Here is a 230,686-nt window from a genome sequence, read left to right as displayed (position 1 = left end):
CGGCCGCCTCGTGCGTCGGCTGGTGGACGAGACGCTGCCGGCGGGCGACCACGCCGTGATGTGGGACGGGCTGGATGGAAACGGGCGGGCTGTGGCGAGCGGGCAGTACGTTGCCCGGCTGCGCGAGGCCGACCGCGCCGCAGTGACCCGCAAGCTGACGCTGGTACGCTGAGCGCGGCGATCAGGCGCGACGCGCCAGCGCAGCCTGCACCCGTTGCGTCAGCTCCTGCGAGGAAAACGGTTTCTGCAGCAGGTCGGCATCGACCGGCACGCCGGCGTTGCCGGCCAGGAAATCGGCCGGATAGCCGGAGGTCAGCAGCACGGGAAGCTCGGGGCGCTGTTCGCGCACCCGTCGCACCAGTTCCACGCCGTCCATGCCCGGCATCACGATGTCCGTCAGGAGCAGGTCGAACGTGACCCCAGGCTCCTCGAGCAGGCGGAGCGCCTCGTCGGCGCCCGAGGCCACCTGGACGGCGTAGCCCGCGCGCTCGAGCATCACGCGCACGAGCCGGCTCGTGGCGGCCTCGTCCTCGACCAGGAGGATCGAGGCGCCGGGCAGCCGCACGGCGGTCTCCCCGGCCGTTGATGCGGCTTCCTGAGGCGGGGCGGTGAGAGGCAGGCAGATCCGGAATCTCGATCCCGTCATCGGCGAGCTCTCCACCGCGAGGGAGCCGCCCGCCTGCCTGACGATGCCGTAGATTGTGGCGAGCCCGAGCCCGGTGCCCCGGCCAACGGCCTTGGTCGTGAAGAACGGTTCGAAGATGTGCGGCAGGTCGGCCGCAGCGATGCCCTCGCCGTCATCCTCGGCGACGATGACCGCGTACCCGCCCGCCGGCAGCGCATCCTGCAGCGTCTGCGTCCCGGCCTCGATCCGCGTGGTCGACAACGCCAGCCGGAACCGGCCCCCCGGCCGCACCGCGTCGCGGGCGTTGGCCGCCAGGTTCAGGATCACCTGCGAGAACTGCCCCGGGTCCGCCCGGACCCACAGCGGACCCAGGTCGACGTCGATCTCGGTACTGATGCCGTCGCCGACCAGGCGCCGCACCATCACCGAGAGATCGACCAGTGCCGCCGCCAGGTCGATGGTCTGCGGCCGGAGCACCTGCTTGCGGCTGAAGGTCAACAGCTGGCCGACCAGGTCGGCGGCACGGTGCCCGGCCTTGAGGATCTCGGCGGCGCTCGACTGCTGGTCGGGCATGTCGCCGAGGTCGGCCATCAACAGTTCCGAGTGCCCGATGATCGCGACCAGCAGGTTGTTGAAGTCGTGCGCGATGCCGCTCGAGAGGCGGCCGAGGGCCTCCATCTTGTGGGCCTGCGAGAGCTCAGCCTCGAGACGGCGTCGTTCGGTCAGGTCGCGCCAGACGACGTGCAGCATGGGGCGTTCGGCGCCCGGCACTGCGGTCAACAGGACCTCGACGGGGAAGACCTCGCCATCGGCGCGCTGGTGGTCCCATTCGAAACGGTGGCTCCCGCGTTCGAAGGCCATGGCCATCATCTCGTTGGCTTTCTCGAAGGAAGGACGGCCGTCGGGCTGCAGTTCCGGGGAAAGCTCCGAGGGGTGGGTTTGCAGCAGGTCGTCGCGGGAACGGTAGCGGAGCATGTCGACGGTGGCCTGGTTGCAGTCGACGAAGGTGTCGCCCTCGATGATGAGGAAGGCATCGCCGGTCCGCTCGAAGTACTGGCGGTAGAGGTCGGCAGCCGGACTGCAGCTGTGGGACAAGGTCGATCCTTCCGCGATGCGGGACCTGGGCAGGCCGCAGACGGTGCCGGCAGGCGGCGCGCCGTCCCCCCGACGCCGGCGCCTCTGCTGATGCTAGCGGCGAAAGCCCGGCTCGGCAATGGGAATCCGCCCGGGCCGGGCCCGGTCAGGCCGTTCCGGCAGGGACTTCCTCCCGCCGCATCGGGCGGGAACTCGCCGGACGGGTTGATGTTCTGTCGCCCTTGCGCTACCCTGACCGGCCCGGCCCCTGCGGCCGTCCGCCGTCATTTATCGGCGCTATGCGGCTAACCCAACCCCTGAGGAGCTTTGGCAATGATCGAGGTTCGCGGTCTGTCCAAGAGCTTCGGGACCATGAAAGCGCTCGACGACGTGTCGTTCCGGATCAACCGGGGGGAGATCCTCGGCTTCCTCGGTCCGAACGGTGCGGGCAAGAGCACGACCATGAAGATCGTCACGACCTTCCTGGCGCCCGACGGCGGCAGCGTGCAGGTCGACGGCATCGACGTCCTGGAGCACCCCCTGGAAGTGCGACGGCGCATCGGGTACCTGCCCGAGAACGTGCCCCTGTACCTGGACATGAACATCCACGAGTACCTGACGTTCGTGGGCGAGGCGCGCGGCCTGCAGGGCGCACGCCTGAGGGAACGGCTCGACTGGTGTGTCGAGGCCTGTGGACTTCGCGGCGAGTACCGCAAGAACATCGGCGAGCTCTCCAAGGGCTACAAGCAGCGCACCGGCCTGGCGCAGGCGCTGATCCACGACCCGGACATCCTGATCCTCGACGAGCCCACCAGCGGCCTGGACCCGCTGCAGATCCTGGGCATCCGCGACCTGATCAAGAGCCTGGCCGGCCACAAGACGATCATCTTCTCCACGCACATCCTGCAGGAGGTCAGCCCGGTGACCGACCGCGTGGTGATCATCAACGAGGGGCGCACCATCGCGGACGGCACGGTGAACGACCTCTCGCGCGGCGCCATGGGCAGCAACCGCGTCTTCGTGGGCGCGCGCGCCGACGCTGCCGCCGTCGAGTCGGCCCTTCGCTCGCTGCCCCAGGTCGCCGAACTGAAGCCGCTGCGCGCGGCCGACGGCTGCCGCTTCGAGGCGCGCGGGCCGTTCAGCGAGGATCTCGTGGGCGCCGTCGAGCGCCTGGCCCGCGGACAGGGCTGGCAGCTGACGGAGCTGCACGAGGCCCCCTACTCGCTCGAGGACACCTTCATCGCGCTGACCCGTCGGGCGCGCGGCCTGAAGGAGGTGGCGTGAGATGAACAACGCCCTGAACCTTCGCAGCAGCCTGGTGATCTTCCGGCGCGAGTTCGCCGCCTACTTCAACAGCCCGATCGCGTACATCTTCATCATCGCCTTCCTGGTGCTGAACGCAGGACTCTTCATGACCGGCTTCTTCCTGAACGGCGCGGCCGACCTGCGCGCCTTCTTCGGGAACCTGCCCTTCTTCCTCATCTTCTTCATCCCGGCCGTCAGCATGCGCCTGTGGGCCGAGGACAAGCGCCTCGGCACCTTCGAACTGCTGATGACGCTGCCGATGCGCACGGCCGACGTCATGCTCGGCAAGTACCTGGCAGCGCTGGCCTTCTACCTGGTGGCCCTGGCCGGCACGCTGACCCTGCCGCTGATGGTGGGCGCGCTCGGCAACCCCGACCACGGTGCCATCTTCAGCGGTTACCTGGGCGCCGTGCTGCTCGGCGCACTCTACCTGGGCATCGGGACGTTCACGAGCGGGCTGATGCGCGACCAGATCTCGGCCGTGATCCTCGGCATCATGTCGTGCTTCCTGCTCTTCGTGCTCGGCATCCCCGCGGTGGCCGCGACCATCGACGGCTGGGTGCCGGGGCTGGGCTCGCTGCTGCAGAACTACCTCGGCTTGTCGGGCCACTACGAGATGATGCTGCGCGGGGTCGTGGCTGCCGCTGACCTCGCCTACTTCCTGGGCCTGACCACGGTCTTCCTGGTGCTCAACGCCCTGTGGCTGGAAGGGAGGAAGTACTGATGAACAACAAGCGACGGAACTTCCGCCTGACCTTTGCCGCGGCGGCCGCGCTGCTGGCCGTGATCGCGTTCTTCCTGGTCTCGGTGCTCGGCAACATGCCGGGTGCGCGCCTGGACCTGACGCGCGATCGCCTTTTCACGATGTCGCCCGCTGCGGCCGAGGTGCTCAAGGGCCTCCAGGTGCCCGTGCAGGTGAAGCTGTACATCACGCCTGCCGACAAGATGCCCACGCAGCTGCGTACGCTCGAGCGCGACCTGACCGAGCGCATGCGCAACTTCGAGCAGGTGGCCGGCGGCATGCTCGAGTTCTCCGTCTACAACCCGCAGAACGACGAGGAGATGCAGAAGACCCTCGGCGCCAAGGGAATCCGGCCGTTCCAGGTGCAGTCCATCGAGAAGGACGAGATGGGCATCAAGCTCATCTGGAGCGCCATGACCATCGCCTACAAGGACCAGCCGGAGGAAGTGCTGCCGCAGCTGCTGCCCCAGAGCCTGGGCTCGCTGGAGCAGGACGTGATCGGCCCGATCTACCGGCTCACCCGCGAGAAGGCGCCGAAGGTGGCGGTGTTCGGCCCGAAGAAGGAAGTCGACCGGCAGCTGGCAATGATGTACCTGCAGCAGGGCATGCAGCCGCCGGCACCGCAGGAGCAGTACTCGCGCCTGCGCGAGGTGCTGCAGCAGGAGCACTACGAAGTGGTGCCGGTGGAACTGACGCCGCAGTCGCCCGTGCCCGCCGACGCCGACATGCTGGTGGTCATGGCCTCGACGCCGCTGAACGAACGCCAGGCGTGGGAGATCAACCGCGCCCTGACCGCGGGCATTCCGGTGGTGATGGCCGTGCAGGCGCACGAGTACGGCTACGCCCCCTCGCCCGGCGGTGGCTGGTCGGTGAACGGCCAGGATATCGCCACCGGCCTGGAGCCCATGCTGGCCGGGTTCGGGCTGACCGTCAGCGAGGACCACTTCCTCGACTCCGCGATGGAGGTCATCGAGTTGCCGCGCGAGATCAACCTCGGCGGCCTGCGCGTGCAGACGCGCGAACCGGTGCGCGCCCCCATCCAGATCCGCGTGACCGAGTCGCAGATGAACCCCGCCTCGCCGATGGTCAACCGCATCGGCTCGCTGTTCTACCTGTGGGGAACGCCGGTCATCGCCGACGCGGCGAGGCTCTCGGCGGCCGGGCTCGGCAGCACCACGCTCATGAGCAGCAGCGCCGACTGCTGGCAGGAGCCGTGGAGCGAAGGGCCGCTGACCGGCGACATGATCAACCCCGCGGGCAGGAAGATGCTCGGCGAACAGCCGCTGGCCGTGCTGGTCGAGGGCACCTTCCCCGACACCTGGGCCGGCAAGCCGGTCCCGGCCTGGCCGGGCGACAACGGCGCGTCGCCGCCGCCGGCGCCGGCGACGGCGCGCCCGGGGCGCCTGCTCCTGGTCGGCTGCGCGAAGATGTTCGACGACAACGTGCTCGGCGCGATGCAGAACGGGCTGCTGCTGCTGAACGGCGTGGACTACCTGGCCGGGTCGCAGGCCCTGCTCAGCATCCGCGCCAAGTCGCTGACCGATCGCGTCATCAAGCCGGTCGACGCGCAGGCCAAGGTGTTCTGGCGCCTGTTCACGGTGCTCGTGGTGCCGGCGCTGATCGCCGCCTACGGCATCTTCCGCGCCGGGATGCGCCGCAAGGAAGCGACGCGCTACCGCGAGAACCTGCGGCGTGACGGCGGTCGCCAGGAGGTGGCGTGATGACCTCACGACGCAACCTGGCGGCACTGGTCGCCGTGCTCGTGGTGCTGGTCGGCATCAGCGTCGCGCAGAAGGTGGGCCATCGGCGCGAGACCTCGCGCGCGGCGGCCACCGTTCTCCTGAAGGGCGAGTTCCAGGCCGACGGGATCGGCCGCATCGCGCTCGGGCGCGGCGCCGGGGCCCCTTCGGTGGTGCTTTCGCCCGGGCCGGAAGGCTGGGTCGTCGAGACCGCCTGGGGCGCCCGCGCCAGCCGCGAGCGGATCGACGCCCTTCTCTCGACGCTGAGCAACCTCTCGGGCGAGTATCGCTCGGACAAGCGGGACGTCCTGCCGGACTACGGGCTCGACGCCGCCGGCGCGGTGACGATCCGCGGCTTCGGCAAGGACGGCCAGCCGGTCTTCGCGCTCGACGTGGGCACGCGTCCGCAGGGCGGGCAGGGCAACTTCGTGAAGCTGCCCGACAGCGACGACGTGTACCTCACGCCCGCGGGCGTGCTGGCGCAGCTCGGCATCTACGGCGAGCCGCAGGCGCCCGCCTACCGCTATTTCCTGGACCTGCAGGCGGTGCAGGAGGATCGCGTGGCTGTCGACGCAATCCGCCTGCGCGATGCCTCGGGGACGCGCGAACTGGTCAAGGTGTTCACGCCCCCCACGGAAGCGACGGGCGACTCGGCGGCCACCGCCGCCGCCCTGCGGGCGACCTGGGAATGGAAGACCGGCGGCGGCACGCGCGGGCCGGCCCTGGCCAAGTCCAAGGTCGATGCCGTGCTGAACAGCCTGGTGAGCATCCGCGCCACCGACCTGGCCGACCCGGGCGCGCCGGCGTCCTCGTACGGGTTGGACAACCCGGCTCGCGAGGCCGCGCTGGTGCTGGCCGACGGACGGCAGGTCGTGCTCGAGTTCGGCGCCGATCGCCCGGCTGCCGGCGACAAGCCGGGCGGGGCCTGGATGCGCGTGCGCGGGCAGCCGACCGTCTGGGTCGTGACCGAGTACACCGTCAGCAACGTGTTCAAGGCGCTGTCCGAGTTGAAGCCCGACTAGCCGGCGCCCAAGGTGGCCGTCGGGAGGGACCGCCGGAGGCGGTCCCTCCTGTTTTGCCGGCCGAAGACGGCCGATGGCGGCAGCCGGGCGTTGGAATTTCCGGCCGCCCGCTCTATCATTGACCGTGCAATCCCGGTGCGCACCCGGACGGGCGCGCGCGGGTACCTTTGCCAGGAGGCGATGACGTGGGCGGTGTGCTGCTCAAGAACGGAACCGTGCTCGATTACTTCCCGGCCGACCTGGCCGGAGCGCCGAGGCCGCTCGTGGCCAAGGTCGACCTGCGGGTCGACGGCGAGCGCATCGTCGAGCGCGGCCCGTCGCTGGCCCCGGCGGCCGGCGAGGAAGTGCTGGACCTCAAGGGCCGCACCGTCATGCCCGGCAACATCAATGCGCACGGCCACCTCTACGCCTCGCTCGCCGCGGGCATGCCCCAGCCCAAGGCGCAGCTGACGACGTTCACCGACATCCTCACCGAGATCTGGTGGCCGCTCGACCGCGCACTCGACGCCGAGGCGGTCTACCTGAGCGCCGTGGCCGGCGCCTGGGGCGCCGTGCGCTGCGGCACGACGCTGATCTTCGACCACCACGCCAGCCTCTCGGCCGTCGGCGATTCGCTCGATCGTATCGAAAAGGGGCTGGCGGAGGTCGGCCTGCGCGGCTGCCTGTGCTACGAGGTCACCGATCGCGGCGGCAAGGGCCAGCGTGACATCACGCTCGAGGAGAACGAGCGCTACCTGCAGAAGCTGCGCGACAAGCCCGCCGTCGGCGTGCCCCGCTTCCGCGGCCTGGTCGGCGCCCACGCCTCGTTCACGCTCGAGGACCGCACCCTGCAACTGCTCGAGGGCATCTGCAGCCGCCAGGGCGCCGGCCTGCACATCCACCTGGCCGAAGGCACCACCGACCGCGAGGTAAGCCGTGACCGCGGCTGGCGCGACCCCCTGCAGAGGCTCGTGGACAACGGGCTGGTGCGACCGGGCAGCGTGTTCGCGCACGGCGTCGACCTCTCGCCGCTGGACATGCAGACGCTGGAAGAGAACGGCGTCTGGCTGGTGCACTGCGGGCGCTCGAACATGAACAACGGTGTCGGCCGCGCCCCGGTCGACCGCTTCCCCACGCGCAGCGCCATCGGCACCGACGGCCTGGATGACAACATGTGGGGCGAACTGCGGCCAACGTTCTTCCGCGGCAACGAGGGCGGCCGCGGCCCGCTGGGCCACGCCGGCGCCGCGCGCCTGTGGCTGGGCAACTACCGCCTGGCCCGCGAGACCTTCGGCGAACCGTTCGGCAGCCTCGAGGCAGGCGCCCCGGCAGATTTCATCATCCTCAACAATTTCCAGAAGACTCCCCTGACGACCGACACGTGGCTGAGCCACCTGCTGTTCGACTTCCATCCCTGGGACATCGACGCCGTCTACGTGGGCGGCGCCCGGGTCTATGCGGCGGGCATGAAGCCGCCCGTGGAAGCCGAGCGACTGCAGCAGGCGGCGGCGCGATTGTGGCGGGCGATGGGTTGGCAATCCTGAGCAAAGGACGGACATGACCCCGACCAACGACACGACCGGCCGGCGCATCGCCGCGCGCGCAAAGGAACTCGAGACCCCGATGATCGCCTTCCTGCGCGACATCGTGGCGGCGCGCGGACTGTCCGGGCAGGAAGAGGCCTGCGTGCGCCGGGTGGCGCGCGAGATGGAAGCCGTGGGCTTCGACGAGGTCCGGATCGACCCGCTGGGCAACGTGCTCGGGCGCATCGGCAACGGGCCGCGCGTCTTCGCCTTCGATGCGCACCTCGACACCGTCGATGTGGGCGACCTGACGCAGTGGGACTGTGACCCCTTCACCGGCAAGGTCGAGGACGGCAAGGTCTTCGGCCGCGGTTCGGTGGACCAGAAGGCCGGCATGGCCGGCATGGTCTACGCCGGGAAGATCATGAAGGAGATGGGCCTGCTCGACGGCTGCCAGGTCTGGATGACCGGCACGGTGATGGAAGAGGACTGTGACGGCCTCTGCTGGCACTACATCCTGAACGAGAAGCACCTGCAGCCGGAACTCGTGGTCTCGACGGAACCGACGAACCTGCGCATCAACCGCGGGCAGCGCGGGCGCATGGAGATCCGCGTGCGGGTCAAGGGTCGCTCGTGCCACGGCAGCATGCCGCACCTCGGCGAAAACGCCATCTACAAGATCGCCCCCGCCATCGTGGCCATCGAGAAGCTGAACGATCGCCTGAAGGACGACGCCTTCCTCGGCAAGGGCACCTGCACCATCAGCTGGATCGGCTGCAAGACGCCCAGCCTCTGCGCGGTGCCGGCCGAGGCCGAGTTCCATATCGACCGGCGCCTGACGGTCGGCGAGACGCGCGAGTCGGCGCTGGCCGAAGTCGAGGCCGCCATGAAGGACGCCGGCGTCGAGGCCGAGGTCTTCACGCTGACCTACCGCGAGAAAGCCTGGACCGGACTCGAGTACCCGATGGACAAGTACTACCCCACCTGGGTCCTGGCCGAGTCGCATCCGGCCCTGCAGGCGGCGCAACGCGCGTTCACCGACACGGCGGGCCGGCCGGCCGAGATCGCCCGCTGGAACTTCAGCACCAACGGCGTGGCAATCATGGGGCTGCACGGGGTCTCGTGCCTGGGCTTCGGGCCCGGCCGCGAGGAAGTGGCGCACACGGCCAACGAGTACGTACCCATCGCCGACGTCGTGGCCGCCTGCGCCTTCTACGCCGCCCTGCCGGGCGAGCTCCTGGCGGGCTGACGGGACCGGGCACGCAACTGAAGGCGCTGCTTCAATATGGCCGCCCCGCGCGACAGGGTTTGACAGGTTCGGCTGTCATTTGATATAATCTCAGGGCCTCGCGCCACGGGTCTGCCCGGGGCACGCGGTCCGAGTCGCCCACCCGGAACAGCATCGAGGAGTCCCATGAATCCCAGGTTCATGATGCAACTGTCGACCGCCCTGACCCTGGCCGCCATTGCGCTTGCCGGCGTCGCGTCCGGCCAGACCACGGACCTCATCATCAGCGAATACATCGAGGGCTCCGGCAACAACAAGGCGATCGAGATCTACAACGGCACCACCGACGTCGTGAATCTCGGCGCCTATGCCATCGACCGGTATTCCAACGGCTCGACAAGCGCCGTGACAATCCCGCTGCCGGCCATCAACCTGGCGCGCGGCGCGACGCACGTGATCGCCTACAACCTGTCAGACCCTGCGCTGCTGGCACTCGCCAACCAGGTCGACACCAACCTGAATTTCAACGGCAACGATGCCGTCGTGCTGACCTACGGCGGCTCGACGGTCGTCGACAGCTTCGGCCGCGTCGGCGAGGACCCGGGCACGGCCTGGACGTGTTCGGGCGGAAGCACCGTGAACCACACCGTGCGCCGGTTGAGCAGCATCTGCACCGGGGATATCGTGCCCGGCGATGCCTTCAACCCCTGCCTGGAATGGGCCTTCTTCGCGGCGGATACGTTCAGCGGCCTGGGCGCCCATGTCACCGACTGCGGCACCGTGGACGACGAACCCACCTCGTGGAGCACCCTGAAGGCGACCTGGCGCTAGTCGCCGGCGGCGCACCGGAGCCCGTGGACAACGCGACGCCCGCCCCCCATGGGGCGGGCGTCGCGCACTTCGGGACACCGGCAATCGCCATTGCGGCCCGGTTCGCGTTTGCGCGGCACGCCGCGCCCGTTGTATGTTCGACGTTTCAACCCGGCCCGGGAGCGGCCGCCACCGCAGGCCGCCGCGTGAACGACACAAGGAGACGCCATGAGCAAGCCGCTGCAGGGACGCCATTTCATTGATACGCAGGAGTGGTCCCGCGATGAACTGGAACTCGCGATCGAGACCAGCTTCGACCTGAAGCGCAAGTTCTACCGCGACGAACCGCACGCGCTGCTGCGCGACCGCACGCTGTTCATGCTGTTCTGGGAGCAGAGCACGCGCACGCGCAACTCGTTCGAGGCCGGCATGACGCAGCTGGGCGGCCACGCCCACGACCTGAGTCCCGAGAAGCTGCAGGTGAGCCACGGCGAGACCGCCGAGGACACGGCGCGTGTGCTGAGCCGCATGGGCCACGGCATCGCCATCCGCAACTGCGACTGGGGCAAGGGCAATGCGTTCATCCGCAGCGTGGCCGGCATGAGCCGCGTGCCGGTGCTCAACATGCAGTGCGACGTCTATCATCCGTGCCAGGCCCTGGCCGACCTGATGACGATCCGCGAGAAGTTCCCCGACGGCCTGCGCGGCCGCAAGATCGCCGTCAGCTGGACCTACGCGCCGTCGTACGTGCGCCCCATCTCCGTGCCCCAGTCCACCATCCTGATGATGACGCGCTTCGGCCTCGACGTGACCCTCGCGCATCCCAAGGAATTCAAGCTGATGCCCGGGATCGTGGCGCAGGCGCAGGCCAATGCCGCCGCCAACGGCACGAAGTTCGAGATGGTCGACGACATGGATGCCGCCTTCGAGGGGGCGCACATCGTCTACCCCAAGAGCTGGGGTTGCCTCGTGACCGAGCCCGACCGCCAGGCGGCCGTGCAGCACATCAGCAAGTACCCCGAGTGGATCGCCAACGAGAAGCGCATGGCGCTGGCGGCCAAGGACAGCATCTACATGCATCCGCTGCCGGCCAGCCGCGGCCAGGAAGTCACCGACGGGGTCATCGACGGCCCGCACTCGGTGGTCTGGGACGAGGCCGAGAACCGCCTGCACACGGCCAAGGCCCTCATGGCCTTGACGATGTAGCATGGATCACGACGGCAGCGGCGCCGCCCACGCGCGCGAGCAGTTGCCCCCGGTCGCGGCGAACCCGCGCTGGACGGGCTGCACGTGCGTGGTCTGCGGTCGCGACTACGACACCGGGTACGAGGGGTTCACCTGCGCCGATTGCGGCGTGGACGGCATCCTCGACGCGGTGTACGAACACGACAGCGGCGCGGCCGACCGTGTGCGCGCCGGCGCCGGCGCTGTTGCCCGCGGCCTGTGGCGGTTCGCGACGCTGCTGCCGGTCGAACCTTCGGCCATCCACGCCGCGTGGGCGGTCGGCGGCACGGCGCCGCTGTCCGCCCCGCGCCTGGCCGCCGACCTCGGCCTGTTCTCACTGGTCATCAAGGACGACACCAGCCTGCCCTCGGCCAGCCTCAAGGACCGCGCGGCGGCCGTCGCACTGGCCCGTGCGCACATGCTCGGACTGGATCACCTGGCCTGCGCCTCGACGGGTAACGCGGCGGCGAGCCTGGCCGTCCTGGCGTCGCGCGGCGGGTTCCGTTCCACCATCTACGTGCCGGCGGGGGCGCCGCGCGGCAAGCTGGCGCAGCTGCTGCTGCACGGCGCGCGGGTGATCCGCGTGGACGGCACGTACGACCAGGCCTTCGAGTTGTCGCTGGTCGAGATCGCGAAGAACAACTGGTACAGCCGCAACTGCGGGCACAATCCGTTGCTGGTCGAGGGCAAGAAGACGGCCGCGCTGGAACTGGCCTGGGACCTCTCGCGCGGCTTCACGACATCGGCCGACCTGCCCGACGTGGTGCTGGTGCCGGTGGGCGACGGCTGCATTGTCTCCTCGACGGCGAAGGCATTCCTGGAACTGAAGACCCTCGGCCTGGTCGATCGCGTGCCGCGCGTGATCGGCGTGCAGGCGGCCGGCGCCGCAGCGCTGGCCGCAGCCTGGGCCCGGGCCGGCGGCGGCCAGGCTTCGTTCACCGGCCCGCAGATCCGGGCCGCCGTCACGCCGGTCGAGGCTGCGACCATCGCCGACTCGATCAGCGTCGGCATCCCGCGCAACCGGGTGAAGGCCTGGCGCTACGTCGCGGCCACCGGCGGCGCCTTCCTGTCCGTGCCCGACGCCGCGATCATCGAGACGATCAAGGCCCTTGCCTCGCGCGGCGGCGTCTTTGCCGAACCATCGGGGGCCGCGGGCCTGGCCGGCGCGCTGGCCGCTCGCGAGGCCGGCCTCATCGGCCCGCGCGACCGCGTCGCAGCCCTGGTCACGGGACACGGGCTCAAGGACCCGGGCGCGGCGCTCGGAGCCTGCGTGATGCCGGAGCCGGTGCCGCCGCTGCGCTGATGGGTCCCACGACACGGCCGCCGCCCCGGCGGTCGTCGCAGTGCGCCACGCCTTGCCGCTCGGAGGGCACCGCCGATGTACAGCGCCCCCGACCTCCTCATGGCCACCCTGGCTGCCGTGGCGGCCGGCGCCATCAATGCGCTGGCCGGAGGCGGCACGCTGCTGACCTTCCCGGCGCTGGTGGCCCTCGGCGTGCCCCCCGTGGCGGCGAACGTCACCAATACCATCGCGCTCTGCCCCGGTTACGTCGGCGGCACGCTGGCTCAGCGCGCCGACCTGCGCGGGCAGCGTGCGCGCCTGTGGCGCCTGGTGCCGGCGGCGGCCGCCGGCGGCGTGCTCGGCGGCTGGCTCCTGCTGGCCACCGGCGAAAAGGTGTTCCGCGGGCTCATCCCCTGGCTCATCCTGGCCGCCTCACTGCTGCTGGCGGTGCAGGGCCCGGTGCGCGCCTGGTTGACGCGGCGCCTCGGGCAGGGCCGCCAATCGCGCCTGGAACAGGCGGCCTGGCTGCCGGTCGGCCTGGCGGCGGTCTACGGCGGCTATTTCGGCGCCGGGCTCAGCGTCATCGTGCTGGCGGCCCTGGGACTGACGACCAGTGATTCGCTGACGCGCCTGAACGCCCTCAAGCAGATGGTGGCCTTCACCGTGAACGTGGCTGCTGCGCTGTTCTTCATCTTCACCGGCCCGGTTGTCTGGCCGCTGGCCCTGGTCATGGCACTGGGCGCCCTGGCCGGCGGCGCGCTGGGCGGCCGCCTGGCGGGCCGGATGCAGCCGACGGTGCTGCGCTGGATCGTGGTCGGGCTGGGTGTCGCGGTGGCGTTGGCTTATTTCGTGCGTGGGTGACCGGCTGCGCACCCCCCTCGCGACGCGCACCGACGTTCATCCTGATGTCTTATCAACAAAATTTCTCACTATTCTAAAGAAAATCCGCTAACGGCCGACGGCTTCCACGCGTGCCCAGGCGCGTCAAGAACATGGTTTTCAAGATCAGAATGTACCTCGTATCCGGGACCGGGTGCGGCGTGCACGCCCCGCAGGGCGCTGCCGCGCCGGCGGCGAAGGGCAGACTATGGCAACGCAGCGCATGTTCTCGGTCATGATTCTCCTGCTCGGCTTCTCGACCTGCGCCGTACCGGCCTCGGCCGTGATCGTGCGGGAATCGCCGTTCGAGATCACGGGCTTCATGGATGTGCTCTTCTCGACCGACGAAGTCACCGCCGGCGAGCGCGACTTCCGCCTGGGCCAGGCTGAACTCGACTTCTTCGCCTGCACCTCGGACCACAGTTGCGCCTGCGTGGCCGTCGCCTACGACCCTGCCACCGGCGCCTTCGGGCTGGGCGCCGCGACGATCGAGTTCCTGATCGCGGGCAAGGGCTCCGACTGCCGGCACCACTACGAGAAATGGGAACGCTCGGGACTGGTCGTCGGCCAGTTCGACATCCCGTTCGGCATCGACTGGCTCACCTACCCGTCGGTCGACCGGCGCACGGTCACGGCGCCGGCTGCCGTCACTGCCACGCACGACGGCTGGAACGAACTGGGCGCCAGCTTCTTCGTCGAGGCGACGCGGTACACGGCGCGCGCGTGGGTCACCAACGGGTTCGACGCCATGCTGTGGGAAGACGAGGATGTGGACCACGTCCACCTGCCGACCGAATCGGCAGTGGGCGCGAGAGCCAGCGTGCTGCCGGCTGGCGGGCTCGAGATCGGCGTCTCGGCAGCGACGTTCTCGACCGTGGCCGACGACCAGGCGATGTCGCTGCTCGGCGCCGATGCGCAGGCAAAGCGCGGAGACTGGGCCCTGAAGGCCGAATATGTCAGCCACCGCCTGGACTTCGGTGCTGCGGGCGACTTCACGAACAACGGCTGGTATGCCCAAGCCACGCGCGACTTCACGGGCTGGTACCTGTTCGGGCGCTACGACAATGTCGACTTCGACAACGACGACAGCGACCAGGGCGGACTTGCCGATCTCGAGGCCGTCACATTCGGTCTGGGCCTGGCCGTGGCGGCGCCGGCCGAACTGCGCCTCGAGTACCGCGCAGCCCTCGACGACGACAGCGGGAAAGACCGGTTGCAGGCGCAGCTGGTAGCCGGCTTCTGACCCTACGCGCGCTGGGCGAAATCCCAGACCGAACTGTCGGGGCCGTCCATGACCGTCAGGCCGAGGGCGGCCATTTCGTCGCGGATGGCATCGGCCCTCGCCCAGTCCTTCGCCGCACGCGCCTCGCGCCGCGCCACCAGCAGCGCATCCACCATCGCCAGGTCGAGGCCGGCCTTGGCGGCCCGCAGGTCGCGCCGGCTGCGCAGCCACTGCCCCGGCTCGGCGCCGAAGCAGCCGAGGATCGCGGAGACCTGTTCCATGTCGGCCAGGAACGCCGCCAGGGCCTGCAGCCGCGCCGCCTTGTCCACGCCCTTGGTCGTCGACAGCAGCGTGTTGACCTCGGCCAGGGGACGACTCAGGGTGCCCAGCGCGCCGCCGGTGTTGAAGTCGTTGCGCATGTGCTCGCAGAACGCCTGCAGCAGCGGACCCGGCCCGGCCGGCAGCGCCGGCGCGGCGGCGCCCGCCTCGCGCAGCACTCGGCGCGCCCCGTCCAGCGTCGCATAGACATAGGCCAGGCGTTCGTCCGCCTCCTCCAGGCCCGTGAAGCGCACACGAGCACGCAGGGCCTCCCGGCCCGGCTCGGTGCCGCAGGCAGCGCACTTGCCCTGATCCTGTGCGTCACGGTCCAGTTCAACGCCGCAATCCGGGCAGTCCACGCGAACATCGAAGTTCAGGCCGCTGCGGTAATGCACTGTCAGCAGGAAATATCGCACCGTCTCGGCATTATGCAGCGCCAGCACTTCGCGCGTGGTGAAGAAGTTGCCCAGGCTCTTGGACATCTTCTCGCCCGCGAAGTCGATGAAGCCGTTGTGCAGCCAGTACTGCGCGAACGTGCCGGGGCCGAACGCGCCCTGGCTCTGTGCGATCTCGTTCTCGTGGTGCGGGAAGATCAGGTCGCGCCCGCCGAAATGGAGGTCGAACGTCTCGCCCAGGTGCGCGCCGCACATCGCCGAGCATTCGATATGCCAGCCCGGCCGGCCCGCGCCCCAGGGACTGTCCCAGGCCGGCTCGCCCGGCTTGGCCGCCTTCCACAGCGCGAAGTCGAGCGGTGATTCCTTGCGCGCGTCCACCTCGACGCGGCTGCCGGCGCCTTCGAGCAGCTCCTCGGGCTTGCGCTTGCCGAGCTTGCCGTAGTCGGCGAACGCGGCCACGCGGTAGTAGACGTCGCCCTCGGCCGCGTAGGCGAGGCCGCGCTCCACCAGTCGCGTGATCAGCGCGATGATCGGCTCGAGGTGGCTGCTGACACGCGGCTCCACATCGGGTTCGAGCATGCCGAGGGCGGCCATGTCGCTGTGGTACGCATCCGCGTAGCGATCGGCGACATCCATCGCCGGAATGTTTTCGGCCTGGGCGAGCGCAATGATCTTGTCGTCGATGTCGGTTATGTTGCGCACATATTTCACCTGGAGCCCCTGCTGGCGCAGGAAGCGCACCACGACGTCCGGCACCAGCGCCGCCCGCGCGTTGCCGACATGGCACAACCCGTACACCGTGGGGCCGCAGCAGTAGATGCCGCAGCTGCCGGGCTCGCGCAGGACCAGCTCCCGCTTGGTGCCCGTGAAGGTGTCGTGGACATGGATCGGCTGCGGCAGTCCCTGGCTCATCGCTGCTCCCGGCGGCTTCCCCGTGCGGGGCCGCCCTGTCGGTGGTGGAAAGTGGTCGCAACATGATAGGCGGCGGGCGGCCGGCGGACCAGCCCGGAAGCCGGACGCGCGCGACAATGGCCCTGCCCCCACATGCCCGGCACTTGCGGACCCGGCCCGGTGGCCCCATCATCGTCCGGTCGAGGGTACGCGCCGGAATCGACCGGCGCGACCGGAACCGAACCGGAGACCGGCATGAGCAACGACGACGACTCCAGGCCCGATCACGAAGAAGCGCCCGCCGCCGCCCCCCTGTGGCCCGCACGGGCGCCGCGGCAGCGCCGCCCCCTCCTGCGTCCGCTGTTGCTCGCCGTCGCGGTGGTCCTGGTCGCCGCCGCGGCCGGAATGTGGTGGTACGTCGGCCGCGGGCCGGCCTCGTTCACCGACCTGGCCGACTGCGAGCCGTTGCCCTTCACCGAAGTCGACATGCGCGGTGCCGGCAGCCCGGCGCTGGCGACCATCTTCAGCCTCGGCATGTCGCACTATGCCGACGGTGACTGGCCCGCCGCCGTCGAGCAGCTCGCGCGCGCCGAGCGCATGCTGACTGCCGACCCGAACGGCGGCCCGCCCAACCAGCCGCTTTTCCTGCCCTTCCTCCGCATGTACCTGGGTGTGTCCCTGCTGCAGGCAGGCCGGACGGACGAGGCGTTGCCTGTCTTCGACGCCCTGGCCCGGCCCGAGATCGCCTTGCCGCTGCGCGAGCGGGGCCTGTGGTACGGCGCGCAGTGCCGCCTGCTGTCGGGTGATGGCGCCGGCGCCCTGCGCCAGCTCGACGAGCTCGGGGGCAGCCCGGTCTACGCGCAACTGGCTCGCGACATGGCCGCGCGCGTGCGCGAACGCCTCGGCAGCTGACGCGTCCCGGAAACACGAAAGGGCCGGCAGCAGCCGACCCCTCCAACGTGATCGCTCAGCAACGCCTCAGTCTGCCCGGCCACCGAACAGGTCGAGCAGCTTCTGCGCCGCCGCCGTCGCCGGCATCCTTCCCGCGACCACTTCCGCCTCCAGCTGGGCCTGCCGTTCGGCCACGCCAGGTTGCGCGCGGAACCGCTCCTCGAGTCCCTCGCGCACCAGGTCGCGCACCCAGGCACGCTCCTGCTCGCCGCGCCGATGCTGCCAGGCGCCGCTGGCGCCGGCATGCCGTTCGAAGGCCTCCACCACCGACCACAGCCCGGCCAGCCCGTCGCCGTTCAGCGCCGAGCAGGTGTGCGCGCGCGTCTGCCAGCCTTCGGTGGCCGGCTGCAGGTAGGGCAACACGCCGGCAAAGCCGGCGCGGCACAGTTCGGCCGCAGCCTGGCCGGGCCCGTCGGCCTTGTTGACGGCGATGGCATCGGCCAGCTCGATCACGCCGCGCTTGAAACCCTGCAGTTCGTCGCCGGCGCCTGCCAGCAGCACCAGCAGGAAGAAGTCGACCATCGAGCGCACCTGCGCCTCGCTCTGTCCCACGCCGACGGTCTCTACGATGATCACGTCATAGCCCGCGGCCTCGAACAGCACGATGGTCTCTCGCGTCTTGCGCGCCACGCCGCCGAGCGCGCCTCCCGAAGGCGAGGGCCGGATGAAAGCGCGTTCGTCGACCGCGAGCTTCTCCATGCGCGTCTTGTCGCCGAGGATGCTGCCGCCGGTCAGGCTCGACGAGGGGTCGATCGCCGTGACGGCGACGCGTCGACCACGGGCCGTCAGCAGCGTACCGAGCGCCTCGATCAGCGTGCTCTTGCCCGCACCCGGCACGCCGGTGATGCCCACGCGCACCGAATGACCGCGACGCGGCAGCAACTCGGTCAGGACCGCCTGCGCCAGCGCCTGGTGCGCGGGAGCATTGGATTCCACCAGCGTGATGGCGCGAGCGAGCACGGCGCGGTCGCCGCCGACCACGCCGTCCACGTACTGCCGGGCCGTCAGGTCCGCGCGCTTCATCCTAGGCATACCCCAGTCGCCGGCTCATCTCGGCCAGCAGGTTCTTCGCCGCGTCGGGAATGACGGTGCCGGGCCCGAAGATCGCCGCGGCGCCGTTCGCTCGCAGGAATTCGTAGTCCTGCTGCGGGATGACGCCGCCGCAGACGACCAGGATATCGCCGCGACCAAGCTGCTTCAACTCGTTCACCAGCTGCGGGAGCAGCGTCTTGTGCCCTCCGGCCAGGCTGCTCAGCCCGACGATGTGCACGTCGTTCTCCACGGCCTGGCGCGCCGTCTCGGACGGCGTCTGGAACAGCGGGCCCACGTCGACATCGAATCCCAGGTCGGCGAACGCCGTCGCCACCACTTTCGCGCCGCGGTCGTGCCCGTCCTGGCCCATCTTGGCCACCAGCAGGCGCGGCCGCCGACCTTCGTGCGCGGCGAACGCATCGACCAGCTGCCTGACTTCGCTCACGGTGTCGATGCCGTCCTCCCTCCGGAACGATGCGGCGTAGACGCCGCTGATGGTCCGCACCTCGGCCTGGTGACGACCGGCCACGTTCTCCAGGGCCGAGGAGATCTCGCCCAGGCTCGCACGCAGGCGCGCAGCTTCGACGGCGAGCTCCAGCAGGTTGCCGGTGCCGTCACGCGCGGCCGTTTCGAGTGCGGCCAGCGCCGACGCGACCGCCTTCCCGTCGCGCCTGCTGCGCATCTCGGCCAGCCGGGCCACCTGTCCGCGGCGCACGGCCGTGTTGTCCACCTCGAGGATCTCCAGGGGTTCCTCGCGCGTCAAGCGCCAGCGGTTGACGCCGACGATCACGTCCTGCCCCGAGTCGAGCCGCGCCTGCCGCCGGGCAGCCGCCTCCTCGATACGCAGCTTCGGCAGCCCGCGCTCGATGGCCGCCGCCATGCCGCCGTGGCTCTCCACTTCCTGGATGTGGGCCCAGGCCTTCTCCAGCAGCGCCCCGGTCAGGCTTTCAAGATACCAGGAACCGCCCCAGGGGTCGACATTGCGGCAGATACCCGTCTCGGTCTGCAGGTAGAGCTGCGTGTTGCGGGCGATACGGGCCGAGAAGTCGGTCGGCAGGGCGATCGCCTCGTCCAGCGCATTGGTATGCAGCGACTGCGTGCCGCCGAGGACCGCGGCCATCGCCTCCACGCAGGTGCGCGCCACGTTGTTGAACGGGTCCTGTTCCGCCAGCGACCAGCCCGAGGTCTGCGAATGGGTCCGCAGCATCAACGAGCGCTCGTCCTTCGGGTCGAACGCCTTGATGAGCTTGGCCCACAGCGCGCGGCCGGCCCGCAGCTTGGCGATCTCCATGAAGTAGTTGACGCCCTCGCCCCAGAAGAACGAAAGGCGCGGCGCGAACTGGTCGATGCCCAGCCCGGTCTTCAGTCCGGTACGCACGTACTCCAGGCCGTCGGCCAGCGTGTAGGCCAGTTCGAGGTCGGCGGTGGCGCCCGCTTCGTGCATGTGATAGCCGCTGATCGAGATGCTGTTGAACTTCGGCATGTGCTTCGCCGTGTAGCCGAAGATGTCCGCGATGATCCGCATGCTGAACGCCGGCGGATAGATGTACGTGTTGCGGACCATGTACTCCTTGAGGATGTCGTTCTGGATCGTGCCGGCCATCTGCGCCGGCGAGGCGCCCTGCTCCAGGCCCGCCACGATGTAGAACGCCATGATCGGCAAAACGGCGCCGTTCATCGTCATCGACACGGACATGCGGTCCAGGGGGATGCCGTCGAAGAGGATCTTCATGTCCTCGACCGAGTCGATGGCCACGCCGGCCTTGCCCACATCGCCCTCCACCCGCGGGTGGTCGCTGTCGTAGCCGCGGTGCGTGGCCAGGTCGAAGGCCACCGAGAGGCCCATCTGGCCGGCGGCAAGGTTGCGCCGGTAGAACGCGTTGCTCTCCTCGGCGGTCGAGAAGCCCGCGTACTGGCGCACCGTCCACGGACGCGTCACGTACATCGTGGCATACGGCCCGCGCAGGAACGGCGGCAGCCCGGGCAGGTAGTCGAGGTGGTCGCAACCGGCCGTATCCGCCGCGGTGTAGGCCGTGTGCACCGGGATCTGCTCGTGCGTGGTCCAGGCCGGCGGCGCGGCCGGGAACGGCCCCGCATCGGGTCCGGGCCGGCGGCAGGGCAGGGTGCTGAAATCGGGCAGGCGGCTCATGCCTCACCTCCGAGGGCGTCGATGACGCCGTTCAGTTCGGCCACGAGGTCGCTGCCGAGGTACAGGTAGCGATCGACGCCGGCGCGCGACAGCGACTCGGTGGAAGCCGAAGGCCGGCCTGCCGCCATCAGCAGCGGCGGGTGCGGCAGCTTCGCCAGCAATGCAGCGACCTCGGCACCCAGTTCGGGATAGGTCTCGTCAAGGCCGACCAGCATCACGAGCGCGGCCCCGGCAGCGCGGGCCTCGGCCACCGCCGCGGCCGCTTCCTGATGGAAGGCGCCGACGCTCACCTCGAAGCCGCCGACAACCAGGTTGCCGCGCGCGAAGTCGAGGCGCGGGCCGGTGCGGCCGGCGTCGCCCAGGCACAGGCAGTGCGCGCGGGCCAGTCGCGGATCGCGCGCCGCCAGGCGCGCCGTGCGGGAAACCAGTTGTTCGAACGGCTGGGCATCGCGATGTGCACCCAGCGATGCCCAAGGAGCCCGCGCACCTCCCGCGGGATCGCCACCGAGCGCCATCGTCAACAACGACAGGGTGGCGCCGCGGCCCGCAGCACCGCCCAGGTCGGCGAACTGGACCACGGCGTCGCCGCGCGGGTCCACCGGGCCGATTCCGGCAGTGGCGATTTCCGCCGCGTCCCGACGCTCGGCATGCCAGCTGTCGCCGGCGCTGTCGCTTGCGACAGATTCCAACGCGACCCGCGCCGCGCAGAAGCGGTTCACGCCCACGCGCGAGTCCTGCGCACGGGCCAGGCGCGCCGTACGTCGCTTCGCCGCCTCGTCGACCAGCCCATGCACCAGGCCCGAGGCCAGCGCGGCGCGCAGGCCGCCGGCCGCCTCCACCTTCTGCAGCACGGCCCAGGCGCCTTCGCCCACTTCACGCGTCAGCGTCTCCACGTACCAGGAGCCCCCGGCCGGGTCGGTCACGGCGCCGAAGCGGCATTCGTGGCCGAGGATGAGTTGCAGGTTGCGCGAAAGGCGCCGCCCGGCGACGCCGGGCGCCGGCAGGAGCGAGTCCCACGGCGCCACGTGGAGGCTGTCGGCGCCCCCGCAGACGGCAGCCATGGCCGCAGTCGAACCGCGCAGCAGGTTGGAGTGCGCATCGAGCTTCGCGAGCATGCGTTCACCGGTGCGCGCGTGGACCCAGGCCGCGACCTCGCGTGTAGGCGCCACGCCGCAGGCAGCCAGCACATCGGACCACAGCACGCGCAGCGCGCGCAGGCGCGCGATCTCCAGGAAGAAGTCGGTATCCAGGCTGAGGTGGAACGCGAACCGCGGCGCGCACACGGCGGGATCGAGCCCGCGCGCTTCCATCTCGCGCAGGGTCCCGACGGCGCCGGCGAGCAGCAGGCCCAGTGAGAGCACACCGTCGGCGCCTGCCTCGTGCCAGGGCGCATCGGTGGCGGCCAGCGTGCGCAGCGCTGGCGCCTGGGTGGCAGCCCATGAAGTGAGCACGGCGGCATGGTCGAACATCACCTCGACCGACAGCGCGGGCGCCGGCCCGCCCGAGGCGACGGCTACCGGGTCACAGCCCCAGGCACCGACCAGGTCGCGCACCGGACATTCCCGCTCCCGGGCAATGGTCGCCAGCATGGTCGCCACGGGAAGCGTGGAAGCGCCCGCCTGCAGCAGCAGGGGCCACGCCGCGAGATCGACCGAGGCCAGGGCACGGCGCAGGTCGCCCAGTCCCGCGATCGCGGTGCCGCCCTGACCCACCTGGGCCGGCGGAGCCGTGACCGCGTCCAGGCCGCGGCGGCCGGCAACGTCGAGCTTCAGGTTGATCGCCGACTGGCCGCGCTCGAGGTCGTGCAGCAGCGCCAGGTTGAAGGCGCCCGGATCGGCCGCGGGCAGTTCCTGCGCCACGAGCCAGGGCACGGGCCCGGCCACCGCATTGCGCACGCCGCGCAGGAACGGCGCCTGACCCGGCAGTGAAGCGCCCCACACGCCGTCGGCCAGGTCGGCCGCCGTGTGCAACGGCTGCAGGCGCAGGCCTTCGGCCAGCGTGGTGATCATCGCCTTTTCGAAGGGTGCGCCCTTCAGCAGGCGGTCCACTTCGCGGCGCCAGGCGTCGGTTTCGACGGGGGGAAAATCGTCCCGCAGCAGGCTGGATGGCCGCGGGCTGGTATCATCGGCAGTGCTCATGTCACACGCCCCAGGGCTGGGCCGGCGAGGCCGGCCGGTTGGGCGGTAAGATAGTGCGCGGGAGACGATTGCAGTAGGACAATCACGCCAGGTCCGTCCTGCGGGACGGATGTGCTCCGGAATACCGGCTGGAAATGGCCGGGCTAGCGCGCCCCGTCCAGCGCAACCTGCACCGAACCGCCGACGGGTGAACCCGCCGACACGACACTGTGCAGTTCCAGTCGCCGATCGCCACCCCCGACGCGCGGTTCCAGAGCGTCGATGACGTCGCGGCCGAGTGCTTCGGCTTCATCGGCCGTGGGCGCCGTCACCGTCACCACCAGCGGGCGCGAGGGGTCCGAGCCCAGGTTGATCACCGTTGCGGTCTCGATCAGCAGCGGCGAGATGCCGCCGTCGCCGAACGACTCGAGCCATTGCGCCGCCGAGAACAGGAGACACGGCCCGCTGCCGTCTCGACGCGATACGCGGGCAACCGGAAACTCTCGCCGACAAAGCGTCGCGTGTTGCCGGCCTTGTCGCGCGCGGTCAGCACGTGCGCATAGGACTGGCCGCAGGGAGCAGGCGAGCCGTCGTCACGAATGCCGTCCCACGGCAGTTCTCTCGGCGGCGACCCTTCGCCGTCACGAGAACTCACCACCACCCCGTTTGCATCGACGATCTCGAGGCGCCAGCTGGACACGCCCTTCACCTCTGGCTTCAGGCGCGCCAGTGAGCCGACGGTGTAGGCCGACAGCCATGGCCGCGGAGTACGCGCGGCGCGCTCGGTGGACGAGGACCCCAACAGCGGCTGGGCCAGGTCGGGTGGCGTGCGATCGAGGATGGCGATGGTCGGCTCGCATTCGAGACCCGGCGCCGCGAGCGGATCGAGGTCGAGCTTCAGCGCCGGCCGTTCGAAGCGGATGCGGACCTGGCTGGTGCCCTCGACCGTGAGGCTGCCGAGCGAACCGCCGCCCTGCGAAGGCAACGCCAGGGCGCCATCCGACGCAGGCGGCGTCGCCATGGCCGGCGACTCCGGCTTTGCTGCGGCCACGCCGGCCAGCGACGGCATCAGCATCAGTACCAGCACCAGGGCCGGTGCCGTCGCACCCATGCGCGCGCCCACGCGGAACTCACGGGCCGAAACTGCTGTTCTCATTGGTTCCCCCGGCCGGTTCCGCATCAGCCGCGCAGGCGGAAGCGGAAGGTGATCGTGCCCCATTGCCCGGCGGCGTCGCCGCCGGCCAGCGACGCGAAGCGCCACTGCCGCAGCGCCGCCACGGCGCGGTCGTCGAAATCGCGAAAGCCACCGGTCTTGTCGATGCGCACGTCCTCGCGCACGCGACCATCGGGCAACACCGTGAACTGCAGCGTCACCGCAGCCTCGACCGCCTGCCGCCGCGCCCAGTCCGGGTACGCCGGCATGACCGAGGCGACCACCGGGCGGTCCGCAGCCGGACCCTCGATGAGGATGTCGCCGGCCGACCCGCCCCCGCGCACCGCCGCCGCGGCGCGCGTTGCCGAAGCCGTGCCCGATCCACTCGCCTCGCCATCGATGTCACCGCGCCCGATACCAGCACCGGCCACCGCGGCCGCCAGCGACCCGCTCCCGCCGGCCACCGCCGGACCGCGGTTGAGCGCCAGGGCCGCACCGCCGCCTTCCGGGCCGCGCGCCAGGGCCACGGGGCGGCCGGTCGCGGCAACGGGCATCATCGACGCGCCTGCCACCCGCGTCAGGTCCGAGCCGCCCGCCGGCGCGCCGGCCAGAAGTTGTCGCGCCGCAGCCGATGCCGGCAGCGGCGCCGTCGCCTGCGCCACGGCGCCACGCGTTGCGGCCAGTGCAGCCAGCTGCGCCTGTCGCTTCTGTGTCGCTGCGCGCTCGCGCGCGGCGGTCTCCGCCACAGCGGGATCCGGGCGCGGACGCACTGCCACGCGCGGCTTGGGCAGTTCCCTGGCCGACTCTGCGGGCTCCGCCGGGCGAACCTCGCGCGGCGTCACGGCAACCGGCGCCGGCTCCGGAACCTCCACCGGCTCGAGCCAGGTCACCTCGATGATGCGCGGCAGGTCGGGGTGCGCCTCGTCCGCCAGCAGCAGGCCCAGCGCCAGCAGGGCATGCACGCCCACGCTTATCGCCAGCGCCCGGTGGAAGCGGGCGCGCATGGCCAGGAAGTCGTCGTGCAATGTCAATGCCGTCATGGCCGACCGTCCGTGATCTGGCTGGTTGCGATGCCGAGGTTGCGGGCCCCGCCTTCGCGCGCGGCCTCGAGCAGGCCGACGGACGGCCGCATGCGGCAGCGATGCATCGGCCCGCACGACCACCAACCGGTCCTTGTCACGCCTCGCGGCCAGCCTTTCGCGCAGCCGCGGCGCAACCTCGTCGATTCCGCCGAGCTCCGCCTCGTCGATCGCCAGCCGACCGTCCTTCGCCAGCGTGAGGCTGATGAAATCGGGGCGCTCGGTGTCGCGCGCGTGCGCCGCCGGCAGGTCGACCGGCAGGTCCGACATCGACATCATGGGCGCCGTCACCAGCAGGATGATCACGAGCACCAGCGCCACGTCGATGATGGGCGTCACGTTGATCTTCACCATGGGGGGCGCTGTCGGTGCCTGCCTGAGCCTCATGTCACCTCTCCGCCACGTTGATGATCGCCGCGCCGTTCAGCTTGGCGATGTCGAGCACGCGCACGAAGGCGCCGTGGCTCACGCGATCCCCGCAGGAGACCGCCACCTCGCGCCGCGAACCCGGGCCAAGCAGCGGCCGCAGGGCGCCGGCCAGTTGCGCCACCGCCACGGCGCGGCCGTTGACCTCGACGCGGTCCTCGCCCGTGATGGCCAGTTCCACGCGGTCCGGCAGGTCCTCCGCCACGGCCGGCTGCGCCAGCGACGAACCCTTGCGCACGCCGAAGCTCGACTCGAAGGCGAGCGGCGTGGCCAGCAGCAGGATCACGACCAGCACCAGCGACACGTCGATCAGCGGCGTGGTGTAGATCTCGGCCAGCGGACCCTCGTCCAGCTGGTCGTTGCGGCGGCGCAGGTTCATCACCTAGACCGCCGCCACGGGTTCACGGGCCACGCGGCGGCCGGCGCGCGCCACCGGCGCCGGTTCCATCACCGGCGCCGGCACGCTCAGGCCGACGGCCTCGCGCGCCGCCACGCAGAGCAGGCGCGTGTGGTTCTCGGCCACCGAAAGCATGGTGGCCAGGCGCCGGTTCAGGTGGTTGTAGAGCATCACCGAGGGCACCGCGATGACCAGGCCCGCCGCCGTGGTCACCAGCGCCTCGGCCACGCCCCCGGCCACGATGGCCGGCGCGGCCGAACCGGCGGCGCTCATCGCCTGGAAGGCGCGCATGATGCCCCAGACCGTGCCCAGCAGGCCGATCAGCGGCGTGATGGCGGCCATGGTGCCGAGCAGGCCCGTGTTGCGCTCGAGCAGCAGCTTCTGCTGGTTGAGCATCACGTGCATGATCTCCTCCGCCTCGCCGGGCGCGCGCTGGAAGCCGTGCAGCGTGTTCGTGGCCACCGGTCCCAGCGGATGCGCCAGGTCCTGGAAATGGTTGATCGCCTCCTCGAAGCGGCCGCCCTGGATGGCATTCATCGCCTTGCGCATGGTCGCGTCGGGATTGCCGCCGCGCTTGCGGTAATAGCTGATGCGCTCCAGTGCGAATCCCAGCGTCACGATGCTGCAGAGCAGCAGCACGATCAGGATCGGGCTCTGCGCCAGCGCGCTGCCCCAGTCGAAGTCGACGAACATCCCTGCTCCTCGTGTTGTGGACGGCCCCGGCCCGCCCGTGCTAGCGGATCACCGCCGCGATCTGCGAGGCGCGGTCCGACGCCGCGGCCACCAGTTGCGGATCGGTAGCGTTCCTCATCAGGTCCTTGTAGGCCGCCAACGCGGCCTTGAGATCACCGTTGTCCTCGCTGAGCACGGCGCCACGGGCCAGTGCCGACAGCCGGAAGGCGTTGTCAGGATCCGGACAGGCAGCCGCCTGCCGGTAGGCCGCCAGCGCGCCGGCCTTGTCGGCCAGCTTCTCGCGACAGGCGCCCAGTCGGTACTGCACCTCGGTGCGCAGCGGCTCCTCCGCGGCAGCCGCGGCCGCGATCGTCAGTTCGGCCGCCGCCTGCGGCAGCCTTCCCGCCTGCTCATGCAGGTCGCCGAGCTGGAAGGCGACGGCCGCCGCCCGCTCGTCGCCGGCGAAGCGCTCGCGGTACTCCTGCAGTCGCAGCGCAGCCTGGGCCGGCTGGCCGTCGAGCCTCTGGCACAGGGCCAGGTTGTAGAGCGCGGCCTTCTCCATGTCGCCGCCGGGCGCCGCGGAGACCACTTCGCCGAAGCCCTTCGCCGCCGCGCGATAGTCGGCGGCCTCGAAGCGGTTCATGCCCAGCCGGAACCGCGCCGAGGTCTTCAGTTCGCTCTGCCCGAAGAAACCCAGGAACTGCTCGTAGGCCTGGCGTGCCGACTCGCCGCGACCGGCCTCGGCATACGACTCGGCCATCAGGTACTGGGCGCGATCGGCCGCCGAATAGCCCGGCCACCGGCTGACCACGCGACGGAACTCGTCGGCCGCCTTCTCGAACTGCCTGTTCTCGTAGAGCCGGCTGGCGATGCGGAACTGGGCGTCGGCCGCGAACGGACTGTCGGGATGGTGCTCGACCAGGTCGGACAACTGCTCGACGCCGTCGGCTGCCTGCCCCAGTCGGTACAGGGCCTGCTCGATGCCGCGCTCGGCATCCGCCCGCAGCGGCGAGTCCGGGTGCTTCTCGATGACCGTTCCGTAGCCGGTGATGGCGTCCTGGTCGCGATCCGCGTTGTAGTCGCATTGCGCCAGGCGCAACCGGCCAAGTGCCGAGCCGTCGCCGGCGGCGAAGTGATCGAGCAGGCCGCGGTAGCAACGCCGGGCATCGTCGAAGCGCTCGGCCTGGAAGTACAGGTCGCCCGCGCGCACCCAGGCCTGCTCGGCCAGCGCACTGCCGGGGTCGAGCGCCACCGCCGCCTCCCAGCGGTCTGCCGCATCGCCGGCGCGGTCGAGCCTCAGGTAGCACAGCCCGGCCTGGTACAACACGAGCTGCCGGTCGGTGTGCTGCGGATTGCGCCGCAGGAATTCCTCGTAGACCGGCAGCGCCTCGCCGTGCCGGCCCTGGTTGAACCGCACATGCGCGATGTTGAGCAGCGCCTGGTTGAACAGCTCGCGGTCACCGCCGCCGGTATCCCGCGCCAGCACGCCTTCACTGGCGGCAACGGCGCGCTCCTGGTCGCCTTCCTGCGCATAGGTCCAGGCGAGCAGCTGGCCGGCGGCCGGCAGCGCCGTATGGTCGGGGAACTCGGACTGCAGGCGTTCGAGACTGACGCGCGCTTCCGCGTACAGGCCCTGCGCGGCCTGCGCGTCGGCGTCGATCAGCAGCGCCCACGCGCGCCACGGCGAGTTGCCCGGCGGCAGGCGATGCAGGAGGGCATGGGCCGCGCCGCTGAGCCGGCCCTGGTCGCCCGTCCGTTGCCACGACACCTGCAGCATGCACAGCGCCGCATCGACCAGTTCACGGTGCGAAGGCTGGGCAAAGACGATGGTGCCGTCGCCGTCGCTGCGTTGCGCATAGCGATCGAGCACGAGCTGGAAATGCGTTGCCGCCTCTGCAGGCCGGTTCGCCTGGAGCAGGCCGCAGCCGGCCAGGTAGGCTGCCGCCGGCGCCTGCGGCGACAACGGATGCCCGGTAACGACGGCCAGGCAGGCTGCAGTCGCGTCGTCCACCTGCCCGAGCGCGGCGTAGCTGCGTGCGATGCGGTACTGGGCGCTCGCCGCGACATCGCGATCGAAGTAGGTGGCCAGCACCTCGTTCAACGCGACGATGGCGCCGGCATGCTGCCCGGTCGCCGCCAGCACGTCACCGAGCAGGAACTGCGCGCGCGCGGCCACCTCGGTGCCGCGCCGTTGCTGCGTCAGCCCGCGCAGCAGGGTGATCGAGGATTCCGAATCGCCGTCGAGGTGAAGGGCCACCGCACGACGAATCGTGGCTTCGGCGACGAGATCGCTGTCGGTCGCGCGCCCGGCCACCTCGGCGAAGTCCTCGGCCGCGCTGCGCCAGGCGCCGCCGGCCAGGAATGTGTTGGCCTTGGCGAACTGGGCCGCGTCACTCAACGGCGAGTGCGGGAAGCGAACCACGACCTGCCGGAAGGCCGCCGCCGCCGGCAGGGGGCGCCCCTGGGCCGCCTCGCAGAGGCCGGCCAGGTACAGTGCTGCCGCGTCATCCGGCGCCGGACCCAGCAGGGTCAGCGCATCCGCTGGCCGGCCCTGCAGGTAGTCGATCGTCGCCTGCGCGCGGCGCCAATGCTCATCGCCGCGCAGCCAGGGCTCGGCCTGCGCCAGCGCCGCCACGCCCGCGGCAGCCGCCGCCGTTTCACCATGGCGAAGCTGCAGCCAGGCCAGGCGCAGGGCAGCCTCGGAGGCCAGTCGTCCGTTGGGATGGTCCTGCCGCCAGTTCGTCCACGCCTGGCGCGCGCCCTCGTCGTCGCCGGCGTCCTCGGCCGCCTGTGCGGCCAGGAACGAGGCCGCCTCGCGCCAGTCGGCCCCGGGGCCACTGCCTGGCCCCTTGTTCTTCGACCCCTTGTCGGCGCCCTTGCGGAACCAGCGCGATGCCGCCTCGTGGTCACCGAGCAGGTCCGCCAGGCTGCCGCGCAGCAGAAGCGCAGCACCGGAGTCCAGTCCGTTCACGTCGTCGCCGCCGCCCAGCGACTCGGCCAGCAGGCGCGCGGGCGCCAGGTCGCCGCCGGCCGCAGCCTGCACTGCCAGTTCGTAGCGCAGGCCGGGCGTGATCGTCGATGTCGCCGCGGCCGGCGTCTCTCCCGCCCAGGCTGCCGTCGCCAGCGCGAAGGCGACAATCAGGCCGCCGGCAGTCGCGGACCTCAGTGCGGCCCGGGTCATGGCGCCACCTTGATCGCGCCACGCGGGCCGCCGCTGCTGATCTCCACCGTGCCCGGCCGCGCCTGCAGCGACGTGCCGCCGTTCTCGTTCACGGACAGGCGATAGGTGTAGGTTCCGTCCGGCAGCGGCCTGCCGGAGGTGTCCTTGCCGTCCCACGTGATGTCGGCCGGCGGCTGTCCCTGGCCGGCGTAGCTGCGCACCACCAGGCCCGAGGCGTCAACGATCTCCAGCTTCCACGCCGAAGCCTCGGCACGCGTGCGCGCCTTCAGTGCAAAGCGCGTCACCGGCTCGCTGCCGGTCGGCGAGAACACGGCCGGCGCGGCGTTGGCCTCGGCACTGAAGCCGCCGAAGCGCCAGGTCACGCCCACGCGGTGCACAAGGCCCAGGTCGTGGTCGCTCATCGCGTAGTCGAGCTGCAGGCCGCTCGGCAGGCTGTAGGAGAAGCCGGCGGCGAAGTTGTCGATGTCGTAGCCCAGGCTGAGTTCCAGGCCCTGCATCCGGAAGCGACCGCCGGCGTGCAGCTGCGGATCGGCGCCGTCGCGCTGCACGGCGTCGACGGCCAGCAGCCCGTTGCCCCCCACCACGGGCACGACGACGCCACCGCGCAGTTCGCGCAGGTAGGTCTCGTCGCGCATCCGCAGCGCAAGCGTAGGTCCGCCCAGGTTGAGCGCCGAGGCGCCCACCTGGATGCCGCCCGGCAGCCGGCCCAGGAGGCCGACGTCGAAGCCCACGCCCGAGGCGTTGAACTCGTCGAGCGACTGTCGCGCCAGCTTCACCTGCACGCCGGCCGCGAAGCGGTCGCTCAGTGGATGCGCCACCGCCAGCCCCATCGCGAGGTTGCCTTCCTCGAAGGTGCCCAGCACCTCGTCGGACAGGGCGCCGGTGCGCTCGAAGTCGCCCGAGCCCAGGCTCAGCAGGTTGAACGCCAGCGATGGCCGGCCGCTGGCCGGCAAGGCCACGCCGAAGCTGTTGACCGAGGCATCCTCGAACAACCGCGTCGTGTTGACCTGCACGGCTCCACGCTCGAACCAGGCCGCAGCCGCCGGGTTGACCAGGGCCGCCAGCGGTTCATCCGGCAGCGCCACCCTCGCGCCGCCGATGGCCGCCGAGCGCGCGGTGGCGAACCGGTTCAACCAGTCGCCGGGCAGGCCCTCGCCGCCGTCGGCAGCCAGGGCCGGGCCCGCGAGCGCCAGGGTGAACAGGAGCAGCGTCGCGCCCCGTCCGCCCGCAGATTTTTGTGCCATGTGCTTCATGTCTTCTCCCGGCCTACCGGACCACGCCGATTTTGCGGCGCATGACGTGTTCGGTGGCGCCGTTGCCCTGCGCATCGATGCGCAGCACGTAGCCGCCGCTGGCAACGGGGACCCCGTCGCCGTTGGTGCCGTCCCAGGTGAACTCGTAGCTGCCGTCGGTGCCGCCGGCTTCGCCGGGGGCAAGTCGGCGGTCGAGGACCAGCCCACCGCTGGTCGTGAAGATGCGCAGCCGCGTCTCGGACGCCGCGTCCAGCTTCCAGGCGATCGTCGTCGGGCCATCGCCCGGATGGAACGGGTTCGGATAGCTGGTCAGGTAGCCGGGCTCGGCCTCGGGGTTCACCTCGGCGGTGACGATCTCCCAGCCAGCGCTGAGAGCGCCGGTGCCGGCTGACACGGTGAACTCCTGTGCGAAGTCGGGCGCGACATACTGGGCCGTCGCCGAACCGGTCTCGCCGGTCGCCACGGAGACGGCCTTGCCCAGCCCGGGCGCCAGGGCGCCGCTGTCGCCGTGCGCCACGGCGAAGGTCACGCTCTGCTGCGGGATGCCGTTGCCCCAGGCGTCGGTTACCCGCGCGACAAGGTCGACGGTGCGACCGGGCCGCACCCAATGGGGTTCGCCTTCCAGGGTGATGACGGCCGGATCGCCCGGCATGACGCGCAGCGCGCCGGTCACTGCGGGCGTGGAACCCGCGTCATCGCCCAGGTGCAGGACAATGTCCTCTGCGAAGGTGTAGGAGAGATTGACGGTGCGCTGTCCCTGCAGCAGCTGGAACGTGGTCGTGCTGAGCACGCCGCGCCCCGGCGCCTGGTCCTGGGCCCCGCGCACGGTGACCGTCACCTGCGCGTTCAGTTCCTGGATCACGCTGCCGGCGTCATTCAGCGCGGCGACTTCCAGCGTGAACGGAGCGCCGGCCTGGATCGCTGCCTGCGCGATGGTCGCCACCAGGTGCAGCCCGCTCGAGATCGCGCGCACCTGCGTGCTGCTCGGGCCCATTGCCGGCTGTGTCAGGTTGCTCGCCGACAGCAGGTGGTAGCCGCCGGTGCCCAGGCGCACGTTGAACGTCGCCTGCCCCGCGTTCATGGCCAGCGGCCCGTCCACGACGGCCGCAGGGTCGCTGCAGTCCAGGCTCACCAGGTCGGAGACGCCCGGCAGCGGGTTGTACCAGGCGTCGGTCGCCAGGACGACGGCCGGGAAGCCGTAGGTGATCGACTGGTCGCCGGCGCTGCCGATGCGCCCGTCGGGCGCACCGGGCTGCGGCGACTGGCCGGGAAGGGTCAGCAGCAGCTTTTCGTACGGTCCGGCGATGATCTCCAGCGCGGCGCTGGTGTCATCGTCGAGATAAGGGGCCGTCAGCGCCGACGCGGTGATCGTCTGCGTGCCGGCCAGGTACGGGGTCACCGTGACCGCAGCCATGCCGTCGGCAAGGGCGGCGGGCACGACACCCAGCCGCGGGTCGGTGCCCGTGAGTTCGAGGGCGCCGTTGACGGTCGGCACCACGTTGAAGAAGTCGTCGATGGCGCGCACCGTCACCGTGAACGGTTCACCGGCGTCCTGCCACAGCGGGTCGCCGACCACGCCGGCCTCCGTGCCCGGCAGGGCCGACTCGCCCGGCAGCAGCACCTGCAGCCCGGTCCAGGCGGCGGGCGTCACGTCTATGGCCGCAGCCGGCCCCAGGTGCGGCGGCGTCGCGTAGTCCACGCAGGTCGCAACCACATCGTCGCCGGCGCCGAAGAACGTCAATTGCCCCGTCCACACGCCTTCGGTGAACGTGGCCGTCTCCGGCGAGATGGTGCCGGGCCCGGTCGTGGCGAAAAGGCGCGCGTTGCCGTTGAAGGTCGGGATGGTCGAGCCGCCGGCGTCGACCGCGCGGATCGTCACCGCGATCGGCTGCCCGGCCGTGATGCCGGACGGCAGTGTCGAGAACTGGAAGTGGCTTGCCGCTGCCGCGGTCACGGCGATTGGCGGGATCACCATCGACTGCACTGCCGGCTCGTCGATGTCGTAGGCGGTCAGTGTCTGCCCGCCGGTCGTGGCCAGCGCCACGGTGCCCTGCGCCGTGCCGCCGGCCAGCGTGAGCGTCAGCGGCGTGGTTGCCCAACTGTCGCTCGAGACCACGCGGACCTGATGGACCGAAGGCACCGGGTTCCAGTAGTCGTCGGTGGCCCGCACCGCCAGCGTGAAGGGCGCCGTGGCCGCCTGGCTCGCCGGCGCGCCGTCGTAGCCGGCTTCGCTGCCGGGCACCGCGACCATGCCGGGCACCAGCAACTGCAATCGCGCCAGCGGCCCCGGATGCACCACGAACGCGTCGCCGGTGCCACTGCGGCCGGGATCGCCCGGCAGGTGGGCGTGCACGCGCACGCTGCCGATCTGCGAGTTCGATTCGTCGGCGCGGAAGACCGTCAGGCTGCCGCTCCAGACGCCGCTGGCCAGCATGATCACGCCCGGCGACACGCGACCCAGCCCCTGGCTGGTCAACTGTTCGAGTTGCACCGGCCCGTGATAGCCGAGCACCACGTTGCCGCCGGCATCGATCGCCGTCAGCGACGTGACGAAGGCGGAGCCGGCCTGCCGCTCGTGCGCGGCGATATCCTGGAAGCGGAAGCCCGCCAGCGCAACAGCGGTGACGTTGGCCGACGAGCCCAGCGGGATCAGCAGGTTGGACTGGTCCTGCGCCGTGAAGCGCGACGAGCCCACCAACGGCAACTGCACCTCGAACGTGACCTGCCCGCCGATGAGCACCGACGGCGCCGGCAGCACGGCGTTGCCGGCCGTGCTCGTCAGCCGCACCACGTCGCTGGCCGAGCCGACCGTGTTCCAGTCGGCATCACAGGCGCGCACGACGACCGGGAATGGCACGCCCGTCACCTGGGCGTGCGGGGTGCCCGTCTTGCCGCCGGGCTGGCCGGGGGCCGCAGCCTCGCCCGGCAGCAGGACCTGCAACTGGACGAAAGGTCCGGCCAGCGCCGTCCCTGCCCAGAAAACTGTCAATACCGCCCCGAGACGAATCAGGGTCCCGAGGCCGGCCAGATGTCGCTGAAACCGCACGGCAGCGCTCCTTGGCTTGTTCCGGTCCGCAGTTAGGAGGTTTCACCCCCTGCTTCGGACAGCGCGGGTCCGGTGGCCGAAAGGCCCCGGCACGGGCGGGAATTACAAGTCGCGTGCCATTGAAATGGAGTCGCGTGGGGGCAGGTTCAGGGGAGCGGACGCAGGGCGCCGGTGACGAAGGCAGCCACGGCTTCGGCCCTCGCCTGCAGCCGGGTGTTGCGGCGCGACAGCACCCAGTCGGTGGCCATCTCGTCGAGAACGCCGAAGACGGCCTTGGCCATCAGCGTCGCCTCGAGGTCGGTGCGCCACAGGCCGGCCGCCTGCCCTTCGGCAATGATCGCGGCAATGGCCTGCAGGTAGGCCCCCACCTTCGCGCGCGAGAGCTGGTCCAGGAAGTGGAGGCTGTGCCGCAGCTCGACCTGCGTGATGATCGCCAGGTCGCGGTCCGAGCCGACCAGTTCGAGGTGCAGTTCAATGATGCGCCCGAGGCGGGCCGCCGGTTCGGTCAGGTCGGCCAGTTCGCGCGCGCCCTGCTCGACGAAGCGGTCCATCGCACGGTCGAACAGGGAGACGAGGATCTCTTCCTTGTTCCGGAAATAGAGGTAGATGGTGCCGTCGGCCACGCCAGCGCGCCGGGCGATCATCGCCACCGTGGTGCCGTGGTAGCCGTGGCTGGCGATCTCGACGACAGCCGCGTCGAGGATGGCTTCCTTCTTGCGACCGGTGGCCGGGCGGGGCATGGCGGCTGAACATCCATTCAGTTGCGGTCCCGTTCGGAAGCCGGGCCGCTTCCGGGAGTGCGCTGGGCCGCTGCACCTTAGCAGATCGTCCCCTGCAAGTAAATCAATTGCGGGGCGGCCGCGCCGTTGACACCGGAGTTTCCGACTGGTAAAGTCATCTTTGACTGAATAGTCATTCATTAATGGCCCTCGCGGCGGGCACCCCCGCCGGAAAGGCTGGACCATGCGCAGGCAGATCAGGACCGTCGCCGTGCTGGGCTCCGGCGTCATGGGCAGCGCCATCGCCGCCCACTTCGCCAACGCCGGCGTGCGCTCGCTCGTGCTCGACATCGCCCCCCGTGAGCTCAACGACGCCGAGAAGGCCGCCGGGCTGGCGCCCGACCACCCGAAGGTACGCGGTCGGCTGGCCGCCGAAGCCGTGGCTGCGATGGTCAAGAGCCGCCCCTCCCCGCTGTTCTCGGCCGAGCGTGCTTCCTTCATCACCACCGGCAACATCGAGGACGACCTGCCGAAGGTCCGCGAAGCCGACTGGATCATCGAGGTCGTGAAGGAAGACCTGCCCATCAAGCTCAAGGTGCTGGCCGCCGTGGCCCCGCACGTGCGCGACGACGCGCTGCTGACGAGCAACACCTCGGGCCTGTCGCTGGCGGCGATGAGCGCCGTCCTGCCGGCCGCACTGAAGCCGCGGTTCCTAGGCACGCACTTCTTCAATCCGCCGCGCTACATGAAGCTCTTCGAGGTGATCCCCACGAACGACACCGACCCGGCTGTACTCAACGACGTCTGCGCCTTCGCGCGCGACCGCCTGGGCAAGGGCGTCGTCATCGCGCGCGACACGCCGAACTTCATCGCCAACCGCGTCGGCGTGCACGCGATGATGGCCACCTTCGCCGTGATGCAGGAACTGGGACTGACGATCGAGGAAGTCGACGCGCTGAGCGGGCCGGCCATCGGCCGCCCCAAGACGGCCACCTTCCAGCTGGCCGACCTCGTCGGCCTGGACACGTTCCTGCACGTGGCCGACAACCTCTACCCGCTGGTGCCCGACGACGAGGCCCGCGAGACCTTCAAGGCCCCCGAGTTCGTGCGCCGCATGGTTGAACGCGGGTTGCTGGGCCGCAAGAGCGGCGGCGGCTTCTTCCGCATGCTGAAAGAGCCGCAGAAGAAGCTGCTGGCCCTCGACCTGCAGACGCTCGAGTACCGCGACCAGGTGAAGGCGAAGTTCCCCGAGATCGAGGCCGCGCGGCCCATCGAGGACCTGCCCGCCCGCCTGCGCCAGCTCGCCTTCGGCCAGGGCAAGGCCGGCCAGGCCATCTGGAAGATGCTCGCGGCCAGCTTCTCCTACAGCGCGATGCGCGTGGGCGAGATCTGCGACAGCGCTGCGCAGATCGACCAGGCCGTGTGCTGGGGCTTCAACTGGAAGCTGGGCCCGTTCGAGACCTGGGACGCCCTCGGCTTCCGCGCCGTCACCGAGCGGCTGCGCCAGGAAAAATATCCGCTCCCCGCATGGGTCGACGCGCTCTACGCCGCCGGCGCCGACGCACTGTACCGCGAGGTCGACGGCGTCCGCTGCAGTCCCACCTCCACGCCCGGCGGCTTCGCGCCGGTGCCGGGCGACGCGCGTGCGTTCGACTTCGAGATCCTGCGCCGCACCGGCCGCGAAGTGCGTCGCAATCCGGGCGCCAGCCTGCTCGACCTGGGCGACGGCGTCCTCTGCCTGGAATTCCACTCGAAGATGAACGCCATCGGCCAGGACCACCTCAACATGATCATGACCGCCTGCACCGAGGCGGAGAAGAACTGGCAGGCCCTGGTCGTGGCCAACCCCTCCGAGAACTTCTCGGCCGGCGCCAACCTGATGATGCTGATGATGGAGGCGGCCGAGGGCAACTGGGAGGACATCGACCTCATCGTGCGCGCGTTCCAGGCCGCGTGCGGCCGGCTCGAGCACTGCGGCGTACCGGTCGTGACGGCGCCGGCGGGCCTGGCCCTGGGCGGCGGCTGCGAGATCACGCTCGGCGGCAACGCCGTGCGCGCCGCGGCCGAGACGTACATCGGCCTGGTCGAGATGGGCGCCGGCGTGATCCCCGCCGGCGGCGGCTGCCTGCGCCTGTACCTGCGCAACCTGGCGCGCCTGACCGACCCGCGCGACCTGCAGCCCGCATTCCGGCGCACGTTCGAGACCATCGGCACCGCGAAGGTCGCCACCAGCGCCGACGAAGGCCGCGACCTCGGCTTCCTGCGCCCCGGCGACACCTGGTCGATGCACCGCGACCACGTGCCCGCCGACGCCAAGGAGATCGCGCTGGCCATGGCGCGGGGCGGCTTCGAGCCCCCGGTCGAGCGTACCGCCATCCCAGTCATGGGCACGGCGGGCATCGCCCTGGCCGAGTCGGTCCTCTACAACATGGAACAGGGCGGCTACGCCACCGCTCACGATCGCAAGCTCGGCATGGTGCTGGCGAACGTGCTCAGCGGCGGCGCCGTGCCGCCCGGATCGACCGTCACCGAGCAGGAGATGCTCACCCTGGAACGCGAGGGTTTCATGCGCCTGATCGGCGAGCCGAAGACGCTCGCCCGCATGGAGAGCCTCATGAAGTCCGGCAAACCGCTGCGGAACTAGGAGAGTGGAACCGATGCAGGAAGTCGTCGTCATCTCCGCGCGCCGCACCGCCGTGGGCCGCGCGCTCAAGGGAACGCTTCGCCACACGCGCCCGGACGACCTGGGCGCCGCCGTGGTCAGGCAGCTGATGGCCGAACACCCGGGACTGGACCCGGCGCGCATCGGCGACGTCATCATCGGCTGCGCCATGCCCGAGGCCGAGCAGGGCATGAACGTGGGCCGGAACATCGCGCTGATGGCCGGGCTGCCGGTCACGGTGCCCGGCATGACCATCAACCGGTTCTGCTCGTCGGGTCTGGAGACGGTCAACTACGCGGCGCTGAAGATCGCCTGCGGCCAGGCCGAGGCGGTGATCGCCGGCGGCGTCGAGACGATGACCATGGTGCCCATGGGCGGCCTGCGTTACCTGCCCAGCCCGGCCATGGCGCACGAGCATCCCGAGTACCTCACGAACATGGGCATCACCGCCGAGAACCTTGTGGTGCGTGACGGCATCACGCGCCAGGAGCAGGACACCTTCGCGTACGAGAGCCACCGCAAGGCGGTCGCGGCGATCGCGGCCGGCCGCTTCGAGGCCGAGATCGTGCCGGTCATGGCCGCCCTGCCGGGCCGCGATGCCAAGGGCCGGCCGGCGCAGAAGGATGTCGAATTCAAGGTGGATGAAGGCCCGCGCGCCGACACCACCGTCGAGGCGCTGGCGAAACTGAAGCCCGCCTTCAAGGTCGACGGCACCGTGACCGCCGGCAACTCCAGCCAGATGAGCGATGGCGCCGCAGCGGCGCTGCTCGGCACGCGCGCGTTCGCCGACTCGATCGGCGCCGTGCCGCTGGCGCGCTTCGTCGGCTATGCGGTGGCCGGTGTCGCTCCCGACTACATGGGCATCGGCCCGGTCGAGGCCGTGCCGCGCGCCCTGGCACAGGCCGGGCTGCGGCTCGAGCAGATGGACGTCATCGAGCTCAACGAGGCCTTCGCCGCGCAGAGCCTGGCGGTCTGCAAAGGCCTGGGCCTGCGGCCGGACGACCCGCGCCTGAACCCGAACGGCGGCGCCATCGCCCTGGGACATCCGCTGGGCTGCACGGGGGCCAAGCTGCTGGCCACCGCCCTGCACGAACTGAAGCGCCGCGGCGGCAGGTATGCCCTGGTGACCATGTGCATCGGCACGGGCATGGGCGCCGCCGGCATCTTCGAAGCGATCTGAGGCTGGTGATCACCCGCGCCGGTTCGCACCGGACGGACAAGGAGAGCACGACATGACGGTCAGGACCTACCCCACCGGCGGCGAGTTCATCCTGCGCGAGACCGCGCCGGCCGATTGCTTCACGCCCGAGGACTTCGACGAGACGCAGCGGATGTTCGCCGCCACGGTGTCCGACTTCGTCGAGCGCCACATCGCGCCCATCCGCGACGACTTCGAGATGAAGGGCAACACCATGCTCGGCCGCGACCTGCTGAAGGCGGCCGGCCCCATGGGCCTGCTCATGGCCGATGTGCCCGAGGCCTACGGCGGCCTGGGCTCGAACAAGGCCACGATCATGATCGTGCCGGAAGGTGTGGCCTGGGGCGGCAGCTTCGCCGTCACGCACGGCGCGCAGGCGGGCATCGGCACGCTGCCCATCGGCTATTACGGCACGCCGGCGCAGAAGGCCGAGTACCTGCCGCGCGTGGCCACCGGCGAACTGCTCAGCTGCTACGCGCTGACCGAGACCGGCAGCGGCTCCGACGCGCTGGCGGCGGCCACCACCGCCGTGCTGTCGCCCGACGGGCAGCATTACGTGCTGAACGGCGCCAAGCAGTTCATCACCAACGCCGCTTATGCCGATATCTGCATCCTCTTCGCCAAGATCGACGGCGAGAAGTTCACCTGCTTCATCGTCGACCTGAAGTCGCCCGGCGTGACCATCGGGCCCGAAGAGCACAAGATGGGCATCAAGGGCTCGAGCACGTGCGCCATCATCCTCGAGGACGTGAAGGTCCCCGTCGGCAACGTGCTGGGCACCATCGGCAAGGGCCATCACATCGCCTTCAACATCCTCGCCAACGTGGGCCGCTTCAAGCTGGGCGCCAGCACCCTGGGCGGCCTCAAGATGACGATGAAGCACTCCGGTGCCCTACACCAAGCAGAGGCACCAGTTCGGGCAGCCCTGAGCAGCTTCGGCCTGATCCGCCGCAAGATCGCCGACGTGATGGCGCACGGCTTCGTGGCCGAGTCGATGGTGTACCGCACCGCCGGCCTGATGGACGCCGCCATCGCCACGCTCGACAAGACGGCGCCCGACTACGAACTGCAGGCCGTCGGCACGGTCGAGGAGTTCTCGATCGAGTGCTCGATGATCAAGGTCTTCTCTTCCGAGGCGCTGGCCCATTCCACCGAGGAAGGCGTGCAGATGCTGGGCGGCTACGGCTACTGCAGCGAGTACCCGCTGGAGCGCTTCTACCGTGACGAGCGCATCAACCGCATCTTCGAGGGCACCAACGAGATCAACCGCATGCTCGTGCCGGGCATGATCATGAAGAAGGCGCTGAAGGGCGAACTGGCCTTCTTCGGTGCCGCCAAGGCTGTGGCCGACGAGCTGACCGGCATGCCGTCGTTCGTCGACCCGCACGAGCCGGGCTTTCTCGAGTCGGAGGCCCAGCAGGTCGCCGGCATGAAGAAGGTCATCCTGGCCACGCTGGGCCTGGCCGCCCAGAAGTTCGGGATGGGGCTCAAGGACCAGCAGGGCGTGCTGGCCGACATCGCCGACATCGCCATCGAGACCTTTGCCTGCGAAAGCGGCCTGCTGCGCGCGCAGAAGAAGGCCGCGCGCGACGGCCAGGATGCCGCCGAGCCGATGGCCGACATGGTGCGCCTGTACACGCACGACGCCATGGAGAAGGTCTCAACGCTGGCCCGCAACTTGCTTGGCGCCACCTGCGAGGGCGATGAACTGCGCGTGATGATGGCCGGCCTGCGGCGTTTGGCGAAGCACGAGGCGCTGAACCGGTCGAAGCTGCACGACCGCATCGCGCAGCGCGTGATCGACGCGGACGGATACACCGTCGGCTAGCGCCGCCGACGGCGCGGACTATTTCAACAGCACCATCTTGCGGGTCGGCCCGAGTTGGCGGCCGTCCTGCGTGAGGCGAACCACGTAGGTGCCGCTGGCGGCTTCGAGCCCGCTCTGGTCGAGTCCGTTCCAGACCACGACCGCCGGGCCGGCCGCCAGGTTGCCTGCGTCCAGCGTGCGGACGAGCACGCCGCGCAGGTCGTAGACAAGGACGGCCACCGCGCCGGCACGCTCGAGATTGAAGCTCACTTCGGTGCTCGGATTGAACGGGTTCGGCCGGTTGCGCAGATCCAGTCCCGCTGACGGCAACGACGCCTGGGCAAGGCTGCCTGCGTTCGCGAGATAAAGCTCGGTCGGCACGTCTCCTACTGCCACATCCACCCGGTCCTGCGCGCGCAGCGACGGCGCCAGCAAAGCACCGTCGCGCCACAGCCCGAAATCGAGCCCGGGCGGCATTGTTGTCGCATCCCACGAAAGCGTCACGACCGGTGATGCCGGATCCGCGACATGTACCGTGAACGCAGGTGCAACTCCACTCCCGCCGCCAAGCCCGCTCATCTCGAATTGCGCCGCCCCATCGGTCAGCCGCAGGACCAGGCGCCAGGACGCGGCCGGCGGCGGGGTGCCACCAGGAACGGGATCAGGCAGTCCGCCGCCCAGTCGCAAGCGGAACTCGCGGATGCCGGCGGCCGCCGAATACACGTATGTATGCGCTGCGTGCAGGTTGGTTGTGGCACCGGTGACCATGTCGACGAGCTGCAGGCCATGGGCGGTCAGCCCCTGCGCATTGTACGCGAACTCAAGCGTGACCGGTGCGGCATGGTCGCTCGCCACGAGGAATCGCCACTCGCGATTCGACGCCGCCGGATCGAACGGCGCGCGCAGGTCGGCCAGGAAATGGTCGCCCGGCGGCGCGTTCCATTCGGGATGTGCGAACCACGCGGCCAGGCCCGCCGGACGCGGGTCGGGAGCCGACAGGTCCAGGCCCGGATCGAAGCCGTCCGTTGCGCCGGCGGCGGCGCCGGCGTCGAGCGGCGCGGCGAACAGCTTGCCGTTGCCGGCGCTGATCACGACGCGCGGGAGGGCAGGCGCACCACCGACGTTCAGGCTGAGCGGCACGCGCAACGTCGGCGTGGCCGGATCGTTGCTCGCGAACTCGAGCCGGCCCGTGTAGAGCCCGGGTTGGGTGTGGGCCGCGGTGAAATTGACCGCCAGATCCTCCGAGCCTCCGGGCGGCAACACACCCAGCAGGGGAAACACCCGCACCCAGCGCGGGACGGCAAGCCAGTCGAAGACCTGATTGCCGAAGCGCCGATTGTCGCCGTAGAAGACGCTCCACACGTTGAACATCTCTTCGCTCACCGCAACCACCCGCCCCGCGCCCGCCTCGCTGGCCGCCGCGACCGTCACGCCCTGCGGGTCGTCGACAAGCCGCCGCGCCGGCGAATCGATGCCAGTCAACCCGGCGGCAGGATCGCCAAGTGGATCGATGCGATGTCCACAGTGGCGGATGTTCGTGGATGATGGTCGTGAAGCCGGCCTGCGCATCGGAGGCGCCGTAGCGGAACGTGACCCCGGCCGCCGCGAGGATCCGGTTGAAGACGCCCACCGAGATATCGTCATCACCTTCGAGCAGCAGTCCGCCACCGTTGTGGACCCAGTCTGCGACAGCCCTGATCTCGGCTTCCTGCCAGGTGTCGGCGGTGTCGATGATCCACAGCACATCCATCGGGTCCAGTCGATCCGGCGTCAACGGCAGGGAATTGAACTGCACCGTCGCACCGCGCACCAGCAGGTCGCTGACAACGGTCGGCCAGTTGCCGGGCAGGTACTGCCCGTGACTCACGTCCCAGTGGATGTGCATGCCGGTGAGGTCGCGCAACTCCGCGGTCAACGAGAGGGCCTCGGCAGGGAATTCGCCGGTGGCCGAAGACGCCATCGGCGCGGGCAGTGTCGTCGGCCGCGTCGCCACATCGGGGCGGAAGCCGACCTTCCATTCGAGGTCGCTTTGCCCGTTGTTGGCGAGGGTCAGCGTCCGCGTAGCCGTCTCCCCCGGTTCAAGGGTCACTGCCAGTGCTGACGGCGCCGTCGCTACCACGGGTGGCGCCACGCCGAGGCCGCCAAGCCGGACCGAAGCGCCTTGCCCGCGCGAGTCGTCGCTGTCGATGACGAGGGTTGCGGTCATAAAGCCCGGCGCAGTCGGCGCGAAGGTCACGGCTACGGTCGCCGCGCCGTCGGGCGCAATCGTGAACGGCACGGGCGTCGTGGCCGTGAAGGCCTCGTGCCCGGTGGCCAGCGACGACGGTCAGCGGCTCGCAGCCGTCGCCGCGCAGCAGCAGGGTGTCGGTGCGCGCCTGGGAAGTGTAGAGCCAGCCGAAGTCCAGGCTGTCGGCCATGGCGACGAGAAGCCGGTTGCCGGACACCGCCAATTCGACGGGCAGGGCGATGGTCGGCTGCAGCGGGTCGTTGGTGGTGATCGTAAGGGTCTTCTGCAGCGTGACGCCGCACCGCGTCGTGGCATCCAGGTCGATGGTCACGTCGCGGGTCTCTCCCGGCGCCAGCACGCCTTCGGTCGGCGTGGCCCTGAGCCAGCGCGGCCCGGCCAGCCAGTCGAAGACCTGCAGGGCGAACGGGCGGTTGTCGGCCTCGGGCAGATTCGCGTTGTCGAATGTGTAGAGCGGCGAGATCGCGATGACGCGCCCGGAGCGGATCTCGTCGGCGACGATCGCCGGCAGGTTGCCCGGCCCGTCAGCCAGCGTCGTCGCCGGTGGCGCACCGACGGACAGCGAGCTGTGTATCCAGTCCAAGCTCAGGCTGGTGATGCCCGCGGTCACCGGATGGGGATGGATCGCCGTCGTCACCCCTTGCGACTGACTGACAGGGACGAAGGTGAAACCGTCGCCGATACCTTCGGGAATGGCGGACATGACGTACCGGTCGTAGCCGTCCAGCAGGAGCGAACCGCCGTTGCGGATCCATTGCCGGAGCACGGCCGCCTCCGCCGCGGTCCATTCGCGCCAACCGTGGCGCACGCACAGGACATGTTGTTACTCAGCAGACCTTCGGTGATCGGATACGCATTCACGGTGACCTCGGCGCCCCGCGCCTGCAGGTCCGCGATGAGGGTCGAACAGCGGGAAGACGCATCCTTCATCGTGGGCGCGCGTCCAGAGGATACGCACGCCCGCAAGGTCGACTCGCGAAACCGCCGCCTTGACGGCCGAGCCCGGCGCCAGCGACCACTCGAGGTCTGCGATCCCTGAATTGCTGATCGACAGGCGCCGCGTCGCCGTTTCACCGGGAGCCAGCGCCAGTGTCAGCGAGTCGGCCTGCACGGCAACGGACGGCGACAGGCGGCCGGCACCCGTCAGCGCCACCGTGACCACGGGCACGAGCGGGTCGTCACTCGTCAGGGTCACGGTGCCGGCGACCGGTTCCACCGACGTCGGCACGAACTCGACGACGATATCGTTTGCGGTCCGCGCCCCCGCCGTGAAGGGTGACGACGTCGCGATGCGGAAGGCGGGATGGTCGACCGTGACGCCGGTGATGCGCAGCGACGCACACCCGTCATTGAGGATCCTGAATGCCCGCGGCGCCACCGCGCCGATGTACTGCGTGCCGAAGTCCAGCGGCTCGGCCACGGAAGTGAGGCGCCGCTCCGGCACTGCGTTCAATCTGGCTGTCAAGTCCAGGTTCGGCGTGGCCGGATCGTCGCAGGCCAGCCTGATCCGGGCCGTCAGGCCCCCCACGCACGATGTCGACATCTCGAAGCCGACGTTCACGACCTGGCTGCCGCCGGCGGGCACAACGCCGGACGTCGGCTCGACCGCGACCCAGGACGATGCCATTGTCAGGTATGCGATCTCGTTCTCGGCCAGTTCGACGGCGTCGGGCACGCCGTCCGCATCGGCGTCGCCGAGGAAGCAGTCGGCATGGAAGGCGTTGTAGATCGCACGCCGCCGCGCATTGACCACGATCGCCCCGGACCCCGGGTGGCCGGCGAAGGACGCGAGCGACCGCGCATGGCCAAGAGCCGAGACGATCTGGACGCCGGTATGGCCATCAGGGCCGGCCTGCGGCGCGAACCCATCGATGCGGTTCGGCCAGGAGAAGCAGCGATGCGGCTCCTCGGCGGGCACAAGCACCGGAGTCTCTGCCAGCGAAGACGCGGGCACTATGCCCAGCCGCATCAGCAGAGGATTGTCGGCGACAGGGTCCGCGTCGGCGTAGAGCAGCGCGCCTCCCCGGTCCAGATGGGCCGACAACGCTGCGAGCGCCTGCGGAACCGGCTCGCTCGTACGACTGCTGACGATGACAAGGTCCCAGGGGCCGAGGTATTGCAACTGAATTCAAAGCGAGACCCAGCCGTTGACCGCGGTATAGGCCAGACCCCGGCGCTGCAGGGCCGCAATATGGGGATCAGTGAGAGCTGGGGTGTTCCACATCAGGAGGATGCGCGGCGCCGGCGTGACCGGCGTCGAAGGAGACCGCCGAAGACCATGGTCGTCGACCAGTGCAGGTCGGTCGTGCCGGCATTGCCGATGGTCAACTGACGGACGCTGCCCGCCGTTGGCCAAGGCTTCCGTGAGTGCCGGAGGATCAACAGGGCGCGGTTGGGCCTGCGCAGGTTCGCCGGCGGCCAGATTGACGACGAGGGCTAGGGTGATGGCTGCGACGAAGCGAAGGCAGGGCTGGAACGACATGGCGCCTCCTCGAGGCTCAGCGTGAAGCACGGCATGCGCGGCGATCATAAGCGTCGGCAATCGATTCACGTGTGGACCGTAGGCCGGCGCGCCGGGCCCGTCAACTACTGGATTCAGGGTCCCCTGCTGCGCGTACCCTCAGCCCCCCCGCCCGCTTCACCGTCCACCCCCGCGCCTGCAGCAGCGTCATCAACCGGTCGCGGTGCTCGCCCTGGATCTCGATGACGCCGTCGCGCACCGTGCCGCCCGAGCCGCAGGCGCGCTTCAATTCTCCGGCCAGGTCCTTCAACGCCGCCGCGTCGAGCGGCACGCCGGTGACCACGGTCACGCCGGCGCCCTTGCGCCCCTTGGTCTCGCGGGCGACGCGCACAACGCCGTCGCCGCGCGTGCTGTTCGGGCCGGCCTTGGCGCAGCGGCATTCCGCGACTGGCGCGCCGCAGCCCGGGCAGGTACGGCCGCCGTCGCTCGAATAGACGAGTTTGTTGTCACGGTCCTTCATCAATCCGCACTTCCGATGCAGCGCCGCTGCCGGTGTCGGGCGTCCGTCGCGCCGTGGCAACCGTCTGCAACATGTACTGCACGCGCTCGTTTCCGGGATCCAGCGACCAGGCCTTTCCAGGTGTGCCAGCGAGGCGATGCCGTCGCCCTGCTTCCAGTCCAGCACCCCGAGGTTGTACCAACCTTCCATCGAATCCGGCTCGAGCGCCAGCGCCTTTTCCATGGCGTTGCGCGCTTCGGCGTACAGCCCGGCCTCGCTCAGGGCGACGCACAGCGCCCGCCAGTTCAGCGCACTCTCCGGCGTTGCCCCACGGCTTCGCCGAAAAAGCCCGCGCACGCTCGGGCCGTCCAGCCGCGAGCTCCAGCTGCCCCAGAAGCAGGGATGTTCCGGGATCGATCACGCCCTGCACCGCGAAGGCGTCGTGCGCATACTGCAGGTCGGGACCTGCCTGCGCTGCGCAACCGGCCGCCAGGTACAGTCGCGCACGCATGGCCCGCACGATGTCCGGCCGAAGGTTGCGCCGAACGAGCATCTCACAGCATTCCAGGGCGCGCAGGCGCGCCTTTTCGCGGGCAGCCGGATCGACTTCCTCCACAGCCAGGGCCATCTGCCGGGCCAGGAAACCGAACGGCGATCCGCCCGCGAAAGCGCCGTCGCCGGTCGTGAAGAAGGGCACGCCGGCCGCGGGAAATCCGAGCACGAGCGGCGCGGCAGTCGTGCCTTCGGTTGGGCGTGCGAACCACAGGGGTGCGCGACTGTGCGCACGCTCGTAGCAGCGACCCGCATCTCGGTCACCGGCCAGTTCGCAGACAAGTCCGGCATCCTGCCAGTAGACATCGGCCAGAGGCATGTTGTGGAACCGGCGGTCGTCGATATCGCCGAGCGCCCAGCGGGCGCCGGCAAAGTCGCCGTCCGCCAGCAGCGCCTGCGACCGGATCCAGTCGTTGGCGAACGAACCCGGGGAGGCCTCGTAGCCGGCGCTCAGCGACGAGGTGTGCCGGTACTCGATCGGCGGCATCCGCACCGTCCAGTCGATGGCTTCGGCGGTTCGCCCGCTGCCGGCCAGGCAGAGCCCGTGGATGAGCGCTTCCGGCCCGTCGGGCCGGCGCCCCTGACGGCCGACCATCATCGTCGCCGCGGCTTCCGCCTGCTCCCACATGCCAAGGCGGCTGCAGGCAAGAGCCAGGGCCCAACCTGCGGTGCGTCGCAGGCTCGCGCACATTGCGGCTGCATCCTTGTCCGCTTCATCGACGTCGGCATCCTCGAGCAGGCGCAGCGCCCGACTCCAGTCGGCGATGGCCGCGCGCGGCTCTCCGGCTGCCTTGCGGACCAGGCCGCGGGCCACGAGCGCCGTGAGGCAGCAGGGGTCGGCGGCCAGGGCGGCCGTGAAGTCGGCATGCGCAGTCACAAGCTGGTCATTGGGGCGAAGAAGCTGGGAGCCGTGGAGCCCCGTGCGCCACCGGGACAGGCAACCTCGACTGAAAACCACATCGAGACTGCGCGCCACCTTCCCGTCGCGGGCGCGGAATTCGCCGACCCAGGGCTCACAGGCTGCCGCAGCTCTCGCCGCGAGGGCGGCCCGCGCCTCCGGCGGCAACGCCCGGAGTGTCGCCACTTCCACCGCGAAACCCGCGGTATCGGGCAGCGCCGCGGGTTCCGGACAGGCGGCACGGACAGCGGCCGCGCTCAACAGGAAGACAAGGACGGAAGCTGAACGGCACCAAAGGGGCATCAGGCATCCTTCCGCTCGGGGCCCGCCTGTAGGTACCGAACCGGCGCCGGCCTGACAAGCGCCGGCCGCCGATCCTAGTGCGGCAGATCCGCCTTCTCCCACCAACGTCGCCGCAGCTGGTACGCCACGGCCAGTGCGACCAGGGACAGCGCCGCCATGATCGGCACGGAGACACGGTACGGCAGCGAGCAAAGGAGTCCATGGCCCCAGATGAAGGACATGACCAGGAATACACGGCAGCAGACTGTGCCCTGCGGCCGCAACGCCACGCCCAGCCAGGCGAACGGCGCCAGCATGGGAACCAGCCAGATGCCGTGCGGCAGCGGCGCGCTGTAGGTGACCGGGCGGCCATTCCAGGTCAGCGGCGGCAGCACGGCGGCGAGGAGCTGGAACACCGCGGCCGTCAGCAGTGTCCCGCCGAGAGCCAGCAGCATCATGGGCCCCAGCAGCGCCACCTCCGCGCGGAAGCCGGTGCGCCGCGAGCACGAGGTCATCGGCGCCGTGAGCAGCATGGCCGCGAGACTGAAGAACGGCCAGCTGGCCCACTGGTAGACCAACCCCGCGAACCAGAAATCCAGCATGCCCTCGCGAGTGCCGCCATCGACATACCCGCCCGACACCATCATCACCGGGATGCCGACCCAGCAGCACCAGCAAACCAGCTGCGCACGGTGAAAGTCATGGCGACGTCCAGGGCCAGCAGTTGCCGGATGCGGGCCAGGACCGGGCGACCTCCGGTCACGCGCGATCGCCGCGAGGCCGAACAACCGGTCGATCAGGCGCCGCCGCCAGACCGGCCCTGCCCGGCACGTACGTGGCAACCTGCTGCTGCTTGTACGCAACCATGCGTTCGGACGAAACAGGTCGTCCGCGCCGAGCACCAGCGTGCCGTGCAGTCGCCGGTACAGCCCCGGCCGCGCCAGACTGCGCCCGAGCAGCCACAGCAACAACACCGCAGCCACCAGCCACGGCCACGCCGTGTCGAAGACCGCATCCAGTTCACCGGACTTCGACTTGTAGCCCAGGTATCTGGCCGGGAACCAGAGGTACCAGATCCAGATCGGGATCTGGAACGACCACGGGATGTAGAGCGTCGCCAGCGCGAACAGCGCGTGGACACACAGCACCGAACCGGCCACCATCAATGGGCGCATGCCGCCGAAGTCCGGATGGAAAGCACCCAGCAATGCAGCCATCACCACGGCGAGCCCGGCCGCCCAGGAGAACTGGGCCGTCAGGAGTTTCCGGCGCAGCCCCGGCTGGAAGAAGGCCGGGCTGGCCGCCATGATCTCCTTGTGCGACGTCGTCACCGCACAGGTGATCTGCGCGGTCATGAACAGCGCGCTGAACAACGCCATCGCCTGGCTGCCCGACCTGAAGACCGACACGACAACGACCACCAGCGGCACCGCCACGCCGAGGCTCATCCGCGTGACCAGCCGCCCCGGCCTCGGCACCAGCAGCCGGCGATTCAGACCCATCGCGTTCATACCTTCCTCCCGTCGGCGGTGGCGATGAGCCGGTAGATCTCCTCGAACTCGAGGCCGCGCACCCGGGCCTCGACGCCGAGAGCGCGCGCGGCCGCCTCGACCTGGTGGCGCGGCACGTGCCCGCACACGGCCATCGCGCGCCGCCGGTCGCCCGTCACCGTCAGCAGGCCGGGCAGCGGCAGCGGGTCGGGCAGGTCGGCGCCGACGGCGGTCACATCGACGCGATGGTAGGTCTCGCGCAGTTCATCCAGCGACTGGTGGCAGTGCACCTGGCCGCTGTTGATGACCAGCACGGTGTCGACCACCTTCTCGACATCGCTCAGCACGTGCGACGAGATGAGGATCGTGCGATTCCCGTCCTGGATCAGTTCCATGACCAGCCGCAGGAAATCGTTCCGCGCGACGGGATCCAGCGAGGCCGCCGGCTCGTCCATGATCAGCAGGTCCGGTCGCGGCGCCACCGCCACGAGGATCGCCAGGCGCTGCCGCAGGCCCGGCGACAGCGTGCCCACGCGTTTGGCCGGATCCAGCGCGAAGTCGGCGAGCAGGCGATCGGCGAGCGAGGCATCCCACCGTTCGCGCCCCGCGCGCACGAAGGCGATAGTCTCGCCCACGGTCAGCCATTCCATCAGCTGCGGCACCTGGCTGACGTAGCCGATGCGCGCCAGCGCCGCATCGTCCAGCTTCGCCGCCGGCATCCCGAACGTCTCGACCGTGCCCGAGGTGGGCAGCAGCAGCCCCGGCAGGTGCCCCATCAACGTGGTCTTCCCGCTGCCGTTGGGCCCGAGCACGCCGACGATGGTGCCGGGCAGCAGGTCCAGGCTCACGTCGTCGAGGGCTCGCGTCGAGCCGTAGTGCTTGCTGACCGCGCGCAGGCGGACAATGGGCTGCTCACTCATGGTCGTTCCCCTCTTCAACGCGGAAGTCCCGCATGTGTCCGCAAAGGCGGCGAGCCGCCTCGTCTTCTTCGATCTGCATCTGCACCAGCAGCGCGGCGGCGCTGCGCAGCTCGCGGTCGAGCAGGTCCTCGCGGTCATCGCGCGTGTTGCGCCGCACGGCGGCGGCCACGAACAGGCCCACGCCGCGGCGTCGTTCCAGCACGCCCGCGTCGACCAACGCACTGTAGGCCTTGCTCACGGTCATCGGGTTCACGTGGACGCGCGCCGCCAGGCCCGCCACCGGCTCCACCTGGTCGCCGGGTACGAGACCGCCGGTCAGCACCATCCGCTTCACCTGATCGATGATCTGGCGGTAGATGGGTGTGCCGTCGCGCGGGTCGATGTGGATCACGGCCGCCTGTCCTGTCCGTCGGGTCCGGGACTGTTAGCGTATTAGTATTGTAATATACTCAAAACTCGCAACATGGGTTGCAGGAAAAATCGGAAAAATCGTGAGGCCGATCTGAAGTCCCATAACATCATGCGGTCATTGATTTTACAAAGCGTCGCCGGAGCCTGCCCGGTCGAACCCGGACCTTGCCCGAGTTCGCGCAGGCTCCGGCGCTGTGGTGCCTCACCGGAACAGGCTCTTCACCTCGCCCCACCGCGCGTTCTCGCGGACATTCCAGTCGCCAAACCAGAACACCGGGCGGTTGAAGGCGCCGCTGACCGGCATCATCCCGACCAGGTCGTCGCCCGTGTCCTCAGCGTCGACGTAAGCCATCACGCCGGAAATGGACTGCGGCGTGGCGGTGCTCAGCAGGTAACCCGCGCGGTTGTTGCCGAACGACAGCACGCGAACGGTGGCCAGCGTGGCCGCCCGCGAGCTGCTGACCGGAACGGCGCTGGCAAAGCCGACGATCAGGTTGTTGGTGCTGCCGACGTTGATCGCCAGCGCCGGGAATTCCACGCTGAGCAGCATGTCGCCGCTCGGCGGCACGATGCCGCACTCGAAGCCCGCGACCGACCCCACATCGCGCGTACCCGAGCCGCCGAACCCGTCGTTCACCGGGTTCAGGAGCACCAGGTAGAGGGCGTGCTGCGTGTAGGGGTCGATCGCGACCTGGTCGACCGTGCCGCCCGTATCGTAGAACAGGCCCAGGAGATTCGAATCGTCGGCGCGGCCGGAAGCCGGCAGCAGGCAGGTCAGGAGAAACAGCATCGGCATCGCGGCCGACAGCGAGGACTTCGCGAGGTTTTTCCACATGGCACACACCCCGGGCGGTGGCGAGGTTCAGGACCCCGACTCGGCTCCGACCGCTGTGCGGGCCCGGTCCGGGGCCCGGCCAGGCGGGATGGCGCGTCCCGCCGTGTTGTCCGCCAGGGAGGCGGACTGAACGTACGGAGAGGGCGGCCGCCGGACAATGCCCGGCCCGCCGCGGCAGCCCGGTTGACCCCGGCGCGCGCCGCCGACTATACTTGCCGATGTGCGGCCGGCGCCGCGCGAAACCGAGCCACCCGGGGGAATCCACGCATGGCCAACCGCACCGCAGCCCGCCTCGCGTTCTTCACCGCCGTCCTGGTGCTGGCGCTGTCGCTGCTGGCCGCCTGCGGTCGCGTGGCCCCGAGCTACGAACCGGCCAACCTCACAGTCACGTCGACGCCACCCGGCGCGGCGATCCTGCTCGACGGCCGCGACACCGGCCAGGTCACGCCCTACACGTTCACCGGCGTGAGCCCGACGTCGCATGAAGTGCGCGTGAACCTTGCCGAGTGGCACGCCGATCCCGAATCCATCGCCCTTGAACTCAGCCCCCTCGATGACGCCGAAGTCAGCTTCACGCTCTTCCAGACGGGACTGCGCGTGACCAGCGAACCGGCGGGCGCGCACATCCTCGTCGACGGCGTGGACACCGGCAGGATCACGCCGGCGGTGGTGGCCGGCCTCGATCCCGGCACGTACGAGGTGTCGCTCGCCCTCGAAACGTGGCTGTGCATTCCGGGAGCGGTGACGATCGAGGTCGTCGAAGGCGCCATCGCCGAAGTCCCTGCCGAAGCCCTGCGCCTGCGTTCACGCCGCACCGTGATGCTCGAGAGCTTCGGCAATGTCAACTGCGCCACGTGCGCCCAGGCGGCCGAGAACCTGGTAGCGGTCACGGACAGTGACGGCTTCGGCCCGGACCGCGCCCTGTTCCTCGAGTTCAGCGTGAACTGGCCGAGCCCGATCGACCCGTTCTACCTGGCCAACCCCACCGAGAACTCCGACCGCTTCACCTACTACTGGGTGATGGGCGCACCGGCGCTCTATGTGAACGGTGGCATCCAGACCTATCCGCTGAACGCGGACTCGACGGCTGCCGCGGTGACCGGCCGGTGGGCGACGGACCCGGGCTTCCTGGTCGATGTCGCGGCCAACGCCGCCGCAGGCGCGTCGGTGCCGGTCACGGTCACATTGACGCCGCTGGTCGACCGCGACCTGGCCGGCGCGGTGCTCTACGTTGCCCTCTACGAGAACCTCATCTCCTATGCGACGGCTCCCGGCAACAACGGGCAGACCGTGTTCCACCACATGTTCCGCGACCGCATCGACGTGCCGCCCGCGCTCGGCGCGCTGGTTGCCGGGCAACCGGTGGTGCACGAGTTCGCTCTCAATCGCGGTTCGGCCGACCCAGCCAACGTGACGGTGGTCGCCTTCGTGCAGCGCGTGGCCGACCGCGTGGTCCTGCAGGCCGGCTCGAATCGCCCCGAAGTGCCGTCGGCGGCGGAACTCGGCGGTGCGCGATGAGCGCCCGCACCCGTTTGCCGGCCCTTGCCCTCGGGCTGCTGATGCTGGCGCAGCCGATCACCGCCGTGGCCCAGTATTCCTTCGACTGGGTGATCGCCGACAGCGGAGCGGTGGACCAGTTGAACAGCACCACCACCTTCCACACCGACATCATCAACACCGGCAGCATCGCCGACAGGTACCGGGTCACGCTCACGGCCGACATGCCGGCAACCTGGCTGACGACCATGTGCGATGCCGGCCTGTGCTATCCGCCGTTCATCACGACGCTTGAGTTCAACGTGGCGCCCGGCGACACGCTCTACGTCGGCATCAACATCACGCCGATGATCGACAGCGGAGCCGGCACTTCCACCGTCACCGTGGCCAGCATCAATGCACCGGCCCAGACGTCGACGGCAGGATTCTCGGTGCTGACCCCCGGCGCCGACGTGCTGGTCGTCGACGCCGACGGCGTTGCCGGCGTCCCGTTGCCCGTTGTCGAGGCGGTGGCGACCGCCGGGCGCACGACTGCCGTCTGGGACCGCGCCGCTTCCGGCAAGCTGGCGCCGGCAGAACTGGCCTCGTTCGCGGCGATCGTCTGGCATGCGGGCGAGTCCCTTTCGGGCCTCGATGCCGACGACCGCGCGACGCTGGCGGCCCACCTGGCCGGCGGTGGCCGCCTCCTGCTCGGCGGCGCCAACCTGGCCTTCGCTTCCTGCGACCCGGCCGGCGCACGGTACGACGCTGCCGCCGTCAGCTGGTACGCAGCGACGCTCGGCGTGGGCTACGCCGCCGACTCCAGCGGCACCCCCCTGGTCTCCGGCGTGCCGGGTGACCCGGTGGGCGCCGGACTGTCGTTCGCCATCAACGGCAACGGCGCCAATGCGCTGCCCGACGTGCTGACCGCCCAGGGCGGGAGTGCCAGCCTGCGGTACGCGGGCGGCGCGGTGGCTGCGGTCAGGCGCCAGGGCGCCGCCGGCAAGTCGCTGTTCCTCGGTTTCGACGGAGCCGGCATCGCCGACAACGCGGCACGGTCGGCGTTCATGGCTGCGGCACTCGACTGGCTCGCCGACGATGCCTCGGCGGTGCCGCTGCCTGGCGCATCGACGCCGCTGGGCCTCGGAGCCTTCCCCAACCCCTTCAACCCGCACACGACGCTGTGGGTCGCCAACGACGGCCCGGACGCCGCCGTTGCCGCGCTGGACGTGTACGACCTGCGTGGCCGGCACGTGCGCACGCTTCGCCGCGGCCCGCTGGCCGCCGGCCGCACGGCCGTGTCCTGGGACGGCCGCGACGATGCGGGCCGTTCCCTGCCCACCGGCCCGTACCTGGCAAGGCTCAGCCTGCCCGGCGGCACCATCGCCTCCCTGAAGCTCACCATCGCCAAATGAGGCGGGCCACGAACCTTCACCAGGAGCCCCCGATGTTCGATTCCGGCGCCCGACGTCAGGCCTTCTCACGTTGCCCGGCAGTGCCGCAGGTGCGTGTCCGGCCGCTCATGATCCTCCTCGCGACACTGTTCGTGGCCAGCGCCCCGACCATGTCCGTCGCGGCAGCTGCCGACTGGTCGCTGGAAGATGTTTCCGGCCGGCGCGTGTCCTTTGCCGACGAACTGGCGCGCGGCCCCGTGGTGGTCTCCTTCTGGGCCACCTGGTGCAAGCCCTGCCTGAAGGAGATGCCGCAGCTCGACGCCTTGGCCGCGACCTACGCAGGCCGCGTCACGTTCCTGGCCGTCAATACCGACGACTCGAAGAGCGTGGCCAAGGTCGAGCCCCTGGTGCGCGCACGCGGCTGGGAGAAGCTCACCGTGCTGCTGGATCCCGGCGCCGTCGTGCAGCGGCAACTGCAGGTCGATGCCATGCCCTACCTCGTCCTCTACGACCGCGACGGCAGCGTGGCCTTCCGGCACACCGGCTACGTCGAGGGCGGCGAGGCGGAACTGCAGCTGGCCATCGAGAAGGTCCTGGCGGTAGCACTGCCCGAGATCGGGGCGCCGGCCGACGACGCCGCGACCGACCTTGCCACCGACGTTGCCGTTGACGCAGCGGGCGGCGACGGCGGCCTGCCCGGCGAACTGCTGGCCAGCGATCGCTTCGAGTATTCATACGCGACCGACACGCGTCGCGAGATCGTCGAGAACTGGCTGGACCTCGGCTGGCACCGCGGCAACGTGCGCGCCGGGCTCACGCTCAACTCGCAGGCCCCGGGCGAGGAAGGCGGCCGCCGCAACGAGATCACCCATCGCTGGTTCGAGTTCACGCGCGACGGCGCCACCATCCGCGCCGGCCACTTCCACGGGTTGTTCGGGCGCGGCCTGCTCTTCAACGCCTGGCAGGACCGCAGCCTGCGGATCGACACGAGACTGGACGGCGTGATGGCGACGGTCCGCCGCGGCAGCCTGGCGGCCACCGTGCTGTCGGGCACGCCCTCGGTGAGCGAACTGGATGTCCGCGCCGCCGACCTCGAGTGGAACGCCGGGCGCCAGGTCGTCTGCGGCGTGTCCGGCATCACCTGGCACAACTCGGCCGGCACCGGTACCGGCGCTGTCGACCGCGAGTGGGCCGCCGCGCTGCGCGCCCGGCAGAGCCTGGCGCAAGCCGACTGGTACGTGGAGATCGCGGCGCGCAACCGGTTCTCGCTCGACGCCTTCGACTACGACGCCGCGGCCGACGATCCGCGTGAAGGCTGGGCGCTGTACGGCAACCTGAACTTGTACCGCGGCCCGTTCACCCTGTCGTGGGAAGGCAGCGACTACCAGGACTTCGAACTGCTGTCGCGCGCCGACGGCGTCACGTCGCTGAACCGGCCGCCGGCGCTGGCGCGCGAGTTCATGTGGACGCTCCTGAACCGGGCGCCGCACACCCTCAACGCCAACGACGAGAAGGGCCACAACCTCGACCTGTCGTGGCAGGCGCCGAACGGCGTCGCGGTGCAGGCAAGCGCGTCGCGCCTGCGCCTGCATGACGGCGGCACCGTCTACGAGTCCGTGTACCTCGCGGCAGAGAAGGAAAAGTGGGGCGACTTCGGCGTCGTGGCCGGACTCGGCTTCCAGGACAGCGAAGGCCTGCGGCAGACACTGGCCGCCGAGGTCTCCTGGCGGCGCGGCAACCAGCGCGCGTGGTCGTTCCACGCCGAGCACCAGCATGTGCGCGTGGGCGGCGGCGTGGGGTTCGACCTCGGCGCCTACGACCAGCAGTGGTGCAAGCTGGAATACTCGATGCCGCGGTGGATCTTCGCGGCCATGCTCGAGACGAACAACAAGTACGGGGCGCAGCGCTCGACGAACGAGGACCCGGGCCCGTACGCCGCGATCCAGGCCACACGCAACCTGCCGAACGGGGCGACGCTCAACCTCTGGGCCGGCGAGCGCCAGGAAGGATTCCTGTGCGCGGGAGGCGTGTGCAAGTTCGAGCCCGCATTCAGCGGCCTCGAGTTCTTCGGCACGCTGCGCTGGTAGGGCCGGCGCCGCGCCTCACCGTTCAGGCAAGCGGATCCAGTCGCGTGAACGCCTCGTTCAGCGCGCCGACGGTGGCCGCGTCGCGGCCCTCCATGTAGTAGCGCAGCACGGCGTCCGTGCCCGACGCGCGCAACTCGAACCACAGGCCCGCGAACTCGATGAGCGTGCCGTCTCCGGCCCGGAACGCGCGGGTCACGGGCGGCAGGGCCGCATCGGCCGGCAATCGCGCCGCCAGTGTCGCGGCCACCTCCGCCGGCGTCTTCCCTTCCAGCGCCGCAAAGAAGGCAACCGTCGCTTCCTTGCGCGCGTTGCCGGCGGCCTTGGCCGCTTCGCGCGCCTCGCCCGTGAGCGCCTCGTCGAACAGCGTCAGGTCACGGCGTTCGTAGAAGCGGAACGTGGTGTCGTAGCGGTCGAGCGCGGCCAGGTAGTAGCCCGCGAAGCTCCCGGCCTCCGCATGCAGGCGTGCGGCCAGGCAGAGCGCCAGCACGCCGATCTGCATGGCGTCCTTTTCCTTCGGCGCCAAGCTGTGCCGCGCCCCGTGGCGGCTGGCCACCGGTTCGGCAAAGCCCATCGCCGCGCCGCCGCTCTCCTCGGCCATGATCAACAGGCGCGGCTTCGGGCCGAACGCGGTCTCGCGCCCGTTCACGTCGCGCGCGGTTGCCGTCGCCACGCCGGCTGCCACCTGCTTCTCGAGGCTGCCCACCAGCTCCGCGAAGTACTTGAATCCCACCGGCACCTGGAAGGTGGGCAGGTTCGCGCCCGTGCGGCGGCCAGTGACCTCGGCAATCTCGCCGATGCTGCGACTGGTGGGGAACGTCGTCGCCGTCACCCAGTCGTGAGCAGACAGGGCGCCGGCCGCGGCCAGTCCCTCCAGCTTGAGCGCGGTCAGCATGAAGTAGATCTGGTTGGGCTTGAAGAAGACGAGGCAGCGGTCGGCGTCCAGCGCATCCACCTCGAGGCCTGCCGCCCCTGCGGCCGCGGCCAGGCTTGCCGGCGCCGTAGTCACCATGTTGAACCGGTCGCCGTCGGGATCCCAGATGAAGAAGACGTCGCACCGGCGCTCACGCAGCAGGGCCTGGGCTCCCACGTTCTTGTAGACCTGCCACTTGCCGGGGTCCACGCCGTGGTTCCGGCCGTCCACCTGGCCGATGCCGTGGTAGTCGCTGTGCTCGGCTTCGTGCGTGAAGAAGACGGTTCCCGATTCGCCGCAGGAGATGTCGAGCGCCGCGAACACGCGGCGCGCCGTGGCGGCCATCGAACCGCCCTCGGTGCAGTACGCCGCGCGGAAGCCCTTCGCGGCGGCCGGCGCGATCGCTTCCAGCAGCGGCGCCGGAACAACCTGCCGAAGCACGTCGACGTAGGCATCGACGGGGTCGAAGTCGCGGCTGATGAGCGGATCGTCGCACGCCGCCAGGTTGATGCTGACGCCGCCGGCCACGGCTGCCGCCACCAGCTCGCGCACGCCCTGCTCGATCAACGGGGCCATCTCGATCAACTGGCCGCCGTCACCGTCCATCGGCTTCCAGCCGCCCTTGTAGCTCTGGCTGTGCGACGCCGTGAAGTTCTCGCCGCCGTCCAGTTCGTCGTGGAAGACGCCGAACGACGACAACCAGATCGGCGTGGTGCGCATCCCGGCCGGGCGCAGGTGCACCCGCAACCCGTGCGCGGCGTAGATGCGGGCCGCCAGGTCGATCAGTTCCTGCGTGTGCGGGCGCACCTCGCCGCCCACATGGAGCGCCTTCAGGCCGCGCGCCACGGCCAGCCGGGCGCGCGCCTCGAGGAAGACCGCCGCCGTCAACGCATTGAACGGCACGCCGAGGTTGAAGAAATCGGCGGGATCGAGCAGGTCGCGATAGCCGGCAGTGCCCAACTGGAACTGACGGGCCCAGTTGGGCAGCTTCGCGGCGGCGCACAGCGCGGGATCCAGGTGAATGGTCTCGCGGCCGGCGGAAAACGGCGTGAACAGCGGGCGGCTGGTCGGCATGGCTCGGGCTCCCGGCTCGGGCTGAAGGCAGGCGTGCACGGCACTTCCGGGAGCGAATATAGCGGAGCCCGCCCGGGTCACCAAGTGCGCGCGCAACGCGCGGCGATCAGGCAGGCTGGATCGAGACCCCGCACCAGCGGTGCAGCTTGTCGACCAGGTCGTCTGGTCGCAACGGCTTGGCGAGATAGTCGTCCATGCCCGCCGCCAGGCACGTCTCATGGTCGCCCGGCATCGCGTTGGCCGTCACGGCGATGATCGGCACGCGGGGCCCGTCCCCCTCCAGGTCGCGGATGGCCCGCGTCGCCTGCAATCCATCCATTGCCGGCATCTGCAGGTCCATGAAGATCGCATCATAGACCCGCTCGCGGGCCATCTGCAGGGCGACGGCGCCGTTCTCCGCCACCTCCACCCGGCAGCCGGCGCGCTCGAGGATGCGCGTGGCCAGGGTGCGGTTGACCAGATTGTCTTCCGCCAGCAGGACAGTCAGGTGAGCGTCGGCTTCCGGCGGGCATGGCTCGTTCGCCGGCGCGGGTGGGGTCACGTTGCCCAGCGGCTGCGCGCTGGTGCCGACAGCGGCCCCGACGACGCGCGCCGGCGCCACGGGGCACAGCGACATCTCCACCCTGAAGATGAACGTAGCGCCGCGGCCGTAGACACTCGAGACCCCGAGTGACCCGCCCATCAGCCGCGCCAGGCCCTGTCTGACCGCCAGCCCCAGCCCCGAGCCGCCGTAGGCCCGCGAGGCGGAGCCGTCACCCTGCGTGAACATGGTGAAGATGCGCTCGAGATCCTCCGGCCGGATGCCCGTGCCCGTGTCGCGCACGGAAATCGTCAGCTCCCCGGTGCCCATGGCACCCCGCATCACGTGCAGCGTCACGGTCACCGTACCGGCTTCGGTGAACTTGACCGCATTGCCCACGAGGTGCCCCAGCACCTGGCAGAACCGCAATTCGTCGCCGAAGACCGGGAGCGGAGTGTCCGCACCGGTCGCCAGGGCGATCGCCACCTGCTTGCCTGCGGCCGCGGGCGCGAATCGCGCGACAGTGGCGGCCATGGCGGCGCGCACATCGAACACGACCGGCTGCAACGCCAGCTGCCCGGACTCGAGGCGCGCCATGTCGAGGATGCCCGTCAGCACCTCGAACAGCGACAGCGACGATTGGTGCATCAACTGGACGTATTCACGGGCCTCGGCCGGCAGGTGCGTCTGAAGCGCCAGTTCGGAGGCGCCGATCAGGCCGTTCAGCGGCGTGCGCAGTTCGTGGCTCATGCTGGCCAGGAACTGCTGCTTGATGTCGGCGGACGCCCGGGCATCGGCCTCGGCGTCCTGCCGGCACAGCGTCTGGTGCGCCAGTTGTTCCTCGAGCTGCGCGATGCGCTCCAGCAGCTCCGCCTCGGTGGTCAAGACAGCCGTCCCCATGCGTCGGGAACCAGCCCCGGGGGCCGTTCCGACGTCGTTGTCGCAGGGCAGGGAGCCCTGTTCCAGTCCGTTTCACGAGGAAGGGATCGGCCGGCGCTGATGAATGCTTACGGGATTCTTTAATCGACGAACGAGACGCCCACAACCGCCCGGACGGCCGACTTTTCGACCTCGAAGAATTCGGCCGCCGTGAACCCGAACATCCCGGCCACCAGATTGCTGGGAAATACCGCGACGCGCGTGTTCAGGTCACGGACGTTGGCGTTGAAGAAGCGCCGGGCGGCCTGGATGCGGTCCTCGGTGTTCGCCAGTTCGTGCTGGAGCTGCAGGTAGTGCGCGCTGGCCTTCAGGTCGGGATAGGCTTCGACCACGGCCAGCAGCCTGTTGACGCTGGTCACGAGCGCCTGCTCCTCGCGGGCCTGCTCGCCGGGCGTCCCGCCCGATGCCGCTGCGCGATCGCGGGCCCGCACGACCGCCTCGAACGTGCTGCTCTCGTGCGCGGCGTAGCCCTTCACCACATCGACCAGGTTCGGGATCAGGTCGTAGCGGCGCTTGAGTTCGGTGTCGATGCCGGACCATGATTCGTCCACCATCTGCCGCAGGCGGACCATGGTGTTGTAGGTCAGCACGCCCCAGGTCACGACCAGGACCGGCGGAATCAGGAAGACCCAGGCACTCATGCGTCCACTCCCGTTTGCTGACGGACGATGTAGTCGGGGATGCGCTCGCGGAATCCCTCGATCAGGCCGATGGCGGCCTCGTAGTCGGCAGGCCGCGCCTGGCCGCGCTTGAAGACGGCGATCTCGTGGCTCCCCATCTCGAGGGCGAAGCCCGACGGCGCCGTGAGCATGAACTCCATCATGCGCGCATGGATCACGTCATAGGCCCACTTGCGATCATCGGCCGAGACGTGGAAGCGCGCGCTGAATTCGGCGGACTCGAAGTCGATGTCGTCGGCCCCGAGGAATTCACCCACCTTGTCGAAGGCGTGCTCGGGCCGGATGCGCAGCGGACGCACGGGAAACGGCAGGTCGACGATGGCAACGGCATAGCGGTGCGTCGTGCGGTTCTTCCCGTGGCCGGTCACGTACCGGTAGTCGAACAGCGCCAGCGGCCGCCCGTCCAGCTCGCCGCGGACCAGGCACCCGCAGCGACGCGAGTGCCCACGGGACAGCAGCGCCAGCGCGGGGTGCTCATACAGGGGGCCGCCCTCGCCGCCGGGCCACACGCGCCAGCCCCGCCCCAGGGCCCAGAGCCGCACCGCTTCCTGGCGCTTCTGGTCCTGGAGCCAGAGCCAGATGGCGAGCGCGGCCAGCAACGCCAGGATGACGAGGAAGATCCACGGCTGCGGGGACATCGGCCTCCTCAGTCCAGCCCGCGCAGGAGCGACGACGGCACCTGCACTTCCATCTGCAACAACGCCTGGCTCAGGGTCTTGCCTTGCGGGTCGACCAGCAGGCTGGTTGTCCCGCCCCCGCCGAGCGCACCCTCGAGCAGGAAGTTGAACCCCTCCAGATTGTCCAGGCGGTGGCGCGTGACCGGCCCCTTGACCATGGGCCCGAAGTACTTCTTCACGCGCGCAGCCGTAAGGTACCCGGCCAGCCACTCGTAGATTCGCGGCGAGCGCGCCAGCACGCCGATGTTCGAGGTGTCGCCCTTGTCGCCGCTGCGCGCGTAGCACAACCGGCGCAACGCCACCGCGCGCAGCGCGCCCTTCGGCTGCGTGCGCGACAGGGAACGCGGCTTGATGCCGCTGCGCACCGGCTCGCCCCCCTCGCCCCGGACCGGGAACTCGATGCGACGGTGGGTCTCGGCCCCATCGGCGGCAAAAGTCCGCACTTCGGCAGCTACGCGGTCGCGCCGCAGCAGCGCCGGCCAGTAGGCCACCACCTGCTGGGGACGCGGCCGGCCGCGCGTCGAGACGGCCATGCCCGAAGGCCCGGCCAGGATCAGCGCCGGCAGCGCCTTGGCGAAGTCCTCGAGCTTGGCGGGGTCCGGGTCGCAGGCGCCGAAACGCAGGTAGATCTCGTCGGGCTCGCAGCGGGCCAGGTGCGCCGGCCAGATGCTGCCGGCGCCGACCAGCGACGTGTTCGTCTTGGCGAAGCGGTGGCCCGCCTTCCGCCAGAACACGTCGGCCACGACCTTCGCCTTGTCGCGCACGTCGGGCCCGCAGAGCAGCACCTCGCCGTCGGCCTTCCAGCCGTCCTCGTACGCCATCGACACCTTGAATCGCTCCGGCGCCGGTCCGCCGCGCACGCCGCTGACGCCCACGCGGTCCGGCCCGAGCTCGCGAACCTCGATGGTGTCGAAGAATGCGACACCGTCGGGCGAGATGTACTGGCCCGGGTCGCCCATCTCGTAGACGAGCTGCTCCTTCACCGATTTCGCGCAGACCTTGCCGCCGGTCTTCCGGTGCTTGGTGACGGTGAACGTGCCGTCCGGCGCCATCTCGATGATGGGATAGCCGATGTCGCGGAAGCTGCGCACCTCGCGCCAGTCGGTGAGATTGCCGCCCGAAGCCTGCGCACCGCACTCGATGATGTGCCCGGCCACGATGCCGGCCGCCATCAGGTCCCAGTCGTCCATGGCCCAGCCGAACTCGTGGATCATCGGCGCCAGCGTGATGCCGGTGTCGGTCACGCGCCCGGTCACCACGATGTCGCAACCCTCGGCCAGCGCCGCCACGACGGGCTCGGCCCCGAGGTACACGTTGGCGGCAATGACGCGGTCCCGGACGGGTCCGAACGCGGCCCCCGTCTCCATGTTGGTGAACGATTCGCCGGCGGCGCCCAGCTCCGTGAGCCGGCCGCAGATGTCATCCCCATAGACGACGCCCACCTTCAGCGACAAGCCGCGCTCCCGGACCATCGACTGGATCTTCCGGCCCAGCGCCGCGGGGTTGATCCCGCCGGCGTTGGTGATCACCTTGACGCCGGTTTCGGCGATGATCGGCAGGCAGGTCTCCAGCTGCGTGACGAAATCGCGCGCATAGCCCAGTTCGGGGTTCTTCAATTGCTGCTTGCGCAGGATCGACATGGTGAGCTCGGCGAGGAAGTCCATCGTGATGTAATCGAGGGGGCCGCCGACCAGTTGGCGGCGCAGGGCGTCGAGGTCGTCGCCCCAGTAGCCGCCTGCGTTGCCGATGCGGATCGTCTTCTTCAACGGGCACTCCTTCGGGTCCCGGCGGGCCGGGGCGGCAGGTCGCGCGCTTTGCGCGCTTGTCATTTCGCGGCACGGGCTGATAATGGGTGTGTCCATCCGCCCGAAGCAAGCAGGAAAGGCATACCGGCACCATGGTACCCGGCTCCCGGCCGCAGGACTACCCCGACTACTTCGTCTTCGCGTTCCCGCTGTCGGACGACGCCTGGGACCGCTATGCCGTCGAGGCCCTGCTGCCCCCCGGGCTCGCGACCGCCCCGGCAGATCCGGCCTGGGAGATCCGCCGCCTGGCCGCCCGGCTGGTCCAGGAGCGGCCGGACGGCCCGCCGGCAGAGGTCCTGCTGGCCTTGCGCACGCTGAACCAGGCCCTGCGCTTCGTGGCCGTGCGCTATTTCCGCCACGACAACCCCGGCAGCCTCGACCGCGGGCGCCTGTGGGCCGCCCGCCGCCTTGGCGACAGCGGCGTGGCCGGCGTGCTGGGCGCCTTCGTCGACCTCTACCCGCCGCTGGACGTGCGGGCCGGTCGCAGCGACACGCCCGGGTTCCTGGGCGACCGCAGCGGGCCGCTGACGGGCGACGACCTGGCCACGATCGAGCTGCTGCTTCTGTACCTGAACGTAGGCAATCCCGCGGCAGCGCCCGCCAGCCCCCTGTTTGCCGACGACGCCCTGCGGCAGCGCGTTTCGTACGTGCCGTTCGTGACCATCTTCGAGGACTACCTGGCCGAACACGAGGCTCCCGGCAGCGAAGGCGTGTCGATCCTCCAGTTGTTGCGCGCACCGCTGCTGGCCAGCCCCGGTTCGCTGTTCGGGCAGCTGGCCTACATTCGCGACCACTGGGGGCACCTGTTGCCCGACGACCTGCTGCGCGGCCTGCAGCTGGCCCTCGACGTGCTGAAGGAAATCGACCTCCACCGGCCGGCGGGACCCGGCGGCCCTGCGCCCGTGCTCGAGTTCGGCCCCGGCCGCGCCGGCTGGCAGGACGATCGCCCCGAGCCCGAAGCCTTCAGCAACGACGCCGCCTGGATGAGCAACGTGGTGCTCATCGCCAAGTCGGTGCACGTCTGGCTGGACCAGCTGGGCAAGCGCCACGGCCGGCCGTTCACGCGCCTCGACCAGATCCCCGACCAGGAACTGGACCGGCTGGCCGCCTGGGGCGTCAACGGACTCTGGCTGATCGGCCTGTGGGAGCGCTCCGAGGCCTCGCGACGCATCAAGCAGTACATGGGCAACCCCGACGCCGCGGCCAGCGCCTACGCGCTGCACGACTACCGCATCGCCGACGAACTGGGCGGCGAGGACGCCTGGCGCGACCTGAGCGAGCGCGCCGGCCGCCGCGGCATCCGCCTGGCCAGCGACATGGTGCCCAACCACATGGGCATCGACAGCACCTGGGTGGTCGAGCACCCCGAGTATTTCCTGCAGTTGCCGCACCCGCCCTATCCGGCCTACCGCTTCGACGGCGGCAACCTCTGCGACACGCCGGGCGTCGGCGTGCGCATCGAGGAAGGCTACTGGAACCGCTCGGACGCCGCCGTGGTGTTCCAGCGCGTGGACGAGGGTTCCGGCCAGGCGCGTTACATCTACCACGGCAACGACGGCACCAGCATGCCGTGGAACGACACGGCGCAGCTCGACTTCCTGCGCGCCGACGTGCGCGAGGCCGTGATCCGCGTCATCCTCGACGTGGCGCGCCGCTTCCCCATCATCCGTTTCGATGCGGCGATGACGCTGGCCAAGAAGCACTACCAGCGGCTGTGGTTCCCGGCCCCGGGCGATTCCGGTGCCATCCCCTCGCGCGCCGAGCACGGCATGACGCGCGAGCAGTTCGACGCCGCCATGCCGCTGGAATTCTGGCGCGAGGTCGTGGACCGCGTGGCGAAGGAAGCACCCGACACGCTGCTGCTGGCCGAGGCCTTCTGGCTGATGGAAGGCTACTTCGTCCGCACGCTGGGCATGCACCGCGTCTACAACAGCGCGTTCATGAACATGCTCAAGCTCGAGGACAACGCGAAGTACCGGCAGACGCTCAAGAACGTGCTCGAATTCAGTCCCGCAGTGCTGCAGCGGTTCGTCAACTTCATGAACAACCCGGACGAACGCACCGCCATCGAGCAGTTCGGCAAAGGCGACAAGTACTTCGGCTGCATGTTGATGATGGTGACGCTGCCGGGCCTGCCGATGATCGGGCACGGCCAGATCGAGGGCTTCACCGAGAAGTACGGCATGGAGTACCGGCGCGCCTACTGGGACGAGCATCCCGACGAGGACCTGATCCGCCGGCACGAGCGCGACATCTTCCCGCTGATGCGCCGCCGCAGCATCTTCTCCGGCGCCGAGCACTTCTCGCTGTTCGATTTCGAGGGCGACGGCGGCTGGGTCGACGAAAACGTCTTCGCCTATGCGAACCGCGGTCCCGAGGGCAAGGCGCTCATCCTCTACAACAACGCATTCGACCGCACCAGCGGTCGCGTGCGGCTGTCCTCGGCGATCAACACCGGCAGCGCGGAACAGCCGCACCTGGTACGGCGGTCGCTGGCCGAGGCACTGGACCTCGACACGTCCGCGGGCACCTGGCACCTTTTCCGCGACCATATCGAAGGCTGCGAGTACCTGCGCTCGGGCGAGGAACTCGCCGGCGACGGCCTGCACACGCCGCTGAACGGCTACCAGGCACGTGCGCTGGTCGAATGGCGCACCGTGCGCGATGCCGACGGCAGCTGGGCCCGCGTCGCGGCCATGCTGCGCGGCGGCGGCACGCCGGACCTGGGACGGGCGCGGCGCCGCCTGCAACTGGAAGGCGAACTGGCCGAAGTGCGGCGCTGGTTTGCGCCGGTCCTGCTGTCGTGGCTGGAAGCCGCAGCCATTCCGGCCGCCGCCGGGACACCGGCTGCCAGGGTCGCCGGTCCCGCGACCGGTCCGAGCGCGCCGAAGAAGGCGGTCACGCCGGTCAAGCCGGGCACGTCGGCGACACCGGTCAAGCCGGTCACGCCGCCCCTGACCGACCAACCGGACGAGCTCGACGGCCTGCCGGAAGGCCTGGCCGACTGCGCCCGCGCGCTGCACCGGCTGCCGGCGACAGTCGCCACCTTTGCTGCCGACCCGGGCCTCGGTGCCCGTACCCGCGATGACCTCGAGGCCTGGCTGCTGGCGCTGCCCGGCAGCCGCGGCCTGGAGATCGCCTATGCGGCCGCCGTCCTGCGGACTGTGCGCCGGCCCGGCGAGGACCGGCGCCTGCCGCGGGCCCCGGTCCCGCCCGCCGACGCCGACCTGGTCGCCGAGGACCTGACCACCGTGCTGCGCGACTGGTCCGGCCACGACTACCAGGCCACGCGCGATACGCGCCTGGCCGAGGCAGTGGCGCTGGGCAACGACGCCGTGCGCTCGCTGGCGGCCGGCCGCGCCGCCTGGCTGGCCGAAGCGCTGGCCATGCCGGCGTTCGCCAACGCCGCGGGCGTCCATGTGCATGAAGGTATTCGCTGGCTGGGCAAGGAGGACCTCGAGTCCCTGCTGCAGGTGCTGCTGATCGAAGCCCTGGCACTGGCCCCGACCGACGACAGCGCCGGACAGGCCGCCCGCATCACCGCCCTCTTCGACGCCCGCGACCTGATCCTGGCCGCAGCCGCCCGCGCCGGGTACCGGGTGGACGCCTGATCGCCGCCCTGGCCGGCCCGGCCGGGATCTGAGGTACAGGACCGCCGAACTCTTGTCATATGGGCAGGTTCGTGGTATGATCATCCGATCAGTCACGACCGCGCCGACGGCCCCAGCCCCCGGGAATCCACTTGTGAGCCGATTGCGGAACCCTGGTCAAGTGCGCCGACGTCTGCCCGCCGGGCGCACGGCGCATGCTGCAGCGCTCCTGCTGGTGCTGGCCTCGGTGCCGGGCGCGCTCCCGGCGCACGCGGCCATCGGCATGGCGACGAGCCCGCCGGCGACCATCGACACCGTGGCACCGGAACTCAGCCTCGATCCCCTGCCGACGAACCTGCTGCTGATGGGCGGCCAGTCGGTCACGTTCCACTGGACCACGTCGGACACGCATCCCGGAACGACCGCCGCCCACTTCACGGCCGTGGTGCAGGACGGCGACACGCCCATCGACGCCATCGACTACCTGGCCAGCTACTCCGACACCACCTGGGAGTACCAGGTACCCGAGATCTCGACCGGCTACATGCACGCCGTGGTCACATGCCGCGACGCCTTCGGCAACCTGACTACTGCGCGGACGATCGATTTCTCGGTGTTGCTGTCGACCAGTGATGTTCCCGTGGCGGGCCTGCCGACAACGCCGATCCTCGAAGGCAACCTGCCGAACCCGTGCAACCCCGGCACCACGGTCCGCTTCAGCCTGCCCGCGGCGCAGACCGCGGTCCTGGAACTCTACGCCGCCGATGGTGCCCGCGTGCGGCGCCTGGCCGCCGGCAGTTTCGCCGCGGGGCGCAACGAGGTCTTCTGGGACGGGCGCGACGATCACGGTCGCTCCGTGGCTTCCGGCACGTACCTGCTCCGCCTGACCACAGGCGGCACCGACCAGACCCGCAAGCTGGCGCTGGTTCGCTAGCGGGTCGGGCGCGCCGCGACCAGGATCTCGGTGGCCAGGAACGGTATAGTGGTCGAGTCTCGCTTGAAGAGCGTACGGCGGGCTATTGTCTGTACGACCCCGGATGGCAGCACGTCCATGGGCGCGGTCAGGCGACAACCGAATACCGGCTCGAAGCCGCACTCCCGAAGCAACGCCTCGATCTCCCGCTTCCGGTAGATGCGCGCACGGCCCAGCGGTCGTGCAGGCGCTTGGGCCACCAACTGACCAGCGGCACGCGGTTCCACGTCAAGAGCGGCAGGTCGCAGCCGTGCGTCTCGAACAGCCACCACCTGTTCGGAACCGTGACCACCAGCAGGCCGTCGGGTCTCAGCACGCGGCACATTTCGGAAAGCGCAATGCGCTCGTCGGCAACATGCTCCAGCACCGTGAACGACGTGACAACATCTGCGCAGCCGTCGGCCAGCGGTATCTCACCACCGGCCGTGAGGAGGCCCCTCACGCGATCCCGTCACTCCCAGGTGCCTGCACTCGGTATGGAAAGCGGCTAGGACAGCAGGAACCACATCGACGCCCGAGATCGTCTCGAAATCGTGGAGAAAACAGAGAGTCTGGGCGCCGTTGCCGCAGCCGAAATCGACGAGGTGCTTTGCGCCCTTCCGAAACAGTGGTCGCGCCAACCGCGCGCGTCGCTCAAGAAGGAACTGGTCCTTCCGGGCCGGCTTACCCGTGGAAAGATGGGGCGGTGCCGGTACCCTCATTGGCGCGTCTTCACGAAGACTGCATGCCCATTGAGATTCTGGAGACAGACGCGATCACCGGCGTCCTCCTCTTCATGGACCAGTTTGGCGATCCCACGCGTACTCGAGAACCCGAAATCGTCGAACACGACGACTCCGCCGACGGACAGCCTCGGCCACACCCACTCGAGCACATCCTTGCCGGACTGATAGACGTCGACATCGATATGACAGAAGCGGAATGCCCGGTCCGCGATCTCCAGTGCTGTTTCGTCCGGGAATATCCCGCAGGATCCTGAGATTATCGAGACCCAGACTCGCAGCACATTTGGAAACAATGGTGAGAGAAGTATCGGCGTGTTCGCCACCCTGGTAGATGTCGGCCGTTCCTGTCTTGACCACCCCTTCGAAAGTGTCGCACAGATATACTTTCACGGGGAGTCCCAGCATCCTGGCCCGCTGACCCAGCAAGCAGCCGGTTCCACCACGCCACGTCCCGACCTCGATTACTTCGCCACCGATGTGCCGCGTCTGGCCGAGCAGATGCCACAACTCCCAGCACCGGTACAGGTCGACAAGCGTATAGTCCCGGATCTTGCCGTGACAATCCTGGAAATCCCGATCCAGCAGCCAGGGGCTGTAGGTCGCCCAGGACATGAGCACCGAGTCCCGCGAAGGATCCAAGTGCTTCTCCGTCAGGTGCTTGCGCAAGCTGAACAGCGCCTTCTCGATATTCTGCTTTCCGGCCTTCGCAAGGGACTTCTTTGACATCGCCACTCTTTCAGGGTGGAGGCAGTGTTGCCGGAAAATAGCGCGGCCCCGACTGCCAGGCAATGGCAATCAGGGCCGCCAGAGGTACCGGCAGGTCAGCGGAAGATGCTCTTCAACTCACCCCATGGGTCGTTTCACTGGAAACAGGCACGCGCTCGCAGCCCATCCCGTAGGCACCCATAGCCCCACAGCCGTTGTTGGCCGCGAGCGCCGCAGAGCCTGAGCAGACCAGAAACACATCGCTGACGGATTCGCAATAAAGGGGATCCTCCACACGTTCTCCGTTGCCCAGCGGCCGGGAACAGGCGCCGAGTTCGTTGTCGTAGTAGAGATTGCATGTGTGGAAGGTGCCGCTGACCGTTTCCAGTCCGTAGCCATCCACATCGCCTGTGACGATGTTCTGGCTGAACAACGTGTAGTCGTACAGGCGCACCGTGCCCGAGGAACCGGAATTCGCGTGGAACGTGTTGCCGGTTACGAAACCGCTGGACATTTCCAGGGTCAGTGCACCGACCGGCCCACCGCTATTGCGAAGGAACAGGCATCCAGTGACCTCTACGTAGGCACTCTGCACGTTCATGGCCCCATGGCCCGAAGCGGAGTTCTCGATAAACTGGGAATTCGAGACGTACAGTGCGGCACCCATAGAGGCACTCAGGGCGCCGCTGTGGACGACCGCGACATTGCGAAGGAACTGGCAGTTGTCGATGCTCAGGCTCGTGCCGGGATGCCGGACGTGAACGGCATTCGACCCGGTCGCGTGGTTGTCGGCGATGATGCAGCCACTAAGGGAAACATCGGCCTGCTGCCACACCAGCAGCGCGCTGCCATCATCGGCCATGGCGCGCTTGAAGGTCAGGTTGCGGAAGGATACGGTGTACGCCCCTTGGACGACAAACAGGCGCGACTGATCCTGGCCATCGAGGATGGTCAGGGAGGCACCCGATTCCGACTCGAAGGCCACCGACTTCGAGACGACCAGGCTCTCGTGATAGGTCCCGACGCCGATCAGGATCGTATCGCCGTCGTTCGCAGCTTGCAATGCACCGCCGATGGTACTGTAAGTGCCGGTGCCGTCCTGGCGAACGGTCAATGTTGCCGCAAATGCACCCGCGGAAAAACGCAGCACAGACAAATGATAGCGGCAGTAAGGCGACGCATTCCGATACCCCCAGATTCAGGAACAGACAAACAGGCGCGGCATGATGCCAGTGATTGGGGACTGGCAAGAGAAATAGTTGATTGCCGCAGGGCTATTTTATACCACCGGTGCCCGGCAATGCCATCGCGAAATCGGGTCCGATGCGCGGTCACCCGACAAACCGGCGGACCGGAAACGTCCCGTTTCCGCGCTGCGGCAGCTAAGCAGCCGCGAAACAGCTAGTCGATACTTCGTTTAGGTACCCACTTGGCGTGCGCCAGGAGGCCGAGCACAAGTGCGGTATCTTCGCTCAAATTCCCGGACCCCAGCGGGCCGCGGTCGACCATCCACCCATCGCGCCCCCGCGCCGCCCACACCGCCTCGTCCGTGTACAAGCGTGGCTTGACCAGATACGGCGCCCCCCGCTCGGGGCAGAACGTGACGCAGTTGCCGCACTCGTTGCACAACTCGGCCAGGACCAGGTACTGCGAGCGGGACTTGAGCGGCGGCCGCAGCCCGGTCGGCACCGCCAGGAACGCGTTGTTCGGGCAGACCGTCACGCAGTTGCCGCAGGCCAGGCAGTCGAACATCTGCAGGTCCTTGTCCACCTCGCGCAGCGGCTCGTGCACCGCCTCGCGCGTGTAGCGCGCGAAGCCTGCCGGCTCCGCGAGCATCGCCGAGGCTTGGGCAACCGCATCGGCATGACCGGCCTTGCGCGCCGCCGCGGCTGCGTGTGCACGCCAGGCAACCAGGTCGCCGGCCTTCGCGGCTTTCATGCGCTTGGCCAGCGAGCGCAGGCCCTGGGCCAGTCGGCCATAGCCGCCCGGCCGCAGCAGGTCGCTGCACACCGTCACCGGCAGCAGGCCCAGGCCCACCGTGTCGGCCAGGTTGTCCTTGTCGATGCCGGCGCTGAAGGCGACGGGAATCCCGGTCCCGCGCTCACCCAGCCGTAGGCGGCCGGGCATCGCTGCGTCCAGCCGCGCGAGCAGCGTCACGGCCAGCACGTGCAGCGGCGCGCCGCTCAGGTACATCTTCTCGCCGGCCATGATGCCGCGGTGATTGGCCACCACCAGCGTGTTGGTGAGCTTCAGCCCGAACTCGCGTCCCTCGCTGCGCCCGAACGCCTCCAGCCGGTCGATCATCTCCAGCGCGCGGGGCCACTGCAGGTCACCGGCGAACGCCGCATCATCGAGCGGTACCTGTGTGTAGCCGAGTCGGTCGTGCAGGATCTCCTGCACGGCTGCCTGGCCCAGCAGTGTCGGATTCAGCTTCACCGTCACGTCCAGCCCATGGCGCGTCATGAGATGCCGGACGATGCCCTCGATCTCGTCGGGCGGACAGCCGTGGAACGTGCTGAGCGTCGCCGTACGCACGATGCGGGGATCGGCCGGCACGTCGCGCAGGTGCGCGAACGGCCCGGTCACCAGCGGGCGCAACGCGTCCAGCCGTGCCTGCGCACTGCAGAGCCCGTCGATGAGCGCGGCCACCCGTTCGTGGCGGATGCCGGCCAGGTCGTAGCCGACCGACAGTTCGAAGGCGTGGTCGCCCGGCTCGCCCACCGCATCGCGCAGCGGCTCCCACTCGCGCAGCACCGCCAGCAGCAGCCAGCCCTTCACGTATTCCTCGAGCGACTGCTCGAGCGTCAGCTCCTGGCTCCATTCGACGTTGTAGCCCTCGTGCTCCATGTCGATGCACGGGCGCGGGATGTCGAGCTCGTCGAGGATCTGCACCGTCTTCAGTTCGAAGGTGCGCGCGCCGGCCAGCCAGCCAAGGGCCAGGTTCTCGGCCAGCTGCGTGTGCGGCCCGGCCGCCGGACCGACCGGGGTGGCGACGCGGCGACCGCCCACGTCGCAGGACAGGTCGAGCCCGGGTTCGGCCTTCCAGAAGCGCCGGCCGGCCAGGCTGAAGATCGACTTGTCCTGCTCCCACTCGTGGGCGATGCGAGACAGGAGCCGGTCCAGGGTCCAGGGGTGCAGCGGCGGCACGCGCGCGGTCATGGTGTCTCCCTGTGCTGGCCGCCCGGGCACGGCGGGTACAGCGCCGCCAGCGCGAGCGGCGTCTCGATCAGGTGGTCGGGGCGCAGGGCCAGCAGTTCCACCGCCGGCACCAGGCCCCACGTGCAGCCCACCGCGACGGCGCCGAGGGCGCGGGCGGCCAGGATATCGTTGGGGCTGTCCCCGACCACGACGACCTCGGCCGGCGCCACCGTCAGTCCTTCGAGGCAGGCCCGCAGGTGCGCGGGATCCGGCTTGCGGACCGGCGCCTGGTCGCCGCCGACGACGCGACGGAAACGGCCTGCGAGGCCCAGCCCTTCCAGGATAGTGACACTGAAGCCGCCGGGCTTGTTGGTGGCCACCATCATCGGCACGTCGGGCAGGGCGGCGAGAAGTTCCGGGACGCCTTCATAGGGCTGGGTGTGGTCCAGCAGGTGGCGCCCGTAGTGGTCGAGATAGGCCGCGTGCGCGGCCGGCAGGCGCGGGTCGTCCGCGTCGAGCAGCCCGCCCGCGGCCAGGTCGTGGCCCAGCGTGCGCCGCAGCAGCAGGAGCACGCCGTCGCCCACGTAGGCCCGCAGCACCGGTTCCGGCAACGGCGCCAGCCCCAGCGAGGCACGGGCGACATTGGCCGCCGCGGCGATATCGGTCCGCGAGTCGACCAGCGTGCCGTCCAGGTCGAAAATGAAAGCCCCGACGGGGCGTTGCGCTCTGCCCGGTATCGTCATGTGTCCGCCTTCGGCTGCCCGATGATCCGTTCCCGGGGAGGATACCGCCCTGCACCGGCGCAGGCAAGGCTGCCGGGTGGGCGCTGGTCCGGCACTTGCTGGCATGGTTGGGGTTGCCCTGCCGGGCACGCGGGTCTAGGATGCCCCTGCCGCGCCCGCCGCGGCCCGGCAGCCAGGGAACGGCAGCCAGGGAACTGCAGCCGGAGAGTGACCGGCACGCCCCGAATAAGGATGTTGGTGGCATGACGACCGAATCCGCCGATAAGAAACCGACCGTCCGCCGCCGCCGCCGAGCCGGCAAGCCGGGCAAGGGCGGCATGCCGCGCATCATGTGGCTGGCCATCCTCGTCTGCGTGGCCGGCGCCGTGGCGCTGTTCCGCTCCGGCGGCGGGGGCTCGACGCCCACGGGCCTCGGCGAGAACCGCACGGTGGTCACCGCCCCGGAAACCGGCGAGCCGACCTCGGGTGATGTCGAGATCGCCGCCCAGGGCCTGCAGCTGACTCCCGAGGCGCCCGTCGCGGGCGCCGATCTCGGGCATGCCGACAACGCCCCCGTCGAGATCACGCTGGACCGACCGCTGGTCGAGACCGGGACCGTCGATACGCAGGCCCCGCCGGCCACGACCGGCCAGGCCGTGCCCGCGACGACGCCCGAAACGACGCCTGCCGAGCCGCCCGCGCAACCTGTGCAGGAACTGACCGACCCCGAGCCCGTGCGCGCCACCCCGCCGCCGCCGCGCCTGGCCCCGCAACCGCAGGGGCCCTACCTGGTGCAGGTCGGCTCGTTCGGCGACACCGAGAACGCGCAGAAGGAAGCGGACCGCCTGAAGAAGTTCGGCTGGGAAGCCGCCGTGCGGGTGGGCAACACGGCCGGAGGCGGCCTGGTCTACCGCGTGCAGGTCGGCTATTTCGCGACGCGCGAGGATGCGCAGAAGTTCATCGACCAGAACAGCGGCCGCCTGCCGGGTGCGATCCCGGCCCACAGGTAACCCGGTGACGCGCGCCGCCATCATCGGCACCGGCCGCTGGGTGCCCGAGAGGGTCGTGACGAACGACGACCTTGCTGCCCGCATCGATACCTCGGACGCCTGGATCACCGAGCGCAGCGGCATTCGCGAACGCCGCTGGCTCGAGTGTGATGACCAGGGCCGCACCCTGATCACGGGGGCCGAGATGGGCGCCCGCGCCGCGCGCGAGGCCATCGCGGCGGCCGGCATCGAGAACCGCGCCATCGACCAGGTCATCTACGCCACGCTGAACCCCGACGTGTTCTTCCCGGGCAACGGCGTCTTCCTCGAGCACCTGCTCGAACTGGGTACGGCCGGCGCCATGGATATCCGCAACCAGTGCACCGGCTTCGTGTACGGCCTCGCGGCCGCCGACGGCTTCATCCGGTCGGGACTCGCGCGCACGGTGCTGGTTGTCGGCGGCGAGGTGCAGTCCACCGCGCTGGACCTGACCGACCGCGGTCGGGACATCGCCGTGCTGTTCGGCGACGGCGCCGGCGCGGCGATCGTGCAGGCCACGGAAGAGGATCGCGGCATTGTCGCCAGCGTGCTGCACAGCCAGGGCCGCTATGCGCGCGAGCTGTTCGCCGAGGCGCCGTTGGCCACCGAGACGGGCCGCATCACCGCCGAAATGATCGCGGCGGGCCGGCACTATCCGTACATGAACGGGAAGCTGGTCTTCCAGCACGCGACGCGACGCTTCGCCGAGGCCATCGACGAAGTGCTGCGCAAGGGCAACGCGAAGCCCGAGGATGTGGCGCTCTTCATCCCGCACCAGGCCAACCAGCGCATCACCGATGCGGTCACCGCGCGGCTGGGCGTGGGCCCCGAGCGCGTCTACAGCAACATCGAGCGCTACGGCAACACCACGGCCGCCTCGATCCCCATCGCGCTGGCCGAAGCCGTGCGCGAGGGCCGGGTGCAGCGGGGCGACCTGATCGTCACGGTGGCCTTCGGCTCGGGCTTCACCTGGGGCGCCAACCTGATCCGCTGGTAGTCGCCGCCGACCTGTCCATGCCTGCCGCCGACGTCAGCCGCGCGCCAGCCTGACCAGCGCGGCGCGCAGCCGGCGGTGTGCATCGAATCGCGCCACGAACTCGCTCTCGCTGCGCCCGCCCTTGGCGCGGATGACCGCCGCGAGGGCCTTCTTCTCCGCACGCGTCCAGCGTTCCACACCGGGCAACAGCAGCACCACCGGTGCCCAGCGTTCCAAGGCCAGCTTTTCCCCTGCACCGCGCGGCGCGCGTGCCGGCTCGCCCAGGCGGGCCCGAGCCTCGCGCGCGCAGGTCGGCCCGGCCAGGTGCCTGTCGGATCCGAACCGCTTCGCCAGGTAGGTGCTCACCTTCAGTCCCACCTCGGCGAGCGCCAGGCGGCCGATGATGTCCTCGCGCGGCTCCCCCAGGTCGAGGTACACGTTGCCCTCCACCAGCTGCCGCAGCACGGCCGGCCGTGAACGATGGCCCGGGCGGCGCTTCATCCGCGCCAGTTCGGCGCGCATCAGCTTGAGGATGGCCCGGTCGCGCGAGCGGAAGCCCAGCTTCTGGTAGAACCACCAAGCGCCGGTGCGCAGGCCCTCGTCGTTGCCGTCGCCACCCAGCTGGTAGGGATACACGGTGAAGGTGTCGGCCGTGAACATCCGCAACAGCCCGGCCAGCAGGCGCGCGTAGAGATGCCCCGCCTCGGCCCCGCGGAACGTCTCGAAGAGGTTGAAGGCCACTTCGATCGAACCGTACAGCGAACTGACCACGCCGTAGCCCACGGGCACGCCGTTGCGCAGGATCAGGTAGCCGTACACGGCCTCGAACATCAGCCGCCGCTCCGGGACCATGCCGATGAGCACGAACATGAGGCCGTCGCCGTCATCGATCAGGGTGACGTCGCGCGCGTCGGCCCAGGCGAACGCATCGAGGTCGCGGCTGCGCGTGATCATCGCCTCACGCGCCAGGTCCACCAGCTGCCGACCGGCCGCCGGCGAGGCCTTTTCCACGGAAAGCGGCGCGCGCTCCAGCTCGCGCTGCAGGTCCGGACGTCGCCCGTCCGGCGCCGCCGTCCGGTACGCGACCGGCGCCCGCTTCCAGTGTGCCGCCGTGCGCGACGGCCCGCCCGGCCCCGCCTCGAGCACCATCCACAGATCGAGCTGCTCGTAGAGGTATTCGTGCGCGAACCCGGCCAGCCCTGGTTCACCCAGCCGCAGTTCGCCCAGTCGCCGGACGAGGAAGGCGCCGTCGGCCTCACGCGGGCCCTTCAGCTGCGCCAGCCACGCCGCGGCCTCGAGCCCCAGTTCGTCGAGCGCCGGCGTCTCGCTGTACGTCGCCAGCAGCGGCAGTACGCCCTCGACCTTGGCGGCATCGGATTCCTCCCAGTCGATGCGCAGCCGCTCCGGCCACCGCGCCGCCGCCCAGCCCGCCATCGTCGCGTAGAACCGGTAGTTGATGGCCGTGCCGGCGACGCCCGAGTCGGCGAGCTCCCCCGCGTACTGCTGCAGGTCGGGCCGCCGCGCGAAGCCGGCCAGCAGCCGTTCGACTGCCGCGAGGACGGCCTCGTTGTCCGGGTAGGCGCGGGAGAAACAGAGGACTTCGTGCAGGCGCAGGACATCGGCCGCACTCAGGCACCGGGTCCGCCCCACCGCCCGCAACAGTTGCAGACGTCGCCTGGCGGCTTCCGGCCCGAACTCGAGGCGGATGGATTCGAGCTCGTTCAACAGGCGGCGTGCGGTGGCGGGCATGGGATCCTCCGGGTCACGATTCGATTGCGCTGTGTACCGGCCGGCCGGCGGGGGATTCTACGCTTCCCGGGCGCATCCTGGCCACGTTGATTCGTCCTTGTTCGTGCCCGCGATCGCGGGCATCCTGACCGGATGGGCCGGACGCCGCGGGCGCCAACGCAACCCGCACCCGTGCCCGCCCGTATGAAACAGGTTGCCCCCACCCCATCCGAACCGGGAGCCCCTCGCGTGCCCATGCACCCCGCCCCCGCCCGGTCCCGCCGCCTCGGTGCGGCCGGGGCCGCCGACGCCGCGTTCTGCCTGGTCCTGTCCGCTGCCGCCTCCGTGGCCGCCCCGCCGGCCGGTCCCTGGCAACCCGTACGGCACCCGCAGCTGGAGACCCGTCGCGCCGCCGGCCCGATCGCGGTCGACGGGCTGCTCGACGATCCCGGCTGGCAGGGACTGCCGCGCGCCGGCCACTTCGTCGAGCACGCACCCGGAGACCAGGTGCAGCCGCCAAACCCGACCGAGGCGATGCTCACCTACGACGACGACTACCTCTACGCGGCGTTCATCTGCTACGACGACCCGTCCGCGGTGCGCGCCTCGTTCAGCGAACGCGACCGCATCTGGAACGACGACTACGTCATCCTCGGCCTCGACACCTTCGGCGACCAGGCCTGGGCCTTCGAGCTGGCAAGCAACGCCCACGGCGTGCAGGGCGACCTGCTGTGGTCCGCCGGCTACGGCGAGGACATGACCTACGACATCGTGTTCCACTCCTCGGGCCGCATCACCGACGACGGCTGGCAGGTGGAGATGGCCATTCCCTGGACCAGCCTGCGCTTCCCCGACCGCGAGCAGCAGGTGTGGCGCGTCGAGTTCTGGCGCAACGACCACCGGCAGGTGCGCGGCCAGTACTCCTGGGGCATCCACGACCGCAACAATGATTGCTGGCCCTGCCAGTGGGGAACCGTCACGGGTATCAACGGCGTGCGGCCCGGCACCGGCCTGAGCGTGCTGCCGGCGATGGTGGCCACGCAGCAGGGCGGACGCGGCGCCGGCGACGGCGGGGAAGCCGGGCCGTGGGACAACGGCAAGGTGCTGGGTGAACCGTCGCTGGGCGTTGCCTACGGCATCACCCCGACGGTGACGGCCGAGGCAACGTTGAACCCCGACTTCTCGCAGGTCGAGAGCGATGCCACGCAGATCGACGTCAATTCGACCTTTGCGCTCTCGTACCCGGAGAAGCGGCCGTTCTTCCAGGAGGGCAGCGACCTCTGGAACACGAACTTCGACGCCGTCTACACGCGTTCGCTGAACCGGCCCTTCTTCGCAGCCAAGCTGACCGGTCGGCCTGGTCGCACCAACTTCGCGGCGCTCCTGGCCCAGGACGACGCGACGCCGTTCCTGCTGCCCTTCAGCGAGGGCAGCGCCCTGTTCCAGGGCGGGCGCAGCTGGTCGTTCCTGTCGCGCGTGCGGCACACCATGGGGAGCCAGTCGCACGTGGGCTTCATCTCCACCGCACGCTGGCACGAAGGTGGCGGCTACGGCGCCGTGCAGGGGTTCGACACGCGGCTGAACCTCTCGGACCACTACCGCCTCGAGGCGCAGGCGCTGCTCAGCACAACGTCCGAGCCTGACGATCCCGCGCTCACCGCCGACCTCGACGGCGTGACGTTCGACCGCGGCCGGCGCACGGCGGCCTTCGACGGCGAGTTCTTCACCGGCCACGGCCTCTACGCCAGCGTCGAGCGCGCGGCCCGCAACTGGAACTTCGACGCCGACTACTGGCAGCGCAGCCCCACCTTCCGCGCCGAATCGGGCTTCGAGCCGCGCAACGACCAGCGCACCTTCAACGGCTGGACCGGCTACACCTTCTACTACGAGGACGGCCTGTTCGAGCGGATGCAGCCGTCACTGTCGGTGGGCCGGATCTGGGACTTCGAGGACGTGCGCAAGGATGAATGGCTCATGGCTTCGCTGCGGACCTGGCTGCGGCTGGCACAGGCCCAGTTCTGGGTCGAGGCGATGCAGAGCAACGAGATCTTCCACGACCTGCAGTTCGACGGCATCACGAGCCGCGAGGCTGGCTTCCAGGTGCGTCCGTCCGAGCGCCTGGTCGGGGGCGGCGAGGTCTCGTACGGCCACCGCATCGCCCGCTTCGACGAGGTGATGGGCAGGCAGCTGAACCGCAGCTTCTGGTTCAACCTGAAGCCCTGGCACCGGCTGCTGGTGGAGCAGAACTACGACGACGTCCGCAGCGACAACCTCGGCACCGGCGAGCGCCTGTTCGAGGGCTACATCTCCCGCACCCGGCTGAACCTGCAGCTTTCGCGCGAGTGGTCGGTGCGCCTGGTTGTGCAGTACGACGACTTCCGGCGCAGCTGGGACGCCGACCCGCTGGTCACGTTCCGCCTGAACCCGTTCTCGATCTTCTACGTGGGCTCCACGCGCAGCTACAGCGAATTCACCGGGGCCGCGCCCGACCTCCAGGACGAGTGGCGCCTGTCGTCGCGCACCTATTTCCTGAAGCTGCAGTACCTCTGGCAGATCTGACGCGGTCACCACCGTAACGTCAAAGGGCCGGGCTCCCCGCGGAGCCCGGCCCTTATCGTAACGGCGCAAGGTGCGCGCCTACTCGGTGCCGCAATCACCCTCGAGGATGCACTTCACCTTGAAGCTGAGCGCCATGATGCCCACGGCCAGCCGCTCGTTGCGCACGGCCACGGTCTTCGGCACCTTCAGGTCGGTCGGCGCGAAATTGACGATGCCGACGATGCCGGCCTTGACCAGCCGGTCGGTCACCGTCTGCGCGTGCTGCGCCGGCACGGTCAGGATGGCGATGCGGATGCCCTCGCGGGCGATGACCGCCTCCAGCTCCTCCATGTCGCGCACGGGCTGCCCGCGGATCTCCAGGCCGGCCAGGCGCGGGTTGGCGTCAAAGACGCCGCGCACGGGAAAGCCCTGCACATCGAGATTGCCGTAGTTGGCCAGCGCCTGGCCGAGATGGCCGGCGCCGACGATCGCCACGGGCTGCGGCTCGGACACACCGATGATCTTCTCGAGCGCCGGCACCAGCTTGCCCACCTGGTAGGGCCGGCCCGGGCGGCTGAAACCGCCGAAATAGTGGAAATCGTGTCGGAGCTGGCTGGCCTTGATATCCAGCGACTCGGCCAGCTGGCGGCTGGAAACGTCCTCGACGCCCACCGCCTGGAGCAGCTTGAGCTTCTCCAGGTAGCGCGGCAGCCGGTGGATGGTCGCCTCGGGTACCTCGGAATGCCGCCTGATCTTGCGCAAGGCCTGCCTCCGGTCATGTTCCGCAAATGGAAGGGCGCCGGCACGGACCTGCAAGTGACCATCCCGGCGGCTTGTTACGGGTTTGACGATTTACCATATTCGATATGTAATCGCGTGTCAACCGGTTGACAGGTGGCCCGGGACCGGGTCCCGCCGCCGCCGCGAACCGCGTTCCCTGGAAAAGGTTGGCCATCGTGTCCCTTCCCAGCCAGTACCGCCTGTCCGACCCCTGGCTCCTGCAACCGCTGCCCCCCTACGGCACACTGTCGGACGACGACTACGCCGCACTGGGCTTCCGCTGCGGCCTGGAGATCCACCAGCAGCTGCTCACCGTCCGCAAGCTGTTCTGCCGCTGCCCGGCCGGACGCTACCATCACGAGCGCCACGATGCGGAGATCCTGCGTCACATGCGCCCCACGCTGTCGGAGATGGGCGAGTACGACGGCACGGCGCTGATGGAGTTCAAGACGCGCAAGGAGATCGTCTACCTGCTCAAGCGCGAGACGGTCTGCACCTACGAGATGGATGATGCGCCGCCCTTCGAGATCGACGACGTGGCCCTCGACGGCAGCCTGCTGATGGCGATGCTCCTGGGCTGCAACGTCGTCAGCGAGGTGCACATCACGCGCAAGCAGTACCTGGACGGCAGCATCCCCACCGGCTTCCAGCGCACGGCCATCATCGGCACCGACGGGCAGGTCCCGTTCGGCGCGCGCAGCGTGCGGATCCGCCAGATCAGCATCGAGGAGGACAGCTGTCGCGAGGTCAGCGACAAGGGACACCGCCGCGTCTATCGCACCGACCGCCTGGGCATGCCGCTCATCGAGACGGTGACCGACCCGGACATGCGCACGCCCCAGGAATCCATGGCCGTGGGCCAGATCCTGCGCTGGCTGGCCCGCAGCGGCGGGATGGTGCGCACCGGCGCCGGCGCCGCGCGCCAGGACGTGAACGTCAGCGTCAACGGTGGAACACGCGTCGAGATCAAGGGCGTGCCGAGCCTGCGCGAGGTCGGCCGCCTGACGCACAACGAGGCGCTCCGCCAGCGCTCGCTGCTCGGCATCCGCGGCGAACTGGCGCATCGCGGCGTGACGGTGGAGTCGATCACCGACCGGCTGGTCGACGTCTCGACGCAGGTGCGCGGCACCGCCTGCGGGTTCATTGCGCAGGCCGTGGCCCAGGGCGCGATGGTCGGCGCGTGCCCGCTGCCCGGCTTCCAGGGGCTGCTCGATGTCTCCACGCAGCCGCGCACCTCGTTCCTGAAGGAGTTCAGCGATCGCGTGCGCGTCATCGCCTGCCTGGACCAGCTGCCGAACCTCGTGGCGTCGTCGCAGAACGCGCCCTCGTTGTCGAGCGCCGAGTGGGAGCGCGTCGCGAAGGCCTGCGGCACGGCGGCCGACGTGCCGGTCATCGTCGTCTGGGGTTCGCGCGCCGACGTCGAGACCGCCGCCCGCGAGATCGCGATCCGCGCCCGTGACGCCGTGCTCGGCGTGCCCAACGAAACGCGCCAGGCCCTCGACGACGGCACCAACGGCTTCGAGCGCATCCTGCCGGGCGCCGACCGCATGTACCCGGATACCGACCTGCCGCCCATCCCCCTGGAGGACGCGCGCGTCGACGGCATCGCCGCACGCCTGCCGCTGCGCCCGTGGGAGCGCCGGGAGAAGCTGCAGCATCTCCAGGTCGGCGAGGACCTCGCGGCGCGCATGTGCCGCCATCGCGCCTGGGACCTGTTCGAGCACCTCGTCGACCGGCTGCCGTCCGGCTCCCGGTTCACTGCGCAGCAACTGGCGTCGCTCCTGCTGGACCGCTCCACGCCGCGGCCGGCCAGCCTGCGCGCGGCCGGCCCCTGGTGGGAAGAGACTGTGAGCGACCTGGCCGCCGGCAGGGTGATTCCCGAGGCCGTCTGGGCCAGCGAGGACGAGGTTCCCGCGTGCGTGGACGAACGTGAGGGCCGCCGCCTGTACGGCGAGGCGCTCACGGCGGCGCGCACCGACCGCAAGGCAGCCTGGCCCGCCGGGGAGGCCAGCCCCGAACACACCCTGATGGGCGCCGTGATGCCGCGCCTGCGCGGCCGGGTGCCGGGGCGCCTGGTGCGCCAGTGGGTCGGCCAGACGCTGAAGGAGGCGCGGTCATGAGCACCGAAAACGACGACTTCAAGGGCTACCGCTCGCCGACGCTGGACCTGCTGCAATCGCAGGGCGCTCCCGTGTGGAGCGTGGCGACCCTGCACACCGTGCGCGGCGACTTCTCGGGACTCATCCTGCCGCGCAGCGTGACGGCCGACGCCGACCACATCGTGCTGAAGCTGGACACCGGGTACAACATCGGGGTGCGCCACGACAAGGTGAAGACGATCACCGTGCACGGGCGCAAGGAAGCGCACTACCAGATCCCGGAGCGCGCCTTCCCGCACGACCCGAAGAAGCCGCGCGTGAAGCTGCTCGGCACCGGCGGCACCATTGCCAGCCGGCTCGACTACCGCACGGGCGCCGTGATCCCGGCCTTCAGTCCCGGCGAACTCTACGGGTCGGTGCCGGAACTGGCCGACATCTGCAACATGGAAACTGAGAAGCTCTACGGCGTGTTCAGCGAGAACATGGGCCCCGAGCAGTGGATGGGCACGGCCCGCGCCATCGCCGCCGAGGTCGAGAAGGGCGTGGCCGGCATCGTCATCGGCCACGGCACCGACACCATGCACCACACGGCGGCTGCGCTCAGCTTCATGCTGCAGGACCTGCCGGTGCCCGTGGTCATGGTCGGCAGCCAGCGCAGCAGCGACCGCCCCAGCTCGGACGCCGCCATCAACCTGATGAACGCCACGCGCACGGCCGCCACCAGCGACATCGCCGAGGTGATGGTCTGCATGTTCGGGCCTACCAGCGACGAGTACGGGTTGCTGCACCGCGGCACGCGCGCGTGCGGAAGATGCACAGCAGCTACCGCTCCACGTTCCGGACCCTGAGCGACATCCCGCTCGGCAAGGTGGACCAGAGCGGCGTGACGCCGTACCGCGACGACTACCGCCGGCGTCGCGCCGAACGCAAGGTGGACCTGAAGGCGGTCTTCGACGACCGCGTGTCGCTGGTCTACTACTACCCGAACATGAAGCCGGACATCATCGATTCGCTGATCGACAACGGTTACCGCGGCATCGTGATCGCCGGCACCGGCCTGGGCCACGTCAACAAGCCGCTCTACCCCGCCCTCGACCGCGCGCGCGCGGCCGGCGTGCACGTGTACATGACCGTGCAGACGATGTGGGGCTACGTGCAGATGTACGTGTACGAGACGGGGCGCGAATTGATGGGGCTGGGCGTCATCCCGGCGGCGAACATGCTGCCCGAGGTGGCCTACGTGAAGCTGGGCTGGGCCCTGGGGCAGAGCCAGGAGCCCGATGAGGTGCGGCGCCTGATGCTGACCCCGGTGAACGGGGAGATCACCGACAGGGAACCCCACGACGGCTACCTGGTGCTGCAGGGAGGCAGCCCCGAGGTGGCGGCGTTCATCTCGTCGCACTGGAAGTAGGCCGGCGCCTACCGGACGACGGCCAGCTTCTGCACCGTCCGGCGGCCTGCGAGCTCCAGCGCGGCCCAGTAGACGCCGCTCGGCAACCGTGCGCCGTCGTCGGCCCGCACGTCCCAGCCGATCTCGTTCAGGCCCGCCGCCGCCTCCGGCACCGCCCGTGTGGCCACCGTGGCCCCGCGCACATCGTAAATGGTCAGCGTCCCGGACCTGGCCGCGTCGAGCCAGTAGCGGAATACGACCCAGTCGCCGGCCGAGGGATTCGGATACGCCGACTGCAGACCTTCGCCGTAGACCTCGACACCCAGCGGCGTCCACAGCAGCCAGCCGTCGGGATCCAGCACGGCGCCCGTCACGGCGGTCGCGAACTCGAAGGTCGCCGAGGCCAGGGTGGCGTCCAGGCGCAGGGTAACCGTTTCCGTGCCGGCGGTGGTGGTCACGGCGATCGGGTAGACGTTGTCGAACAGCGGTGTCTGGTGCTGGGACAGCGACACCCGCAGGCGCGTGCCGGGACCGGCGTTGCCGTCCTCGATGGTGAACTCCGCATTCACGCGCGGCAGCGCCGTGGTCTCGAGGTACGGCGTGAAGAAGGACGTGAGGTCCTCTCCCGCGTACGTCGAGGCCAGCGCGATGAACTCGGCGGTGGACACCGTTTCACCGGGCCGCCCGCCGCCGCTGCCCCACTCCTCGACCAGCGCGAAGAAGGGCGCGTCGCCCAGCCGCCCGCGCAGCATGTGCAGGATCCAGGCGCCCTTGTCGTAGATGACGCGACCCGGGAACACCGGCACCGGGTCGTACACCGGGCCCTGGGCGGCCCATTCGGCATCGTTGCGCGCGTTGGTCATGAACGTGCGGTAGTCGGCGACGCCGCCCGTGTGCTCGGCCCACAGGGCCTCGGTATAGGTCGCGAAGCCTTCGTTCAGCCAGATGTCGGCCCACTCCCGCGGGGTCAGGCTGTCGCCGAACCACTGGTGACCCAGCTCGTGGACGATCAGCCAGGCTCGCGAGCCGTCGCCCTGAAGCGCACCCGAGCCGATCGAGGTGACCGTCTGGTGTTCCATGGCGCCGGGCCAGATGAACTCGGCGTGCCCGTACTTCTCGCCGGCGAACGGGTACGGTCCGTAGATCTGTTCGCAGACATCCATCATCTCGCACATGGGAGCGAAGTCGACGAGTGCTTCGTCCGCGTGCTCGGGGAACACCCAGTGGCGCAGCGGCACGGCCGTGCCGCCGCTCGTCAGGCATTCCTCCTCGAACAGCGTATAGTCGGTGACGGCCAGCGAAACCAGGTAGGAGGCGATCGGGTAGTCCTCGCGCCAGCGCCAGGTCGCCTGCCCCGCTCCCGCCGGCTCGACCGCCAGCAGCGTACCGTTGGAGACGGCGACCAGCGTGTCGGGCACGGTGACGGCCATCGACACCCTGAACTTGTCGCCGGGCTTGTCCTTGCAGGGCCACCACGACTGCGCGTAGGCGGGCTGGCTCATGTTCGCGACCAGCGGCACGCGCTGTTCCGGTTGCGAGATGTCCGGCGCGCGCTGGTAGTACATGAGGCCGCGATTGACCACCGGCTGCAGGGGCTGTCCGCCGTAGCGGATCACGAACGAGTCGACCTCGCCGAGAGCCAGCCCGGTCGGCAGCGTGATCGTGAGCGTATCGCCCGCGTGCGCGAACGTCAGGGGACCGCCGGCGTGATCCACGCCGGCGACGGTCAGGCTCGTGCGCAGGTCGCAGACCACGTCCCGCAGGCCTTCACGCCGGCTGGCCAGCACCATGGCCACCGAGCCTTCGATGGTGCGAGGGGCCGGATCCAGCGTCAGGTCCAGGTCACAGCGCAGGACGTCGTAGTGGTCGCTGGTGACGGCAGCATCACCGAGTTCGCCGTTGTGGCCCTCGGCAGCAGCCGCCGCGGCCGAAGACAGGCCGGCGCCGGCGGCGGACTTGGCGGCCTGGAACTCGGCCCGGGTCAGGCCGGGATGGACCGGCTCGCGGGCAGGCGCCCGGTTCGCAGATGCGGCGGTCGCCGCAGCCGGCAGCAGGAGCAGGAACAGGAGGGCCGCCCGCAGGGCCGCCCTGGCGCGGGCCGCGATGCGCGGGCGCCTGGCAGGATTCGATGGGGTCATCATGCTCCCAGCATAGCACGGTGGCGGGCCGTCGGTCTGCCCCGACCTGCGACAGGCGGCTGCGGATTTCATTTCACCACGCGGGCACCGGCGGCGACCGAACCGGTAATCCAGGTCCCGCCGCCGATCACGGCGCCGTTGCCGATCACGGTCTCGCCGCCGAGGATCGTCGCACCGGCGTAGATGGTCACGTCGTCCCCGATGGTCGGGTGGCGCTGGCCACCCTTGACGAGCGTCCCGTCGGGATTGCGCGGGAAACTGAGGGCGCCGAGGGTCACGCCCTGGTACAGCTTCACCCGATCGCCGATGTGCGTGGTCTCGCCGATGACCACGCCGGTGCCGTGGTCGATGAAGAACGAGGCGCCGATGCCGGCCCCCGGGTGGATGTCGATGCCCGTCTGGCGGTGCGCCCATTCGCTCATCATGCGGGGCAGCAGCGGCACGCCCAGCCCGTGCAGGGGATGCGCCAGGCGGTGCACCGTGACGGCGTACACGCCCGGGTAGCAGAGGATGATCTCTTCCCAGCTCGTGGCGGCAGGGTCGCCCTCGAAGGCGGCCCGCACGTCCTGGTCGGCCAGGCGGCGGACGGCCGGCAGCCCGGCCAGGTACTCCAGGGTGAGCCTGCGGGCGGCCAGCGCGTAGCGGTCCTCGACGGGGCCGGGCCCGGCCGGGGCGACCAGCCCCCCGAGTTCGGGCGCCCAGAGGTCCTCGCAGCGGCTGCCCTTGCGGTGGCAGAAGCGCAGGATGTCCGCCAGGACGTCCGCCAGCTGCCGGCCCACATTGTCCAGGCGCCCGCCCAGCTGCAGCTCGAGGTCGGCGCCCGGCGGGACCGGCGCCCCGTGGTAGCCGGGAAACACCAGGGCCAGCAGTTCCTCGAGCAGCTGCGCGATCACCTCCGGGGAGGGCAGGCTTTCCCTGCCCAGCCGGTTGAGTCCGCCCAGGTCGCGATAGCTGTCGGCCATTTCACGGGCCAGGGCCCGCAGGCGCCTGCCGCGTTCCTCATCGGTCACGATGTGCTCCCGGCGCGGCCGGGACCCGGCAGGGTCCGGCGGCGGCGCGGCCACCATGATAAGTCGCCGGGACCGGGACTTGCCACCGCCGCTGTTCGGGGCCATCCTGTCGGGCGGGGATTTTCCCGGAACCGCAGCCGCCGGGCCGGGGTATCATCCGGACTGTACGTCCGGCCCCCTCAGGCACACCGATCCCAACCACCCGGAGAGTCTGCGCATGCGCCGAATCCCGCTGATCGCTTTTGCGCTGCCGGCCCTGCTGCTGGCCGGCGTCGCCTCCGCCCAGTCCATCAAGCTCGACCCGACCGCCATCGACCTCGGGACGATGAAGCAGATGGATACGCGCACGGTGAAGGTCAAGGTCACCAACGCGGGTGCGGGACTGCTCGTCATCGAGGACGTCCATGCCGACTGCGGGTGTACCGTTCCCGAACTGAAGGTCAAGAGCCTGAAGGCCGGCGAGTCGACCGACCTGGTGGTGAACTTCGACAGCAAGCAGTTCAACGGCCAGGTGCACAAGACCGTGAAGATCACGTCCAACGACCCGGACCGCCGCACGGTCGACCTGCCGTTGACCGCGAACGTCAAGGCCGTGCTCATCGTGGACCCGGTTTCCGAGCGCGTCGGCTTCCCCAGCAGCCTGAAGGGCGAAGTGGCGAGCCGGACGGTGACCTTCACGGCGCCCGAGGTGAACCTCAAGCTGCAGGCCGACAAGACGCAGAAGGGCCTGTTCGACATCAAGATCACCAACGGCGCCGACGGCGACCCCCACAAGTCGGTGCTCGAAGTCATCAGGCCGGCCCGGATGGGCTCGGGCCAGCACCAGGATGTCGTGCGCCTGGCGACCAACATCCCGGAGCGCCCGACCATCGACATCGAGATGCGCGCCATAATCGCCGCCGCGGTGAGCGCCAGTCCCGACGTGGTCAACTTCCGCTACCAGCCGTCGTTCACGCAGACGGTGCGCATCTTCGCCGCCAAGCCGCCCCTGGATTTCAAGGTGCTGCGCGCGGAGATCGACCTGCCCGAGGTCAAGTTCGAGATCGTCGAGGCCGTGCCGCGCCAGGAGACGCACATCAAGCTGACCGGCGCCCCCATCGCCAAGACCGACCCGCGTGCAGCCTCTTCCCAGGGGCGCATCACGGGCACGCTGAAGGTCTACACGGACCTCAAGGCGGTGCCCGTTATCGAGGTGCCGGTCTCGTACATGATCCGGATGTGACCCGATGGCGCGTACCTGGTCCGGCGCCACGTCCCTGCCCGCGCGGCCGCCCCTGGCGACGGCTGCGCGGCAATTGCTGTTGCTGCTGGCGTTGAGCGCCGTCCTGGCGGCCGGACGCTGGGCTTTCGTGGGCCCGCGACTGCCGCTGCGCGCCGATCCTGCCGACTACGAACTGGAGTTGAGCGCACCCACGCTCGACGTGTCCCTCGCGCGCCGCTACTACGACGAAGGCATCCACCTGTTCATCGACACGCGTGAGGAAGGACCCGGCGTCGACGACACCGTGCCCGGCGCGTTCGTGATCCGACCGGACCTCTTCGACGACGACCTGCTCGCGCTGCTGGATATCATCTCGCCGGATGACCGGCTCATCCTCTTCGGGGACGGGAATCTCGCCCTGGCGAACAATGTCGCGGCGCGGCTGGTCCAGCGCGGCTATCCCCATGTGGAGCTGCTCAAGGGCGGGCTGGCGGCGTGGCGCGAAGCCGGCGGCCCCGTCTCGCCGCGGGCGCCGGCGGTGGCACCATGATGCGCTGGTTGTCCCTGGTGTGCCGCCTGGTCGTGGGCGGGGTCTTCATCTGGGCGTCGCTCGACAAGCTCGCGCACCCCGCCGAGTTCGCCAAGGCCATCCACCACTACCGGATCGCGCCCTACGCGCTGCTGCACCCGGCGGCGCTGCTGCTGCCCATGGTCGAGGCCGTGGCCGGCGTCGCCCTCGTCATCGGCTGGCAGCGGCGCGGTGCGGCGCTGGCCTGCGCCGGCATGCTGCTCGTGTTCCTGGTGGCCATCGGTTCGGCCCTGGTGCGCGGGCTGGACATCAGCTGCGGCTGCTTCAACACCGACGGCGGCCATGCCGTGGGGCTGGACCTGTTCTGGCGCGACCTCCTGCTGCTGATCGCCTGCCTGCCGCCCCTGCTGGCGGCCCGCGGCGGTTTCGGACTGGATCGCGATCGCTAGGAAAGATCCCCGACGGGCCCGCGGCTGATTTGCATAATCAATTGTCACCACACAGCTTGCGCTCACAATTGAAAATCACGGTCGATTTGACAGCACATCGTCAATGCGTCATATTCGGCCCGTTCACCGCCGCCCCCTGGGTGCGGCGCCGGACCCGTCCCCCAGGAGGATGAAGCGATGCCCGCATTTGTCGACAAGAACCTGTGCAACACCTGCGAAACCTGTGTCGATGCCTGCCCGACCGAGGTCATCTCGATGGTCGACGGCAAGGCCTGGGTCAATCCCGAAGAGTGCATCGACTGCGAAGCCTGCATCGACGCGTGCCCCGAAGACGCGATCAGCATGGTGGACGGCTGACCGGCCCACCGCCCCGCAGTCCGCGGAAAACGAAGAGGGCGCTCCCGGCGGGCGCCCTCTTCGTTGCTCTCCGGAGTAGCGACGGAACGTACCCGCCCGACCGGCTACAGGTCCTCGATGATCACGGCGGTGCCGTAGGCGAGCAGCTCGGCGGCGTGCTCCATCATCTCGGCCGAGGCGAAGCGCACGCCGACCACGGCGTTGGCACCGTTGGCCTGCGCCTGGGCGATCATGCGGTCGAGGGCTTCCTCGCGGCACTCGGCGATCATCTTCGTGTACTCGGTGATCTCGCCGCCCACCAGGTTCTTCAGTCCCGCCATGAAGTCGCGGCCGATGTGGCGCCCGCGGATGGTGTTGCCGCGCACGAGCCCGATCGTGCGCACGATGCGCTTGCCGGCGATCTCGTGCGTGGTGGTGACGATGATGCGGTCTGACACGGGACCCTCCTCAGCGGACAATGTCGTCATAACGGGTGCGCTTGCGGGTGAACAGCCGTTCGCGCAGGACCGATACCAGCAGGACCGTCACGCCCAGGGCGCCGGCCAGCAGGCCGCCCTTCACCAGCAGCGGCAGTTCGGCCGCGAAGATGGCGCGCCCGGTCTGCAGCAGCGCCCAGGTGCCGCCCACAACGAGCCCGGCCACGAGGAGCACCCAGCCCAGCGAGCGTTCGCTGCGGTTGTAGGCGTTGTTCCAGAACGACTCCCAGTCCTCCGGCGGGGCCTCGCGCAGGCGCAGGCCGTCGGTCACCTGCTTGAAGGTGCGCAGCCGCTCGACTTCGCGGCGCGCCTCGGCACTGGTGGCCAGGTGGGCCTCGACACGCGCCAGGTCGGCGCCGTCCAGTTCGCCGTCGACGTACGCCGAGAGCAGCGGCGCATCGGCTACGGGGTCGAAGGCAGGCCGCCCGTTCATGGCGCCTCCTCCAGGCCGAGGGCCGGTCGCAGCCGCAATCGCGCCGCGTGCAGGCGCGACATCACCGTGCCCAGGGGAATGTCCATCGCCGCGGCGATCTCGCGGTACTTGTGGCCCTGGAAATGGTACATCACGAAAACCATGCGCATCTCTTCGGGCAGTTCGGCGATGGCCCGGCCCAGGCGCTCACGGAGGTCCGCGGCCTCGGCCGTGGCCAGTGCGTCGGGGGCACCGTCGGGACGCGTCACGAATTCGAGCGGGATGTCGCCCTGATGGCGTTTCTCGTCGCGCTTCTGGTTGAGCGCCGTGTTGCGCACGATGCGGTACATCCAGGGGAAGAACGGCTCCTCGAGCCGGAACCGCTCCAGCGAACGGTGGATGCGCAGGAACGACTTCTGGACGGTGTCCATCGCATCGTCGTGGTTGCCTGTCAGGCCCAGCGCGATGCCGTAGGCCGGCTGGCGATAGCGGTTCATCAGCTGCTCGAATCCATCCGTGTCGCCCGAGAGGAAACGTTCGATGTCGGCACGGTCCCGGCGGCGCTGCTCCTCCCACGGATCGATGGCGGCAGGCCCCGGAATGCCGGATGACGACGCAGTTACCCCGGCGTCGTCGTCCTTATTCGCCCGCCCCCCGCTGAAAGCCGACAGGAACAATCAGGCGTCCTTCCCACCCCGCCAGGGCACGTCAGGCAGCCCGGCTGCCCGGTTCGCGGCCCGGGCCAGGGTGAACAGGTAGTCGCTCAGGCGGTTCAGGAAGACCAGGGCGCCGCCCGGGACGTCCTCCGTGGCAGCCAGGGCCACCGCAGCCCGCTCGGCGCGCCGGCAGACGGTCCGGGCCAGGTGCAGGTGGGCCGCCGCGGCCGTGCCGCCCGGCAGGATGAACTGGCGCAGGGGCGGCAGCCGGGCGTCGTGCGCGTCGATGAGGGCCTCGAGCCGGGCCGCGTCGAAGGGGTCGGCCGGGGCGCCGGCGGCCAGCAGTTCGATCGAACGGCGCGGGTCGGCAAGTACCGTCCCGAGGTCAAACAGGCGGCTCTGCAGCGCGGTCAGCTCGGCCGCCAGGCCGTGCTCCTCGGAGCCGCCCTCGCGGGCCAGCAGCGACACGCAGCAGCCCAGCACGCAGTTCAGCTCGTCGACCTCGCCGTAGACGCCGACCCGGCGGCTGTTCTTGGGCACACGGGCGCCGTCGCCGAGCGACGTCTCGCCGCGGTCGCCGGCTCGGGTATAGATGCGCGTCATGAATCGGCTCCTTGCGGGCGTGGGCCGGCGCCGGAAGGTCCGGGGCGGGCGGGTCCGGTTGGCCCCCATTGTGGGCGATGGGACGCGGCGGCGAAAGGGGAAATCATGCGGCCGGGCGCCGGCGGCGCAACCAGCCGAAGCGGAGCGCGCGGCCGGCCAGGTCGAACCCGTCCTCGACCAGCGAGGCCAGGGTGGGCAACAGGATCGAGGTCAGGAACGTGCTGACCAGCAGGCCGCCCATGATCACGAGCGCCATGGAGTAGTAGTAGACGCCGCCCAGCGACGGCCGCTGCACGACGATGGGCACCAGGCCGATCAGCGTCGTCAGCGCCGTCATGATGATCGGGCGCAACCGTTCCCGCCCGCCCAGCAGCATGGCCGCCTCGCGGGCCATCCCGCGCCGGCGGTACTGGTTGATGTGCTCGAGCATGACGATGCCGTTGTTGACGACGATGCCGATGAGCAGCAGCAGGCCGATGGCCGCCGGCTGGTCGAAGGCGGTGCCGGTCAGGTGCAGCGTCCAGATGGCGCCGGCCAGCGCGAAGGGCAGGGCAACCATCAGCGCGGCGGCCTGCCGGGTCGATTCGAAGAGGCCAGCCATGACCGCGTAGACCAGCAGCAGGGCCAGCGCGAGGTTCACGCCGAACTCGCGCGACTGTTCCTTCTGGCGGTTCTGCCAGGCGCCGAACGTCCAGCTGTAGCCGTAGGGGAACTCCATCGCCGCCAGCGCAGCCTCGACGCGCGGCATGAACTCCTCGCGGGTGCCACCCTCGTAGCGGGCGTTGACCCACACGCTGGTCAGGCGGTTGTCGCGCTCGATGTGCTCGCGCCCGGGCCGGGTCACCAGGTCGGCAACCGCGCCCAGCGGCACCCGGCCCCCGCCCTGCGGCCACAGGGGCAGGTGCGCCAGCTGCTCCACGCTTTCATTCTGCTGCTCGTCCAGGGTCAGCCGCATCTCGCGTTCGCCGTCGGGGGTGCGGAACCGGCGCAGGCGCTGGCCGCGGTAGGTCAGGCCCACCACGTCGGCGACCTCGGTCGCGGTCAGGTCGTAGCGCGCACCCAGGTCACGATCGGGCTCGATGTGCAGCTCCTGCCGGGCCTCGGTGCGACGCGCCTGGGGCTCGCTCAGGCCCGGCACCGCCTCGAGGCGCGTGACGGCCTCCTCGGCCAGGCGCATGAGCACCTCGGTGTCCTCGCCGACGATCTGGAAGGCGACGAAATTCGCGCCCCCCCTGCCCCCGCGCCAACCCTGGCGACTCTCCTCGACCTGCAGGCGCACGCCGGCGATCTGCGGCAGGATCTCGCGCAGGCGACGACGCACGAGCGCGATGTTGTCCTCGGTGGCCTGCCCTTCCTTCAGGTACACGCGCGTCATGACCCAGTTGTCGTTCCAGAAGCTGTACAGCGACCTCGCCAGCAACTGCTCACGATGCGGCTCCAGCGCCTCTTCGACCTGCGTCACCAGCTGTCGCTTGCGCTCGAGGCTCAGCTCCTCGCTGATGTCGTAGCGCAGCTGCACGAACAGTTCGCTCTCGCTGGTGTCGAAATTCTTGTCGATCTTCTGGAACGGGTAGACCGCCGAACCGACCACCAGCAGGCCGACGGCGACGCCGGCCCAGCGCCGGCGCAGGCTCCAACCAAGGAGGCGCTCGTAGCGCGACTCCAGCCCCCTCATCCAGCGGCCCCGCGGACGGGGCTGCGAGTGGATGTAGCGCGCCGTGGCGAGCGGAATCAGCGTCTGGCTGATGAACAGCGACGCCAGCAGCGTCAGGCAGACCGTGACGCCCAGCTCCTTCAGGTAGATGTTCATCTCGCTGGGCTTGTTGAAGATCAGCGGCAGGAAGACGATGACCGAGGTCAGCGTGGCCGCCGTGACCGCCGTGGCGACCTCGCGCGAACCCTCGAGGGCGGCGGTGCGCGGGTCGGCGCCCTGCTCGCGGTGCCGGAAGATGTTCTCCATCACCACGACCGCGTTGTCCACGAGCATGCCGATGCCGACGATGAGCCCCAGCAGGGTCAGCGTGTTCAGGGAGTGCCCCTGCGCCCAGATGACGCCGCAGGTGACGATGAGCGAGAAGGGGATGCAGGCGACCGCGGCCATCGTGGTCGAGAAGCGGCGCAGGAACAGGAAGAGCACCACGGTGGCCAGCAGCGCCTGGAAGATGCCGGTGAACGTGAGATCCTTGAGCGTCTTGCGGATCTCGTCGCCCTGGCTGAACCAGACCAGGAAGTTGACGCCCTCCAGTTCGGGATCGTCGGCCATGGCGGCGATCACGCGCTGCAGTTCGTCGCAGACCTCCACCGTGTTGGCACGCGCTTCCTGGGCCACGGTGACGCCGACGGCAAAGTCGCCGTCCAGGTGGCGGCCGTACTCCAGGGGCGGCTCCTGGTAGATGACGTCGGCCACGTCGCCCACGCGCAATCCGTCGGCGCGGAGCGGCAGGTTGCGGATCTCGTCCACCTCGCCGAGGGTGCCCACGGTGCGCAGCGTGTAGCGTGAGTCGCCGCTGGCCACCCGCCCCAGCGACTGGTCGAAGTTGCCCACGCGCAGCACGCGCGCCACTTCGCGCACGTCGATGCGATGTCGCTCGAGGTCGGCCACTCGCAGGTTGACGCGCACCTCGCGCGGGTTCACGCCGTCGAGCCGCACCTGCGCCACGCCCGGCACCCGCTCGAGCGGCTTGATGATCTTGCGGTCGAGCAGGTCGTAGCTTTCGCTGAGGTCGCGCGGCGAACTGAGCCGGCCCTCGAGCACGGGCATGTCGGCGTCGCGCGAGTCCCAGTTGGTCGAGACCTGCACGTCGCCGAGGTCGTCCGGAAGTTCGCCGCGTATGCGGTCCAGCCGCTCCCAGACCTCGACCCGGGCCAGCTGCATGTCGGTTGACCAGTCGAACTCCAGCCGCAGGCTGCCGCCGTCGCCCCCGCACCGCGACCAGAGGCTGCGCAACCCGCGCACCGAGCCCACCGCATCCTCGACCGGACGCACGATCATGCGCTCGACCTGTTCCGGCGAGGCATTGTCGTACGGCAGCTGGATGAACAGCTGCGGCTGCACGATCTCGGGCATGAAGGCCAGCGGCAAGCGCGTCAGGGCAACCGCGCCCAGCACGATCAGGCTGACGATGACCGTCAACGTCGTCACCGGCCGCCGGATGGCCAGTTCGGGCAGGCTGAAGCCGCGCGGCCGCTCCATGCTCAATCCTCCGCCTTCTCGTCGCGCATCGGCACCAGCAGGTAGACGGCGGGGATGACCACCAGCGTGAGGAGCGTGCTCAGCGCCAGGCCGCTGGCCACCGTGATCGCCAGGGGCGCCCGCAGTTCGGCGCCCTCGCCCCAGGCCAGCGCCATTGGGACCAGGCCCAGTACCGTGGTCAGGGTCGTCATGAGGATGGGGCGCAGGCGCAGGTGCCCCGCGCGCACCAGGGCCTCCTCGCGCGGCAAACCAACTTCGCGCCGGAGGCGGTTGACGGTGTCGATCAGCACGATGGCGTTGTTGACCACGATCCCCACGAGCATGACCGCGCCGATCAGCACGATCACCGTCACCGTGGTCCCCGTCAGCAGCAGGCCGCCGACGACGCCGATGAGCGCCAGCGGGATCGTGAACAGCACGATGAACGGGTGCAGGAACGACTCGAACGTGGCCGCCATCACCAGGTAGACCAGGAAGACGGCCAGGATCATGGCGAAACGCAGGCTGTTGAAGCTGGTCTTCATCTCCGCGTTCTGGCCGCCCAGCTCGGTGCTGAGCCCGCGCGGCGGCGGGTAGGCCGCCAGCAGCGCCTGCACGTCGGTCATGGCGGCGCCGAGGCCGCGCCCGTCCAGGTTGGCCGAGACCACGGCGGCGCGCTGCTGCTTCAGGCGGTGGATCTCGGCAGGTCCGCGCGCCTCGTGCACGTCGGCCACCGAAAGCAGGCGCAGCGATGTGCCGTCCGGGCCCGGCAGCACCAGGTTGCGGACGTCGTCGGCGGTACGGCGGTCACCCTCGCGGTTGCGCAGGCGCACGTCGATCTGCCGGTCCTCTTCCTTGTAGCGGGTCGGCACCACGCCCAGGACACGGCTGCGCAGCGTCTCCGACAGCACGCCCATGTCCAGGCCCAGCGAAGCAAGGCGTTCGCGGTCGAAGACCACCTGCAGTTCGGGATTCCCGGCCTCCAGCGACGAGCGCACGTCGACCAGCCCCGGCACGGCGGCCAGCCGCCGACCGAGGTCCAGCGAGTAGTCGCGCAGTTCGTCCAGGTCCTCGCCGTAGATGACGACCTCGATCGGGGTCTTGAGGCTGAAGTAGCTGGGCCGGCCGAACTTCACTTCCACATCGGGCATCGCCGCGAAGTCGGTGCGCAAACGCTCGACGACGGCGGCTTCGGCCGCGTCGTCGCCGCGGTCGGCCATCACCAGGTTCAACTGGCCCAGGTTCTCGGCCCGCGTGACCATCGACATGCCGCCGGCGGCCAGGCGGCTGCCCACGGTGGCGTACTGGCGGGCCAATGCCGGTTCCCCGGCGGCGGCCTGCTCCATTCCCTGCAGGGTGCGGTCACTCGCATCCAGCGAGGCGCCCTCGGGCAGCTTGACCTCGAAGTAGAACTCGCCCTCGCTCAACTCGGGGATCAGTTCGGTGTCCAGGAAGCGGATGGCCCACGCCGAAACGACGAACAGGCCGAAGGCCACGGCCACGGTCAGGCCTTTCCGACGCAAGGCCGCGCCGAGCACGCGACCGTACAACGCCGAGAACCAGCCCAGCGTGACGGGCACTTCGGCGGCGGCCCTGGTCGTGGACGTGACCGCTTCCACCGGGGCGCTGTCGCCCGCGAATCCGTCCACGCCGTCGTGACGCCGCGGCAGCCGCGCGCCGATGGCGCTCAGCATCGGGATCAGGGTGACCGCGACGACCAGCGACGCCAGCAGGCTGATCGTGACGGTGAGCGCCTGGTCCTTGAAGAGCTGGCCGGCCACGCCCTCCACGAACACGATCGGCAGGAATACCGCCACGGTCGTCATGGTCGAGGCGGCCACCGCCGGCCCCATCTCGACCGTGCCGTCGACCACGGCGCGGTACAGGGGCAGCCCCTGCTGCTTCTTCTGGAAGATGGACTCGAGTACGACGATGGAATTGTCCACGAGCATGCCGATGCCGAGCGTGAGCCCGCCGAGCGACATGATGTTCAGCGAGATGTCCATGCGGTACATGACCACGAAGGTGGCGATGACCGAGATCGGGATGGACGTGCCGATGATCAGCGTGCTGCGGATGTCGCGCAGGAAAAGGAACAGCACCACCACGGCCAGCAGTCCGCCCACCAGGGCGGCGTCACGCACCTCGTCGACGGCCTGCTTGATGAACGTGGACTGATCGAAGAGGACCGTCAGTTCGTGGCCCGGCGGAAGCTTGCCCTGTTGCCAGGCGGTGATGCGCTCGCGAAGGCGCGCCGCGGTGGTGACGGTATTGGCGTCACCTTCCTTGAAGATGGCGATCTCGACCGACTCGCGGCCGTTGACGCGGGTGATCTCCTCGCGTTCGCGCGCGCCGCGCCGCACCTCGGCGACTTCCTTGAGCCGCACCGGCGCCGCGCCCGGCAGGCTGATGATGAGGTCGGCGATCTCCTCGACCGAGTCGAATTCGTTGATGGTGCGCACCAGGAACTGGCTGTCGCGCCCGCGCAGCGCGCCGCCCGGCAGGTTCACGTTGCCCACGCCGACCACCTGGCGCAGGCGATCGAGCGACAGGCCCAGGGCCGCCAGGCGCTCCTGGTCGACGTCGATCTGGATCTCCTCCTCGAGGCCGCCCTTGATGGACGCAGCGGCAACGCCCTTCACCGTCTCGAAGTCCTGCTTCAGTTGCCGCTCGGCCAGGCGGCGCTGCGAGGTCAGGTCGCCGGGGCCGGTCAGGGCCAGCCGCACGACGGGATCCAGGGCCGGGTCGAAGCGGAGCACGACCGGGTCGAGCGCCTCGGTCGGCAGCACCAGGCGATCGAGTTTCTCGCGCACCTCCATGGCCAGTTCATCCATGTCGGCGTCCCACTCGAACTCGAGGATGACTTCCGACTGGCCCGGTCGCGACACCGAGTGGATGGTCTGCAACCCGCGCAGCACACCCACGGCCTCCTCGACCGGCCGCGTGACGAGATTCTCCACTTCCTGCGGCGCGGTGTCGGGAAACTCGGTCTGCACGGTGATGGACGGGTAGCTGATCTCCGGGAACAGCTCGAGCGACAGGCGGCTGTAGCCGACGATACCGAAGGCGATCACCGCCAGCGAGGCCATGACGACACTGACACGGCGGCGCACCGCCATCTCGACGAATGCGCGCATCAGCGGGCGGCCGCGGCCGGTGCGGCGGGAGCCGGCGCAGCGACAACGTCGGCGGCGAGGATCCTCACCGCGCCACCGTGCTTCAGCGAACGCTGGCCGCGGACGACCACCGGCTCGCCGGCGGCCAGGCCGCTGAGGACCTGCGCGTGCGTGTCGTCGGTGAAGCCCAGTTCCACGACGCGACGCTCGGCCACGGGATCGCCGCCGCCGGCCGGCGGGGCAGCCACGAAGAGCACGGACTCGCCCTTGTCGGTAAGCACGGCTTCGCGCGGCACCAGCAGCACACCCGTGCGCTTCTCCGTCACGACCTTCACCTGTGCGAAGTCGCCGGGGCGCGTGGCGGCCGGGTAGTCGTCCACCTCGATGGTCAGCTTGATCGTGCCGCTGGCCGGGTCGATGACCGGGCTGATCAGCTTGATGTGGCCGGTCAGCCGCGTGCCGTCGCTGTCGAGCACCAGGTCGACCGGCTGCTCGGCCCGCAGGCGCGCGAACTCCTTGCTCGGCACGTGCACCCGTCCCAGCAGCGGATGGAAGTCGGCCAGCACGAACAGCTCGGTGCCCACCGCCAGGTTCTGGCCGATATTGGCGCGGCGCGCGGTCACCCGCCCGCTGAACGGGGCCTTCACCGTGGTGTAGGAAAGGTTCAGTCTCGCGAGACCCTCGTCGGCCTCGGCGCTGGCCAGGTCCGAACGCGCGGTCTGGAACTCCTCCTCCGTGGCCAGTTGTTCGGCCAGCATGGCCTCGAGCCGTTCGAAGCGCGCGCGCAGGTTCGCGGTGCGCGCCTCGGCCTGCGTCAGGCGCAGGCGGTACTCGTCATTTGCCACGACGAGCAGGGCCTGGCCCTCGCGCACCTCGTCGCCCTCCTCGACCAGGAGCTTCTCGACGACGCCCGTGACGCGCGCCAGCACGGCCGCTTCCTTCTCCGCTTCCAGCGTCGCGGTGGCCTCGTAGTGCCGGGCGATGTCGCCGGTGGCCGCCGGCTCGACGGCGATCGGCAGCGCCTGCTCCTCGGGCTGGGCGCGTTGCGCACCGGCGCCGGCGCCCTGGCCTGCTGCGGCAGCCGGAGGCTGCCCGCCATCCTTGGAACAGCCCGTTGCGGACATCACGAGAACCGTCAGCAGGGCAGTACAGGCGAACGCTGTCGCCACGGGTCGGGAACGGACCGGCAGGACCATCAGGGCGGAGTCCCTTCATTGTGTGCGGGAGCCGGGCGTCGGGTGGGTCGGCGCCGGGAAGGTATCATTACGCGCGCGCGGGCGCCAAGGTTGCGCGCCTGACGGGAACGGCCGGGCGGGGCGCGCTGCCCCACCCGGCTACCCTTTCCGAAAGGCGCGGAGCCTGTTGATCCTGTTATTTCAGGAGCGTGATCGACCGCGTGGCCCAACCCCCGCCGCCCCGGGCCGTGAGCCGATAGACGCCCGCCGCCAGAGCACGGCCGTCGGGCCCGCGGCCGTCGAAGGTGACCAGCCCCCGCCCGTCGGCGTCGAGCTCCAGGGACCAGGAGGCGACGGCGCGCCCGGCCAGGTCGGTGGCCAGCACCTGGACCATGGCACCGGCAGGGCCGCTGAGGTCGAGCCGAGCCGACGGGTTGCAGGGGTTGGGGAACGGCGGCGACAACCGCAGCATCGCGGTCGCCGGCGCAGGGGGCACCGGCGCCGCCACCGGGTCGGCCGGCAGGACGAAGCTGAACGGCGGCAATCCGGTGGCGATCGGCGCCGATCCCAGCGGCAGGCCGGTGCAGGCGTTGTACACGCGCAAGCCGTCGGCGCCGAGCGTGCGGTCGGCCAGGAAGAGCTGGCAGCCGCCGTCCCAGGCCAGGTCCGAGTACACGAAGCCTCCGCCCGCCCGCAGCAGCGCGCTGCCCGGTCCGCCCTGCCAGCGCACGAAATTCGTGTTGAACGTCACGACGTCGCCCACCACGGCGTAGATGCTCGTGTGCCCGGTGGTGACGAAGGCGGCGATGTCACCGCCCAGCTGGGCCTCGGTCGCGACAAAGCCTTCGCCGGCCAGCGTCGCGGGATCGACCTGGTCGATGCCCCCGTCGAGCAGCCCGTAGAAACCGACGCAACCGACGCGCAGCTTCTCGCTGCCCGCCACGCCGACAGCCTCGATGCGCGTGTAGGGATTGCGGCCCACGAGCACGACGGGCTGCACGCCGGGCAGCGCCGGGTTCGCGTCGACCCACTGGCCGTTCGCCATGTCGAAGACCAGCAGGGCGCCCGGCCCCGACGGCGCGTAGAAGTTGGTGCGGTCCAGCTTCTGGCAGGTGATGAACAGGCGGTCACCGCGCGCCAGCATCCACGCGGTTTCCGGCAGGCCGTCGACGTCGGCGAAGGCCGCCGTGGAATAGGACTGCACGACGGCACCTGCTTCGACGTCGACCCGCAGCAGCACGGCCTGGTCGTAGCAGCTGACGAACGCGCGGCCCTGCGTGTCGAAGGCGATGTCCTGCGGGTTGCGCCCGGCGCCGAGGCTGAACTCGCGTACCAGCGCCATGCCGGCCGCCGGATCGTAGATCTGCAACACGCTGGCGCCGCCGCGGCCCACGACGTAGAGCAGGCCGTCGTATTCGCGACCCACCGCATCGCCCGGCGTCACCGCGAGGTCGCCGCTTGCTGTCCACGGCGAGGCATGGCTGAACGAGCGCAAGCGCCCGAACTGGGAGTAGTCGCCGGTGAGCACCCAGCCGGTGGCGGCGTCGGCCGCTGCGGCGGCAAGGACCGCCAGGCAGGCGATGATGAGGGGGATGCGGCTGGATTTCACGGTCGGCTCCTTGCGTTGCACGATGCTGTGGCGATCGATGTCCTGCGTTTCCCGCCCCGCCGGCGTCCCTTCCCTACAGGTCCCTCACGGCCACCGCCAGGCGCCAGGTGCGCCCGGGCAGCGGATATCCTTCCACGTCGTAGACGGCCTCGTCGGTCACGTTCTCGACGGCCGCCGACACGTGCAGTGACACGCCGCGGCCCAGCCAGGCGGCCGGCAGCGCGCGACCGAGCCCGAGGTTCAGGCGGGTGCGCTCCGGCGCGCGCGCCAGTTCCGTATCGGCGCGGTCGCGCGGGTTGCCGGACTGGTGCGTGACTTCAGCCCACGGTTCCCAGGCCCCGGCAGCCAGCGCCGCGTGCAGGCGCGCCTCGACTGCAGGCAGGTACGGCAGCGGCTTGCCATCCCAGGCCGGCAGGCCGCTGCGGTCGCGCGCGTCCTGCGTGGTCACGTTGGCCGCCACCCGCCAGCTTCCCTGGCGGTGCGCTGCCATCTCGCATTCCAGGCCGCGCGTGCGCGCCTTGCCGATGTTGATCGCCTTGCTCGTCAGCTGGCTGTTCTGCAAGTAGATGATCTTGTCGCCCGTCGTGGCATCGAAGGCGGCCAGGCGCAGGTCGAAGTGACCGTCCTGTGGGCGCCAGGTGACGGCGACATCGTGCGAGGTGATGGACTCCGGCTTGAGGTCGCGATTGCCGTCGATGCCGCCGCGCACGCCGAACAGTTCGACCCAGCTCGGCTCGCGCCGGGCGCGCGCGACATGCGCCTCGACGAACAACCGTCCGGCCAGCACTTCGCAGACGGCGCCCAGCGAAGGCGCGCTGTCGTCGCGGCGCACCAGCGGCGGCGGCACCGGCAGCCACGGGTAGAGCGGCGCCGAGGCGAAGCGGTCGGCGGTGCGCTGCCAGCGCCACGACGGCGTCACGCGAAGCCGCGCGGTGGTCAGGTCGACCGCGGCGAATACGCCGTGCTGCGTGCGTCGACGCTGCGGCTCCGCGGTATCGTGCAGGAAGTCGTCCTGCCATTGGCGCCGCCAGGTCAGGCCCAGCGAAGGCGCCACCGCGCGGCCGCGCGCCGGCGACCAGGCCACCCGACCGCCGAGATCCTGCGCCAATGATCGCGATGAGCCGGGGTCTCTCGAGCGCACCTCGCCGCGCGGATCGTGCAGCCGCTCGTCGCCGCGACCGGCCGCGAGGTCGGCGGTGAGCAGGCCGTCATCCAGGTCGGCCCGCAGGCGAAGGTCACCGTGCTCGTGGCGCACCGTGGCGTGCGGGCTCAGGTAGGTCAGCGGCCCGGGGCGACCGCCGTCGCGCCGGGTGTAGCCCGCGCCGACGCGCAGGGCCACACGCCCGGCCAGGCGGCTGGCGCCGACCCAGGCGCCCCATTCGCGCAGCCATGCGTTGGTGCGCGTGCGCAGCGAATCGTCGGCCGTGTTGTGGAACGTCTGGTGGTGATCGAGGAACGTGAAGTCGTTGTCGGCGCGGCGCGCGTGGGCGACGACGTCCAGGCCCGTGAGGGCGTCGCGGCTGATCCAGCCCGCGCCTGCACGCAGGGAATGCGCGCCGAACGAACCGACGGAGGCCTCCAGGTACGGGTGCGACGGCACGCGACGGGTCAGCAGGTTGACGGCGCCGATGCCGCCGCTGCCACCCAGCGCCGCCGGGACTACGCCGCGGTGCACCTCGATGGCGGCCAGTCGTTCGGCCGGCACCTGATCGAGCGCGGCGGCGCCATCCCAGGCGTCGGGCAGGGGCATGCCGTCGAGGAACAGGCGCACCTGCGCCGCCGAGCCGCCGCGCAGCGAGGGCACAGCCGACGAGCCGTCGACGCCCAGACGGCGCACCTGCAGGCCGGCCGTGGCCGCCAGCAGCGCCGCGATGTCGCGGCCGGCAGGCTCGTCCTCCAGTTCGATGCGCGTGATGACGCCCGCAGTGGCGGGCAGCGGCGAGGCAAGGATGGGCGTGGCGCTGATCACGAGCGTGTAGGCCCAGGTCACGCCGGGCAGGACACCGCCATCGATCGCGCCGTCGTGCACCACACCGAGCGCGACGACAGGCGCCCCAGCGAGCGCCGTCGTGGCATCGGCCCGGGCCGCGAACGGCAACAGCGACGCTGCTGCCAGGCACAGCCAAACGGCAGGCACGGCATAGCGCGCGCCGCGACCGCTTACGCAGTTGGTTTGCAGGGATGCATGATGCCGGCCCGCGCCGCCGCAAGGCAGGCGGGGATCACCCCGGCCCAGGGAACAAGCCACAGCCCGACCTCGCCCACGAAGGTTGGTGGCAGGCCTGGTGCCGGTCTCCTGGCTCGCGGGTCGTCCTACCGCCTGCGCCTTCCCGGGTCCCCTGAGGGGGCCCAGTGGCTTTGATGCAGGTTTCGTCGCCGCTTACAGTGGCGGGGCCGCGCCGGTCTTGCACCGGACTTCCGCTGGTCCCAGGCCTTGGCTGGAATTTTCGGTCGCGCGACCCGGAGGTCGCGCCGTCAGGGAGTCTAGGCGGCCGGGTAGTCCCTGTCAAGGACCCGGCGCCAGATCAGGCGGTGGTCGTCCTCGGCCGGGCTGGCCAGCAGCAGCGTGTCGGCGTCGCCTTCCGCCTGCGGCGTGCGGGCCTGCAGCAGCGATTCGGCGCCCAGTTCCACGAAGTCCGCCTCGGTCCACGGGTGGTAGCGGTGCGAGAAGCCGCAGTGCCAGAGGAAGAACCGTTCGACGCGGCCGTGGCCCTTCTCGTCGTCGCCGAAGTGCTCGAGCGCCAGGTCCACGAAGCGACGCATGACAGCCCAGCGCTCGGCCGTGGTCGGGTACCACGGTTCGTCGGCCAGGAGCTCGCGGAAGATCCAGGGCTTGATCAGGGCGCCGCGGGCCACGAGGAACGAGCGCACCCGCGTCTCGGCGCGACGGCGGCGCAGGTCCCACGGCGTCAGCACGTCGCCGTTGCCGAGCACGGGGATGCCGACCGCGGCCGCCGACTCCTCGATCAGTTCCCAACGCGCGCTGTTCCGGTAGCGCTGCGCGCGCGTGCGCCCGTGGATCCCGAGCGCATCGGCCCCGGCTTCCTCGCAACGACGCGCCAGATCGACGACGTTCAGCTTGTCCTCGCTGTAGCCGAGCCGCAGCTTCACCGAAAGCGGCAGGTCCACCGCTGCGCGCACCGCACCCACGATCTCGGCCAGTTTTCCCGGCCGCTGCAGCAGGGCGGCGCCCGACCCGCGCTTGACGATCAGGTCGATCGGGCAACCGAAATTGAGGTCGATGAAGCGTGCACCGGAATCGGCCGCCATGCGCGCGGCCTCGGCCATCACGTCGGCGTGCTTGCCGGCGATCTGGACACCGAACGCATCCTCGTCCGCATGGTGGCGCAGCAGCGGCTTCTCGCCGCCCCCAACGAGCTTGTGCGACAGCACCATCTCGCTGCAGGTCAGCTGTGCACCGAACGAGCGGCAGAGCCGGCGATACGGCAGGTTGCCGCCCATGGCCATGGGCGAAAGCGCCAGGACACCGCGGAACAGGTCGGACCTGCCCCGGTCGTACTGGCGCTCTGGCGATGGAGACGGTGCCTGGCTCTCCGGATCGGTGCTCCCGGTCACGTTCCTAGCCGCCGTCCAGCATCGGGTTGCCGTCGAAGCCGCTGAATCCCTCGGGGTCGGCGAGGTAGTCATAGGTGTTCTTAAGCAACGCGTAGTGGTTGCGTTCCTCGGCTGCGAGGTGCGCGAAAATGCCGCGCGCACGGTCGCTCTTCACCGTGGCGGCAGCGCCGTCGTAGAGCGCGAATCCGCGGCGCTCGACATCCATGGCGCCGTTGAGGATCTCCAGCTCTTCAGGCAGGTAGTCGTAGGGGTCGTGGGCCGCGGCCAGCGCCGTATCGAAGATGCGGCGGACATCGACGAGGTGGTCCTCGCCGACATCGGGCAGCACGTCGAGGTTGCGCTCGCGAAGCAGGTCCTCGCGCATGCGCACGAGGTAGGCCTTGTGGCCCGCCTCGTCCTTGGCCAGCGAATTGAAGAGATTGCGCTCGAACGTGGTGGGCGCGTGCTCGGCGCGCTCCTGGAAGAAGGCCATGCCCTCTTCCTCGAAGGCGATCGCCTTCTCCAGGATCTCCACACACAGCCTCAGGTCGTCGCTCATTGCGGGTCCTCCAGGGTCGTTCCCGGTCGATTCGGACCCGTCAATGGTAATCACCGGAGGTTCGAATGCCATGAAAAATCAGGTGGTCGCGACCAGCCTGTTGAATTTGCAGCAGGCTCCTGCTAGGTTCCCTGACAGGATGGTGTTGCGCCCTTAACAAGTGCAATTAAGTCCGAATTTTGCCGGCCCGGCGCCCGTGCGCCCGGGCGGACTGGACCGGTTCGAAATCCCAGCGCGCCGCCCCTCCCTGCCGGGGAGCCGCGGCCCAGCAAGGAGGGCGTGATGGCCAAGCTCCAGAATGCACTCGCCAAGAAGATCCCCGTGTGGCGTGACGAGATTCGCGAGTTGAACAAGGTTCACGGGAACCTCAAGATCGACACCGTCACCGTGGGACAGGCGTACGGCGGCATGCGCGGTATCAAGTGCATGGTGTGCGACACCTCCGAAGTCCCGCCTGACAAGGGCCTGCTCATCCGCGGTATCCCCATCGCCGACCTCACGAACAAGACCGCCGAAGACACCTTCTACCTTCTGTGCACCGGCGACCTGCCGTCGGCCGCCGACCGCAAGGCGCTGACCGAAGAGCTGGCCACGCGCGCGAAGGTGCCCGCGTACGTGTGGAAGATCCTCGAGGCGATGCCCAAGGACTCCCACCCGATGACGATGCTCGACACGGCGATCCTGGCGATGCAGCGCGAGAGCGAATTCGCCAAGGCCTACGACAAGGGCATGGCGAAGGCCGACTACTGGAAGCCGACGCTTGAGGACAGCCTGAACCTGATGGCCCGCATCCCGACCATCGCCGCCGGCATCTACCGCATGCGCTTCAAGAAGGGCCCGCGCATCGCCCCCAAGAAGGGCCTGACGATGGCCGAGAACTACGCGCGCATGCTGGGCATTCCCGACAAGAGCGGCGAGTTCGCCGATTGCATGCGCCTGTACCTGGTCCTGCACAGCGACCATGAGGGCGGCAACGTCTCGGCGCACGCCTGCCACGTGGTCGGCTCCGCGCTCAGCGATCCCTACTACTCGGTTTCGGCGGGCCTCAACGGCCTGGCCGGTCCGCTGCACGGCCTGGCCAACCAGGAATGCCTGGGCTGGATCATCGAGACGACCAAGAAGTTCAAGGGTGTGCCGACCGACGAGCAGCTGCGCAAGTACTCGTGGGACACGCTCAACAGCGGCAAGGTCATCCCCGGTTACGGCCACGCCGTGCTGCGGATCACCGACCCGCGCTTCTCGGCCTTCCGCGAGTTCGGCATGAAGCACTTCCCGGATGACCCCGTGATGTGCCTGGTCGACAAGGTGTTCAACATCGTGCCGCAGGTGCTGGTCGAGCAGGGCAAGGCCAAGGATCCCTGGCCGAACGTCGACGCCGCCAGCGGCGCGCTGCTGTACCACTACGGCCTGCGCGAGTTCTCGTACTACACGGTGCTGTTCTCGGTCTCGCGTGCGATGGGCATGCTCTCGCAGTTGATCATCAACCGCGCGATGGGCACCCCGATCGAGCGCCCCAAGAGCGTCACCACCGAGTGGATGAAGAAGACGGTGGCGGCGGCGACGCCGAACACCTGACATCCGTCCGGCAGTGCCTGAAATCCCGCCCGGGACGTTCCCCGACCAGATGGCCGAAGGAACTGCCCGGGCGGGTTCTTTATCGATGGAGGCGGCATGAAGGCAGCCCTGAAGAGACACGGGGACCTGATCCAGGTCGTCCTCGGGATCCTGGTGACGGTCCTGGCGGCCGTCGACATGCCGGGCAAGCCGGTGCGCCTGGTGGGCCTGCTGACGGTCGCCGCGGGCATGTTCGGAGCCGGGGTGGGCCTGGGGCAGGCGATCCAGCGGCGCCGTTCCGCGCGCTCAGGAACGGGCGGGAGCGCCGCCTGAGCCCGTCGTGCCGCCGAACGCGGGCGGGGCCGGCGGGCGGCAGTGACACAGCAGCCGGGGCGGAGTTAAACGATCGCTTGACTTAATCAATCGTTCAATTATACTCACCGGGTGACCCCAGCCCGGAGCCTGACCATGACAGAACCCCGTGCCCCCTATGCCCCCTCGGGGATTCCGGCCGCCGGACGCCTGCGGGCGCTGCTGGAAGCCCGACCGGGCGACCTGGCCCCGCCCCCACCCGATTCGCCGCCCGGTCGCATCCTCGCGGCCACGCGCGAACTGTTCGCCGAGGCGGGATTCGCGGGAGTCCCCGTGCGCGCGGTGGCCCGTCACGCCGGCGTGAACGTGGCCATGATCAACTACTACTTCGGCACCAAGGACCACCTGATCGATGCCGTGCTGACCCGGGAACTGCAGGACCTGATCGGCGACGTGATCGCCGGGCTCGACAGCGATGCCTCGGCCGAGCAGGTCCTCGCCGAGTTTCCGCTGCGCATCCTGTCTTCCCTGCGGGAGGATCCCCGGCGGCTGCGCCTGATGCGGCTGGCGGTCTCCACCGAGCCTGACCGCTTTCGCCGGATCATCCGTTCATTGGGCGACAGCAGCGTACTCGGCGTCAGCCGCGTGCTGGCCGACCTGGTCTCCGAAGCCCAGGCTGGCGGGCGCCTGCCCCTGCTCCCGGCCCGCTCCATCCTGCTCTTCCTGATGGCCAATGCCTACGGGCTCGTCTTCATGGAGCCGATCGCGCGCGAGGTCGTGGGCTTCGCGATGGATGACGATACGCACTGGCAGGAGCACCGGACGAACCTGTCCCGCCTCCTGCGCTACGGCTTGCTGGGCGCTGCGGCTCCCGGGGAGGATATCCATGCGTGACCCGCGGAATCCGCGGCTGCAGGCCCCGGCGCTGCCGGCGACCCTGCTGCTGCTCTGCCTCGGCTTCGGCCCCGGTATCTTCGTCGCGTCGCCGCCGGTCGTTGCCGCCACCGCAGCGGGCGACACGCTGCGCCTGGACCTGTCCGGTTGCCTCGAGGCCGCACTGTCCGCCGCCCCGTCCCTCGAGTCCGCGGCTGCTGCGAGCCGGGAGTCGGAGGCCGTGTCGGCCGAGGCTGCGGCCCGGCGGCAACCGGTGCTCGGCGCGGGCGGCTCCTACCAGTACGCCAGCGAGCACATGCGCAGCGAACTGGAACTGCCGGCCGGCTTGCCGTCGCGCACGCTCGAATTCGGCGACGGCCATGTGGCCAGCATCAACCTCGGCCTGGCCGTGCCGCTCTACACAGGCGGCGAACTGGCGCACACGGCGACCGCGGCTACGGCAGGCGTCGAGGCTGCGTCCCGGCGCGAAGACGGCGTGAAGCTCGACCTGGCCCGCAGCGTGCGCCTGGCCTTCACCGGCGCCCTGGGCCGCCAGGCGCAGGTCGAGGCCTCGGCACTGGCCGTGGCCCGGCTGTCGCGTCATCTGGAATCCGTGACCGGGGCCGAGCAGGCCGGCGCCGCGACCACCGAGTCCGTCGTGCGCGCACAAACGCGTCTGGCGCTCGCCCGTCAACGTCACCTGCAGGCCGAGGCTGCGCGCGACTCGTCGGCACTGGCGCTCGGCAGGCTCGTCGGTCGGCCCGGCGTGCCCGTGCTGCCGAGCGGCGATGTGGGCGCCTCGCTGCTGCTCGCCGCCGGCGACACGTTGCCCGCGGAAGGGCCGCGTCCGGAAGTGGCCGCCCTGTCCGCCGAGGCCCGGCGCCAGCGGGAACTGGCCGCCGCGGCGAGCGGCCGCCTGCGCCCGCGCGTGGTGGCCGATGTACGCGCCCACTACGGCCGGCCCGGGGTGGACGCGCTGGCCAACGAGTGGATGGGCTACGGAACCGCCGGCGTGAGCGTGGACTGGCAGCTGTGGGATGCCGGCGCCCGCCGCCAGCGTATCCATCAGGCCGAAGCCCGCGCGCGCTGGCTCGACGCGCAGCGCCGGGACCTGGACGAATCGCTCACGACCGCTGCGGCGACTGCCCGCGCCCAGTTGCGCTGCCCTTGCCAGGAGGCGCAGGTCGGCGAACGCCTCGCCCTCCAGCGCCGCCTGCTCGAGATGGTGGCAGGACGGCAGGCGCTCGATTCGGCCACCGAGACGGAATTCCTGGACGCACACGATGACCTGGCCCAGGCGGAAGTGGACCTGGCCCTGGTCCGCACGCGGGTTCGCCAGGCCGAGTCCTTCCTGCTCTGGACCCTCGGGCGATGATCACCCGTGGCGGGCATCGATGGTCGGCGACGGTCGCCGACCGGAGCAACGCGGACCCGACCGCTGACAAGAGGAGAACGACGATGCGACGAGTCCCTGGCCTGTTCTGGCTGATTCCCGTCCTGGCGCTCGGCGCCTGCGGCCGCGGCGGGCCGCCGGCGCCGGCCGGCACGTTCGAGGCGACTGTCGTCGACATCGCGCCGGTCCAGGGCGGACGCGTGCTTGCGGTGACGCGCCAGGAAGGCGAGCGCGTGGCTGCCGGCGACACCCTGCTGGTGCTCGACGGCGAGCTGATCGCGCTGCAGCGCGCCCAGGCAGCCGCCAACCACGCCACGCTGCGCGCGCAGCGCCTGGTGGCCGACGCGGAACTGGTAAAGGCCCGTCGGCAACTCTCGCTCCTCGAGAAGACGCTGACGCGTACGCTGACCCTTCGCGAACAGGGCACGGCTACCGGCCAGCAGGTGGACGATATCACCGCGCAACGCGACGTGGCCCGCGCGACGATCGACGCCGCCCGCGGGCGCCAGGCGGCACTTGACGCCGAGATCACGCACCTCGACTCCGCACTTGCCGTCCTTGATCGCCAGTTGCGCGACAGCGCCGTGCTCGCGCCCATGGCCGGCACCGTCCTGACGCGCACTGTCGAGCCCGGGGAGGTAGTCGCCGCCGGCCGCACGGCCCTGCGTCTGGCCGACCTCGCCCACCTGGAACTGCGCATCTACCTCGAGGCCGGCGATCTCTCGCGGGTCAAGCCGGGCCAGGAACTGCCGGTGCGCGTCGATGCCCTGCCGGGGAGCCCGCTGACCGGCACGGTGGCCTGGATCGCCGACGAAGCGGAGTTCACGCCCAAGAACGCCCAGACGCGCCATGCCCGCGCCCAGCTGGTCTACGCGGTCAAGTTGCGCGTGGCGAACCCCGACGGACGCCTGCATGTCGGCATGCCGGCCGAGGTCGACCTGCCGTGACCGAAGCCGCCATCGTCCTCGATGCCTTGCACAAGAGCTACGGCAGCACCGCTGCCGTGCGCGGACTCTCGCTGAGCGTGCCGCCGGGCTCGGTATGCGGGTTGATCGGGCCTGATGGCGCGGGCAAGACCACGACGATGCGCGTGCTCTGCGGCCTTCTGCGTCCGGACAGCGGCTCCGCCCGCATCCTCGGGCACGACTGCACGCTCGACTCGCGACACGTCAAGCAGCACCTGGGCTACATGCCGCAGCGGTTCAGCCTGTACCCGGACCTGACGGTTGGCGAGAACCTCCGCTTCTTCGCCGACCTGTTCGGCGTGCCGAAGTCCGAGCGTGCCGAGCGGGACCGCGAACTGATGGCTTTCAGCCGTCTGGAGCCGTTCCGCAATCGCCGCGCCGGCCAGCTCTCCGGCGGCATGAAGCAGAAGCTCGCGCTCAGCTGCACGTTGATCCACACGCCCTCGGTACTGATCCTCGACGAGCCGACAACGGGTGTCGACCCGGTCAGCCGGCGCGAGTTCTGGCGCATCCTTCGCGACCTTGCCGGACGCGGACTGGCCCTGATCGTCAGCACGCCGTACATGGACGAGGCCGCGATGTGCGACGAGATCGTGCTCATGCATGCCGGGCACGCCATCAGCCGCGGCACGCCGGCGGCGGTTGCGGCCTCGTTCCCCCGCCGGTTGCTTGCCGTCACCGGGGGCGACCTGCGAAGGGCTACCGAACTGCTGGGCGCGGCACACATTTCCGGGCTCGAAGTGCGGCGGTTCGGGGATCGCCTGCACCTCGTGCACGACACCGACGACCAGGCGCGGGCTGCCGCCACCGCACTGCAGGGAACAGGAGCCGCACTCGCGCCGGCCCAGGCGGGCATCGAGGATGTCTTCGTCGAGATGATGGCGCGCGCGGAACAGGAGGCGGCCGGATGACGACGACACCGGCATCCGCCGTCTTCACGCCCGCGGCCTGACGCGCCGCTTCGGCGACTTCACGGCCGTCGACGGCCTGGACCTCGACGTCCCCGCCGGCGAGATCTTCGGGTTCCTCGGCGCCAACGGCGCGGGCAAGACGACGGCGATCCGCATGCTGTGCGGGCTGTTGGCGCCATCGGGCGGCGAGGCCATGGTCGCCGGCGTGCAAGTCGGAGGAAATAGCGGCGGGCAGGCGCGCGAACTGAAGCGGCGCATCGGCTACATGAGCCAGCGCTTCTCCCTCTACGACGACCTGACCGTGGCCGAGAACCTTGAGTTCTTCGGCGGCATCTACGGGCTGTTCGACACCGCACTCGCCGAACGTCGGCACGAACTGCTGCCCCAGCTGGGCCTGGCCGACCTGGAGCGGCGACTGGCCGGCTCGCTGCCGCTCGGCTTCAAGCAGCGGCTGGCCCTCGGCTGCGCCCTGCTCCACCGCCCACGCGTCGTCTTCCTCGACGAGCCGACCGGCGGCGTCGATCCGGTGGCTCGAAGGCGCTTCTGGGACCTGATCTACGAGCAGGCGGCCGGCGGCGTCACGGTCTTCGTCACGACCCACTACATGGACGAGGCCGAGTACTGCGGCCGCGTCTCCATCATGGTGCAGGGCAAGCTGGTGGCGCTGGACACGCCGAGCGGCCTGAAGGCCTCGACCGGCGGGCGCGACATGCAGGATGTCTTCCTGAGACTGGTGGACGCATGAAGAGGGTTCTGGCACTGGCGGCCAAGGAGCTGCTGCACATCGTGCGCGATGCGCGCAGCCTGGCCGTCGCGGTGCTCATGCCGGTGGTCATGGTGCTCCTCTACGGCGCCGTCATCGACATGGAGATGCGCGACCTGCCGGTTGCCGTTGTCGACAACGACCACAGCGACCGCAGCCGCGATTTCATGAGGGCCATGGAGTCCGGCGGCTTCATCGAGATCGTCGACCGGCTGGAACACCCGTCACAGGTGGAACCCGGCTTCCGCCGCGGACGGTTCCTGGCGGCGCTCGTCATCCCGCGCGGCTATGCCGCGACGCTGGCCGGCGGGGAACCGGTCGCGGTCCAGGTGCTGGTCGACGGTTCGGACGCATCGACTGCTGCCATGGCGGCCAACTACCTGCAGGCCGTGGTGCAGCGGCAGGCGCTGGGCGTCCGCCGCGAGACAGGGGCGCCGCCGCTGCCCTTCTCGACGCGGACGCGAGTCTGGTTCAACCCCGAGTTGCGCAGCGCCCATTTCGTGGTGCCGGGCCTGGTGGCGCTGGTGCTGATGATGATCTGCGCCATCCTGACGAGCATCGCCATCACGCGCGAGAAGGAAACCGGCACGCTGGAGCAGATCCTCACCACGCCGATCCGGCCGGCGCAGGTGATTGTCGGCAAGGTGCTCCCTACGTGGCGCTGGGGTCGCTGGACGCCGCCCTGATCCTGGTCATCGGACGGCTCGTGTTCCAGGTGCCGATGAACGGCTCCTGGTGGGCCCTGACCGGCTACTGCCTGCTGTTCATCGTCATCGCCCTGGGCGTCGGGCTGCTCATCTCCGCCCGCGCGAGCAGCCTGCGCGTCGCGATGATGGCCGCAGTGACGGCCACCATGCTGCCGACCATGATCCTGTCGGGCTTCCTTTTCCCCGTCTCAAGCATGCCGGCGCCGCTGCAGTTCATCTGTCGCCTGCTGCCGGCAACGCATTTCCTTGAAGTCCTGCGCGGCGTGATGCTGCGCGGCGAGAACTGGCACCCGCTGCAGACGGCGATCCTGGCGACCCAGGCCGTGCTGTTGCTCGGCGCGGCAACCCGCAGCTTCCGGCTGCGCCTGGAGTGACGTGATGCACGTGCTGCGGATACTCGTGCGCAAGGAATTCCGGCAACTGCGCCGCGACCCGGCCCTGTTGCGGCTCGTGCTGGTGCTGCCGATCGTCCAGTTGATGGTGATGTCGTACGCGCTGAACAGCGACCTTCGCGACCTGCGCGTGGCTGTTCTCGACGAGGATCGTTCCCCGCTCAGCCGCCAGCTTGTCGAGGCCTTCCCCCGTAGCAGCACGTTCAGTGCCGGCCCGACCCCCTCCGGCCCCGCGGAACTGGAGCGTCTCCTGCGCAGCCACGAATGCGACCTGGCCGTGCACATCCCGGCCGGTTTCGCCCGCGATGTGACGGGTGGCGCCGCACCGACCGTGGGACTGTTCGTCGACGGCTCGAACAGCAGCATCGCCGGCAGGGGCGCCGGCTATGCCGAGGCGCTCATCACCCGCGAAGCCGTGCGCATGGCAGCGGCCGGAGGCGTGCGATCCGGCGCTCCGGCCATCACCCCTGCCGTCAGGTTCTTCTACAATCCCGAACTGGAGAGCCGCCTCTACATGGTGCCGGGTGTCATTGTCATCCTGGTGACGATCATCTCGGCGCTGGTGACCGGCCTGGCGGTCGTGCGCGAGAAGGAGCTCGGCACGCTCGAGCAGATCCACGTCACGCCGCTTTCGCCGCTCCAGCTCATCGCCGGCAAGACCATACCCTTCGCCATCATCGCGCTGGTCGACCTGCTCCTGGCCATGGCGGTCGCCATGTTGTGGTTCCACGTACCCATGACCGGCGAGCCCTGGGTGCTGCTCCTGGGCGTGCTGGCCTACCTGCTCGTGACGCTGGGCCTGGGACTGCTGGCCTCCGCGGTCAGCGGCACGCAACAACAGGCCGTCTTCACCGTGTGGTTCTTCCTTGTCTTTGCGATCATGTTGAGCGGGTTCTTCTTCCCGGTGCAGAACATGCCGGAATGGGCCCGCGCCTTGACGTGGCTCAATCCCATGCGGTTCTTCATGGCCATTGTCCGCGGTGTCCTGCTGCGCGGCGCCGGCCTGGCCGAACTGTCGCGCGAGTTGCTGATGCTGCTGGCGATGGGACTGGCGGCCTTCGGCACCGCCTTCGCGCTGTTCCGGCGCTCGACCACCACCTAGCCCGCCCGGCTGCGGCCGGGCCTGGACGGAGTGACCATGTCAAGGCTCTGGCTGATGATGGCGGCGGCGAACGGCTTCCTGGCGGTCGCGCTCGGGGCCTTCGGCGCCCACGGGCTCAAGCGGATGCTCGAGGCGGCGCCCGACGGCGCCCTGCGCCTGCAGTGGTGGCAGACGGCCGCCCAGTACCACCTGGCGCACGCGCTCGCGCTCGGGCTGGTCGCGGCTTTGGCCCCGCACCTGACGGGGCGCCTGCCCGGCGTGGCCGGCTGGCTCTTCGTGGCGGGTATCATCCTGTTCAGCGGCAGTCTCTACGTGATGACGTTGACCGGGGTGCGCGCGCTCGGCGCGATCACCCCGGTCGGCGGCGTCTGCCTGCTGGGCGGATGGCTGACACTGCTGCTGGCAGCGGCGAGGCTGCGCTGAGCGGGGCTCAGCGCCCGTCCGAACTGCGACCGGCAGGTGCCGTCATGGCGACATCGAAGAAGTCGTCGTCGTCCAGTGACATCACGACCTGGGGAGCCGGGGCCAGGGTGTCCGGTCGCCGCTCCGCCGCCTGGCGATTGACGGCCCCGGTCGTCGCGGGTGCGCCCGCCCGGGTTCGTCCGGGACGCCCGCCGCGCGCGGCCGCGATCGTCGGACCCGACTTGGTCGACGTCCGCGAGGCGCCGAGCGCGGAACTGCGCCTGGCCTGTTGCCGGGGCGCGGGCACTGCTTGTGGCGCCCCACTGCCCACCAGCGCCTCGAGGTCAGCAACGTAGGTCATCATCTGCATCGCCTGCGCACTCAACTGCTGGGCCGCACTCGCGGACTGCTCGGCGCTGGCCGCATTGGCCTGCGTCGTGCGGTCCATCCCGGCAACCGCCTGGGTCACCTGGCCGATGCCCTGTGACTGTTCACGCGAGGCCGAAGCGATCCCGCTGACCAGGGTACCGACCTTCTCGGCATTGCTCGAGACGCCGGCAAACGCCTGGCAGGCGCGTCCGACCAGCGCACTGCCTTCGTTGACGCGGGCCACGGTGCTCGATCATGCCCGCCGTATTGCGTGATGCGCCTGCCGCTCGCTGGGCCAGGCCGCGAACCTCTTCCGCCACCACCGCGAATCCGGCGCCGGCAGCGCCGGCCCGGGCCGCCTCCACGGCGGCGTTCAGGGCCAGCAGGTTCGTCTGGAAGGCGATCTCGTCAATCGTGCGTACGATCTTCTGGGTCTCAAGGCTCGCCTCCGAGATCTCCCGCATCGATACCTCGAGTCGCTGCATCTCCTCGTTGGCGCCGCGCACCACGGCGTTGGTCGACTGCATCAGGGAATCCGCATCGGTCGCGCTGCCGGCGTTGAGCCCGGTCATCGAGGACATGTGTTCCAGTGACGCCGAAGTCTCCTCGATCGCCGCCGCCTGCGACGAAGCGCCGGTGGCCAACTGCTGGCTGGCAGCCGCCACCTGGCTTGAAGCGGCCGTGAGCTGGGAGGCGGTTGTCGTCAGGCCGTCGATAAGCCGCGACAACGGGCCGGCGATGGAACGACGGATCGCCCAGGCAAGCAGGCCGCCGGCGACCAGGCCGGCGACGATCATGCCCAGCTGCAGTATCCTGTTGAAGGCATAGACGGCTCCGGCGTGCTCCCGCGCCGATTCGGCCTGGGCCAGTGTCAGCTCCGTGAGTTCGGCAACCATCGCCTCCATCGCCAGGAAGGCCTCTGCCGCCTGCCCGAGGGAGAGGTCGAGCGCCTCGCGCCGTCCCTCGCGGGTATCGGCCACTCGGGCGTCGACGATGCGGCGGGACAGTACGGCCCACTCGCGATGGGTCGACTCGAAACGCGGGACGATCTCCCGTTCCTTGTCGCTGTCCGCGAACGACGTGTATTTCTTCCAGTTCGCATCCGCCTGGGCCACGTGCTCGTCGTAGTCCTGTACAAGGGCCTTGAACTGGTCCGAACCGGCATTGGCGAAGATCATCGACCGTTCCGCAGCCAATGCACCGTGCAGGTCGCGGTCAGCCTGCAGCAGCGATTCGAGGGCCGGCAACCGGCGCTCCGTGATGGATCGCAGGCTGCCGTTGAGAGTCCTCGAACTGAACATGCTGGTCAGGCCTATGGCCAGGACGATGACCGTCATCAGGGAGAAGCCGCAGTTGAGCCTGCCCCCGATCTTGAGCCGATTGAACCAGTTCATGACACCCGCCTTGCTACTGGACCTGGTCGACGTCGACGCCGAACGTGATGGCTCCGATGGCCTTGCCGCCATCCATGACCGGCACAGAGACCTGGACGGTGTAGGTCTGGGTGCTGTCGTCGAACTTGACATCGCTGACATGGACAGCGCCCGCCCCGCCCTTGAACGACTCCTGCCACTTGGGCTCGTCACCCTGCCAGTAGTCCGAGGTCTTGTCGGTCATCGCCACGTTGGCGCCCTGGTTGTCCATGACGAAGGCCTCGGCCAGGAACGGCATCTCTTTCTGCAGGCCGTGCAGGTACTTGCCGCAGGCATTGTCGATGAGAGCCTGCATCTCTTTCGTCACGCCGGGCGACTTCTGCCACTCGGCATCGCGCGCCTGATCTGGTCGAGCGTCAGCCCGGCCGCATTGGCGGCCTTGACCGCAGCGACAACCGTAGGGTTGGTGCCGATGGCCTTGAGCTTCGAGTCCCGATGGCTCGACCTTGGCTGGCGGCTCACCGGCAGTCGCGATGGCTGCCGCCAGGATCACGCTGGCCGCAATCGCGACGACAGCGAACAACATGGTCTTCTTCATGCCTGTCCTCCGCATTGGCTGAATGAACGGCTGGGCGTCGACGGACGTCCTGGTCGCACGGCTGGCAAGGAACTGCTGTCGGGCATGAGCGCCCTTGGCCGGGATTTCGACCTGGCCACGAAACCTTAGCATGCGTCGGATTTGTCCGAGGTACCGGATACGGTACCTGATGCTCGCCGGGATTCCGGCGCCGGACAGGCAGGGTGGAGGTGGCGAACGCCGCTCAGCGTGCGCAGGCCAGCGGCACCCGGATCTCGCGGTCGGGCGCCTGGATCGCCATCACGTAGGCGCCGGTCGGCAGGCGTCGCCCGCCGGCGTCATGGCCGTCCCAGGCGATCTCGTTCTCGCCCAGCACACCCTCGAGGGTGACCGGGCCGCGCACCAGGCGGCCGCGCAGGTCAAAGACGCGCCAGACGAGGGAGCCCGCCGCCGGCAGCGAGACGCGCACCGAGGTGAAATCGCGGAACGGGTTCGGCCCCACGCCGGCCAGCTCGGACCGGTCGGGGATGATCTCCAGGCGCAGCGTCCGCGACTCGGAGGAGCCGCGGTTGGGATTGCCGAACGTGATCGTCGCCTCGTGGATACCACCGTCCAGGCCGATCGACGGGCTGGCCAGCGAGACCGTGACGGTTGCAGCGCCACCGATCGCGATGCTGCCGGTAGCAGGCGCCACCGTCAGCCAGTCCACGTCGACGGCGGCGGTGTAGTTCACCGCCACCTCGCCGTCGTTGGTCAGCGTGTACTCCCAGTCGGACACCGTGAACGGCCCGCCCTGCGGACCGGACGCCTCGATCGCCGCGGTCGGCGTCACCGCGAAGGAGCCGGCCGCCGGGTCCAGCATCGGCAGCGTCACGGCACCGGTGGCGCCGGGATCGAGCCAGTCCATCAGGCGGGTATCCGCAGAGCCGCCGCCGTCCCACGAGCGCTGCAGCCAGCCGTACCAGTCGGACTCGTTGTTGCCGCATGCGGCCCAGCCGCCGTGCAGCTGCCCGACCACCAGGTGATCCTGATCGAAGAGCGGCGAGCCCGAGGAGCCGGGCTCGGTGGTGCCGAGGTCCCAGTCGATGATACGCAGGTGCGTGCCGTCGCCCGGTTCGACCGTCCCGAGGTAGGATGTCGTCCGCAGCGGCGCGGTCTCGAAGGAAATGCTCTTCTCGTCCGAGTCGGGGTGATGGATGGCCGTGGCCGACGTGGGCATGGCCGTGCCGCGGTTCCAGCCGGCGTACGTCACGCCGAACGAAGGCTCGGGCAGTTCGTCGAGCTCGAGCAGCGTGAAGTCGCTGGTGGACCAGCTGGCGCGCAGCGTGGAGCCCGACGTGAACTGCAGGAGCGAACCGTTCGCCTGCTCGCCGCACACAGGGCTCTCGAAGTTCCAGTAGATGACCACCGTGGGTGCCGCCGTCCCCGAGATGTTGCAATGGTCGGCCGTCAGGAAGTATGGCGTGCCGTCATTGCTGGTGTTGTTCAACAGCGCGCCGGTGCAGGTGAACGAGCCGTTGACGGAGATGAGCCCCACCGAGGCGATTTCGGCGCGCCAGTCGTCACCTTCGGAACAGACGACGTCGACATTGCAGGTACCGGCCTTGGCGTCCGGCGATTGCCCAAACGACCGGTAACCGCTGTTGATGAAGCCGAGTTCCAGCAGCGGCTCGGTGGTCACGTTCGCCGGCAAGTTCAGCTCGACGAGCAGCGCGTCGGCGGGCAGGATCGGCGTCCACAGTTCGCCGTGGTCGGCGTTGTCCCCGGCGTCGAATACGAGTGCCGGCAGGCGTCCGGCAGCGTCACGCACGACGAGCGTGGCCCCGGCCGGCAGCCAGTACACGGGAAAACCCAGGTTGAGCGAGGCGGCGCCCGGCGAGGAGACTTCCAGGCTCCAGCGGCGCGCGCCGTCCGGCAGGCGCTCCCAGCGGCCGTCGCGGGCCGGGGTCACGCTGACGGCCTCGGGTATGGCGTACCGCCACGGCAGGCCCTCGGCGTCGCGTGCCGCGTCCTCGACCGCCAGGTCGGCAGCCGGCGGCAACTGCACCTGCACCCGCTCGACGGCGGCAAGAACGGCGAGCGGCGCCATCGACAGGAAACACGCGAACGCGGCAGCGCCCATCGTCCGATTGTGGCCCAACGCGCCCGACAGCCGACTCGACCAGGTCATCATGGCAACTCCTTGGGAGGATCGGCCGGCGCATCGCCGCGGTAGTCCACCGCGGACACGGCCTGCCAGGCAATGAACCAGCCCAGGCCGACCTGGGACAGGTAGTGCTTGCGATCGTTCAGGCGCGACCAACCGGCCAGCCACGAACCGGCCAGCAGGAAGGGCCGCCAGCGGTGCAGTCCGGCGGCACGCGCCGCGTTGAGCCAGGGCACGGCCCCGATGAAGCAGTGGCCCGAAGCGGCATGGTCGGTGCGGAAGGGCTGCCAGTCGGGAGTCGGGAATTCGGCGCTCGGACGATCGGCCCCCAGCACGCGCTGAACAGTCCACAGCAGCGGCAAGCCCACGACCATCGACTCGAAGTTGGCGCGCCCCCAACGAGTGAACGGCACCGATCGCACCCAGGCGTCGATGGCTGCCACACCGAGCCAGGCCAGGAACCAGGGGCGATTGCCCGTTTCGTAGCCGACTCGCGAGACGCGGTCCGAAGCGGGCGAGCGCACGTGCTTGTCGTGCGCTGCGGTCACCGCCTCGTCGAGTCCCGAGTAGATGACGACCCCGGCCGCGGCGACGGCGCCGCCGAGCTTGAGGAACGAACGGCGACTGTACTGCCGGCGCCAATGGGCGCCCGTGCCCTTGAACAACGGCCCGGCGTGGACGGGCGCGCTCATGCGGCGTCCATCCCGGCGACCAGGCGCGCCACTTCGCGCGCCAATGCCGCGGCGCTGGTCAGGCCCGGCGACTCGATGCCCACGAGGTTGACCAGCCCGGCAAGGTCCCCTTCCTCGCGCTGCACGACGAAATCGGCGAAGCCGGTCGGCACGAGCTTGGGGCGCAGCCCGCTCATGCCCGGCGACAGGTCGTCGACCCGAAGCCACGGCAGGAACCGGTGGGCACCCTCCCAGAACGATTCCCGGAGCGCCGGATCGACGCGCCAGTCGAACCCGGCGTCGCGCGGATCGGCGGCAAGGTGCTCCACGTCGGGCCCAAGCTTCATCTGGCCGCCCAGGTCCAGGCAGACGTGCACACCCAGGCTGGCGCCGTGGCTCGGCGGCACCGGGTACACCAGGCGGCTGATCCGCCCGTGGTGCTCGCTCGCCACGGCGAAGTAGTTCCCCTTCACCAGGTGCAGGTCCCAACCGCGGGCGGCCGTATCGATGCCCGCCAGTGCGGCAACGCGGTCGGCCCAGAGTCCGGCTGCATTCACCACGATGCGACTGGTGTGGCTCCAGCCTTCGCGACGGCCGGCTCCGGCAGCCGTGATCTCCACGGTCCAGGCGCCTGCCCCGGGATGAAGCCCGGTCACGCGCGCCGCAGTCATCACCTGGGCGCCGTGCTCCTGCGCCAGGTGCGACCAGGCCCGCGCCGCGCCCTCGGCGTCGACGATGCCGGTGCGCGGCGAGTACAGCGCGGCGCAGGCGCTCACCTGCGGCTCCAGGCGCCGCAGTTCCCCGGCATCGACGAGCCGGAGTTCCTCGACTCCGTTCTCCATGCCGCGCGCCAGCAGTTTCTCGAGATAGGGTATCTCATCGCTCGTCGCGGCGACGATGAGCTTGCCGCATTCGCGGTAGCCGACGCCGGCGCTCTCGCAGAACTGCTTCAGAAGGCGCCGACCCTCGACGCAGAACCGCGCCTTGAGCGAGCCTGTGGGATAGTACATGCCGCCGTGGGAGACTTCGCTGTTGCGAGAGGTCGTGCCCCGGCCGAGGCCATCCTCCATCTCGAGCAGCACCGTCGACAGGCCGCGACCGGCGAGTTCGGCGGCGACGGCACAGCCCACGATGCCGCCGCCGATGATCGTGCAATCGATATCGTGCATGGTTCCTCAGCGGTTGGGCTGGCGAGAGAGCCAGGTTGCATAATCCGCGTATTCCCAGGCACCCGAGACGGCGTAGGTCGCCACGCGCAGGATCGAATCCGGGCCGTGGAACCCGCGGATCACCACCAGCGGGCTGCCCTGCGGGGAAAGCAGCATGACGGCGGGCGGCTCGCCCACGCCGTACTTCTCGGCAACCCCCGGCATGTCCTGCATGTCGACGCGGACGGTCACCAGGTTCGCGGCGAGATACGCGCGCACGCGGCGGTCCGTCCAGGTCTCGCGATCCAGGCGCCCGGATTCGGTGTTGCGGGCCGCGGTGAAATAGACCAGCAGTGGCCGGTCCTGGTGACGCGCGGCGGTCTTGCCCTCGCGGAAATTCGACCAGACCACGGGCGCGGTTTCGGACTCCGGCACGGCGCCGGCTGCCTGACGCGGCGCTGCCGCCGGAATGGCGAGCGCCAGCAGGCAGGCGACGACCGGTACGCAAGGGAAGCCACGGCGATATGACATCATTCCTCCGTGCGGACGGGCGGCACGGGCCACGGCCAATCCACGGGAAGGGGACATTCCAGGCTCAGGGCACGCCCGCCCACCGGGTGCGCCACGGTCAAACCCCATGCGTGAAGGGCCACGCGGTGATCGGGCAACCGGCGCCGGCTGCCGTACTTGACATCGCCCAGCAGTGGCCACCCGGCCAGGGCCAACTGGGCCCGGATCTGGTGCCGGCGGCCGGTGATCGGCCGTACTTCCAGTAGGCTGAAGCCCTCATGCGTCTCCCGCACCTGGTAGGTCAGGCGGGATTCACGCGCGTCCGGAAACGGGGCGCGTTCGGCGCGCGTGACACCCTGACGGTCGCCGGTCGGCGCCAGCCAATGCGTGAGCCCGCCCTGTTGCGGCGACGGAAGGCCGGCACAGACCGCAAGGTATGTCTTTTCGACCGTGCCGTCGCGAAAACAGGCCGAAAGCCGCGAGGCCGCCTTGCTGGTGCGCGCCAGCAGCACCAGGCCGCTGGCGTTGCGATCGAGCCGATGGACCAGGCCCACATAGACGTTGCCCGGCTTGGCGTAGCGTTCCTTCAGGTAGGCCCGCGCCAGGTCGACGAGCGAAGCCTCACCGCCGGCGTCACCCTGGGACAGCAGGCCTGCCGGCTTGGCCACCGCCAGCAGGTGATTGTCCTCGTAGATGACGGCTAGCGGCATGGTCGGCTCCCGGACGTTCCGCTCATTGTACGGGCCGGATTGCCCGCCTGACAACCTGCGCGTTGTCGCCTATGATAGCCCGGCTCGTCCCCTGACGCAGCGCCGGCCCGTCCCCCGAATCCGCCCAGCGCAGGCCCGTCCCCCCGGGCGCGGCCGAGGAGACCCCCGGATGAATGCGAAGCAGCGGACCATCATGCTCGCGACCGCGTGCGCACTGCTCGCCGGCTGCCGCGAACGGGACAAGGCCGGCGCGGACGCAACCGTGCGCCTGACCAGGGAACCGGTGGACATGCCCAGGCTGAACTACCCGCAGACCGCGACCGTCGCCCAAGCGGACGATTACCACGGCACCGTCGTGGCGGACCCCTATCGCTGGCTCGAGGACGTCGATGCGCCGGCGACGCGCGCCTGGGTCGAGGCCCAGAACCGCGTGACGTTCGACTACCTGGCCGGCATTCCCGAACGCGAGATCTTCGCCGCACGCCTGACCGGGTTGTGGGACTACGCCCGTACCTCGGCGCCGGTGCGCGAGGGCGGGCGCACCTTCTTCTCCAGGAACGACGGGCTGCAGGCGCAGGCCGTGCTCTACGTGCAGGACACGCCCGACGGCGAACCGCGCGTCCTGCTCGACCCGAACAACCTGAGTGATGACGGCACGGTGGCCCTTGGCGGCACCGGCATCAGCCGCGATGGCCGGTACCTGGCGTGGTCCACCAGCGTCAGCGGTTCGGACTGGCGCGTGTGGTACGTTCGCGACATCGCCACCGGCAGGGACCTGCCGGACAAGGTCGAGTGGAGCAAGTTCAGCGATGCCGCGTGGGACCACGCAGCGGAAGGCTTCTTCTACAGCCGCTACGCGGCCCCGCGCGAGGGCGAGGCCTTCGAGGGCGCCAACTACTTCCAGAAGCTGTACTACCATCGCCTGGGCACCACCCAGGACCGCGATGTTCTCGTGTACGAGCGTCCCGAGGAGAAGGAGTGGGGCTTCGGCGGCGTCGTCAGCGACGACGGCCGCTACCTGGTCATCAACATCTCGCAGGGCACGAGCCGCAACAACCGGCTCTACTACAAGGACCTGGCCGACAAGAGCAAGGTCGTGCGCCCCCTGTTCGACGCCTTCGATGCCAGCTACGAGTTCATCGGCAACAACGGCACGCTGTTCTACATTCGGACGAACAAGGACGCGCCCCGCGAGCGGATCATCGCCGTCGACCTGGCGGATCCCTCGCCTGCCGCGTGGCGCGAGGTGGTGCCGGAGGGACCCGACCCGATCGACGCCGTGAGCCTGGTCAACCACAGCCTCGTGCTCACCACCATGCACGACGTGGCCAGCCGCGTGAGGATCGTCGGGCTGGACGGCGCGGCGCTCGGGACCATCGAACTGCCCGGCCTGGGCGCGGTGACCGGCTTCCACGGCCATCCCGACGATACCGAGACGTGGTATACGTTCAACAGCTTCCTGAACCCGAACGAGATCTACCACTACGATTTCACGACGGGCCAAAGCACACTGTTCCTCAAGCCGGAGATCAGGTTCGACTTCGCTGCCTACCGGACGACACAGGTGTTCTTCGAAAGCAGGGACGGCACGCGCGTGCCCATGTTCCTCGTCCACCGCAACGACCTGGCGCTGGACGGCAGCAACCCCACCATCCTCTACGGCTACGGCGGCTTCAACATCCCGCTGCAGCCCGCCTTCTCGATCGCCCTGCTGCCCTGGCTCGAGAAGGGCGGCATCTACGCCGTGGCCAACCTGCGGGGCGGCGGCGAGTACGGCGAGACGTGGCACGAAGGCGGCATCCTGAAGAACAAGCAGAACGTCTTCGACGACTTCATCGCCGCGGCAGAGTACCTCGTGGCACAGGGCTACACGAACCCGAACCGGCTGGCGATCCACGGCGGCAGCAACGGCGGCCTCCTGGTGGGTGCCGTCGTCAACCAGCGACCCGGACTGTTCGGCGCCGCCATTCCGGCCGTGGGCGTGATGGACATGCTGCGGTTCCAGGAATTCACGATCGGGTGGGCCTGGACGAGCGACTACGGCAGCAGCGCCGACCCGGAGATGTTCCCCGTGCTCCACGCGTACAGCCCGTACCACAACCTCCGGCCGGGAACGCACTACCCGGCGACGATGGTCATGACCGCCGACCACGACGACCGCGTCGTGCCCGGCCACAGCTTCAAGTACGCCGCACGGCTGCAGGCATGCCAGGCAGGCAACCTGCCGGTGCTGATCCGCATCCAGACCAGGGCCGGCCACGGCGCCGGCAAGCCCACGGCGATGGTGATCGCCGAGGCCGCCGACCGCTACGCCTTCCTGTGGCGCGCGCTGGGGCTGGACGGCGAGACGCGCTAGGCGCTAGGCGTTGCGCGCATCGGGGTTGCCGGCCACGACCAGCGCGCCCACCAGAAGGGCCATGCCGCACAGCGCCGTCGCGCCGGCCGCGTCCTCGCCGAATACCAGCCACGACACGACCACGGCCAGCGGCACCTTCAGGTTGTTGGCTGCCGCCAGGAACGCGGGCTGGGTGCGGGCGGCGCCCCGATTCCACAGGTAGAAGCCGGCGGCCGTCGGCAGGGCGCCGAGGTAGAGCAGCACCAGGAGAGACCGCGGCGTCCACCCGGCGAACGGCAGGTGCCCGAGCAGCAGCGAAACCGGGAGCGCCGCCGCGGTGACCGCTGCAGCGCCGAGGTACATCCAGGCCAGGAGCGGCACGTCGGCAGCGCCCGTGCGCTGCTTCAGCGCGCCGAACCGCAGCTGCCCCCAGGCAAAGCACAGGTTGGACCCCTGCAGCAGCAGGATCCCGGGCCAACCGACCGTCGCACCCGCTTCCTTCCAGGTGACGAGCGCCGCCCCGAGTACCGCCAGCAACGTTGCGAACAGCCCCCGCGCCCGCCGGCGCGCCGTCAGCCCCCGGGCCAGGAGCATGACGTAGAGCGGCGTGAAGATCGTGAGCAGCGCCACGACCCAGGCGTCGAGCCAGCCGAAGGCGGCGATATACAGCACGTACATGAGGCCGAACTGGACGGCGCCGAGGGATGCCGCGGCAAGGCGGGCGCCGCGCGGCAGGGCCGCACCGCGCGCGGCCAGGGGCATGAAGATGGCCGCGGCGATCGCGAGTCGGCCCGCCGCCACGGCCAGCGGCGACAGGCCGGCCAGTTCGCCCTTGATGAGGCCGAACGAGAACGCCCACAGGAGCGACGCGGCCAGCAGCGCCGGCACTACCGCACCAGCGTCAACGGGATGGTGCCCGTGTCGCCGGCGGCGCGCAGTCGCGCGTAGTAGGTGCCGGAAGCTGCGGCCCGCCCCTGGCGGTCGCGACCGTCCCAGGCGACGCCGTGCTCCCCGGCCGCGAACGGCCCTTCGGCCAGGACCGCGACCAGGCGGCCGGCGGCGTCATGCAGGTCGAGCCGCACATCGCCGGCCGTCGGCAGGCTGAACCGCACCGTCGTGCGCGGGTTGAACGGATTCGGCGCAGCGCCCAGCAGCTGTGCCGCGGCCGCAGCGACCGGCACGTCGGAAGTGCCCAGGAAGCGCTTGTCGCAGAGCACCCAGTTCTGCGGGTCCAGCGCCAGCCCCAGGGGCGGCGAGTCCAGTTCCAGTACGTACCACTGCACGGCCTGGCTGTTCTCGACGACGAACGTCTGCGGACCTGTTTCGGTCTCGATGCGCACGTCGAGCGGCATCGTGAACAGGCCGGTGTTGATCTGGGACTGCTTGATGCGCAGGCGCACGCGCCAGCCGGCCCCGGCCGGCTCGGTGACCCACGAGAAATCGTAGCGCGGGAAATACTGCCCGTAGATCCACTGCTGGAAGAAGGCCGACAGGTCGCGGCCGCTGGCAGCCTCCATCACGGCCTGGAACTGCGCGGTGTTCGCGCTGGCGAAACCGTGTTGCGCGCGGTACTGCTGCAGGCCCGCGAAGAACGTCGCATCGCCCATCACGTGCCGGAGCATGTGCGGGACCCAGCTGGCCTTCTGGTAGGTGAGGTTGTAGTCGAAGATGGCGTTGAAGTCGCTGGGATCCTCGACGAAGATCGTGCCGGGCCCCAGGTAGCGCGCCGCCGCCATCTCGGCGTGGTACGACGCCGTACCGTAGCGCACTTCCTTCCAGTAGGCCTCGGACCAGGTTGCAAAGCCCTCGTTCAGCCAGATATGGGAAAAGTCGGCGCAGGTGATGAGGTCGCCGAACCACTGGTGCCCCAGCTCGTGCGCGATGATGTACTCGGCATAGGTGCCGTGGTAGAGGCTCGTGCAGGTCTGGTGCTCCATGCCGCCGCCCCAGGGGAAGTGGGCGTGGCCGTACTTCTCGTCGACGAACGGGTACTCGCCGAACGCATCGGCGAACGCGCCGATCATGTCCACCGTCGGCGCGAACCCGGCGGTGGCGTTGGCCAGTTCGGACGGCACCACGTAGTGCGTGACCGGCATGGTCCCGCCCGCATCCGGGTAGTAGGTATCGTTGATGATCGCATAGGGATGGATCGCCAGCGACACCAGATACGGCGCGATCGGATACCTCTCGCGCCAGTGGTAAGTCTTCTTGCCCGCGGACGGCGTGGTCACCCCGGTCAGCACGCCGTTGCTGGCGACGACCAGGTTCGACGGCACCGTCACGTCCAGGGCCACCGAGTCTGCCTTGTCGGTGTTCAGGTCCTTGCACGGCCACCAGACGCGCGCGCCGTACGGCTCGCTCAGCGTCCAGATGAGCGGCTGCCCGCCGAAAGTGCTCCAGCCGAAGTAGGAACCCGCCGGATTGCCGGCGTAGTCGATGTCGACGGTGACCTTCTCACCCGCGTCGTAGGCGCGATCCAGCACGACGGCCAGGATGCCGCCGCTCCAGGAGAACGTGGTCGCGGCACCGCCCGACCTGGCCGCCGAGGTCGTCACCTGGCTGCCGAGGTTGAGGTGCAGCAGGCTCAGCGGTCCGTTCGTCACCACAGCCTCGACGGTGGTCGTGCCGGTGAGGATCTGCGTGGTCGGATTCAGGTCCAGGGCCAGGCGATACCAGCGCACGTCGAAATCGGCCATCGCCTTGGCCGAGGCGTCCGCACCGGCGCCCTTCTGCATACGCATCCCCGCCCGCGCCTTGCTCTCGGCTTCACGCGCGCGATGCTGCCGCGTCCCGTGCGGGCCGCTCCAGGGCGTGGCCTCGGGCAGGGGCGCCAGGGGGCTGAGCGATTCGCCGACCGGGGTGACGACCGGTGCAGCGACGCCCTCGGCCCGGACCTGGCTGGTCACGGCCAGCGAAAGCACGAGGGCCGCCGCCAGGATGCAGCAGGAGGAACGACGGGTCATGGCGAACTCGCTTCAGTCCGGGGAAGGTGTGCATGGGAAGGCGGCCGTCCGGGCCCCCTGCCTGCATGATGATACAACATCCGGACCGGCGGCCACAAGCGGGCCGGAATCATCCGGTTTTCGCCAGCCGCTCGAGCAGGTCGCAGACGCGCCCCGCCACGCTCCAGTCCTCATCGAACCAGGCGGCCGTCCTTGCCGTGCGGGCCCCGGGAACGCGCGTGCAGCCCGGGTCGAAGACGCACGACCGGCTGTCGCCGACGATATCGGTCGAGACGAGCGGATCCTCGGCGATCCCGAGGATGCCGGCCAGGGCCGGCAGCTCGGCGGCCAGGCGAAAGGCCTCGTTCACGGCACCGGCGGTGGTCTCGCGGCGCAGCACGGCCACCAGTTCGAGCAGCGACCCGCCCGCCACCGGCACGCACAGCGCCTGGGCGTCGAGCCGGCCCGCCAGGTGCGCCAGGGCCCGGCCCACCTCGCGCCCGGATCCTTCCAGCGTGGGCACGATATTCCGGCCGGCCGCGCGCCCGCGCCGAGGGTCGGCGTGCGGCGCATCGACCAGGCACTGGTCGGCAGGGCCGGGGCCGGTACGGGTCATCAATCCCAGGTCCAGGCCGAAGGCGCTGTCCAGGACGCCGGCGAGATGCGCCAGGCAGTTGGCGGCGCCGGAACCGGTGGCCATGACGGCGTGCCGCGGTTGCAGCGCATCGTCGTTCGCGCCGACGAAGATCGTCACCTCGACGCCGTCGTGCGCCGCCCCCGCCACGACGACCTTGCGGGCCCCGGCCGCCAGGTGCCGATTCGGGATCCCGCAACCGTCCAGGCAGTCCCCGGCCTCGACCACCACCTCTACGCCCAGCCGCCGCCAGGGCAGGTCACCGGGGTCGGTGGCCGCCGTCAACAGGGCCGACCCGCGCGCGGTGACGAGGCAGCCGTCGACCAGTTCGCAGCCGCCGGGGAACGGACCGCGCACCGAATCGCGCCGCGCCAGGTAGGCCATGGTCTCGGCGTCCAGGGCGGCGTTGACGGCCACCAGTTCCAGGCCGGGCCGTCCCTGCAGGGCCCGGAACACCGCGCGCCCCCGGCTGCCGAACCCGTTGATCGCCACTTTCATCGCGCCCCGCTTCCTGTGAAGTCCGCCCTCGCATCGCCGCCAACCGGGAACTGGCGTTTCGGCCGCTGGTCGGCGATCATGGCCGCTTGTTGCCGCTCGCCTGCCGTCGCGCGCGGCCCGCCGGGCCCGCGGCGCGGAACCATGCCACCCAACCGGCGCCGGGGAGCACACACCTTGCCCACCTACGAGTACAAGTGCACGCGCTGCGGCGAGTTGACGACCGAATTCAAGCCCATGTCGGCGCCGCGGCGCCAACGCTGCCCCCTTTGCCGCAGCAAGGTCGAGCTGCAGATCAGCGGCGGCCTGGGAGTCCTCTTCAAGGGAGACGGATTCTACATCAACGATTCGCGCAAGGCGAACCGTTCCCGGCCGAAGGAAGGAACTGCCGAGGCCGGTTCCGCGCCGAAGGACAGTGGCGCGGGCGGTGACACCGGTGCGTCCGCTCCTGCCGCGCCGCCAACGCCGGCAGCGCCGGCCAGGGACAAGGGCGCCGGCAACGCGAGTGCTGGCGGCGATGGTGCGGGCAAGGGCAAGCGCGGCAACCGGGACTAGCCCCGGAAGCGGAAGGGCAACGGCATGGCGACGGAGATGATCACGATCGAGCTGGACGGGCGGCGGATCGAGGTCGCCTCGGGCATCACTGTCCTGCAGTACCTCGAGCAGGCCCACCCGAACTGGCTGCAAGGTGACAACCCGGTGTCGCTGGCCTCGATCAACGGTCGTCGCACACCTCTGGCCGAACCCTTGTCGAGCGACGAACGGGTGCGCCTGATCCGCCTGCGCGATCCGCAGGCGCAGAGCACCATCCAGCGCACGGTGCAGTTCGTGGCCGCCGTCGCCGCCGAGCAGCTGTTCCCCGAGAACCCCCTGTATTTCCATTTCAGCTACGACAGCGGCATGTACTGCGAACTCGAACGCCCCGAGCCGCTGTCGGTAGACGAGATCGCCCTGCTGGAGAACCGCATGCGCGATCTCGTGGCGCAGGACCTGCCGCTCACGCCGCAGCGTTTCGGCCTGCGCGCTCTGCTGAAGATCCTCCGTCGCAACGGCGACGAGCGCGCCTGGCGTTCGGCGAAGTACCTGCGTCGCGACACGCTGGTCATGTACCGCATGGAAGGCGCGCGGCTGATGTACTATGGCCGCCAGTTGCCCTCCACCGGCTACCTGAAGGCCTTTCATCTGGTGCCCGAGGCGCCCGGCTTCGTGCTCCTGACCAACGAGAAGGGACGCCCCGAGACCGTACCCGCCTTCCGGCGCCAGCCCAAGCTGCTCGAGACGCTGCGCGAGGACTCGCGCTGGGTCGACATGATCGGCGTGCCGGACACGGGGCATCTGAACCAGCACATCGTCGACGGCCGCACGGGCGAACTGATCCAGGTGGCCGAGGCGCGGCACAACCAGTTCTTCGTCGAGGCGGCGCAGCGCGTGGCCGGACTGCCCGTGCGCGGGCGCCTGGTGCTGCTGGCGGGCCCGTCCAGCTCGGGCAAGACGAGCAGCGCCAAGCGCCTGATGGTGCAGTTGCGGGTGCTCGGCCTGAAGCCGTTCGCGCTGTCGCTCGACAACTACTTCGTCGATCGCGAGGCGACCCCGCGGGGACCGGACGGCGACTTCGACTTTGAAGCGCTGGGCGCGCTGAAGATCGACCTCTTCAACCAGCACCTCGAGGATCTGCTGGCCGGTCGCGAAGTGCACCTGCCGGAGTTCGACTTCCGCAGCGGGACCGGACGCGAATCGGCGACGGCCACGCGCCTGGCTGCGGGCCAGCCGCTCATCGTCGAGGGCATCCACGCCCTGAACCCGGCGCTCACGGCTTCGGTGGCCGCCGGAGACAAGCTGCAGATCTATGTCTCGGCGCTGAGCCACCTGAACATCGACAGCCACAGCTACATCAAGACCACGCACAGCCGGCTGTTCCGCCGCATCGTGCGCGACGCCCAGTACCGCGGCTACACCGCCAGCCAGACGCTGGCGCGCTGGCCGAAGGTCAGGCAGGGCGAGGAACTGCACATCTTCCCGTACCAGAACAACGCCGACCTGTTCTTCAATTCGGGGCTCACCTACGAACTGCCGGTCCTGAAGCTGTGGGCCGAACCCCGGCTGGCGGGGGTCGAGCCGGACGACCCGTTCTACTGGCTGGCACGCACGCTGATCGAGCAGCTTTCGCTGCTGCTGCCGATCGACGCCAGCCAGGTGCCGCCAACGTCGATCCTGCGGGAGTTTATCGGGGGGTCGAGCTTCGACTACTAGTAGTGCATCGCGATCTCGCGCCAGATCACCAGCACGCCGGCCACCACCAGGACCGCGCCGAGCCCGTGCATGATCCGGTCAAGCTGGCGTGCCGACAGGCGATGCCGCACGGACGAAAGCACCCAGAGCATCGTCGTGAACCAGGAAACGACGCCGAACGACACGCCGGCCGCGAACCGCGGTGGTGAAACGTTGGGGTCCAGGCCGAGCGAGGCCGCGGCGGTCACCAGGGCCAGCCAGTTGACGGGCACCAGCGGATTCGCGGCGACCAGCACGGCGCCGTTGCGGAAGTCGCCGCCCAGGCTCCGGCGCGGCGGGTCGGGGATGCGGCCCGCAGTCGGCAGCGATGTGTGCCGGCGCAGGAAATAGACGCCGAGGCCCGTGACCACCATGCCGCCGATCGCCCGCGCGAAATCGGCAACCAGCGGCCAGCGCCCGAGCACGCGCGACGCGCCGACCAGCACGAGCAGGCACCAGGCGCCTTCGACGATCGCCGAACCCAGCGCCATTGCCAGGCCGTTCCGCCACCTGCCGGCCAGCCCGCGCTGTACGATGAAGACGGAGACAGCGCCGGCGATCGGCATCGAGCCGACCCAGCCGAGCAGGAATCCCCAGGCGGTGGCAGTCATCATGGGTCACTGAACTCCGTGCGGGCGGCCTCCAGGTCGGCGACCGTGTCGATCTCGCGGCAGGCCAGGGCCCCGATGTCCACGGCGGCCACCGGCCACCCGGCCCCGATCAACTCGAGGAAGGCGTCCTCGTAGTATTCGCCCACGCGCTGTTCCTCGTGGAGACGACGACGGAGGACCGGCCAGAGCGCGGCGACGAAATCGGCCGCGAAGACCTCGATCCCGACCGATTCGCCCGCCGCTGCGGACGGCTCCAGCTCCTTGCCGAGCGCCCGCACCAGGCCGGTGCCGTCAAGGACGACCTTCATCTCCTCCTGCCCGATCTCGCCCCGCGTCCGCAGGGCCAGCCGGCTGGGCGCCGGATGGGCGAGCAGCAGGTCGAGCACGCCGGTGTCGAACACGATATCGGAATCGAGAAGCATGAGCGGGCCGGGCGGCAGGTCTGCGGCCAGGTGCATCGACCACGCGTTGTTGGTCGTTGCGAAGTCCTCGTTGCGGATGAAGCGGAAGGCGACGTCGGGGAACTCCGCTGCGAGCGTCGCGCGGATCATGTCACCGCGGTAGCCGTCGACGATCGTGATCTGCCGCAGGCCGCGCGACAGGAGCTGGGCCACGGCCCGCGACACGATCGGGCGGCCGCCGACTTCGAGCAGGCACTTGGGTCGGTCGTCGGTCAGCGGCCGCAAACGGGTCGCCTGGCCCGCGGCCAGCAGCAGCACTTGCAAGACCATCTCCTCAGGAAGTCCGGACAAGGGACCCGCGCTCCCGGACAGCCTGCAGGCCCAGCACCATGGCGCCCCAGAAGGCACCCAGTACGAGCGCCGTCCAGAGATACCAGAGGGGTCGCGCCAGCAGGCCGGCGATCACGATCAGCGTGATATGGGTCGATGGGCCCATCAGGACCGCCAGCCGCAGAACGGGCCGCTTGCGGCACATCCACTCGGCCAGGGGTTCATCGGCGACGGTCGCCGGGTCGGAATCCCCGCCGCGATACCAGAGCCGCACATAGATGCCGAAAGCTCCCACCAGGGCGCGCTCCAGGTGATGTCCACCCTGCCGGCGCCACTGCTCGGCTTCGCGGCGAAGCGCGGCGAGTTCCGCGTGCGGATCGCGACGGCGGCCGTGGACCCTGGCCAGCCACTCGCCGCGCAGCAGGTCGAGCCGTGCGCACCACCAGGCGAAGACCAGGCCGGCCGGCACGCCGCAGGCCAGGCTGAGCCACGGATCGCCCTCGGTCACGGCGACTCCATGCAGCAGCGCGACGAACAGGGAAACCTGGATGATGTAGTCGGCGAGTCCATCGAGGATATAACCGGTCACCGACCCGGCGCCGCGCACACGGGCCAGCATGCCGTCGACGCAGTCGATGACGTTGGTGGCGAACAGCAGGACCGCGCCGGCGAGATAGCCGCCGGGCGTCCCCTGCCAGTAGCACCACGCAGCAGCAAGGCCCGGCAGGAGATTGAAGGCGGTGACCTGGTTGGGCGTGATGGGAGTCGGTGCGATCACCTTGACGAGAAGGTAGGCCAGGGGCCGGTAGAGCCAGACGTCGAACGGCTCCTCCAGTTCCGGGCCTTTCAGCATGCGTCGGTAGTCGGCCAGCCAGCGGCCAGCCCAGCTCGTCATGCCGATTCCCCGATCGCACGGGAGCGGACGGCCGGGCGCGCCAGCAGCGACCCGATGGCGGCGACCAGCTGGTCGGTTTCCTCCGCGTTGCCGAGGCTGATCCGCGCGTGGTCGGTGAAGCCGGTTTCCTTGAGGAACTTGACGATCATGCCGCGGGCATTCAATTCGCGCTCGAGCAGCACCGCCATCTCGGGCGGCATCTTGACGAGGACGAAATTCGCCTCCGACTCGTAGACGGCGCAGCCGGGAAGCGACCCGAACAGGTCGTACAGCTGCTGGCGCGACCGCGACATTCCCGCAGCAACGTCGCGGTAGTAGCCGGGGCTGTCGAGGGCAGCCAGCGCCAGCTTCTCGGAGATCCGGTTGTAGCCGAGGTTACGCGCACAGAACCGGCGGAACACCTCGAGGTCGTTCCCGCAGAGGGCGTAGCCGATCCGCACGCCGGCCAGCGCATAGAGCTTGCTGAAGGTGCGCAGGACCAGGAGGTCGCCGAACTCGCCCGTCAGGGCGCCGACATCGTCCTGCGCCGCGGGCGTAAAGCCGAAGTACGCCTGGTCCAGCACGAAAGGCACGCCGCGATAGGCCTCGAGCAGCCGCCGGAGATCCGACCGCCCGAGCGAATTGCCGGTCGGGTTGTTCGGGGAAGCCAGCAGGACGAGCGCCGGGTCCGCGGTCTCGCGCAGGCGCAGCAGGGCCTCGACATCGTACTCGTAGCGGTTCCGCACCGGGCGCAGCGGGTACTCCGTCGTCACGCCGCCGACTTCAGCCGCCACGGCATGGTAGTACCACCACGACGCGGACGGGATCAGCACCGCGCGACCGGCCGGCAGGAAGTGGTGCACGGCCTCCTTGAGGATGTCCTCGCAACCGTATCCGAGGATGATCCGCTGCTCATCAACGCCGTGGATGGCCGCCAGCCGCGCCGAGAGCTCACTGTAGTACCCGCGCTGGAAGGTGCGGCTGTAGTTGAAGAGCAGCTCACCTTCCGCCTCCCTCAACACCTGCATGCAGGCAGGGGCGGGACCGTAGCGGTTCTCATTACGGTCGAAATAGACCTTGGCTGGCGGGGTCATTGACATCCTCGGGCGCGACCTGGCGCCACAGGTTTGGCGTTGCGGATTCAGCGTTACGGGTTTCGTCAATAAAAACCGGGGCCCGCACCTGCGGCCCCCCGTCGAGATCCCAAGGTAACACACGGATTCCGTAAAAGTTGCATCAAATTATTCAGTCGCGGGGCGGCCTGCGGCCCCGCCGCCCGGGGCGGGCATGCCCCCCGATTCGCGCCGGAACAGCCCCGGAACGGCCCCGGAAAGGCCCTCAGGGCACCAGGAAGTGCTCCTGGAGCTTCTGGACGGCCAGGTCCGCCTGTTCCTCGCTGGTCAGGAATGAGACGGTCGACAGGGACGTCGCGATCATGCGGATCTCGACCCCGGCCTCGCCCGTGGCCTGGAAAACGGCGCCGGCGATGGCCGGTCGTTCGCTGAAATGGGGACCGTAGATCGAGATGGCGGCGCAGCGGCGCTGCACCTCGATCGAGCGCGCCTGCAGCTCGTCCTGCAACGATTGCAGGATGCCCAGTGTCTGGTCCAGGTCGCCCACCCCGACGGCAAAGCCGACGTTGTTGCGCCCTCGTGGTCCAGCAGCGACGACACGCAGGTCAGGTTGATACCCTTGTGGCCCAGCGCCGACAGCGCCCGCCCTTCGAGTCCGTGAGCGACGTTCGCGCCCAGGATGCGGATCAGCACCAGCCCGTCGATCCTCGTGATGCCGCCGACCGCGATCTTCCCGGTCATTGCCGCCCCGTCCCGGCTGTCGCCGCGTTCACGCCGCCTCAGGCACGACCACCAGCCGGCCGAGCCCCTGCGGGCAAAGCTAGCCCGCCGACCTGCCGAAGCCAAATCCCGATCCGGGGACCGCCCAACACCCGGCCGGACGCCACTCCGGGGGACGCGGCAACGGCGATGCAGCACGGGACATTGACAAGAGCTGCCCCCGGCCGGGATCATGCCTGCGGAGGCGGGCCAGGCGGCGATCGGATGAAAGGCTCCGGACATGAAGAAAATCGCGGTCATCCTGAGCGGGTGCGGCGTGTACGACGGCAGCGAGATCCACGAAGCCTGCGCTGCCCTCCTGGCGCTGCATGAAGCCGGCGCCATCGCCGTGGCCTGTGCGCCGGCAGGCCCGCAGATGCATGTGGTGGACCACCTGCGCGGGCAACCGGCCATTGGACAGGAGCGCGACGTGCTGGTGGAATCGGCGCGGCTCGTGCGCGGCGACATCCGGCCGCTGGCGGGCCTCTCGGCGCGCGACTTCGATGGTGTGCTGCTGCCCGGCGGATTCGGGGCCGCCAAGAACCTGTGCACGTTCGCGACCGATGGCGCCGCCTGCCGCGTGCATCCCGAAGTCGAGACGTTCCTGCGCGACGCGCACTCGCTCCGCAAGCCGATCGCCGCGATGTGCATCGCGCCGGTCATCCTGGCCCGCCTGTTCGGCCAGGGCGGCCGGCCGCTCCTGACGATCGGCAACGATGCCGCGACCGCCGCGCTGGTCGAGGCGATGGGCGCCCGGCACCAGGCCTGCGGGCCCGCCGATGTCGTCGTCGACGAGGAAGCGCGACTGGTTTCAACGCCGGCCTACATGCTGGCCGGGAACATCGGCGAGGTCTTCGCCAGCGGTGGCGCCGTCGTAAAGAAACTCCTCATGCTGTGCCCCTGATTGGAGCCGCACAACCCGAGGATCCGCACGCCGTTACGCGGTTTTCCTATTGCCTCCGCGCGCATGCGCTGCTAGTTTCCTCCCTCCCGGAAACGGATCCGCATCCGCAAGGAGAAGCACCCATGGATGATCCGCACTTCGATTCCGACGAGACCAACGCTCCCCACGCATCTGCGCCCGGTTCGCCGCTGCCCGAGTTGCTGCCGCGCCGGCGCACGCCCTGGAATACAGTCGGCGGACGCGTCATCAGTGTCGTCAGTCGCAAGGGTGGGGTTGGCAAGACGACATCGACGGTGAACCTCGGCGCCGCGCTGGCCTTATCGGGGCACTCGGTGCTCATCATCGGCCTGGACCCGCAGTGCGGCGTGTGTCGTACGCTCGGCGTGCGCCCGCACGAGATGCCGCGCTGCCTCGACGAACTGTGGTCCGCGCGCGCACGTCTGGTCGACCTCGCGCAGGCGTCCACCGTCGACAATCTTTTCTTCGCATCGCCGCGCATCCTCACGCTGGCCGAGGAAGAGCGATACCTCGACCACCTGCAGGATCGCGGCGGCGACCTGATGCGTGAAGTCGATCGCGCGCGCAGCCTGTACGACACCATCCTGCTGGACTGCCCTCCCGGGCTCGGCGCCCCGACGCGCGCGGCATTGCTCGCCTCGGACGGCTACCTGGTTCCCGTGCAGAACGAGGAACTCTGCCGCGAATCGCTCGACGCCCTGCTGGAGTTCATCGACACCTTCCGCGACCGCAATTTCGCCGGCGACCCGGATGACGGCCCGCACGCCGCGCCGCTGCAGCTCGAGGGCCTGTTCCTGACGATGTCCTCCCAGGGCACGCGCATCGGCCGCGAAGTGGCGGCCCGCATTCAGGACGACTTCGGTGATCTTCTCTTCGATACGGCCATCCCCCGCACGGTCCGCCTGGCCGAGATGGCGCTGAAGGGCCAGCCCGCGGTGATCTATGATCGCCGTTCGGCGGGCAGCCGCGCCTACTTTGATTTGGCCGACGAGCTGGTGGCGCGTTACTGTGTAGACCAGTCTGCAGGACAGCGCGGCGATGCGGTGGATGCCGACGGCGGTACCGCCCCCGGAGAGCGTGATCGTGGCGGCGCCCGGTTCGCATCGGGTGGCCTCGAACGCTTCCTGGCGGCGCTGGCCGGCGATGGCGGCGACCCGCTGCCTGAGCGCGATGCGGGTGACCGCGAGTTCGGCGAGCGCACCTTCGGCGACCGTGACAACGGGGAACTGCCGCTGGAAGCGTTCGGCGGACCGGAGATGGTCTCGCTCGACGACCTGCTTGACGAAGAAGAACGCCGCACCGGCTCCGAGGACGACTGGAGCGGTGACGACTGGAGCTTCGACTCGGACCGTTTGAACTGACGGCCCCCGGGCGGCCGGACCCGGGGCGCGGAGGTAGCCCCTTGTCCGTCGAAACCACGAAGTCTGCCGACACCAGGATGTCCGCCGACACCAGGAAGTCTGCCGACACCAGGAAGTCTGCTGACACGATGAAGTGCCTGGTCTACGACAAGTCCAGCATGCCGTGGGACACGTCGCGGGGTTTCCAGGCCACCCGCCAACCCACGCCGCGGTTGGACGAATCAGCCCGGCCTGCGGACGCCGAATGTGCCCTCGTGAAGGTGATCTATGCCGGGTTCTGCGGCTCGGACCGCGGCATCTGGAACCGGGTCGCCTTCAAGGGCATGATCTTCGACTCGCTCAAGCGCGAACAGAGCACGGTGAGGATCATCGGCCACGAAATGGTGGGCGAGATCGTGGGCGTCGGCTCCAACGTGGCCGCGCGATACGGGCTGGGCGTCAAGGACATCGTCTCGGCCGAGAGCCATATCATCTGCGGCACGTGCTACCAGTGCCGGCTCGGCCAGACGCACATCTGCAGCCAGGACGTGATCATCGGCATCGGCCGCGACGGCTGCTTCGCCGAGTACATCAAGTTGCCGGCCAACGTGCTGTGGCCGACGGACACGCGAAAGATCCGGACCAAGGTGGCGGCCATCCAGGAGCCGTTCGGCAACGCCGTGCACGCCTGCACGACGGCCGACCTGCGCGGCCGCACGGTGGCTGTCTTCGGTTGCGGCACGATCGGGCTGTTCGTGATCATGGTCGCGCGGGCGCTCGGCGCCACGCGCGTCATCGGCATCGAGCCCAACGAGCGCAATGCCGAACTGGCCCGCAGGCTGGGGGCCGACGAGGTCATCTCGCTCAAGTCGCCCCGCAACGGCGCGCAGCCCTGGGGCGCGGACAAGGACCTGGTGCAGGCTGTCCGCTCGGCCTGCGGCGGCATCGGCGCCGACGTCTCCATGGAGATGGCCGGCTTCAATTCCAGCGTGAACAACGCCATCCAGAGCACCCGTCGCGGCGGTGAAGTGATCCTCTTCGGCCTGAAGCAGGGCAATTTCCACATCCAGGCCTTCGACCGCATGATCGTCAACGGACTGCGCCTGCACAGCGTGATCGGCCGCCGCATCTTCGAGTCGTGGTACATCACGCGCAACCTGCTGGAAGACCGCAGCAACCGGATCCAGGACCGCATCTTCGAGGAGATCCTCGGCGGCGGCGAGGAATCGGTCGTGCACATCGACGAATTCAACTTCGAGTCGTTCGAGAAGACGCTGGCAGCGTGGCCCAAGCCGCTGATCCAGTTCTGAGGGGCGCCTTGCCCGCAGGGGGGCGCCGATAGAAGGAGCATCGCCATGAAGGTCTCGATCGAGTACTGCCGGGTTTGAAACTACGAGCCGCGCGCCGCCGGTCTGGCGGAGGCACTTGGATCGCGTTACGGCCTGGTTCCCGAGATGATCCCCTCGAGCGGCGGCGTGTTCGAGGTGACGGTGGACGGCGAGCTCGTCTTCTCGAAGAAGGCGCAGGACCGGTTCCCCGAACACGCCGAGATCTTCACGGAAATCGAACGCCGCCGCTGATCCGGTAACCCGGGCACAGCGTCGGCGTTCCGTCGGCGGCGATGTCGGTGATCGCGCGGCAGGCCGTCAGCGATCCTTCCGGGGCATTCGGGGATTTCGGCGCCTTGGCGCCTTCGGGGCCTCGGGCGCCGGCGGCGCACTGTCGCGGAGGCGGCGCAGTTCGGCCCGCAGCGCACGCATCTCCTCCTGCAGGTCGGCCAGTTCGCTCTGCAGCTGCTCCTCGTCACGCGCATCGTTCGTGGCCCAGGTCTCGGTATCGATGTCCTCGAGCCCCGTCTCCACGGCAGCCGCCACCTGGTCCATGATCTGGTCGAGGTCGACCTCGATGACGCGGTCGGCCGTGGTGATGTTGACGCGGTTGTCCTGGCCGACACGCACCTGAAGCTGCAGGTCCTCCAGCGCGGCCATCGCTTCGCCCATCGCATCGCCCACCAGCCGCCCGACCTGGTCCATGTCGATGACCGTGGTCGTGACATGGTCGCCGTCGCGGTTCGTGACCTCGAGCTGTTGCCCGTTGACAAGAAGCGTGACCTCTCCCCTGCCCCCGCCACAGACCTTGATGCGGTGCGCATCCCGGACGGACTCACGGACCGGGTCGGCGGCCGGGCCGGCCGTGGCGACTCCCGCCAGCAGGACCAGGATCAGGGCCAGCGCCGGCAGGGCCGGCGAGGCGGGACGTTCGGTGCGTTGCTTCAGCTTCATGTCGACCTCCAGCGCCGGGCGCCTGACGGGAAAGGACCGGAACCCCGGGGGGGATTCCGGTCCTGTTACGGACCCGGGCGTTCGGGGTTGCGTCCCGGCGTCAGAAATTCACGGCCGGGGCCGGCACCTCCAGCGCGGACCACCAGCCCGCGCCGGCTTTCAGGTGCACGGAGCCGCCGTCGGCCGGACGCAGCCGCCCGAAGGTGCCGGGACCGCCGCCGTCGGCCAGCGACGGCGCCGTGAAGCGCAGCAGGACCCGTCCGTCGGCCGCCACGACACGCCCCGACAGCTCGTCACGGGCGCCCAGCAGGACCGCCCAGTCGAGGTCGACATGACCCACCCAGCCGGTCCCGGCCGGGGCCGACGGCCCGACCGTGAAGGCACGTGAGCGCCAGGGGTCCGCGGCCGATGGCGCCGCGAGTTCCAGCACGGCCACTTCCGGCAGGGTCAATGCTGGTTGCGGAAGGCGGATCGTCGCCTGCTCGAGGCGCAGCGGCAGCGCACGCTCCAGCGCCGCAGCCAGCTCGGCGACCTCGGCAGTCCCGTCGGCGCCGTCACCGGAGGCCGCCGATTCGCCGAGGAAGCGGGTCGCCAGCGCACTGACCCGCCGCCAGTCGGCAGACCAGTCCTTGCCTTCGGCCACCGCGCGACGCAGGTCGACCGTCGCCGCCCGCGTTGCGGCCAACTGGCCGCTGCGGACCTGGCGCTGCTCGCCGGCTGCCACTTCGGCGGCTCCCGCCTGCCGACGCGCCCACTCAGCCAGGAACGGCGTCCGCAGCGAATCGGCCAGCGCACGCCACTGCGGTGTCGTGCGGCCATCGGCAACGGCCCGCCGGAACCGCGCCGCATCGGCGGACGCCTTGCTTGAACTGCCGGTGCCGGCATCGCGACGGACGGTCGCCTCGTAGCGCAGGCGGTCGATGAACGGCCGGTACGCCGCAGCGTCGAACTTGAACGCCGGGTTGGCCTCGAGTCGCGCCAGGTACTGGCTGTCCGTTGCCGCCTGCCCTGCCGCCCGCGAGGGATCACCCAGTTCCGCATAAAGCTTGAGAGTGCCGGCGACGAGGGCGGGCGCGTCGTCGCGGGCAAAGGCCCCGGCCGCCCGCCGCAGGTCGGGCAACAGCCCGCGGATGGCCGGTGACGGCCAGGCCTGCGCGACCAGTTCCCCGGCGTACGGCAGGCCGCGGTTGGCCGGCGAACGCTCGGCCTCCTTGACGCGAAGCAGCTGGAAGGCGCAGTTGCGGTAGGCACGCGTCAGCGGGCTGGCCGTGGGCGACACCTGGTCCGCGGCCGCCTTCAGATCGGCCGCCCATCGCGGGCTCCACGCCGTGGCCTGGAACAATTCCACCAGCGACGCCATGCCGTTGACGCTGCGACGCGCTTCAGCCAGGTCCTTGATCTTGTAGGTCAGGCCCATGCCGGTGCGCGCCTCGTCGAGCGCCGCGCGATCGCGGCGCGTCAGCGAATCGGATCGCGCGGCAACCGCCTCGTCGGACATCGCGGCCAGGTCGCGCCACAGCGTTCCCGACGCGAGGGAGTACCAGGCCAGCTCGAGCCGCTTCAGTTCGTTGCCGAGCACCGTGCCCTGCGTCGCCAGCGAGCGGAGCCTCTCGGTCTCGCGGTCGGGTCGGCTTCCCTGCTGGATCCCGTCCGCCGAGAGATTCACGAACAGGTCGATCTGGGCCACCAGCGGCGCGGCCCCCTTCGCGGTCAGGTTCGCCAGGGCCTTGCGACGCCCCTGGTCCACTGAGGGCCCGAGGCCGCCGCCGGCCCCGGCCAGCGACGAACGCTGGTCTTCGTACACCCTCCCGACGTCGATCACCTCGAGCAGCGTCGTGGCCGGGTCGCCGTCGGCACTCGGCATCATGCCGGGAATGCCCGCCCAGTCCAGGCTCTGCGCCAGCGTGCGCCCGTTGATGCGGAGCGTCACCACGGCACCCGCCAGGAACAGCACCACGACCGCCACCAGCGAACGCACCAGGCCCGGTCGACGACTCACCGCTCGTCGGGGATTCCCCAGGCCCTGCGACGAACGCGATTCGCCGCCGGATGCACCACGCATGGCAGCCATCGTGCCCTGGCCGCCGCCGATCACGGACGAGGTCCGCACGCCCTGGCCGCCGGTCGACGCACGCCGCTCACCTGCAGCCGGGGCCCGACCGAAGTCGGACTGGCCCATGGGCGCCACGACGGCCGACAGCGGCGTCTCGAGCCGACGCGGCTCGATGTTCGGACGCGCTTCGAGGGTTGAACGCGCCTCCATCGACGGCCGCGATTCGTGGACGGAAGTCACCAGCGATTCCATTTCACGGCCACCGCCGAACTCGTGGCGCAGGCTGAGCCGGGCGATGGCATTCAGGTCGCCGGCACCAAGGTCGCGCACGAGGGCGGCCTGGTACGCCGCTATGTCCGGAGTGATGCCGCTGCTCGGCGTGGCCAGCAACAAGCGCTGCCAGCCGCCATAGACGCCGCCGGGCGTCGCCACGGCTCCGAGCGTGTAGGCATTGGATTCGCTGGCGGCGAGCGATGCGAATCGCATCTCCTTGCGCAGCTTCACCGGCAGGCACGTGATCATCAGTGCCAGCGCGCGATCGCTCTCGGCGGTCGCCTGCTCGAGCGGGAGGATCATCCGGCCGTTCAGGATCAGCTGCACGACCGCTTCGTCGATGAAGCCGCAGTCGGGCTTGCCGGGAATCATCGCCTCGGGGAACTCGTGCGTGTCGGCCTCGAGCTCGATGCGGGCCGGTGAGGTGCCGGGACGCCAGGTGTCCATGAACGTCACGTGACGCGCCAGCAGGTACGGGTTGCGGTCGAAGACCGAGTAGAGCGCATCGCCGAGCACGACGGCATGGAACAACGGCTCGTCGCCGGCGCCGACCCGGATCACCGCATACAGGCGGCCGCGGATCGCGGGCATGATCGCCGCCAGCGGGAACGACATCAGTGCGGGACGCTGCAGGCCCATCGGCGGGGGATCGCCCCATCCGCGGCACAGCCGCTCGACTTCGGACGCGACGTCGGCGCCCACCCCTGCCGACGTGCCCAGCACGCCGCGGGCGGACGGGTCCCGGCGATGGTCGCCGCCGAAAAAGAGTTGTTCGATGAACGGCATGGACAGCCTCCGGACCGGGGATCGGACAGCGCTCCTTGGGGTTATCGGCGGGACACCGGCGGGCTTGAGTCGCCGCTGGCCGTAGGCGGAGCGCCGCAACCGGCCCGCCATTCCCGTAAATGGAGCGGCCGCACCCGTTTGGGCGCGGCCGTCCCGATGGTTCCCCCCAGAACTGGGGGCCCATTGTCCGGATCAGGACCTAGACCTTGCGTTCGAGCCCGAGCCGCTTGGCCTTGTCCACGTTGCCGCCGGTCGATTCCGCCGCGGCATGCTCGTGCTTGAACATCTCCTCCGGCATGGTGCCGGTCAGCCAGGACGGGTTCATCGGGTACACGTGCGGGTTGAAGATCACGCCGTACATGTGCCAGATCAGGATGGCCAGGAAGGCCAGCCAGGCCTCGTAGTAGTGGATGATCAGGAAGACTTCCATGAAGCCCTTGCCGATCTGCGCCACGAGGGCCTTCTCGAACCACAGCGACAGGCCGGTCAGGACCATCACGATCGTGCCCCAGATGAGTGCCCAGTACTCGGCCTTCTCGACGAAGGAGAAGCGGCGCATCGCCGGCGGCGTCTCGCGCTTGCCGAGGTTGTACATGACCATGCCGAGGGCCTGCTTGGCATCGTCCAGGTTCGGGGCGATGTCCTTGAGGAACACGCGGCCCTTGAGCGTCAGCAGGTAACCGAGGTGCCAGAAGGAGCCCACGATCATGACGATGGCGGCGCCGCGGTGGATGAGGCCGCGGACCTGCGCCCCGCCCTCGCGTCCGAAGATCAACTTGGCCCACCAGGCGTCGTAGTAGCGCAGCGAGAACCCGGTGACCACCAGCACGGTGAAGCTGATCGCCAGCAGGGTATGCTGCACGACCTCGTCGGCCTCCATGCGCCGTACCTGCTTCTTGGCCAGCACGCGGGCTACCTGCTTCAGGTAGTCGAGGAGGCAGTACGCGGCCATGCCGCCGATGACCAGGAAGATCAGCACCTGGTAGACGATCTTGACCACGTAGGCCACGCCGGTCCGGTGCCCGCCCACGGAGGCGTGGATCTGCGTCTTGGCGGCCTTTTCCGGCGACATGCCCGTGTGGCAGTGGCCGCAGGTCGTGATCAGGTTGGCCGCCGCCACCGACGAGCGCGGGTCCGACGAGGGCAGGATGGCGTGCGCACCGTGGCACGAAGCGCAGTTGGCCACCGTCTTGTCGCCCGCGCGACTCTTCAACCCGTGGTACGAATCGACGTAGGATTGCAGGCGCCCCGACGGCAGGTCGTACTTGTCGTTGAGGTTGGCCGACTCGTGGCAGGGCGTGCAGGTGGCCTCGGCCACGCGGAACGGACTGACGGGCGAACGGGGATCGGACGTCGCCAGGATCCCGTGCTCGCCGTGGCAATGTGTACAGGTGGGCGCATCGACCTCGCCGCGGGCCACCAGTTCGCCGTGGATGCCGCCCTCGAACTCCTGCTGGATGGTGCTGTGACAGCGGCCGCAGGTCTTCGAGATGTTGAAGAAGTTGATGGGGCTGTCCTTGTCGCCGGGAGGCAGCATGCGATGCGAGGAGCCCCCGGCCGAATGGCAATCGTTGCAGCTGGCGGCGGTGTCCTTGCCGCCGGCGGTCGCCTTGCCGTGCACGCCCTGCTGGTAGACCTCGATCGGGTGCTTGAACCGGATGTTGAGCCGGCTGAGGAACTCCTGGTTCTCGTGGCACGAACCGCAGGTGGCCGGCAGGTTCGAGGGGTGCACCGTCGACTTCGGGTTGCCGTGCGGCAGGATGTGGTGGCTGCCGTGGCAGTCCTGGCAGCGCGGCACGCTGTCGGACTTGCCGACGAAACCGCGCCCATGCTGCGTGTACTGGGCCGCGACGTCATCGTGGCAGATGGTGCAGTCGGGCCGGGCCAGTTCGGTGCCGTGCGGCACGGCGTGGATGCCGGTGTGGCAGTCGGTGCACGAAAGTCCCTCGTGGACGCTGCCCTCGAGGCTGGTGAGGCTGACCTCGACGGGGTCCCCACCGGTGTTCTCGTGGCAGTCGGCGCAGACGGCGTCGGGGATGTTCCCCGCCAGCGTCGCAGCGGGAGCCGCCAGCAACGCGAGGGCGAGCAGCATCCGGCAGGCAGCGAGCATGGTCATGTGCGTCCGTTCCTTTCGCCGGCCCAAGGGGCGCCACCTGGAAAATGAGGGGGCCCCACCTGCGCAATATTTGACAGATTCGCTCCGGACCGCGCCGCCACCCGCGCCAACGTGCGCCACTTCGTCCCCATCCAGCGGTCCGTGCTTTCAAAAAATGGTAATTCCCAGTGCGCGGCGAGGCAAAACAAAAGCTGCAATATATTTTATAATAACGATTTATAGTATATTGATGTAGTCCGGATTAACGCCGGGATCGCGTGCCCCCAGGCGTGACCATCTGGTGACCATTTCGCGCCCAGGAGGGCCATGCCGAAATTTTCACATCTTTAAATCATACAGTTTCAGCAGGTTATAGCCATCCGGGACACTTTGACCGGGCCCGCCTCATCCGAAGCGACCGGTAATGTAGTCTTCGGTCTCCCGCAGGCGCGGATTCGTGAAGAGACGGGCTGTGGGTCCGTATTCGACCACCTGCCCGAGGTACATGAAGGCCGTGTAGTCGCTCACGCGCGAAGCCTGCTGCATGTTGTGCGTGACGATCAGTACCGTGTACTCGCCGCGCATGGCCAGGATCAGTTCCTCGACGCGGCTGGTGGCGATCGGGTCGAGCGCGCTGCAGGGCTCGTCCATCAGGAGCACCTCGGGCTCGGCCGCGATGGCCCGCGCGATGCACAGCCGTTGCTGCTGGCCGCCCGAGAGGCCGAGCGCACTGTCTCCCAGGCGGTCCTTCGCCTCGTCCCAGAGGGCCGCACCCTCCAGCGCGCGCCGGCAGACCGACTCGAGCACCGAGCGGTTCCGCTCACCGTTGATCTGCAGCGCGTAGGTGACGTTGTCGCGGATGCTCATCGGGAACGGGTTCGACTTCTGGAAGACCATGCCCATGCGGCGGCGCAGTTCGATCACGTCCACGCCGCGCCCGTAGATGCTGTCTCCGGCCAGGCGCATGTCACCGGTCGTGCGCACGCCGTCGATGAGGTCGTTCATCCGGTTGACGCCGCGCAGCAGTGTGCTCTTGCCGCAGCCCGAGGGTCCGATCAGGGCCGTCACCTTGCCCTTGGGGACGGCCAGGCTGATGTCGTGGAGCACACGCTTGGGGCCGTACCAGAGGCTGAAGGTATCCACTTCGAGCACGGGACTCTCGGCGCCCACCTCGGCGTGCACGGCCGCCGGAACGATCTCGCCGGCGGCGATGGCGGCCAGGCGGTCCGGGCGCTTGTCGGTGGCTGCATGCGGGGTCATCGCGATTCCTTCCTCGAACTTGTGTTCCCTAGAACTTGGAGCCGCCGGCACCGCGCCCCAGGCGCGTGCGCAGCCAGATCGCCGCTGCGTTCAGCATGAGCACGATCGACATCAGCAGCATGGTCGTCGTGAAGACCATGGGCTTGGCGGCTTCACTGTTCTGGCTCTGGAATCCCAGGTCGTAGATGTGGAAGCCGAGGTGCATGAAGCTGCGCTCCGGGTGCATGAACGGGAAATCCAGGTCGAGCGGCAGGTCAGGCGCCAGCTTCACGGCGCCGACCAGCATGAGCGGCGCCACCTCGCCCGCACCGCGGGCCATCGCCAGGATGGCGCCGGTCATGACACCGGGCAGGGCGCGCGGCAGCACGACCCGCCGGATGGTCTGCCACTGTGTGGCGCCGCACGCATAAGAGCCTTCACGCATCGAGGTGGGCACCGCGGCCAGTGCTTCCTCGGTGGCGACAATGACGACCGGCAAGGTGAGCAGCGCCAGCGTCAGCGATGCCCAGAGGATGCCGCCGGTGCCGTAGGTCGGGTTCGGCAGCTTATCGGCGAAGAACAGGGAGTCGATGCCGCCTCCGACGATGTAGCTGAAGAAGCCCAGCCCGAAGACACCGAAGACGATGCTGGGAACACCGGCCAGGTTGTTGATCGAGATGCGCACGATGCTGGTGAGCCAGCCCTGCGCGGCGTACTCGCGCAGGTAGAGCGCGGCCATCACACCGAAGGGTACGACCAGGATGGTCATTCCCAACGTCATCACGACGGTGCCGAAGATGGCGGGGAAGACGCCGCCCTCGCTGTTCGCCTCGCGCGGCTCGTCGCCCAGGAACTCGCGCCAGCGCGAGAAGTAGACACCGATGCGCGCCGCCATGTTGAGCCGGTTTGCCGGGTAGCTGCGGACGATGGTCGCCAGCGGCAGGTCGGCCGTGGCTCCATCCGCCGTGCGCACGCGAACCGCAGGTGCTGCGGCCCCAGGCGGTGGGCTGCGCAGCAGGCCGTCGATGACGGCCGGCTCGGTCGCCAGCACGCTGTCGCCGTCGACGAACGCCTCGGGAACCCCGTAGAATCGCCCCCAGGCCGTGCGCTCGAAGACCTGGGCCCATTCGGGGCGATCCTCGCCGCCGGCCGCGAGCCGGAAATCCTCAACCCAGCGGAAGTGCTCGCCACTCAGCTCGAAGTTGCCGGTGCGAACCAGGCGTCGCCTCACGCGCCCGTCGCCGGCGGCCATCTCCCTGGCGGCGGCCGCGGCCGCATCGACTCCGAAGCCGGCGACTTGCGTCGGATCCGGCGCGTAGTGCTCCGTGCGCGTGACTTCGCCCATCACCACGGCGCCGTCGGCGGTCTGCAACCGCACCACGGGGCCCGGCCAGAACGTCACGAGTCCCTGCCAGAAGACGAAGGCCACCAGGGCGGCGACCATCAGCAGGCCGATGACCAGGCCGCCGCCGGTCAACCAGACCATGGGCTCGTTGCGGGCGAGCAGCGCGTTGGCCGGCCGCGACCGCCTGGTGGTCGCGTCGGGCGCGGCGGGGCGCGCCGGGGCTGGAGTGGCGGGCTTCACAGGCGCTTCGTCTTCCGTCGGAAGTGGAGACGCACAGCCTCGGCGACCGTGTTCAGGATGAAGGTCATGGTGAACAGGGTCAGGGCGGCCAGGAACAGGGTGCGGTAGTGCGTGCTGTTGCGCACGGCCTCGGGCAGCTCCACGGCGAGGTTCGCCGACAGCGTGCGGAAGCCGTTGAAGACATTCCACTCCATGATCGGGGTGTTGCCGGCGGCCATCAGCACGATCATCGTCTCGCCGACGGCACGACCGAGGCCGATCATCGCCGCCGAGAACAGGCCGCTCATCGCCGGCGGGATCACGACGCGCACGGCCGTCTGCCACTTCGAGGCGCCGGCGCCCAGCGAGGCCGCGCGCAGATGATCCGGCACCGAGACCAGGGCGTCCTCGCTGATGGTGTAGATCAAGGGGATCACCGCGAAGCCCATGGCCACGCCGACAACCAGGGCATTGCGCTGGACGTAGGTGCCGAACACCGCGCCGCGCGGATCCCAGCCGGCGGCACTGGCCAGCCACGCGAGAACCAGTGCCACTCCGACTGTCGCCACGGCGGCGACCAGGAACCTGGCCAGGTCGAGCAGCGCCAGTTCCCGATGCCGCCACGTCGCCTTCCGGTTCCGCAACAACCCGGTGCCGTGGCGTGCGTTGTACCAGCCCATGAGCAGCGCGACTGGCGCCACGAACAGGATCAACCAGCCGGAGGTGCCCGAGCCCACGCGTCCTTCGAGCCAGGCCTTGAAGTCACCCGCAAAGAGGAGGTGCTCGACGACCGGGCCGGACTGCCAGGCCAGAGCGCCGCCGCCGAGCAGGGCGGCCAGCACGGCCAAGGGCCGGAGGTTGGCCAGCCGCGGCGCAACGTCGCGGGGCAGCAGCTGCCACAGGTGCGCCGCGAAGAGCACGAAGAACGGTCCGAGCAGCAGCACCGCCAGGAAGCCGACGACATGAGCCTCGACCAGCGGCGCCATGACCAGGGCCGCCAGGAAGCCGAGCACGACACTGGGGAGGCTCGCCATGATCTCGATGACGGGCTTGACCCGCGCCCGCGCACCGCGCGGCATGAATTCGCTCGTGTAGATGGCTGCCAGAATGGCGATCGGCAGGCCGAACAGCATGGTGTAGAACGTCGCCTTCATGGTGCCGAAGACCAGAGGCACCAGGCTCAATTTGGGTTCGGCGCTATCGATGGCCGAAGAGGACTGCCAGACATACGCCGGCGCCGGGTAGCCTTCGTACCACACCGGGCGCATCAGCATGGCGGGGCTGATGTCGGCATGCGGCGCATCCAGGCGCCACAAGCCGCGACCGGCGTCGCCGATGCCGAGAATGCGGTCCTGTCGCGGCGAGAGGCCGACCTGGCGCAAGGGGCCCGCGTTGCTCGTGACCCGGCCCAGGATACGCCCGCTGGTGGCGTTCGTGACCTGCAGCGAGCCGTCGGCGTAGCCGACCACGAGCATCCGGGACCGCTCCGAGACACCCAGCGCGGTGACGGCGGCCGTGCCGGCTTCCAGCCGGCGCACGCAGGCCAGTTCGCGATTGCGGCCGTCGGTGCCGGCCACGGGGAACCAGATGCCGACACCCCCGCGCTCGTCTCCGACCGCGAGCGACACCTTGCCCGCCAGGAAAGTCACCGCGGTGACCTTGACGCCCGGCGCCGGGGACAGGTCCTGGCGACCGGCAACGGCGAATCCGTTGCCCTCGTCGGCAAGGGTGACGAGGCCGCCGGCCGCTGTCACCAGCACGGCGAACGTCCCCGTGTCGTTGAGCTTGAGCGAGGTGAAAACGGTCGCGCCGTCGGCGCCCAGGGGCACGTCGCCGCCCTGCACGCGCGCGGTGGTCTCACCGGTCAGCATGTTGCGCTTCCAGGTCACCAGCCGCTGGTGGAAGGTACCGCTGGAATCGAGTGCAGCCACCATCATCCCGCTGGTGGTCACCGTGACGTCGACGAGCATGATCGGCGACTCGCCCAGGTCGACCGGCGGATCGATGGTGAGCGTCACTTCCTGCTGCCGCCACTGGCCTTCAGGGGTACGCACCACGAGACCCGAGCCCAGGGGCCGGCTGTCGCCGACGGGCATGGCGCGCAGTTCATCCGTGATGGCGTCATCGGTGAGATATTCCGAGGCGAATTCGACGGCGGCGGTGACGACGGAACCATCGCCGAATCCGAGCACAAGCCGGTCGCCGCCCGAAGTTGCCGCCGTCGGCGCCTGGCCCGGGGCCATCTCCAGGCGCTGCAGCACGGCGCCGCTGCCCAGGTCCTGCACGACGAGGCGGCCATCGGGCAGCAGGCTCCAGGACATGGTGCCGTAGTTGTCGATGCGCACGGCCACCGCGTGCGCGGTCTCGGCGCCGGCCGCGCCGATGCCGGCCGCCTCGGGCTCGAGCCGCGCCGGCCTGAGCAGCGGGAACGCGACCCAGACCAGGAAAAGCCCGACCAGCGACACGGCGGCGATGCCGCCGATGCCGCTGGTCGTGATCAGTCGCCTGGCGACCCGGTCGGCCAATAGCACCGACGTCCGGGGCTTGCGGCTGTACCGCCGGCCCGTGAACGATCCGACCGGGTCACCGGGAATCTGGCTCATGCGTGTCCTGCGACTCCTAGAAGCCGGGCTTGATGCCGACGGACGTCAACTCTTCACGGGCCACCGCCGCCGGCACCGGCAGGTAGCCGTCCTTGACGACGACTTCCTGGCCCTCGCGGCTGAAGATGAACCGTACGAACTCGCGGCGCACATCGTCAAGCTGGCTTCCCGGCTTGTAGTTGACGACGAGGTACAGGAACCGCGACATCGGATAGTCACCGCTGTAGGCGTTCTCGGGGTCGGCGCCGACGAAGCTGGTGACGGCACCCTTTTCCGCCGACAACGGCAGCGCGCGCACATCGGAGGTCTTGTAGCCGATGCCGCTGTAACCGATGCCGTACTTGTCGGTTGCCACGCCCTGGACCACCGAACTGCTGCCCGGCTGCTCCTTGACCTCGTCACGGAAGTCGCCCTTGAACAGGGCGTGCTCCTTGAAATAGCCGTAGGTGCCCGAGGCGCTGTTGCGGCCGTACAGGCTGATGGGCTTGTCCTTCCACTCGCCGGTCAGGCCGAGGTCGCCCCAGGTGGCGATCTGCTTGCCGTAGCCGCCCTTGAGGGTCTTGGAGAAGATCGCATCGACCTGCTGGAGCGTCAATCCCTTGAGCGGGTTGTCCTTGTGCACGTAGACGGCCAGCATATCGATGCTCGTGCGCAGCTGCGTGGGCTTGTAGCCGAACTGCTTCTCGAACTGGTCGACTTCCTCGCCCTTCATCGAGCGGCTCATGGGGCCGAAGTGGCTGGTGCCCGCGATGAGGGCCGGCGGCGCGGTCGAACTGCCCTTGCCCTCGACCTCGATCTTGACCTCGGGGTGGAAGCCCCGGAAGCCCTCGGCCCACAGGGCCATCTCGTTGTTCATCGTGTCCGAGCCGATGCTCTTGAGGTTGCCGGCGGCGGTGCCCGCCTTCTTGTAGGCCGGCAGAGCAGCATCGACGACGACCGCGGCGGTCGCAGCAACGGCTGTGAGGGCCACCGTCAGGAAAACGGTGCGGACCAGGAAACTCTTGCGCGTCATCTCGCGCTCCTTTCTGTTCTGGTTGTCCCGGCCCCCATGGCCGGCCACTGACTGTCCCGGTGGTCGGGGCCACGTTAGAACGCCCGTGTGAATGGAAAGTGAGCTTGGTGTAAAGATTGTGTAAGTCGGCCCCCCGTTCGGCCCCTGGGCGCCAAACGCCGAAAATGCTTTACAATTTCCTAACTTGCGAAATCATGACACGGGTCCGACCGTCACCGCATAACGCACCGCACCGGCGGCAGCGAAAGGGGCGGATCGATGGCCAATGAACACGTGCTCATCGTCGAGGACGACGAAGACATCGCCGAACTGCTCGAGTACAATCTGGCGCGCCAGGGCTACCGCCCCAGCTGTGCCGGCACGGGCGAAGAGGGGTTGCGCGAAGCGCGCGAAGGCAAGCCCGACCTGATCCTGCTGGACCTGATGCTGCCCGGCCTTTCGGGACTGGACGTCTGCCGCGCCCTCAAGGACTCCGAGGCGACCGCGGGCATCCCGGTCATCATGCTCACGGCCAAGGGCGAGGAGGAGGACATCGTGGCCGGTTTCAACGCCGGAGCCGATGACTACGTCACCAAGCCCTTCCGGCCGAAGATCCTGCTTGCCCGCGTCCAGGCCGTCCTGCGGCGCGGCGCCGCTGCCCGCGCGGACGGGGAGGAACCGCTTCAGGTCGGGCCTCTCCTCATCCATCCGGGACGCCACGAAGTGGCCGACGGCAACGGCGCGGTTGACCTCACGCGCACGGAGTTTCGCATCCTCCAGTTCCTGGCCTCCCGGCCCGGATGGGTCTTCACCCGCAGCCAGATCGTCAGGGCCGTGCACGGGGACGACTATCCCGTCACCGGCCGGTCGGTCGATGTGCAGGTCGCCGCACTGCGCCGCAAGCTGGGCGACTCCGGTGCGATGATTCACACGGTGCGCGGCGTGGGCTACAAGATGGGTGACTAGGAATGCGGCGCGGCACGCTCCTGTGGGCGACGCTCACTCCCCTGCTTTCAATCCTCCTGGTAACGCTGGTGCTGGTAACCGCACTGGCCGGCCGCGCCGCCCGCAATTTCTTCCTGGAACGCACCGACGCCCAGCTCGAAAGCCTGGTCATCATAGCGGCCCCTCGTGCCGCAGCGCTGGCCGGTGCAGGCGATGAAGCCGGCCTGCAGGCGCTGTGTGCCGAACTGGGCGCGGCTGCCGGCGTGCGGGTGACGGTGGTCGGCGCCGACGGCCGCGTGCTGGGCGATTCGGTGGACCGTCCGGCCCGCATGGAGAACCACCGCGACCGGCCGGAGGTGTCGGAAGCCCTGGCCGGGCGGACCGGGCACAGCGCGCGCTACAGTTCGACCCGCGCCGAACGGCTGCTCTATGTGGCCGCGCCTGCCGTTGCGGCCGGGACCGGCGAACACCTGGCGGTACGGGCGGCAGTGTCGGTGGCGTCGATCGATGCCCGCCTGCGCGTGATGTACCGCCAAACGGCCCTGGCCGGCCTGGGCATTGCACTGCTGGCGGCGCTGCTGGGGTACCTGCGTGCGCGCACGCTGGGGCGCGCGCTGCAGCGCGTGCAGGCCGGCGCCGAGGCTTTCGCGGCCGGCGACCTGGGCGGGCGGCTGGTCGCAGCCGAGACCGAGGAGATCGCCGCCGTGACCGAAGCCATGAACCGCATGGCGAACCAGCTCGGCGAACGCATCGCCACCATCGAGCGCCAGCGCGGCGAGCTGGAAGCGGTCCTGACCAGCATGACCGAGGGCGTGCTGGCGATCGATGCGAACGAGATGGTCATCGGCCTGAACGCGGCCGGCGCGCAATTGCTGGCCATCACGCCCGAACGCGCCGTCGGGCGCAGCATCCAGGAAGTCGGTCGCCATCCGGACCTGACGCAGATGACGCTGATGGTGCTCGACGGGGCGCCGCGGCTCGAGCGCGACGTGCAACTCGGGCCGCTGGCGGACACCTGGCTGCAGGTGCGGGCCTCGGCCCTGCTCGGCGCCGACGGTGGCCGTCTCGGTGTGCTGCTGGTTCTGAACAACGTGACCCGGCTCCGCAAGCTCGAGACGATGCGCCGCGACTTCGTGGCCAACGTCTCGCACGAGCTGAAGACACCGATCACCTCGATCAAGGGCTTCGTCGAGACCATCATCGACGAGCCGCCCGAGGACGAGGCCGACCTGCGGCGGTTTCTGGAGATCGTCCGGCGACAGGCCGACCGGCTCGACTCGATCATCACCGACCTCCTGGCACTCTCCCGGCTGGAGCAGGACGCCGAAGGGGGTGGCATCGAGCTCCTCGACAGTGCGCTGGCCCCCGTTCTCGAGCGCGTCGTCAGGGACCTGGCCGCGCGGCGCCCGGCCCAGGCGCCGCGGGTCCGCCTGGAATGCCCTGGAGTCACGAACGCCCGGATCAATGCACCATTGCTTGAACAGGCGGTCACGAACCTGCTGGAGAACGCCCTCAAGTACAGCCCGTCGGAAACATCCGTGGTCATCGGCTGTAGTACGGTCGACGGACATGTCCGGGTGACGGTCAGCGACAACGGCCCGGGCATCGCAGCCGAGCACCTGCCCCGTCTCTTCGAGAGGTTCTATCGCGTCGACAAGGCCCGCAGCCGGCAACTGGGCGGCACGGGACTGGGACTGGCCATCGTCAAGCACATAGCCCAGGCACACGGCGGCCGCGCGGAAGTGGCCAGCGAAGTGGGTCGCGGCAGCACATTCACGATCATCCTGCCCGGAGCGGAGGCTTCATGAAGATTCATCTGCAGCGCGAGCTCGACGCCCTGCGCAAGCGTGTGTTCCACCTGTGTTCGCTCGTCGAGGACAACCTGGCCATGGCCATCCAGGCCGTGCAGAAGCCGGATGACGGCGCCGCCGAGGTGATTCGCCGGCGCGACCGCGAGATCGACGAGCTGGAGGTCCAGGTCGAGGAGGAATGCCTCAAGATCCTGGCGCTCTACCACCCGGTGGCCGCCGACCTGCGCTACCTGGTCTCGGTGCTGAAGCTGAATGCGGACATCGAGCGGATCGGCGACCTGGCCGTGAACATCGCCGGCGCCACGCGCCGCGCGGGCGACGCCGACATGCCAGCAGCGGTCAGCGACAAGCTGAGCACCCTGGCCGCGAAATCGCGGGCCATGCTGCGGCTGAGCCTCGAAGCGTTGATGGACCTGGATACGACGCGCGCGCGGCTGGTGCTCGCGGCCGACGACGAGGTCGACGCGCTCTACCACGAGCTGGCGGGCATGCTGCAGGAGCAGATGGTCGCCACGCCGCGCGAGGCCAACTCCGTGTTCTGCTGGCTGCTGGCGGCCAAGAGCATGGAACGGGTGGGCGACCACGCCACCAACATCGCCGAGGACACCATCTATACCGTCGAGGGTGAGATCATCCGTCACGGACTGGGCTAGGCGGGTGATGCCCGGCCGCGCCTAGGGGCGCGTACTGGGCACTGCGGCGTTGGCCGGGCGGCGCGCCAGCGCCGTCACCGTCGCCGGCACGGGTGCGCAGAGTGACGGCAGCACGGACAGGGCGGCATCGTACTGGCTGGCCGGGTTCCACAGGCACCACCCGGCGGCGCCCGCGGCGCGGGCCGCGATGACCTGCGTGGCGATGTAGTTCCCGTCGAAATTGGTCACACGCCAGGGGAAGGCCTGCAGCCACGGCCGCACGCGAACGCCGGGGCCGGCCAGTTCGCGGAAGCGCCTCGTGGCCTCGCCGATAAGCCAGGCCGGCTCGTCGGCCGGTTGGCGGCGCCCCTCGAAGCCCGGCGCGAAGTGCGACGGGTAGATCATCGGGCAGATGACGTCGACCAGCGCCGCCAGTGTCGGTACGTGCTGGCCGGTCAGGGCCAGGTCCTCGGTCCGCTCCCAGGCCATGATCCCGAACAGGTCCGCCGACAGCTCGACCCCGGTCGGCTGGAGCGTGTCGCGTACGGCCGCCAGGAACCCGGCGATCATTTCCTGCCGGCGCAGGGCAGTGCGTTGAATATCGCCCTGCCAGTCACCGCGCCAGCCGTTGGTCGGGTACCGGACGTAATCGAGTTGCACCTCGTCGACGCCCGCCTTCGCCAGCTCCAGCGCCAGCGACAGGTGGTACGCCCGCACTTCGGGCTGTTCCGGGTCCAGCCAGACGCAGCCGCGCTCGCTCCAGGGCGCGCCGTCGGGACCGTGCAGCGCCAGGTCGGGCCGGCGCGAGCCGAGATCGCCGTCCAGGAACACCGCCAGCCGCGCCACAACGTGCAGCCCGCGGCGGTGGAACTGCTCGAGCATGCCCGGCAGCGACGGGATCACGGGCGCCGTGCGACCGGTGCCCCAGCTCGCCAGGGGGTCGACGCTCCGGAAACTGACGGCTCCGTCGATGTCCTTGGCGTCGAACACCACGGTGTTGCCGCCGGCCGCGATGAAGCGATCGACGCGCTGCAGGACACTGCTGACGCCGCAGGCTGGGCCGGTCAGGTAGATGCCGCGAACCTCGGCCCCGTCGGCCACCTTGCGCGCCACCGAGGCGGTCACGGTCTGGCTTGCCGCCGGGATGAGCAGTACCTGTCCCGGGCGCAGCAGGCTGGTCTGCAGGTCGTTGGCGCGCCGCACGGCGACGAGCATGTCGTCCAGCGAGTAGTGGCCGGTGCGTTCGCGGAGCTGGCCGCAGATGCGGTTGAGGTTGTCACCGGGCTGGACCGTGTAGCTGAACGAGGTGGGGCGGGGTGCTTGGGCGCGGGCCGGCGGGGTCGGCGGTGGTGGCGCGGCCCCGGCGCCGGCAGGCGCCAGCGCGACCAGCGCTCCCGCCAGGACCAACATCCGCCATTGCCAGCGTGCGCCTTGCATGGGCCCGACCGCCCGAACGTTGCGAAATGACCGGTGAGACGGCCCCTGGGCGCCGTCTTCCGATCGCTCGCAATATCCGGGCCCGGTTTGTCAGGCCAGATCGAGGGTCACCGGACAATGGTCCGAACCCATCACCGAGGGCAGGATGCCGGCCGCCCGCAGGCGCGGGCGGAGGGCCGCCGAGGCCAGGAAGTAGTCCAACCGCCAGCCGATGTTCTTTTCCCGCACGCCCTTGCGGTTGCTCCACCACGAGTAGTGCCCGCCCCCGCCCTCGAAGACGCGGAACGTGTCGATGAATCCCGCTTCGAGCAGGCGGTCGAACCCGGCGCGTTCCTCGTCGGTGAAGCCGGCATTGCCGCGGTTGGCGGCAGGATTTGCCAGGTCGATTTCCTGATGAGACACGTTCAAATCGCCGCAGAACACCACCGGCTTGTACTTCTCCAGCCGCTTGACGAAGCGCAGGAATTCGGGATCCCATTGCCGACAGCGGTAGTCCAGGCGGGTCAACTCACGCTGCGCGTTCGGCGTGTAGACGGTGACCACGAACAGGTCCTCGAACTCGGCGGTCAGGACGCGGCCTTCGGTGTCGTAGTCGCCCAGGCCCAGGCCCGGGAACACGGCCAATGGTGGACGACGCGTCAGGATGGCCGTGCCCGAGTAGCCGGGTTTCAGCGCGGGGTTCCAGTGCATCGTCCAACCGGGCCAGCGCGCCTCGACCTGCGTCGCATGGGCCCGCACTTCCTGCAGGCAGATGACATCGGCGCCGCTGGTCGCGACGAAATCGCCGAAACCCTTCCCCACGCAGGCGCGCAGGCCGTTGACGTTCCAGGAGACGAGTTTCATGGGCATCGCGGGGCTCGCTTCATCGTGTTTCCGGTGGTGGTAACGGCGGGACCGCCGCGAGGGAGACCGCAAGATGCCAGCAACGGCACCGTACCGCAAGCGGGCGCGGCGGCGGCGAACCACCTTTCACTGGCGGCGACCGTCACGTTGCCCGACAATGCCACGGGGCGGGGCGCGATGGGCGCGTCCCGCGCGCGAAGGAAGTCTGCGGATGCGCGATGCCGCGAGCGAAAGCCGCTGGCGACGGATCGAGGGGCCGGGCACGATCGCCCTGATGATCGTGGCGGTTTCGCTGATGCACTACAGCACGGCGATCCACATCCACGAGGCGCACGGCATCTACCGGCGGCTGTACTACTTCCCCATCCTGCTGGCTGCGTTCCGCTACGGCCGGCGCGGCGGACTGGCTGCGGCCTTCGCCACCTGCGCCTTCTACGCGCCGCATGCCTTCGGGCTGATCGGCTTCGACCCTGCGTTCGCGCTGGAGAAGTCGCTCGAGATGGTCCTCTACTTCGCCGTGGGCCTTGTGGCCGGTGTCCTGGTCGACCGCGAGCACGCCACCCAGCGCAGCCTGCGCCGCACGCTGGAGGACCGCGACCGGATGGCGTCGCAACTGCTGCGGTCCGAACGGCTGGCCGCGGTGGGACGACTGTCGGCCGGCCTGGCGCACGAGATCCGCAATCCGCTGGCCAGCATCAACGGCGCGGCGGAGGTGCTGGGCGACGACTTCCCGGCCGGGCACCCCAAGGCCCGCCTGGCCGCGATCCTTCGCGATGAGAGCCGGCGCCTGAACGACGTGTTGACGCGCTTCCTGACCTTTGCGCGCGGCGCGCCGGCGACCGCGGCCCCGTTCGACCTGCTGGCCGAGGCCCGCGCGGTCGCCGAGCTGGCCCGTCGCGGGCCCGGGACTCCGGAGGTAACGGTCGACGGACCCGCGTCCCTGCCGCAGGCCATCGGCAACCCCGAGCAGGTCCGGCAGGTGCTGCTCAACCTGGTGCTGAACGGACTGGCCGCCGCGGGTCCCGGCGGGAGCATCGAGATGCAGGTGGTTGCCGAGGGCGAAACCGTCTGCTGCCGCGTGCTCGATGACGGCCCCGGATTCAGCGACGAGGCCGCCGCCAACTTCGGCACACCGTTCTTCAGCACGACGAACGGCGGCACCGGACTCGGACTGGCGACGAGCCTGCGGCTGATCGAGGACCTGGGCGGCACGCTGGTCATCGATCGCGAGGCCGGCCGCGGTTGTGTCGAATTGAGGCTGCCGTCAGCGGGCGTTGCGGCCGCGGGCGCTCCTTCGGGAAGGTGACCCATGTCCCGGATCCTGGTGATCGACGACGACCAGAGCCTGCGCGAGGTGGTGCGCTACATCCTCGACGAGGCCGGCCACGAAGTGCTCACGGCCGCTGACGGCGCCGCCGGGCTGGAACTGCTGGCCTCCGGGCCCGACCTGGTGGTGTCCGACATCCGCATGCCGGGGATCGACGGCATGGCTGTCCTGCGCCGCATCCGCGAGACGGCGGCGCCCGTGCCGCCGGTGATCATGCTGACCGCCCACGGCACCGTCGAGCAGGCGGTACAGGCCATGCGCCTGGGCGCCTTCACCTACATCCTGAAACCGTTTTCGCGCGACGAATTGCTGTTCTCGGTGGAGCAGGCCCTCCACGCCGGCCGCCTCGAACGCGACAATGACGCGCTGCGCCGGCTGCTGCGTCGCCGCGAACCCGACAACGGGCTGCTTTACCGTTCGCCGGTGATGGCCCAGCTCATGCGCAACCTGCGCCAGGCCGCTCCCAGCGATGCCGCCGTGCTGCTCCAGGGCGAGAGCGGCACCGGCAAGGAGCTCGCGGCGCGCGCGCTGCACGACCTGTCCGCGCGCTGGGACAAGCCGTTCGTCGCCGTCAACTGCGGCGCCATCCCCGGCGACCTGGTCGAGTCGGAGCTGTTCGGGCATGCCCGCGGGGCCTTCACGGGTGCGGACCAGGCCCGCCCTGGGCGCATCCGCGGCGCCGCCGGCGGCACGCTGTTCCTGGACGAGATCGGCGAGCTGCCCCTGGCCGTGCAGCCGAAGCTGCTTCGCGTGCTTGAAGCCCGGCTCGTCGACCCGGTGGGCGGCACCGAGCCCTTTGCCGTCGACTTCCGCCTCGTCTGCGCGACGCATCGCGACCTGGCGCAGGAAGTGGCGGCCGGACGCTTCCGTGAGGACCTGTGGTACCGCCTCAACGTGCTGATGTTGACGCTGCCACCACTGCGCGAACGCCCCGCCGACATCCCCCTGCTCTGGGAACATTTCACGCTGCTGCACGGCGGCCCCGGCGTGACTTCCGAACCGGAACTGCTGGAGGCGCTGGCGCGCCTGGCCTGGCGCGGCAACGTGCGCGAACTGAAGAACGTCAACCAGCGGCTGGTGCTGATGCGCGGCGGCGACACCCTCACCGTCGCCGCCCTGCGCGAGCTGGCCCCCCATGCCGGCGGTGTGGCGCCTGCCGCCGCCACCGGCACCGACGACGACGGCGGCGGCCTGCCCCTCGGCCCGCTGCCGCCCGGCGGCCTCTCGCTCGTCGAACTGGAGAAGGAAGTGATCCGCCGCGCGCTGGCCCTGTGCGGGGGCAACCGCAGCCGCACCGCCAACTACCTGTCGATCCCCCGCCACATCCTCCTCTACCGCCTCAATAAATACGACCTGGACTAGACTCTCGAAGTAGACCCGCCTCGACAGCGCCGGAGCGATCGCACAAACAGGTCCGGCCGGCTATCCGCAGCGCCAAAGGCGCGAGGACTGCCGGCCGGACCTGTTTGTGCGATCGCTCCGACACTGCCGAGGCGAGGCTCTATTTCAAGAGCATCATCCGCCGGCTCAACGCCTGCCCGCCCACCTCGAGGCGGTACAGGTAGACGCCGCTGCCGACCAGCACGCCGTTGTCGCCACGCCCGTCCCAGGCCATGGACTGTTCGCCCGCGGCAAAGGCGCCGTCGTGCAGCGTGCGCACCAGCTCACCGCGCAGGTTGAAGATCCGCAGGCTGCCGCGGCCCTCGCGCGCCACGGCGAAGCTGATCTCCGTCTTCGGGTTGAACGGGTTGGGGTTGTTCTGGCCGAGCACCAGGTCGGCCGTGCGGACCGGCGGCACCGGCGACGCGTTCGGGCAGACCTGGAAGACGTCCACGGACAGCACCTGGGGGCTGGCGGCGGCGTCGAACGAGTCGGGATTCAGCGAGAAGGTGCGATTGCTCTCGCCGATGCACTCGAAATCGTCGTTGAACAGGTACTTGTACTCGACGTTCTGGGTACTGCCCGCCGGGAAGACGACACGGCCGGTGTAGACCTTGTCGCCGGCCACGGCGTCAGGCGCCACGCCGTTGTCCCGCAGGGTGTTCAGCGACGGCACATTCCAGTTGAAGGTGTCGTCGAAGTTCGGTGTGCCGTCGACGCCCACGACATCGACCGGACGCACGTTTTCCCAGGCCGTGTTGTTGAAGTCGACCTTGAAGATGACGGCCACGTCGCGCCACGTGGACGAGCAGAAGTCGAACTTCACCACAGGCAGCTCGAGCACCGGGCCGCCGTTGGAGCCGTCGCCGAAGACGGCGTCGTTCAGGAAGAGGGTACGGTCGCCCTGGCCCGTGCACTCGTAGGCGGTGCCCTTCAGGAACTTGTACGCCACGTCCTTGCGCGAACCGGCCGGGAACGTGATCAGGCCGGCGTAGATGCCGTCGCCCGCGACAAGATCGACGCCGGCGCCGTCATCCAGGATGCGATTGGCCGACGGCACGTTGAAGTTCAGCGGCAGCACGTTGCCGTTGATGGCGATCGTGTCGGTCGCCGTGAAGCCGAACAGGTTCAGGTCGACGTGGAACTCGACCGCCACCGCGCGCGTCGTGAACAGCGTCGGGTCCTCGTCGGCCCACCAGAACTCGAGCACGTCCTGGGCGCCGTTCGCGATGTCCAGCGTATGCACGCGGTTGTTGGCCAGGGGCTCCACGTGCCGCAGTTGTAGTTGAACTTCCATTCGAACGACTCGCTACCCGTGCCGGCCGCGCAATTGCCCGCATAGAGCATCTTCGTGGAGTACTGCCAGATGTCATCGATGCCGGTATCGACCATGACGCCCGCGTCGCACAGCGGGTCGAAGGTCAACGGCGACTGGTCGCCCTCGATCGAGAACGCATGCGGGCCGGCGCCCTGGTTGGCCAGGAACGGGCCCATCTTGCCGCGGAAGACGACATCCTTCAGGCCGAAGCAGGCCCGGTTCTGCACGTTGTCGGCCGGGATCACGTTGTTGGCGTTGTCGGTCACGCCCGTCACCGTCACCGAATACAGCGAAGCCGACGCCGCCAGGGGCGCCGACAGCGTCAGGTGCACCACGTTGGCGGCAACGGTCGCGCCCGTGACCACGGCGCCGCCGCTGACGGCGAACTGGCTGCCGTTCGCGAGAACGCTCGAGGGCTTGATCGGCTCGTTGAAGAACACGTCGAACAGCGACGTGATGGGGTAGCTGGTCGCCTGCACGCCCGTGACATACGGGGGATCGGGGTCGGCGGCGGCCTGCACCGTGTAGAGCGTCATCTCGGTCATGGGGATGGGCGACGCCGTATCCCACAGCGTGAAGCCGGGCGTCGACAGCTGCGAGCCGTCGTTGGCCATGGCGTCGAGCGGGCCCTTGGTGCCGCCGTCCTGCGTCACCCAGGCTTCCCAGCGGATGGTGCTGCCGGACGTGACACCCAGTGTGCCGAGCAGGATCGGCAGTTCCTTGAAGCCCGTGGCCGTGGACCAGCCCAGGGCGCCGGGACCGGCGGTGCCGATGCCGACCCAGGCCGAGCCGTTCCACTGGTAGGCGGCCTGCCAGTTGTTGCTGAGGTTGGTGTAGAACATGAAGTCCGGCTTGTAGGCGGCCAGGCTCCATTCCAGCTGGCGACCCCAGGGATCGACCGAGCCGCCGGCGGCCGTGTTGACATCGATGGCGATGCCCAGCTGCACGCCGCTCCAGCCGGCCGGATTGTGGCTCAATCCCAGGAACAGGTTCACGGCGTCGTTGGTGGCGTAGGTGTCGCCGAGATCGATGTTCGGGAACTGGGTGTCCCCGCCATCGGCATCGACAAGGTTGGCGGGCAGGAAGTCGTTGACGCCGTCGATGACGATCGTCTGCGGCGTGGTGGCGAACGCCCACCCTGCAGCGGCGACCACCATCAAAAGGGCCGCCGCCGACAGGCGCGACAGGCTGTGACGAGCACGCATGGGTCTCCTCCTTACTTGACTAGCGAAAGCGGACGGGTCACGACCTGCCCGCGGGCGGACAAACGAGCGAAATAGGTTCCGGCGGCGACGGCGCGTCCCCGCGCGTCGCGGCCATCCCAGAGCCGGCGGTGCTGCCCCGGCTCCAGGTGTTCGGCGACGAGCGTACGCACGTGGCGACCGCCCATGTCGTAGACAGCCAGTTCGACATCCGCACCCTGGCCGCCTTCCACGGCAAAGACGACGAACGTCGAAGGGTTGAACGGGTTCGGCTGGTTCGGCAGCAGGCGCACGCCGGACGCCGCCGGGCGCGGCACGTCAGCCACCCAGGTGCCGTCGGGCACGCCGTCGCCGTTGCCGTCGATGGTCACGGCCCAGGCGTTGTCGACCAGCGGCAACGCGGCCGCCAGGTTGCTCGGCGCGGAATCGCCGCCGAGCGACCCCGCCGGTTCGGGATCCCAGCACACCGAGGCGACCAGCGCCACCTGCGCTCCCGCCGGCACCGCGCCGACGCCCAGTCCGTAGAGCGTGTTCCAGGGGATGGCGATCTCGCTGCCGCTCTGAGCTCCGAAATTGTGGAACGAATCGAAGGCCGAGGCGATCTCCCCGGCGCGGTCCTGCGTCGTGGTCGGCGACAGGAGCTGCCAGAAGCCGTCGCCGTCGAATTGCGACTGGTGCTGGTAGCATCCGTACTGGAAGTCGGGCGCGAAGCCGGGAGCCGTGAACTGCGCGCCGCGCTCCCAGGCGTTGATCGCCGTCAGGTTCGCCTGGCCGCTGCCCGAGCCCGGGTTGACGTCCAGGTAGAGCAGCCAGCTGTTGCCGCTGACCTGGCCGTCGATCGCCAGGTAGAGGTACTCGGAGTCCCATTTCACGAGCAGTCGGTCGATCTCGTTGGCAGCGGTCCAGGCCGAGTCGTTGGCGTCGTCGAGCACCTGCGCGCCGGCCCATTCGCCTGCGTCGACCCGCCCGTCGATGACCACGCTGGTCCCGAGCACCGAAACGGGCAGCCCGGGGGCGCCGAGCGCGAGGTTGGCGTTGAGGACCGCATCGGTCACGGCGCCGGCCGCCAGCCGCAGCGTGACGGGACCGAGCGCCGCCTGTGCGTCGATGAGCGCCGCCGTAACGGCGTCGACCGCCAGCGTCAGCGAGACCGAGGGCTGGCTGCCCACGACGGTGGTGCCGGCCGGCAACGTGACGGTGGCGCCGGGGCCCGCCAGCGAGATGCCGGTGGCCGATGCCAGCGACGCCGGCTGGTCGAAGCCGATGACAAGGCGATCGGTCTGCGGATACCAGGCCGCCGCCTGGGCGGCCGGCCCGATCGAGTCCTGAAGGTTGTCGGAGAGCGCCCGCAGTTCGGCGATTTCGCCGCCGACACCGGGAGCCGACGCCGTGCCGGCGTAGAGCAGGCACTGGAACACGCCACTGCCGCGGATCTCGTCACCGCGCATCAGCGTGCCGCTGATCTCGCCCTGGTGGGCCGCGCCGCCGTCGCCCAGCACCAGGGCCGCGACGATCCCGGTGTTGGGGTTGCGGAAGCCCATGTAAGAGGCGTCGCCCGCCCACACCCGCTGCATCTCGGCATTCCAGACCAGGTCGACCAGCGACGGCGAGAAGCCCGACTTCACCCAGTGCGTGGCCGGCCCGACGCTGTACGTCGCGGCCACGAACGGGTCGCCCGTCGCCAGCGAGAATGCCTTGGAGACTTCGGCATGCGTCAACGTCAACGCGGCGGAACCGCCGGACGTCGTCACCGACATCGTGTAGCCCGTGTGCTGGTAGTCGGGCGAGACGTCGCTGAACGCCGCGACATGGTTCGCATCGTTGTAGTCGCCCTCGGTGTCGGACCAGTAGGCGTTATCGACGCCGATGGCGGTGTCGTCGTACCCGGAGCCGCGCACGAACAGGTGCGTCAGGCGCCCGCCGGTGCCCTCGAAGACGGCGAAGAGGCGGTCGTTGTGCAGCACCGCCTCCTGGAATCCGTCGTTGTCGATGTCGCTGAGGTAGGCGTTGGTCGCCGTGGCGTACTCGCCGTTGGCCCAGTGGGCGGCTTCGGCGTAGACCATCGCGTTCTTGATGTGGGCCGAGTACTTGTGCTGCCACCCGCTGATCGGCCCGCCCATGTAGTCGTGCCAGGCGGTCTCGTGCAGATTGGTCATCAGCACGTACCAGCCTGCCTGCGAGACATTGTTGTCGGGAGCACTCATCAGGGCGCCGTAGGCCTCGTTCCAGAGCGTGCCGTAGCTCTTGCAGTTGCCGCCCGTGCCCGCGCAGGCCCCGCTCGAGTTGCCGCCGTTGGCGGTCGGCACCCAGCCGGCCCAGTGGTTGTACCAGCCGTTGTCGCCGCCGCCGTAGCCCCCGCCCCCGCCGATCTCGGTGTAGGTGCCCGGAGTGACCGTCATGGTGTCGCCGGTGAAGTCGGGGTTGCTGATCGCGTCGGCCAGTTTCCAGGTGTGCAGCCACGCGCTCTCGGTGGCGCACTTGCCCACGAACCAGTCGTAGGTCTCCTTGGCGTTGGGCGTGATGGTGGCCCAGCCGCCCATCTCGCCGATGGCTTCCCAGTCCTCGGCCAGCACGGCGATGCGGTACTGCCCCAGGCCGCCCGCAGCCAGGCCGGTGAGGATGTCGAGCGAACCCTGGCCGTTGCCGCCGATGATGTTGCCGGTGAAGTTGCGGTCGCGCGGCACGAGGCGCAGGCCGTTGCCGCTGAGGGTGTGGATGCGGTGGTTGTCGTGGCCGGCCAGGTGCACGTCGTCATCGAGGATGACTCCCCAGATGCCGTGCGCCTGCCAGTTGTCGCCGATCCAGTCGTTGACGCCGCTGCTCGGATAGCCACTCGTGTTCAGCCACACGCGCTCGGGCACCCACGCCACGCGCGGCGTGTAGCCGTATCGCGCCTGCACCATCTGCGCCTGGGTGGAGACGGCCCAGTCGTTCATCGCATTGTTGACGAACGGCATGATGTGCTGCCCGTAGGCCGAGGTGACCATGCCGGCCCAGCCCGCGCTCGCGCCGGCCGCCAGCCAGGCGTTGAAGTCGACCGGATCGCCGTTGCGGGCGGCCCATTCGGCGGCGGTCATCAGCGTGCCGCTCAGGTGGAAGTTGCCGGGCACGCCCGTCCCCTGGTGCACCTGCAGCGCCTCGTCGAAGCCAGAGCCCTCGAGGTTGTCGCTGCGCCCGTGCAGCACGTCGGTGTAGCCGAGGCCCTGGTTGCCGTGCAGGACAAGGGCGCAGTGCGCCTCGTAGGCCTTGTCGGCAGGATACGATGCGTCCACGCGGTCGCCGGCGCCGGCGCCGCCGGTCGTCGTTGTCGTCGACGTCACCGTGACGGGCCAGGCCACGCCGTTCGCGGCGGGATCACTCGACAGTTCGAGGTACACAGCGTCCGCGTCGCCGGGAACGGTGAACCAGCCCGACCCGGGGCGCTTGTCCGCCTGAGCCAGCCAGCGGTCGCCGTCACGTACGAGCACCGCCTCCTGCGCCAGGCCCGGGCGGCGATCGCCAGGCGCACGGCGCCCGGGTTGCCCGCCGCGGCCTGGGCTGCGAGCAGCGAAGGAACATCGGCAGAATCGAGCGCCAGGAAGCTGATACGCAACACGCTGCGACCGTCGGACTCGCGACGATGGAGCTCGACCGCCAGCAGGTCGGCCGCCGGCGCCAGCGCCGGGCTCTCGGCAACGCGATCGACAGCCAGCACCTGCTGCAGCACGAGTCCGGCAGCGCGCGCCGGCGTGGTGGTCGCCGCCAGCGTCGGTGACGTTGCCGCCACCATCAGCACAGCCAAGGCACACAGGTGCACGGCACACAAGGTCAGCAGCGGCCGGGGGCGAGCACGCATGGGCAGTTTCCTTCGCATGAACAGGGCATGCCGCTAGGCACCGGACCATCGCGGGTTGCATGGTCGGGCGCCGTCTGACGAATGTTTGGCAAATGAAATCATATCACAAAGAACAGGTCGTCAACAACCGGATTCCTGCCCTATCGGCAGCGGGTTCTCGCTAACCCAATGGTACGAATGGAATTGGCAAATCGGGTTTCGGACGTCCTAGAATCCCCGCGGCGTGAAACCGAGGCCGGGCCCATCGGTCGGGTAGAGCCACCCGTCGCGCAGGCGCACGGCGCCGGCCGAAGGGTCGTCGCGCAGGTCGAGATGCCCGTCCAGGTCGGCGTAGCGGACGTTGCGACGCGCCAGCGCGAAGTGCAGGCCGGCCGCGATCGCGAGCGCGGACTCGTCCATGCAACCGACCATGATCTCCCAGCCGGCGGCCTGCGCCACAGCGGCGATCTTCAGGGCCTCGCTGAGGCCGCCGACCTTCATCAACTTGATGTTCACCATGTCCGCCAGGTCGCGTCGCGTCAGGCGGAATGCGTCGCGCAGCGACATGAGGCTCTCGTCGGCCATGACGCGCACATGCACGCCGGCAGTGACGCGACCCAGCTGCTCCAGCTCGGCGCGCGGCGTGGGCTGCTCGATCAGCGACAGCCGGGCGCGACGGGCCAGTGCCACGAACGCCAGCGACTCCTCGACGGTATAGCCCTGGTTGGCGTCGAAGCGCAGCTCCACACCGGGCCCCACCGCCTCGCGCACCTTCAGCACGCGCGCCGCATCGCCCTCGGGGTCGATCCCACCCTTCAGCTTGAGGCACCGGAAGCCGCGCCCGGTATACTCCAGGGCGCGGGCGACGGTGCTCGGTTCATCGAGGATGCCGATCGTGATCGAAGTGCGGATGCGCAGCCTGTAGCCGCCGAACAGGCGCCACAACGGCAGGCCGGCCTGGCGGCCCATCAGGTCCCACAGCGCCATGTCGATGGCGGCGCGCGCGGCCGGGCGTCCGCCCAGCACAGGCGTCAGCCGATGCAGCAGGGCAGAAGGCCTCAGGGGATCGGCGCCGCGAAGCACCGCCGCGGCATCGCCGGCCAGCACCGCAAGCGTGCCGCCGGGGGTCTCGCCCGTGACCGGCTCGTCGGGCGCGGCACAGCCCCAGCCCACCTGCGAACCCGCATCGAGCCGCACGAAGATGTTGGCGGCGCGATCCACGCTCTCGTAGGCGATGGCGTACGGCTCGGCCAGGGGCATGTCCACGCGCCAGGCTTCTGCCGCCAGGATCTTCATCTCAGTACCGCCGCTGGTGGATCTCGTCGAGCGAAAGGTCGCGCAGGTCCTCCACAAATTCGACGAGGTTGCGGATCATGACCTCCCACATGCGCCGGCCCTTCTCGGCCGACGCGCGCGTGGGGTCGCCCATCACGCCCGTGGGCGAGATGCGCGCGGTGTGGGCCTGCCAGTCGACCGCCCGCTGGTTGGAAAAGTCGAGGAACCGGCTCGAGAAGCGCGGCACGGCCGCCTCCAGGCGGTCGGTGCGCACCAGCTCCGGCCGGTTGGCCAGGCTGGTGCTGGTCTCGATCTCGCCGGCGTGCACGTCGTTGACGGTGTCGGCCATCGCCGCGATGTCGACATCGCTCGTCTCGCCCGACTCCACACAGGTGAAGATGTGGGCGTCGCGATTGATCATCTGCGCCGCGAAAGCCAGCGCCGGGCCGTTGCCGCCGTGCCCGTTGATCATCACCAGCTTCTGGGCGCCGCAGCGCGCCACGCTCATGCCCACGTCGTAGATCAGCTGCGCCATGGTCTCGTTGCGCAGCGAGATCGTGCCCGGGAAGTCCTCGTGGTGGTACGAGACCCCGTACGGCAGGAGCGGCAGCACGATCGGCTTCGGGTCCGAGCAGCGCGAAGCCACCTCTCGGGCCAGCCACTCGGCGTCGTAGGCGTCGACATCCAAAGGCAGGTGCGGACCGTGCTGTTCGATGGCGCCCACCGGCAGCAGTACCACGTCCACCTCGCGGAAGCGGCGCTCGGCCTCGGGCCAGGTCAGTTCGCCGAGGATCCAGCGCCGACCACGACCCTCACCGGCATCACCCTGGCCTGCCGGCGACGGCGCCTCGAAGGCGGCCGGCGTCGTGAACTCGGGCAGGGCAAACGGGTCACAGGGTACCCAGAGGCGGCCGTGCCGGCGCACGGCGCCCGCGGCATGCTCCAGGCACAGGCGCAGCAACGGACCGCGAAGGTCGCGGGGTACCGTCGTCAGCGGCGCCCGCTCGCGGTCGATGCGCACCTGCAGCACCTCGGGATGCGCCCGCGTGCGGCCGTCGCGCGGCAGCAGCCCCCGCTGCTGCAGCAGCACCGTCGTGTGCTCGGAACAGGCGCTCTCCTGGTGCACACCCTCGCTCACGAAGCGGCCCAGGGCGGGCTCGACCTGCGTGGGCTCGTAGCCGCAGGCGGCCGGGTCGGCACCCAGCGCCGACAGCATGCCGACGATGCGGCGGCACTTCTCGCAGCGGCCGCACGGCAGCACGCGGCCCGCGGCCGGCTCCTTGTGCGAGGCGTGGCAGGAGACCTGGTGCCGCAGCAGGTCCGGGTAGCGCTCGACGAGGATCTTCTCGATCAGCAGCTCCGACAGGTTCCGCAGCACCGAGAACTGGTGCACACGCCAGCCCTTGCGCTGGAAGTAGCGGCTGAAGGCCAGGTCGAACCAGCGGCTCTGGTCGTAGAGCCCGTCGTAGTGCGGGATGCCCTGGTGACGGGCGCGCAGGCTGGTGTCGAACTCGTCGCCGATGACCAGGCGACCGATGCCCCGCTTGCGCATGACCGGCAGCGCACCGCACTGGAATACCGCCACGGTCCACAGGCGCACGGGGTAGGCATCGGAACGGACGTCGGCGAAGTCGGGCCGGATGAACGGCAGCTGCCGCAGCAGGAAGGTGAAGACGCGATCGCAGTTGGTCCACACGCGCGAGGTGCCCGGCACATGGTCCTTGAAGTGGCGGTAGGCATTGAGGGCCGTGAACCAGTGCCGACCCGACTCGTTGACGAAGATCGGGTGCACCGGCACGCCGCTCTCCGCCAGCAGGCCGTAGCTGAGCAGGCTGTCCTTGCCGCCGCTCGACAGCACGGCGCAAGCCTGCGGATCCCGGTCCCAGGCCGCCGCCGGGGCCGTCGCCTCGGGCTCGGGATCGGGAAACACGAGCCTCGCCTGCAGGTACTCGCCGCGGCGGTCCACGGGCAGTTGCGCCGCAGCGCCGACCAGGAACGGGTTCGGCTGCAGGATCTTCTTGACGTAGATCTCGCGCGCCGTGTTGGCGGCCATGTCGGCCAGGAAGCGGCGGTCGCGTTCGTCGAAGGCGCCGTGGAAGACCAGTTCCGCCGCGAAGAGCCCGTAGTTCAGCGCGACCTGCGCCGTGATCATCGCAGCGAGGTTCTCGTCCGCCGCCTCGCCCGGCGTGAACACGTCCTCTTCATAGGAGTAGACCAGGTCGATCGTCTCGCGGCCCCCGCCGCGCACCACCGTATAGGGCGCGGTCACGCGCCGCGGCTCCACGCGGACCGGTCCCACCTCGAGGCGGTCCCAGACCAGGAGCGGAGCCAGCGGACCGGCTGGTGCCCTGCCCGGCATCGCGCTAGTCCTTTCCGCCGGCGGCCCCGCGGCCCCGGCGCTCGTCGGCCCTGGCCAGCCAGGGCGCCAGCGCCTCGCGCAGCCCGCCGGCGCCTTCGCGCAGCACGTCGAAGGCGGGAAGGCCGGTCTCGGCCCTGATGGCCGCACGTGCAGCCTCGATCCCGGCGGCGTCCAGTTCCTCGTGGTTGATGGTGATCGCGGCCACCTCACGGCCGGAGATCAGCTCGGTGGCCTTGATCTGTGTCGCCAGGTCGTGCAGCGCGTGGCCGGGAAAGCCGTCGTACTCGCGACGCGCCGGCGCATGCTGCATCACCACGACGTCGGGCCTCCCTGCCGCCAGCAGTTCGAAACCGCCCGGGTAGGCGGGATTGAGCAGGCTGCCCTGGCCCTCGAGCACGATCACGTCGGGCCGCCCGTCCTCCCAGCACGACCAGACCGCGTGCTCGATCTCGCCCGACACGAAATCGTTGATCAGCGAATCGAGGATGAGCGAGTGCTTCGCGCCCTGCAGCCAGGCCGTCTGGCCGGTGCCCACCAGTTCGGCGCGGCGTCCGGCTGCGCGGAAGGCATCGACCAGGAGCCAGGCCGTCGTGCGCTTGCCCACGGCCGAGTCGGTGCCCAGAACGGCCACCTTCAGCGCCTGCACCTGCGAGATGCGCCCGTCGAAGAAGTGCAGTTCGGGCCGCGGCGGGGTGCGACGTACATCGCGGATGCGCACCCCGCGCCGGGCGGCCAGCTGCACCAGTTCCGGGTCGTCGCCCAGGAAGTCGTGAAGGCCGCTGTCCACGTTGAGCCCCGCCGCGAGTGCGGCGGCCACCACCACGCGCGCCTCGGGCGGCAACCGGCCCCCGTCCGGCGCCAGGCCCACGACGAAGTGCGTCGGGCCTCGGCCGTCGGCGCCGCGCAACCGCAGCGCCGCCTCCAGGTCCGGCACGACCGGGATGCCCGCAGCGCGACCGTCGAGCACCTCGCCGGCATCGCGCCCTGCCCAGGCGGCATCGATCACGGCCAGCACGCGATAGCGTTCACTGCGCCGCACCAGGCCATGCGCGGTCTTGCCGTAGGTTGTGTTGAACGCACCCTGGCAGTAGACGATGGCGTTGCCCTCGGGCCACTCGTTTGCAACTGCGGTCATCAGCGCCTCCCGGTCAGCACGGCGACGTAACGGTCGCCCGGCAGCGGTTCCTTCTCGTGGCGGGCGAGCAGCACGAGCAGCCCGGCGGTCGACGCCGGCAGCACGTGCAGCCCCTCCCTCTCCTTCAGCATGCGCGCCGCAGCCAGCATGGCCTTGTCGCTGGAATCGGCAGCCCAGCCACCGGTCGAGCGCACGGCCGCCAGGGCTTCGCTGCCGTCGATCGAATGCCAGTTGATGAGCGGCTCGTTGATCGGCGTCTCGCGGATCTTGTCCGGCGCAAGGTCGTCACAGTCCGCCAGGTTGCGCCGCCAGGCGATGACGATGGGGTTCTTCCCGTGCGAGGACCCGCAGACCAGCTTCGGCACGCGCGAGGTCTTGCCGCGCCGGAAGAGCGAAACGAACCCGTGGTGGATGCCGGCCAGCGTCGTGCCGTTGGACACCGGCACCGCCACCACGGCGGGCGCATCGCGCAGTTCGTCGTAGATCTCGTAGGCGATCTCGCCGTAGGCGCGCAGCTGGATCGAGGTATTGGCTCCGCCCGGGTTGGCGTCGTAGACGTCCGACTGCTCGGCAAAGGCGCGCGAGGCGGCCACGGCGGCCTCGTAGTCGCCGGGCACGCGCACCAGCGTGGCGCCGAGCGCCTCCATCTCGGAGTCGCGCCGCGTGTGGTACGCGGCCGGCAGGTAGACGAGGCAACGCAGGCCGGCCATCGAGGCCGCGAGCGCCGTCGCGGCGCCGTAGTTGCCGCAGGTTGCCACCGTCAGCGTATCGTAGCCGCGCCGCAGCGCGTCCTGCGCCTGGGCGAAGGCGATGCGGTCCTTCTGCGTTCCGGAGGGATTGCCCCCCTCGAACTTCAGCAGGATCTGCCGCAGCCCCGCCGACCGCTCAAGGTTGCGCGCACGCGACAGCGACGTGTCGCCTACTTCCGTCTCGGCGATGTCCTCGAAGGCGGCGAGCCGCTCGGCCAGCGGGCGGTCCTTGTCGGCGGCCACGAGCCGCTGCTCGGCCATGTCGGCCGGCAGCGTCGAGGCGACCGGCGACACGCCGTCCAGCAGCGAGAGCCCGCCCTCGGGCGGTGACGGATCGCGCCGCCGCTCTTCCTGTTCGGCCATGGTCCTCCCCGGTCGACAGTTACGGGCCGGACTGCCCGGCCCGTGGGCATCATCGGCCATCGATTCCGGGGCTGGAACAAAAAACAGGCCCCGGACCGTCCGGGTCCGGGGCCTGGGATCGGGCCGGGGTGCCGCCGGGCTGTCCCGGGCGGCCCTGGCCGGGGCTACTTCAGCATCGTCATGCGACTGGTCTGCGAGCCTTCCGACGTCACCAGCCGGGTCAGGTAGATGCCCGAGGCCAGGCGCTGGCCGTCGTCGTCGGTGCCGTCCCACCGGAAGGCGTGACGGCCGGCCGGCAGGTCACCGTTGGCCAGCACACGCACCAGGCGGCCGTCGACGCCGTAGACCTGCAACCGCACCTTGCCGGCCCGCGCCAAGTCGAAGGCGATCGTCGTCTGCGGGTTGAACGGATTGGGCACGTTCTGGTGCAGCGTGGTCGCCGCCACCAGGACCGGCAGGTCGGGCGTCGCCGAGATGCCGCCGCTCGACACGCCGAGCGGAGCGTTGGCCTGGCTGCGGCCGTCGACCAGGCCGATGGAGAGCCCGGGCTGTCCGGCCCCGACCACCTCGAAGGTGACCACGGCCAGCACGCCGGCACCCGACAGGCCGCGCTGGCGCAGGCCAAGCAGGGCCGCATCGACGAGGCCGGGCTGCGGCATGTAGACCGCCGCGGTACCGCCCTGCGCCGCCAGCAACGCCCCCGGGGTCACCGACACCGGCTGCACGGCCGCGTTGTTCCAGAGCAACGGGATGCTGAGGCCCTGCACCGTGCCGTCGCCCTCCATCCGGATGGTCACCGTGAAGGTCTGGCCGATCGACGGCAGCGGAGCAACGTCCAGCATGAGGAAGTTGCGCGCCACGGGCGCCGGCGACGCCGGGACGCTGCCGCCTCCGCCGGGTCCGGCGTTGAGGCCGTGGCTGAGGCTGAAGATCATCAGGTCCTCGAAGTCGATGACGCTGTCGGTCATCGGCAGCGAGAACGGGCCCGCGTTCGCGGTGGGGCCCACGTCGAGCCGGTTCGCGTAGCCGGGCTGGCCGTCCGCCCGCCCGTAGGCAGCCGTCAGCTGCGCCACATCGGAAGCGTCGACGAGGTTGTCGCCCAGGTTGCCCGGGCCGCCGGCGACGTCTGCCAGCAGGTAGTCCAGCGAGGCGGACGGCGTCACGGACACCGCCGGGTTGCCGCAGGTGTCCAGCACGCGCACGTGGTAGTACCAGTAGTCGCGCACGGGCGGGTTGTCGCGCAGCGCGGCCGCACCGGCCGGCAGCACCGCAGCCAGCTGCCAGCCGACGGTTGCCGGGTCGACACCGGCGGCCGGCACGGCCGGTACCGAGCCACCACCGTCGGAGAACTCGGGATACGAACCGAAGCCCTTGCGCCAGACCTGGATGCCCTGGGCGTCGGGCGTTGCCGGCACGCTCCAGGTCACGTCGACGGCTGTCTGCGCCGCCAGGGCGTTGCCGGACAGAACCTGGGCCGCCGCCACGCCGGTCGCCGGCGCCGGCGCCGTGTGGTCGATGGGCAGCACGGCTGCGGGCAGGGCCGCCGTCGGCAGCACCGCATCCGCGCAGTCACGCAGTTCGACCGCCGCCACGGTCACGGTGCCGATGCCGTCGGCGATGGTGGAAGCCAGGTCCAGATAGAACAGCACCCCATCCGACTCGTCGGCGTCACAGGGGCCGTCAAGGAGCACGCCGTCGACCTGTACCGAGCCGTCGAAATTCTCCACGGCCTGGAACGAGGTGTTGCCATGGGCGCGCAGGTAGTCGCCTTCGCGAACGGAGGCGGCGCCGTCACAGAGTTCCAGGTTGGCCAGCTGGAGCAGGACGGTGAACGACTTCACGGGCGTGGAATCCGTGCGCGTGATGCGGACGGGGATGCTGTCGGCGCACGCGACCACCGTCGACAGGCAGGTGCCCGGCGCCGGGTCCACGGCGACGTGGTTCGGCGCATCCAGCAGCTGGAATGTCGCCGTCAGCGAGACGGGGCCCGCCATCGAAACATCCAACGGATTCTGTGTCCCGCTGGCAGCACCGCTCCAGCCGGCAAAGTACCAGCCGGCGTCGGCCACCGCAGTCAGGGTCTCGACCTGGCCACAGGCGTAGTCCACCAGGTTCAGCGTGCGATTGACCGAACCGCTGCCGATGGCCTGCACGTCGATCCGGTTGCGAAGCGCATCCTCACCGGCGTACGGCCCGGAGGTGACTGCGAAGTAGTCCACCAGCACCGTGTGGGCCGGCGGGTTGGCGCCGCGGTTGCCGGCGTAGGTGCCCACACCCGTGACCGCCATCGCGTAGGAGAAGGAAGTGCCGGCGTCGTTCCAGATCACGCCGTCGGCCGACCAGGACTGCATGAATACACTGCCACTGCGGGTCAGGCGCATGGTGAACGGCGCCTGCAGGCCACCAGGCAGGGCGAGATCGTGCCGCACCTGCGCGGGACCCGTCTCGAGGGCGATGCGCAGCGCGCCGAGATCATTGCGGTACACTTCCGAACGCACCCACATCGCCTGGTCCTGCTTCACCAGGATGCCCTGCTGCCCGTAACCAGAGGGCGGCAACGAGTCGAACTTCACCTCGAGCACGAAGTCGGTGTTCTCGGCGGTCTGCAGGATGTGCGTGGCGCCGATGAAGCCGTTCCAGATCTCGTGCTCGTCGCCGCCTGGCACGCTGATCGCCACGCGGGCGCTGTCGCTGTAGGCATTGATGACCGCAGCAACGCCGCCGTCATTGAAGGGGTCGACCACGGTCCACCGGGGATCCAGGGCGCAGCCGTTGAAGTCGTCCGCGTCGGCCACGGTAAGGACCTCGAGGAACGTGGCCGTCACCGACTTGTCGCCGTTGATCAGAACGGTGTCGGGATTGGCCTGGCCACTGAGCGCGCCCGACCAGCCGCCGAAGACCCAGCCCGGATCGGGCACGGCCGTCAGGGCGACCGAGGTGCCGTGGTAATAGGTCCCGCCGGCGGGGTCGGACGTGACACTGCCGTGGCCGAACGTGGCCACCGTCAACGTGTGTTCGTCGAGCACGCCGAAGGTCGCCGAGACGGCACGGTTGCCGGCCATCGTGACCTGCTGCGGATTGGTGTCGCCGGTCAGGTCGCCGGCCCACGACTGCAGGGCCCAGCCGAGGTCCGCGACGGCGCTGACGGTCACCACGGTGCCCGCGTTATAGGTACCGCCGGGCGGCGAGAGCACCACGGCGCCGTTGCCGGCGGCCACGGTCGCATCGAGCGTGTACTGGGGCACGGCCACGAAGGTGGCCGTCACCGCGAGCGGGCCGTTCATGGCCACGACCACAGGATTCTGGCTGCCGGTCACTGCGCCCGACCAGGCGCTGAACGCCCAGCCCGGCTGGTCCACGGCCGTCAGGGTTTCCATATCGCCGCACAGGTAGTCGACCTTGTCCAGCGTGCGCTGCACCAGGCCGCCGCCGGCCACGGTGACTTCAAGGCGGTTGCGCAGCGAATCCTCGGCCGCCGGGGCGCCGGCGCCGTTGTGGAAGTAGTCCACTTCCACCGTGTGCGCGGGCGGCACCAGGCCGCGGTTGCCGGCGAACAGGCCCACTTCGTTGACCGTCATGGTGTACGGGAACGTCGGGCCGGCCTGCGTCCAGTTGACGCCGTCCTCGGACCAGGTGTGCGTCCAGTTGCTGCCGTCGCGCGTCAGTCGCATGTACAGCGGTTCGGTGACCGTTGCCGGCAGGTAGATGTCATGGGTGATCTGCGCCGGCCCGCGGTCCACGGCCACGCGCAGGTTGTTGAAGTCGTCGCGGAAGAATTCGGCGCGCACCCAATGCGCGTCGTCCTGCTTCACGATGATGCCTTCCTGGCCGAAATTGGCCGGGACGCGCGAGTCGAACTTCGCCTCCACCGTGAACTGCTGGCGGTCGTAGGCCGGCTGCAGGATGTGGGCGGCGCCGAGCACGCCGTTCCAGATCTCATGGTCGAAGCCGCCCGGCACGAAGATCGCCACGCGGGCACTGTCGGTGTAGGCGTTCACGATCGTGGCCGAGGCGCCGTCGTTGAACGGGTCGACCACGGTCCACATCGGGTCCAGCGCGCAGGCCGCGAAATCGTCGGACTGCGACACCGGCGGCAGCGGCGTGAACGTGGCGGTGACCGTCAGCGGGGCTGTCATGACCAGCGTGTCCGCGGCCGCACTGCCGACCAGGTCGCCGCTCCAGCCGCTGAACTGCCAGCCGCTGTCCGGGGTCGCCGCCAGCGCGACCGCGGTGCCCGCGAAGTGCAGGGGTCCGGCAGGGTTTGTCGCGACACTGCCGGAGCCGACGATGTTCGTTGTCAGCGCATACTGCGGCAACGGCGCGAACGTGACGGTGATGTTCTTGTCGGCATCGACGACGATCGTGTCGGGATTCGCAGAGCCGGCAAGGTCGCCGCCCCAGGAGCCCAACCCGTAGCCGAGAGCGCCCTGCGCGGTCAGGACGACGGCGCGGCCCTGGTTGTAGGTGCCGCCGGCGGGGCTCAGGCTCACGGTGCCGTTGCCGCCGGGCACGGTCACGATCACGGTGTGCTGCGGCACGGCGACGAAGTTCGCCGTCACGTTCATGCCGCCCAGCACGGTGATGGTATCGGGGTTGGCCGCGCCGGTGAGGTCACCGGTCCAGGAATCGAAGGCCCAGCCGGCGCCGTCGACCGCAGTCAGGACCACGCGGTCGCCGTAGTAGTACGGACCTTCGGCCGGGGACAGCGTCACGGTGCCGCCGCCGCCGGTGGTGCTGACGACCAGCGACTCCTCCGGCAGGGGCGCGAACGTGGCGGTCACGGCGGCAGGGCCCGACATGCCGAGCACGGCCGGCGAGGCCGCCCCGGCCAGGGCACCCGACCAGCCGGTGAAGGTCCAGCCGCGGGCCGCCACCGGGGTCAGCGTCACCGACTGGCCGCAGCCGTAGCTGGCCAGCGGCGGGTCCAGGTTCACGGTGCCGCCGCCGACCACGTTGATCGCCAGCGGCGCGCGGTCGGCGTCCTCGTCCACCCAGGGGCCGACCGTGTGCTTGAAGTAGTCGACCAGGACCGTGTGCGCCGGGTTTGTGCCGTTGTTGCCGGCATAGACGCCGACGCCCGTCACGTTCATGGCATAGGTGAATCCCGAGCCCGCCGGCGTATTCCAGGTCACGCCGTCGGAGGACCACTGCATGTTCCAGGTGTCGCCGGTGCGCATCACGCGCATGCGATAGGAACCATTGAGCCCGATCTGCACGTTCACCGGAATCGTCACGCCGTCCGGCAGCGTCGCCAGGACGTGCGTCATCGGGCCGAAGCTCAGGAACTCGAAGCGCAGCCAGATCGCGTCGCTCTCGCGGACGATGATGCCTTCCTGCGCCAGGGCGATATTGGGCAGGGCGGAATCGAACTTCGTCTCGATGCCGAAGTCCACGTCGAGTGCCGGCTGGATCAGGTGCGGTGCGGTGATGGCACCGTTCCACAGTTCGTGGATGGCACCGCTCGGCACGTGCAGCGCGAGCCGTGCATCGTCCGTATAGGACCCGACCAGTGTCTGCGTTGCCGCGTCGCCGCGCGGGTTGACGAACGTCCAGACGCTGTCGAGCGTGCAGGCGTTGAAGTCGTCCGAGGCGAACGCGTAGATGATCTCGGTGAAGGTCGCCGCGACGGTGCGGTCGGCCGACATCACCAGGGTGTCGGGATTGGCGGTCCCGGCCAGGTCACCGCTCCAGCCGGTGAAACTCCAGTCCGTATCCGGCACGGCCGTCACGACCACGGTCGTGCCCTCGTTGTAGATGCCGCCCGGCGGACTCAGCTGGACGGACCCGTTGCCGGCCGCCACGGAGGCCGCCAGCGTGAACTGGGTCACCGGCACGAAGTGGGCCGTGACTGCGGCTGCGCCGTTCAGGGTCACCTGCACGGGATTCTGCGACCCGGTGGCGGCGCCCGACCAGGAATCGAAGCGCCAGCCCGGCTGGTCGACGGCGGTCAGCGTCTCGACCTGGCCGCACCCGTAACTGGCCAGGTCCAGGGTCCGGTTCACGAGGCCGCCGCCGTCGAGGGTGACGTCGAGCGGCGCCCGCGTCGCATCCTCGGCCGCCGGCGTGCCGGCGGTGTTGTGCACGTAGTCGACCAGCACGGTGTGCGCCGGCGGCGCGAAACCGCGGTTGCCGGCGAACAGGCCCACGGCCGTGACGGTCATGTCGTAGTTGAAGGGGCCCCCGGCCACGTTCCAGGTGACGCCGTCGGAGGACCACGACTGGACCCAAGTGTCGCCGGTGCGCGTGACGCGCATCCACAGCGGGGCGGTCAGGCCCAGGGGCATGTAGACGTCGTGCGTCAGGATCGCGGGGCCGCGGTCGACCGCCACGCGCAGGCGGTTGGTCTCGTCGCGGAAGATCTCCGCGCGGATCCAGCGCGTCTCGCTCTCCTTGATGAGGATGCCTTCCTGCCCGAAGTTGCCGGGCAGGTCGGAGTCGAACTTCGCCTCGATGGTGAAGTCAACGTCCTGGGCCGGCTGCAGGATATGCGGCGCACCGATGAACCCGGCCCAGATCTCGTGCTCGATGCCGCCGGGCACGTAGATGGCCACGCGCGCGTTGTCCGACCAGCCGCCGGCCAGCGTCGCCGTGCCGCCGTCGTTGAACGGGTCGACGAACGACCACGGGGCGCCCAGCGCGCAGCGGTTGAAATCGTCCGTCAGGAAGACCGGCGGGATCACCGTGAACGTGGCGTGCACGTTCTTGTCGGCGTTCATCAGCAGCGTGTCGGGGTTGGCGTTGCCGACCAGGTCGCCGCTCCAGCCGCTGAACTGCCAGCCGGAATCGGGAACGGCCGTCAGCACGACCGACGAGCCCGACAGGTAGTCGGGGTCGTTCGGCTGGCGAACGACCTGCCCGTTGCCGCTGACCGTCGTCGTCAGCACATGCGTGGGCAGGACAGCGAACGTCGCGGTGACGGCCTTGTCGCCGTCGACAACCAGGGTCTCGGGATTCGCGGCACCCGCCAGGTCGCCGATCCAGCCGGTGAAGCCCCAGCCCGGCTCGCCCGCGGCCGTCACGGTGACGACGGTGCCCGCGTTGTAGGTACCGCCGGCCGGGTTCAGGGTGATGTTGCCGGCGCCGCCGGGAGACACGTTCGTGGTAACCGTGTGCTGCGCGACCGCGGCGAAAGTCGCGGTCACCGCGCGGTTGCCGTTCATCGTTACTGTCTGCGGGTTGACGCCTCCCGTGAGATCGCCCGAGAAAGCGGAGAAGACCCAGCCCGGGCCGTCGACGGCCGTCACCGTGACGACCGTGCCGCGGTTGTAGACGCCGCCGGGCGGCGAGAGCACGAGAGAGCCGCCGCCGGCCAGCGTTGTCGTCAGCGTATCGACGGGCACGGCGTTGAACGTGGCGGTGACGGCAGAAGGTCCGTTCATCGACACGACGGCCGGATTGGCCGAGCCGGTAAGTCCGCCGCTCCAGCCGCTGAAGGTCCAGCCCAGCTGGTCGACGGCCGTCAGCGTGACGTCCTGCGCGCAGGTGTAGTTCGCCAGGTCCGGACCGCGCGTGACCTGGCCGCCGCCGACCACGTCGACGGCCAGCGTGTTGCGTTCGATGTCGTCGCCGGAGCCGTCGACGCCGAACCAGTCGGCGTGCACGGTGTGCGCGGGCGGGTTCGCGCCGCGGTTGCCGGCATAGATGCCGATGCCGTCGGGCAGGAACGCGTAGACGAACGGGGCGCCGGCCGCCTGCCATACCGTTCCGTCCTGCGACCATTCGAGGGTCCAGGTGTCGGCGGCGCGCGAGACGCGCAGGTACAGCGGCGTGGCGCCGACCGGCACGATCTGGGTGTCGAAGAAGAGGGTCGTCGGGCCGCCCAGCGCCGCCACGCGGAACTGGCCGATCTCGTTGCGATACATCTCCAGGCGCAGCCACTGGCTGTCGCTCTGGCGCACCAGCAGGCCCTGCTGGCCGAAATTCGTGGGCAACACGGAAACGAACTTCACCGCGGCCGTGAAGTCACCGGCGGCCAGCGGCTGCAGAACGTGGGGCGCGCCGATGGTCGTGTTCCAGATCTCATGCGTCGAGCCACCGGGAACACTCAGGGCCAGGTGGGCGTCGTCGGTGTAGGCGCCGGTGATCCCCACCGCAGCGCCGGCATCACCCGCGTTGACGAAGGTCCAGGCGGGATCCAGGGCGCAGGCATGGAAATCATCGGCCTGGTACTGCGCCATCGCGCCCGATGCCGTGACGGCGATCAGGCACATTGCAAGCATGGCCCGCCAGGACCCGGATGCGGGCGGTGCGGACGTCCGATGCTGCCTGAAGCTGCGAAGATCCATCACGTGCTCTATTCCCTCCGGGTGAGTCCGCCTGCCGATCACAGGGGTGAGCCTCCGGCAGGCGCCCTCGCAGGCTCCCGAATCCGGACTGGATCGGAATGCGTCGACTCGTGAACCGACCGTCCCCCGACGGCCGGCATTCCGTCGCCGTTCATTATCCTACCACGCCAGCATACGGCGCACCAGAAAATTATACATATGGTTAGATTCCCAAGGCAAGGAAAAATATACGAATTCCGTGTTGTTTGCGCACGCCGCGTCGGGAAATCAGAGGGAATCGCCGGGAGCCATCGGGAACTGCAGGCTGGCCTCGGCCATCGTCGTCCATGGCCTCAGCACTTCTTCCAGCTGCGAGATGTGCAGGATGTTGCGGATGCGCTCGTTGCCGCAGACGACAACCAGCCGCCCGCCGCCTTCATCGATGCTCTTCCAGAGCGCCACCAGGCGACCAAGTCCGCGCGAGTTCATCCAGGGCACACGATCGAGGTCGAGGATGAAACGGCGTCCACCGGAGGCGAGCACGCGGGCTGTCTCGTCGAAGAGTTCGGGCCAGTCATGATCGGGATCGCCGCTGACGGCGAGGGAACGGATGGGACGTTCTGCGGCGCGTCCGTCCCACCAGGCCAGCTGGATCTGCCCGCCCGCGATCTTCAGGATGGGCCGCATCACCAGGATATCCGCCGCCGCAGGCGTGGCCGCCGTCATGCTCGCTCCCTCTTGACCTTGCCGGAACCTGCCGCAGTGGGCGGCCAACCACAAACCCGGCCTTCTACGCCGCACGGGCGCAATGGTTCCACACTTCGGCCCGCCGCCACAGCGGATGCGGACCCCTAGATGCGGCCGGCCCCCTGCAGCTCGAGCATGCGCAACTTGATCTGGCGCTCGAGATCCGGGCGATTCTCCTGGCGCGCGTAACGCGCCTGGATCCTCAGGATGCTCAATACGCGTCCAAGGGGCAAGGACTCGAGTTCCCGGACGATCGCCTCGGCGGTCGCATCGTCGGTCGCCACGGCCAGATCGGCCAGCAGCTGCTTCTCCCGCGCGTCGGCCACTGCGAGTGTATCGCTGACCTCGACATACATGGGCGAAAGCTGCAGCAGCGCACTCCCGCGCCCCGGCAGGGCGACAGTCGGCGGCACGGGCGCTTGGGAATCGACGGGCGGCACATCAGCGGCGAACGCGGGAACGGTGCAGGAAACCAGGACGAGGAGTGACAGGACGGCACGCATGGGACGACCTCCTGATTGTCGCGCGGCGATGACACCGGCAACCTGTCAACAGAATAACATATCCAGCAAGCCCATCGCAATCATTTTTTTGCACAATAGTAATATCATGAGCACGTCGCCACCGCCGACCGGCAGCGGGGTCATGGACTCCATAAAAGACTATTCCACAACTGCTTACAATAGCCGATGGTCATCCCGGTCGCGCGCACCTATTCTGGACCGCCGGCTGGCCCTCCCCCAAGAACACTGGAGAGTATCCCGATGAAGCGCTGCGGCTGGACGCACGGTGGCTCCGAACTCGACATCGCCTACCACGACACCGAATGGGGCGTGCCCGTGCACGATGACCAGCGGTGGTTCGAGTTCCTCATCCTCGAGGGTGCCCAGGCCGGGCTGAGCTGGTCGACCATCCTGCGCAAGCGCGAACGCTATCGCGAAGTGTACGACGGCTTCGATCCGGCGCTGGTCGCCCGCTACGGTGCGCGCAAACAGGCGGCGCTGTTGACCGACGCCGGCATCGTGCGCAACCGGCTCAAGGTCGCGGCGGCCGTCACCAACGCGAAGGCCTTCCTTGCCGTGCAAGGGGAGTTCGGGAGTTTCGACGCCTACGTGTGGGATTTTATCGGCGGGCAGCCGTTGCAGCCGCGGCGGCGCCAGATGTCCGACATCCCGGCGCGCACCACCGAATCGGATGCGCTCAGCCGGGACCTCAAGCAGCGGGGATTCACCTTCGTCGGCAGTACGATCTGCTATGCGCTCATGCAGGCGGCCGGTCTCGTCAACGACCACGAGACCGGCTGCTTCCGTCACTCCCAGGTGCGCGGGCTGCGCTGATCCCCGGGCGCACGCAGCGCTGCCAGTCCACCGTGCAGGCTGCTGACCGATTCCAGGCCGTTCCGGCGCCAGTGCCGCACCAGGTCGAGGGAGCGGATGCCGTGCGCGCAGAAGACGACGCAGGCCAACCCTGTCGGCGGCCCGGCGGCCCCGAACGTGCGCCACGACACGATCGGCAATCCCGCGAGCACGGCGGGCGCCGGATCGTGGGCCTGTTCCCGATCGCTCCGCGCGTCGATCCAGATGCAGCCGCGGGGCGAGGCAAGGTCTCCCCAGACAACTTCCTCGGCTTGTTCGGCGGCCTGGTCTGAGTTCGCTTCGCCGCCGCCGCCGTCCTCCACCGCTGCGTCCCGCTCCGCGGACTGTCCACAGAGCGGGCAACCGGGCACCGCCTCCCAGGTCGTGCGCCAGATGCCGGAGGCCGCGAGATCGACGTGCACCAATTGTCCCTGCGCCAGCGGCGAGGCCTCGAGCAGGGCACGCAGGGCCTGGTCGGCCTGCAGCGTGCCGAGCACGCCCGGCACGGGACCGAGGATGCCGCGCTCGCGACAGGTTCCCCCGCTGTCGTCCTGCGGGGGCTCGGGCCACAGGCACCGCCAGCAGGGCCCGGCGGCGGCGTGGTCGAAACGGAAGACGGCCAACTGTCCTTCGTCATGGTGCACGGCCGCGGTCACGAGCGGCCGGCGCGCGGCGAAGCAGGTGTCGTGCAGCAGGTAGCGCGCGGCGAAATCGTCGGTCGCATCGACCACCACATCGGCCGCCTCCACGAGCGCGCGCACGTTGGCCGCGCCTAGCGGCAACGTCACCGCCACCACCCGGCATTCACGGTTCAGCACGGACAGCCGCGCCGCCGCTGCTGCGGCCTTCGGCCGGCCCACGTCCGCATCGCCGAACAACACCTGTCGCGGCAGGTTCGAGGGTTCGACGACGTCGCCGTCGCAGACAACCACCTCGCGCAGGCCGGCGGCCACCAGGTAGGGCAGCACGGCGCAGCCCAGGCCGCCGGCGCCGACCACCAGCGCACTCGCCGCGCGCAGGCGCGCCTGTCCCGCTTCACCGACTTCAGGCAACTCGACCTGTCGCCGGTAGCGCTCGTCGGCCGGTGACGTCACGACTGCTCCCCGTTTCGATGGCAACCGCAGCCCACCCATTCGCTCGCGCCGTCGGCATAGTGTTCCCGCTTCCACACCGGCAGGCGTTCCTTGATCTCGTCGATGATCCAGCGGCAGGCGGCGAACGCCTCCTGGCGGTGGGGCGCCGCCGCAACGACCACTACCGCCACCTCGCCCGGCACCAATGAGCCCTGCCGGTGCGCGGCCGCCACCCGCACCGCCCCGAACCGCGCGGCGGCCTCGTCGAGGATGGCCTGTCCCTCGGCCAGGGCGAGCGGTTCGTAGGCCTCGTAGTCCAGCGCGATGACGGCGCGGCCCGCGTGGTGGTCGCGCACCCGTCCCTCGAACGTGACGACGCCGCCGCAGGCGTGGTCGTCGGGAGGCAGCAGTTCTGCAGGCGGTGGCAGCGCGGTATCCAGCAGGCGGAACATCTCAGCCTCCGGACACGGGCGGGATGAAGGCGACCTCGTCGCCGTCGTGCAGCGCGGTCCCTGTCGGCACGTACTTCGCGTTCACGCTCACGCGCAGCGAATCCAGTCCCAGCGGGAAGGCGTGCCTGCTGCAGAGTTGGTCCCAGAGGCCAGTGGCGTCGCTGAACCCACCCTCGACGTCCTCGCCCGCAACACCCGAAGCATCGCGCAGCACGGCGAAGTAGCGCACATGCACCTTCACGGCCGGGCCTCCTGCCGCACATGCCCCAGCAGCCAGCCCGGCAGTTCGGGCTCGGCGTAGGCAGCGTCCCAGCTGTTGTGGTTCGCCGCGGGATAGAGGGTCATGCGCACATCATCGCCAAGCGACGCCTCGGACCCGCGACGCTGCCGGATCCCCTGCACGATGGCGATCGTGTCCGCCGGATCGACGACATCGTCCTTCAGGCCGTGGAAAGCCCACACCGGCAACCCGGCCACGCGGGACGCCACCGTACGCGCACGACCGTAGCCGCACACGGGCGCCAGGCAGGAGAACAGTTCGGGATGGCGCGCGCCGATCAGCCAGGTGCCGTGCCCGCCCTGCGAGATCCCGGTCAGCGAAATGCGATCGGGGTCGATGTGCCAGTTCGCCTGCACATCGGCGATGGCCGCCAGCACGAGTTCCTCGTGCTCTTCCCACTCCTCGGACTCGGTCGGCTTCTGCGGCATCAGCACCAGGCACGGCCAGCGCCCGGGACGCGCGACCAGCGCGGGCCCCAGCCCCACCGTTGTCTGGCGCACTCCGTCGATGCCGCACTCGCCGGCTCCGTGCAGGAAGACGACCAGTGGCCACGCGCGCGACGGGTCGTAGTCCTCCGGCACGCGCAGGGCCACCCGATGGGCCGTGCCGTCCACGCTGACCTCCCTCATCGTGATGGTGTCGCCGGCGATCCCGTGACCGGCGACCGCCAGGCACCAGGCGCCCACCAGCAGCGCCCACCGCCGGGCAGGCACCGGGACCCGCCTTTCCGTGCTGCCATTGTCCATGCTTCCCGCCTTGCCGGTACTTCCCCGCGCGCGCAAGCGCTTGGCCCCAAGCCGCCTGCCTCTCCGAAGCTAGCACCGCGCAAGGCCGGCAGCCAGTGCCGCCCGGACCGCCGTTGCGCATCGCTTGTGGGGCGGGGCGCCGTTCCCGCATATCATGGGGACGCGCACCCGACCGGCGCCCGGCGCCGGGCCTGACCCTTCGTGGAGGTTGCCGATGTACGCTCCCGGTCCCAGCAACGGCCTGCGCCCCCGCGCGGCCTGGCTCCCGCTGACCCTGTGCCTTCCACTGCTGGCCCTGCTGGCGCTTGTCGGCGGCTGCTCCGACGCCGCCTCGCCGGCCAGGGACGGCGGCAACCGGCTCGATCCGGGCGCCGGCACCTTCGCCTTGAAGGATGTGTCCGTTCCCGGCCCGGACGGCCGCCTGGTCCAGTTGCGCCTCGAGGGCACCGGGCTGGTCACGGACGCGGAGGCCGGCACCGTGGCCCTGACCGTGCAGGTGCGCAACCTGTCGGGCGACGCCGTGAACCCGCCCCTCATCGTCTGGCTCGGCGACCTGCAACCGGCCGAAGTCGCCCCGCTCAATGCCGACCTGGCCTTGCCCGGCGGCGCGCCGAACGACACGACGCGATACGGCTTCGACTACACGGCGCTGCTGGAAGGCGGCCTGTTGCCCGCGGGCGAGGCGACACCCGGAAAGACATGGCTCTTCAGCGACGCGTCGCTGGCCCCGTTCTCCTTCTCCGCGCGCATCGAGACCGGCGTATTCGAAGGGCAGGCGCGCATCGGCGGGCGCCTCTTCTTCGACCTCGACCGCGACGGGCTGGCCGACAACGACGAACCGCCGTACCTGGCCGGGGGCGTTCAGGTGACCGGGCCTGGCGGCACGGTGGCCTGGGCCTCGCCCGGGCGCGACGGCCGGTGGGAAACCGCCGTCGCCGAAGCGGGCCTGTACGAGGTCCTCTTCCAGTCGCTGGAGATGGGTCCGCTGCCGGTGCCGACCACGACGCCCAATCCGCGCAGCGTGGTGCTGACCACCGGAGCCGACGGCGTGCTGCAGGGCTTCCTCGACGCGCATGTCGGCGTGGTGCGCGACTGGACGCCGCCGACCGACGTGATCGGCTTCACGGACCGGCGCCCGATCGACCTGCACCGCGCCTGGTGGATGTTCCTCGGCGCCGAGGTGGAGGGCCCGCGCCTGCGCATGCAGGTCGGGTTCTCCGGCTGCCAGCCGGAACATGAGTTCTCGCTGTGGATGTCGGGCGGCTTCCTGGAATCGATGCCGCCCCGTGCGCACCTGACGCTGGTGCACGAGACCCAGGAAGAGTGCGACGCGGCCTTCACGGCCAGCCCGGAGTTCAACCTGCGGCCGCTCTACGCGATGTACCTGGACCAGTACGGTCCCGGCCCGCTGGTCCTCGTCGTGCACGGGCCCGACGGCTTCACACACGAGATCGCGCTGGCCACGGTGCCGCCCGACTCGCTCGAGGTGCCTGCCGGGGGCTTGCCTGACTGATCCGCGGGAACGACGGCCGACCATGGACGCCGGTTGGCGGGTTCAAGCCCGCGAGCCGGCGTCCTTCTTCTTGAGCACGAGAAGCTCGACCTGCAGGTCGCTGGCGGCAATGCCCCGCAACAGCGAGTGCTCGTAGAAGTACGGCGCCAGGTTGGCCAGCGCCTGCAGCGGCCACAGGTAGCCGAACCGCACGTGGCCCTTCCAGGTCGAATTGGCGGGCCAGAACAGCAGTCGGCGGCGCACGATGCGAAAGCGCGCGTCGGCGTAGAACGACGGCACGTTGTCGCTGTCGGTGAAGTGCTCGAACGTCTCCCAGGTGAAGAACCGGCGGTGCGTCGGGTCGCGGTAGGCCCCGATCGAGTTGAAGTACGGCACCGCCACCGAGACGCGCGCGCCGTCGCGGCAGACGCGCCAGATCTCCTGCATCACCGCGAGCAGGTCGGCCGTGTGCTCCAGGAAGTGCATGGAGTGGATCTCATCCACGCTGTCGTCGGGCAGCGGAAGCGGCTCGCGGTCCAGGTCGCAGACGATATCGACGCCCGGCAGCGCCAGGCGATCGACGCCGGTGAACCCGGCCTTCTTGTTGAGGCCGCAGCCCAGGTCAAGCTTCATTCCACTCCCCGTGTGCGCGTTCAACCCTTAACGCTCCCGAGCGTCAGGCCGGAAACCAGGAACCGGTTCAGCGCCAGGAACAACGCCACCACCGGCAGGCAGACGAGCAGTGAACCGGCCGCGTAGTTGGCCCATTCGGTCTGGTAGGTGGTGAACAGCGACTCCAGCCCCAGCGGCAGCGTCATCAACTCCTGGCTGGCCAGCAGCACGCGGGCGACCATGAACTCGCTCCAGCCGGTCATGAAGCTGAACAGCGCCGTGATGACCAGCGCCGGCGCACTCAGTGGCAGCGTCACCCGGAAGAAGGCGGTGAGCGGCGTGCAGCCGTCGATCAACGCGGCCTCGTTCAGCGCCTCGGGGATGGTGTCGTAGTAGCCCTTCATCGTCCAGATGCAGAACGGCAGGGCGGTCGCCACGTAGGCCACGACCACTCCGGCCAGCGTATCGACCAGGTGCAGCTTGCGCATCAGCAGGTAGAGCGGTAGCAGCAGCATGGTGGCCGGGAACATCTGCGTCATCAGGATGCCCTGCAACACGGCGCCCCGCCCCGCGAACCGCGCGCGCGACAGCGCAAAGCCGCCCAGGCTGGCCAGCGCCACGCCCACCAGCGCCGTGGCCAGCGAAACCAGCAGCGAATTGCCCAGCCAGCGGAAGAACGGCTTCTCGGTCAGCATGATGCGATACGCGTCGAAGGTCGCATTCTCCGGGATCAGTCGCAGTTCGGTCGAGTAGAGCTGGTCACCGGGGCGCAGGCTGATGCCCACGACCTGCAGCACCGGGAACACGGCGAACAGCACCAGCAGCCACACCAGCGCGTGCACCCAGACCATCTCCCACGCCCTGGCGACGCGACGTCCGCGGGCCATCAGTAGACCTCCTGCCGGGCGGCCCTGTTGTAGCCGCGCACGATGAGCATCAGGACCAGGAAGATGAACACGCTGAACGCCGCCGCGTAGCCGTAGCGGTAGTAGAAGAACGCGGCCTTGTAGACGTAGGTCACCAGGATGTGCGTCTTGTCTGCCGGCAGGCCCTGGTCAGTGACCAGCCAGATCACGTTCAGGTTGTTGAACGTCCAGATGGTGCCCAGCACCAGCGCCGGGAGCAGCACGGGCTTCAGCATGGGCAGGGTGATGTTGAAGAAGCGCCGCACGGGACCGGCGCCGTCGATGCGCGCGGCCTCGTAAAGTTCCTGCGGGATGCTCTGCAGGCCGCCCAGCGCAATCACCATGATGAACGGGAATCCCAGCCAGATGTTCGTGATCGTCGGGGCCATGAACGCCCAGAATTCACTGCTGAACCAGGGCACCGGCGACACGCCGACCTGCGACAACAGCTGGTTGATGACCCCGTACTCGACGTTGAACATACCGCGCCAGGTCAGCGCGCTGATGTACTGCGGCATCGCCCAGGGCAGGATCAGCAATGCGCGATAGAGGCCGCGCGCGGGCAGCTTGCGGTTCAGCAGCAGCGCTGCGCCCAGGCCCAGCGTGAAGTGGAACACCAGGTTCACGGCGGTCCAGGCGAACGTCTTGCCGAAGATGCGGTAGAACTCGTTCTCCGCCAGCGCCGACGGCCACTGCGAAAGCGGCCGGGCGAACGGCTCGCCGATCATGCGCGCGATCTTGGCGTAGTGCTCCAGGCCCTGGAACTGCGGATGCTGGAAATGGAACATGTTCCAGTTCGTCAGCGAGATCCAGAGGTTGAAGACGAACGGGTAGGCCACCACTCCCGCCAGCACGAGCAGCGACGGCAGCAGGAACCACAGGGCCAGGGTGCGTTGCCCCTTCATTCGTGCATCACCTCGATCGACTCGCTGGCTCGGGCCTGCATGGCGGCGGCGGCGGCGGCGGGCTCGAGCTCGCCGTTCATCACGCTCTGGTACGAAGGGCGCATGGCATCCCAGACGGCGCGCATCTCCGGCACGATGGGCATCAGGCGGCCGCGCGCGATCTGCTCGCGACTGGCGATCATCAACGGGTCGTCACGCAGTTCCGGCGCCGCGGCGGCCGTCAGGTCGCCCGGCTGCACGCCCAGCTTGCGGGCCAGGTCGAGCTGCACCTCGGGCCCGGTCAGCCAGGACAGCAGCGCCGCCGTGCAATCCCGCGTCGCCGGGTCCAGGTAGCGGTTGATGCTGTAGCACTTCGCCGAGATGAGCGGCGCCGGCCACTTGCCCGTGGCCGAGACCATCGGCAGCGGGGCCAGCTGGATGTCGATGCCGGCGTCACGGTAGCCCTGCCAGCTCCAGGGCCCATTGATGATGTAGGCGGCGCGGCCTTCCTTGAAGATGGTGTCGGCCAGCGGATAGTCGCACTCCAGCGGCACGACGCGCGACTTCTTCAGGTCCGACAGGAAGCCGAGGGCCTGGGCCATGGCCGGCGTATCGAGTGTCGGCCGCGACTGGTCATCCATCACGACGCCGCCGAAGCCGCCCACCCACGGCACCAGCCAGAACGGCTCCAGGATGTTGAAGACCAGGCCGTACTGTTCGGGCTTGCCGTCGCCGTCGCGGTCGATGGTCGCTTTCCGCAGCTGCTCCAGCCAGGTGTCGGTGTCGGTGGCGATGGAGTCGACGAGGGCGCGGTTGGCCACCAGCGTCAAGTGGTTGCCCACCTGGTCGGGCAGTCCCCAGACCCGCCCTTCGAGCACCGGCAGCGCCTCGGGCTGGAAACGGGCGATCTCGGCGGCCGGCAGGAGCTCCTCCACCGGCATCAGCAGGCCCATGATCGAGTAGGGCCCGATCTTGTCGGAGGGGCCATAGACCAGGCTGGGCCCGCCGAAAGCCAGCGCCGCGGTCTGGAACTGGGTCTGCAGGTCCTCGACCCGGTAGTGGACCCGTTCGATGGAAAACCCGGCAAACTCGGGGTGATTCGCCCGGAACTGGACGATGTGCTCGTCGAACAGCTCCTGCTCCTTGGGGTCCATCTGCTCCCAGACGACCACGGAGCGGGCACGGTCCGACCTGGAGCAGCCGGCGAACATGAAAATCAGCGCCAGCGCCGCTGCAACAGGCGCCAGAGCTGCGTGGACCAGGCGCGGGCGCGCGAGGCGCAAAACGGGGTTAACGGTCTTCATGGGGGCGGACGTTACAACGAATCGCGGCCGCCAACAACCTCGCAGGCGCAGGGCGGCTCCCTGATTGTAAATACCGGAGATGTTTCGGGGTTGGGGATTGAATTGGCACCCCCTCATGGCTTACCTTCGCCCGCTATGAACACCAGAATCTGCAAGCGGCGCCCCGCGCCCTCAGCGGCCCCCGGCGGGGGCTTCGTCGTCCTGACCGCGCTCGTCCTCGTGCTGGCCGTCCTGGCCGCCCCCGGAGCGCGGGCCGTTCCCTTCCACACGCCGACCATCGACGGCGTCATCACCGGAAACGGCACCGACTGGGATGCGGCCGACCGGGTGGTGGTTGACCAGGCCGACGACATCACCACGCGCACGGCCAACGTGCGCCGCGTGTGGCTGACGTGGGATGCGACGAACCTCTACCTCGGCCTGACCTACCAGGACTTCGGCGTCGACGAGGCGCTGAGCGTGTACCTGGACCTCGACCGCGGCATCGGCCCGGTGAATGCGGCCGAATTGGACTCGCTCCCGGCCAACGTCTCATTGCCGGCAGGCCACCACATCGACTTCCTGGTCGGCCGGGCCGTGGCCGACGCCTTCCCCGGCGGCAAGCCGCGCGCCTTCCGCGTCACGGGCAGCGACGGCTCCGTGCTGCCGGTGACCAGTTCGATCACGACGGCGCAGGCCTCCAACACGGGAACCGTCGCCCAGGAGAAGGTGCAGTTCCCGTTCTGGCTGAACGGCGAGATCGCCATCCCCTGGACCGTGCTCTATCCCGACCTGGCCGGCGGCGTGCCGACCAACGCCGTGATCAAGGCCTTCGCCTTCATCGGACGCAACGACGCCACGCGCAACGGCATCGACCCGGCTCCCAACAACACCGGCTTCGACGGCGGCACCGGCGCCGTCGCGGTGACCGCCCTGCACGCCTCGGTCATCGACATCGACGGCAACGGCACGCCCGACGCCGCCAACGCCTCCATCGCCGGCACGGCCACGTTGCCGCTCGACGATGGCACCTCGCCACTGACGATCACCGCCGAACTCACCGGCTTCGCGGGCCGCGAGCCCGGGGCACCGCTCAGCAGCGTGACGACCGCTGCCGGCGTTCGCACCTGGACGCTGCCGCGCCTGCCGGCCGGCACCTACCACGTGACGACCAGCGCGACCGGGTACTTCGCCGATGTGGACACGGTTGTGGTGGTTGCCGGCGAGACCGTGACGGGCATCGACCAGACCCTGGTGAAGGCGACAGCCATCCGCGGTACGGTCTCCTTCGCCTCGGGCCCCGGCGGTGCGGGAGCGGTCGAGCTTCGCGGTGCCGGCGGCACCGTCCTCGGCACGCAGGCCTTCACGGCGGCCGGCGGCCCGTTCGTCTTCTATGTCGAGGCCGGCGGCGACTTCACGCTGGCGGCCACCGCGGCCACCTACCTGCCGCTCGAACTGCCGGTCAGCGTGACGACCGGTGTGGACTATGTCGGTGCCGACCTGGCCCTGGTCCGCCAGACGCGCATCGCCGGTTCGATCGGTTTCGCCGAACTGGTCGGCGGGCTCGGCAAGCCGGGCACGATCTGGTTCAGCGACAGTGACGGCACCGAACTGGGGCTGGACGGCTTCGCCTCCACCGGCGGCGACTTCGAGTTCTTCACACCGGTGGGCGGCACGTACAACCTGCGGACCGAGACCTTGCCGCCCGTGTACGTCGAGGTCGATACCACCTTCACCGTCATCGCCGGCCAGGACGTGACCGGCCTTGCCTTCGCCCTCAGCCTCAAGGCGCGGGTCCGCGGCGCGATCGCCCTCGACGGGCCCGACGCCGATGGCATCGGGCGGTTGTGGGACAGCCGTGGCGTCAAGCGCGACTCGCTGTTCTTCGACGCCGCCGGCGACACGTTCGCGTTCTTCCTCGAGCCCGGGGCCTTCCGCCTGGAACTGCAAGCGACCGGATATGTGCCGCGCACGGTGAACTTCAACATCAGCCCCGAGGATACCTCGCTGGGCGACCTGGGCCTGTCCGCGGTGCGGGCCACCCACCTGGTGATCGTTGACGAACCCGGCAACGAACTGCCCGAAGTGCGCGCCACCTACTACCAGCCCGGCGAGGATCCTTTCACGTCGACCCGGGTACTGCTGGCGGCGCGTGACGACGCCGGCCTCGACGACCTGTACGACATCGAAGGCCGCCTGTCGGGTTTCCGCCTCTCGGCCCGCAAGATGGATGACCTTTCACCCCCGACCGGCACGCCTGTCTTCTACAGCGGCCCGACCCAGGCCGAGGTCGATTCGGTCGTTTCGTTCACGGCGGCCCGCGCCCAGTTCTGGATGAGCAACACCTCCGTCGAGGTGCTGCGCGTTTACCTGGCCCAGCCGGCCAAGGCACCGATCGCCGGGCGCATCATCGTCGCCTTCCAGGATCCGCAGCCGGTGACGGTGGTGTTGACCGCCTTCCGCGACACGCTGGTCGCCGGCGGCGTCGACACGCTGCGCATCGAGGCCCAGCTCTACGACTCGGCGCGCAATCTCAGCCTGCTGCCGGACGTGCCGGTCTCGTTCGCGCTGGCCGCCGGCCTGGCCGGTTCGGGCCAGTTCGAATCGGCCACGGTGCTGACCAACGGAGAAGGCCGGGCCACCGCCGTGCTGTCGGCCTTCGGCGCCGGGCCCCTGCACGTGACCGCATCGGTCGTGGTCGAAGGTCGCGCGCTGGAAGTGCGCGGCAACACGCTGGACAGCGGGCTGGATCACCTGCCGGTGACCGTGACACCGGGCGCCACGGCCGGCTGGCGCCTGTCGCTGCCCGCAGCCATCAGCGACCTGGAGTCGCCGCTGGCGGTCACCGCCCTGCCCATCGACACCTGGGGCAACGACACCGCCGAACCGGGCCTGGTGGCGGAATTCAGCGCCGACCCGGGCGCGCGCGGCGGCTTCGCCCCGGCCACGGCGGTCACCGGCATCGACGGCCGGGCCATCGGGACGTTCGTGCCCACAGGCATTGCGGGCTTCGTCACGCTGTCCGCTTCCGGCAGCGGGCTGACCCCGGCCGACACCGGCCTGCAGTTGCGCGACGTCGCCGTGATCCCCGACGCCGCCTGGCCCGACGAACCGGTCGGACGCCGCACCTTCGACACGACCGACCTGACCGCGCTGGTGGTCGACAACGACCCGACCGCCCTGAACCTCGAGATCCCGTTCGTCAGCGCCTGGAACGGCCTGCAGTTGCACGTGATCATCGAGACCGGGTTCGACGCGGCCGGCGGCACCATCGACCCGTTCGTGATGCCGGTCAGCTACTCGCACACCCAGAAGCCCGATTTCGCGCTGACAAGCAAGTACTCGGCCAACGACTACGGCGACTTCCGGCGCTGGAACCCCGCGCAGTCGCGCTGGGAATGGTGGAACGAGGAGACCGGTGCCTACGACCCGAGCGCCGGCTGGAACATCCAGCCCACATGGGTGCGCAAGCTGGCTGATCGCGTGCTCATCCGCGTGCCCTGGGAGCCGTTCGGCGGCGCCCCCGACTCGCTGCGCCTGGAGCTCTACCTCACGCAGGAGGATGGCGTGAAGCGCGCCGCCTTCGACTCGGCGCCCCAGGACTCGACGTTGAACCTGACCTTCGACTACAACGACCCGGCCCCGGGCGACTGGGAAACCGCGCTCGGGCCCTCGGTGCTGCACGCGTGGGGGCCGACCTACGTGGTCAAGAAGGACTTCCCCACGCCGCCGACACTGGCGGAAGCGACGGCGACCCCGCTCGAGCCGACCGCCGGTGAACTTCTCACGGTCTCGATGCTGGTGACCGACGCCGGCGACGGCATCGGCGACGTGCTGGCCGACCTCTCGGCCATGGGCGGCGGCGACGCGGTTCGCCTCTATGACGACGGCCAGACGGGACACGGCGACGCCACGGCCGGCGACGGGCGCTTCAGCAACTCGGTGCTCGTGCCGGTCGGCAACCCCGGCGGCTCGCAGGACCTGATCCTGAGCGCATGGGATGCCGGCAATGCCCTGGCCGCCAGCGCCACGGTGACGATCAACGTGACGGCCATCGTCGAACCGATCATCCAGGTCACCGACGCTGTCGGTGACGACCACGGACCCAACCAGCCGGGCAGCCAGCGCAAGTACGTGACCTACCCGACCAACATCGCGTTCGCGCCGGGCGGCTTCGACCTGACGGGGCTGACCGTGTTCGAGACGGTCGCCGTGGTGGGCGGCGAGTCGGTGCCGATGATCGCCTTCCAGGTCACACTGGCCGACTTCCCCGACCCGAACGATCCGGGCATGGCCGACTGGAGCCCGCTCTACGCCGAGTTGAACATCGAGAAGATCGATATCCTGATCGACAGTGGACCGGGCGGGGCCACCGCCAGCCTGCCCAACCGCGGCGCCGCGTTCCAGCCGTGGGACGCCTGGGACTTCGCCATTATCATGGACGGCTGGTACAAGGCGCTGATCCCCTCGCGCAGCCAGAACACGCTCGATTCCTGGCGCGCGAACGCGTTGCGCACCGACAAGGAGATCCTGCTGCTCGGCGATCCCTCCGCCAACACGGTGACAGCACTGGTGTCGAAGGCCGCGCTCGGCGACCCGACCCCCGAGGCGATCCGGTCGTGGGACATCGCCGTCTGCATGGCGAGCCACGACTTCGGCGGCGAGGAAGTGCTTGGCGGCATCCGCTGGGTCAACGAGGGCCGCAGCGAGTGGAACTTCGGCGGCGGCCAGAACACCGACCGTGACGCCAACCTCGTCGACCTGCTGCTGGTGACCGGCACCGGACGCTCGCCGGGCCTGACGCAGGAAGAGATCCTCGACTACGAGTCACAGCAGGCGCTGGACCGCCTGGCCGACGGCCTGACACCGGTGGCCATCGAGATGTCCCGGTTCGAGGACACGGGCCCGCCCGTCATCGACACCGGCGGCAGGGGATCGGTCGTCACGACGGTGGCGCCGCTCGAAGGTGCACCCCTTTCGCTGGCCTTCCGCATCACCGACGACGACCGCGTCGAGCGCGCCGAGTTCCGCTACCGCGCCACGAATTTCGCCGGCGAAGGCTGGCAGCGCACCGTTCCCCTGGGCTACCTCGGCAACGATGTCTGGGTGGTGGACGTGCTGCCGAGCTTCCTCGACTCGCTCCTGGCCTCGCCCATCGATTCGACGCGGTATCTTGAGTTCGAGATCATGGCCGACGACCCGAACGTTCCCGTGGCGGGCAATATCGAGACGGTTTCGCCGGTGACGACGCTGCAGATCCTGCCGACAGCGACCTGCCGCCTGCAGGCGAAGGCCCTGGACGGCGAGAACATCTCGCTCCTGCAGGTCGACGGCTCGCAGTTGAAGTTGTCGGAGCGCCTGCGGTCGCAGCTCGTGGCCCGCCACCTGGCCCAGGCCTGGACGGGAGGGGCCGTCGCGGCCGACACGATGGGTTCGCGCATCGCGCTGGAATGGGACATCTGCTCCGCGCCTGCGGGCCTCGGCTCGGCCCCGGTCGTCCCGACCGGGCGGGCGCTGGGCGTCTATCGCGGCGTCACTCTCGCGACCACCGACTCCCTCGGCGGACGCCTGCCCTACGACGGCGACGTACCGGGTACGCTGGAGCTGAGCCTGCACTACCCGCAGGCCTGGCTCCCGGCCGGCGCCGACGAGCAGCTCGTGGCGATGTACCAGTACAACGAGGTTGCCGGACGCTGGATCCTGGTCGGCGGCAACGTGACGTCGACCGGCAACAACGTGACGGCCACGATCAGCCGCGCCGGGACGTATGGGCTCTTCCTGACCGAAGCCGTGGCCGCCGTCTCCGACGAGGTGCTGTCCGGCCTCACCGTCTCGCCTAACCCGTTCTCGCCGAACGGCGACGGCCTCTACGACGAGACGAACATCAGCTTCTACCTGAGCCGCGAAGCCACGGTGACCGTCGAGATCTACGACATCACCGGCGTGCGCCGCAACCTCATGACCGAGAACTTCCCCTTCGCGGGCGCCGACCTGAACGATCCGACGCCGCGCCGCGTGGCCGGTCTCATCTGGGACGGCCGCACCGCGAGCGGGGATTACGTGCCGTACGGGATCTACATCCTGCGCGTGATCGCGACCTACAACCAGGCCGGCGGCACGCGAACCATACGCAGCAACCATTCCGTGGCGGTGATCCGATGAGGCGCGCGCACCTGCAAGCAGCGCGGCACTGGGCCGCGGCGGCCCTGGCGGCCCTCGTGGTGGGCGCCGCCGCCGAAGCCCGCGCCGACTTCCGGTTCCTCGGGACCGGCGCCCGGCCCCGGGCCATGGGCTCGGCGTTCGTCTCGCTGGCCGACGATGCCAACGCCGTCTTCTGGAACCCCGCAGGCCTGACGCGCAGCAACCGCGTCGCCCTGATGGCCACCCGCGCCTGGATGTACGACGACGCCGAACTCCGGCACGATTGCCTGGCGGCCGAGCTGCCGAGCTGGGGCGCCTGGCATTTCGGCGCCAGCTGGGTCCGGCTCGGCATCCCGCGCCTCTATTACGAGGACACGATCAACCTGTCCGCAGCCCGCGCCCTGCCGTTCCTGCCCGGCTTGTCGGTCGGGGTTTCGGGCAAGATGTTCCTGCTCTCGGCGCCCGGCTACGAGCGTTACAACGACCCCAACTACAACGGCGGCGACCAGGGCTTCTCGGCCGACCTGGGCCTGCTCTACGACAGCGGCGGGGCCTGGACGCTCGGCGCGACGGTGTACAACCTGCACCAGACCGAGCTGCAACTGCTGGACAACACCTCGGATCCCGACCCGGTCTTCACCGAATGGGCCGCCGGCGGCAGCTGGCTGTTCCGCGACACGCTCCTGGTGACGGCCGACGCAAGGAACCGTGACGGCCAGGTCGAGAACGTCGTCATTCACGGTGGCGCCGAGATCTGGTTCTTCGACGCCCTGGTACTTCGCTCCGGTCTCGACCGCGGGCTGGTCACGATGGGCGCCGGCCTGCAGGACAAGCACTGGGAAGCCGATTTCTGCGTGCAGACCGACCGCAAGCTGGGCAATGTCTACATGCTGTCCTTCACCGTGAGGAACTGAACGTGCGCCTGATGCCCACTCCTGAGCCCCTGCCGTCGCGCCCGCGCGCCCGGCGCCTGGCGGCCGGCCTGATGCTGGGCCTGCTTGCCGCCGCGCCGGCAGGCGCCGCCACGCGTGTCGAGGGCTACTACGAGGCGGAGATCGCCGCCCAAAAGAACGACGGGCGCTGGCACGTCGGTTCGCCCGGCGACAACGGCATGCCGACGCACTTCGCCGAACTGAAGTTCCTGTCGAACCCGAGCGACCGGTTCGAGATCTTCACGCGCTGGTGGGCGCGCTCGAACCGCGACGATGACCGTACGCCCGAGATAGACTACTACCGCCCGCGCTGGATCAACGGCGAGGGGCACCTGAAGCTGCGCCAGCAGAAATCCGAAGCCTATCTCTTCTACCGGCAGAACCGCTTCTACCTCAACGACGAACCGCTGCTGCGCCTGGTCGAGGACGGCAAGCTCAAGAACGACGACTGGGGCCCCAAGGCACAGGGAATACGCTTCGACTTCTGGGACGGCGGCATCCTGGGTGTCCCCAACCTCGGCGGCACGGTCATCGTCAGCGACAACGGCGGCACCTACAGCGACGCCGGCGTGGACGTGCCCAGCGGCGAGAACGCCATCATCGCCCGCGCGCGCCACAAGGGCTGGGGCGGGCGGCTGGAATCCGGTGCGATGTTCCTGCGCAAGGACTGGACCGACACGTCGCTGGAGAACTGGCGCGACCTGACCTCGCTGATGCACAACGATGTGTACTCGGCCGACTTCGCCTTCGTGCCGCGCAACCTCGTGCATCCCGGCCTGCGCCTCGGGCCGCTGAACCTGGAGCAGTCGCGCTGGACCGGCGAGTTCGCCTACAGCCGCCGCCCCTACGGCGAACGGGTGTTCGGCAATTCGCAACGCGATGCCACCGCGCTGGCCCTCGAGGCCCGCGACCTCCACATGGGCGCCCTCACCCTGCACACCTGGTACCGCGATGTCGGCGAGAACTTCCGCGACTACATGGCGGGCCGCTTCGACGAGGGCGGCGACGGCTACAACCGCGTGCAGCGACACGTCGAGGGTATCTGGCTGGTGCCGCGCAAGGCCGTGACGGCCAAGGTCGCCTGGGACGAGTACCGCAAGCACGTGGCCGACCAGCCCGGCGGCGGATTGCGCCCTGCCACGGAATGGTACGGCGAGCTCTACATGGAGTTCGTCAAGGGCTTCAAGGCGCGCTTCGCCTACAAGCAGTGGCATGGCTTCGACGCCTCGACGGAAGTGAACTCCTTCACGACCTATCCCGACTGGTTCGGCGAGGTGTCGGTCGAGAACTTCCTGGCCAAGATCCGCCTGCAGGCGCGCATCCACGACCAGGGCACGTTCCGCGAGGTCACGGCCATGGGCTTCGACATGAACGTGAACCTGACCGAGCGCCTCAAGGGCTACCTGCGCGCCATGAACGTCAACGAGGAAACCGAGGCGCGCAACACGCTGTTCGCCCAGCTGAAGTACGACATCGGCTGGGGCTCGGAGATCTATTTCGAATACGGTGACCCTGGCCAGTCCGACAACCTGGCCTATACCGACTGGTTCGTGAACGAGAGCAACAACGACAACCTGCGCGACCGGTTCAAGCTGCTGCTGAAGGCCTGGTTCTGACGCCGTGCGGCGGGCCCCGGCGCCCGCCAGGGAGCTGACGATGACAGTGAATCGCATGACGGGAAGCCCGCGCCTGTACCGGGCGCTCATTGCCTGCCTGGTCTTGGCGACGACCGTGCTGATAGCTGCGGCGGCAGGCGCCGCCGTGACCGCCGGCGACGGCGGCGTGACCTTCACCTGTCGCGCCCCCGCGGCCGCGGCTGTGTTCGTGGCCGGCGACTTCAACGGCTGGAACGCCACGGCGCAGCCTCTGGTGCGCGGCGATGACGGCCTCTGGAGCGCCACCGTCGCCCTGACTCCCGGCGACCACGAATACAAGTTCGTCGTCGACGGCGCCTGGCAGGAGGACGCCGACAACGCCCGGCGCAAGGCCGACCCGTTCGGCGGCAGCAATTCGCTGGTCAGCGTGGGCAGCGACGGCAAGCCGGTCGCCGATGCCGCCACGGCGCCGGCCGCAGCCGGCACGGCGGCCCCGGCGGCCGCAGCCAACGCGCCGGCCGCCAAGGCTCCTGCCAAGTTCACCGTCGGCCCCCCGCGCGCCGTCGACGGCGGCATCCAGTTCACCTACCACAACCCCGGCGCTGCGCGCGTGACCCTGGCCGGCAGCTTCAACGGCTGGAACGCCGACCAGTTGCCGCTGACGAACGACGGCAAGGGCAACTGGGTCATCATCCATTCGCTGCCGGCGGGCAAGCACGAGTACAAGTTCGTGGCCGACGGCTCCTGGTTCGCCGACGCCGAGAATCCGGAGACGCAGTCCGACCCCTACGGCGGCACCAACTCGCTGGTGACCGTGGGCGCCGACGGCAAGCTGGTCGCGGCCGGCTCCGTCGCCGACTCCGCGCGCCCGGCATCCAACACCCCGCTCAACCCGAAGGTCTACGTGGGCGGCCGGTACCTGACGCGCTTCGAGTTCGCCAAGAACCTGCGGTCGGATGCGCGCTTCCGCCTGCAGCGCCCCTCGCAGTCGGTCGACCTCAACTTCGAGACGAAGATTTCCGACCTGACGGACTCGAGCGTCCGGCTGCGCCTGGACTCCGACGAGGCCATCATCCAGAACAACATCGCGGCCTTCCTGGACGAAGCGGCGCTGACCGTCCACCCGTCCAACTTCATGATGAAGGCCTACTGGAACCAGGAGACGTTTACCGGTGGCGACCTCATGCGCATGGGAGGCGATCTGGACCACCCGGGCACCATCCTGCATGACCACCTGTCCTACGGGAAGGGCAGCGCCGGCGTCCTGTTCGCGGCCGATCCGGCCGGGGTCCACGTCGATGCGTTCTTCGCGAACGTGCACAACCACGACTTCTACAACGACCCCGACCTGTTCGACAACACGGGCGAGGATCGCGTCGGGCTGCGGCTGTCGCGCCGCTACGGCAACTTCGAGCTGGGCGTGCCGCTGTGGGCCGAGCGCTGGCTCATCTGGATGGACTTCGGCACGCGGGTGGGCCTGCCTTCGACGGGCATTCCTGTGCTCGACGAACACCGCGCCAACACCGGCGACTCCAGCACCTGGTACGAGATCGAGAACCACGTCTACAACCTGGGTCTCGACGCCCGCTATCGCACCGGCGAAGCGTGGCTGCTCGGCGTGCAGGGCGTGGCCATCGACCGCAAGCAGCAGTTCGTGACGGGCAACCAGTACGGCCAGAACAACACGAACGGCGCGATGGGCCTGCCCTTCCTGGACCGCACCCAGGTGCGCTTCCAGGTCGAGGCCGCATGGACCCCGCGCGACGGCCTCGACGGCCGGCTGCGCCACCTGTGGGACGCCACCAGCGGCGGCACGGGTGCCGAGCGTGAGATGGCCATTTCGTTCCTGGCTCAGGACGTCGCCAACAAGCAGGTCCAGTACACGGTGTTGCCGAGCCCGGCGGTGGCCACGCTCGATTCCACCGAACTGTCGCTCGACTGGCGTCGCGATGAACGCAGCGTATCGCTGTGGATCCGCCGTTCGAGTGTCGAACTCGACTATGCCGCCATCGGTCGCGACGCGCCCGCGGACACGAACCTGGGCACGCATCGCCGCGACAGCGCCTGGTTCGCCGGCCGCGCCGGCATCGGGCTGCCGAGCGACCCGCGGGGACACGCCGAGCTGGAATGGGGCCTGGCGAGGATCGACCACGGTATCGCCGGCCTGCGGGACCGCACGCTGGAACTGATCCTGCGCTACGACCGCGACCTGACGCGCAGCACCGGCCTGATCGCCGACGTGCGCTGGGTCCACTATCATCGCGAGGCCGCCGGCTCCGAGGACGAGAACCGCGACTTCTTCGCACCATTCCTCGGCGTGCGCTACACGCCCATCCGCAAGCTCGACCTGGTCGCCGCCTGGGGTGTGGACCCGATCGACTACTCGATTGCGTACGGAGGTCGCCAGACCGGCCGCTGGTGGTACCGCCAGCGCTGGCTGTTCGACAATCCGACGGCCACGGCGCTCGACGCCGAGGACCAGCTTGCCAAGGCCCGTGTCGTCACGCTGCGCGCGCAGCTGCAGTTCTAGGAGGATCGTCGATGCGCCCGTCGCACCACGTTCGCGCCCGTCGCCGCACCGCGATGCTGCTCCTGGCAGCGGCCGCACTGCTGGCCCTCGGGGGCTGCAGCTATTCGCGCATCCTGCGCAACCGCCTGCCGACGCCGCACCGCGTCGACGATTTCGAGCACGCGGTGCGCTTCGTCTACGAGGCCCCCCAGGCCCGCCACGTCAACATCTGCGGCAACTGGGACGAGAACGGCTGGTGCGGCACCAAGGCCTCCGGGCGCTTCGACCATGCGGTGGGTTCCATGCAGGACGACGACAAGGACGGCATCTGGGAGATCGTCCTGCCGCTGAAGCCCGGGCGCTACCAGTACAAGTTCGCCATCGACTGGGGCATCCGCTGGGAGCGCGACCAGAACAACCCGCTGGGCGAGGACGATGGCTTCGGCGGGCAGAACTCCATCCTGATCCTGCACTAGGGCGGTGACGCGGCGCGATGATCCCGCGCTGCGCCACCACCGCACAAGCAAGACGAGGCCCGGGTCACCCCGGGCCTCGCTCGTTCGAACCGGTCTTGCCGACGACTACCGGAACATGCTCTTCAGCGCGCCCCAGCTCTCGTCATCCGTGCCGACCGTCGCGCAGGCGCCGATGCCGTCATCCCAGTTGTGGGAAACGGTGGTCTCGGACGCACTCGCGTTGTCGAGGGTGAAGGGACGGTTCGCGACGCTCTCCCAGGTCGAGCAGCCGTCCTTCTTGAACTTGTACTCGAAGTTCAGCGGGATCGGGGTGCCGGCGGGGTACGCGATGCACGCCTGGTACAGGCCCGAGGAGATCTCGGTCATCGCCACGCCCGTGGTCCAACCGGACAGCTCAGGGGTGCTGCCGATGACGCACACGCCGCCGGCCGTGCCGACCGCGTCCACACAGACCTGGAAGCAGATGACCTTGGCTTCGGTCAGCGTCTGGCCGATGCCGCAGCCCAGCGGCAGGTTGTTCCAGCTGTCGGTCGCCAGCGTCACGGCCGTGGTGCCGTCCGTGGGCAGCGCGACAGGGCGGTTGCTGGCGCCCTCCCAGCTGTTGCAGCCGTCCTTCTTGTACTTGTACTCGAAGTTCGGGTTGATGCCGGCGGGGAAGGTGACCACCACGTTGTAGAGATCGCCGCTCACCTGCGTCATGCCCACGCCCGTGCCCCAGCTGCCGATGACACCGGCCGAGCCGATCACGCAGGGCGCGCCGCTGGTGGGCTCGCCGCTCATGCAGATCGTGAACGTCACGGCCACGTCATTGGGCAGCACGTTGGTCACGTTGTAGGTCAGCGGGGCCGTGTTGCCGGCCTGGTCGTTGATCGGGCCGTAGGTCGTCATGTCGCTCAGGTCGGTCACGACGAAGTCGACCGTCACCGTCGCGGCGCCCGCCAGCATGGCCTGCGCCACCTGGCCGGTGTACTCGTCGTTGGCGCCGTTGTCGCCGAGGAAGGCCAGGACGACGCTGTCGCTGCCGCCGAGGCTGTTCGTCACGTTCATCGTGACCTGGATGTCCGCACCCTGGCCCGGCGCGTCGGTCACGCCGCCCTTCCACACCTGCACGTACACGCTGAACGGGCCGGTCGGAACCTGGGCGCTGCCCGCGTTCGGCCAGACGTTCCCGGCCCAGCCGATGGTGGCCAGCGACTGGCCGGCCGCAAGCATCGCCACGGCGATGGTCGCGAGCATGAACAACTTCTTCATGGTTGCCTCCTGAGGGCTTCTGTCCCGGCGCGTGCACATGGTGGCGCTTCCGGGCGACTGACGCAGTGACGGGCGAACCTGGATGCAGGCCTGCCAGCCGAGGGCAGATGCCCGTCGGGGGCGGCGCCGTCGCCGCCCCTTCAGGCATCAGGTCACGTTTTGCCGAGAGAATATTATCACAAATCAGGCAGCAAATGCCATCGGAATCCGCTAATTGAGCAAAATCGCCCCGCTGAGCGCAGGGATGGTGATCTGGATGTCGCCGCCGCGCAGGTCCAGCTTGTCCCCGGTCTTGAAACTCGCCCCCGCGGCCTGCGGGAACAGGTCCGGGCCCACTTCGGCCCGCAGCACCAGGGTCGCCCCCGCGCCGGCCAGGTCCTTCAGCGCCGCCTGCGACAGGGTCAGGGTGACCGGCGACTGCCCGGCATTGAAGGCGGCTACCGCCAGCTTCCCATCCAGTTCCCGCGCAACGAGATAGCCCTTCCCGTTGGTCTCCAGGGCCGTGAACGAGCCCCGCTTGAGCACCGCCGTGTCGCGCCGCAACCGGGTGACCTTGCCGTAGAAGTCGCGCAGGGCCTGCCGCCGCGGGTCGCCCGCATAGCGCCAGTCCATGGGCCGCCGGCAGTCGGGATCCTTGTCGCCGACCATGCCCACCTCGTTGCCGTACCAGATGTGGGGCATCCCGACGTAGGTCATCCCGAACATGGCGCCGAGCATCAGGCGCCGCACGTCGCCGGCGCTCGTCAGGAACCGCACGGTGTCGTGGCTGTCCATCAGGTTCATCATCACCGCGACCGACTGCGGCGGGTACTGGAACCGGCCCGGGCTCAGGCGGGCGTCGAACGAGGCGGCGTCCAGAGAACCCTTGCCGAAGAAGTCCATCACGGGATCGCGGAAGAACTTGTAGTTCATGGTCGAGTCGAAGCACTCGGGCCCGATCCAGCGGCCGGCATTGCCCACAGCTCGCCCACCAGCCAGACATCCTTCTTCACCTTGTCGCAGCGCTCACGGAACAGCTTCCAGAACCAGAACGGCACTTCGTTGGGCACGTCGAGGCGGAAGCCGTCGATTCCGTACTCGCCCAGCCACACGTCGGCTGTCTTCAGCACGTAGTCGACCAGCGGCTGGTTCACGTTTGCCTGCGCAACGTCGGCGACGTTGTTCTCGTCGGCGTTCGGGCGCTTCAGGTCGAAGTTCAGGTTCGGGTGCAGGCCGAATCCCCACCAGCAGTCGTAGTAGTCGCTGGCGTTGAAGTCGCGCGACTTCGGCAGCGGCCAGCGCTTGAACTCGTACCAGTTGTAGTACGGGCTCTGCGGGCCGTTCTCGACCGCGTCACGGAAGGCGAAATGCCAGTTGCCGGTGTGGTTGAAGGCCACGTCGACGACGATGCGGATGCCGCGCTCATGGCAGGCCTTCACGAACGCCTTGAACTCCTCCGGCGTGCCGAAGTGCGGGTCGATCTTCAGGTAGTCGACCGGGTCGTACTTGTGGTTGCTCATGCCCTGGTTGAGGGGGTTGAAGTAGAGCACCGTGACGCCCAGGTCGACCAGGTAGTCCAGCTTCTGCTGGATGCCGGCGATGTCACCGCCGTAGAACGAGAAGTAGTCGGGCTTGCCGTCGGTGCGGTACGGGCTGCGCACCAGGCCGGCGATGTCGTACCAGTCGTCCACCATGTGGAAGTACTCGCCGTTCACCTTGCCCGAAGCGGGCAGCGATGCGGCGCCTTCGTACATCGGCTCCTTGAAGTCCGGGTCGTTCGCCTTGTCGCCGTTGGCGAAGCGCTCGGGGAAGATCTGGTAGACGATGCCGTCCTTGGCCCAATCGGGCGTCAGGAACGGCGTGTGGTCGGCGGCCCGGTAGGCGAAGGCCACGGGCGCCGCCGCGGTCATGCCGCGCGCGCCGAAGAACTCGCGGTGGTCGCCGTCATGATAGGCGATCACGTACTGCAGGACGTCGTCGGGCTTGCCCAGCTTCACCGTGGCGCGGTAGTACTGGAACGAGGCGTCCTTCTCGGCAGGCTTCATCGCGATGCTCGTCCTGCTCTCGCCCGGCGTCCAGGCGCCCGAACCGACGTTGTAGTGCACGACCACCTTGTCGACGTCGCCCAGGTGGGCGCGCGCCGTCAGCACCACCTCGGTCGGCGAGACCGGGTTGCAGGTCGAGTAGTCGAACACCGGCTCGAGGTCGTCGCTGAAGATCTTCGCGTCGCCCAGCCCGATGCTGATGGTGGCGAACGAACCGTCGACCTTCAGCACGGAATTCTTGCCGCCGAAGCCGTCATCGGTCGCCTCGGCGTTGTTCGGGTCCTGCTTCCAGTTGCCGTCGACCACGAACTTGTACTGGTAGGTGCCCTGGGCCAGCAGCAGCGTCACCGTGTAGGTGCCGTCCTTGTCGGCGTCGAGCATGGGCGTCTTCGAGTCGTTCCAGTCGTTGAAGGTGCCGGCCAGGAAGACGTTGGTCACGCCGGAAATGACGGGCGTGAAGGCGAATTCCACCGAGCGCAGCTCGCCGTCACCGGCTGCCGCAGCGCCACCCGCCGCCGCACCGACGGCGCCGGGCACGCCGCCCGCCGCGGCATCGACCTTGTCCTTGCCCGCGGGTACCTTTACCAGCGAGTTCTTGCCGCCGAAGCCGTCGTCGCTCGCATTCGCGTTGAGCGGATCGGCCAGCCAGTTGCCGTCGACCACGAACTTGTACTGGTAGCTGCCCGGGGCCAGGTCCAGCGTCAGCGTCCAGTTGCCGTCCTTGTTGGTCATCGGATTGGCCGCGTCGCTCCAGCCGTTGAATTCGCCGGCCAGGCACACCTTCGCGGCGCCGGGCGCCGCATGCGCGAACGTCACGGCGCACTTGCCGCCGGCAGCTGCCGGGGCTGCGGGCGCAGGCTTCGCGGCCGGCGTCGCCGTCGCCGCCGCAGGAGCGGCCACAGCGCCGCCGGCGCCGACCTTCATGATGGAGTTGTTGCCGCCGAAGCCGTCGGGCGCCGCCTCGGGGTTCTTGTCGTCCTGCTTCCAGTTGCCGTCGACGACGAATTTGTACTGGTAGCTGCCCGGGGCCAGGTCGAGCGCCAGCGTCCAGGCGCCGCCGTCGTTCGTCATCGGGTTGGCCGCGTCGCTCCAGCCGTTGAATTCGCCCGCCAGGCACACCTTGCCGGCGCCGGGGGCGTCGCAACGGAACATGACCGGCACCTTGCCGCCCGCCGCCGGCACGGCCGCAGCTGGGGCAGCTGCCGCCGCAGGCGCCGCCGCGCCGCCGCCGACCTTCACGGCCGCCTGTCCGGCAGCCACCGTGATGACCGAGTTGTTGCCGCCGAAGCCATCGGCCGCCGCCTCGGGATTGGCGGGATCCTGCTTCCAGTTGCCGTCAACGACGAACTTGTACTGGTAGGTGCCGGGCGCCAGCTCCAGTGTCAGCGACCAGTTGCCGCCGTCGTTCACCAGGGGATTGGCGGCATCGCTCCAGCCGTTGAATTCGCCGGCCAGGCACACCTTGCCGGCACCGGGCGCATTGTGGCTGAACGTGACCTGGGCGGACCAGGCGGCGCCGGCCAGGCCGCACAACAGGGCGGCCAGCAGGACGGCGACGGACGCAGAACGGGGCATCACGCGCATGGGATGGGCTCCTGGAAACTGGGGATGTTCCGCCGCGGCAAAGGATGAGGCCGTCGGCACGGCGACATTATCGCGCCGCCGGATGCGAATCAAGGCGGGGACTGGGCAGCGCCCGACTCGCCCTGTCCAGTATCGCCGGTATATGTTACACTTGGTACGATATTTTGCCCGTGCCCGGCACGGTTACCCCAAGAACACCAGGCGCGCCCGGCCGGCCGGCCCGCTTCCCGGAGGATCCCGATGCCCCGGCAGTCCGCCCGTTTCGCGCCGGCAACCCGCCCGGCCGTTGCCATCCCGCGCGCGCTGGCCCTGCTGCTGGCGGCAAGCCTGCTGGCGGGCTGCGGCACGGGGCCCGAACCGGCAATGCCCGTGGCGCCGGCGCCGAACGTCGTCGACGATGGCCTGGCCAAGGTCCGCACCGACACCTTCACGCTCTCGGCCTACGCAGTGGACTCGGTGCACATGGCCGGCACGCTCAACAACTGGGCCTCGGCCGATGCCGCCTGGCAGCTGACGCTGCAGCCTGACGGCAGCACCTGGCGCCTGATCAAGACCGTGGCCGACGGCATGCACTACTACAAGTTCGTCGTGCGCAAGGGCGCGCAGACGCTGTGGCTGACCGACCCTTCGGCCCGCGAGGTGGCGCCCGACGGCTTCAACAGCAATCCCGCCTTCTGGAATGCCGTTCGCGGGCGCGTGTTCGCGCGGCCCCGCGTACTGCCTGAGCCCATCGAACGCTCGCGCCTGGTCATCTACGAGATCGCGCCGAACGACTTCAGCACCACCGGCACGTTCGCCGGCGCGCAGGCCGGCCTGATGTCCGGCGCCTCGCTCGTGGAACTGGGCGTCAACGCGGTCGAGTTCATGCCTGTCACGGCGCCTTCGTACAACGGCTGGGGCTACGACCCCGTGCTCCAGTTCGCGCCCAACCCGAGCTACGGCAACCCGGCCAACTTCGCCGGCCTGGTCGACGCCATGCACGCGCAGGGCATCGCCGTCATCCTCGACGCCGTGGTCAACCACATGAGTGGCAGTTCGCCGCTGCGCCAGCTGGACGATTTCGCCGGCGGCAACCACTTCACGACCACCGAGAGCAATCCCTGGGGTCTGGTCGAACTGAACTGGGCCGACCCGGCCCTGAAGGCCCATATCCTGGCCTCGCTGTGCCACTGGGTCGATGCCTACCGCGTGGACGGCTTCCGCTTCGACTATATCGGCGGCGAGCCCGCCACGACCTGGGACTGGCTGAAGAACGAACTGCGGGCGCGCTACCCGAACCTGCTGCTGATCGCCGAGGACTTCACGCCCGCGGCGTTCGGCAACTCGGTCACCCACGGCTGGGATGCGCAGTGGGGCGGCAACCACACCGACAGCTGGGGCGGCGGCGGCAACAACTTCAACCAGGTGCTGATCACGGCCCTGACCGAGCGCGGCTTCGCCGACCGCGGCTCCACCACGCCCACGGTGGGCGCCTGGGGCCCGGCCTACAACAACATGTGGGCGCTGGCGAACGTGATCTCGGGCAACAGCGGCTATGCCGGTGCGACGCCCGGCGACGGCTTCAGCGACATCAAGTACCTGGAGAGCCACGACGAGAACCGCGTCGTCTGGTCGGTCAACACCAACGGTTCGGCGGGTGCGCAGGCGATCGGCGGGCTGACCAAGGCGCGCCTCGGCGCCATCGTCTCGCTCACCTCGGTGGGCGTTCCCATGCTCTACAACGGCCAGGAGATCGGCTCGGGCGAACTGCGTCCGGCCGGAACCTCGACCTACAAGATCAACTGGGCGGCCGGCGACGCTTCGCTGCGCCTGGCCTACCGCCGGCTGATCGACCTGCGGCTCAATCGCCCCGCGCTGCGCAGCGAGCACGTCTTCTTCCCGTGGCGCAGCGGCAACCTCGACCAGGTCGAGTACACGCTCACCTACTGGCGCGGCACTACCGCCACGGCGGGCGCCGCCGAAGTGGTCGTAGCCTGCAACTTCGACCACTCGCCGCACACCTGGAACGTGAGCTTTCCCGCCAGCGGCAGCTGGGTGAAATACGACCTCACGGCCGGCAACGTCGAGACCGAGACGATCTCGGGCGCCATGCGACCGACCACGCTCCCGGCCTCCACGGCCCTGTTGTGGCTCAAGGCCGACGGCAGCAGCGGCGTGCCGCAATAGGCAGCGCGCCGCCGCGTGGTCAGTCCTGCAGGCCCGAGGTGAATCCCTCGCGATACGACGGGTACCTCGGCCGCCAGCCGGTGGCCGCCAGCGCGGCATTGACGACCCGCTGGTTCGAGCGCGTCGGCAGGCCTTCGCCGGAAAAGTCGAGCGATGCCGGGTCGATGCCGCGCGCCGCCGCGCACCACCGCGCGATCGCGGCTGCCGTTTCCGGCGCGCCGTCGGCGACGTTGAGCACGCGCGGCCCCCCGGCGTAACCCAGGCTGCCCGTGATCGCCGCGACGATGTCGTCCCGATGCGCAAAGTTCACCCAGTACTCGCCCCGCAACGGCAGCAGCCCCGGTTGCGCGAAGCGTGCCCGCGGGTCGCGCCCCGGCCCGTAGATCCCCGCCACCCTCAGCACCGTGATGCCGGACAGGCCCGCGCCGAGCAGGACGTCCTCCGCGGCGACCAGCGCGCGATTGCCGGGACCGTCGCCGGCGCGCGGCGTCGACTCATCGACAGGGACACCGTCGCGCCCCCCGTACACGCCGGTGCTCGACGTGTAGACCACGGCCCTCGCGCCACGGGCCCGGGCCAGGGCGACGGCGGCTCGCGCTGCGGGCGGATAGGTGGCCTCGTAGGAGTCGCCGCCGCCGCCCGGTGCCACGGCCAGGATCACGGCGTCGAGCGCTTCCGGCAGGCCCATGGGACTTCCGTACGTCGAGGATCCCGACGACAGGTCGCCGACCACCGGCGTGATACCCGCGCCCGCCGCCCGCGGTGACCGGCTCACCGTCCAGACGGCGGCGCCCGCCGCCACGCACGCGCGCGCCGCGGCCATCCCGATGTAGCCTGCCCCGAGCACCGCGATGCGCGAGCCCGGACCGGGGACGTTGCTGCCGGAACGTTCCATGATTTCCCGTGTTTCCCGGAAGATGTGCCTGTTTGCAAAGCCGGCGAACCACCGAGCCGGCAATATACGAGGTTGTCGCCGGCATCGCCGACCCGTAAGCTGACCGCGAGGACCAGACAGACAGCCATCGCCATGATCGGAGGCACGAGCCATGGGCTCGTCCGCGTCATGTCCTGTCCGTTTCGCCTCGCCCCGAACGGCCATCGCCCGGACCATTGCCAGATACGTCAGACTTCCCGCGGCGCCCCGAGGCCGCCTGTTCGCAACCATCGCCATTGCCTGGTCAGGTGCCGCGTGCGCCGCGACGCCGCCCTGCGTCGACTTCGCGAAGACAGCCCGCTGGACTGATTGGATCGACACGCCCGGACGCGCCCTCGGCGTGGCCGTCGCCGGATCGCTCGCCTGCGTTGCCGACGGCGATGCCGGCCTGCGCCTGATCGATGTCTCCGCCGACGGGTGCCGCTTCCTCGCCGCCGTCGAGACGCCGGGCACGGCCCGCGGCGTGGCCATGGCCGGCGCCTTCGCGTGGGTGGCCGACGCCGGCGGCGGCCTGGTGGTCGTCAAGATCAACGAGCCCGGGGATCCGGTGATCATCGGCGGCGTGGCGATGCCGGGCGAGGCGAACAGCGTCGCCCTGGCCGGCACGAAGGCCTATGTCGCGGCAGGCATCGCCGGCTTGTGCGTGATCGACACCGCCGTTCCAGCGGCGCCTTCGGTCGTCGCTGTCGTCGACACGCCCGGCGAGGCACTCGGCGTCGCCGTGGCCGGGAATCTCGTGTTCGTCGCCGACGGCCTGGCCGGCCTGCAGGTGATCGACGTGACGGTCCCCTCGGCTCCGTTCATCATCGGTACCGTCGACACGCCCGGCGAGGCCTTTGCCGTGGCCGTGCACGGCGGGCGCGCCTGTGTCGCCGACGGGTTGGCCGGTCTCCGCGTGATCGACGTCGCCAACCCCGGCGCGCCCGTGCTCCGCGGCGGCGCCGACACCCCGGGCATCGCGCTGGCCGTCGTTATGGCCGACGACACCGCCCTCGTCGCCGATTTCAGCAAGGGCCTGCAACTCGTCGATGTCACCGACCCCGATGCGCCGCAGGTGACCGGCCGTGTGGCCACTCCCGGTTACAGCTACGGCGTCGCCGTGACCGGTTCGCGGGCGCTCGTCGCCGACTGGGACCGCGGGTTGCAGGTCGCCGAGATCACCACTCCCGCCAGCCCGGCCCCACTCGGCCGGATCGGCACACCCGGCTCCGCCCAGGACCTGGTCATCCGTGACGGCCTCGCCTACGTCGCCGACGACGACCACAGCCTGGCCGTCATCGACCTGGCGAACCCGGCGGCCCCGGCCCTGGTCTCCAGCCTGCCCGCGCACGGACCGGGCAACGCCGTCGGCATCGCCGTCTCGGGTGACCTGGCCTGCATCGCCAACTGGGAGGGCGGCCTGGACGTGATCGACATCGGCAATCCCGCCGCGCCGCAGTGGCTGGGCAACGTCGCCGTGCCGGGCTTCGCCTGCGATGTCGTGATTGCCGGCAATCATGCGCTGGTGGCCGACCTCTTCACGGGCGTGAAGGTCGTCGACCTGGCCGAGCCGGGCGAACCCCGCATCGTCGCGGGCATTGACGTTCCCGGCGCCGCCAGCGGCCTCGCGCTCGCGGGCGACAGCCTCCTGGTCACGAGCCCGGCTTACGGCCTGCAGGTTGTCGATGTCTCCGACGTGCTGCAGCCGCGCCTGGTCGGCGGGGCCGACACGCCCGGCTATGCGCAGGATGTCGCGGTTACGGGCGCGTTCGCCTGCGTGGCCGATCTCGAGGCCGGGCTTCACGTGTTCGCGCTCACGGGCCCGGGTGCGCCACGACTCGTGGCAACGGTCGACACGCCCTCGCAGGCGGTGGCCGTCAGCCTCGGCGACGGGTTCGCCCTTGTCGCCGACGCGTGGTCGGGCGTGCAGGTCGTGGACCTGTCCGACCCGGGCCGCGCGCGACTCGCCGGCGGCATCGCCGCACTCGAGACGACCCGGAGCGCGGCAGCCGGCGACGGCATCATCGTGACCGCCGACGGCGAAACGGGCGTGACCGTGCACGCCGCCCCGTGCGCGAACGCGGCCGCCGCCGTGGTCCACGCCGTGCAACCGGGCCCCCCGTTCATCCACCCCAATCCCGCGAACGGCAGGGTCGACATCCGCTTCGCGGCGCCGGGCGCCACGGTGCCCGCCCTGGAGATCTACGACCTGGCCGGCCGGCTCGTGCGGAGGCTGCCGGGGACCGTGCGCGGCGCCGACCTGGCCGAGGCCGCCTGGGACGGCCGGGATGACCGCGGACGGCCGGTTCCGGCCGGAGACTACCTGGTGCGCGTGGCGGCGCCCGGAGCAGCCGGTGCCGCACGGGTCATGATGCTTCGCTGAAACAACGGGCGCGGCCAGGCCGCGCCCCACCCGTGCTTTGACGCCCGCAGCGGGTGTGTTACCCTGAGGCGTTCACCGTCCAGCGCACACCCGTCACCGGGAGCCGTCCATCGTGGCCCAGGTCATCCTCCAGCAGGTCAGCAAGACCTACCCCGGCGGCGTCATCGCCGTCCATCCGCTCGACCTGCATATCGCGCATGGCGAGTTCGCCGTGCTCGTCGGGCCTTCCGGGTGCGGCAAGTCGACGACGTTGCGCATGATCGCCGGACTCGAGGAGATCACCGGCGGCACCGTCTCCATCGGCGACCGTGTCGTCAATGACATCGAACCGCGCGACCGCAACATCGCGATGGTGTTCCAGAACTACGCCCTCTACCCGCACATGAACGTGCGCGAGAACCTGGCCTTCGGCCTCAAGATGCGGAAACTGCCGAAGGCGGAGATCACGGCGAAGGTCGAGGACGCCGCGCGCATCCTCGGCATCGAGACGCTGCTCGAACGCAAGCCGCGCGCCCTGTCGGGCGGCCAGCGGCAGCGCGTGGCCCTCGGTCGCGCCATCGTGCGCGATCCCGACGTGTTCCTCTTCGACGAGCCGCTCAGCAACCTCGACGCCAAGATGCGCGTGCAGATGCGCGCCGAGATCGCGCGCCTGCATCACCGGCTGGGCGCGACCATGATCTACGTCACGCACGACCAGACCGAGGCCATGACGCTGGGCCAGCGTATCGTGGTCATGAAGGACGGCATCGTGCAGCAGGTGGCCGCGCCGCTCGAACTCTACGAGCGTCCCGCCAACCGTTTCGTGGCCGGCTTCATCGGCTCGCCCGCGATGAACTTCCTCAGCGGGCGCCTGGAGCAGCACGACGGCCTGCGCTTCGTCACCGAAGCGGGGGAATCGGTGGGCCTGCCCGCCGGTTTCCGGCCCGCCGCCGCCTTGGTGGGCACGCCGACGATCCTCGGCATCCGCCCCGAGCACCTGGACGTGACGCCCGCGGGCGCCGGAGCTGGCCTTTCGGCTCCCGTGCAGGTCGTGGAATCGCTCGGCAACGAGACGATGGTCCACCTGGGGCTGGGCGGCGGCGTGCTGGTCGTGCGCTGCCCGGGCCAGGCTGCCGCGGTCATCGACAAGCCGCTGGGCGTGAACCTGCGCGCCGAATCGATCCGCCTGTTCGCGGCCGACGAGCAGGGCCGGGCCCTGCCCGTGGCCTGAGCCGCCGCGTGCGCTACAGCACCGACATCGTCGTGGTCGATCTCGAGGCCTCGTGCCCGGCCGAGGACCAGGGCAACAACGCCGTCGAGCGCAGCAGCATCATCGAGATCGGCGCCGTGCGCCTCGATCGCCGCTCGCTGGAGATCACCGCCACCTTCAGCGAGTTGGTGCGGCCGGAAGACCATCCGATCGTCCCGTTCATCACCGACATCACCGGCATCACGCCCGAGATGGTCGCCGGCTGCGACACCTTCGCGGCCGTGGGCCGGCGGTTCCTCGACTGGTACGGCCCGCGCAACAAGGCCATCATCGCCGCCTTCGGCGCCTACTACGACATCCCGCTGCTGCGCAAGGAATGCGATCGCTACGGACTGGACTTCCGGGCGCACATCGTCGGCGGCGCCTTCGACCTGCGTGCCGTCGCGATCGCCTGGCTGGCCGAGCGCGAACTGAAGACCAGCGGCCAGAACCTGTCCTCGGTGCTGGAGCAGATGGATCTGGGCGACCGCTTCGCCGCCCACCGCGCCGTCGAGGACGCCCGCGCCGCGGCGGCCGTCCTCCAGATGCACCACCTGGGCCGCGTGCCTGCCTGACGCCAGTCCGGCCGGCCGTGCAACCTGGCGGCCCCCGCGTGCGTTTTCAGAAGATTGCGCCGATCATGACGGCCCAGGCCCCGGTACCCCCGACGCGAGGTTTCCCCGTGACCGTTGTCCCGCGCCACCTGCTTGCTGCGTTCCTGGCCGCCGCGCTGGCCGCGGCGCCGGCCAGCGCCACCGACAACCCGACGGCCGCGCCCCATCCCGGCGCCGGCCTCATCCACGCCACGGTCACGCTGGACGACGGCACCAGCCACGTCGGCTACCTGCGGTGGGTGGACGAGGACGCGTTCTGGGACAACATCTTCTCGGCCCGGCAGCGCGACCTGCCGTGGTTCGACTTCGCCGACCGTGAACAACTGGTCCGCGAGCGCCGCCAGCGCGAGTACGGGTCGCGCGGCCTGCTGAACCGCCTGGCCTGGGCGCTGCACAACCGCGAAGAGGACGTGCACATCAGCCGCCCCTTCATCTGCCGTTACGGCGACCTGGCCGCCCTGCGCCTGACCGAGGACGAGGAGAAGCCGGTCATCGCCGTGCTCCGCGACGGTCGCGAGGTCGCCGTGGGCGGGCCGTCCCACGACCTGCGCTCGGACCTGATCGTCTACCCGAAGCCCGACCAGCCGGTCGAACTGGCCTGGGATGACGTGCGGGAGATCCGCTTCAGCGCCGCGCCGGCAGGCGCCGTGCCCTATGCCGCGCGGCTGGCGGGCACCGTGGAGTTCCGGGGCGGCAGCTTCGCCGGCAGCCTCCAGTGGGACACCTCGGAGTGCACGAGCATCGACACCATCGACAGCGACGAACAGGATGTCGCCCTCACGCAGGTGCGCCGCATCGCCCGCAGCCGGCGCGGCGGCAGCGACGTCATCTTGACCGACGGTCGCGTGCTCAACCTTGACGGCACCAACGATGTCGGGAGCGGCAACCGCGGCGCCGCGGTGGACGTTGCCGGCGTGGGCCGGATCATCGTGCCCTGGAACCGCTTCATTGCCGCCGAGCTGCGCCTGGTGCCCGCCACGTCGCCCGGCTATGCCGACTTCGCGCCGCCGCGCGCATTGGCCGGTGTCGTCACGACGACCGACGGCCGTACCCTGCAGGGGCGCCTGGTCTACGACCTCGACGAGGCGACCACCATCGACATCCTCCATGGCGCGCTGGACGAATGCGAATACCAGATCCCCTTCGGGCTCGTCGCCTCGATCACGCCCACGGTCCCGGGCTCGTGCGAAGTCGTCCTGCGCGACGGGCGGCGCCTGGTGCTCGGGGGCGACGAGGACACGGGCGAGGGCCACGCCGGAATGCTGGTGTTCGGGGAGGGCCGGGAGAAGCCCGACTACGTACCCTGGAGCGGCATGAAACTGGTCACTTTCGCGCCCTGAACGCCCTGGCGGGCCGGCGCGCAACCACCCCACGTTCCTCCTTGAATCGGGCGGCCCGTTGGCGCATTTTCGGTCGTGCCGACCGCCGCCGGGCCCCGGGCACCCACCCGGGCGCCGCCCCCGTCATGAAGGAGCCCCCCGTGCCTGACGTCTCCCGCCAGTTCGAGGCCCAGAAGGCGAACTTCGCCCGCTGGGAGATCCTCAAGGACATCATCGACCAGCAGATCGACCTGATGCTCAACTACCGGCAGAGCGGCCACCCCGGCGGCAGCCGTTCCAAGGCGCACTATTTCATCAGCCTGCTGTTGTCGGGCGCGATGCGCTGGGACATCCGCGACCCGGGAAAGCGGTTCGGCGACCGCTTCGTGCTGGTGGCGGGCCACACGGTACCGCTGGTCTACGGCACGCTGGCCGTGTTCAACGAAGCGCTGCGCCTCATGTACGCGAAGACCGGTGATGCGAAGTACCTCGTCCACGGCGGCAGCGAGCGCATGCTGACCTGGGAAGACCTGCTCGACTTCCGCGACGTCGGCGGCCTGCCCGGCCACGCCGAGATGGCGGGCAAGAACCTCTTCGTGAAGTTCAACACCGGCCCCAGCGGCCACGGCGCGCCGGCGGCGGTGGGCGAGGCGCTGGCGCTTCGCTGCGCGGGCGCGAAGGACGTGCGGGTCTTCGGCATCGAGGGCGAGGGCGGCCACACGGCGGGCTGCTGGCACGAGGCGAAGAACTCGGCCTACGGGCTGGGCCTGGACAACCTCTGCATCATCCTCGACTGGAACGACTACGGCATCGACTCCAATGCCTACAGTTCGATCGTACACGGCACGCCGCGCGACTGGTTCACCTCTTACGGGTGGGATGTGCACGAGGCCGTCGACGGCAGCGACTGGACGCAGGTCACCCGCGCGCTGCTCGAGACCGTGCATGGTCCCGGCACGCCGCTGCGCCCGCGGATGGTCTTCGGCCGCACGCGCAAGGGACGCGGGTACCACACCTACGACAACAACGCGCACGGCTCCGCCCACAAGATGAACGGCGAGAAGTTCTGGCTTTGCCGCCAGGACTTCAGCGACATCTACGGCACGCAGTGGCACGGCCAGGGCGAGGCGGCGCCCGCCGACGCCGAAGCGCGCCGCGAACAGTTCGCGGCCAACCTCAATGCCGCGCTCGACGTGCTGCGGCGCGACGAGGACCTGGTGCGCTACCTGGCCGACCGCCTGGTCGAGCTGGGCGACAGTGTCCCGACCGAGTTGCCGGGATTCCGCCTGCCCGAATCGAAGAATCCGCTGAAGGACCCGGCGCTGCTGGACGTTGCGCAGTATCCCGCGGAACTGTGGGCCAAGCCCGGCGCCAGGCAGCCGAACCGCGCCGCCCTGTCCGCCTGGGGCAGCTACATCAACAGCTGGAGCCTGCAGAAGTACGGACGTCCGCTGTTCCTTGTCTGCGCAGCCGACCTGGCCGGTTCCACCAACATCGACGGCTTCGCCAAGCCCTTTGGCGACATGCCCAACCTCGGCTGGTACCAGCGCGAGACGAATCCCGACGGCGTGCTGTTGCCGCAGGGCATCACCGAGTTCGCCAACGCCGGCATCATGGTCGGCGCCGCCTCGGTGAACTTCTCCAGCGACCCCGAGAACGAGTTCAACGGCTTCTTCACCGCCTGCAGCACCTACGCGGCGTTCAGCTACCTGAAGTACGGCCCCATGCGCCTGTACAGCCAGCTGGCGCAGGACTGCGAGCTGAAGGTGGGCACCACCATCTGGGTGGCCGGGCACAGCGGCCCTGAAACCGGCGAGGACAGCCGCACGCACTTCGGCATCTTCAGCCCCGGCGCCACGCAGATGTTCCCCGACGGCCAGGTGATCGACATCCACCCCTGGGAATACAACGAGGTGCCGGTGATGATCGCCGCGGCGCTGGCCACGGGCAAGCCGATCGTGGCGCTGCACCTCACGCGCCCGCCGGTGAAGATCCCCGACCGCCAGGCCCTCGGCCTGGGCTCTCATTTCGAGGCGGCGCGCGGCGCCTACATCCTGCGCGACTGGAAGCCGGGCCTGCCGCGGCAGGGCGTGGTCATGGTGCAGGGCACGATGAGCACAGCTGGCCTGATCGAGGCGCTGCCGGCCATCGATGCGGCGGGCGTCAACGTCAAGTTCGTGGCCGTGCCGAGCCCGCAGCTGTTCGCGCTGCAGGACGAGGACTACCAGGAGCAAGTGCTGTCGCCGGGCGACCGCCTCAACAGCACCTACATCACCAACCGCGCGCGTCGCACGATGTTCGACTGGACGTTCAACCCGCTGGCCGAACGCTACGCGATGAGCAGCGACTGGGACGACGAGTGGCGTCCCGGCGGCTCGCCCGAGGACGTGTGCGAGAACGCCGGCCTCGACGCCGAATCGATCGCGCAGGGCGTGATCGCCTTCGCCGAGGACTGGTCCGAACGCATGAAGGAACTCGGGACCATGCTGGGGCAGGCGCGCGGCTGACACGCCACGGCCGACGTTGAGGGAAAGAAGGCGCCCGCAGCAACGGCTGCGGGCGCCTCTTTCGATCGGCAACGATCGCGCGGGGCGACCTCTACTTGCCGGCCTTCGGGCAGGCGCTGGCGCCGGCGCAGGTGCTGGCGCTCGGGCAGGCGGCAGCGGCGGCGGTGGCGGCGCAGGCAGCCTTGCCGGCACACGCAGCCTTGTCACACCCGGCCTTGCCGGCGCACGCAGCCTTGTCGCACCCGGCCTTGCCGGCGCAGGCGGCCTTGTCGCCACACGCGGCCTTGCCTGCGCAAGCAGCCTTGTCGCCACACGCGGCCTTGTCGCAGCCAGCCTTGCCGGCGCACGCAGCCATGTCCCCGCAGCCCTTCGCGCCATGGCACGACTTCGCGCGGTGCATCGGGCACGCGGGGCCCTCACCGACCAGGCACATGCCGACGCAGGCGCTGCCGCCGCCATGGGCGTAGCGCATCATCTTGTGGCCCATGCGGGCGTGGTGCCCGCCGTGGCCGCACTTCGACGCACAGGCCGAGGCATCGCAGCCCTTGGTCGCACAACCGCTGGCCTCGCCGGCCTTGCACTTCGCGGCGCAGGCCTCAGCCTCGGCCGGCGAGCACTTCGACGCACAGGCTTTGGCTGCGCAGGCCTTGGCCGCGTCACCCTGCGTGCAGGCGGCCGAGCACGCCTTGTCGGCACCATGGGCGCACGCGGCCGCACAGGCCTTGCCGGCTTCCGGCGCCGCCGCCGGGGCATCCTCAGCCACGGCCACAGCCACGCTCAACATCGAGGCCAGCATCAGCGTGGCCATCACAGTCAGGTACTTACGGACATTCATCTTCGTATCCTCCGGTCACAAGTGTTGGGGGGCGCATCCCTGAAAGACGCGCCTTTCTAGGTGTACTGGGGAACGCCGATCGATCGCGGGGGCGGCACCGGCGGCCGGAGGTCGCGGGAGGCGGCGACAAGGTCGCCATGAAGGATGGCCCCAAGCACCGTGCGCTCGGGATCAGGCACCGACAGCACGTGCGTGAACAGCAGCGGGCCGCCGTGATTGACACATTGCTGGCAGCGGGCACTGCCGCCGTCCGGGCAGGCCGGCACGCGCGCAGGAGCCTCGCCCTGGCCGCTGCAGCAGCCGTGCCGCTCGTTACCCCGAGGCAGCGCAGCACCCTCGGCCGGCCGAGCGCCGCAACAGCCCCCGCGCACGACCTTGACGGTCTGCCGGGCCATCTCGCGCATCGGCAGCTGCCGCGCCTCCACCGCGGGCCACAGCGCCAGCCAGGCTGCCAGCGGCAGCCAGGCAAGGGCGATGAGGCGTGCGGTGCGGTGATGCAAGCGGTCAACTCTCCGAAGAAACGATCCTGTGGCAGGGATCAGGACGCCCAAACGCGGGGGAACAACCCGGGCACCCCTGAGGTTCCCGCGGCGCCCCCAACCGGCTTCCCGGCCGGCCACGGCGCCTACCAGTCTGGCAGGCGATCGGGTTGCTGGCAAGCCCGGCGCGCGCCGCTCGACGCGCGGCCGCACGGCAGCTATTCTGGGGCACCATCGACCCGGAGCGTCCCCGAACCCCGCAAGGACTGGACCATGCCCCGACTGTCATCCCCCTTCACCGCACCCGCGGCCCTTGTCCTCGCTGCCGCCGTGTCCTGTGTCCTGTTCCCGGCCGCGGCGCTGGCGGGTGGTTCCGGCGCCGATACGCCGGGGACATTCACGTTGGTCGAGAGCTGGCCCGAACATACACAACTCGATCTATCCGCTATTCCCGACGCCCCGGCGGTCTGGGCCCAGGTCATGGGCGATGCCGCCACGAGGCTGGACCTGGCCGGCTTCTATTTCAGCCGCAAGGGTGACGGCAAGGATGCCGGCGGCCCTGCGGGAGCGCCCGACCTCCTGCTGCCGGTACTGGCGCAGGTCGAAGCGGCCGCCGGTCGCGGCGTCAAGGTGCGCCTGCTGGCCGACGCCAAGTTCGCCGCCAACTACGCCGAGGTCCCGGCCTGGGCCGGGGCGTTGCCCGGCGCCGAGAGTCGCCTGTTCGATGTCGGCAAGGCCTGGGGCGGCGTCCTGCACGCCAAGTATTTCCTCGTCGATGACGACGGGCTCTACCTGGGCAGCCAGAATTTCGACTGGCGCGCCCTGGGGCAGATCCACGAGCTGGGCATCCTCGTGCGCGACCGCACGCTCGCCGCGCGCGCGCGGCGCATCTTCGACCTCGACTGGGCGCTGGCCGGCGGCCAACAGACCGCGACGGCATCCACCCCGGGCGGTCCGGCGCAGGCCCCGCTGGCCGGGTTGCCCGCAGTGACGCTCACGAGCCCGGACGGTGCGGAAGTGCGCGCGGTCCTGGCAGCGAGCCCCCAGGCCGGCCTGCCCGCCGACGTGCCCTGGGACCTGCCGCTGCTGGTGGAGATGATGGATGCGGCGCGCGACTCGGTGCACCTGCAGCTGCTGTCGTATTCGGTCGCCGACCGCGAGGGCCGGCTGTTCGACGACCTCGACCGCGCGCTGCGGCGCGCCGCCGTGCGCGGCGCGAAGGTGCGCATCATCCTGGCCGACTGGGCCGCCACGAAGTACGCGGTGCCCTGGCTGAAGAGCCTGGCTGCAGTGCCGGGCATCGAACTGCGGCTGACCAGCATCCCGGCGCACCCCGAGGGCTTCATCCCCTTTGCGCGCGTCGAGCACGCCAAGTACCTGACCGTCGACGGCAACGCCATGTGGCTGGGCACGTCGAACTGGTCGCGCGACTACTTCTTCGAGTCGCGCAACCTCGGGCTCTTCCTGACCGGCGCCGGGGCCCCGCGCGACGCCGACGTTTTCTTCAACCAGAGCTGGAACGGTCCGTACGCCACGGCCGTCACGCCGTGCGGCGACTATGCCGCACCGCGCCGCAACTGAACCGACAAGGAGACCCGATGAGCACCGGGAACCGACCGCCTGTCCGCCTGACGCCCGAGCGCACAGCGCTGGTCGTCATCGACCTCCAGGAGCGCTTCCGCGGCCTGGTCCACGGCATGGACCAGGTACTCGAGCGTTCACTTCGCCTGATCGCGTTCTGCCGCCAGCTCGAGATCCCGGTGATCGTCACCGAGCAGTATCCGCGCGGGCTGGGCGTGACCATGACCGAGGTCCGCGAGGCCTGCCGCCCGTTCACCGCCATCGAGAAGATGACGTTCAGCTGCGCGGGCGACGCCGCCTTCAACGAGGCGCTGCGGGCCACCGGGCGCGACCAGGTCATTCTCTGCGGCATCGAGACGCACGTGTGCGTCTACCAGACCGCGTGCGACCTGCTGCGCGACGGCAAGCAGGTGGCCCTGGCTGCCGATGCCGTCAGCTCGTGCCGCCCGGCCGACCGCGACCTGGGTCTGCAGCGCCTGCGCGACGTGGGCGCCGACGTCATGGGTACGCAGATGATCATGTTCGAGATCCTGCGCGAAGCCGGGACGCCGGCGTTCAAGCGGGTCTCGGCGCTGCTGAAGAACTGACGGGGGATGCAGGCCATGAGCAGTTATCAAGGCGTCGACTTCTACCGCGTGGACGCATCACTCAGCGACGAGGAGCGCGGCGTTCGCGACGTCGTCCGTCGGTTCGTCGACGAACGGTTCCTGCCGAACCTGCGCGGGCATTTCCGCGCGGGCACCTTCCCGCTCGACCTGGCGCCGGAAATGGGCGCACTCGGCCTGCTCGGTTCGTCGGTGAAGGGACCGGGCTGCCCCGGGCTCAGCCCCACCGTCTATGGACTGATCTGCCGTGAACTCGAGCGCGGCGACAGCGGCCTGCGCAGCTTCGCGTCGGTTCAGGGTTCGCTCGTGATGTGGCCCATCGCCACCTACGGCACCGACGAGCAGAAGCAGCGCTGGCTGCCCGAACTGGCGGCGGGCCGCCGCATCGGCTGCTTCGGGTTGACCGAAGCCGACCACGGCTCGGACCCCGGCGGCATGGAGACGCGCGCCGAGCGCGACGGCGACGGTTGGGTCCTGAGCGGCAGCAAGCTGTGGATCACGAATGCCAACGTGGCCGACGTGGCGGTGGTCTGGGCGCGGACGCCCGAAGGGGTCAGCGGCTTCCTGGTCGAGCGCGGCACGCCGGGCTTCACCACGAATACCATCCACGGCAAGTTCAGCCTGCGCGCCTCGGACACGGGCGAGCTGGTCTTCGACCAGGTGCGCCTGCCCGACAGCGCGCGGCTGCCGGGCGCGCGCGGACTGAAGGCCCCGCTGTCGTGCCTGAACCAGGCCCGCTACGGCATCGCCTGGGGCGTTGTCGGCGCCGCCATGGACTGCTACGACACGGCGCTGCGCTATGCACAGGCGCGCCATCAGTTCGGCCAGCCCATCGCCTCGTTCCAGCTGGTGCAGCACAAGCTGGTCGAGATGCTGACGGGCATCACCCAGGCGCAGGCCATGTGCCGGCAGCTGGGCCGGCTCAAGGATGCCGGCATCGACGAGGTGCCGCTGGTGTCCCTTGCCAAGCGCGCCCATGTGGCGATGGCGCTGGACTGCGCGCGCAAGGCCAGGGACATTCTGGGGGCGGCCGGCATCACCGACGAGTTCTCGCCGGGACGCCACATGGCCAATCTCGAATCGGTCTACACATACGAAGGCACCCACGATATCCATACCCTGATCGTGGGTGCCGAGATCACCGGTTCGCCGGCGTTCCGCTAGAACTTGTAGCCGAAGCCGAGCGCCATCGTCTGCTTGAACTGGCCCGCCTTGCGGATGGCGTTCAGCACGTCGGCCTCGTTGGCCAGCGTGTTGTCGTCGCCCACCGACGGCTTGACCGAGTTGTCGTACTTGTCGTAGACCCACCGCGTGAACAGCTTCACCGAGATCACCTTCGTGATGTTCGCCGACAGCGTGTTCTCCCAGTCCAGGTCCAGCGCCGTCGTGTAGTCGGCGATGTCGTCGGGCATGACGGCCGTCGACGTGAACCCGTCCTCGAAGACCGACTTGCCGGACCAGGTCAGGGGCCGGTCGATGGTCAGCTTCGACTCCCAGGCCACGCGATCGCCCAGCAGCGCCGACTTGTACTCGGTCACCAGTTCGGCGCTGGTGGTGTACGCGGTCTCCGATTGCGTCGTCGTCGAGGGCGCCGGCTCGTCGAAGAAGCGCCGGCTGCTCTGCGACAGGCCCAGGCCCAGCCGCATCGACAGCGACCGCTTCTCGGTGGCGACAAGCTGGCGCGAAACGCCCGCCGACTCGCGGAACGTCTTCGGGTTCAGGTTCAGGTCGCGCCCCGCCGCGTCACTCAGGTCGCGGAACAGCGACGAGAAGCCGACCGCCACGTACGGGTCCCAGCCACTGGCGACGGTCAGGCGCCCGAGCGACTCGAACTCGATCGCGTCGGTGTTCTTGTCCGCGCGCAGCCAGGTCAGGCTGCCGTCCGTGCCCCGGGCCTGCTGGTGGTTCTGGCCGTAGGCCAGCTTGAGCGTGTTCTGCCAGTTGAACTTCGCGCTCATCTGCTTCTCATGCCGGCCTGCGAAGGTCACCGACCAGTTGACCGAGCCCTTGTCGCCGCCGTTCCAGTTCTTGCTGTACGAACTCTGGAGCATGTTCACGGCGAACTCGGCCTCATGGCGCGAAGCACCGACGGCCAGCGGTTCACCGGCCAGGGCCGCAGTCGCGGTGAGGAGTGCTGCGGACGCCAGCAGCAAGGGGATTTTCCGGATGTTCACGCGAGGTCATTCCTTTCGGTTCCACGATCGTGGCCGCGGGGCGCGGCCTGCCAAACAGGAGAGCCGCCGTGGCGGGCTCCTCCGGGAAGAATCACTGGGCGCCGATCACCAGGTCGATGCGCCGGTTGCGCGCCTTGCCGGCCGCCGTGCTGTTGGGCGCCAGGGGCCGGTCGGGGCCGAGGCCCACCGTGGTGATGACACCGCTTCCGAGCGAGAGCTTCTTCTCCAGCAGGCGCGCCACCGCCGCGGCGCGCTTCTCCGAGAGCTTCAGGTTCGCGTCACGGCCACCCGAGTCGTCGGTGTGGCCCTCGATCGTCAGGGGCGCGCCCGGGAAGCGGCTGACCGCATCGGCGATCTTGCCCACCAGCTTGTCCTGCCCCTTGCCCAGCTCGGCGCTGCCCACGCCGAACGAGAGCGCAAACACGCGCAGTACGACGCCACCCTCGGCGGTGACGACGATCTCGGCCTCGTCCTTGCCGAAGGCCTGCCGCACCGCGGCGATGGCTTCCTCGCGCTGCTGCTTGCGCGTGAGCACGGACTCGGCCGCCGAGCGGTCGGCTTCGGCCATGCCCGCCCGCAGTTCCGTATCCCAGAGCTTCTTGCGCAGGGCGCTGATCTCGGCCTGCTGCGTCGCCACCTGCGCCTCCAGGGCCTCGGCGCGGTCGCCCACCGTGCCCGCCAGGCGACGATTCTCCACGCGCAGCGAATCGACCTCCACCTGGCGGCGCAGGCTGGCGGTCGTGAGGCGCTCGATGAGGTCGGCAGCCGCCGGGGCGCCCGCCAGCAAGGGCGAGGGCTCGACGCCGTACAGGGCGCCGATCTCCGCCAGGGACTGGTCGTAGCGCCCGAGCAGGGCTTCCAGGGCGCTCTTGTGCTGCCGCATCTGGTTGAGGAACTCGGCGGCGTTGACCAGCCGGCGGGCCTCCTGTTCGACGGCCGCCCAGTTCGCGGCCGCGCCCTGCTCGTCCGCGCCGCGGATCAGGGCCTCCACGTCCCACCACGCGTTCGGCATCGTGCCCTTGCCGCCGGCACGACGCGCCTGCTCCATCAGCTGGCGCGCCGTGGCACCCGGGTCAACGGCCTGGGCAGCCGCCTGGCCGGCCAGCGCGAACACCAGCATCGCCAGCACCGCCAGCAGCAGGTTACGGGCCCCGTTCGACATCTTTCCCATGGCGCTCATCCTCCTGATCTCCAACTCCGTCAGGCCGTCGGCAGGCCGTCGCGCTCGCCGACCACCGCGCGCACCGCCGCCACTGCGGCATTCACGCCCACTTTACCCAGGCAGTTGTGCAACGGGCAGCGCTCCAGCAGGCACGCGTGCCGGCCGGGACACCCAACCTCGGGCACCAGGACCCGGTTCCAGCGGCTCCGCGGCCCCCAGCGCCGGGGGCTCATGGCCGGCACCGGCGGGTAGATGCCGACCACACCCAGGCCCAGCGCGCCCGCCAGGTGCAGCGGACCGGTCGAGGGCCCGAGGAATACATCGCCGGACGACAGCACGCCAAGAAACTCGCGCAAGGCGTACATGTCCAGCAGCACCTCGACGCGCGGATCCAGCCCGGCGGCCTGCATGGCCAGTACAGCCGGTCCGTCGCCCCCGTGGCCGGTCACGAAAACGCGCCAGCCCGGCTGCGCCGCCAGCTGGCCCGCCACGGCCGCGAACCGGGCCGGGTCCCAATCGAGGGCCGAGCCGCCGGAGCCCGGATGCACGAAGGCGACCACGCGCGCCCCGGGCGCCCGCTGGCGGCGAAAGGTGCGCCCGATCTCCAGCTGGGCCGCGCCCAGGTGCAGGCGCGGCTCGGCATCCCGCGGCGCGGCCACCCCGGCGACGCGCGCCAGGAGATCGAGGTTGAAGTCCATCTCGTGACGTCCGCCACGCGATCGATGCTGCCACGAGCCGCGGTTGAGCAGCAGCCAGCTCGAGGGTTTCGAAAGCGGGCCGTAGCGCCGCCGGATACCCGCGCGGGCCAGGAGCCGCGCCAGCGGCGCCCGGAAATGCAGCAGCACCGCAGCATCGAAGTGCTCCGCGCGCAGGCGCTCCACCAGCTCGGCGTCGGCGAGCGGACCGCCCGCTTGCCCAGGTCCAGACGGCCGCCACGGCGGGATCGTTCTCGACCAGCGGCGCACAGGCCGGGCTCACCAGCGCGTGGAACTGCCAGTCGGGATGCGCGGCGCGACCAACCGCGAACACGGGCAGCGAGAGCACCAGGTCGCCCAGGCGGTCGGTGCGGGCCACGAGGATCTTCACGCCTGCCCCAGGCGCCAGAGCTTGACGTACTTCGCCAGGACGTAGAAGGCCGAAGCGCGGCACAACACGAGTCCCGGGCCGCCGTCACGCCAGCCGCCCTGCAGCAGCCACATGCGCCAGAAGGCCGCTTCGGCCCGCACCACGGCGGCGCCGGGGCCGCAGCGGCGGCCGCGCGCGTGCAGGTCGCCGGCCGCCAGCGAAGTGTAGCGGTCCAGCTTGGCAATGTACTGCTCCATCGTCTCGTACGGATGGTGCCGCAGCAATCCGCCGAGCCGCACCGCAGTGCCGGGATGGCGCACGCTCTCGTGCACCGGGCGGTCGTCGAAGGACGCGCGTTCGCGATCGAACAGCCGCACGACCCAGTCGGGATGCCAGCCGCAGTGGCGGATCCACCCCCCCAGGAAGCGGCTCAGCCGGTTGACCGCGAAGGCGGCCGCTGCGGGCTGTTCCGGCAGCGCTGCGATGGCGGCTGCCAGCTCAGGCGACACTTCCTCGTCCGAGTCCACGTTGAAGACCCAGCGGTTGCGGCACAGGCCGACGGCCCGCTGCTTGGTGGGCCCGAAACCCTCCCACGCGCCCTGATGCAGGATCGCGCCGAAGCGTTCGCAGACGGCGGCCGTGTCGTCGGCGCTGCCCTGGTCGAGCACCACGATCTCGTCGGCGAACGTCAGCGAAGCCAGGCAGCGTTCGAGCTGCCGGGCGGCGTCCTTCGTGATGATGGCGACCGACACCTTCACGGTTACGGGCCTTTCCGCCGGGCCCGGCTCAGGAGCCGGGCTCGAGCAGGATCTTGCCGAAGCTGGTGCGCACCTCGAGCTTCTCGTGCGCCCGCGCGGCTTCCGCGAACGGAAACACGCTGTCGATGCGCGGAGCGATCGCGCCGTCGGCCAGCAGGGCCAGCAGCGCTTCCATCCAGGCGCCGGTGCGCGCGCCCTCGTCCCACATGCGTCCCAGGTTGACGCCGCCCAGCGAGCGGTTGTCGTTCATCAACCGTATCGGGTTGATCGAAAGCCAGGGCACCTGCGCCAGCGTCCGCAGCGACGACAGGATGCCCGAGCTGCTGCCGGTGGCGGCGCCCGCAAAGCCGAACAGCACCAGGTGGCCGCAGCGCGACAGGCACTTGTAGCTTTCCAGGATCCAGCGGCCATTGCGCGGCTCAAGCGCGGCTTCGACGCCGCGGCCGCCCGTCGCCTCGCGCACGAGCGGCGCATAGCCGGCCAGTCCCGAGTCGAAGACGAAGGCCAGTCCCTGCGCGCGCAACTCGTCGTGCTTCGACGGCGAGGCCGAGCCGATCACCCTGACGCCCGTAATCGCGCAGAGCTGCACGACGGCCTGCCCGACGCCGCCGCCGGCCGACTGCACCAGCACCGTGCCGCCCGGCGCCACGGGAGCCATCACGCGCACCATCTGCCACGCGGTCAGGTAGTTCACCGGCACGGCGGCCGCCGCGCGCAGGTCCGCACCGTCAGGCAGCGGCCAGGCCAGCGCGGCGGGCACGCAGACCTGCTCGCTGTAGCCGCCGAAGTTGCACATCGCCACTGCCGGGCGGCCCTGCAGGGCAGGGTCCACGCCGTCGCCCACGGCGTCGATCGTGCCGGACACCTCGTAGCCGGCCACCGCCGGCAGCTTCGGTGCGTCGGGATACAGCCCGCGCCGCATCATGACGTCGGCGAAATTGACCCCGGCAAACGCCACGCGCAGGCGCACCTGGCCGCGCGAAGGCCGCGGCGAAGGTACCTGGCGCACCTCGAGCACGGAGGGCTCGCCCCGCCGCCGCATCCACACCTGGCGCATCAGGTCCTGGGACATGTTCATCCGTTCGGTCAGCGGAAGTCGAAGCGTCCCGGCCGGGAGCCGGGGAGTCGTGTCTCGGGCGCCGCGAAGTTCCCGGCCGACAGCACGATCCCGGCGGCATTATCGTCCATGCCGCTCAGGAAGGCCACCCGCAGCTCGAGCACCGGCAGCACCAGGTCCGGGTTTCCCAGCCGCAGGCCCAGCCCGGCGCTGGCCCGCACGGGCTGGTCACCCAGTGAGCTTCCCCGTCCGGCGATCAGCGCCGCATCGGCGTAGCCGAAGACCTGGCAGCGGAAGCCGTAGACGGCCCAGGGCGGAAACAGGCGCCACTCGGTGTCCAGGGCCAGCCGCCGGTCGCCCACGAGCAGCGGCAGGTCGAACGCCCGCGGGCCCAGTCCCTCGGCCAGCGACAGGGATTCGCCGCCGGTCGAGCGCACGGCGCGGTGGTAGCGCATTCCGGCCAGCAGTCGCGACGGCCAGCGCCCGCCGCCGAGGAGCGGCGACACGTAGTGCGCCGCCGCGCGCAACGTGGCGTCCTCCAGGCGGCCGTCGCGCAGGAAACCGCCCGCATCCAGGCCCAGGTTCAGCACGTCGCCGCGCCCGCGCACGGCCTGCCGCCAGCCCTGCAGGAAGATGCCGGTGCGGTCGCGGAACTCGCCGTCCACATAGGCCACCGACAGCTTGAGGCCCTGCCCACCGCTCAGGTTCTCGGTTTCGCCGAGGCCGTCCAGGAAGCTGGTGCGATAGTCACGCGTGCGCGCCAGCGTCAGTCCCGCGAGCAGCTGGCGGCTGTCGTGCCAGGCCAGGTTGCTGTCGGGCGTCACTGCGGGCCGCCGGTCGTGGTGAACGCGGGCCCAGCCCACGGCGGGCACCAGCACCGGCCGCGTGCCCCGGGCGGCATCCGGGTCGCCGTGCAGGCGGATCACGCGGCCGACCCAGCCGTCGGCGACATCGACCTGCACGGCCTCGCGGGTCGGGTCGCGCTCGAGCCGCTCGTTCCACGACAGCCCGCCCACCCAGCGGATGTCCGGATGGGCCTCTTCGCGGATGAACGCCGCGCGGCGCTCCAGGCCGCGCCACGAATCCTCGTAGCCCAGCTGCGCGTCGACGAACGAGCCGCCCATGTTGCGCTTTCGCAGCTCGCCGCCCCAACCCGTCTCCGGGGTCACGTTCCGGCGGTAGCGAAGGTCGGCAGCCAGGCGCATGTCGAGCCCGCCCACATTGGAGTGGAACAGCCCCGCCTCGAACCGGTCGACGTCGCGGGCGGTCCAGCGCACGCCCACAGGCAGCCGGTCGCGGATCTCGACCACGACCGCCACCTCGTCCTCGGCACCGGTCAGGGGCACCACGTGCAGGCGGACGTCGGCCACGTACTCGATGCCGCGCAGGAGGCGCTCGGAATCGGCCAGCTTCAGGGGGTCGAGCACCTCGCCCTGGTGGAAAAGCAGGTACTGGCGCAGCACGCTCTCGCGCGTGTAGGGCCGGAGCGCGCGCGCCATCGACGACATCAATTCGCCGCGCGGCGCATCGTCCGGGCGCAGGCGGTCGACCTGGTGCACGATGACCACCGCGATGGTGCGCCCGGCATACGCCACGTAGCGGTCGGACAGCGCGACGGCCTGGCCGCCGAGCTCCCGGCCGGCGGGCTCCTCGTTGCTGAAGTAGCGGTGGATGGTGCGGGACAGCCAGGAACGTTCGGCGGCGGCCGGCGGCGCTTCGGATTCGGTCGCTGCGGCCGAGCCGGCTGCCATGGCGACGAAGCCCAGGCCCGCCAGGACCAGGGCCGCCGCCCGGCGCATCAGGGCGCGACGGCGGCGCTCAGGCGCCGCAGCAGCGCTTGTACTTGCGACCACTGCCGCACGGGCAGGCATCGTTGCGCCCGACTTTCGGTTCCTCACGCACGATCGGCTTGCGGAGCGCCGGGCGTCCCGCGCGGAAATGCCACTGGCCGTCGACACGCTCGAACTCGGCCACCTCGCGATACTGCTTGTCCTCGCCCTCGTAAGTATACGAAGCGATGAACTCGACCGTGCCCTTGTCGTCGTCCGGCCCGCCGTCCTCGGTGTTCAGCACCACCAGGCCGTGCCAGGCGCTGTTCTGGGCCCAGTCGCGCGCGCCCTCGGGATCGCTGTCGCCCCGCGAGTCGGGATGCAGCGATTCCTGCAGGAACTCCATCTCCACCTGCGTATAGGCGGAGTACCGGGCGCGCATGAGCTGCTCGGCTGTGGCCGCCGGGCTCGTGCCCTTGATGATCGGCTCGCAACAGGCGGCGTACTCGGCCGCCGATCCGCAGGGACAGTTCATCTGCATCTCCATTAGAGGAGGCCGCCGCCAGTCGGCGGCGGCCCCGTTACAGTCCATGCCCGGCCGTGGCGCCAGGCGGGAATCGTCAGTCCTTCGCCGCCCTGCGCGCACCCCAGTACAGGTAATAGGCCAGGCCGAAGAAGCACAGCAATGTGACCGTTGCCGAGAGGGGCATTTCCTCGGCCCAGTGGTGCAACCCGAGGGCCTGCGCCACGCTCCAGGAATTGTCCCCCGCGACGTTGCCGCCGACGTACTTGATGAGGGCCGCGAGCACGCCCATGATCGCGCCGCCCGCCACGAAACCAGACGCCATGAGCGTACCGCGGTCGTTCCGCTTCGCCTTCTGCTCGTCGGTGCCGTTGCGCGTGACGAACCAGGCGATGAGGCCACCCACCAGCACCGGCGTGTTCACTTCCAGCGGCAGGTACATGCCCAGGGCGAAGGCCAGCGCGGGCAGGCCGGTCCACTGCAGGATCAGCGCCATGAAGATGCCGGCCATGTAGAGCAGCCACGGCGCCGGGGTGCCGGTCATCAGCGGCTTGATCACGGCAGCCATCGCGTTGGCCTGCGGCGCCTGGAGCTGCCCGCCCGTGAACGTGTAGGCCTCGTTCAGCAGCAGGATCACGCCGGTCACCGAGATCGCCGAGACGATCGTGCCCAGGAACTTCCACTTCTGCTGCGTGGCCGGCGTGGTGCCCAGCCAGTAGCCGATCTTGAGGTCGCTGATGAAGCCGCCGCTCATCGACAGCGCGGTGCAGACGACGCCGCCGATCAGCAGCGCCGCGACCATGCCGTCCTCGTCGCGAAGACCGACCGAGCGCAGGATCACCGAACTGATGATCAGCGTCATCAGCGTCATGCCCGATACCGGGTTGCTGCCGACGATGGCGATGGCGCGCGCGGCCACCGTCGTGAACAGGAACGAGATGAAACCGACGATGGCCAGGCCGGTGACCGCCTGCAGCAGCGAGACCTTGACGATGAACCAGAAATACAGGAACACGGCGCCGAGCACGGCCATGGTCAGCATGGTGACGAGCTTGGCCGGCATGTCGCGCTGCGTACGCACCTCGGTCGTTGCCTGCTTCTGCTTGCCGGCCGAGGCGGCCAGCTTGATGGCGCCGGCGATGATCTTGCGGCTCTTCCACACGCCGATCATGCCCGACATGGCGATGGCGCCGATGCCCACCGGCCGCACGAAGTTGCGGAAGATCTGGGTCGTGCTCAGGTCGAGCAGCGCCGGGAGCTGGAAGACCGTATCGCCCACGTGCACGCCCTTGCCCAGGATGCCGATCATCGGCACCAGCACCCACCAGCTCAGGAACGAGCCGCAGGCAATGATCAGCGAATAGCGCAGGCCGATGATGTAGCCGAGGCCCAGCACCGCGGCCTCGGTCAGCATGTTGTACTCGAGGCGGATGCTACGCGACAGCTTCTCGCCGAGTCCGTACGCCGTCGTCGAGAACGTCTCGCGCCAGAGGCCGATCGTCTGGGCGCTCAGGAGCTGGAACAACATCGCGATGCCACCGCTCTTGACCAGCACCGTCGCCTGGTCGCCGCCCGCTTCGCCGGCCATCAGCACTTCCGTCGAGGCCGTAGCTTCGGGGAACGGGAACTCGCCGTGCATGTCGTCGACGAAGTACTTGCGGAAGGGGATCAGCAGGACGATGCCCAGGAATCCGCCCAGCAGCGAGGTCAGGCACATCTGCAGGAAGTTCGTGCGGTCTTCCAGGCCCAGGATGTACAGGCCCGGCAGCGTGAAGATGGCGCCGGCCACGACCACGCCCGAGGCCGAGCCGATCGACTGGATCATGACGTGCTGCTGCAGCGCGTTCTTCTTGCCGAGACCGGCCGAGACACCGATCGCCAGGATCGTGATCGGGATCGCCGCCTCGAACACCTGGCCGATCTTCAGGCCCAGGTAGGCCGCCGCCGCCGAGAAGACGACCGCGAAGATCAGGCCCATCGTCAGGGAGTAGCCGGTGATCTCAGGCACGATGGAATCGGCCGGGACCACCGGGATGTACTTTTCTCCGGGCTTGAGCGCCCGGTAGGCGTTCTCGGGCAGGCTCTTGCTGCCAGTACTGACGTCCATGAAAACCTCCGCGATGGGTGGCGGGCGCAGCCGGCTGGGACCGGGCGCCCGGCGCGCCGCGGGGGGGCGGCGCCGGGGCGGACCGTAACATTCTGGGGCCAAAAGGACAAGGAACCGTTGGCGCCCGGTGTCGGTTCCCGAACGGCCGGATTCAGACCCCTCCGGTCCTGATCCCCGGCTGCAGCCGGCCCCTTGCCCCGGCTGCGGCGATGGCGCACTATGATCCCGCCCCGGCGCCCGACAAGCACACACCCCCCACCCTCCGTGGAGGCCTCCCATGCTCCAGCGCAAGCCCGGCTCGCCTTTCCCCGGCCTGGTCGACCGGTTCGTCACCTACGCGAAGATCCACACGACCAGCAGCGAGTCGTCCGAGACCTATCCGTCCACCGCCCGGCAGTTCGACCTGGCCCGCGTGCTGGTGGCCGAGCTGCAGGCCCTGGGCCTGAGCGACGCGGCCTTCGACGAACACTGCTACGTCACGGCCACGCTGCCGGCCACGCCGGGCTGCGAGAAGGTGCCGGTCATCGCCTTCATCGCCCACATGGACACCTATCCCGACGTGTCGGGCGAGAACGTGGTGCCCACCTTCCATCCGAACTACGACGGCAAGGACATCGCCCTGCCGAAGAACGGGAAGAAGATCGTCGCCGCCGAGAACCCCTATCTGCAGGAGTGCATCGGCCAGACCATCATCACCGCCGACGGCACCACGCTGCTGGGCGCCGACGACAAGGCGGGCATCGCCGAGATCCTCGATGCGCTGACGCGGATCGTCGAGAACCCCGATTTCCGGCACGGCCCGGTGAAGGTCGCCTTCACGCCCGACGAGGAAGT

Annotated in this window: 176 protein-coding genes, 2 pseudogenes and 1 riboswitch (2 of these 179 cut by a window edge); of the genes and pseudogenes, 72 read left to right on the top strand and 106 right to left on the bottom strand. The window is 69.7% G+C overall.

Annotated features, from left to right (window positions below; translation table 11 throughout):
- Positions 1–172, top strand: partial view of a S8 family serine peptidase gene (locus IPG61_15300; protein MBK6735416.1) — the end only. 3,899 nt of this gene lie to the left of the window's left edge; only the last 172 of its 4,071 coding nucleotides appear in the window; the start codon falls outside the window, past its left edge; its stop codon occupies positions 170–172.
- A 9-nt stretch (positions 173–181) separates the two neighbouring features.
- Here IPG61_15300 and IPG61_15295 read toward each other — a convergent pair whose 3' ends face one another.
- Positions 182–1,720, bottom strand: a complete 1,539-nt coding sequence (locus IPG61_15295; protein MBK6735415.1) for a response regulator — start codon at positions 1,718–1,720, stop codon at positions 182–184.
- Between the two features lie 312 nt (positions 1,721–2,032).
- On the opposite strand from IPG61_15295, the gene IPG61_15290 reads away from it, so the two are divergent.
- The 11 genes from IPG61_15290 (at position 2,033) to IPG61_15240 (ending at position 14,675) form a co-directional block, all read left to right on the top strand.
- Positions 2,033–2,983 (top strand): ATP-binding cassette domain-containing protein, encoded by a 951-nt coding sequence (locus IPG61_15290; protein ID MBK6735414.1) that lies wholly within the window; start codon positions 2,033–2,035, stop codon positions 2,981–2,983.
- A 1-nt stretch (position 2,984) separates the two neighbouring features.
- Complete coding sequence (locus IPG61_15285; GenBank protein MBK6735413.1) at positions 2,985–3,728, top strand: ABC transporter permease; 744 nt, start codon at positions 2,985–2,987, stop codon at positions 3,726–3,728.
- A complete protein-coding gene (locus IPG61_15280) occupies positions 3,728–5,467 on the top strand; it encodes a GldG family protein (GenBank protein MBK6735412.1) in 1,740 nt (579 codons plus the stop codon). Before IPG61_15285 ends, IPG61_15280 begins: the two co-directional genes overlap by 1 nt.
- Entirely contained in the window at positions 5,467–6,507 is a 1,041-nt protein-coding gene (locus IPG61_15275) for a DUF4340 domain-containing protein (protein ID MBK6735411.1), read from the top strand. The genes IPG61_15280 and IPG61_15275 overlap by 1 nt, the downstream gene beginning before the upstream one ends.
- A 185-nt stretch (positions 6,508–6,692) precedes the next feature.
- On the top strand, positions 6,693–8,030 hold the full coding sequence (locus IPG61_15270; protein ID MBK6735410.1) for an amidohydrolase family protein: 1,338 nt from the start codon (positions 6,693–6,695) through the stop codon (positions 8,028–8,030).
- A gap of 13 nt (positions 8,031–8,043) precedes the next feature.
- Positions 8,044–9,258 carry a YgeY family selenium metabolism-linked hydrolase gene (locus tag IPG61_15265; GenBank protein ID MBK6735409.1) on the top strand — a complete coding sequence of 405 codons (1,215 nt, stop codon included), beginning with the start codon at positions 8,044–8,046 and terminating at the stop codon, positions 9,256–9,258.
- A 165-nt stretch (positions 9,259–9,423) separates the two neighbouring features.
- The gene (locus IPG61_15260) at positions 9,424–10,068 is read left to right on the top strand and encodes a lamin tail domain-containing protein (GenBank protein MBK6735408.1); all 645 of its coding nucleotides are present in this window, start codon (positions 9,424–9,426) and stop codon (positions 10,066–10,068) included.
- Positions 10,069–10,275: 207 nt separating this feature from the next.
- Positions 10,276–11,253 (top strand): ornithine carbamoyltransferase, encoded by a 978-nt coding sequence (locus tag IPG61_15255; GenBank protein ID MBK6735407.1) that lies wholly within the window; start codon positions 10,276–10,278, stop codon positions 11,251–11,253.
- Position 11,254: 1 nt separating this feature from the next.
- Positions 11,255–12,574, top strand: coding sequence for a pyridoxal-phosphate dependent enzyme (locus tag IPG61_15250; protein ID MBK6735406.1), 1,320 nt, complete (start codon positions 11,255–11,257; stop codon positions 12,572–12,574).
- A gap of 75 nt (positions 12,575–12,649) precedes the next feature.
- Positions 12,650–13,414, top strand: a complete 765-nt coding sequence (locus tag IPG61_15245) for a sulfite exporter TauE/SafE family protein (GenBank protein ID MBK6735405.1) — start codon at positions 12,650–12,652, stop codon at positions 13,412–13,414.
- A gap of 226 nt (positions 13,415–13,640) precedes the next feature.
- The gene (locus IPG61_15240; protein ID MBK6735404.1) at positions 13,641–14,675 is read left to right on the top strand and encodes a hypothetical protein; all 1,035 of its coding nucleotides are present in this window, start codon (positions 13,641–13,643) and stop codon (positions 14,673–14,675) included.
- 2 nt (positions 14,676–14,677) lie between these two features.
- On the opposite strand, the gene IPG61_15235 is transcribed toward IPG61_15240, so the two are convergent.
- Positions 14,678–16,279, bottom strand: a complete 1,602-nt coding sequence (locus IPG61_15235; protein ID MBK6735403.1) for a cysteine--tRNA ligase — start codon at positions 16,277–16,279, stop codon at positions 14,678–14,680.
- Between the two features lie 234 nt (positions 16,280–16,513).
- Between IPG61_15235 and IPG61_15230 the strand changes: the two genes are divergently transcribed.
- A complete protein-coding gene (locus IPG61_15230; protein MBK6735402.1) occupies positions 16,514–17,170 on the top strand; it encodes a hypothetical protein in 657 nt (218 codons plus the stop codon).
- 66 nt (positions 17,171–17,236) lie between these two features.
- Here the strand turns inward: IPG61_15230 and meaB are convergent, their stop codons facing one another.
- From meaB to IPG61_15170, 12 genes are all read right to left on the bottom strand, one after another.
- Positions 17,237–18,241 (bottom strand): methylmalonyl Co-A mutase-associated GTPase MeaB, encoded by a 1,005-nt coding sequence (meaB, locus tag IPG61_15225; GenBank protein ID MBK6735401.1) that lies wholly within the window; start codon positions 18,239–18,241, stop codon positions 17,237–17,239.
- Positions 18,234–20,390, bottom strand: a complete 2,157-nt coding sequence (scpA, locus tag IPG61_15220; protein MBK6735400.1) for a methylmalonyl-CoA mutase — start codon at positions 20,388–20,390, stop codon at positions 18,234–18,236. The genes meaB and scpA overlap by 8 nt, the downstream gene beginning before the upstream one ends.
- Positions 20,387–22,528, bottom strand: a complete 2,142-nt coding sequence (locus IPG61_15215) for a hypothetical protein (GenBank protein MBK6735399.1) — start codon at positions 22,526–22,528, stop codon at positions 20,387–20,389. Before IPG61_15215 ends, scpA begins: the two co-directional genes overlap by 4 nt.
- A gap of 143 nt (positions 22,529–22,671) precedes the next feature.
- The gene (locus IPG61_15210) at positions 22,672–22,884 is read right to left on the bottom strand and encodes a hypothetical protein (protein MBK6735398.1); all 213 of its coding nucleotides are present in this window, start codon (positions 22,882–22,884) and stop codon (positions 22,672–22,674) included.
- Positions 22,885–22,898: 14 nt separating this feature from the next.
- On the bottom strand, positions 22,899–23,663 hold the full coding sequence (locus IPG61_15205; GenBank protein MBK6735397.1) for a hypothetical protein: 765 nt from the start codon (positions 23,661–23,663) through the stop codon (positions 22,899–22,901).
- A gap of 23 nt (positions 23,664–23,686) precedes the next feature.
- Positions 23,687–25,126 (bottom strand): TonB family protein, encoded by a 1,440-nt coding sequence (locus IPG61_15200; protein MBK6735396.1) that lies wholly within the window; start codon positions 25,124–25,126, stop codon positions 23,687–23,689.
- Position 25,127: 1 nt separating this feature from the next.
- Positions 25,128–25,544 (bottom strand): biopolymer transporter ExbD, encoded by a 417-nt coding sequence (locus IPG61_15195; protein ID MBK6735395.1) that lies wholly within the window; start codon positions 25,542–25,544, stop codon positions 25,128–25,130.
- A 3-nt stretch (positions 25,545–25,547) separates the two neighbouring features.
- Positions 25,548–26,255, bottom strand: coding sequence for a MotA/TolQ/ExbB proton channel family protein (locus IPG61_15190; protein MBK6735394.1), 708 nt, complete (start codon positions 26,253–26,255; stop codon positions 25,548–25,550).
- Between the two features lie 40 nt (positions 26,256–26,295).
- Positions 26,296–29,415 carry a tetratricopeptide repeat protein gene (locus tag IPG61_15185; protein ID MBK6735393.1) on the bottom strand — a complete coding sequence of 1,040 codons (3,120 nt, stop codon included), beginning with the start codon at positions 29,413–29,415 and terminating at the stop codon, positions 26,296–26,298.
- Entirely contained in the window at positions 29,412–30,659 is a 1,248-nt protein-coding gene (locus IPG61_15180; GenBank protein MBK6735392.1) for a hypothetical protein, read from the bottom strand. The genes IPG61_15185 and IPG61_15180 overlap by 4 nt, the downstream gene beginning before the upstream one ends.
- A gap of 22 nt (positions 30,660–30,681) precedes the next feature.
- A complete protein-coding gene (locus tag IPG61_15175; protein MBK6735391.1) occupies positions 30,682–33,714 on the bottom strand; it encodes a hypothetical protein in 3,033 nt (1,010 codons plus the stop codon).
- Between the two features lie 146 nt (positions 33,715–33,860).
- Positions 33,861–34,454, bottom strand: a complete 594-nt coding sequence (locus IPG61_15170) for a TetR/AcrR family transcriptional regulator (protein ID MBK6735390.1) — start codon at positions 34,452–34,454, stop codon at positions 33,861–33,863.
- A gap of 223 nt (positions 34,455–34,677) precedes the next feature.
- Between IPG61_15170 and IPG61_15165 the strand changes: the two genes are divergently transcribed.
- Genes IPG61_15165 through IPG61_15155 form a run of 3 tightly spaced genes read left to right on the top strand, consistent with a single transcriptional unit; the run spans position 34,678 to position 40,121 of the window.
- A complete protein-coding gene (locus IPG61_15165) occupies positions 34,678–37,077 on the top strand; it encodes a 3-hydroxyacyl-CoA dehydrogenase/enoyl-CoA hydratase family protein (GenBank protein MBK6735389.1) in 2,400 nt (799 codons plus the stop codon).
- 13 nt (positions 37,078–37,090) lie between these two features.
- Positions 37,091–38,275, top strand: a complete 1,185-nt coding sequence (locus IPG61_15160; protein ID MBK6735388.1) for an acetyl-CoA C-acyltransferase — start codon at positions 37,091–37,093, stop codon at positions 38,273–38,275.
- 52 nt (positions 38,276–38,327) lie between these two features.
- Positions 38,328–40,121, top strand: coding sequence for an acyl-CoA dehydrogenase family protein (locus IPG61_15155; protein MBK6735387.1), 1,794 nt, complete (start codon positions 38,328–38,330; stop codon positions 40,119–40,121).
- An 18-nt stretch (positions 40,122–40,139) separates the two neighbouring features.
- Here IPG61_15155 and IPG61_15150 read toward each other — a convergent pair whose 3' ends face one another.
- The gene (locus IPG61_15150) at positions 40,140–41,483 is read right to left on the bottom strand and encodes a hypothetical protein (protein MBK6735386.1); all 1,344 of its coding nucleotides are present in this window, start codon (positions 41,481–41,483) and stop codon (positions 40,140–40,142) included.
- Here IPG61_15150 and IPG61_15145 point away from each other — a divergent pair.
- Positions 41,464–42,201: a hypothetical protein gene (locus IPG61_15145; GenBank protein ID MBK6735385.1), complete on the top strand. Its 738-nt coding sequence runs from the start codon at positions 41,464–41,466 to the stop codon at positions 42,199–42,201. The two genes, IPG61_15150 and IPG61_15145, sit on opposite strands and share 20 nt — an antisense overlap.
- Here the strand turns inward: IPG61_15145 and IPG61_15140 are convergent.
- The 9 genes from IPG61_15140 to IPG61_15100 all read right to left on the bottom strand — a co-directional run bounded on the left by IPG61_15140 (position 42,179) and on the right by IPG61_15100 (position 50,693).
- Positions 42,179–43,111, bottom strand: coding sequence for a hypothetical protein (locus tag IPG61_15140; protein ID MBK6735384.1), 933 nt, complete (start codon positions 43,109–43,111; stop codon positions 42,179–42,181). The two genes, IPG61_15145 and IPG61_15140, sit on opposite strands and share 23 nt — an antisense overlap.
- Positions 43,112–43,168: 57 nt before the next feature.
- Positions 43,169–44,467, bottom strand: coding sequence for a choice-of-anchor D domain-containing protein (locus tag IPG61_15135; protein ID MBK6735383.1), 1,299 nt, complete (start codon positions 44,465–44,467; stop codon positions 43,169–43,171).
- Positions 44,468–44,473: 6 nt separating this feature from the next.
- A complete protein-coding gene (locus IPG61_15130) occupies positions 44,474–44,827 on the bottom strand; it encodes a hypothetical protein (protein ID MBK6735382.1) in 354 nt (117 codons plus the stop codon).
- 100 nt (positions 44,828–44,927) lie between these two features.
- Positions 44,928–45,326 carry a translation initiation factor Sui1 gene (locus tag IPG61_15125; protein MBK6735381.1) on the bottom strand — a complete coding sequence of 133 codons (399 nt, stop codon included), beginning with the start codon at positions 45,324–45,326 and terminating at the stop codon, positions 44,928–44,930.
- Complete coding sequence (locus IPG61_15120; protein ID MBK6735380.1) at positions 45,313–47,058, bottom strand: hypothetical protein; 1,746 nt, start codon at positions 47,056–47,058, stop codon at positions 45,313–45,315. Before IPG61_15120 ends, IPG61_15125 begins: the two co-directional genes overlap by 14 nt.
- Before the next feature lie 74 nt (positions 47,059–47,132).
- Positions 47,133–48,548, bottom strand: a complete 1,416-nt coding sequence (locus IPG61_15115) for a hypothetical protein (GenBank protein ID MBK6735379.1) — start codon at positions 48,546–48,548, stop codon at positions 47,133–47,135.
- Positions 48,545–49,447 (bottom strand): ABC transporter ATP-binding protein, encoded by a 903-nt coding sequence (locus IPG61_15110; protein ID MBK6735378.1) that lies wholly within the window; start codon positions 49,445–49,447, stop codon positions 48,545–48,547. The genes IPG61_15115 and IPG61_15110 overlap by 4 nt, the downstream gene beginning before the upstream one ends.
- The gene (locus IPG61_15105) at positions 49,440–49,838 is read right to left on the bottom strand and encodes a GntR family transcriptional regulator (protein MBK6735377.1); all 399 of its coding nucleotides are present in this window, start codon (positions 49,836–49,838) and stop codon (positions 49,440–49,442) included. Before IPG61_15105 ends, IPG61_15110 begins: the two co-directional genes overlap by 8 nt.
- A gap of 222 nt (positions 49,839–50,060) precedes the next feature.
- Positions 50,061–50,693: a hypothetical protein gene (locus IPG61_15100; protein MBK6735376.1), complete on the bottom strand. Its 633-nt coding sequence runs from the start codon at positions 50,691–50,693 to the stop codon at positions 50,061–50,063.
- A gap of 267 nt (positions 50,694–50,960) precedes the next feature.
- Between IPG61_15100 and IPG61_15095 the strand changes: the two genes are divergently transcribed.
- The 3 genes from IPG61_15095 to IPG61_15085 are packed head-to-tail and all read left to right on the top strand — an operon-like array spanning position 50,961 to position 55,650.
- Positions 50,961–52,211, top strand: coding sequence for a PEGA domain-containing protein (locus IPG61_15095; GenBank protein MBK6735375.1), 1,251 nt, complete (start codon positions 50,961–50,963; stop codon positions 52,209–52,211).
- Positions 52,208–53,584 carry a hypothetical protein gene (locus IPG61_15090; GenBank protein MBK6735374.1) on the top strand — a complete coding sequence of 459 codons (1,377 nt, stop codon included), beginning with the start codon at positions 52,208–52,210 and terminating at the stop codon, positions 53,582–53,584. Before IPG61_15095 ends, IPG61_15090 begins: the two co-directional genes overlap by 4 nt.
- Before the next feature lie 32 nt (positions 53,585–53,616).
- On the top strand, positions 53,617–55,650 hold the full coding sequence (locus tag IPG61_15085; GenBank protein ID MBK6735373.1) for a TlpA family protein disulfide reductase: 2,034 nt from the start codon (positions 53,617–53,619) through the stop codon (positions 55,648–55,650).
- A 22-nt stretch (positions 55,651–55,672) separates the two neighbouring features.
- Here IPG61_15085 and IPG61_15080 read toward each other — a convergent pair whose 3' ends face one another.
- The 5 genes from IPG61_15080 to IPG61_15060 all read right to left on the bottom strand — a co-directional run bounded on the left by IPG61_15080 (position 55,673) and on the right by IPG61_15060 (position 62,216).
- Positions 55,673–57,634 carry a hypothetical protein gene (locus IPG61_15080; GenBank protein MBK6735372.1) on the bottom strand — a complete coding sequence of 654 codons (1,962 nt, stop codon included), beginning with the start codon at positions 57,632–57,634 and terminating at the stop codon, positions 55,673–55,675.
- Positions 57,635–57,740: 106 nt separating this feature from the next.
- Positions 57,741–59,039 carry a response regulator gene (locus IPG61_15075; protein ID MBK6735371.1) on the bottom strand — a complete coding sequence of 433 codons (1,299 nt, stop codon included), beginning with the start codon at positions 59,037–59,039 and terminating at the stop codon, positions 57,741–57,743.
- A gap of 134 nt (positions 59,040–59,173) precedes the next feature.
- Positions 59,174–59,734 (bottom strand): LemA family protein, encoded by a 561-nt coding sequence (locus IPG61_15070; protein MBK6735370.1) that lies wholly within the window; start codon positions 59,732–59,734, stop codon positions 59,174–59,176.
- Positions 59,731–60,411, bottom strand: coding sequence for a hypothetical protein (locus tag IPG61_15065; protein MBK6735369.1), 681 nt, complete (start codon positions 60,409–60,411; stop codon positions 59,731–59,733). Before IPG61_15065 ends, IPG61_15070 begins: the two co-directional genes overlap by 4 nt.
- 8 nt (positions 60,412–60,419) lie before the next feature.
- Positions 60,420–62,216, bottom strand: a complete 1,797-nt coding sequence (locus tag IPG61_15060; GenBank protein MBK6735368.1) for a DUF1446 domain-containing protein — start codon at positions 62,214–62,216, stop codon at positions 60,420–60,422.
- 131 nt (positions 62,217–62,347) lie between these two features.
- On the opposite strand from IPG61_15060, the gene IPG61_15055 reads away from it, so the two are divergent.
- On the top strand, positions 62,348–65,866 hold the full coding sequence (locus IPG61_15055) for an alpha-amylase (GenBank protein ID MBK6735367.1): 3,519 nt from the start codon (positions 62,348–62,350) through the stop codon (positions 65,864–65,866).
- Positions 65,867–66,026: 160 nt separating this feature from the next.
- Positions 66,027–66,779: a T9SS type A sorting domain-containing protein gene (locus tag IPG61_15050; GenBank protein MBK6735366.1), complete on the top strand. Its 753-nt coding sequence runs from the start codon at positions 66,027–66,029 to the stop codon at positions 66,777–66,779.
- 127 nt (positions 66,780–66,906) lie between these two features.
- Here the strand turns inward: IPG61_15050 and IPG61_15045 are convergent.
- Positions 66,907–67,519, bottom strand: a pseudogene (locus IPG61_15045) (class I SAM-dependent methyltransferase).
- The gene (locus IPG61_15040; GenBank protein MBK6735365.1) at positions 67,516–67,923 is read right to left on the bottom strand and encodes a class I SAM-dependent methyltransferase; all 408 of its coding nucleotides are present in this window, start codon (positions 67,921–67,923) and stop codon (positions 67,516–67,518) included. Before IPG61_15040 ends, IPG61_15045 begins: the two are co-directional and overlap by 4 nt.
- Here IPG61_15040 and IPG61_15035 point away from each other — a divergent pair.
- A complete protein-coding gene (locus IPG61_15035; protein MBK6735364.1) occupies positions 67,856–68,266 on the top strand; it encodes a hypothetical protein in 411 nt (136 codons plus the stop codon). The two genes, IPG61_15040 and IPG61_15035, sit on opposite strands and share 68 nt — an antisense overlap.
- A gap of 115 nt (positions 68,267–68,381) precedes the next feature.
- Here the strand turns inward: IPG61_15035 and IPG61_15030 are convergent, their stop codons facing one another.
- The 3 genes from IPG61_15030 to IPG61_15020 form a co-directional block, all read right to left on the bottom strand.
- The gene (locus IPG61_15030) at positions 68,382–69,404 is read right to left on the bottom strand and encodes a hypothetical protein (GenBank protein ID MBK6735363.1); all 1,023 of its coding nucleotides are present in this window, start codon (positions 69,402–69,404) and stop codon (positions 68,382–68,384) included.
- A 245-nt stretch (positions 69,405–69,649) separates the two neighbouring features.
- Positions 69,650–71,407 carry a 4Fe-4S binding protein gene (locus IPG61_15025; protein ID MBK6735362.1) on the bottom strand — a complete coding sequence of 586 codons (1,758 nt, stop codon included), beginning with the start codon at positions 71,405–71,407 and terminating at the stop codon, positions 69,650–69,652.
- A complete protein-coding gene (locus tag IPG61_15020) occupies positions 71,404–72,129 on the bottom strand; it encodes an HAD-IA family hydrolase (protein MBK6735361.1) in 726 nt (241 codons plus the stop codon). Before IPG61_15020 ends, IPG61_15025 begins: the two co-directional genes overlap by 4 nt.
- Before the next feature lie 242 nt (positions 72,130–72,371).
- Here IPG61_15020 and IPG61_15015 point away from each other — a divergent pair, with 242 nt between their 5' ends.
- The gene (locus IPG61_15015; protein MBK6735360.1) at positions 72,372–73,118 is read left to right on the top strand and encodes an SPOR domain-containing protein; all 747 of its coding nucleotides are present in this window, start codon (positions 72,372–72,374) and stop codon (positions 73,116–73,118) included.
- Between the two features lie 4 nt (positions 73,119–73,122).
- On the top strand, positions 73,123–74,133 hold the full coding sequence (locus IPG61_15010; GenBank protein MBK6735359.1) for a beta-ketoacyl-ACP synthase 3: 1,011 nt from the start codon (positions 73,123–73,125) through the stop codon (positions 74,131–74,133).
- Between the two features lie 33 nt (positions 74,134–74,166).
- Here the strand turns inward: IPG61_15010 and IPG61_15005 are convergent, their stop codons facing one another.
- Positions 74,167–75,861, bottom strand: a complete 1,695-nt coding sequence (locus IPG61_15005; protein ID MBK6735358.1) for a hypothetical protein — start codon at positions 75,859–75,861, stop codon at positions 74,167–74,169.
- A 228-nt stretch (positions 75,862–76,089) separates the two neighbouring features.
- Between IPG61_15005 and IPG61_15000 the strand changes: the two genes are divergently transcribed.
- Positions 76,090–78,399, top strand: coding sequence for a carbohydrate binding family 9 domain-containing protein (locus IPG61_15000; GenBank protein ID MBK6735357.1), 2,310 nt, complete (start codon positions 76,090–76,092; stop codon positions 78,397–78,399).
- 78 nt (positions 78,400–78,477) lie between these two features.
- On the opposite strand, the gene IPG61_14995 is transcribed toward IPG61_15000, so the two are convergent.
- Positions 78,478–79,140 carry a redox-sensing transcriptional repressor Rex gene (locus tag IPG61_14995; GenBank protein ID MBK6735356.1) on the bottom strand — a complete coding sequence of 221 codons (663 nt, stop codon included), beginning with the start codon at positions 79,138–79,140 and terminating at the stop codon, positions 78,478–78,480.
- A 194-nt stretch (positions 79,141–79,334) separates the two neighbouring features.
- Here IPG61_14995 and gatE point away from each other — a divergent pair, with 194 nt between their 5' ends.
- Complete coding sequence (gene gatE / locus IPG61_14990; protein ID MBK6735355.1) at positions 79,335–81,278, top strand: Glu-tRNA(Gln) amidotransferase subunit GatE; 1,944 nt, start codon at positions 79,335–79,337, stop codon at positions 81,276–81,278.
- Positions 81,275–82,668: pseudogene (gene gatD / locus IPG61_14985) on the top strand (Glu-tRNA(Gln) amidotransferase subunit GatD). Before gatE ends, gatD begins: the two are co-directional and overlap by 4 nt.
- An 8-nt stretch (positions 82,669–82,676) precedes the next feature.
- On the opposite strand, the gene IPG61_14980 reads toward gatD, so the two are convergent.
- Both IPG61_14980 and IPG61_14975 read right to left on the bottom strand, forming a co-directional pair.
- Positions 82,677–84,785 carry a hypothetical protein gene (locus tag IPG61_14980; GenBank protein MBK6735354.1) on the bottom strand — a complete coding sequence of 703 codons (2,109 nt, stop codon included), beginning with the start codon at positions 84,783–84,785 and terminating at the stop codon, positions 82,677–82,679.
- Positions 84,786–84,853: 68 nt separating this feature from the next.
- The gene (locus tag IPG61_14975) at positions 84,854–85,747 is read right to left on the bottom strand and encodes a serine acetyltransferase (GenBank protein ID MBK6735353.1); all 894 of its coding nucleotides are present in this window, start codon (positions 85,745–85,747) and stop codon (positions 84,854–84,856) included.
- A gap of 265 nt (positions 85,748–86,012) precedes the next feature.
- On the opposite strand from IPG61_14975, the gene IPG61_14970 reads away from it, so the two are divergent.
- From IPG61_14970 to IPG61_14955, 4 genes are all read left to right on the top strand, one after another.
- Positions 86,013–87,017 carry a DUF1573 domain-containing protein gene (locus tag IPG61_14970; protein ID MBK6735352.1) on the top strand — a complete coding sequence of 335 codons (1,005 nt, stop codon included), beginning with the start codon at positions 86,013–86,015 and terminating at the stop codon, positions 87,015–87,017.
- Positions 87,018–87,021: 4 nt separating this feature from the next.
- The gene (locus IPG61_14965; GenBank protein ID MBK6735351.1) at positions 87,022–87,546 is read left to right on the top strand and encodes a hypothetical protein; all 525 of its coding nucleotides are present in this window, start codon (positions 87,022–87,024) and stop codon (positions 87,544–87,546) included.
- Positions 87,543–87,974, top strand: coding sequence for a DoxX family membrane protein (locus IPG61_14960; protein ID MBK6735350.1), 432 nt, complete (start codon positions 87,543–87,545; stop codon positions 87,972–87,974). The genes IPG61_14965 and IPG61_14960 overlap by 4 nt, the downstream gene beginning before the upstream one ends.
- Positions 87,975–88,151: 177 nt before the next feature.
- Positions 88,152–88,331, top strand: coding sequence for a 4Fe-4S binding protein (locus IPG61_14955; protein ID MBK6735349.1), 180 nt, complete (start codon positions 88,152–88,154; stop codon positions 88,329–88,331).
- Positions 88,332–88,435: 104 nt separating this feature from the next.
- On the opposite strand, the gene IPG61_14950 is transcribed toward IPG61_14955, so the two are convergent.
- From IPG61_14950 to IPG61_14900, 11 genes are all read right to left on the bottom strand, one after another.
- Entirely contained in the window at positions 88,436–88,756 is a 321-nt protein-coding gene (locus IPG61_14950) for a YbjQ family protein (GenBank protein MBK6735348.1), read from the bottom strand.
- A gap of 22 nt (positions 88,757–88,778) precedes the next feature.
- Complete coding sequence (locus IPG61_14945; protein MBK6735347.1) at positions 88,779–89,240, bottom strand: zf-HC2 domain-containing protein; 462 nt, start codon at positions 89,238–89,240, stop codon at positions 88,779–88,781.
- Positions 89,237–89,896 (bottom strand): RNA polymerase sigma factor, encoded by a 660-nt coding sequence (locus IPG61_14940; GenBank protein ID MBK6735346.1) that lies wholly within the window; start codon positions 89,894–89,896, stop codon positions 89,237–89,239. The genes IPG61_14945 and IPG61_14940 overlap by 4 nt, the downstream gene beginning before the upstream one ends.
- Entirely contained in the window at positions 89,897–90,478 is a 582-nt protein-coding gene (locus IPG61_14935) for a cob(I)yrinic acid a,c-diamide adenosyltransferase (GenBank protein MBK6735345.1), read from the bottom strand.
- Positions 90,479–90,581: 103 nt separating this feature from the next.
- Positions 90,582–93,671, bottom strand: a complete 3,090-nt coding sequence (locus tag IPG61_14930) for an efflux RND transporter permease subunit (protein MBK6735344.1) — start codon at positions 93,669–93,671, stop codon at positions 90,582–90,584.
- A gap of 2 nt (positions 93,672–93,673) precedes the next feature.
- A complete protein-coding gene (locus IPG61_14925) occupies positions 93,674–96,787 on the bottom strand; it encodes an efflux RND transporter permease subunit (protein ID MBK6735343.1) in 3,114 nt (1,037 codons plus the stop codon).
- Positions 96,787–97,962 carry an efflux RND transporter periplasmic adaptor subunit gene (locus IPG61_14920; protein ID MBK6735342.1) on the bottom strand — a complete coding sequence of 392 codons (1,176 nt, stop codon included), beginning with the start codon at positions 97,960–97,962 and terminating at the stop codon, positions 96,787–96,789. The genes IPG61_14925 and IPG61_14920 overlap by 1 nt, the downstream gene beginning before the upstream one ends.
- A gap of 175 nt (positions 97,963–98,137) precedes the next feature.
- Positions 98,138–99,550, bottom strand: a complete 1,413-nt coding sequence (locus IPG61_14915; protein MBK6735341.1) for a hypothetical protein — start codon at positions 99,548–99,550, stop codon at positions 98,138–98,140.
- 73 nt (positions 99,551–99,623) lie between these two features.
- Positions 99,624–101,687, bottom strand: coding sequence for a TonB-dependent receptor (locus IPG61_14910; GenBank protein ID MBK6735340.1), 2,064 nt, complete (start codon positions 101,685–101,687; stop codon positions 99,624–99,626).
- 154 nt (positions 101,688–101,841) lie between these two features.
- Positions 101,842–101,970, bottom strand: a riboswitch (cobalamin riboswitch).
- A gap of 64 nt (positions 101,971–102,034) precedes the next feature.
- Entirely contained in the window at positions 102,035–103,126 is a 1,092-nt protein-coding gene (locus IPG61_14905; GenBank protein MBK6735339.1) for a tRNA-dihydrouridine synthase family protein, read from the bottom strand.
- 4 nt (positions 103,127–103,130) lie between these two features.
- Complete coding sequence (locus IPG61_14900; protein ID MBK6735338.1) at positions 103,131–103,664, bottom strand: ferritin family protein; 534 nt, start codon at positions 103,662–103,664, stop codon at positions 103,131–103,133.
- A 282-nt stretch (positions 103,665–103,946) separates the two neighbouring features.
- Between IPG61_14900 and IPG61_14895 the strand changes: the two genes are divergently transcribed.
- From IPG61_14895 to IPG61_14845, 11 genes are all read left to right on the top strand, one after another.
- Positions 103,947–105,239, top strand: coding sequence for a citrate (Si)-synthase (locus tag IPG61_14895; GenBank protein MBK6735337.1), 1,293 nt, complete (start codon positions 103,947–103,949; stop codon positions 105,237–105,239).
- 96 nt (positions 105,240–105,335) lie between these two features.
- Entirely contained in the window at positions 105,336–105,551 is a 216-nt protein-coding gene (locus tag IPG61_14890) for a hypothetical protein (protein MBK6735336.1), read from the top strand.
- A gap of 135 nt (positions 105,552–105,686) precedes the next feature.
- On the top strand, positions 105,687–106,424 hold the full coding sequence (locus IPG61_14885) for a TetR/AcrR family transcriptional regulator (GenBank protein MBK6735335.1): 738 nt from the start codon (positions 105,687–105,689) through the stop codon (positions 106,422–106,424).
- Entirely contained in the window at positions 106,417–107,778 is a 1,362-nt protein-coding gene (locus IPG61_14880; protein ID MBK6735334.1) for a TolC family protein, read from the top strand. The genes IPG61_14885 and IPG61_14880 overlap by 8 nt, the downstream gene beginning before the upstream one ends.
- Before the next feature lie 83 nt (positions 107,779–107,861).
- Positions 107,862–108,743, top strand: coding sequence for an efflux RND transporter periplasmic adaptor subunit (locus tag IPG61_14875; GenBank protein MBK6735333.1), 882 nt, complete (start codon positions 107,862–107,864; stop codon positions 108,741–108,743).
- Positions 108,740–109,672, top strand: coding sequence for an ABC transporter ATP-binding protein (locus IPG61_14870; GenBank protein ID MBK6735332.1), 933 nt, complete (start codon positions 108,740–108,742; stop codon positions 109,670–109,672). The genes IPG61_14875 and IPG61_14870 overlap by 4 nt, the downstream gene beginning before the upstream one ends.
- A gap of 13 nt (positions 109,673–109,685) precedes the next feature.
- Positions 109,686–110,417, top strand: a complete 732-nt coding sequence (locus IPG61_14865) for an ABC transporter ATP-binding protein (GenBank protein ID MBK6735331.1) — start codon at positions 109,686–109,688, stop codon at positions 110,415–110,417.
- Positions 110,414–111,121 (top strand): ABC transporter permease, encoded by a 708-nt coding sequence (locus IPG61_14860; GenBank protein ID MBK6735330.1) that lies wholly within the window; start codon positions 110,414–110,416, stop codon positions 111,119–111,121. The genes IPG61_14865 and IPG61_14860 overlap by 4 nt, the downstream gene beginning before the upstream one ends.
- Positions 111,091–111,516, top strand: coding sequence for an ABC transporter permease (locus IPG61_14855; GenBank protein MBK6735329.1), 426 nt, complete (start codon positions 111,091–111,093; stop codon positions 111,514–111,516). Before IPG61_14860 ends, IPG61_14855 begins: the two co-directional genes overlap by 31 nt.
- A gap of 1 nt (position 111,517) precedes the next feature.
- A complete protein-coding gene (locus IPG61_14850) occupies positions 111,518–112,636 on the top strand; it encodes an ABC transporter permease (GenBank protein MBK6735328.1) in 1,119 nt (372 codons plus the stop codon).
- Between the two features lie 36 nt (positions 112,637–112,672).
- Positions 112,673–113,059: a DUF423 domain-containing protein gene (locus IPG61_14845; GenBank protein MBK6735327.1), complete on the top strand. Its 387-nt coding sequence runs from the start codon at positions 112,673–112,675 to the stop codon at positions 113,057–113,059.
- 7 nt (positions 113,060–113,066) lie between these two features.
- On the opposite strand, the gene IPG61_14840 is transcribed toward IPG61_14845, so the two are convergent.
- The 8 genes from IPG61_14840 to IPG61_14805 all read right to left on the bottom strand — a co-directional run bounded on the left by IPG61_14840 (position 113,067) and on the right by IPG61_14805 (position 120,542).
- Positions 113,067–113,486, bottom strand: a complete 420-nt coding sequence (locus tag IPG61_14840) for a hypothetical protein (GenBank protein ID MBK6735326.1) — start codon at positions 113,484–113,486, stop codon at positions 113,067–113,069.
- A 43-nt stretch (positions 113,487–113,529) separates the two neighbouring features.
- Positions 113,530–114,312 carry a hypothetical protein gene (locus IPG61_14835; protein ID MBK6735325.1) on the bottom strand — a complete coding sequence of 261 codons (783 nt, stop codon included), beginning with the start codon at positions 114,310–114,312 and terminating at the stop codon, positions 113,530–113,532.
- Between the two features lie 502 nt (positions 114,313–114,814).
- Positions 114,815–115,378, bottom strand: coding sequence for a PDC sensor domain-containing protein (locus tag IPG61_14830; protein ID MBK6735324.1), 564 nt, complete (start codon positions 115,376–115,378; stop codon positions 114,815–114,817).
- Positions 115,379–115,601: 223 nt separating this feature from the next.
- A complete protein-coding gene (locus IPG61_14825) occupies positions 115,602–117,530 on the bottom strand; it encodes a trypsin-like peptidase domain-containing protein (GenBank protein ID MBK6735323.1) in 1,929 nt (642 codons plus the stop codon).
- Complete coding sequence (locus IPG61_14820) at positions 117,527–118,195, bottom strand: phosphatase PAP2 family protein (GenBank protein MBK6735322.1); 669 nt, start codon at positions 118,193–118,195, stop codon at positions 117,527–117,529. The genes IPG61_14825 and IPG61_14820 overlap by 4 nt, the downstream gene beginning before the upstream one ends.
- Positions 118,192–119,343 carry an NAD(P)/FAD-dependent oxidoreductase gene (locus tag IPG61_14815; GenBank protein MBK6735321.1) on the bottom strand — a complete coding sequence of 384 codons (1,152 nt, stop codon included), beginning with the start codon at positions 119,341–119,343 and terminating at the stop codon, positions 118,192–118,194. Before IPG61_14815 ends, IPG61_14820 begins: the two co-directional genes overlap by 4 nt.
- A 6-nt stretch (positions 119,344–119,349) precedes the next feature.
- A complete protein-coding gene (locus IPG61_14810; GenBank protein MBK6735320.1) occupies positions 119,350–119,853 on the bottom strand; it encodes a thioredoxin family protein in 504 nt (167 codons plus the stop codon).
- Positions 119,853–120,542, bottom strand: coding sequence for an RNA pseudouridine synthase (locus tag IPG61_14805; protein MBK6735319.1), 690 nt, complete (start codon positions 120,540–120,542; stop codon positions 119,853–119,855). The genes IPG61_14810 and IPG61_14805 overlap by 1 nt, the downstream gene beginning before the upstream one ends.
- A gap of 289 nt (positions 120,543–120,831) precedes the next feature.
- Between IPG61_14805 and IPG61_14800 the strand changes: the two genes are divergently transcribed.
- A complete protein-coding gene (locus IPG61_14800; protein ID MBK6735318.1) occupies positions 120,832–122,898 on the top strand; it encodes a S9 family peptidase in 2,067 nt (688 codons plus the stop codon).
- A 3-nt stretch (positions 122,899–122,901) separates the two neighbouring features.
- Here the strand turns inward: IPG61_14800 and IPG61_14795 are convergent, their stop codons facing one another.
- The 3 genes from IPG61_14795 to IPG61_14785 form a co-directional block, all read right to left on the bottom strand.
- Positions 122,902–123,765, bottom strand: a complete 864-nt coding sequence (locus tag IPG61_14795; GenBank protein MBK6735317.1) for an EamA family transporter — start codon at positions 123,763–123,765, stop codon at positions 122,902–122,904.
- On the bottom strand, positions 123,765–125,840 hold the full coding sequence (locus IPG61_14790) for a hypothetical protein (GenBank protein ID MBK6735316.1): 2,076 nt from the start codon (positions 125,838–125,840) through the stop codon (positions 123,765–123,767). The genes IPG61_14795 and IPG61_14790 overlap by 1 nt, the downstream gene beginning before the upstream one ends.
- Positions 125,841–125,949: 109 nt before the next feature.
- Positions 125,950–126,951 carry an aldehyde dehydrogenase gene (locus tag IPG61_14785; GenBank protein ID MBK6735315.1) on the bottom strand — a complete coding sequence of 334 codons (1,002 nt, stop codon included), beginning with the start codon at positions 126,949–126,951 and terminating at the stop codon, positions 125,950–125,952.
- A gap of 174 nt (positions 126,952–127,125) precedes the next feature.
- On the opposite strand from IPG61_14785, the gene IPG61_14780 reads away from it, so the two are divergent.
- Both IPG61_14780 and IPG61_14775 read left to right on the top strand, forming a co-directional pair.
- Positions 127,126–127,503 (top strand): hypothetical protein, encoded by a 378-nt coding sequence (locus IPG61_14780; GenBank protein MBK6735314.1) that lies wholly within the window; start codon positions 127,126–127,128, stop codon positions 127,501–127,503.
- Positions 127,504–127,527: 24 nt separating this feature from the next.
- Complete coding sequence (locus IPG61_14775; protein ID MBK6735313.1) at positions 127,528–129,198, top strand: nucleoside kinase; 1,671 nt, start codon at positions 127,528–127,530, stop codon at positions 129,196–129,198.
- Here IPG61_14775 and IPG61_14770 read toward each other — a convergent pair.
- The 5 genes from IPG61_14770 to IPG61_14750 form a co-directional block, all read right to left on the bottom strand.
- A complete protein-coding gene (locus tag IPG61_14770) occupies positions 129,195–129,830 on the bottom strand; it encodes a LysE family transporter (protein MBK6735312.1) in 636 nt (211 codons plus the stop codon). The genes IPG61_14775 and IPG61_14770 overlap by 4 nt on opposite strands.
- Complete coding sequence (locus IPG61_14765) at positions 129,827–130,552, bottom strand: phosphocholine cytidylyltransferase family protein (protein MBK6735311.1); 726 nt, start codon at positions 130,550–130,552, stop codon at positions 129,827–129,829. Before IPG61_14765 ends, IPG61_14770 begins: the two co-directional genes overlap by 4 nt.
- A 10-nt stretch (positions 130,553–130,562) precedes the next feature.
- The gene (locus tag IPG61_14760) at positions 130,563–131,453 is read right to left on the bottom strand and encodes a CDP-alcohol phosphatidyltransferase family protein (protein ID MBK6735310.1); all 891 of its coding nucleotides are present in this window, start codon (positions 131,451–131,453) and stop codon (positions 130,563–130,565) included.
- Positions 131,450–132,526: a histidinol-phosphate aminotransferase family protein gene (locus IPG61_14755; protein ID MBK6735309.1), complete on the bottom strand. Its 1,077-nt coding sequence runs from the start codon at positions 132,524–132,526 to the stop codon at positions 131,450–131,452. Before IPG61_14755 ends, IPG61_14760 begins: the two co-directional genes overlap by 4 nt.
- A 244-nt stretch (positions 132,527–132,770) precedes the next feature.
- Complete coding sequence (locus tag IPG61_14750) at positions 132,771–133,052, bottom strand: ACT domain-containing protein (GenBank protein ID MBK6735308.1); 282 nt, start codon at positions 133,050–133,052, stop codon at positions 132,771–132,773.
- A 453-nt stretch (positions 133,053–133,505) separates the two neighbouring features.
- Here IPG61_14750 and elbB point away from each other — a divergent pair, with 453 nt between their 5' ends.
- From elbB to IPG61_14730, 4 genes are all read left to right on the top strand, one after another.
- A complete protein-coding gene (gene elbB / locus IPG61_14745; GenBank protein ID MBK6735307.1) occupies positions 133,506–134,168 on the top strand; it encodes an isoprenoid biosynthesis glyoxalase ElbB in 663 nt (220 codons plus the stop codon).
- Between the two features lie 122 nt (positions 134,169–134,290).
- Positions 134,291–135,547, top strand: a complete 1,257-nt coding sequence (locus IPG61_14740; protein ID MBK6735306.1) for a ParA family protein — start codon at positions 134,291–134,293, stop codon at positions 135,545–135,547.
- A gap of 77 nt (positions 135,548–135,624) precedes the next feature.
- On the top strand, positions 135,625–136,836 hold the full coding sequence (locus IPG61_14735) for a zinc-binding dehydrogenase (GenBank protein MBK6735305.1): 1,212 nt from the start codon (positions 135,625–135,627) through the stop codon (positions 136,834–136,836).
- 45 nt (positions 136,837–136,881) lie between these two features.
- Positions 136,882–137,106: an Rdx family protein gene (locus IPG61_14730; GenBank protein MBK6735304.1), complete on the top strand. Its 225-nt coding sequence runs from the start codon at positions 136,882–136,884 to the stop codon at positions 137,104–137,106.
- Positions 137,107–137,172: 66 nt separating this feature from the next.
- Here IPG61_14730 and IPG61_14725 read toward each other — a convergent pair whose 3' ends face one another.
- From IPG61_14725 to IPG61_14695, 7 genes are all read right to left on the bottom strand, one after another.
- The gene (locus tag IPG61_14725; protein ID MBK6735303.1) at positions 137,173–137,808 is read right to left on the bottom strand and encodes a hypothetical protein; all 636 of its coding nucleotides are present in this window, start codon (positions 137,806–137,808) and stop codon (positions 137,173–137,175) included.
- 100 nt (positions 137,809–137,908) lie between these two features.
- Complete coding sequence (locus IPG61_14720) at positions 137,909–140,920, bottom strand: hypothetical protein (protein MBK6735302.1); 3,012 nt, start codon at positions 140,918–140,920, stop codon at positions 137,909–137,911.
- Positions 140,921–141,119: 199 nt separating this feature from the next.
- Complete coding sequence (locus IPG61_14715) at positions 141,120–143,036, bottom strand: cytochrome b/b6 domain-containing protein (GenBank protein ID MBK6735301.1); 1,917 nt, start codon at positions 143,034–143,036, stop codon at positions 141,120–141,122.
- A 384-nt stretch (positions 143,037–143,420) separates the two neighbouring features.
- Positions 143,421–144,275 (bottom strand): phosphate ABC transporter ATP-binding protein, encoded by an 855-nt coding sequence (gene pstB / locus IPG61_14710; protein MBK6735300.1) that lies wholly within the window; start codon positions 144,273–144,275, stop codon positions 143,421–143,423.
- Between the two features lie 28 nt (positions 144,276–144,303).
- Complete coding sequence (gene pstA, locus IPG61_14705; protein MBK6735299.1) at positions 144,304–145,740, bottom strand: phosphate ABC transporter permease PstA; 1,437 nt, start codon at positions 145,738–145,740, stop codon at positions 144,304–144,306.
- A gap of 95 nt (positions 145,741–145,835) precedes the next feature.
- Positions 145,836–148,421 (bottom strand): ABC transporter permease subunit, encoded by a 2,586-nt coding sequence (locus IPG61_14700; GenBank protein MBK6735298.1) that lies wholly within the window; start codon positions 148,419–148,421, stop codon positions 145,836–145,838.
- Between the two features lie 16 nt (positions 148,422–148,437).
- Positions 148,438–149,433, bottom strand: a complete 996-nt coding sequence (locus tag IPG61_14695) for a phosphate ABC transporter substrate-binding protein (GenBank protein MBK6735297.1) — start codon at positions 149,431–149,433, stop codon at positions 148,438–148,440.
- Between the two features lie 258 nt (positions 149,434–149,691).
- Here IPG61_14695 and IPG61_14690 point away from each other — a divergent pair, with 258 nt between their 5' ends.
- Genes IPG61_14690 through phoU form a run of 3 tightly spaced genes read left to right on the top strand, consistent with a single transcriptional unit; the run spans position 149,692 to position 152,821 of the window.
- Positions 149,692–150,378 carry a response regulator transcription factor gene (locus IPG61_14690; protein MBK6735296.1) on the top strand — a complete coding sequence of 229 codons (687 nt, stop codon included), beginning with the start codon at positions 149,692–149,694 and terminating at the stop codon, positions 150,376–150,378.
- Between the two features lie 2 nt (positions 150,379–150,380).
- Positions 150,381–152,165, top strand: coding sequence for a PAS domain-containing protein (locus tag IPG61_14685; GenBank protein ID MBK6735295.1), 1,785 nt, complete (start codon positions 150,381–150,383; stop codon positions 152,163–152,165).
- Positions 152,162–152,821 carry a phosphate signaling complex protein PhoU gene (gene phoU, locus IPG61_14680; protein MBK6735294.1) on the top strand — a complete coding sequence of 220 codons (660 nt, stop codon included), beginning with the start codon at positions 152,162–152,164 and terminating at the stop codon, positions 152,819–152,821. The genes IPG61_14685 and phoU overlap by 4 nt, the downstream gene beginning before the upstream one ends.
- A gap of 21 nt (positions 152,822–152,842) precedes the next feature.
- Here the strand turns inward: phoU and IPG61_14675 are convergent, their stop codons facing one another.
- Together IPG61_14675 and xth are read right to left on the bottom strand one after the other, a co-directional pair.
- Complete coding sequence (locus IPG61_14675) at positions 152,843–154,237, bottom strand: LysM peptidoglycan-binding domain-containing protein (protein MBK6735293.1); 1,395 nt, start codon at positions 154,235–154,237, stop codon at positions 152,843–152,845.
- A gap of 90 nt (positions 154,238–154,327) precedes the next feature.
- A complete protein-coding gene (gene xth / locus IPG61_14670; GenBank protein ID MBK6735292.1) occupies positions 154,328–155,080 on the bottom strand; it encodes an exodeoxyribonuclease III in 753 nt (250 codons plus the stop codon).
- Positions 155,081–155,291: 211 nt separating this feature from the next.
- Between xth and IPG61_14665 the strand changes: the two genes are divergently transcribed.
- A complete protein-coding gene (locus IPG61_14665; GenBank protein MBK6735291.1) occupies positions 155,292–156,386 on the top strand; it encodes a sensor histidine kinase in 1,095 nt (364 codons plus the stop codon).
- Positions 156,387–156,389: 3 nt separating this feature from the next.
- A complete protein-coding gene (locus tag IPG61_14660) occupies positions 156,390–157,769 on the top strand; it encodes a sigma-54-dependent Fis family transcriptional regulator (protein ID MBK6735290.1) in 1,380 nt (459 codons plus the stop codon).
- A gap of 139 nt (positions 157,770–157,908) precedes the next feature.
- Here IPG61_14660 and IPG61_14655 read toward each other — a convergent pair whose 3' ends face one another.
- From IPG61_14655 to IPG61_14610, 10 genes are all read right to left on the bottom strand, one after another.
- Complete coding sequence (locus IPG61_14655) at positions 157,909–159,033, bottom strand: hypothetical protein (GenBank protein ID MBK6735289.1); 1,125 nt, start codon at positions 159,031–159,033, stop codon at positions 157,909–157,911.
- On the bottom strand, positions 158,916–160,310 hold the full coding sequence (locus tag IPG61_14650; protein MBK6735288.1) for an Ig-like domain-containing protein: 1,395 nt from the start codon (positions 160,308–160,310) through the stop codon (positions 158,916–158,918). Before IPG61_14650 ends, IPG61_14655 begins: the two co-directional genes overlap by 118 nt.
- 11 nt (positions 160,311–160,321) lie before the next feature.
- Positions 160,322–163,774 carry a hypothetical protein gene (locus tag IPG61_14645; GenBank protein MBK6735287.1) on the bottom strand — a complete coding sequence of 1,151 codons (3,453 nt, stop codon included), beginning with the start codon at positions 163,772–163,774 and terminating at the stop codon, positions 160,322–160,324.
- A 575-nt stretch (positions 163,775–164,349) separates the two neighbouring features.
- Positions 164,350–165,417, bottom strand: a complete 1,068-nt coding sequence (locus tag IPG61_14640) for a dipeptide epimerase (protein ID MBK6735286.1) — start codon at positions 165,415–165,417, stop codon at positions 164,350–164,352.
- 1 nt (position 165,418) lies between these two features.
- Positions 165,419–167,755 carry a creatininase family protein gene (locus IPG61_14635; protein ID MBK6735285.1) on the bottom strand — a complete coding sequence of 779 codons (2,337 nt, stop codon included), beginning with the start codon at positions 167,753–167,755 and terminating at the stop codon, positions 165,419–165,421.
- A 4-nt stretch (positions 167,756–167,759) separates the two neighbouring features.
- A complete protein-coding gene (locus IPG61_14630) occupies positions 167,760–168,890 on the bottom strand; it encodes a DUF1611 domain-containing protein (GenBank protein ID MBK6735284.1) in 1,131 nt (376 codons plus the stop codon).
- A complete protein-coding gene (locus tag IPG61_14625) occupies positions 168,890–170,002 on the bottom strand; it encodes a pyridoxal-phosphate dependent enzyme (protein ID MBK6735283.1) in 1,113 nt (370 codons plus the stop codon). Before IPG61_14625 ends, IPG61_14630 begins: the two co-directional genes overlap by 1 nt.
- 164 nt (positions 170,003–170,166) lie before the next feature.
- On the bottom strand, positions 170,167–178,221 hold the full coding sequence (locus tag IPG61_14620) for a hypothetical protein (protein MBK6735282.1): 8,055 nt from the start codon (positions 178,219–178,221) through the stop codon (positions 170,167–170,169).
- Between the two features lie 333 nt (positions 178,222–178,554).
- The gene (locus IPG61_14615) at positions 178,555–178,992 is read right to left on the bottom strand and encodes an STAS domain-containing protein (GenBank protein ID MBK6735281.1); all 438 of its coding nucleotides are present in this window, start codon (positions 178,990–178,992) and stop codon (positions 178,555–178,557) included.
- 125 nt (positions 178,993–179,117) lie between these two features.
- A complete protein-coding gene (locus IPG61_14610) occupies positions 179,118–179,516 on the bottom strand; it encodes a hypothetical protein (protein ID MBK6735280.1) in 399 nt (132 codons plus the stop codon).
- 261 nt (positions 179,517–179,777) lie between these two features.
- Here IPG61_14610 and IPG61_14605 point away from each other — a divergent pair, with 261 nt between their 5' ends.
- The gene (locus IPG61_14605) at positions 179,778–180,350 is read left to right on the top strand and encodes a DNA-3-methyladenine glycosylase I (protein ID MBK6735279.1); all 573 of its coding nucleotides are present in this window, start codon (positions 179,778–179,780) and stop codon (positions 180,348–180,350) included.
- Here the strand turns inward: IPG61_14605 and IPG61_14600 are convergent.
- From IPG61_14600 to IPG61_14585, 4 genes are read right to left on the bottom strand one after another with little or no spacing between them, the layout of a single operon-like run.
- On the bottom strand, positions 180,323–181,462 hold the full coding sequence (locus tag IPG61_14600) for a HesA/MoeB/ThiF family protein (protein ID MBK6735278.1): 1,140 nt from the start codon (positions 181,460–181,462) through the stop codon (positions 180,323–180,325). The genes IPG61_14605 and IPG61_14600 overlap by 28 nt on opposite strands.
- A complete protein-coding gene (locus IPG61_14595; protein MBK6735277.1) occupies positions 181,459–181,893 on the bottom strand; it encodes a molybdenum cofactor biosynthesis protein MoaE in 435 nt (144 codons plus the stop codon). Before IPG61_14595 ends, IPG61_14600 begins: the two co-directional genes overlap by 4 nt.
- A gap of 1 nt (position 181,894) precedes the next feature.
- Positions 181,895–182,134 carry a MoaD/ThiS family protein gene (locus IPG61_14590; protein ID MBK6735276.1) on the bottom strand — a complete coding sequence of 80 codons (240 nt, stop codon included), beginning with the start codon at positions 182,132–182,134 and terminating at the stop codon, positions 181,895–181,897.
- Positions 182,131–182,919, bottom strand: coding sequence for a phospholipase (locus IPG61_14585; protein ID MBK6735275.1), 789 nt, complete (start codon positions 182,917–182,919; stop codon positions 182,131–182,133). Before IPG61_14585 ends, IPG61_14590 begins: the two co-directional genes overlap by 4 nt.
- A 214-nt stretch (positions 182,920–183,133) precedes the next feature.
- Between IPG61_14585 and IPG61_14580 the strand changes: the two genes are divergently transcribed.
- Positions 183,134–184,432 (top strand): hypothetical protein, encoded by a 1,299-nt coding sequence (locus IPG61_14580; GenBank protein MBK6735274.1) that lies wholly within the window; start codon positions 183,134–183,136, stop codon positions 184,430–184,432.
- A 42-nt stretch (positions 184,433–184,474) separates the two neighbouring features.
- Here IPG61_14580 and IPG61_14575 read toward each other — a convergent pair whose 3' ends face one another.
- From IPG61_14575 to IPG61_14560, 4 genes are read right to left on the bottom strand one after another with little or no spacing between them, the layout of a single operon-like run.
- Positions 184,475–185,044, bottom strand: a complete 570-nt coding sequence (locus tag IPG61_14575) for a class I SAM-dependent methyltransferase (GenBank protein ID MBK6735273.1) — start codon at positions 185,042–185,044, stop codon at positions 184,475–184,477.
- Between the two features lie 20 nt (positions 185,045–185,064).
- Complete coding sequence (locus tag IPG61_14570; protein ID MBK6735272.1) at positions 185,065–185,910, bottom strand: sugar ABC transporter permease; 846 nt, start codon at positions 185,908–185,910, stop codon at positions 185,065–185,067.
- Complete coding sequence (locus IPG61_14565) at positions 185,910–186,833, bottom strand: sugar ABC transporter permease (GenBank protein MBK6735271.1); 924 nt, start codon at positions 186,831–186,833, stop codon at positions 185,910–185,912. The genes IPG61_14570 and IPG61_14565 overlap by 1 nt, the downstream gene beginning before the upstream one ends.
- Positions 186,830–188,116 carry an extracellular solute-binding protein gene (locus tag IPG61_14560; GenBank protein ID MBK6735270.1) on the bottom strand — a complete coding sequence of 429 codons (1,287 nt, stop codon included), beginning with the start codon at positions 188,114–188,116 and terminating at the stop codon, positions 186,830–186,832. The genes IPG61_14565 and IPG61_14560 overlap by 4 nt, the downstream gene beginning before the upstream one ends.
- A 135-nt stretch (positions 188,117–188,251) precedes the next feature.
- Here IPG61_14560 and IPG61_14555 point away from each other — a divergent pair, with 135 nt between their 5' ends.
- Genes IPG61_14555 through IPG61_14535 form a run of 5 tightly spaced genes read left to right on the top strand, consistent with a single transcriptional unit; the run spans position 188,252 to position 199,748 of the window.
- Positions 188,252–194,257 carry a hypothetical protein gene (locus IPG61_14555; GenBank protein ID MBK6735269.1) on the top strand — a complete coding sequence of 2,002 codons (6,006 nt, stop codon included), beginning with the start codon at positions 188,252–188,254 and terminating at the stop codon, positions 194,255–194,257.
- Positions 194,254–195,150 carry a hypothetical protein gene (locus IPG61_14550; protein MBK6735268.1) on the top strand — a complete coding sequence of 299 codons (897 nt, stop codon included), beginning with the start codon at positions 194,254–194,256 and terminating at the stop codon, positions 195,148–195,150. The genes IPG61_14555 and IPG61_14550 overlap by 4 nt, the downstream gene beginning before the upstream one ends.
- A gap of 11 nt (positions 195,151–195,161) precedes the next feature.
- Complete coding sequence (locus IPG61_14545; GenBank protein MBK6735267.1) at positions 195,162–196,784, top strand: hypothetical protein; 1,623 nt, start codon at positions 195,162–195,164, stop codon at positions 196,782–196,784.
- 40 nt (positions 196,785–196,824) lie between these two features.
- The gene (locus tag IPG61_14540; protein MBK6735266.1) at positions 196,825–199,293 is read left to right on the top strand and encodes a glycogen-binding domain-containing protein; all 2,469 of its coding nucleotides are present in this window, start codon (positions 196,825–196,827) and stop codon (positions 199,291–199,293) included.
- Between the two features lie 11 nt (positions 199,294–199,304).
- Entirely contained in the window at positions 199,305–199,748 is a 444-nt protein-coding gene (locus IPG61_14535; GenBank protein ID MBK6735265.1) for a hypothetical protein, read from the top strand.
- Positions 199,749–199,853: 105 nt separating this feature from the next.
- Here the strand turns inward: IPG61_14535 and IPG61_14530 are convergent, their stop codons facing one another.
- From IPG61_14530 to IPG61_14520, 3 genes are all read right to left on the bottom strand, one after another.
- Positions 199,854–200,999 carry a hypothetical protein gene (locus IPG61_14530; GenBank protein MBK6735264.1) on the bottom strand — a complete coding sequence of 382 codons (1,146 nt, stop codon included), beginning with the start codon at positions 200,997–200,999 and terminating at the stop codon, positions 199,854–199,856.
- A gap of 210 nt (positions 201,000–201,209) precedes the next feature.
- Positions 201,210–201,959, bottom strand: coding sequence for a hypothetical protein (locus IPG61_14525; GenBank protein ID MBK6735263.1), 750 nt, complete (start codon positions 201,957–201,959; stop codon positions 201,210–201,212).
- The gene (locus IPG61_14520; GenBank protein MBK6735262.1) at positions 201,908–204,607 is read right to left on the bottom strand and encodes an alpha amylase N-terminal ig-like domain-containing protein; all 2,700 of its coding nucleotides are present in this window, start codon (positions 204,605–204,607) and stop codon (positions 201,908–201,910) included. The genes IPG61_14525 and IPG61_14520 overlap by 52 nt, the downstream gene beginning before the upstream one ends.
- 240 nt (positions 204,608–204,847) lie before the next feature.
- Here IPG61_14520 and IPG61_14515 point away from each other — a divergent pair, with 240 nt between their 5' ends.
- Positions 204,848–206,773: a hypothetical protein gene (locus tag IPG61_14515; protein ID MBK6735261.1), complete on the top strand. Its 1,926-nt coding sequence runs from the start codon at positions 204,848–204,850 to the stop codon at positions 206,771–206,773.
- 19 nt (positions 206,774–206,792) lie between these two features.
- Here IPG61_14515 and IPG61_14510 read toward each other — a convergent pair whose 3' ends face one another.
- A complete protein-coding gene (locus IPG61_14510) occupies positions 206,793–207,668 on the bottom strand; it encodes an NAD-dependent epimerase/dehydratase family protein (protein ID MBK6735260.1) in 876 nt (291 codons plus the stop codon).
- Positions 207,669–208,047: 379 nt separating this feature from the next.
- Here IPG61_14510 and IPG61_14505 point away from each other — a divergent pair, with 379 nt between their 5' ends.
- From IPG61_14505 to IPG61_14485, 5 genes are all read left to right on the top strand, one after another.
- Positions 208,048–210,069, top strand: coding sequence for a hypothetical protein (locus IPG61_14505; GenBank protein ID MBK6735259.1), 2,022 nt, complete (start codon positions 208,048–208,050; stop codon positions 210,067–210,069).
- A gap of 112 nt (positions 210,070–210,181) precedes the next feature.
- A complete protein-coding gene (ugpC, locus tag IPG61_14500) occupies positions 210,182–211,279 on the top strand; it encodes a sn-glycerol-3-phosphate ABC transporter ATP-binding protein UgpC (GenBank protein ID MBK6735258.1) in 1,098 nt (365 codons plus the stop codon).
- A gap of 8 nt (positions 211,280–211,287) precedes the next feature.
- Positions 211,288–211,872 (top strand): exonuclease domain-containing protein, encoded by a 585-nt coding sequence (locus IPG61_14495; GenBank protein MBK6735257.1) that lies wholly within the window; start codon positions 211,288–211,290, stop codon positions 211,870–211,872.
- 107 nt (positions 211,873–211,979) lie between these two features.
- Positions 211,980–213,251, top strand: a complete 1,272-nt coding sequence (locus tag IPG61_14490) for a hypothetical protein (protein MBK6735256.1) — start codon at positions 211,980–211,982, stop codon at positions 213,249–213,251.
- A 125-nt stretch (positions 213,252–213,376) separates the two neighbouring features.
- Positions 213,377–215,737, top strand: a complete 2,361-nt coding sequence (locus IPG61_14485) for a transketolase (protein MBK6735255.1) — start codon at positions 213,377–213,379, stop codon at positions 215,735–215,737.
- Positions 215,738–215,828: 91 nt separating this feature from the next.
- Here IPG61_14485 and IPG61_14480 read toward each other — a convergent pair whose 3' ends face one another.
- Both IPG61_14480 and IPG61_14475 read right to left on the bottom strand, forming a co-directional pair.
- Complete coding sequence (locus tag IPG61_14480; GenBank protein ID MBK6735254.1) at positions 215,829–216,572, bottom strand: hypothetical protein; 744 nt, start codon at positions 216,570–216,572, stop codon at positions 215,829–215,831.
- A gap of 56 nt (positions 216,573–216,628) precedes the next feature.
- Positions 216,629–217,072 carry a hypothetical protein gene (locus IPG61_14475; GenBank protein MBK6735253.1) on the bottom strand — a complete coding sequence of 148 codons (444 nt, stop codon included), beginning with the start codon at positions 217,070–217,072 and terminating at the stop codon, positions 216,629–216,631.
- Between the two features lie 252 nt (positions 217,073–217,324).
- Between IPG61_14475 and IPG61_14470 the strand changes: the two genes are divergently transcribed.
- Genes IPG61_14470 through IPG61_14460 form a run of 3 tightly spaced genes read left to right on the top strand, consistent with a single transcriptional unit; the run spans position 217,325 to position 220,401 of the window.
- Positions 217,325–218,632, top strand: coding sequence for a hypothetical protein (locus IPG61_14470; GenBank protein MBK6735252.1), 1,308 nt, complete (start codon positions 217,325–217,327; stop codon positions 218,630–218,632).
- Positions 218,633–218,649: 17 nt separating this feature from the next.
- Positions 218,650–219,219, top strand: coding sequence for a hydrolase (locus IPG61_14465; GenBank protein MBK6735251.1), 570 nt, complete (start codon positions 218,650–218,652; stop codon positions 219,217–219,219).
- Between the two features lie 15 nt (positions 219,220–219,234).
- Positions 219,235–220,401, top strand: coding sequence for an acyl-CoA dehydrogenase family protein (locus IPG61_14460; protein ID MBK6735250.1), 1,167 nt, complete (start codon positions 219,235–219,237; stop codon positions 220,399–220,401).
- On the opposite strand, the gene IPG61_14455 is transcribed toward IPG61_14460, so the two are convergent.
- The 8 genes from IPG61_14455 to IPG61_14420 all read right to left on the bottom strand — a co-directional run bounded on the left by IPG61_14455 (position 220,398) and on the right by IPG61_14420 (position 229,852).
- Positions 220,398–221,411: a DUF3078 domain-containing protein gene (locus IPG61_14455; GenBank protein ID MBK6735249.1), complete on the bottom strand. Its 1,014-nt coding sequence runs from the start codon at positions 221,409–221,411 to the stop codon at positions 220,398–220,400. The genes IPG61_14460 and IPG61_14455 overlap by 4 nt on opposite strands.
- A 91-nt stretch (positions 221,412–221,502) precedes the next feature.
- On the bottom strand, positions 221,503–222,582 hold the full coding sequence (locus IPG61_14450) for an OmpA family protein (GenBank protein MBK6735248.1): 1,080 nt from the start codon (positions 222,580–222,582) through the stop codon (positions 221,503–221,505).
- A 29-nt stretch (positions 222,583–222,611) separates the two neighbouring features.
- Positions 222,612–223,454 carry a glycosyltransferase family 9 protein gene (locus IPG61_14445; protein ID MBK6735247.1) on the bottom strand — a complete coding sequence of 281 codons (843 nt, stop codon included), beginning with the start codon at positions 223,452–223,454 and terminating at the stop codon, positions 222,612–222,614.
- 201 nt (positions 223,455–223,655) lie between these two features.
- Positions 223,656–224,396 (bottom strand): glycosyltransferase family 2 protein, encoded by a 741-nt coding sequence (locus IPG61_14440; protein MBK6735246.1) that lies wholly within the window; start codon positions 224,394–224,396, stop codon positions 223,656–223,658.
- 28 nt (positions 224,397–224,424) lie between these two features.
- Positions 224,425–225,468, bottom strand: coding sequence for a zinc-binding dehydrogenase (locus tag IPG61_14435; GenBank protein MBK6735245.1), 1,044 nt, complete (start codon positions 225,466–225,468; stop codon positions 224,425–224,427).
- Positions 225,469–225,482: 14 nt separating this feature from the next.
- The gene (locus tag IPG61_14430) at positions 225,483–227,324 is read right to left on the bottom strand and encodes a hypothetical protein (GenBank protein ID MBK6735244.1); all 1,842 of its coding nucleotides are present in this window, start codon (positions 227,322–227,324) and stop codon (positions 225,483–225,485) included.
- Positions 227,272–227,757 (bottom strand): SEC-C domain-containing protein, encoded by a 486-nt coding sequence (locus IPG61_14425; protein ID MBK6735243.1) that lies wholly within the window; start codon positions 227,755–227,757, stop codon positions 227,272–227,274. Before IPG61_14425 ends, IPG61_14430 begins: the two co-directional genes overlap by 53 nt.
- A gap of 85 nt (positions 227,758–227,842) precedes the next feature.
- Positions 227,843–229,852, bottom strand: coding sequence for an oligopeptide transporter, OPT family (locus IPG61_14420; protein ID MBK6735242.1), 2,010 nt, complete (start codon positions 229,850–229,852; stop codon positions 227,843–227,845).
- Positions 229,853–230,129: 277 nt separating this feature from the next.
- Between IPG61_14420 and pepT the strand changes: the two genes are divergently transcribed.
- Positions 230,130–230,686: the start of a peptidase T gene (pepT, locus tag IPG61_14415; protein MBK6735241.1), read on the top strand. Its footprint extends 703 nt past the window's final position; 557 of the gene's 1,260 nt are visible here — the first part of the coding sequence; it begins with the start codon at positions 230,130–230,132; its stop codon lies beyond the right edge, outside the window.

The sequence above is a fragment of the bacterium genome (assembly GCA_016703265.1).
Taxonomy (GTDB): Bacteria; Krumholzibacteriota; Krumholzibacteriia; order LZORAL124-64-63; family LZORAL124-64-63; genus CAINDZ01.
The sequence above is the reverse complement of the archived record's forward strand: the minus strand, read 5'-3'. Positions and strand labels throughout refer to the sequence as shown.

Bases quoted from the DNA above. Each gene is read 5' to 3' on its own strand.
- IPG61_15285 (MBK6735413.1), top strand. From the start codon at position 2,985: ATGAACAACGCCCTGAACCTTCGCAGCAGCCTGGTGATCTTCCGGCGC.
- IPG61_14555 (MBK6735269.1), top strand. From the start codon at position 188,252: ATGAACACCAGAATCTGCAAGCGGCGCCCCGCGCCCTCAGCGGCCCCC.
- IPG61_14665 (MBK6735291.1), top strand. From the start codon at position 155,292: ATGCGCGATGCCGCGAGCGAAAGCCGCTGGCGACGGATCGAGGGGCCG.
- IPG61_15025 (MBK6735362.1), bottom strand. From the start codon at position 71,407: ATGACCGCGCGCGTGCCGCCGCTGCACCCCTGGACCCTGGACCGGCTC.
- IPG61_14975 (MBK6735353.1), bottom strand. From the start codon at position 85,747: ATGGCCGACAGCTATCGCGACCTGGGCGGACTCAACCGGCTGGGCAGG.
- IPG61_14970 (MBK6735352.1), top strand. From the start codon at position 86,013: ATGCGCCGAATCCCGCTGATCGCTTTTGCGCTGCCGGCCCTGCTGCTG.
- IPG61_14520 (MBK6735262.1), bottom strand. From the start codon at position 204,607: ATGCGCGTGATGCCCCGTTCTGCGTCCGTCGCCGTCCTGCTGGCCGCC.
- IPG61_15200 (MBK6735396.1), bottom strand. From the start codon at position 25,126: ATGAGGCTCAGGCAGGCACCGACAGCGCCCCCCATGGTGAAGATCAAC.
- IPG61_15250 (MBK6735406.1), top strand. From the start codon at position 11,255: ATGGATCACGACGGCAGCGGCGCCGCCCACGCGCGCGAGCAGTTGCCC.
- IPG61_14810 (MBK6735320.1), bottom strand. From the start codon at position 119,853: ATGTCATATCGCCGTGGCTTCCCTTGCGTACCGGTCGTCGCCTGCCTG.
- IPG61_14695 (MBK6735297.1), bottom strand. From the start codon at position 149,433: ATGACGCGCAAGAGTTTCCTGGTCCGCACCGTTTTCCTGACGGTGGCC.
- IPG61_14835 (MBK6735325.1), bottom strand. From the start codon at position 114,312: ATGGAGGCGATGGTTGCCGAACTCACGGAGCTGACACTGGCCCAGGCC.
- IPG61_14480 (MBK6735254.1), bottom strand. From the start codon at position 216,572: ATGAATGTCCGTAAGTACCTGACTGTGATGGCCACGCTGATGCTGGCC.
- IPG61_14605 (MBK6735279.1), top strand. From the start codon at position 179,778: ATGAAGCGCTGCGGCTGGACGCACGGTGGCTCCGAACTCGACATCGCC.
- IPG61_15280 (MBK6735412.1), top strand. From the start codon at position 3,728: ATGAACAACAAGCGACGGAACTTCCGCCTGACCTTTGCCGCGGCGGCC.
- IPG61_15215 (MBK6735399.1), bottom strand. From the start codon at position 22,528: ATGAGCACTGCCGATGATACCAGCCCGCGGCCATCCAGCCTGCTGCGG.
- IPG61_15205 (MBK6735397.1), bottom strand. From the start codon at position 23,663: ATGAGAACAGCAGTTTCGGCCCGTGAGTTCCGCGTGGGCGCGCGCATG.
- IPG61_15020 (MBK6735361.1), bottom strand. From the start codon at position 72,129: ATGACGATACCGGGCAGAGCGCAACGCCCCGTCGGGGCTTTCATTTTC.
- IPG61_14890 (MBK6735336.1), top strand. From the start codon at position 105,336: ATGAAGGCAGCCCTGAAGAGACACGGGGACCTGATCCAGGTCGTCCTC.
- IPG61_15245 (MBK6735405.1), top strand. From the start codon at position 12,650: ATGTACAGCGCCCCCGACCTCCTCATGGCCACCCTGGCTGCCGTGGCG.
- IPG61_15190 (MBK6735394.1), bottom strand. From the start codon at position 26,255: ATGTTCGTCGACTTCGACTGGGGCAGCGCGCTGGCGCAGAGCCCGATC.
- IPG61_14545 (MBK6735267.1), top strand. From the start codon at position 195,162: ATGCCCACTCCTGAGCCCCTGCCGTCGCGCCCGCGCGCCCGGCGCCTG.
- meaB (MBK6735401.1), bottom strand. From the start codon at position 18,241: ATGCCTAGGATGAAGCGCGCGGACCTGACGGCCCGGCAGTACGTGGAC.
- IPG61_15120 (MBK6735380.1), bottom strand. From the start codon at position 47,058: ATGCCCCTTTGGTGCCGTTCAGCTTCCGTCCTTGTCTTCCTGTTGAGC.
- IPG61_15195 (MBK6735395.1), bottom strand. From the start codon at position 25,544: ATGAACCTGCGCCGCCGCAACGACCAGCTGGACGAGGGTCCGCTGGCC.
- IPG61_15180 (MBK6735392.1), bottom strand. From the start codon at position 30,659: ATGGCACAAAAATCTGCGGGCGGACGGGGCGCGACGCTGCTCCTGTTC.
- IPG61_15275 (MBK6735411.1), top strand. From the start codon at position 5,467: ATGACCTCACGACGCAACCTGGCGGCACTGGTCGCCGTGCTCGTGGTG.
- IPG61_15290 (MBK6735414.1), top strand. From the start codon at position 2,033: ATGATCGAGGTTCGCGGTCTGTCCAAGAGCTTCGGGACCATGAAAGCG.
- xth (MBK6735292.1), bottom strand. From the start codon at position 155,080: ATGAAACTCGTCTCCTGGAACGTCAACGGCCTGCGCGCCTGCGTGGGG.
- IPG61_14775 (MBK6735313.1), top strand. From the start codon at position 127,528: ATGGCGACGGAGATGATCACGATCGAGCTGGACGGGCGGCGGATCGAG.
- IPG61_14580 (MBK6735274.1), top strand. From the start codon at position 183,134: ATGTACGCTCCCGGTCCCAGCAACGGCCTGCGCCCCCGCGCGGCCTGG.
- IPG61_14515 (MBK6735261.1), top strand. From the start codon at position 204,848: ATGCCCCGGCAGTCCGCCCGTTTCGCGCCGGCAACCCGCCCGGCCGTT.
- IPG61_14960 (MBK6735350.1), top strand. From the start codon at position 87,543: ATGATGCGCTGGTTGTCCCTGGTGTGCCGCCTGGTCGTGGGCGGGGTC.
- IPG61_14945 (MBK6735347.1), bottom strand. From the start codon at position 89,240: ATGAACGGGCGGCCTGCCTTCGACCCCGTAGCCGATGCGCCGCTGCTC.
- IPG61_14630 (MBK6735284.1), bottom strand. From the start codon at position 168,890: ATGACCGCAGTTGCAAACGAGTGGCCCGAGGGCAACGCCATCGTCTAC.
- IPG61_14880 (MBK6735334.1), top strand. From the start codon at position 106,417: ATGCGTGACCCGCGGAATCCGCGGCTGCAGGCCCCGGCGCTGCCGGCG.
- IPG61_14815 (MBK6735321.1), bottom strand. From the start codon at position 119,343: ATGCACGATATCGATTGCACGATCATCGGCGGCGGCATCGTGGGCTGT.
- IPG61_14690 (MBK6735296.1), top strand. From the start codon at position 149,692: ATGGCCAATGAACACGTGCTCATCGTCGAGGACGACGAAGACATCGCC.
- IPG61_14470 (MBK6735252.1), top strand. From the start codon at position 217,325: ATGCCCCGACTGTCATCCCCCTTCACCGCACCCGCGGCCCTTGTCCTC.
- IPG61_15160 (MBK6735388.1), top strand. From the start codon at position 37,091: ATGCAGGAAGTCGTCGTCATCTCCGCGCGCCGCACCGCCGTGGGCCGC.
- IPG61_14790 (MBK6735316.1), bottom strand. From the start codon at position 125,840: ATGACCCGTCGTTCCTCCTGCTGCATCCTGGCGGCGGCCCTCGTGCTT.
- IPG61_14585 (MBK6735275.1), bottom strand. From the start codon at position 182,919: ATGGACAATGGCAGCACGGAAAGGCGGGTCCCGGTGCCTGCCCGGCGG.
- IPG61_15170 (MBK6735390.1), bottom strand. From the start codon at position 34,454: ATGCCCCGCCCGGCCACCGGTCGCAAGAAGGAAGCCATCCTCGACGCG.
- IPG61_14620 (MBK6735282.1), bottom strand. From the start codon at position 178,221: ATGCTTGCAATGTGCCTGATCGCCGTCACGGCATCGGGCGCGATGGCG.
- IPG61_14550 (MBK6735268.1), top strand. From the start codon at position 194,254: ATGAGGCGCGCGCACCTGCAAGCAGCGCGGCACTGGGCCGCGGCGGCC.
- IPG61_14860 (MBK6735330.1), top strand. From the start codon at position 110,414: ATGAAGAGGGTTCTGGCACTGGCGGCCAAGGAGCTGCTGCACATCGTG.
- IPG61_15085 (MBK6735373.1), top strand. From the start codon at position 53,617: ATGTTCGATTCCGGCGCCCGACGTCAGGCCTTCTCACGTTGCCCGGCA.
- IPG61_14685 (MBK6735295.1), top strand. From the start codon at position 150,381: ATGCGGCGCGGCACGCTCCTGTGGGCGACGCTCACTCCCCTGCTTTCA.
- IPG61_14735 (MBK6735305.1), top strand. From the start codon at position 135,625: ATGTCCGCCGACACCAGGAAGTCTGCCGACACCAGGAAGTCTGCTGAC.
- IPG61_14420 (MBK6735242.1), bottom strand. From the start codon at position 229,852: ATGGACGTCAGTACTGGCAGCAAGAGCCTGCCCGAGAACGCCTACCGG.
- IPG61_14955 (MBK6735349.1), top strand. From the start codon at position 88,152: ATGCCCGCATTTGTCGACAAGAACCTGTGCAACACCTGCGAAACCTGT.
- IPG61_14920 (MBK6735342.1), bottom strand. From the start codon at position 97,962: ATGGTCCTGCCGGTCCGTTCCCGACCCGTGGCGACAGCGTTCGCCTGT.
- IPG61_14450 (MBK6735248.1), bottom strand. From the start codon at position 222,582: ATGGGAAAGATGTCGAACGGGGCCCGTAACCTGCTGCTGGCGGTGCTG.
- IPG61_14770 (MBK6735312.1), bottom strand. From the start codon at position 129,830: ATGATGACTGCCACCGCCTGGGGATTCCTGCTCGGCTGGGTCGGCTCG.
- IPG61_15125 (MBK6735381.1), bottom strand. From the start codon at position 45,326: ATGAAGGACCGTGACAACAAACTCGTCTATTCGAGCGACGGCGGCCGT.
- IPG61_15155 (MBK6735387.1), top strand. From the start codon at position 38,328: ATGACGGTCAGGACCTACCCCACCGGCGGCGAGTTCATCCTGCGCGAG.
- IPG61_14435 (MBK6735245.1), bottom strand. From the start codon at position 225,468: ATGTCCCAGGACCTGATGCGCCAGGTGTGGATGCGGCGGCGGGGCGAG.
- IPG61_14925 (MBK6735343.1), bottom strand. From the start codon at position 96,787: ATGCGCGCATTCGTCGAGATGGCGGTGCGCCGCCGTGTCAGTGTCGTC.
- IPG61_14715 (MBK6735301.1), bottom strand. From the start codon at position 143,036: ATGACCATGCTCGCTGCCTGCCGGATGCTGCTCGCCCTCGCGTTGCTG.
- IPG61_14650 (MBK6735288.1), bottom strand. From the start codon at position 160,310: ATGCGTGCTCGTCACAGCCTGTCGCGCCTGTCGGCGGCGGCCCTTTTG.
- IPG61_14825 (MBK6735323.1), bottom strand. From the start codon at position 117,530: ATGATGACCTGGTCGAGTCGGCTGTCGGGCGCGTTGGGCCACAATCGG.
- IPG61_14755 (MBK6735309.1), bottom strand. From the start codon at position 132,526: ATGACCCCGCCAGCCAAGGTCTATTTCGACCGTAATGAGAACCGCTAC.
- IPG61_14840 (MBK6735326.1), bottom strand. From the start codon at position 113,486: ATGGACCGCACGACGCAGGCCAATGCGGCCAGCGCCGAGCAGTCCGCG.
- IPG61_15070 (MBK6735370.1), bottom strand. From the start codon at position 59,734: ATGAGTGCCTGGGTCTTCCTGATTCCGCCGGTCCTGGTCGTGACCTGG.
- IPG61_15230 (MBK6735402.1), top strand. From the start codon at position 16,514: ATGAGCAACGACGACGACTCCAGGCCCGATCACGAAGAAGCGCCCGCC.
- IPG61_15100 (MBK6735376.1), bottom strand. From the start codon at position 50,693: ATGTGGAAAAACCTCGCGAAGTCCTCGCTGTCGGCCGCGATGCCGATG.
- IPG61_14535 (MBK6735265.1), top strand. From the start codon at position 199,305: ATGCGCCCGTCGCACCACGTTCGCGCCCGTCGCCGCACCGCGATGCTG.
- IPG61_14675 (MBK6735293.1), bottom strand. From the start codon at position 154,237: ATGCAAGGCGCACGCTGGCAATGGCGGATGTTGGTCCTGGCGGGAGCG.
- IPG61_14510 (MBK6735260.1), bottom strand. From the start codon at position 207,668: ATGGAACGTTCCGGCAGCAACGTCCCCGGTCCGGGCTCGCGCATCGCG.
- IPG61_14460 (MBK6735250.1), top strand. From the start codon at position 219,235: ATGAGCAGTTATCAAGGCGTCGACTTCTACCGCGTGGACGCATCACTC.
- IPG61_15080 (MBK6735372.1), bottom strand. From the start codon at position 57,634: ATGCCGACCAGCCGCCCGCTGTTCACGCCGTTTTCCGCCGGCCGCGAG.
- IPG61_15165 (MBK6735389.1), top strand. From the start codon at position 34,678: ATGCGCAGGCAGATCAGGACCGTCGCCGTGCTGGGCTCCGGCGTCATG.
- IPG61_14625 (MBK6735283.1), bottom strand. From the start codon at position 170,002: ATGGCCGAACAGGAAGAGCGGCGGCGCGATCCGTCACCGCCCGAGGGC.
- IPG61_14425 (MBK6735243.1), bottom strand. From the start codon at position 227,757: ATGAACTGTCCCTGCGGATCGGCGGCCGAGTACGCCGCCTGTTGCGAG.
- IPG61_15065 (MBK6735369.1), bottom strand. From the start codon at position 60,411: ATGTCCCCGCAGCCGTGGATCTTCCTCGTCATCCTGGCGTTGCTGGCC.
- IPG61_14485 (MBK6735255.1), top strand. From the start codon at position 213,377: ATGAAGGAGCCCCCCGTGCCTGACGTCTCCCGCCAGTTCGAGGCCCAG.
- IPG61_14820 (MBK6735322.1), bottom strand. From the start codon at position 118,195: ATGAGCGCGCCCGTCCACGCCGGGCCGTTGTTCAAGGGCACGGGCGCC.
- IPG61_15005 (MBK6735358.1), bottom strand. From the start codon at position 75,861: ATGCCCGCCACCGCACGCCGCCTGTTGAACGAGCTCGAATCCATCCGC.
- IPG61_14610 (MBK6735280.1), bottom strand. From the start codon at position 179,516: ATGCGTGCCGTCCTGTCACTCCTCGTCCTGGTTTCCTGCACCGTTCCC.
- IPG61_14700 (MBK6735298.1), bottom strand. From the start codon at position 148,421: ATGAGCCAGATTCCCGGTGACCCGGTCGGATCGTTCACGGGCCGGCGG.
- IPG61_14560 (MBK6735270.1), bottom strand. From the start codon at position 188,116: ATGAAGACCGTTAACCCCGTTTTGCGCCTCGCGCGCCCGCGCCTGGTC.
- IPG61_14565 (MBK6735271.1), bottom strand. From the start codon at position 186,833: ATGAAGGGGCAACGCACCCTGGCCCTGTGGTTCCTGCTGCCGTCGCTG.
- IPG61_14800 (MBK6735318.1), top strand. From the start codon at position 120,832: ATGCCCAGGCTGAACTACCCGCAGACCGCGACCGTCGCCCAAGCGGAC.
- IPG61_14845 (MBK6735327.1), top strand. From the start codon at position 112,673: ATGTCAAGGCTCTGGCTGATGATGGCGGCGGCGAACGGCTTCCTGGCG.
- IPG61_15055 (MBK6735367.1), top strand. From the start codon at position 62,348: ATGGTACCCGGCTCCCGGCCGCAGGACTACCCCGACTACTTCGTCTTC.
- IPG61_14720 (MBK6735302.1), bottom strand. From the start codon at position 140,920: ATGCCGTTCATCGAACAACTCTTTTTCGGCGGCGACCATCGCCGGGAC.
- IPG61_14595 (MBK6735277.1), bottom strand. From the start codon at position 181,893: ATGTTCCGCCTGCTGGATACCGCGCTGCCACCGCCTGCAGAACTGCTG.
- IPG61_14875 (MBK6735333.1), top strand. From the start codon at position 107,862: ATGCGACGAGTCCCTGGCCTGTTCTGGCTGATTCCCGTCCTGGCGCTC.
- IPG61_15115 (MBK6735379.1), bottom strand. From the start codon at position 48,548: ATGAACGCGATGGGTCTGAATCGCCGGCTGCTGGTGCCGAGGCCGGGG.
- IPG61_14760 (MBK6735310.1), bottom strand. From the start codon at position 131,453: ATGACGAGCTGGGCTGGCCGCTGGCTGGCCGACTACCGACGCATGCTG.
- IPG61_14805 (MBK6735319.1), bottom strand. From the start codon at position 120,542: ATGCCGCTAGCCGTCATCTACGAGGACAATCACCTGCTGGCGGTGGCC.
- IPG61_14935 (MBK6735345.1), bottom strand. From the start codon at position 90,478: ATGACGCGCATCTATACCCGAGCCGGCGACCGCGGCGAGACGTCGCTC.
- pstA (MBK6735299.1), bottom strand. From the start codon at position 145,740: ATGGTCTGGTTGACCGGCGGCGGCCTGGTCATCGGCCTGCTGATGGTC.
- IPG61_14635 (MBK6735285.1), bottom strand. From the start codon at position 167,755: ATGCCGGGCAGGGCACCAGCCGGTCCGCTGGCTCCGCTCCTGGTCTGG.
- IPG61_14725 (MBK6735303.1), bottom strand. From the start codon at position 137,808: ATGAAGCTGAAGCAACGCACCGAACGTCCCGCCTCGCCGGCCCTGCCG.
- IPG61_14895 (MBK6735337.1), top strand. From the start codon at position 103,947: ATGGCCAAGCTCCAGAATGCACTCGCCAAGAAGATCCCCGTGTGGCGT.
- IPG61_14830 (MBK6735324.1), bottom strand. From the start codon at position 115,378: ATGAAGAAGACCATGTTGTTCGCTGTCGTCGCGATTGCGGCCAGCGTG.
- IPG61_15130 (MBK6735382.1), bottom strand. From the start codon at position 44,827: ATGTCGTTCCAGCCCTGCCTTCGCTTCGTCGCAGCCATCACCCTAGCC.
- IPG61_15090 (MBK6735374.1), top strand. From the start codon at position 52,208: ATGAGCGCCCGCACCCGTTTGCCGGCCCTTGCCCTCGGGCTGCTGATG.
- IPG61_14740 (MBK6735306.1), top strand. From the start codon at position 134,291: ATGGATGATCCGCACTTCGATTCCGACGAGACCAACGCTCCCCACGCA.
- IPG61_15015 (MBK6735360.1), top strand. From the start codon at position 72,372: ATGACGACCGAATCCGCCGATAAGAAACCGACCGTCCGCCGCCGCCGC.
- IPG61_15240 (MBK6735404.1), top strand. From the start codon at position 13,641: ATGGCAACGCAGCGCATGTTCTCGGTCATGATTCTCCTGCTCGGCTTC.
- IPG61_15265 (MBK6735409.1), top strand. From the start codon at position 8,044: ATGACCCCGACCAACGACACGACCGGCCGGCGCATCGCCGCGCGCGCA.
- scpA (MBK6735400.1), bottom strand. From the start codon at position 20,390: ATGAGCCGCCTGCCCGATTTCAGCACCCTGCCCTGCCGCCGGCCCGGA.
- IPG61_15095 (MBK6735375.1), top strand. From the start codon at position 50,961: ATGGCCAACCGCACCGCAGCCCGCCTCGCGTTCTTCACCGCCGTCCTG.
- IPG61_14540 (MBK6735266.1), top strand. From the start codon at position 196,825: ATGACAGTGAATCGCATGACGGGAAGCCCGCGCCTGTACCGGGCGCTC.
- IPG61_15255 (MBK6735407.1), top strand. From the start codon at position 10,276: ATGAGCAAGCCGCTGCAGGGACGCCATTTCATTGATACGCAGGAGTGG.
- IPG61_14570 (MBK6735272.1), bottom strand. From the start codon at position 185,910: ATGGCCCGCGGACGTCGCGTCGCCAGGGCGTGGGAGATGGTCTGGGTG.
- phoU (MBK6735294.1), top strand. From the start codon at position 152,162: ATGAAGATTCATCTGCAGCGCGAGCTCGACGCCCTGCGCAAGCGTGTG.
- IPG61_14640 (MBK6735286.1), bottom strand. From the start codon at position 165,417: ATGAAGATCCTGGCGGCAGAAGCCTGGCGCGTGGACATGCCCCTGGCC.
- IPG61_14615 (MBK6735281.1), bottom strand. From the start codon at position 178,992: ATGACGGCGGCCACGCCTGCGGCGGCGGATATCCTGGTGATGCGGCCC.
- IPG61_14980 (MBK6735354.1), bottom strand. From the start codon at position 84,785: ATGACCCCATCGAATCCTGCCAGGCGCCCGCGCATCGCGGCCCGCGCC.
- IPG61_14530 (MBK6735264.1), bottom strand. From the start codon at position 200,999: ATGAAGAAGTTGTTCATGCTCGCGACCATCGCCGTGGCGATGCTTGCG.
- IPG61_15235 (MBK6735403.1), bottom strand. From the start codon at position 16,279: ATGAGCCAGGGACTGCCGCAGCCGATCCATGTCCACGACACCTTCACG.
- IPG61_14785 (MBK6735315.1), bottom strand. From the start codon at position 126,951: ATGAAAGTGGCGATCAACGGGTTCGGCAGCCGGGGGCGCGCGGTGTTC.
- IPG61_15185 (MBK6735393.1), bottom strand. From the start codon at position 29,415: ATGACCCGGGCCGCACTGAGGTCCGCGACTGCCGGCGGCCTGATTGTC.
- pstB (MBK6735300.1), bottom strand. From the start codon at position 144,275: ATGACCCCGCATGCAGCCACCGACAAGCGCCCGGACCGCCTGGCCGCC.
- IPG61_14885 (MBK6735335.1), top strand. From the start codon at position 105,687: ATGACAGAACCCCGTGCCCCCTATGCCCCCTCGGGGATTCCGGCCGCC.
- IPG61_15110 (MBK6735378.1), bottom strand. From the start codon at position 49,447: ATGAGTGAGCAGCCCATTGTCCGCCTGCGCGCGGTCAGCAAGCACTAC.
- IPG61_14575 (MBK6735273.1), bottom strand. From the start codon at position 185,044: ATGAAGCTTGACCTGGGCTGCGGCCTCAACAAGAAGGCCGGGTTCACC.
- IPG61_14930 (MBK6735344.1), bottom strand. From the start codon at position 93,671: ATGGAGCGGCCGCGCGGCTTCAGCCTGCCCGAACTGGCCATCCGGCGG.
- elbB (MBK6735307.1), top strand. From the start codon at position 133,506: ATGAAGAAAATCGCGGTCATCCTGAGCGGGTGCGGCGTGTACGACGGC.
- IPG61_14465 (MBK6735251.1), top strand. From the start codon at position 218,650: ATGAGCACCGGGAACCGACCGCCTGTCCGCCTGACGCCCGAGCGCACA.
- IPG61_15260 (MBK6735408.1), top strand. From the start codon at position 9,424: ATGAATCCCAGGTTCATGATGCAACTGTCGACCGCCCTGACCCTGGCC.
- IPG61_14965 (MBK6735351.1), top strand. From the start codon at position 87,022: ATGGCGCGTACCTGGTCCGGCGCCACGTCCCTGCCCGCGCGGCCGCCC.
- IPG61_14900 (MBK6735338.1), bottom strand. From the start codon at position 103,664: ATGAGCGACGACCTGAGGCTGTGTGTGGAGATCCTGGAGAAGGCGATC.
- IPG61_14430 (MBK6735244.1), bottom strand. From the start codon at position 227,324: ATGCCTGCCCGTGCGGCAGTGGTCGCAAGTACAAGCGCTGCTGCGGCG.
- IPG61_14660 (MBK6735290.1), top strand. From the start codon at position 156,390: ATGTCCCGGATCCTGGTGATCGACGACGACCAGAGCCTGCGCGAGGTG.